The organism is Calothrix sp. NIES-3974 (genome assembly GCF_002368395.1).
GTDB lineage: Bacteria > Cyanobacteriota > Cyanobacteriia > Cyanobacteriales > Nostocaceae > NIES-3974.
Genome location: NZ_AP018254.1, coordinates 5,017,417 through 5,248,102, shown reverse-complemented (window position 1 = coordinate 5,248,102; position 230,686 = coordinate 5,017,417). Strand labels below are relative to the sequence as shown.

161 protein-coding genes, 1 tRNA gene, 1 other RNA gene, 3 pseudogenes and 1 riboswitch (1 of these 167 cut by a window edge) are annotated in these 230,686 nt (G+C 41.3%); of the genes and pseudogenes, 71 read left to right on the top strand and 95 right to left on the bottom strand.

Annotated features, from left to right (window positions below; all coding sequences use genetic code 11):
• Positions 1-236: the 5' portion of a chromosome segregation ATPase gene (locus tag CDC37_RS20935; protein ID WP_096624789.1), read on the bottom strand. 58 nt of this gene lie to the left of the window's left edge; the window shows 236 of its 294 coding nt (coding positions 1-236); the start codon lies at positions 234-236; its stop codon lies beyond the left edge, outside the window.
• A 151-nt stretch (positions 237-387) separates the two neighbouring features.
• Positions 388-708 (bottom strand): hypothetical protein, encoded by a 321-nt coding sequence (locus tag CDC37_RS20930; protein WP_096626483.1) that lies wholly within the window; start codon positions 706-708, stop codon positions 388-390.
• Positions 709-1,391: 683 nt separating this feature from the next.
• Here CDC37_RS20930 and CDC37_RS20925 point away from each other — a divergent pair.
• The 4 genes from CDC37_RS20925 (at position 1,392) to ssrS (ending at position 4,835) form a co-directional block, all read left to right on the top strand.
• Entirely contained in the window at positions 1,392-2,378 is a 987-nt protein-coding gene (locus CDC37_RS20925) for a hypothetical protein (RefSeq protein ID WP_096624787.1), read from the top strand.
• A gap of 506 nt (positions 2,379-2,884) precedes the next feature.
• Positions 2,885-3,376: a pentapeptide repeat-containing protein gene (locus CDC37_RS20920; protein ID WP_096624785.1), complete on the top strand. Its 492-nt coding sequence runs from the start codon at positions 2,885-2,887 to the stop codon at positions 3,374-3,376.
• On the top strand, positions 3,373-4,596 hold the full coding sequence (locus tag CDC37_RS20915; protein WP_096624783.1) for a 5-(carboxyamino)imidazole ribonucleotide synthase: 1,224 nt from the start codon (positions 3,373-3,375) through the stop codon (positions 4,594-4,596). The genes CDC37_RS20920 and CDC37_RS20915 overlap by 4 nt, the downstream gene beginning before the upstream one ends.
• 55 nt (positions 4,597-4,651) lie before the next feature.
• Positions 4,652-4,835, top strand: a non-coding RNA gene (gene ssrS, locus CDC37_RS20910) — 6S RNA.
• A gap of 57 nt (positions 4,836-4,892) precedes the next feature.
• Here ssrS and CDC37_RS20905 read toward each other — a convergent pair.
• Both CDC37_RS20905 and CDC37_RS20900 read right to left on the bottom strand, forming a co-directional pair.
• A complete protein-coding gene (locus CDC37_RS20905) occupies positions 4,893-5,255 on the bottom strand; it encodes a response regulator (RefSeq protein ID WP_096624781.1) in 363 nt (120 codons plus the stop codon).
• 713 nt (positions 5,256-5,968) lie between these two features.
• On the bottom strand, positions 5,969-7,396 hold the full coding sequence (locus tag CDC37_RS20900) for a response regulator (protein ID WP_096624779.1): 1,428 nt from the start codon (positions 7,394-7,396) through the stop codon (positions 5,969-5,971).
• Between the two features lie 355 nt (positions 7,397-7,751).
• On the opposite strand from CDC37_RS20900, the gene CDC37_RS25600 reads away from it, so the two are divergent.
• The 4 genes from CDC37_RS25600 to CDC37_RS20885 all read left to right on the top strand — a co-directional run bounded on the left by CDC37_RS25600 (position 7,752) and on the right by CDC37_RS20885 (position 11,895).
• A complete protein-coding gene (locus CDC37_RS25600) occupies positions 7,752-7,874 on the top strand; it encodes a hypothetical protein (protein WP_255408858.1) in 123 nt (40 codons plus the stop codon).
• Positions 7,875-8,033: 159 nt separating this feature from the next.
• Positions 8,034-8,708, top strand: a complete 675-nt coding sequence (locus tag CDC37_RS20895) for a vWA domain-containing protein (RefSeq protein WP_096624777.1) — start codon at positions 8,034-8,036, stop codon at positions 8,706-8,708.
• 49 nt (positions 8,709-8,757) lie between these two features.
• Complete coding sequence (locus CDC37_RS20890) at positions 8,758-9,540, top strand: PP2C family serine/threonine-protein phosphatase (protein WP_096624775.1); 783 nt, start codon at positions 8,758-8,760, stop codon at positions 9,538-9,540.
• Between the two features lie 159 nt (positions 9,541-9,699).
• Positions 9,700-11,895: a tetratricopeptide repeat protein gene (locus tag CDC37_RS20885; RefSeq protein WP_096624773.1), complete on the top strand. Its 2,196-nt coding sequence runs from the start codon at positions 9,700-9,702 to the stop codon at positions 11,893-11,895.
• Positions 11,896-12,523: 628 nt separating this feature from the next.
• Here CDC37_RS20885 and CDC37_RS20880 read toward each other — a convergent pair.
• Together CDC37_RS20880 and psb34 are read right to left on the bottom strand one after the other, a co-directional pair.
• Entirely contained in the window at positions 12,524-14,716 is a 2,193-nt protein-coding gene (locus tag CDC37_RS20880) for a tetratricopeptide repeat protein (RefSeq protein ID WP_096624771.1), read from the bottom strand.
• 396 nt (positions 14,717-15,112) lie between these two features.
• On the bottom strand, positions 15,113-15,292 hold the full coding sequence (psb34, locus tag CDC37_RS20875; protein ID WP_096624769.1) for a photosystem II assembly protein Psb34: 180 nt from the start codon (positions 15,290-15,292) through the stop codon (positions 15,113-15,115).
• Between the two features lie 195 nt (positions 15,293-15,487).
• Here psb34 and tadA point away from each other — a divergent pair, with 195 nt between their 5' ends.
• Both tadA and CDC37_RS20865 read left to right on the top strand, forming a co-directional pair.
• Positions 15,488-15,979: a tRNA adenosine(34) deaminase TadA gene (tadA, locus tag CDC37_RS20870; RefSeq protein WP_096624767.1), complete on the top strand. Its 492-nt coding sequence runs from the start codon at positions 15,488-15,490 to the stop codon at positions 15,977-15,979.
• A gap of 117 nt (positions 15,980-16,096) precedes the next feature.
• Positions 16,097-16,864 carry a lysophospholipid acyltransferase family protein gene (locus tag CDC37_RS20865; protein ID WP_096624765.1) on the top strand — a complete coding sequence of 256 codons (768 nt, stop codon included), beginning with the start codon at positions 16,097-16,099 and terminating at the stop codon, positions 16,862-16,864.
• A 57-nt stretch (positions 16,865-16,921) separates the two neighbouring features.
• Here CDC37_RS20865 and CDC37_RS20860 read toward each other — a convergent pair whose 3' ends face one another.
• A complete protein-coding gene (locus CDC37_RS20860; protein ID WP_096624763.1) occupies positions 16,922-18,985 on the bottom strand; it encodes a S8 family serine peptidase in 2,064 nt (687 codons plus the stop codon).
• 238 nt (positions 18,986-19,223) lie between these two features.
• Between CDC37_RS20860 and CDC37_RS20855 the strand changes: the two genes are divergently transcribed.
• The 3 genes from CDC37_RS20855 (at position 19,224) to grxD (ending at position 20,963) form a co-directional block, all read left to right on the top strand.
• The gene (locus CDC37_RS20855) at positions 19,224-19,826 is read left to right on the top strand and encodes a hypothetical protein (protein WP_096624761.1); all 603 of its coding nucleotides are present in this window, start codon (positions 19,224-19,226) and stop codon (positions 19,824-19,826) included.
• A gap of 508 nt (positions 19,827-20,334) precedes the next feature.
• A complete protein-coding gene (locus CDC37_RS20850) occupies positions 20,335-20,586 on the top strand; it encodes a BolA family protein (RefSeq protein ID WP_096624759.1) in 252 nt (83 codons plus the stop codon).
• Positions 20,587-20,639: 53 nt separating this feature from the next.
• A complete protein-coding gene (gene grxD / locus CDC37_RS20845) occupies positions 20,640-20,963 on the top strand; it encodes a Grx4 family monothiol glutaredoxin (RefSeq protein WP_096626481.1) in 324 nt (107 codons plus the stop codon).
• A 240-nt stretch (positions 20,964-21,203) separates the two neighbouring features.
• Here grxD and CDC37_RS20840 read toward each other — a convergent pair whose 3' ends face one another.
• Entirely contained in the window at positions 21,204-21,452 is a 249-nt protein-coding gene (locus tag CDC37_RS20840) for a DUF6761 family protein (RefSeq protein WP_096626479.1), read from the bottom strand.
• A gap of 572 nt (positions 21,453-22,024) precedes the next feature.
• Here CDC37_RS20840 and CDC37_RS20835 point away from each other — a divergent pair.
• The gene (locus tag CDC37_RS20835) at positions 22,025-22,816 is read left to right on the top strand and encodes a response regulator transcription factor (protein ID WP_096624756.1); all 792 of its coding nucleotides are present in this window, start codon (positions 22,025-22,027) and stop codon (positions 22,814-22,816) included.
• A 485-nt stretch (positions 22,817-23,301) separates the two neighbouring features.
• Here CDC37_RS20835 and CDC37_RS20830 read toward each other — a convergent pair whose 3' ends face one another.
• The 3 genes from CDC37_RS20830 to CDC37_RS20820 form a co-directional block, all read right to left on the bottom strand.
• Positions 23,302-24,045, bottom strand: a complete 744-nt coding sequence (locus CDC37_RS20830; RefSeq protein WP_231943135.1) for an ABC transporter ATP-binding protein — start codon at positions 24,043-24,045, stop codon at positions 23,302-23,304.
• Between the two features lie 339 nt (positions 24,046-24,384).
• The gene (locus tag CDC37_RS20825; protein WP_096624752.1) at positions 24,385-24,918 is read right to left on the bottom strand and encodes a hypothetical protein; all 534 of its coding nucleotides are present in this window, start codon (positions 24,916-24,918) and stop codon (positions 24,385-24,387) included.
• A gap of 581 nt (positions 24,919-25,499) precedes the next feature.
• The gene (locus CDC37_RS20820) at positions 25,500-25,874 is read right to left on the bottom strand and encodes a DUF1830 domain-containing protein (RefSeq protein WP_096624750.1); all 375 of its coding nucleotides are present in this window, start codon (positions 25,872-25,874) and stop codon (positions 25,500-25,502) included.
• A gap of 348 nt (positions 25,875-26,222) precedes the next feature.
• Between CDC37_RS20820 and CDC37_RS20815 the strand changes: the two genes are divergently transcribed.
• Positions 26,223-27,101, top strand: a complete 879-nt coding sequence (locus CDC37_RS20815; RefSeq protein WP_096624748.1) for a PD-(D/E)XK nuclease family protein — start codon at positions 26,223-26,225, stop codon at positions 27,099-27,101.
• 337 nt (positions 27,102-27,438) lie between these two features.
• Here the strand turns inward: CDC37_RS20815 and ilvA are convergent, their stop codons facing one another.
• Positions 27,439-28,950 (bottom strand): threonine ammonia-lyase, biosynthetic, encoded by a 1,512-nt coding sequence (gene ilvA, locus CDC37_RS20810; RefSeq protein ID WP_096624746.1) that lies wholly within the window; start codon positions 28,948-28,950, stop codon positions 27,439-27,441.
• 563 nt (positions 28,951-29,513) lie between these two features.
• Between ilvA and CDC37_RS20805 the strand changes: the two genes are divergently transcribed.
• Both CDC37_RS20805 and CDC37_RS20800 read left to right on the top strand, forming a co-directional pair.
• Positions 29,514-29,705, top strand: coding sequence for a hypothetical protein (locus tag CDC37_RS20805; RefSeq protein ID WP_096624744.1), 192 nt, complete (start codon positions 29,514-29,516; stop codon positions 29,703-29,705).
• A gap of 510 nt (positions 29,706-30,215) precedes the next feature.
• On the top strand, positions 30,216-30,803 hold the full coding sequence (locus CDC37_RS20800) for a tetratricopeptide repeat protein (protein ID WP_096624742.1): 588 nt from the start codon (positions 30,216-30,218) through the stop codon (positions 30,801-30,803).
• A 186-nt stretch (positions 30,804-30,989) separates the two neighbouring features.
• Here the strand turns inward: CDC37_RS20800 and CDC37_RS20795 are convergent, their stop codons facing one another.
• Positions 30,990-32,678 (bottom strand): DUF3352 domain-containing protein, encoded by a 1,689-nt coding sequence (locus CDC37_RS20795; RefSeq protein ID WP_096624740.1) that lies wholly within the window; start codon positions 32,676-32,678, stop codon positions 30,990-30,992.
• A gap of 661 nt (positions 32,679-33,339) precedes the next feature.
• Entirely contained in the window at positions 33,340-35,325 is a 1,986-nt protein-coding gene (locus CDC37_RS20790) for an FAD-dependent oxidoreductase (protein ID WP_231943507.1), read from the bottom strand.
• A 746-nt stretch (positions 35,326-36,071) separates the two neighbouring features.
• Here CDC37_RS20790 and CDC37_RS20785 point away from each other — a divergent pair.
• Complete coding sequence (locus CDC37_RS20785; RefSeq protein ID WP_096624736.1) at positions 36,072-36,890, top strand: DUF4114 domain-containing protein; 819 nt, start codon at positions 36,072-36,074, stop codon at positions 36,888-36,890.
• A gap of 342 nt (positions 36,891-37,232) precedes the next feature.
• Here the strand turns inward: CDC37_RS20785 and CDC37_RS20780 are convergent, their stop codons facing one another.
• From CDC37_RS20780 to CDC37_RS20755, 6 genes are all read right to left on the bottom strand, one after another.
• On the bottom strand, positions 37,233-39,239 hold the full coding sequence (locus CDC37_RS20780; protein ID WP_096624734.1) for a S9 family peptidase: 2,007 nt from the start codon (positions 39,237-39,239) through the stop codon (positions 37,233-37,235).
• 52 nt (positions 39,240-39,291) lie between these two features.
• Positions 39,292-39,951, bottom strand: coding sequence for a pentapeptide repeat-containing protein (locus CDC37_RS20775; RefSeq protein ID WP_157780806.1), 660 nt, complete (start codon positions 39,949-39,951; stop codon positions 39,292-39,294).
• 241 nt (positions 39,952-40,192) lie between these two features.
• The gene (locus CDC37_RS20770; protein WP_096624730.1) at positions 40,193-41,494 is read right to left on the bottom strand and encodes a flotillin family protein; all 1,302 of its coding nucleotides are present in this window, start codon (positions 41,492-41,494) and stop codon (positions 40,193-40,195) included.
• A 44-nt stretch (positions 41,495-41,538) separates the two neighbouring features.
• Positions 41,539-42,942, bottom strand: coding sequence for a flotillin family protein (locus CDC37_RS20765; protein WP_096626477.1), 1,404 nt, complete (start codon positions 42,940-42,942; stop codon positions 41,539-41,541).
• Between the two features lie 272 nt (positions 42,943-43,214).
• Complete coding sequence (locus CDC37_RS20760; protein ID WP_096624728.1) at positions 43,215-43,550, bottom strand: NfeD family protein; 336 nt, start codon at positions 43,548-43,550, stop codon at positions 43,215-43,217.
• Positions 43,551-43,737: 187 nt separating this feature from the next.
• Positions 43,738-43,923 carry a hypothetical protein gene (locus CDC37_RS20755; protein WP_096624726.1) on the bottom strand — a complete coding sequence of 62 codons (186 nt, stop codon included), beginning with the start codon at positions 43,921-43,923 and terminating at the stop codon, positions 43,738-43,740.
• Positions 43,924-43,989: 66 nt separating this feature from the next.
• Here CDC37_RS20755 and CDC37_RS20750 point away from each other — a divergent pair, with 66 nt between their 5' ends.
• Complete coding sequence (locus CDC37_RS20750; RefSeq protein ID WP_096624724.1) at positions 43,990-44,766, top strand: SDR family NAD(P)-dependent oxidoreductase; 777 nt, start codon at positions 43,990-43,992, stop codon at positions 44,764-44,766.
• Positions 44,767-44,940: 174 nt separating this feature from the next.
• On the opposite strand, the gene dusB is transcribed toward CDC37_RS20750, so the two are convergent.
• Positions 44,941-45,996, bottom strand: coding sequence for a tRNA dihydrouridine synthase DusB (gene dusB / locus CDC37_RS20745; RefSeq protein ID WP_096624722.1), 1,056 nt, complete (start codon positions 45,994-45,996; stop codon positions 44,941-44,943).
• A gap of 125 nt (positions 45,997-46,121) precedes the next feature.
• Between dusB and CDC37_RS20740 the strand changes: the two genes are divergently transcribed.
• Positions 46,122-46,925, top strand: coding sequence for a carbohydrate ABC transporter permease (locus CDC37_RS20740; protein ID WP_442861101.1), 804 nt, complete (start codon positions 46,122-46,124; stop codon positions 46,923-46,925).
• A gap of 293 nt (positions 46,926-47,218) precedes the next feature.
• Here the strand turns inward: CDC37_RS20740 and CDC37_RS20735 are convergent, their stop codons facing one another.
• Both CDC37_RS20735 and CDC37_RS20730 read right to left on the bottom strand, forming a co-directional pair.
• Positions 47,219-47,851, bottom strand: coding sequence for a sugar transferase (locus CDC37_RS20735; RefSeq protein WP_231943134.1), 633 nt, complete (start codon positions 47,849-47,851; stop codon positions 47,219-47,221).
• A 298-nt stretch (positions 47,852-48,149) separates the two neighbouring features.
• Positions 48,150-48,851 (bottom strand): hypothetical protein, encoded by a 702-nt coding sequence (locus CDC37_RS20730; RefSeq protein ID WP_157780805.1) that lies wholly within the window; start codon positions 48,849-48,851, stop codon positions 48,150-48,152.
• 1,220 nt (positions 48,852-50,071) lie between these two features.
• Between CDC37_RS20730 and CDC37_RS20725 the strand changes: the two genes are divergently transcribed.
• From CDC37_RS20725 to CDC37_RS20715, 3 genes are all read left to right on the top strand, one after another.
• On the top strand, positions 50,072-53,866 hold the full coding sequence (locus tag CDC37_RS20725) for a two-partner secretion domain-containing protein (protein WP_096624714.1): 3,795 nt from the start codon (positions 50,072-50,074) through the stop codon (positions 53,864-53,866).
• A gap of 532 nt (positions 53,867-54,398) precedes the next feature.
• Positions 54,399-54,671 (top strand): hypothetical protein, encoded by a 273-nt coding sequence (locus CDC37_RS20720; RefSeq protein WP_096624712.1) that lies wholly within the window; start codon positions 54,399-54,401, stop codon positions 54,669-54,671.
• The gene (locus CDC37_RS20715; protein ID WP_096624710.1) at positions 54,668-55,039 is read left to right on the top strand and encodes a clan AA aspartic protease; all 372 of its coding nucleotides are present in this window, start codon (positions 54,668-54,670) and stop codon (positions 55,037-55,039) included. The genes CDC37_RS20720 and CDC37_RS20715 overlap by 4 nt, the downstream gene beginning before the upstream one ends.
• 116 nt (positions 55,040-55,155) lie before the next feature.
• On the opposite strand, the gene CDC37_RS24775 is transcribed toward CDC37_RS20715, so the two are convergent.
• From CDC37_RS24775 to CDC37_RS24770, 8 genes are all read right to left on the bottom strand, one after another.
• On the bottom strand, positions 55,156-55,329 hold the full coding sequence (locus tag CDC37_RS24775; RefSeq protein WP_172892808.1) for a hypothetical protein: 174 nt from the start codon (positions 55,327-55,329) through the stop codon (positions 55,156-55,158).
• Between the two features lie 8 nt (positions 55,330-55,337).
• A complete protein-coding gene (locus tag CDC37_RS20710; RefSeq protein ID WP_096624708.1) occupies positions 55,338-56,666 on the bottom strand; it encodes an ATP-binding protein in 1,329 nt (442 codons plus the stop codon).
• Positions 56,667-56,998: 332 nt separating this feature from the next.
• Positions 56,999-58,309, bottom strand: coding sequence for a tellurite resistance TerB C-terminal domain-containing protein (locus CDC37_RS20705; protein ID WP_096626475.1), 1,311 nt, complete (start codon positions 58,307-58,309; stop codon positions 56,999-57,001).
• Positions 58,310-58,545: 236 nt separating this feature from the next.
• Positions 58,546-60,078, bottom strand: a complete 1,533-nt coding sequence (locus CDC37_RS20700; RefSeq protein ID WP_442861050.1) for a TolC family protein — start codon at positions 60,076-60,078, stop codon at positions 58,546-58,548.
• A 137-nt stretch (positions 60,079-60,215) separates the two neighbouring features.
• Positions 60,216-61,781 carry a circadian clock protein KaiC gene (gene kaiC / locus CDC37_RS20695; protein ID WP_096624704.1) on the bottom strand — a complete coding sequence of 522 codons (1,566 nt, stop codon included), beginning with the start codon at positions 61,779-61,781 and terminating at the stop codon, positions 60,216-60,218.
• 322 nt (positions 61,782-62,103) lie between these two features.
• Positions 62,104-62,418 (bottom strand): circadian clock protein KaiB, encoded by a 315-nt coding sequence (gene kaiB, locus CDC37_RS20690; protein WP_096624702.1) that lies wholly within the window; start codon positions 62,416-62,418, stop codon positions 62,104-62,106.
• Positions 62,415-62,765: a circadian clock protein KaiA gene (locus CDC37_RS20685; protein WP_231943133.1), complete on the bottom strand. Its 351-nt coding sequence runs from the start codon at positions 62,763-62,765 to the stop codon at positions 62,415-62,417. Before CDC37_RS20685 ends, kaiB begins: the two co-directional genes overlap by 4 nt.
• A gap of 151 nt (positions 62,766-62,916) precedes the next feature.
• Entirely contained in the window at positions 62,917-63,084 is a 168-nt protein-coding gene (locus tag CDC37_RS24770) for a hypothetical protein (RefSeq protein ID WP_172892807.1), read from the bottom strand.
• An 803-nt stretch (positions 63,085-63,887) separates the two neighbouring features.
• Here CDC37_RS24770 and CDC37_RS20680 point away from each other — a divergent pair.
• Positions 63,888-64,091, top strand: coding sequence for a hypothetical protein (locus CDC37_RS20680; RefSeq protein ID WP_096624698.1), 204 nt, complete (start codon positions 63,888-63,890; stop codon positions 64,089-64,091).
• A complete protein-coding gene (locus CDC37_RS20675; protein ID WP_096624696.1) occupies positions 64,078-67,227 on the top strand; it encodes a hybrid sensor histidine kinase/response regulator in 3,150 nt (1,049 codons plus the stop codon). Before CDC37_RS20680 ends, CDC37_RS20675 begins: the two co-directional genes overlap by 14 nt.
• A gap of 22 nt (positions 67,228-67,249) precedes the next feature.
• Here the strand turns inward: CDC37_RS20675 and CDC37_RS20670 are convergent, their stop codons facing one another.
• The 9 genes from CDC37_RS20670 to CDC37_RS20630 all read right to left on the bottom strand — a co-directional run bounded on the left by CDC37_RS20670 (position 67,250) and on the right by CDC37_RS20630 (position 78,943).
• Positions 67,250-67,513 carry a DUF3146 family protein gene (locus tag CDC37_RS20670; protein WP_096624694.1) on the bottom strand — a complete coding sequence of 88 codons (264 nt, stop codon included), beginning with the start codon at positions 67,511-67,513 and terminating at the stop codon, positions 67,250-67,252.
• A gap of 401 nt (positions 67,514-67,914) precedes the next feature.
• On the bottom strand, positions 67,915-68,766 hold the full coding sequence (locus CDC37_RS20665; protein WP_096624692.1) for a GDSL-type esterase/lipase family protein: 852 nt from the start codon (positions 68,764-68,766) through the stop codon (positions 67,915-67,917).
• A gap of 9 nt (positions 68,767-68,775) precedes the next feature.
• The gene (locus CDC37_RS20660; protein WP_096624690.1) at positions 68,776-70,143 is read right to left on the bottom strand and encodes a pentapeptide repeat-containing protein; all 1,368 of its coding nucleotides are present in this window, start codon (positions 70,141-70,143) and stop codon (positions 68,776-68,778) included.
• 105 nt (positions 70,144-70,248) lie between these two features.
• The gene (bchE, locus tag CDC37_RS20655; protein ID WP_096624688.1) at positions 70,249-71,862 is read right to left on the bottom strand and encodes a magnesium-protoporphyrin IX monomethyl ester anaerobic oxidative cyclase; all 1,614 of its coding nucleotides are present in this window, start codon (positions 71,860-71,862) and stop codon (positions 70,249-70,251) included.
• Between the two features lie 308 nt (positions 71,863-72,170).
• On the bottom strand, positions 72,171-72,440 hold the full coding sequence (locus CDC37_RS20650; protein WP_096624686.1) for a DUF2087 domain-containing protein: 270 nt from the start codon (positions 72,438-72,440) through the stop codon (positions 72,171-72,173).
• A gap of 294 nt (positions 72,441-72,734) precedes the next feature.
• The gene (locus CDC37_RS20645) at positions 72,735-73,646 is read right to left on the bottom strand and encodes an ABC transporter substrate-binding protein (protein ID WP_096624684.1); all 912 of its coding nucleotides are present in this window, start codon (positions 73,644-73,646) and stop codon (positions 72,735-72,737) included.
• A gap of 179 nt (positions 73,647-73,825) precedes the next feature.
• Positions 73,826-76,555 (bottom strand): TonB-dependent hemoglobin/transferrin/lactoferrin family receptor, encoded by a 2,730-nt coding sequence (locus CDC37_RS20640; protein WP_096624682.1) that lies wholly within the window; start codon positions 76,553-76,555, stop codon positions 73,826-73,828.
• Between the two features lie 219 nt (positions 76,556-76,774).
• Complete coding sequence (locus tag CDC37_RS20635; protein ID WP_096624680.1) at positions 76,775-77,551, bottom strand: ABC transporter ATP-binding protein; 777 nt, start codon at positions 77,549-77,551, stop codon at positions 76,775-76,777.
• 363 nt (positions 77,552-77,914) lie between these two features.
• Positions 77,915-78,943, bottom strand: coding sequence for a FecCD family ABC transporter permease (locus CDC37_RS20630; protein ID WP_096624678.1), 1,029 nt, complete (start codon positions 78,941-78,943; stop codon positions 77,915-77,917).
• An 821-nt stretch (positions 78,944-79,764) separates the two neighbouring features.
• Between CDC37_RS20630 and CDC37_RS20625 the strand changes: the two genes are divergently transcribed.
• The 4 genes from CDC37_RS20625 (at position 79,765) to CDC37_RS20610 (ending at position 83,300) form a co-directional block, all read left to right on the top strand.
• Entirely contained in the window at positions 79,765-80,289 is a 525-nt protein-coding gene (locus tag CDC37_RS20625; protein ID WP_096624676.1) for a Fur family transcriptional regulator, read from the top strand.
• 857 nt (positions 80,290-81,146) lie between these two features.
• Positions 81,147-82,076, top strand: coding sequence for a hypothetical protein (locus CDC37_RS20620; protein WP_096626473.1), 930 nt, complete (start codon positions 81,147-81,149; stop codon positions 82,074-82,076).
• Positions 82,077-82,353: 277 nt separating this feature from the next.
• Positions 82,354-82,554, top strand: coding sequence for a hypothetical protein (locus CDC37_RS20615; protein ID WP_096624674.1), 201 nt, complete (start codon positions 82,354-82,356; stop codon positions 82,552-82,554).
• A 203-nt stretch (positions 82,555-82,757) separates the two neighbouring features.
• A complete protein-coding gene (locus CDC37_RS20610) occupies positions 82,758-83,300 on the top strand; it encodes a phycobiliprotein lyase (RefSeq protein WP_096624672.1) in 543 nt (180 codons plus the stop codon).
• A gap of 188 nt (positions 83,301-83,488) precedes the next feature.
• Here CDC37_RS20610 and CDC37_RS20605 read toward each other — a convergent pair whose 3' ends face one another.
• The 4 genes from CDC37_RS20605 to CDC37_RS20590 all read right to left on the bottom strand — a co-directional run bounded on the left by CDC37_RS20605 (position 83,489) and on the right by CDC37_RS20590 (position 89,211).
• Positions 83,489-84,304, bottom strand: coding sequence for a DUF72 domain-containing protein (locus tag CDC37_RS20605; protein WP_096624670.1), 816 nt, complete (start codon positions 84,302-84,304; stop codon positions 83,489-83,491).
• A 340-nt stretch (positions 84,305-84,644) separates the two neighbouring features.
• Entirely contained in the window at positions 84,645-85,097 is a 453-nt protein-coding gene (locus CDC37_RS20600) for a retroviral-like aspartic protease family protein (RefSeq protein ID WP_096624668.1), read from the bottom strand.
• Positions 85,098-85,280: 183 nt separating this feature from the next.
• Positions 85,281-87,635: a S9 family peptidase gene (locus tag CDC37_RS20595; RefSeq protein WP_096624666.1), complete on the bottom strand. Its 2,355-nt coding sequence runs from the start codon at positions 87,633-87,635 to the stop codon at positions 85,281-85,283.
• Between the two features lie 871 nt (positions 87,636-88,506).
• Positions 88,507-89,211, bottom strand: coding sequence for a hypothetical protein (locus tag CDC37_RS20590; protein WP_096624664.1), 705 nt, complete (start codon positions 89,209-89,211; stop codon positions 88,507-88,509).
• A gap of 33 nt (positions 89,212-89,244) precedes the next feature.
• Between CDC37_RS20590 and CDC37_RS20585 the strand changes: the two genes are divergently transcribed.
• Together CDC37_RS20585 and CDC37_RS20580 are read left to right on the top strand one after the other, a co-directional pair.
• On the top strand, positions 89,245-89,508 hold the full coding sequence (locus CDC37_RS20585) for a hypothetical protein (RefSeq protein ID WP_096624662.1): 264 nt from the start codon (positions 89,245-89,247) through the stop codon (positions 89,506-89,508).
• A gap of 1,676 nt (positions 89,509-91,184) precedes the next feature.
• Positions 91,185-92,630, top strand: coding sequence for a glycoside hydrolase 100 family protein (locus CDC37_RS20580; protein WP_096624660.1), 1,446 nt, complete (start codon positions 91,185-91,187; stop codon positions 92,628-92,630).
• Between the two features lie 213 nt (positions 92,631-92,843).
• Here the strand turns inward: CDC37_RS20580 and CDC37_RS20575 are convergent, their stop codons facing one another.
• From CDC37_RS20575 to CDC37_RS20560, 4 genes are all read right to left on the bottom strand, one after another.
• Positions 92,844-94,067 carry an ABC transporter substrate-binding protein gene (locus CDC37_RS20575; protein ID WP_231943506.1) on the bottom strand — a complete coding sequence of 408 codons (1,224 nt, stop codon included), beginning with the start codon at positions 94,065-94,067 and terminating at the stop codon, positions 92,844-92,846.
• Positions 94,068-94,164: 97 nt separating this feature from the next.
• Positions 94,165-95,064: a (2Fe-2S) ferredoxin domain-containing protein gene (locus CDC37_RS20570; protein ID WP_096624656.1), complete on the bottom strand. Its 900-nt coding sequence runs from the start codon at positions 95,062-95,064 to the stop codon at positions 94,165-94,167.
• Positions 95,065-95,311: 247 nt separating this feature from the next.
• On the bottom strand, positions 95,312-97,474 hold the full coding sequence (locus tag CDC37_RS20565; RefSeq protein ID WP_231943132.1) for a TonB-dependent receptor plug domain-containing protein: 2,163 nt from the start codon (positions 97,472-97,474) through the stop codon (positions 95,312-95,314).
• Positions 97,475-97,495: 21 nt separating this feature from the next.
• Positions 97,496-97,645, bottom strand: a riboswitch (cobalamin riboswitch).
• A gap of 678 nt (positions 97,646-98,323) precedes the next feature.
• The gene (locus CDC37_RS20560) at positions 98,324-100,480 is read right to left on the bottom strand and encodes a heavy metal translocating P-type ATPase (RefSeq protein WP_096624654.1); all 2,157 of its coding nucleotides are present in this window, start codon (positions 100,478-100,480) and stop codon (positions 98,324-98,326) included.
• A 128-nt stretch (positions 100,481-100,608) separates the two neighbouring features.
• Here CDC37_RS20560 and CDC37_RS20555 point away from each other — a divergent pair, with 128 nt between their 5' ends.
• A complete protein-coding gene (locus CDC37_RS20555) occupies positions 100,609-101,010 on the top strand; it encodes an ArsR/SmtB family transcription factor (protein WP_096624652.1) in 402 nt (133 codons plus the stop codon).
• A gap of 562 nt (positions 101,011-101,572) precedes the next feature.
• Here the strand turns inward: CDC37_RS20555 and CDC37_RS20550 are convergent.
• The 4 genes from CDC37_RS20550 to hpsE all read right to left on the bottom strand — a co-directional run bounded on the left by CDC37_RS20550 (position 101,573) and on the right by hpsE (position 106,034).
• Entirely contained in the window at positions 101,573-102,721 is a 1,149-nt protein-coding gene (locus CDC37_RS20550) for a glycosyltransferase family 4 protein (protein ID WP_096624650.1), read from the bottom strand.
• Positions 102,675-103,619, bottom strand: coding sequence for a glycosyltransferase (locus tag CDC37_RS20545; protein WP_096624648.1), 945 nt, complete (start codon positions 103,617-103,619; stop codon positions 102,675-102,677). The genes CDC37_RS20550 and CDC37_RS20545 overlap by 47 nt, the downstream gene beginning before the upstream one ends.
• A 213-nt stretch (positions 103,620-103,832) precedes the next feature.
• Complete coding sequence (locus CDC37_RS20540; RefSeq protein ID WP_096624646.1) at positions 103,833-104,828, bottom strand: glycosyltransferase; 996 nt, start codon at positions 104,826-104,828, stop codon at positions 103,833-103,835.
• 228 nt (positions 104,829-105,056) lie between these two features.
• A complete protein-coding gene (gene hpsE / locus CDC37_RS20535; protein WP_096624644.1) occupies positions 105,057-106,034 on the bottom strand; it encodes a hormogonium polysaccharide biosynthesis glycosyltransferase HpsE in 978 nt (325 codons plus the stop codon).
• 186 nt (positions 106,035-106,220) lie between these two features.
• Between hpsE and rpiA the strand changes: the two genes are divergently transcribed.
• Positions 106,221-106,931 (top strand): ribose-5-phosphate isomerase RpiA, encoded by a 711-nt coding sequence (gene rpiA, locus CDC37_RS20530; protein WP_096624642.1) that lies wholly within the window; start codon positions 106,221-106,223, stop codon positions 106,929-106,931.
• 667 nt (positions 106,932-107,598) lie between these two features.
• Here the strand turns inward: rpiA and ruvA are convergent.
• Together ruvA and CDC37_RS20520 are read right to left on the bottom strand one after the other, a co-directional pair.
• On the bottom strand, positions 107,599-108,231 hold the full coding sequence (gene ruvA, locus CDC37_RS20525) for a Holliday junction branch migration protein RuvA (RefSeq protein ID WP_096624640.1): 633 nt from the start codon (positions 108,229-108,231) through the stop codon (positions 107,599-107,601).
• Positions 108,228-108,986, bottom strand: a complete 759-nt coding sequence (locus CDC37_RS20520) for a sucrose-phosphate phosphatase (RefSeq protein ID WP_096624638.1) — start codon at positions 108,984-108,986, stop codon at positions 108,228-108,230. The genes ruvA and CDC37_RS20520 overlap by 4 nt, the downstream gene beginning before the upstream one ends.
• Before the next feature lie 96 nt (positions 108,987-109,082).
• Between CDC37_RS20520 and CDC37_RS20515 the strand changes: the two genes are divergently transcribed.
• From CDC37_RS20515 to CDC37_RS25855, 5 genes and pseudogenes are all read left to right on the top strand, one after another.
• The gene (locus CDC37_RS20515) at positions 109,083-110,348 is read left to right on the top strand and encodes a cytochrome P450 (RefSeq protein ID WP_157780804.1); all 1,266 of its coding nucleotides are present in this window, start codon (positions 109,083-109,085) and stop codon (positions 110,346-110,348) included.
• Between the two features lie 196 nt (positions 110,349-110,544).
• Positions 110,545-112,983, top strand: coding sequence for a phosphoenolpyruvate synthase (gene ppsA, locus CDC37_RS20510; protein WP_096624634.1), 2,439 nt, complete (start codon positions 110,545-110,547; stop codon positions 112,981-112,983).
• Between the two features lie 480 nt (positions 112,984-113,463).
• Positions 113,464-113,907: a hypothetical protein gene (locus CDC37_RS20505; RefSeq protein ID WP_096624632.1), complete on the top strand. Its 444-nt coding sequence runs from the start codon at positions 113,464-113,466 to the stop codon at positions 113,905-113,907.
• A 118-nt stretch (positions 113,908-114,025) separates the two neighbouring features.
• Positions 114,026-115,282: an HlyD family efflux transporter periplasmic adaptor subunit gene (locus CDC37_RS20500; protein WP_096624630.1), complete on the top strand. Its 1,257-nt coding sequence runs from the start codon at positions 114,026-114,028 to the stop codon at positions 115,280-115,282.
• 951 nt (positions 115,283-116,233) lie between these two features.
• Positions 116,234-116,836: pseudogene (locus tag CDC37_RS25855) on the top strand (septal ring lytic transglycosylase RlpA family protein); the annotation flags it as partial.
• Between the two features lie 49 nt (positions 116,837-116,885).
• Here the strand turns inward: CDC37_RS25855 and CDC37_RS20490 are convergent.
• On the bottom strand, positions 116,886-118,064 hold the full coding sequence (locus CDC37_RS20490; protein WP_096624626.1) for an esterase-like activity of phytase family protein: 1,179 nt from the start codon (positions 118,062-118,064) through the stop codon (positions 116,886-116,888).
• A 277-nt stretch (positions 118,065-118,341) separates the two neighbouring features.
• Between CDC37_RS20490 and CDC37_RS20485 the strand changes: the two genes are divergently transcribed.
• From CDC37_RS20485 to CDC37_RS20465, 5 genes are all read left to right on the top strand, one after another.
• Complete coding sequence (locus tag CDC37_RS20485) at positions 118,342-118,602, top strand: Asr1405/Asl0597 family protein (protein ID WP_231943131.1); 261 nt, start codon at positions 118,342-118,344, stop codon at positions 118,600-118,602.
• Between the two features lie 79 nt (positions 118,603-118,681).
• Positions 118,682-119,296 carry a (2Fe-2S) ferredoxin domain-containing protein gene (locus tag CDC37_RS20480; RefSeq protein WP_096624624.1) on the top strand — a complete coding sequence of 205 codons (615 nt, stop codon included), beginning with the start codon at positions 118,682-118,684 and terminating at the stop codon, positions 119,294-119,296.
• Between the two features lie 101 nt (positions 119,297-119,397).
• Entirely contained in the window at positions 119,398-121,152 is a 1,755-nt protein-coding gene (locus CDC37_RS20475) for a glycosyltransferase family 39 protein (RefSeq protein WP_096624622.1), read from the top strand.
• A 347-nt stretch (positions 121,153-121,499) separates the two neighbouring features.
• Positions 121,500-121,874: a transposase gene (locus CDC37_RS20470; RefSeq protein ID WP_096624620.1), complete on the top strand. Its 375-nt coding sequence runs from the start codon at positions 121,500-121,502 to the stop codon at positions 121,872-121,874.
• Positions 121,875-121,885: 11 nt separating this feature from the next.
• Positions 121,886-123,100: a hypothetical protein gene (locus CDC37_RS20465; protein ID WP_096624618.1), complete on the top strand. Its 1,215-nt coding sequence runs from the start codon at positions 121,886-121,888 to the stop codon at positions 123,098-123,100.
• A gap of 76 nt (positions 123,101-123,176) precedes the next feature.
• Here the strand turns inward: CDC37_RS20465 and CDC37_RS20460 are convergent, their stop codons facing one another.
• A complete protein-coding gene (locus tag CDC37_RS20460) occupies positions 123,177-123,656 on the bottom strand; it encodes a hypothetical protein (protein WP_096624616.1) in 480 nt (159 codons plus the stop codon).
• Between the two features lie 251 nt (positions 123,657-123,907).
• Between CDC37_RS20460 and CDC37_RS24550 the strand changes: the two genes are divergently transcribed.
• The gene (locus tag CDC37_RS24550; RefSeq protein ID WP_157780803.1) at positions 123,908-124,096 is read left to right on the top strand and encodes a hypothetical protein; all 189 of its coding nucleotides are present in this window, start codon (positions 123,908-123,910) and stop codon (positions 124,094-124,096) included.
• Positions 124,097-124,114: 18 nt separating this feature from the next.
• Here the strand turns inward: CDC37_RS24550 and CDC37_RS20455 are convergent, their stop codons facing one another.
• The 4 genes from CDC37_RS20455 to CDC37_RS20440 form a co-directional block, all read right to left on the bottom strand.
• Entirely contained in the window at positions 124,115-124,483 is a 369-nt protein-coding gene (locus CDC37_RS20455; RefSeq protein ID WP_096624614.1) for an SH3 domain-containing protein, read from the bottom strand.
• A gap of 44 nt (positions 124,484-124,527) precedes the next feature.
• On the bottom strand, positions 124,528-125,271 hold the full coding sequence (locus tag CDC37_RS20450; protein ID WP_096624612.1) for a L,D-transpeptidase: 744 nt from the start codon (positions 125,269-125,271) through the stop codon (positions 124,528-124,530).
• 489 nt (positions 125,272-125,760) lie between these two features.
• Positions 125,761-126,210, bottom strand: a complete 450-nt coding sequence (locus CDC37_RS20445) for a hypothetical protein (protein ID WP_096624610.1) — start codon at positions 126,208-126,210, stop codon at positions 125,761-125,763.
• Between the two features lie 143 nt (positions 126,211-126,353).
• Positions 126,354-126,881 carry a hypothetical protein gene (locus CDC37_RS20440; protein WP_157780802.1) on the bottom strand — a complete coding sequence of 176 codons (528 nt, stop codon included), beginning with the start codon at positions 126,879-126,881 and terminating at the stop codon, positions 126,354-126,356.
• A gap of 467 nt (positions 126,882-127,348) precedes the next feature.
• Between CDC37_RS20440 and CDC37_RS20435 the strand changes: the two genes are divergently transcribed.
• Positions 127,349-130,471: a calcium-binding protein gene (locus tag CDC37_RS20435; RefSeq protein WP_096624606.1), complete on the top strand. Its 3,123-nt coding sequence runs from the start codon at positions 127,349-127,351 to the stop codon at positions 130,469-130,471.
• A gap of 311 nt (positions 130,472-130,782) precedes the next feature.
• On the opposite strand, the gene CDC37_RS20430 is transcribed toward CDC37_RS20435, so the two are convergent.
• From CDC37_RS20430 to CDC37_RS24545, 5 genes are all read right to left on the bottom strand, one after another.
• Complete coding sequence (locus tag CDC37_RS20430; protein WP_157780801.1) at positions 130,783-131,046, bottom strand: HetP family heterocyst commitment protein; 264 nt, start codon at positions 131,044-131,046, stop codon at positions 130,783-130,785.
• Positions 131,047-131,245: 199 nt separating this feature from the next.
• The gene (locus CDC37_RS20425; protein ID WP_096624604.1) at positions 131,246-132,949 is read right to left on the bottom strand and encodes an HlyD family efflux transporter periplasmic adaptor subunit; all 1,704 of its coding nucleotides are present in this window, start codon (positions 132,947-132,949) and stop codon (positions 131,246-131,248) included.
• 1,024 nt (positions 132,950-133,973) lie between these two features.
• Positions 133,974-137,054, bottom strand: a complete 3,081-nt coding sequence (locus CDC37_RS20420; RefSeq protein ID WP_096624602.1) for an ABC transporter transmembrane domain-containing protein — start codon at positions 137,052-137,054, stop codon at positions 133,974-133,976.
• Positions 137,055-138,170: 1,116 nt separating this feature from the next.
• A complete protein-coding gene (locus tag CDC37_RS20415; protein WP_096624600.1) occupies positions 138,171-138,965 on the bottom strand; it encodes a Tab2/Atab2 family RNA-binding protein in 795 nt (264 codons plus the stop codon).
• The gene (locus tag CDC37_RS24545) at positions 138,896-139,246 is read right to left on the bottom strand and encodes a hypothetical protein (RefSeq protein ID WP_157780800.1); all 351 of its coding nucleotides are present in this window, start codon (positions 139,244-139,246) and stop codon (positions 138,896-138,898) included. The genes CDC37_RS20415 and CDC37_RS24545 overlap by 70 nt, the downstream gene beginning before the upstream one ends.
• Before the next feature lie 288 nt (positions 139,247-139,534).
• Between CDC37_RS24545 and speD the strand changes: the two genes are divergently transcribed.
• Positions 139,535-139,945: an adenosylmethionine decarboxylase gene (speD, locus tag CDC37_RS20410; protein ID WP_231943505.1), complete on the top strand. Its 411-nt coding sequence runs from the start codon at positions 139,535-139,537 to the stop codon at positions 139,943-139,945.
• Positions 139,946-140,087: 142 nt separating this feature from the next.
• Here the strand turns inward: speD and nifJ are convergent, their stop codons facing one another.
• The 3 genes from nifJ to CDC37_RS20395 all read right to left on the bottom strand — a co-directional run bounded on the left by nifJ (position 140,088) and on the right by CDC37_RS20395 (position 146,154).
• On the bottom strand, positions 140,088-143,636 hold the full coding sequence (gene nifJ, locus CDC37_RS20405) for a pyruvate:ferredoxin (flavodoxin) oxidoreductase (protein WP_096626469.1): 3,549 nt from the start codon (positions 143,634-143,636) through the stop codon (positions 140,088-140,090).
• A 754-nt stretch (positions 143,637-144,390) separates the two neighbouring features.
• Positions 144,391-144,732 carry a hypothetical protein gene (locus tag CDC37_RS20400; RefSeq protein WP_096624596.1) on the bottom strand — a complete coding sequence of 114 codons (342 nt, stop codon included), beginning with the start codon at positions 144,730-144,732 and terminating at the stop codon, positions 144,391-144,393.
• A 276-nt stretch (positions 144,733-145,008) separates the two neighbouring features.
• Entirely contained in the window at positions 145,009-146,154 is a 1,146-nt protein-coding gene (locus CDC37_RS20395) for a substrate-binding domain-containing protein (RefSeq protein ID WP_096624594.1), read from the bottom strand.
• Between the two features lie 553 nt (positions 146,155-146,707).
• Here CDC37_RS20395 and CDC37_RS20390 point away from each other — a divergent pair.
• The gene (locus tag CDC37_RS20390; RefSeq protein WP_096624592.1) at positions 146,708-147,667 is read left to right on the top strand and encodes an arsenic resistance protein; all 960 of its coding nucleotides are present in this window, start codon (positions 146,708-146,710) and stop codon (positions 147,665-147,667) included.
• Between the two features lie 285 nt (positions 147,668-147,952).
• Here CDC37_RS20390 and CDC37_RS20385 read toward each other — a convergent pair whose 3' ends face one another.
• Positions 147,953-148,405 carry a peroxiredoxin gene (locus CDC37_RS20385; protein ID WP_096624590.1) on the bottom strand — a complete coding sequence of 151 codons (453 nt, stop codon included), beginning with the start codon at positions 148,403-148,405 and terminating at the stop codon, positions 147,953-147,955.
• 388 nt (positions 148,406-148,793) lie between these two features.
• Here CDC37_RS20385 and CDC37_RS20380 point away from each other — a divergent pair, with 388 nt between their 5' ends.
• Positions 148,794-150,020, top strand: coding sequence for an acyltransferase family protein (locus tag CDC37_RS20380; protein ID WP_096624588.1), 1,227 nt, complete (start codon positions 148,794-148,796; stop codon positions 150,018-150,020).
• Between the two features lie 307 nt (positions 150,021-150,327).
• On the opposite strand, the gene ltrA is transcribed toward CDC37_RS20380, so the two are convergent.
• The 3 genes and pseudogenes from ltrA to CDC37_RS20365 all read right to left on the bottom strand — a co-directional run bounded on the left by ltrA (position 150,328) and on the right by CDC37_RS20365 (position 155,488).
• The gene (ltrA, locus tag CDC37_RS20375; RefSeq protein ID WP_096624586.1) at positions 150,328-152,202 is read right to left on the bottom strand and encodes a group II intron reverse transcriptase/maturase; all 1,875 of its coding nucleotides are present in this window, start codon (positions 152,200-152,202) and stop codon (positions 150,328-150,330) included.
• Between the two features lie 591 nt (positions 152,203-152,793).
• Positions 152,794-153,072: pseudogene (locus tag CDC37_RS20370) on the bottom strand (zinc ribbon domain-containing protein); the annotation flags it as partial.
• An 874-nt stretch (positions 153,073-153,946) separates the two neighbouring features.
• Positions 153,947-155,488, bottom strand: a complete 1,542-nt coding sequence (locus CDC37_RS20365; RefSeq protein WP_096624584.1) for an iron uptake porin — start codon at positions 155,486-155,488, stop codon at positions 153,947-153,949.
• A gap of 1,367 nt (positions 155,489-156,855) precedes the next feature.
• On the opposite strand from CDC37_RS20365, the gene CDC37_RS20360 reads away from it, so the two are divergent.
• The 5 genes from CDC37_RS20360 to CDC37_RS20340 all read left to right on the top strand — a co-directional run bounded on the left by CDC37_RS20360 (position 156,856) and on the right by CDC37_RS20340 (position 161,870).
• Positions 156,856-157,866, top strand: coding sequence for an iron ABC transporter substrate-binding protein (locus tag CDC37_RS20360; RefSeq protein WP_231943130.1), 1,011 nt, complete (start codon positions 156,856-156,858; stop codon positions 157,864-157,866).
• Positions 157,867-157,870: 4 nt separating this feature from the next.
• Positions 157,871-159,490, top strand: a complete 1,620-nt coding sequence (locus tag CDC37_RS20355; RefSeq protein WP_096624582.1) for an ABC transporter permease — start codon at positions 157,871-157,873, stop codon at positions 159,488-159,490.
• Positions 159,491-159,882: 392 nt separating this feature from the next.
• Positions 159,883-160,935 (top strand): ABC transporter ATP-binding protein, encoded by a 1,053-nt coding sequence (locus CDC37_RS20350; RefSeq protein WP_096624580.1) that lies wholly within the window; start codon positions 159,883-159,885, stop codon positions 160,933-160,935.
• A gap of 125 nt (positions 160,936-161,060) precedes the next feature.
• A complete protein-coding gene (locus CDC37_RS20345) occupies positions 161,061-161,324 on the top strand; it encodes an ABC transporter substrate-binding protein (protein WP_231943504.1) in 264 nt (87 codons plus the stop codon).
• 475 nt (positions 161,325-161,799) lie between these two features.
• Positions 161,800-161,870: transfer RNA gene (locus tag CDC37_RS20340), tRNA-Gly, on the top strand.
• A 735-nt stretch (positions 161,871-162,605) separates the two neighbouring features.
• Here CDC37_RS20340 and CDC37_RS20335 read toward each other — a convergent pair.
• Both CDC37_RS20335 and bicA read right to left on the bottom strand, forming a co-directional pair.
• Positions 162,606-163,964 carry an IS4 family transposase gene (locus CDC37_RS20335; protein WP_096620005.1) on the bottom strand — a complete coding sequence of 453 codons (1,359 nt, stop codon included), beginning with the start codon at positions 163,962-163,964 and terminating at the stop codon, positions 162,606-162,608.
• Positions 163,965-164,340: 376 nt separating this feature from the next.
• Positions 164,341-166,077 carry a bicarbonate transporter BicA gene (gene bicA / locus CDC37_RS20330; protein WP_096624576.1) on the bottom strand — a complete coding sequence of 579 codons (1,737 nt, stop codon included), beginning with the start codon at positions 166,075-166,077 and terminating at the stop codon, positions 164,341-164,343.
• Between the two features lie 735 nt (positions 166,078-166,812).
• On the opposite strand from bicA, the gene pdxA reads away from it, so the two are divergent.
• The 3 genes from pdxA to CDC37_RS20315 all read left to right on the top strand — a co-directional run bounded on the left by pdxA (position 166,813) and on the right by CDC37_RS20315 (position 169,728).
• The gene (gene pdxA, locus CDC37_RS20325; protein ID WP_096624574.1) at positions 166,813-167,871 is read left to right on the top strand and encodes a 4-hydroxythreonine-4-phosphate dehydrogenase PdxA; all 1,059 of its coding nucleotides are present in this window, start codon (positions 166,813-166,815) and stop codon (positions 167,869-167,871) included.
• Positions 167,872-167,882: 11 nt separating this feature from the next.
• On the top strand, positions 167,883-168,839 hold the full coding sequence (locus CDC37_RS20320) for a lipase family protein (RefSeq protein ID WP_096624572.1): 957 nt from the start codon (positions 167,883-167,885) through the stop codon (positions 168,837-168,839).
• Positions 168,840-169,089: 250 nt separating this feature from the next.
• A complete protein-coding gene (locus CDC37_RS20315) occupies positions 169,090-169,728 on the top strand; it encodes a tetratricopeptide repeat protein (RefSeq protein ID WP_231943129.1) in 639 nt (212 codons plus the stop codon).
• A 208-nt stretch (positions 169,729-169,936) separates the two neighbouring features.
• On the opposite strand, the gene CDC37_RS20310 is transcribed toward CDC37_RS20315, so the two are convergent.
• Complete coding sequence (locus tag CDC37_RS20310) at positions 169,937-170,338, bottom strand: DUF3291 domain-containing protein (protein ID WP_096624568.1); 402 nt, start codon at positions 170,336-170,338, stop codon at positions 169,937-169,939.
• A gap of 232 nt (positions 170,339-170,570) precedes the next feature.
• Between CDC37_RS20310 and CDC37_RS20305 the strand changes: the two genes are divergently transcribed.
• Positions 170,571-171,182 (top strand): TetR/AcrR family transcriptional regulator, encoded by a 612-nt coding sequence (locus tag CDC37_RS20305; RefSeq protein WP_096624566.1) that lies wholly within the window; start codon positions 170,571-170,573, stop codon positions 171,180-171,182.
• A gap of 390 nt (positions 171,183-171,572) precedes the next feature.
• Here the strand turns inward: CDC37_RS20305 and CDC37_RS20295 are convergent, their stop codons facing one another.
• The 7 genes from CDC37_RS20295 to CDC37_RS20265 all read right to left on the bottom strand — a co-directional run bounded on the left by CDC37_RS20295 (position 171,573) and on the right by CDC37_RS20265 (position 182,620).
• Positions 171,573-171,887 carry a hypothetical protein gene (locus CDC37_RS20295; protein ID WP_096624562.1) on the bottom strand — a complete coding sequence of 105 codons (315 nt, stop codon included), beginning with the start codon at positions 171,885-171,887 and terminating at the stop codon, positions 171,573-171,575.
• Positions 171,888-172,042: 155 nt separating this feature from the next.
• On the bottom strand, positions 172,043-175,582 hold the full coding sequence (gene metH / locus CDC37_RS20290; protein WP_096624560.1) for a methionine synthase: 3,540 nt from the start codon (positions 175,580-175,582) through the stop codon (positions 172,043-172,045).
• 276 nt (positions 175,583-175,858) lie between these two features.
• Positions 175,859-176,113 carry a type II toxin-antitoxin system RelE family toxin gene (locus CDC37_RS20285; RefSeq protein WP_231943128.1) on the bottom strand — a complete coding sequence of 85 codons (255 nt, stop codon included), beginning with the start codon at positions 176,111-176,113 and terminating at the stop codon, positions 175,859-175,861.
• A gap of 16 nt (positions 176,114-176,129) precedes the next feature.
• Entirely contained in the window at positions 176,130-176,423 is a 294-nt protein-coding gene (locus CDC37_RS20280; protein WP_231943127.1) for a type II toxin-antitoxin system prevent-host-death family antitoxin, read from the bottom strand.
• Between the two features lie 214 nt (positions 176,424-176,637).
• On the bottom strand, positions 176,638-178,215 hold the full coding sequence (locus tag CDC37_RS20275) for an HlyD family efflux transporter periplasmic adaptor subunit (RefSeq protein ID WP_096624554.1): 1,578 nt from the start codon (positions 178,213-178,215) through the stop codon (positions 176,638-176,640).
• Between the two features lie 257 nt (positions 178,216-178,472).
• A complete protein-coding gene (locus tag CDC37_RS20270) occupies positions 178,473-181,499 on the bottom strand; it encodes a peptidase domain-containing ABC transporter (protein ID WP_096624553.1) in 3,027 nt (1,008 codons plus the stop codon).
• Between the two features lie 329 nt (positions 181,500-181,828).
• Positions 181,829-182,620, bottom strand: coding sequence for a peptidylprolyl isomerase (locus tag CDC37_RS20265; protein ID WP_096624551.1), 792 nt, complete (start codon positions 182,618-182,620; stop codon positions 181,829-181,831).
• 976 nt (positions 182,621-183,596) lie between these two features.
• On the opposite strand from CDC37_RS20265, the gene CDC37_RS20260 reads away from it, so the two are divergent.
• Both CDC37_RS20260 and CDC37_RS25330 read left to right on the top strand, forming a co-directional pair.
• The gene (locus CDC37_RS20260; protein WP_096624549.1) at positions 183,597-188,114 is read left to right on the top strand and encodes a choice-of-anchor I family protein; all 4,518 of its coding nucleotides are present in this window, start codon (positions 183,597-183,599) and stop codon (positions 188,112-188,114) included.
• Positions 188,115-188,576: 462 nt separating this feature from the next.
• Positions 188,577-195,149 carry an esterase-like activity of phytase family protein gene (locus CDC37_RS25330; RefSeq protein ID WP_231943126.1) on the top strand — a complete coding sequence of 2,191 codons (6,573 nt, stop codon included), beginning with the start codon at positions 188,577-188,579 and terminating at the stop codon, positions 195,147-195,149.
• Positions 195,150-195,931: 782 nt separating this feature from the next.
• Here CDC37_RS25330 and CDC37_RS20245 read toward each other — a convergent pair.
• From CDC37_RS20245 to prfC, 3 genes are all read right to left on the bottom strand, one after another.
• The gene (locus CDC37_RS20245; protein WP_096624547.1) at positions 195,932-196,420 is read right to left on the bottom strand and encodes an RNA recognition motif domain-containing protein; all 489 of its coding nucleotides are present in this window, start codon (positions 196,418-196,420) and stop codon (positions 195,932-195,934) included.
• A 409-nt stretch (positions 196,421-196,829) separates the two neighbouring features.
• Positions 196,830-199,013 (bottom strand): M48 family metalloprotease, encoded by a 2,184-nt coding sequence (locus CDC37_RS20240; RefSeq protein ID WP_096624545.1) that lies wholly within the window; start codon positions 199,011-199,013, stop codon positions 196,830-196,832.
• A gap of 93 nt (positions 199,014-199,106) precedes the next feature.
• A complete protein-coding gene (gene prfC, locus CDC37_RS20235) occupies positions 199,107-200,738 on the bottom strand; it encodes a peptide chain release factor 3 (protein WP_096624543.1) in 1,632 nt (543 codons plus the stop codon).
• A 136-nt stretch (positions 200,739-200,874) separates the two neighbouring features.
• Here prfC and CDC37_RS20230 point away from each other — a divergent pair, with 136 nt between their 5' ends.
• Positions 200,875-201,216 (top strand): DUF4870 domain-containing protein, encoded by a 342-nt coding sequence (locus tag CDC37_RS20230; protein WP_096624541.1) that lies wholly within the window; start codon positions 200,875-200,877, stop codon positions 201,214-201,216.
• 301 nt (positions 201,217-201,517) lie between these two features.
• Here the strand turns inward: CDC37_RS20230 and CDC37_RS20225 are convergent, their stop codons facing one another.
• The 5 genes from CDC37_RS20225 to CDC37_RS20205 all read right to left on the bottom strand — a co-directional run bounded on the left by CDC37_RS20225 (position 201,518) and on the right by CDC37_RS20205 (position 206,394).
• Complete coding sequence (locus CDC37_RS20225; protein WP_330220820.1) at positions 201,518-202,186, bottom strand: GNAT family N-acetyltransferase; 669 nt, start codon at positions 202,184-202,186, stop codon at positions 201,518-201,520.
• Between the two features lie 74 nt (positions 202,187-202,260).
• The gene (gene hpsU / locus CDC37_RS20220) at positions 202,261-202,869 is read right to left on the bottom strand and encodes a hormogonium polysaccharide biosynthesis acetyltransferase HpsU (protein WP_096624539.1); all 609 of its coding nucleotides are present in this window, start codon (positions 202,867-202,869) and stop codon (positions 202,261-202,263) included.
• A gap of 158 nt (positions 202,870-203,027) precedes the next feature.
• Entirely contained in the window at positions 203,028-203,969 is a 942-nt protein-coding gene (locus tag CDC37_RS20215; RefSeq protein ID WP_096624537.1) for a glycosyltransferase family 2 protein, read from the bottom strand.
• Between the two features lie 319 nt (positions 203,970-204,288).
• Entirely contained in the window at positions 204,289-205,239 is a 951-nt protein-coding gene (locus CDC37_RS20210) for a glycosyltransferase family 2 protein (protein ID WP_096624535.1), read from the bottom strand.
• Between the two features lie 321 nt (positions 205,240-205,560).
• Complete coding sequence (locus tag CDC37_RS20205) at positions 205,561-206,394, bottom strand: hypothetical protein (protein ID WP_096624533.1); 834 nt, start codon at positions 206,392-206,394, stop codon at positions 205,561-205,563.
• A 591-nt stretch (positions 206,395-206,985) separates the two neighbouring features.
• On the opposite strand from CDC37_RS20205, the gene cobU reads away from it, so the two are divergent.
• The 7 genes from cobU (at position 206,986) to CDC37_RS20165 (ending at position 219,645) form a co-directional block, all read left to right on the top strand.
• Entirely contained in the window at positions 206,986-207,549 is a 564-nt protein-coding gene (gene cobU / locus CDC37_RS20200) for a bifunctional adenosylcobinamide kinase/adenosylcobinamide-phosphate guanylyltransferase (protein WP_096624531.1), read from the top strand.
• A 261-nt stretch (positions 207,550-207,810) separates the two neighbouring features.
• Positions 207,811-208,245, top strand: a complete 435-nt coding sequence (locus CDC37_RS20195; RefSeq protein WP_096624529.1) for a hypothetical protein — start codon at positions 207,811-207,813, stop codon at positions 208,243-208,245.
• A 671-nt stretch (positions 208,246-208,916) separates the two neighbouring features.
• The gene (locus tag CDC37_RS20190) at positions 208,917-209,684 is read left to right on the top strand and encodes a hypothetical protein (protein WP_096624527.1); all 768 of its coding nucleotides are present in this window, start codon (positions 208,917-208,919) and stop codon (positions 209,682-209,684) included.
• 969 nt (positions 209,685-210,653) lie between these two features.
• The gene (locus tag CDC37_RS20185; protein ID WP_096624525.1) at positions 210,654-214,499 is read left to right on the top strand and encodes a PAS domain S-box protein; all 3,846 of its coding nucleotides are present in this window, start codon (positions 210,654-210,656) and stop codon (positions 214,497-214,499) included.
• A 34-nt stretch (positions 214,500-214,533) separates the two neighbouring features.
• A complete protein-coding gene (locus CDC37_RS20180; RefSeq protein WP_096624523.1) occupies positions 214,534-215,385 on the top strand; it encodes a bifunctional class I SAM-dependent methyltransferase/HIT family protein in 852 nt (283 codons plus the stop codon).
• Between the two features lie 630 nt (positions 215,386-216,015).
• On the top strand, positions 216,016-217,188 hold the full coding sequence (locus CDC37_RS20170; RefSeq protein WP_231943125.1) for a mechanosensitive ion channel family protein: 1,173 nt from the start codon (positions 216,016-216,018) through the stop codon (positions 217,186-217,188).
• Between the two features lie 438 nt (positions 217,189-217,626).
• Positions 217,627-219,645: a DICT sensory domain-containing protein gene (locus CDC37_RS20165; RefSeq protein ID WP_096624517.1), complete on the top strand. Its 2,019-nt coding sequence runs from the start codon at positions 217,627-217,629 to the stop codon at positions 219,643-219,645.
• Between the two features lie 193 nt (positions 219,646-219,838).
• Here the strand turns inward: CDC37_RS20165 and CDC37_RS20160 are convergent, their stop codons facing one another.
• Positions 219,839-220,540 carry an MgtC/SapB family protein gene (locus CDC37_RS20160; protein ID WP_096624515.1) on the bottom strand — a complete coding sequence of 234 codons (702 nt, stop codon included), beginning with the start codon at positions 220,538-220,540 and terminating at the stop codon, positions 219,839-219,841.
• A gap of 357 nt (positions 220,541-220,897) precedes the next feature.
• A complete protein-coding gene (locus tag CDC37_RS24540; RefSeq protein ID WP_157780799.1) occupies positions 220,898-221,065 on the bottom strand; it encodes a hypothetical protein in 168 nt (55 codons plus the stop codon).
• A 43-nt stretch (positions 221,066-221,108) separates the two neighbouring features.
• Here CDC37_RS24540 and CDC37_RS20155 point away from each other — a divergent pair, with 43 nt between their 5' ends.
• Positions 221,109-221,975 carry an Rpn family recombination-promoting nuclease/putative transposase gene (locus CDC37_RS20155; protein ID WP_096624513.1) on the top strand — a complete coding sequence of 289 codons (867 nt, stop codon included), beginning with the start codon at positions 221,109-221,111 and terminating at the stop codon, positions 221,973-221,975.
• 8 nt (positions 221,976-221,983) lie between these two features.
• Positions 221,984-222,295 (top strand): annotated as a pseudogene (locus CDC37_RS20150) (DUF4351 domain-containing protein); the annotation flags it as partial.
• 2 nt (positions 222,296-222,297) lie between these two features.
• On the opposite strand, the gene argZ reads toward CDC37_RS20150, so the two are convergent.
• Complete coding sequence (argZ, locus tag CDC37_RS20145; RefSeq protein ID WP_096626461.1) at positions 222,298-224,409, bottom strand: bifunctional arginine dihydrolase/ornithine cyclodeaminase; 2,112 nt, start codon at positions 224,407-224,409, stop codon at positions 222,298-222,300.
• Positions 224,410-224,811: 402 nt separating this feature from the next.
• On the bottom strand, positions 224,812-227,211 hold the full coding sequence (gene purL, locus CDC37_RS20140) for a phosphoribosylformylglycinamidine synthase subunit PurL (RefSeq protein ID WP_096626459.1): 2,400 nt from the start codon (positions 227,209-227,211) through the stop codon (positions 224,812-224,814).
• Between the two features lie 361 nt (positions 227,212-227,572).
• Between purL and CDC37_RS20135 the strand changes: the two genes are divergently transcribed.
• Together CDC37_RS20135 and CDC37_RS20130 are read left to right on the top strand one after the other, a co-directional pair.
• Positions 227,573-228,496 carry a nucleoside hydrolase gene (locus tag CDC37_RS20135; protein ID WP_096624511.1) on the top strand — a complete coding sequence of 308 codons (924 nt, stop codon included), beginning with the start codon at positions 227,573-227,575 and terminating at the stop codon, positions 228,494-228,496.
• Between the two features lie 702 nt (positions 228,497-229,198).
• Positions 229,199-229,393 carry a hypothetical protein gene (locus CDC37_RS20130; protein WP_096624509.1) on the top strand — a complete coding sequence of 65 codons (195 nt, stop codon included), beginning with the start codon at positions 229,199-229,201 and terminating at the stop codon, positions 229,391-229,393.
• Positions 229,394-229,916: 523 nt separating this feature from the next.
• Here CDC37_RS20130 and CDC37_RS20125 read toward each other — a convergent pair.
• Positions 229,917-230,222 carry a hypothetical protein gene (locus CDC37_RS20125; protein WP_096624507.1) on the bottom strand — a complete coding sequence of 102 codons (306 nt, stop codon included), beginning with the start codon at positions 230,220-230,222 and terminating at the stop codon, positions 229,917-229,919.
• Between the last annotated feature and the right edge of the window lie 464 nt (positions 230,223-230,686).

Here is a 230,686-nt window from a genome sequence, read left to right as displayed (position 1 = left end):
GTATCGATATTTTTGAGATGACTAACAGCTTCGTGGTAATTACTCAAATTGACTAAAACATTATCTTCATACATTGAATCGACTGGCTTTTCAACGCCAAGAATCAATTCTTCGAGATGATTTTTTGCTATCATCAAATCCAAGTATTTGAGGAAAATATCCCGTTTTTTCATCTTCACACTGACTAGATACCATGTTCCAGATGTAATTTTTTCCATATTCAGCCATTTAGTCATCACTGCAATACTTTGCTATTATAGTTTGCTTTTCCTTGACAGATGAATTTTCAGCCGCAGAAAACGGAATTAAAATCAAAAATGCTGCCCTTTTCGAGCAGCATTTTTCAGATATGGAAACATGATGGCTATCAATCGTACAATCGCAACTTTAAATATCTTCCAATTCCAACTGTGCAGCTGTCACCGCATCAAATGCAAAGGCTATAATCATCGGCATCGGACATTTAAATATGTAGGTGGAAATTATCGCCACCAATGTCCCGATGACTGCTGATATCGACCAAAACTTTTCTTCAAACGTCATTCCTCGCTCTGCTTTAATTATATGTAATACTTGAGCCGGAATCGGTTCTGGCATGACTGCACCTGGAGGAAATGCCCAGTAATTGTTGCTGCGCTCAATAAACAGGTCTGTCCAACCATTATCTAGACACCATTCTTCAATCCAGCGATCGCAATAATGCTTCATAGGAGTCTGGAAAATAGGAATTTGCATCGAGTTTAGATCCAAAAAAAAAAAACTTATTGCACTTACCAAGAATTTGCCTAATTTCTGTCTACTCAAACCAGTCATGATTCCTGTATATATTTAATTCACAATGTAAACAAATATTAAGACAATTTCTTTAGCTGGTTGTGCGATTGATTGATAGATACAGTAATCATTCAAGTATACATATCCACATTATCAGTAAAACTCGATGGATGACAGCAAATGAAAATAAACTTTACTTAAGACTGGGGTTAGATTACAAATAATTAATACCCATTCGTGGTGATTCAACGTACAGACGCGATATATCGCGTCTCTCCCTACTCCCCATTCACCTATTTTCCAGGGAGAAAGAAAATCAAGTATTGACCCTAAAACAGATAAATTTCTCATGATAAATCCGTAAATAGAATTGTCAAGCTGAAATTTGATATTTTTGGTTAAATATTGATTGGATTTACTTAATTTTGAGCTTGATTAAACATTACCAAAACATAATTTAACAGGTATACAATGCAAGCCAGTTAAGCCATTCGGTATCGCTTAACTGGGAAAAATGCTTATATCGGCAAATTTTCAATTTGCCCACAATCATATTTTCTCTTCATAGTTACCTAGGGAAAATCTTCCCCGCAATCAAATTATCAACATTAATTATTATGGCTGACAAAAAAAAGCTTGTATCTACCGCTTCTAATCCAGCTTTAGCCAATCCGGTTTTGATTCAAAGTCGATTTGGCAACCAAGGTAATTTTGAACTGGTTGTACCCGCTACCAATGGCGGATTTGCATTTTATTGGCGGGACAACGACAACGAAAACCTTCCTTGGCAGGGACCGATTTTAGTGGCACAAGAAGTTGGTAAAATTGATGCCATGACCATGATTCAAAGTAACTTTGGTCATGTGGGTAATTTAGAAGTAATCGCGCGAATTGGAGAGAAATTAGCCTTTTTCTGGCGTGATTGCGAAGTTGAACCCCAATGGCATGGTCCTTTCTTTTTTGATGCTATGCCTGCCTGTGGTAATCCGGTCTTGATTCAAAGTCGATTTGGCAACCAGGGTAATTTTGAATTGGTTGTACCCGTTGTGGATGGCGGCTTTGCATTTTATTGGCGGGACAACGACGACGAAAACCTCCCTTGGCAAGGACCTGTATTAGTAGCAAAAGAAGTTGGTCAAATTGATGCCATGACCATGATTCAAAGTAACTTTGGTCATGTGGGTAATTTAGAAGTAATCGCGCGAATTGGAGAGAAATTAGCCTTTTTCTGGCGTGATTGCGAAGTTGAACCCCAATGGCATGGTCCTTTCTTTTTTGATGCTATGCCTGCCTGTGGTAATCCGGTCTTGATTCAAAGTCGATTTGGCAACCAGGGTAATTTTGAATTGGTTGTACCCGTTGTGGATGGCGGCTTTGCATTTTATTGGCGGGACAACGACGACGAAAACCTCCCTTGGCAAGGACCTGTATTAGTAGCAAAAGAAGTTGGTCAAATTGATGCCATGACCATGATTCAAAGTAACTTTGGTCATGTGGGTAATTTAGAAGTAATCGCGCGAATTGGAGAGAAATTAGCCTTTTTCTGGCGTGATTGCGAAGTTGAACCCCAATGGCATGGTCCTTTCTGGATTGATGCAGTATAGATAGGGATAGTGCCAATACGGTTGTTAAAGATAACTGTAGGTTGGGTTGAGGCTTTACGTAGACTGTTGATTTTGTGGAAATTTACCCATAAGTTCCCACAGTTTTTGTGATGATCTCGTCCCGATGCTCCGCGTAGGGATGCATTCCACGAGGGCTACTGCCTCAAATTAGGAAGCAGAGCTTCCCTATATGTATCAACAGCCGGAGTATTAGAACAAGTTTTTTGTCACGGTTTGTACATAAATTTGCGACCCCAAAAAAGGCGGTACACAGCCTAGGCTCTGCCTCTACATTCTTTAACCCAACCTACCCAATAATCAGGCTTTTAAGTCTAACTGAACTGTATTGGGGATAGTGCTGAACTGACCTAAGTTTAACCACTCAAAATTTTTGAACCATTGACTCAACCATTCTCTATCCAAAGGATGGTTTTTTTTGTGACGACCCATAATGGTATAAGCTGTAATAGTTAGGTAAAAACACAGAGTTCTTTTTGATTCCTCATATGCATTGGCGGCAATTGACAGTATTGCTAGTAATATTATTCATGGTGGTATGTTGGCCATTAGCAGCTTTAGCCGATTGGACCCATCCGCTATCCTTTAGTAATGCCGAATTGAGTCGTAGAGATTTTTCGGGGCAAGAACTACAAGCGGCAGAATTTTCCAATGCAAATTTAGAATTTGTGAACTTCCGAAACGCCGATTTAAGGGGAGCGATTTTAAGTGCTTCGGTAATGACAAATGCAACGCTACAGTCGGTCGATTTGACGAATGCGATGGTCGATCAAGTAAACTTAACAGGGGCGGATTTGCGCGATGCCATTTTTCGGGAAGCTTTGCTATTGCGAGCAATTTTTACTAATACAGTCATAGAAGGCGCTGACTTTACCGATGCAATTTTAGATGGAGCGCAAATTCGAGAACTTTGCCAAATAGCTAGTGGCATAAATTCTCAAACAGGTGTTCAAACTCGTGATTCTCTTGGGTGCAAATGAAGCGCGTAGGTGTAATAGGTGGCGGACAACTCGCCTGGATGATGGGTGGTGCAGCACAGAAATTGGGTCTGCAACTGGTGGTGCAAACGCCGAATGTGGAAGACCCAGCGGTGGCGATCGCAGCATCGCAGCAATGTTCCCATGTCCCTGTTTCCGTTGGTGGAAATGGTAATGGGAATGGTAATGGTCGTATCGCTAAGGATTTTCTGGTGCAAGCGCGAGTTGATGACGCGATGGGGACGGTGGAATTGGCAAAAAAAAGCGATGTGATTACCTTTGAAAATGAGTTTGTTGACCTGGAAGCCTTGACTAGTTTAGCCGAGCGAGGTGTGTGTTTTCGTCCCCGTTTGGAAGCTTTGGCTCCTCTTTTAGATAAATTCCATCAACGTCAGTATCTCCATGATTTAGGTATTCCCGTCCCCCAATTTATCGCCCTAGATCCTGATGATGTGGACAATGATGCCGTTCTCGGACAGTTTGGTTTTCCAGTTGTCCTCAAAGCCCGTCGGCATGGGTATGATGGTCAGGGAACCCATATCGCTCAAAGTTTAGAAGAACTGCGAGAAATTCTCCACCGCTACCCCTTTGGAGCAACGACCTATCTCTTGGAAAGCTTTGTCCCCTTTGAACGGGAATTGGCAGTGATTGCGGCTCGTTCTGTTAATGGCGAAGTTGTCATCTATCCAGTGGTAGAAACTAAGCAAATTAAACAGGTTTGTCGCTGGGTAATTGTTCCTGCTGACATTGAAGCACAAATGACGGCAGAAATTAACCACATCGCGACTCAGATACTAGAAAGTCTAGATGTGGTGGGTGTGTTTGGAATTGAATTATTCTTGACCCAGGAGCATCTGGTTTTAGTGAACGAAATAGCTCCTCGAACCCATAATTCGGGGCATTTTTCCCTCGATGCCTGTGAAACCTCCCAATTTGAACAGCATTTACGGGCTGTGTGCGGTTTACCCCTGGGAAATTGTACCTTACTTTCTCCTGGCGCAGTCATGGTTAATTTGCTAGGATATGAAAATTCCCACAGCGACTATCAAGAAAAACGCAACCAAATTGCTCAGATTGCCAATGCCCATATCCATTGGTATTCTAAGAGTGTATCCCGTCCCGGTCGCAAGTTAGGACATGTAACAGTTCTATTGCCACAAGCAGATAGAGATAATGCGATCGCGGTTGCTCAAGAAATTGAAGCTATTTGGTATCCAAAGTAAAAAAATGTTGGTCAACCACATACCCAACATAATTTTTGCAGGCTATAATGGGGATGTTCGGCTGCGACGTTGGTGACTGCCATCAAGTTTTTTGATCTATGCTTGAAAAATAAGGGAACCAATCGTCCTCGTGGCAGTAGACCGAGCTTAGTACTCGGAAACTTTAAACGAGTTGACATCAATTCCCACCTGGTTTAACCAGGTCATAAACTTAGGTAAAACGGCGTTGCGGTGAACAAAATAATTTGCTCCCAGTTCATTTTCTGACTAGGGAGCTTTTAATTTTTGGGAGTTTACTAAAACCCTAATAACCTGAGCGTCCGCAACAAATCCTGTTTGGTAAAGGGTTTAGTGAGGTATGCGGATGCACCTTGACGCATTCCCCAGATGCGGTCAATTTCACCATTTTTAGAGCTACAAATAATAATATGGGATTTTTGGGTTTTTGGCTCACGCTTGAGTTTACGACATAATTCAAACCCACTCATTCCTGGCATGACCACATCGGTAATAATTACATCAGGTTGGTAGATCATCGCTTTGGCAAATCCGTCTTTGGGGTCAACGGCTTTGATTGCCATATACCCACTTTCCTGTAAATAACAATTAATTAATTCCAACTGGGAAATCGTATCATCGATAATTAATACTGTTGGCATCAATGTATTCTCCTCACCATCCACACTAGTAAATATTTTCAGGACATAGCTTTTTCAAGACATATTCACAACGAAACCAGCAAAATTTTGACACGCAAAATAGAGCTAATTGCTCGCTGCTATCAGCCCAGAAATAATATCAAATCTGACTACTTTGATATTTAATTTGTGTTTTTTCTCGGCTAGAAATCGCTCAATGCTTTTTCTAGATCAAACAAGACCATAGGGAACAATTTGGGAGCATCCCCAATATGTAAAAAAATATGTTTTTACATATTTTTTCATTGCGTAGACGCGTAGCGGCTTCTTGCAAAGTAGCGATCGCAAAATCCATCACTCAGAATGAGTCCATCGATTGCTGAAGGCCATACTTCCTAATAGAAGGCCATCTAATACAATAATCAGATTATTCTGTTACTGAGTAATAAAACCTAGAACGCACCAACAGTTTTACCGGAAATATAAGCCTGAAAAGCTTATAAAATAATACTTTTCATGTAATTTAGCGGACTCTAAGTTGGTCAGAGTTGATACTCCTAGCACAGTGTCTCTTGGAGATGGGAAGGAACTACACTTCTGCATTCTAGATGTATTAGATGTAGCCTCGCAGTCACGATGTAATCTGTATTTTCCTTCTGGTGTACGCAGTACATGACCACTACTCCCTATTCCCTTTACAGACGACCCGTCGGGTTTTCTCTACTCCCTACTCCCTAAGCAAGATGCATAAATACTATTTTCAATAACTCTGCCCTAGTAAATGGTTTAGTTAAATATCCAGATGCACCAACTAATCTAGCTTTAACTTTGTCGATTAAGCCCTTATTTCCCGTCACCATAATAATAGGTATTTTCTTGAACATAGAGTTATTCCGAATAATTCGACATAACTCATACCCATCTATACCATCCATGTTTAAGTCCAATAAAATCAAGTCTGGCTTGTTACGAATAATTGACATGACGGCTTTTACTGGGTCGTTAATTGCTACCACTGCAAAATTCTCTTGTTCTAAGAAACGACTGATTTCTCGCAAGACTGTGGGACTGTCATCGACGGAGACGATTTTATAGATTTTTTTGCTCGGTGGGTTAGTTGGTAGTGCTGAGTTGGACTTGACGGGTGGAGATGGTGGTTGGGAAATATGGCTAGATGTCACCGGGGGAAGGGGATGGGTCGCAGTTTCGTTCAGGAGTGGTAAACCGGAGGTTTTGCGCTCTGGATATCGCACTGCTGGGGAAATTAAACTGGGACTAGTGCTGTTTTCGCTGATGCTTGCTTTTGCGGTTGGGGTTGGTACTGTTTCCCCTGGGGTAGATCGGGTTTGTGGTTGGGGTATTTTTGGCAGTAAATCAAAGGGAGGATCTGGTTCGTGTAAGATAATTTCACCATTGAGGATATAGGGGATTAGATTACGCACCATTTGCATTTCTTCCTGGTTCATAATTACTGCCAGGTGACGCAAACTAAAGCCTTTCATCCAGACTGCTAAATTTTGTTGAATTTGCGGCGAATTAGTTTGATTGGTTAACTCTGGAACCCGTAAATAGGGACGCTGATAAGGTGAATTAATGTAGGGTGCAAAGCTTTGCCAAGCAAGATTTTTTTTCTGACAAATATCAATGATTTTTTCTGTGTCAATGCGACAAATAATTGGTAATTTCTCCGATGGGGAAATGAGTCTATATTTGCCTTCTGTAATTAATAATAAAGATTCTAAAACTTCTTTGACTAATTCTTGAATCAAAATCGCTGCTTGGGTCGGATTTAGATGTCTTTCACTCACCAACCAACAAATGGCTTGATATTCTGGGGGGTGTTGACTTAGGGGAGGGAACTCTGCTACCAATAAAGGCGTAGTCGGTATGGGTTCGGCTTCCGTTTCAAACATCATTCGCATTTGGGTGCGAATCTGGTTGTCCAGGTGGGGGATTTGGGAACTCAAACGACGCAGGTGGCGTTCTAGGCGATCAAAGGGTTCTACTGAATGGGTGAGGTAGGTGATTTTGCCATTTTCCAGGAAAATTAACCAGACAATAGAATTACTTAACACCTGTACGCAGGTGCTGTCGTGACTACGTGCCAGGTGTTGTAGAAAACTAAGGGGTCTAAGCTTTGTAAAAGTGCCAAAAATATGCATATTACTGGGTAATTTCCGGGAATTTTAGCCAAAAAATTGTCGGATGAGCCTATCTGTAACCACTTTTCAGTCAGATATTCCTTTTTTCCGTATGTTTTGAAACACGAATATTAATCATGTTAATGCACCTATGTTACAGCGAGGTGTTAATTGTCCGTAGGTTTGATTGTTACATTTTGCAAAAAAGTATATATTTTGATGCATGAATAATTATGTATTTCCGAGTTAGAATTTATTCTGATTACAGCTATAGATTAGAAACCAACTATGTTGATTTTACTGAATATATATAGCTTCTACATGAAAATTTTAAAAAGTAATGTCTGCAAGAGGCACAATATATTGTATTCTATATATGCTGTGTATCAGAAAATATTGGGCGATCGCCATGTCAAATTTTCATCGGCGAACAATTAAAATTGTGACTCCAATGAAAGCAATTGAAAATTTAATTAAAAATCGGCAAGTTTCCGTTTAAATAAATTCTTGAATGAAGAGTATAAAGGCAACCACATTGTTTGCAACAGTGTAGTTAGAGCCAAGAACGAAAACCAATCACTCTGGATTTGCATTTGTTTTTCGTGATGGCAAGAATGACCCTGAGCATAGCTTCGACACAAATATAACACAAAAAGTTATGACCGATACATTAAAGCTAGATGAAGTTGTTGAGTTCGCCGAGAACCCGGAACCACGGTGTCCGTGTGTGTTGTTGCTGGACACATCAGGTTCCATGCAGGGAGATGCGATCGCGGCTTTAAATCAAGGCTTGGAAACCTTTAAAGAGGAGTTGACAAAAAATACCCTAGCATCACGAAGGGTAGAAGTGGCAATAGTCACCTTTGACAGTCAGGTACAGGTGGTGCAGGATTTTGTCACCGCAGACCAGTTCCAGCCGCCAGTATTAACAGCCCAAGGCTTAACAACAATGGGTGCAGGAATTCATAAAGCCCTAGATTTATTACAGGAGCGCAAAGCCCAATACCGCAGTCATGGGATTGCCTATTATCGACCGTGGGTATTCATGATTACCGATGGGGAACCCCAAGGGGAATTTGAAGACGTAATCGAGCAAGCAGCCCAGCGTTTGCACATGGATGAGACCAATAAACGAGTTGCATTTTTTAGCGTTGGTGTGGAAAATGCTAACATGGCTCGTTTAGGTCAGATCGGAGTGCGTACACCGTTAAAATTGAAAGGGTTAAATTTTGTGGAGATGTTTGTGTGGTTATCAGCCAGCATGTCGGCGGTTTCCCACTCCAAAGTAGATGATCAAGTAGCACTACCACCAATTGGCTGGGGTTCTGTCTAAACAGAAGTTTCGCAGGGAGGGTTCATTCTGGCGATGGGTAGTATATTTCATGAATACTTTTAAATCAATGCTTCATTGGCAAGTAGTTTCAGCCTCTGTCTGCGGTACAAGCCACGTGAAAAATCAGCAGTTGTGTCAAGACGCACACCACTGGCAAATTTTGGCTGATAATATTTTAGTCTGCGCTGTTGCCGATGGTGCAGGAAGTGCTACCTTTGGTAAAGTCGGAGCGATGGTCGCGGTGCAAACTGCGGTAGAAACAGTTGCAAATGCCGAAGAGGTCAATCGGCGCACCTTGGCAGAGGATAGGGTGGTGCGATCGCTATTAATGGATGCGGTGATAGCTGCCAAAGAATCGGTAGGACAGGAAGCGACAGCATGTCAGAGGTTGATGACAGATTACGCCTCAACATTGATCTTGGTAATTGCCACACCAGAGATGGTGGCGGTTGCCCAGATAGGTGATGGTGTAGCAGTTGTCAAGGACTATCAGGGAGATTTACTAGCGCTCACCCTACCCGATCATGGTGAGTACATCAATGAAACAGTATTTTTGACATCACCTCAAGCCTTCGATTCCTTACAATTACAGATATTACGCCAACCAATAGAAAATGTGGGTGTACTTACAGATGGGCTGCAAATGCTGGCGATAAATATGTCAATCCGCGCTCCCCACAAACCGTTCTTTTTTCCCCTATTCGATTTTATTGCCAATACGGAAGATCAGGTGGCAGCCAAAGAACAGTTAGCAAAATTTCTCAGTTCTGAGCGAATTAGCCAACGAACTGACGATGATTTGACCTTAGTGTTAGCGGCTTTAAAGGACTAAATTAATTGCCTTGTGTGCCGACATTACCCCAGTACTCGGCCAACCCGAAAATAGCGGGAATCGGAGAGTAGGTAGTGAGTGGGAAACATACTTACCCGGCTGACATTTCCTGGCTGCACTACCAAATTATTGTTCGCAAAATAGAAAATAAATCTTGCCATGCAGGTACTACGTAGTCTTCCCAATCAACAAAGCGTCCATCTCAACCTTTCCGTCAGCTTAGGACGAGGTGGAGAAGCCTGTGTATATACAGTACCGACTGATAGCAATCTCGTTGCTAAAATATATCACCATCCCACCGATTCCCACGCACGCAAACTCAAGGCCATGTTGGCCCATCCACCGGAAAATCCCACAGCCAGTTTAGGACACGTTTCCATTGCTTGGCCGGATGAATTATTAAAAGCCAGTGACGGTAGCGATCGCATAGTTGGTTTTTTAATGCCACGTATCCGGGGAATGCGACCAATTATCGATTTTTACAATCCCCGTACTCGTCGTCAACATTGTCCTTTATTTAACTACCAGTACTTATTGCGGACAGCAAGAAATTTAGCTGCCGCTTTTGCCGCTTTACACGCACGGGGTTATTGTGTTGGCGATGTCAACGAATCCAATATTTTAGTCAGTGATACGGCACTAGTAACATTAGTTGATACCGATTCCTTCCAAGTACCTGACCCCGAAGGGGATTTTGTTTATCGGTGTCCCGTAGGTAAACCCGAATTTACCCCACCAGAACTACAAAATAAAGTATTTGCCGACTGCGATCGCGCCATCACCCACGATTTATTTGGTTTAGGTGTACTGATTTTCCAATTATTAATGGAAGGAACCCATCCCTTTTCCGGGATATACCAAGGAATCGGTGAACCACCCCCCTACGAAGCACGGATTGCAGCTGGTCATTTTACCTATTCCCAAAAGCACCGCGTTCCCTACAAACCAACACCCGTCGCTCCCAGCTGGTCGGTGTTACACCCAGCCTTACAGGAACTATTCATTCGTTGCTTTGAAGTGGGACATGGCGACCCCTTGCAACGTCCAAGTGCAGCCACTTGGTTATTAACCCTGGGGGAAGTGGAAGAGCAACTTACCACCTGTGAGAAAAACCCCCAACACCGTTACAGTCGCCATTTAGACAAATGTCCCTGGTGTGAGCGGACAGTTCAATTAGGTGGACGAGACCCTTTCCCTTCCCCCCAAGCGATCGCAGCCAAGGAACACCTTAAGCCGCAAAAGAAAAGCCGCTCTCCTCGTCGGCGAACAGTCCCCCATCTTCCCGCTCCCCATCCCACCCCTTCCCCCTTACCCCTACGACGGTTGATTTATCCCCAAAACTTTGCCCCCCAAGCGATTCCCTACTATCAGCCAAAAAAACGACGCATCTATCCGTTTGTGTTTGCTTTGATTGTTTTTGGTTTGCTGGGTTATTTGGACTTATTAATTAAACTGACAAATCAACCATTTAATCCCATTAGTACCTATGCTCGGCAAATGATTCAGGTGGAGGAAGAGGATAAGCTCAGTTTTGATGAATATTATAAACAGGGCCATGCAGCCTATAAAATTCGTGATTACACCCAAGCGGTAGAAAAATTTACCAAAGCGATTCGTAAACGACCAGATTATGCCCGTGCTTACGTGAATCGTGCCAATGCCTACTACAACCTGAAGGAATACGAAGCATCCCTAGCCGATTACAATCAAGCCATCGTATTGAATCCCAACGAAGTCAAAGCCTATGTGAATCGTGGCAATGTGAGGATTATTTTAGCCGAATTGCGCAGCGACCCGGATAAATTATATAAGTTAGCAATTCAAGACTTTAACCATGCAATTAAACTAGACGATCGAGAAATTGAAGCCTATATTCGTCGCGGAATTGTCCGGATGCAAATAGCTCGCTATAGCGGGGAATCCCAAGTCGATTATCAAAAAGCGATCGCCGACTTTAACGAAGCCCTCAAGCGTGGACCATCAAGGGCTGAAGCCTATTTTCAAAGAGGTATGGTACGCTACCATATTGCCCAGTATAGCAGTGAATTTGAAGCCGAATATCGTCGTGCCCTTCAGGATTTTGACAGAGCGGTGAAAATTAATTCTCAGTTTGCCAGAGCTTATTTAAAACGGGGAATTGTGCGTTACGAATTATCTCAATACGGTGGGGAAGAATCGCGTAAACATAGCCTCAAAGCCATCGATGATCTACAACGAGCGGCAAAAATATCCCTAGAGCAAAAGGATATGGATAATTATCAACAAGCAATTAATAGCATTTGTGTCGTGATTGAAAATAAGTGTGATGCCGTAATTAATTTAATTAACGCCGTTGACAAAAAAATCTCAAATTAAGAGAATGTTGGTTAATTTGTAATTTGTAATAGCCTACGGCAACGCTTCGCGTACGTAATACCCGCTACGCGGGAAGCAAGCTACGTAATTCGTAATTTGTAATTATTACCCTATACTGGAAAGCAGGGGCTTGGAACCAGGGTGCTGCGATGGGTGTGTTTTCTATTGATAAATCAAGTTGCAATAGGGTTCAATTAAAGATAACTGTAGGTTGGGTTGAGGCTTTGCGTAGACTGTTAATTTTGTGGAAATTTACCCATAAGCTCACACAGTTTTTGTGATGATCTCGTCCCTATGCTCCGCGTGGGGACGCATTCTACGAGGGCTACAGCCTCAAATCAGGAAGCAGAGCTTCCCTATATGTATCAACAGCCGCAGTATTGGAACAAGTTTGTTGTCACGGTTTGTGCATGAATTTGCCACCCCAAAAAAGGCGGTACACAGCCCGAGCTCTGCCTCTACATTCTTCAACCTACCCAATAATCAGGCTTTTAAGTCTAACTGAACTGTATTGAATCAAGTTGCTCTAGACCTGAGTGAATTAATTTTTAATGTCGTCCGTATAAACTATTTCCGATTCCCTTACAGACGCGACATGTCGCGTCTCTCCCTACTTGTATTTCACGTACTAAATTTTCGGTAAAATCTCCGGTAGTAATTGTCCTGGAACTTTGGAAAGGGCCAAATTTTGTCCTTGAATCCCTAACTCGCTGTGGAAAGCTCGGACTGTTTTGACGATGTAGGTTATTGTGGCTTGGTAGGCATCCGGTTGTTTGCTTAAGCCGTTGAGAGCTTGCAGATGATTATCTAGGGACGATTCTAAATGCTGAGTGCGATCGCTTTTATCTCCCTGGTAGTAGGTATCTGTCACCAGTTGATAATGGGCTAATCCCAGATTATTATGGGTGGCAAAGACATCGAAACTTAAGGTCATTCCTTGGAGGGAATGGGCTAATCCTAACGCTTCTTGATAAGCGCTGATACATTTTTCCAGTAATTTATGTCGTTCTTCCTTACTGGTTTGGATTTGATTGGCTAAATGCCAAAATGCTGTTCCCAAATTATTTTGGGTTGCGGCACAGGCTGCTGGTAAAGTGGCTGGTGTACGGTATTTTAATGCTTCCCGATAGGCATCAATCGCCTTTTGCAGATTTTCCGGTGGTTGCTCATACTGGGCTAAGTTCCAATAGGCAGTACCAATGTTATTTTGAATCATCCCGTATTTGAGCGGTTCCTGAATTGGCGTATAGTACACCAGTGCCAAATTGTAGGCAGCGATCGCTTTTTTCAAATGTTCTACTGGTTGGTTATACTGGGCTAGATGCCAGTAGGCTGTACCTAAATTGTTTTGGCAAGCTGCGTACTTTAGCGGCTCCATTTCTGCCGTTCGGTAATGGAGTGCCTCCGTATAAGCAGACACAGCATTTTGCCAATTTTCCGCCGGATTATTAAACCTCGCTAAATCGCCAAAAGCCGTTCCTAAGTTATTATGGACTCTTGCGTAGGTTTCCGGATGGCTTTGTGGCGAAATTAACCGTAGCGCCAACTGATAAAATTCAATTCCCTGTTCAATATAGGATTGTCCCTCCTCCGAATTTGGGGGTGTACGGTACAACATCCAATATAAGGTTCCCAAATCGTTTAAAATATCAGGAATCTGGGGTGAAACTTCATCGAGGGTAATTGCCTCTTGATAGGCTATAATTGCCACCATCAAATGTTCCAGGGTTGCATGTCCTTGCTCAATTTGGTGACGGTAGAAATTACCTAAGTTTTGATAGGCTTGGGCTAAATCCACAGCCGAAGCATTATTGGCATGTAAAGCCTCAATTTCTGCCAATAACTGTTGCGGTGACTCATCCGTGATCTGTGATTCGGCGATCGCGGTGTCAATGGTGGCTAAAACCAGTTCCGTTAATTCTTTGGTAATCGGTGAACTATAGCTAGATTTCACCGGAGCAGGTGTGTTCTCTCTCTCCTGGGGGAAACCCTCCTCCTGGACCAATCCCACCGCTAAAATATCCCCATCTTCCCTTTTCCCAGGTGGTTCTGATGGGTGTCCCCGATTGACCAAACTCTCCTTGGGAAAATCAAAATCCTCCGTCGGAATCTGCTCCTCTAAAATATCCTGATCTAAGGTTTGTTCAAAATCCCCTAGATCAATACCCCTTGTCCCCGAAAAACGTTCCGGTGTTCCCCGACCCTGTACCATTGGTGTCGGTTCTCCCGCAAACACAAATACCCCCGTTCGACAGCGCCAAAATTGGGGAGCGGACTGCTGTATCGCGTGTAACCAAGGACGGGGAACCCACAGCAAGATACTTGATTCCAATACCCGCGCAGTTTCTGGACTTGCTAAACTCTGCTCACTCGACCGTAAATATTGCAAAAATAGACGCTGAATTGCCACTGGTTGGCGAGTTAACTGCTCCACCCCAACAATCTGAAACGCCGGAATTGGTAAGGCTTTTCCCGGTGTGTCCGCAGTTTTTCCCACCACCGGAGGTGGATAACTAATCAACCACTGATTAATTTGCCCAATCGGATGGGGATCACTCATATTCAGACGCAAAGTCACCAAGCGCGGGTAAGCTGGTGTACTTGCTTCATAGGCATTTGCCGGCTGATTTAAAACCTGACTCACTGGGTAGGCTAGTGTCGAATGTAACTTCGCAGCCACCTGATTACGGAGATTCAAATCATCACATACCGCTATAAAAATTTGTCGCCGTAACCCTAAACTCAGGGACAACTTTAAGCGGTGATATACCTGCTTATTCCAAGCAGAATTTTCTGGGTGTGCAGTATCATTTACGCTCATGGTGGCATCACCGCCAATACACTGTTTATCTGTATTTTGAACAAAGATTGGTGAACATTTCTACCTATCACATCGGTTTTCAAGCCTAAATTTATCTAGTCAGGACATTTTTTTATATCTGGCTAGATAATAAAGTGTATTATTATACTTGTATGGTATGTGATTTTAACAAAAATCAGGTTCCAACTTGATATCGGAACCTGATTGATGATAGCAATATCTGCAAGTATTTCCAGCTACATTTTATGCAAAAGAGTCAAGAAGGTGGGAATTGGCGATCGTGTAGCGGCTCCTTTGGAGCATCGCAGCCATAGAAAGAAGAGTAAACAGGAGCAAAAATTTAGATTTATCCCATCCCTATTTCACAAGCTTTCGCAGTTGAACACCTGTATTAATTTAGCCACCACTAGACACTAAAAATGCAACCCCTACCAAGCCACCGACAAGCACCGCAGTCCCAATACCCAAGATGAGAGTATTCCGTTTTTGACTCGCAGTCATTGCCTCCGCTTGATAAACCTTGGGTTCGCGAGCAAAGTTATTTAAACGTCCGCCTTCCTCTGTAGTGTATGGCATGATATTAAATCCCTTATTTGGTGACTTTGATCTCAATTATTTGCCTAATGTTACATGATTGCTTGCAGTACTCATAACTTTGTAGATGAATCGTTACATAAATAATGAACGGAAGATGGATATCTGACTGTGATACCAGACAACTGCAATCAACACCCAACTTCACCATCTCCCTACTCCCGAAAAAATAAAAAAATGTTAACTCAGTATTCAGAATATCTTATACATAGACAATGGATGAAACACGCTTTAGAATTAGCTAAATTTGCTGGCGATGCAGGTGATGTTCCCGTTGGTGCGGTTGTGATTGATGCAAACGGTAATTTGATTGCCGAAGGAGCAAATCGCAAAGAACGCGATCGCGATCCCACTGCTCACGCGGAAATTATCGCCCTCCGTACAGCAGCGCAAAGGTTAAAAACTTGGCGTTTACAACCGTGTACCCTCTATGTCACCCTGGAACCCTGTCCGATGTGTACAGGAGCAATCATCCAAGCTCGACTAGGACTTCTAGTTTATGGAGTCGATGACGCGAAAACTGGTGCGGTGAGGACTGTGGAGAATATTCCCGATAGTCTATTATCAAATCATAAGCTACGTGTCATCGGTGGCATCTTGGAAGATGAATGTCGGCAACAATTAAAAAATTGGTTTGCAAATCGGCGACATAGGGTAAATTACGAGTAAATTCAAGGACAGCATCCAAACTGTCCAGTTGCGGTTACAAAAATCAGGGAAGAAAATCTACGGTGTATCTAATCAAAGTTTTGATCACATATTATCCACCAGTCAGCACCTGCCGTTATGATGCGAGTTAATTCTTCCTCGGAACGGAGTCATCCGCAATCTTTCGCTGGGAAAACCAATATTGAGGTAATATCTACAACCTCCTATATCTCGCCTTGGTTAAGTTCCCTTGCCTATTTTCTGGGGCATAATTTTTTGATGCCATTATTCTTTGGGCAGATTCAAGTGACTGGCCAAGAAAATATTCCTAGAAGTGGTCCAGTTTTACTTGCACCGACCCACCGTTCCCGTTGGGATGCCTTACTTGTACCCTATGCGACAGGAAGGATGGTGAGTGGACGTGATTTACGTTTTATGGTGACTAGCACCGAGTGTACCGGAATCCAGGGATGGTTTATTCGTCGTTTAGGTGGTTTTGCGGTAAATGCGAAACATCCCTCTGTTTCCACCTTGCGACACGCGATGGATATATTACGTCAGGGAGAAATTTTAGTAATTTTTCCGGAAGGAGGAATCCGTAAAGGTAAACTTCACCCCCTCAAACCAGGTATTTCCCGTTTGGCTTTAAGTGCAGAAGCAACCACACCGGGTTTAGGGGTAAAAATTCTCCCCATTGGTATTACCTACAGTCAAGAAAATCCTTCCTGGGGGACTGATATCCATATCCAAATCGGTAAACCCATTCAGGTCAGGGATTATATGCAGGGTGATAGCAAAGATAATGCGAAACGATTGATGAGTGATTTAACCCAAGCTTTGCAAAAATTGAGTTGTCATGGATCGGACCTTGCTGATCACCATTTTGTGAAAATAGCCAATTCTTAACCAGGTTTTGAGCAAACAGGAAATTTTTCTTCCCTAACTCCTAACTCCTATCCCCTGTCACACGGATACGGTTAATTCCCACCAATTAAGTGTTCCCACATCGTTGACAGCATGGTCAACAATCCAAAGTTGCCAACGACCTGCGGCTGATTGGTTCAACAGCTGGGTTAGAGATGGTTGTTGATGGGTTGTGTATATTCTTTTGAGTTTGGTTTGTCGTCCTAAAGTCCGTGGTTGGATCAATACCCTTTGCTGATTTGGTGCGATGAGGTAGATTTCTAAATCACCCAAAAAATTGTGATTAATATCAACCCGCACTTGAATATCCCCAACTGCACCAGTATCGGTCATCAAAATCGGACTTTTGACCCCATTGGGATCGGCATCTGGAATCACTACTGTATTTAAATTTTCAGCTTTAATGGGACGTAAACTCCGATGGGGAAAACTCAAGCGGGTATTACGTGCAACTTCCACAGCTGCAAAAGCGTTAACCTTGCCATAGCCAAACCAAAGGGAATGACCATTGACATTGTAACTACCACCCTTTATCCCTAACTGGGGATCAACTTGTGTATCCACGATTTTATCTGCCGTCGCTTGTAATATACTCTTCACCTGTTGAGCCGTTAAATCCGGATTAACGGATAAAATTAGAGCTGCAACTCCAGCGACAACAGGTGTAGCGGCAGAAGTCCCACCAAAATTGCGGGTAAAATTTCCTGTGTCATAGCCAGCAGCACCAATTTGGTCAGTGGTAAACATACCTAATCCGGGTAAGGAGGCGGAAATGGCTGGTTGGGTATAAATAAAACCTGTTTGTTGAAACCAAATTCCTGGGGGAGCATTGTTACTAGGGGCACACACAGATATTTCTTCACCCCAATTACTGTAGGCGGCTTTTTGATTCAAACTTGTGGATGCAGAGACAGCAATTACATCCGGGTGAATCGCAAATCCACTGAGCCACTTAGTATTTCCCGATAGCACATTTTTCGGCCAGTTGCGTTCATTCACCGAGCCATTCACAGGGCGATTGGAATTACCTGCCGCAAACAAAATGACACAGCCTTTACCATTGCGACCTTTAGTAGCGGCTCTAGTAATTGCTGCCCTTTGACGCAAAGACAGGGGAAAATACACCGCCGATGCACCCCAACTACAGGAAATCACACTTGCTCCCTGTTCCACAGCCCAATCAAAAATAGCCTCAACGGAAGCATCATCCAGATAACCCGTGGTGCGAATCGGCATCAAAGCACATCCCGGAGCGACACCAATAATTCCTTCCCCATTTTCTTCCGCGATCGCAATTCCAGCACAGGCTGTACCGTGACTAGTTTCCCGTTCCCCGGGTAATGGTAAAAAATCATTATCTTTCAAATCGCGGGGAGCAACTATTTTCCCTTTCCCCTGTAAATCGGGGTGGTTGAGGTCAAAGGAATCATCCACCACTGCCACCACCACCGAACGCACTCCCCGCGTCACATCCCAAGCCTTTTCCGCCTGAATATGGGAGGTAACTGCCAGTTGGGAACCACCTTGGTGATGGAGATACCATTGCTCTCGATACAGGGGTTCACGGGGCGTATAATGGCTTTCCTGCTGAATAATAATATTTGGTTCCGCCAACAACACCACAGGTTCCTGTTGGAGACGATTGGCAATTTTCACCGGATTTTCCGTCGCCGACTCTCCCACCCGAAAGACAAACGTATTATCTAATTCGGGAATTGCCCGTTCCAGAATCAAACCATAGCGACTAGTAAGGCTATTGATTTGAGCCGCATCCACCCCACTGGCAAACTCAATGGTAATTTCATCACCGAGATAAACAAAGGTACCCGGATTATTGGGAATTTGGTAAACATGGCTGGCAAATACCACCAGAGGAGAACTACGCGCAGTCGTCATTGCCTGCTCCAACTGCTCCGGATCAATGGCAAATAGCTGTAAATCTCCATTCGGAATACTCCTGCGCCAATTACCCCAATTCGCCGCCGATAACTCATAGGCAGAAAGGGGTTTTGCGGGACGAATTGTAAAGCGATCGCTGACCTTTTCCAACAGCAATTCTTCGCCACCGCGCTGTAAAATCGTACCGAGGGAATTTGTTGACATAGTGACACAGGAGTAGAAAAGTTGTAATTAGCGGCGATTTGCTCAACAATAACCATTGCTAGCACACCTATGTTACCGCGATCGCTAAATTTGTGGGAACCTGAGTTGAACCCAATACGGTCTAAATCCGTAAAACTTTCGTATTTAGGTTTGCTTGGTGAAACAACCAAACAAGGCTAAGATACCCAAAGTCTAATTTTTTCACTTTATTTATTGAGTTGTTGCGCGCTGTTACTTTATGAAATTTGCTACAACCGTTCCCTGGCTACGCCTCTGTTGCGTATCACTGCTAGCAACAGCTAGTTTTCTGATTCCGGTACGTGGATTCGCGCAGGCATTACCAAACAACCCCAATCAAGCCATCGACCCCAACGACCCGAATATCCTTCGTCCCACAGCCCAAAGCAGTAGTATTCTCAGTTTCGATGGTGGGAAACGGTTGATGAGCGAAGCCGAAAGCGCTGTTTCTTCCCAAAACTACGACTCGGCTGTCAAAAAGCTCCAAGAAGCCCGACTAGTTTTTAACCAACTTTCCAACTTCTACCAAGATTTAACCTCTAGCTTTTCTGGTATCGACAACCGCGTCGCCGACTCCCACCGCAGAAAAGCCCTAGAAAGTGCCCAAATGCGTGACGAATCCACCTACCGCCTCGCCCTTGTCTATCGCGCCCAAAATAAGCCCGAACTTGCTGTTCCCCTCCTCGTCCAAGTCATTAAAAGCCAAAATCCCTCCCGCGAACTCGGCAGCAAAGCCTATCAACAATTACTCGAACTCGGTTTTGCCGACGTACCCTTTGAAAGAGGCAATTTTAAACCAATCACCCCCGCACCGAAAAAGTAAGTTAAGGTGAATTCGACGGATTCAAATAACCCCTCTCCAATCCTCTCTCCGAAATGGATACAGACTTTGGAAACATTGATTTTTGGCTAAAACCACAGATTTTTCTGCCCCTCTCCGCAGAACGGAGAGGGGTTGGGGTGAGGTTCATCGAACTCACGTTAAGTTAGGCAGCAGAGGAGGCAAGAGACAGAATACAGGATGATTTTTAGATACACTCCCCTGCACCCCCTTACCGGAGCAAACCATTTAAATTTCCCACTACCACCATAAAATTTGTTTGCTAAATTCAAATTTTCCCGAATTTTTACAAACTCACTTTTTTCACCTATTTTCTGCCGCAAGTTAAGACAACATGCGGCTTTTGTTTTGACTCTATTACCGTTTCAGCACCAATAGAATTCCCTAACTCCGACTTCAAGGCTATCCTTGAGCAATTAACGCACCTCTCTAGACCACGGCAGATACCTTATACTTTGTTAGTAGTAGATCGATACCTCTAGAGATTGCGATGATTACCCCAGATCAAGTTGAAGCCATGATTAAGGCGGAACTGCCCGATGCCCAAATAAAGGTTCAAGACCTGACAGGGGGCGGCGACCATTACCAAGTTACGGTGGTTTCATCGCAGTTTGCAGGCAAAGGACTAGTCCAACAACATCAGCTAGTCTACCGGGCATTACAACAAGCGATGTCTAGCGAAGCTATTCATGCTCTGGCTTTAAAAACCTACACCCCAGAGACATTTCCTGGAGTCAGCTAATTTGACCCTACTTCCAATTACCGTTTTTGAACACTTGCACCATAGGAATGAATATGACCCCAGAATTACAAGCACGGATTGATGGTTTAATCAAAAATAACAAAATTTTGGTTTTTATGAAGGGAAGCAAGTTAATGCCGATGTGCGGCTTCTCTAATAATGTTGTCCAGATTCTCAACTCCTTGGGTGTACCATTTGAAACTGTGGATGTACTGGATGACTATGAAATCCGCCAAGGAATTAAGGAGTACTCTAACTGGCCAACTATTCCCCAAGTTTATATTAATGGTGAATTTATCGGCGGTTCCGATATCATGATTGAACTCTATCAAAAGGGTGAATTACAACAGATGGTGGAAGTAGCTCTTGCTTCCTAAATAACCTAAGTTTACAAAAAATTACAATCCCCTCAATCTGCTGCCGATTCCCAGTCAGAGAGAGGGGGGGAATAATACTCAACTAACTCCAAAATTGCACATTCAAAACCCGCTTGCATGTCCATACTATTGCCATAGCAAAATAACATGCTATGATAAACAGCGTTGTCATGCGAGTCGTTAGTTCGATGGCAAGATAAAGATTACAAAGCTACTTGAGTCTGGTCTAAAAACTCTAGCTTAAAAGTAATCCGGTTCCGGTTCCGGCTGTGCCATCGCGAAATTCGATACGTCGTACAGATAACGAGTTGCCTCCTCCTCTAAACGGTGGATTAAAAATGGCTCTATCGCGTTTCCATGTCTAAGTGCCGCGAGATACCCATCCAAATACATTCGCATATCATCCGTGCGATAACCGCGATTCCATAACTCGACGAAGGCATCGGTCAATTTTTGGTAATAGCGGATTGTTTGTGTGTCTTGGAGCATAATAGCTGTGGAAATTTGTTTGGAATGTGAATTGTAAATTATTTCAATCAAAAAGTGAAGTATCTGCTTGAGTGTGCGAACGTAAGTACTTAATTTAACCCAAGCTGTAAATTTATCCCCTCAAGAACACTCTTAATCAGTTACACCCTACCTCCATCGTATTCCAGAAAATCCAAAAATGTCCGGTGGTAAGTAATTGTTATATTATGCCCCCAAACCAATACAGATTCGCTAGGGATTACAGAAAAATTTAATTACTTACCCCTTCCTCAGTATTAACAGGAGATACAAAGGTTTTTGCTCTCTGCCGAATCAGTTGGGATTTAGGCGTGTTGTTGTCATGGAAACACTAGCTGGCCGGAGTTGCACCTTGTTAGACTTGTTTGATAAGTCTAACAAAAATTTAAGAATGTGATGCATTGAATCTCAAATTCAATCTTGGTGAGAGAAAAATAAGTAATTATGCACAAGTATTTCTGACAATCAGTTGAAATGAAGTAACAAGGGCTACAAAACGAATGATATAGGCTTTGATACCTTGAAATGCATGGACGCTAAGGGGTCTTACCACCGTGGGTTCGGTTTGTATTGAAATTGTCGAGGGGAATCCCCATCTCAGGTCTTTATTAGGTTGGCACTTGCAGCAACTCGATTATCGAGTACAGCAAGCTGCGAGTATCTATCAAGCCAGAGAAGTGTTTTTGAGCCATCAGCCAACACTGATTGTTCTAGATGCGGATCTTGCTGATGGAGATGGCATTGAGTTTTGTCGCTGGTTGCATCGCCAACAACAACCTTTGGTTTTGATGCTATCAGCTCGCGGTAGTGAAGCTGATGTGGTGGCTGGTTTGAAAGCTGGAGCTGATGATTACCTAAGCAAACCTTTTGGAATGCAGGAATTTTTGGCTCGGGTTGAAGCTTTAATTCGCCGTCACCGCACACCACCTGTTGCACCCGCGTATTTAGATTATGGCGAGTTGCAAATTGATTTAGTACAACGTCGAGTTCGGTTTAAGGGCGAATTTATCGACTTGACTCCCCAGGAATTCAGTTTGTTGTACGTCTTGGCACAAGCTGGAGGGGTGGCTTTGTCACGCTCAGAATTATTGCGTCGAGCTTGGCCTGATGCCATTGATAATCCGCGCACAATCGATACGCATGTATTATCTCTGCGAAAAAAGGTGGAGTTAGATCCGCGCCAACCTAGTTTGATTCAAACAATTCGTAATGTGGGATACAGATTTAATATGGAAATTTTAAATGTGAATAATTTGCCACAAATGCAGCCAAAGGTGACGAAGGAAATAGGGAAGGAAAAGTTTACAAACCAAAGGGCGACTTTGAGTTTGAATAAGTCAGTTTAGTATGATTTTGGATTTTGGATTAGAGGATGTTTGGAAAATGTCAATAAATACTTTATTAACCACTTGTTTGAGACAAAAACAGTCTCAAAAAGTATATAGGACTTATATTTGATTTCTGAAAGCCCCAATTAGCCTGAAGCTTGTCGAACAAAGCTCTATTTCCAATACTGCGGCTGTTGATACATATAGGGAAGCTCTGCTTCCTGATTTGAGGCAGTAGCCCTCGTGGAATGCGTCCCCACGCGGAGCATCGGGACGAGATCATTACAAAAACTGTGTGAACTTAATGGGTAAATTTCCACAAAATTAACAGTCTACGCAAAGCCTCAACCCAACCTACAGTTGTCTTTAGCCTACAGTTATCTTTAACTGAACCGTATTGCATTATATTCAATATCGACTACTCCCGATTCCCTATTCCCCACTCCCAAAAAACTAGCTGATTAAGAATTAAAGGCAACTTTTCCAACAACCTTTAAGGGAGATTAGAAATCGAATTCTTCGTCGGTTTTGGATTCGGTGATGTTTGCTTTGAGTTCTTTCCAATCGATGGTTGTTGCAGGTTGGTGGTTGATGATTCGACCATGACTGAGGTGGATAATGGAATCATGATTACTGCGGCAAAATTCTTGGATGAGGTCAAGCTGGTGATTGACCATGATGATGGTTGTGTTTTCGGTTTGGGTGAGGTGATTTAGGGTTTGGATGAGGTGATGGGCAGTGTTAGGGGAAAGATGGGCTGTGGGTTCGTCGAGGAGGATGACGGGTGGTTGGGTAATTAGGGTGCGAGCGATCGCAATTTGTTGGATTTGTCCGGTGGATAATTGCTGTTCGTTTTTGGGTCGCAAATCATCGGGTATTTGTAGGGTTTTGAGCCAATATTCTATCCGGGTTTGAATTGTGTTTTGGTCAAGTTTGCGCAATTTTAGGGGGTATTGGAGGGATTCTTCGACTGTCATTCCCAGCAATTTGGGGGTTTGGGGTGCTAATACTACCCGTTGGCGCAAATCTAGGGGAGGAATAGCGTTGTAGGGTGTATCTTGCCAAAATATTTTGCCGCTACTTGGTTCAGTTAATCGGTTCAACAGACGCAGTAAAAAGCTTTTACCGCTTCCGGATGCTCCGAGAATTACCAGATGGGAAGCTTCGGGAATGCTTAAGGTAATGTCTTGCAAAATTGCTTGTCCTTGTAGGCTTAGTCGTTGACGACTGGTCAATTTTGCATACAAGTTGACGTTTTCTAGTCGCAGAAGTGGTTTTGTGGTGGGATTCAAGAGAGAACACAGGAGACAGAATACAGAAGGCAGAATACAAGAGATCGGAGACAAAATAAAGTTAGCTAAAACTCACATAAATCACATAACTCTTTGATCTGCTGTTGACGGCTAACGGTTGACAGTTGACAGTTATACAGTCATCCATCACATCAAAAGTAGTGAGTATACGACTTCAATGCGCAACAGCTTATTGCTTACAGAACCTAGGTAAAGTGGTTTTTCCTACTCACTACTCACTATTCCCCACACCCTTCAGTAAGACGCTACGCGTCTACACTTTCAAATTAGGAGTTAAGAGAGCGACATGGCTGTGGTGATTGTCCATGCGTCTACTAGTAATAGTATGATTGTAAATATTAACAAAATTCCGTACATCCACGGTTGGGATAGGGGGTAAACAGAAGTTGTATCAATACCTGTTTTTTCTTCCACAAGCTTGACCATGCGAGCGAATCCAGCAACTCGCATCGGTAGTAAATATGCTTGTTGATCAATGGTTAAAAAATAATAAACTAACCCACCTTGTCCGGTGGTACGGGCTTTTAATTCTTTGATTTGAGACCAGTTGAGTGTCCAACCCCGACGGAAGAAGGGGGGAATCCATTGGGGATAGTTGACTTGAATAGTCTGTTCGTCAAGGACTACACGTTCGCATAGGGTTGCGTATAAGGCAATGAAACCGATACCGATACCGATCCAGAGGAAAATTGGGGGTACGGGAGCTTGGGTTGACTTGGCCAAAAATGGTAGGGGGATAGTCAAGGCTATATACAAACTCAGCAATGTGATCCGTATTAGGGGGGAAAGACGAAAAACTGAAGGCATATTTTGATGGAGAAGAAGGGTAAGGTAGGCAAAAAGGTTTTCTATAGTTAACGGTTGACAGTTAAGGGTTAACCGTTAGCAAAAATTTCCCATAAAATAAAACGGGATATTTATTTTTTGGTTTTCCCAATATCACAATTCCCGAAGAATTCGCGACAGGTTAATATTGGTTGTCCTGTGTTTTCGGAAAGTTGATGTCACACCTATTTGACAAAGAATATGACAGATGGAACCCCTGAATAAAAAAGGTTTTTCCATCTCAAATCCATATTCCGCAAGGCTTCTCGTTAGAGTAACCAAAATTCCTGCATTTCTCACAAGGGAGTGATAAGCCTTGAGTAGTGGATTTATTTTCCTGCTACTCCCTACTCCCTGTACAGACGACCCGTCGGGTCATCTGTACTCCCTACTCACTGAAAGTTTGAGGAGTTTTTGAGAAATCCGGGAATTGGGATATCACCTTTGCCTATTTTAACCCTTCTTCCATTTTCTATTGCCTTGGGAGGGGCAAATAGGGGCTACTACAAAGATAGTAGCCCCTTTTTAAAATCCCGCATAGTTAGTTTTTCAATCAATCGATATTAAACGAGCGATTTTATTGGTTTGGTTTCTCCATATCTAATTGAGGTCTGTGACGTGATTGATTTTTTTTTAGGGTCATCCTCCAGTTCATGACTAGATTCAAATTCGTCACTAAGTGTTTCTTGGATAGCTAGGCGATCGCACGGGATGGTATCCGATAAAATTGCACTAGCCATCATTCCTGTATGGATTTCTAATTGCGATTCTAATGGAGCTTCAAATACCAGTCGTTGTCCGGGGAAAACGACTCGTTCAAAGTACCAATTAGAGATATTAGAGATGCGAGCCACCTGGATTTTGCTAGTGGCATTAACGTAGCAGCAGAGAATCTTTCCAGATTGCTCAGGTGGTAAAGGGTCTAATATTTGAGCCATAACTGCTGAGGAGCTTTACGCCACAATTTTAGCTTACAAAAGTCAAGCTAGCACTGCCTGATCCCCACTCGCTGTAACTGTGAATACCAACTAGGATATTGTGACAAATTTCTATCTTTGGGTTAGGTAGGAGTTATAAAATTTTTCTAAAAAATCACCCATTTTTCCGATTTATATACTATGAGTACTGGATTTGATTTTTTGTACTGTTTTTCTAGGGGTCGGGGTAGGTAGTGACAAAAGGTACAGTTACAGTTGATTAGCTGTTAATGATATTTAAATTAAAATTAACAATCAAAGGTATTGATTATCTCATGGTGTTGCGGATTTTAGGGGAATATTTGGATTATGCTAGTTTCCAAGTCAGAAAAAAATTTATTAAGGCTTGCTCAAGGACAGTTAAATTCGCTGTCCCTGTGTCCACGACTGTTCCAGTATCGACATCTGGAACAACTTTACTCATTTACGAATCCAGAACAGGAAGCAAAACAAGCATTAGGTAGCAAGTTTCACTTGCTGATGCAACAGAGGGAAATGGGATTACCTATAGATGAAATTTTGGTGGATGATCCTCAGTTGCGAAGTTGGATTGAGGATTTGAGTGAAGTTGCACCGTTGATTTTTATTTCCAATCCCCAAGTTTTTCGGGAAAGTGAGCATTATCGAACTTGGCAAATAGATGAATATTTATTAAGTGTGATTTATGATTTATTAATTTTGACAACCGATCAAGCTCAAATTATTGACTGGAAAACCTATCCCGAACCACTGAGTAAAAAACGCTTAGAAGATAGTTGGCAAACTAGATTATATTTGTACGTTTTAGCGGAGACGACTACCTATCCACCGGAAGCGATTTCTATGACCTATTGGTTTTTCCAAACTGGTGGAAAACCGACTTGTGCGACTATTAGGTATAGTCATACCCTCCATGAACAGATTAAACGTGAGTTAAGTCGATTATTAACGAAATTATCCGGATATTTGGCTGAATTTAATCAACAAAAGCAATTTCCCCAGCTACCGGAAGGAAGTAAATTGTGTCAAAGTTGTGCTTTTGCTTCCAGATGCGATCGCGTAGCTACTTCTGCTGATTATGTCACTGTAGATCGTTCCCCAACTAATTCTAGTCAGGAGCAGCAATATACAACTTCCTTGGACCCTGGAATCAACGCAGTTGATAGTAATTTGCTTGATTTCGATGCGGTGGAGGAAATCGCACTATAAATTTGCATTTGCCGAAAATCTCTAAAATTAACAGGGAGTAGGGAATAGGGAACAGTAATCGAAAATCGGATGTTGCTGTATACAAATTATGAATCGAAAATTTTATGTCATGTAGAGACGTAGCATTGCTACGTCTCTACGAAAATTGTGGTTTTAATGCCAAATGCCAACAATTATAATTCATGGCATTGCTACGTCTCTACGAAAATTGTGGTTTGAATACAAAATACCAACAACTATAATTCATACCCCAATCCACCAACGTCCCAAATCCATAGATACAGGTAGTGCGGATCAACCGTAGAGTAATCCAAAATCCAAAATCCAAAATCTACAATTACCCCAAAAATAATTTATAGGCTAGGTTATCATTCTCATCCCAGTATCGATAACCCAAGGTATCTAAAAATGCTTGCCATTCCGTCATTTCTTCGGGGGGAACCTGAACACCAACAGCGATTCTGCCGTAATCTGCTCCGTTATTGCGGTAATGGAAAACACTGATATTCCAATTCGGACTCATGGAGGAGACAAATTTCATTAAAGCTCCGGGACGTTCGGGAAATTCAAAGCGATAAAATAATTCATGGTTGGCTAGGGGAGAACGTCCACCCACCATGTGTCTTAGATGTAACTTAGCCAGTTCATCATCGGTTAAATCCAGGGTTTGAAAGCCGCAATTTTCAAAGGTGGTTTGAATTTTTCCTCGATCTGCGCGATTTTGAATTTGTACTCCCACAAAAATATGGGCGATTTTTTCGTCCGCGATACGATAACTAAACTCCGTCAAATTACGCTTTCCTAAACATTCACAAAACTGACGCAAACTACCGGGTCGCTCTGGAATTGTCACGGCAAAAATTGCTTCCCGTCGTTCCCCATATTCAGCACGTTCAGCCACGAACCGTAACCGGTCAAAGTTCATGTTAGCACCACAGGCGATCGCAATTAGGGTTTTGCCACTGATTTGTTCCCTTTCTACATAGGCTTTAGCTCCGGCGATCGCTAAGGCTCCGGCTGGTTCGACAATGGAACGGGTATCTTCAAATACATCTTTGATGGCGGCACAGGTGGCATCGGTATCAACTAAAATAATATCATCTACGTATTTTTGACAGAGGCGAAAGGTTTCCACTCCCACTTCCCGCACCGCTACACCATCGGCAAATAAACCGACCTGGGATAGACGCACTCTTTGACCGGCTTGTAAAGATTGGGACATGGCATCCGCGTCAACGGGTTCAACACCAATTATTTTGATTTCTGGACGGAGACGTTTGATGTAAGCGGCAATACCCGCAATTAAACCACCTCCACCAATGGCTACAAAAATTGCGTGAATTGGTTTTTGATATTGGCGTAAAATTTCCATGCCAATTGTCCCCTGACCAGCAATCACATCCGGGTCGTCGAAGGGGTGAATGAAGGTTAAACCCTTTTCTTCTTCCAGTTGACGCGCATAGCTATAGGCATCATCATAGGTATCCCCATGCAAAATTACCTCTCCTCCCCGTGCTTTCACCGCATCTATTTTCACCTGGGGAGTTGTTACAGGCATCACAATAATTGCCTTTGTCCCCAATTGTCGCGCACCTAAAGCCACTCCTTGAGCATGGTTTCCAGCCGATGCGGCAATTACTCCTTGAGCAAGTAAATCCGGTGGCAGATTAGCCATTTTATTATAGGCACCACGCAACTTAAAGGAAAATACTGACTGCATATCCTCCCGTTTCAGTAGTAAGAGGTTATTGAGGCGTTTACTCAGTAAGTCGGCTGGTTCAAGGGGTGTTTCTTGGGCTACATCATAGACACGGGCGGTAAGTATTCTTTCCAAGTAATCGAGATGCATTGTGTGTGAGGTATGATTTTAATCCTGATGGTGTTTTATTCTACGGCCTTTGTGTGCCAGATTGTAAAAAAATAACAGAGAACAGGGAAATCTCTCGCTTAAAAATAGGGAGTGGGGAGTGGGGAATAGGGAGTGGGATCAACTACTTTCGCCGGTTCTGGTGTAATACGGATTCACAAATTAAAATTGACTTTGAAAATACCCTCCTACTTTGGTCGAGTACTTGAGTACCGTTTTTGATGAAGTTTTCCTAAAATTAGTAGTTGTTGACGGTAATACTGGCTGTTTAGGTTGTAGTTAATTTAGACTATTACTCAGCAAGTTTCCTGTCATACTGGCTTTTTCTGGATGTTGAGGGAGTGATTGGTAAGCGTTGAGTAACGGATTGATTTCCCCCTAATCCCGACTCATGACTCCCTCCTCCCTCTCAGTCCGGTGGAGTTTGTAAGCTGATGATGACAGTGTTGGTAATGGTTACAACAACGACATCATCCACGATGGATATATAGATTTATTGATTTTGCTAATTGGTATTTTACAGACAAGGAAGGGAGTAAGGAAAAATGCCGAAGTTAATTTTGATTGTGTTGTTGGTTGTTTATGGGATTGGTATATATCGATTTTGGGTGGGATTTGAACGCACTAATTTCCAGCGTAATTTACCCTATCGGATTGGTTTATCTTTGCTGTGGCCAGCTTTATTTGCGATTAATAAGTCATTTCGTCGCAACTTTAGAAAAGCCTTAAAAGGCTAAATTGATTAGCGTCGGAAAGCTGACAGAATCAACTTGAAAAATAGTATTTATTCAGGCTTTCTCATTCTGATAATTTCTCTTCTTCGTATCACCAAATACTGTAAATATTTTTCCATTATTCCCCATTGTTTTGACAATGGGGATACGTGTTTACACTGAGAAAATAATGATTTTTGAATTTATGATAAAAGTGTTTTTGATGTATTTTGAATCACACTGATTATCAATTTTGGTGTCTAAAATTAGGATAGGTAAGTTGAGAATGAGTGCAATTTGGGATTAATTTTATAGAAGCTCTGCGGGCTATATATTCTGGGTTGTGAAGTATTTATTTTTTAGCTGTTGCAATCATTTTTTCAACTGGTACAACCAACCAAAATGCTTAAAATGCTTGAGTTAGCTGTGTTTTGCATTTCGATTAATTTCCCCAAGAATTGACTGATTTCTATCTGTAATAGCTTCGGGTGAATCTGAAATTTGTCGTCCGTAGTTAATTGATGATGAGGTTCTATGAAACACACTTGCTTAAGCAACGATAACATTCATTTGCACTCAGGTATTACCTACTACCAAAAGCAGGATTTTCGCCAAGCGATCGCCTGTTTTAATCAAGCGCTGGAATTAGATCCCCAGCTAGCAGCTGCCTATTATAACCGTGGTTTAGCTTGGTACGAATTGGGTAAATATCCAGAAGCGATCGCGGATTTTAATATAGCACTAGAGATTGATGCCGAACTAGCTTGTGTCTATAATGGTTTGGGCATCACCTATCGGCAGTTATTAGATTACGACAAAGCTTTAGAAAATTTTAATATTGCCATCAAACTCGATCCTGATTTTGCCAGTGCCTATTATAATCGAGCGATCGCCTTTCACAACCAGAGGAAATTCGACGCAGCCATTGCCGATTATACTCAGGTTTTACGGATTGCTCCCAATGATGCCTATACCTATTTTAAACGGGGAATAGCCCATCGGCACACAGATACACAAGCTGCGATCGCGGATTTTCAAAAAGCTGCGGAGTTATTTTCCATCCAAGGGAATAAAACTTGGCAAGAAAGTGCTTTGTTACAAGTTCAAGAACTGAAAAAATAGTTCGATTTTAGTTTTTAGATTTTGGATTAATCTCTACTATCGAATATAGGGAGTGGGGAGTAGAGACGACCCACCGGGTCGTCTCCAGGGGATTGGTGGGTCGTCTCCAGGGGATTATAGAGACGCGATATATCGGGTCTTTACTATTTTTAGCCCTATATTAGACTACTCCCTATTACCAACTCCCTACTGACTTTGTTTGAGAGCAAGTAAAAACTCTACCTGACTGGTAGATTTATCGGGACTGCTAGCGGTGACTCCTAGACCACGAATTGAGTCAAATATGGCTTTTGCTTGGGGGTCAATTCCGGTGACAGCACCAAAGCGATTGAGAATCGTCATGGTTTTATCCATGTCCAGGTAGAAATAACCACCATTCGGTTGTTGCAGAGAACTGGTAACGGATTTAAAAGTTTCGCTGTTGGTAAGGTTATCATTATTGTTGGCGATCGCGTTGGCAAGTGGTCCACCAAGGGTGAGGAAAACCGTATCCTGATCCAGCCAACCGTGGGAGACAAAAGCTCCTTGACCGGGGATTTCCCACTCAGTTACGTCCTTACCACTGATATTTCGTTTTGTAATATTAATCGCTGGATTTTGGGTTTTGACGAGCTGATCCAATTTACCAAGGGTGGATTCCGCAGTTTTACGGTCTTGAGTGTCAAAAACAAATGCACCTCCGAAACCTGTTTGTGCTAGCACTCCTTGATTAGAAGGTATCAACGCTAATCCAAATTCCCCATCCATCCATGCAAATACTTCCTTATCTAGGTCAAGATTGGCGTATTTACCGTAGGTTCGCGCTCCATCCACAACTGCTTGCATTTCCGGAAGATTTTGGGATTGTTCGACAACCGCATTCCACCAGCGATTTATCCCTTTTCCTGCAACCATTGCAATGGTATCCCGGGGAAATCGAGCAACAATCTGACCTGGGGAATTTTCGTATTGATAGGGATTTAATTTCGGGTCAAGATTGACGGTAGCTTTCATCCGTATCCCCACGTTATCAATACCGACACCTGCAACCATTGATTTAATTTGTTTGATTTGCTCTAGGTTTTGGGGAGGGATAGGAGTTGCTGCGGGGTTAGTTTTGATTAGGGTTTCCACCATCCCTGCATAATCAGGAATATATACCTGGGCGATCGCATTTTCAACTGCGGGTTTTTTACTTAAAATTTCGTTTGCACCAGGTTTAGTAGCAAAGGATGCTCCCCCTTTGAGGGTATCAATCGATTTTTCCACTAATCGTTGATTGTCTGCCACCACAATGTAGGAATTATTATCCAGAATTGCGCTATACTGACTTGAACCAGCCCCTTGGGAAATAATAATTTTTTCCCCTTTATAATCAGTTTCTGTAACTTTAACGTTATCTTGCTGCTTGATTTTATTGGCAAAGTTTAATGCTGCAACTTTATCCTTGATTCCCACCACCATTAATGTATTCGGTGTATTCGGTGAGGATGAATTTGTATTTGTGAGTGTATCTGTAGAGGAACTCTGAGCTGGTTTTACCCCATTTGGTGGTAAAACCGCCACCATTAACCCTCCTAACCAGGGTTTTATATCTTGCTCATAGGAGATATTATTACCTTCCAGATTTTTCTGGTGAAACTCCTTTAACCCCTCCGTCACAATTTTTCTTGCTTCCGGTGTCCCAAATTTTTCCAACTGACTCCAAGCTTGGGAATCGGTGGTAATATAGGTAGCCATCAATGCCTCATTGGGAATTATTTTCGCACTTGCCAATGCACCCTCCGCATCACCCGTAGGTCCCTTGAAGAAATACATGTATGCAGCGATACCACCAACCACCACTACTGTTGCACCAATTGCTGGTACTAAAAATTTTGATTTGTTTTCTGGCATTGTCATTAATTCCTGTTTTGCAAATTGTCATCGACTCCGGGAGTAAGCGTCAAGGCAATTTATCATCATATTTCCCCATTGATGGGAATCTGATGGGATTTTGGATTGGGAACTCCTTGTTGTATAAGGGTTTCCTATTTCTATCTCCCCTTTTCTGTTTTCAGATTGATCTGACCACAAATAGGGGTTTGAGTATCAGCAAGGGTAAATAGGGATTTTCCTGTTTCCGCATTGATTGATATTGATTACAGTTCTGGAAACCAGACCTCAATGTTGTCAGTGTACAAATCAGATTTTTTTCGTATTTTTTTAAGTATTTATACGCATTTAAAACCAGATTTAATTGTTTGATTTATGGAAATACATAAAACACAATATCTGGTACTGATACCATTTCACTCGAATTTTGATACATTTTCATCCCCTGCTCCCCCTGCATCCCCTTCAGGTATCAACTCCAAAGTAAAACGGTATAACACCAAATAAATACTTCAACAGGAACTGTGGCGAATCCGCAAAGCGTCAGAAGGTTGCATACTTATTTATATGGCTAATTATATGGCTAACAATTCTCGAAGAATCCTTCAACATGCGATCGCACTCATTCTCCATGTACCCATAGCTAAAGAACAGGAGAACTGTCTCCTGTATCTCCTTCCCTCTACCGCCAATCTTCCCACTTCTGATTAAAAATGGAAGTATCGGGGAAAGCGGTGGGATTACCATTTTGTTCCAGCAATCGTTGGAATTGAATTAACTTCAAATCAATACGAGGTAATCTTTCCACCAATTGATAGGGAGCAATATCATTTTTTAAGGCAAAGGCGGTGAGGGTTCCAGCTGCTGCACCTGCTGACCACTCAAAGGAATGTACGCGATAGGCTGCTGCTGCAATGTGACTGGTGGCGATACTTTTACCCCCGATGACTAAATTATCAATTTTTTGGGGAATCATGGCTCTGAGGGCAACCTGGAAGGGGTAGGCTTGTCCTGCACCTCTGCGTTCCCCTGGTCGTTCCCGGTTCCCCGGTGCTTCCGGTGGACTTTTTTCCATACAGGGGTGGAAATCGATGGCGTAGTGTCCGATACCAACAGCATCAGGAAAAATCGTGGAACGGGTGCGACGGGAGGCATTTTCTACTGGCTTTTGACCGGAAATCACCGATATAGCTTCTAAGCCTGCTAAGGCTCCCCGTAATCTGCGATACATAGCCGTGGGTAGGTTTTGCCGGTAATATTCGTCGTTATAGTCGCGACGAGAAATGTCTATTTCCCAAATGGTAAAACCTTCGGGTTGTCCCCAACTGGGTCTACCGATAATCCTCCGTCCTTCCCGCATGTAGGGGTATTTGGATAATCCGTGAGCTGTTCCCATTGGTGAATCGAAACCTTTGAGAAAGCGGTTGTTGGGTTGGGGTTTTTTGACTCCATTACCAAGTTGGGAGTCGGTTGTCCCCATAACTAACCAGTAGAAGTAAGCAAGGGCTTTTTCTTCAGCTTTGGCTAAACTTTCGGTACGTAATCCCCCCTTCCAACCACCTGGTTTTAGCTGTCCTGTGGCTTGTAATTGTTGACGGGTATAGATCAGGTTATCCTTGGAGGTTCCGGGACGGTAATCGTTACCCCAAGTCCAGTTTTGCATGGAAATGTCTCCGGGGGTGGGGACGGTAAAATTGATTCCACCAAAGTTTTTCCATGCACCTTGACGGGGACTCCAAATCCGTCGGTAGGTAAAGACTAAATCAAAATCCGCTAACCGTTTTAATTCATAGCTAAAATAGGGTGAATATTGCATGTAAAATGGAGGCATTTCGTGTTTTTGGGGTTCTGCGGTTGCCTCCATTGCAAAGGTGTAGGTAAAACCTTGGGTACAGTAGGGGTCATTGGTCTTACTGGATGATGATGGTTCTAAGTAAGAAAGGGGATCAATACCTAAACGATAGGGAACATCGGCTAAACCAACAATTTCCCCCGTTTCGCTTGCGTCAACAACATACCATTGGGGAGATTTTGATTGTTTGGTGCGCTGGGGTGCAAATTCAATAATTGTTTTGGTGAAGTTAGCAGAATCATTGTAGTTGTACGCGTCTTCAATGACCTGGGAGAGGGTAAAAGTATTTAAAGGTGGTCTACCTGCTGCGGGACGATGTTGAATTGCGATCGCGCGATTAATTATCTTCCCATCACTGCTGATTTGTAAATCCTTGATCACGGTATTGGGAAACCATTCTAATTTTCCCCGACCCCGTTTTGCTGCATCTTTGAGCATGTCCTGGAGAATTTCATGACCGTCTTTGGGTAAAAAACAGGAGTCACTCACCCAACAGTCACCGGGATTAATATTCCCCCCATAGCGTTTTTGAATCCGTTGACGTAAATCTAAATATCCACGGGAGTAAAACAGTTTAACCCGTTGAGTGGGACGCTCATCTAATGCAGATGTACCTTGGGAAGAAATTTGTCCACCCAACCAATCGGTAATTTCCGTAATACATACCGTTTGACCACCTAATAAGGCTTCGTAGGCTGTTGCGACCCCCGATAAACCACCCCCAGCAATCAACACATCACATTTAACGTTTTTGTCTGGACGACGGGTTGATTGGGCTATACCTGCAACCGGTGTCACCAATGTGGCTAAATACATTACACCAAAGGATATAACCCGATATCGCCATTTTGTCGAAGCGACAAAGGGAATAAAATGCCGAATTTTCATTTAATTGATTGTTTACAACTTTTTTCAACGTTTATATTCAATGGGAGAGTGGGGAATTAGTCAAGCCTTTACTAGGGATTGACGTAGTAGTTTTACTGATGTTTCACTTTCCAGCTTGGTTATTATCAGTAAGGTTTGGTAATCTCCGTCAAAATACTTAAAAATCAGGATTTAACTGAGACCGGTTGCGGGCAGTTTTGTTCCATCTGTGCTGATACATTTACAGAAAAAACCCTAACTTCATCTTTGTTTTTCAAAATTTTATGAGTGCGACTGCTGGTCAAAGAAGTATTTCTGCGAATATCTTTTATTCGGAGATAAATAGTATATTTCGCTACAAATACTGATGGAAGCACATTTATAAAGGCAGAATTGAATCTTGGATAAACCGATGAAAAAACAATTGTCTGTGTTCCAATGTCTTGTTATCAATGAAGAATCAAAGCCAAAATAGGCAATGATTAAGTAATTCGTAATTAATAATTCGTAATTCGTAATTAATTATGTTTTTGGTGGGGATTTTAATTCCAACTGAAATAGAATTGCTTATAGAGTAGAGGAATCCAACCCTCTCTAATTACATGGGTGGAGGTCATCTGCTATAAGCGATTACGAATTAATAATTATGGATGAGTTTGTTTAAATTAGCAATTTTGAGAAGAGATTAATTGGACATGAAGACTGCTTTTATCTCAGGTTTGTTTGCAACTGCAACTATCACCACCGGATTATTTGCTGAAATCAAGACTGCTTCTGCAACCAATTTTGTTTGGGATAGTTCTTGGACACAACCAACTATCCTCAGTAAACAAAAAACTGGATTTGATGATACTCCATTTCAAAAATTTGTGCAAAAGGAAGGTTTAGAAATTGCAAATAGCGGACAATTTTTGCTTGACCCTAGCAAATTGTTCATGAAATATGCCCATGATGTCAATGTTTTCTTTATCAATGAAGGTGCTGGTTTCCGCAACCAATTAGCTTTTACTGCTAATGGTGGTACAAAGAAAACTGGTTTAGTATTTAATGATATTGCTTGCGCTGGAGCTGGTTGTGTTGGTGCTTGGGGTGGAGATACCCTCAAATTAGGTGATGGTGTCAATTTGGGTAAAATGAATGCCAAGACCCAATTAGACTTTAAGTTGAGAGCAAATGGTTTTAATGGGGGTAAAAATATTTTTGGCACTCAAACCAAATACAACGAAGATGGTTTACAGCACGTGGTTGCCTATGCCTATAATAATTTTATTGTCCTAGGGTTTGAAGATTTATTTGGAGCAAAAGGTGCAACGGGTGGTCGCAACCAAAACTCTGACCGTGACTTCAATGATGTGGTAGTAGTTCTGGATATCGGTAAGAAAAACGTACAGGCATTAACTAAAACGACTCCAGAACCTTCCGTTACTATGTCTTTAGGTGCAGTTGCAGCAATTGGCATGTATGGTTTACGTCGTCGTCGCAAGGTTGAAGCGGTTAACGTATCCGAATCATAATTGATTTTGGATTTTGGATTTTAGATTACTCTTTAAGAAGCTGTGCTACGTGCATCTATAGATTGAAAAACACTTACCTTGGATTTCTCGCAAACCTCTAAAAATTGCAGGGAGTGAGAAGTATTAGGAAAATCAACTCGTTACTCAAGTTACGGCAGAATAAATTTCGGTTGATATGAAATTTAATCAGCATAAGACTCTTCAAAATCTGCTTTGGTTCCCTCAATTAATAAATTGCAAAAATGACAATGAGTAAATAGATAGCACAAACATAACTGGGATGGTTTGATAACTCCATCCCTTTTCCGTTTTTCTTTCCTATCTTCCCCAATTCAATCCCCACTATTGCAGCAAATATTTTTTGACAAACATCACTGTTGCATAAAATTGAAAATCGATATTTTTTTTCTTACTAAAACCATGTCCTTCATCCTTAGCCATTAAATACCAAACCGGGGTGTTATTTTTCCTCACCGTTCTCACTATTTGTTCGGCTTCACTTACTGGAACCCGTGGGTCATTTTGACCATGAATGACAAATAATGGTTTTGTAATTTTCTCCGCATTATTCAGGGGAGAAATTTTTTCCAGGAATGCACGCATTTTTGGGTCGCGTTCATCACCATATTCGACTCGACGTAAATCTCGACGGTATCCTTCAGTGTTTTCCAAGAAGGTTACAAAGTTGGAAATCCCCACTATATTGATACTGGCACGAATGCGATCGCTATATTTAATTGCCACTGCAAGGGACATATATCCCCCATAACTTCCTCCCGTAACTAATACCCGATCTGGATCTAAATCTGGTTGGGTTTTAATCCAATCTAACAATGCACCAATGTCTTTAACGGAATCTTCCCGTTTATAGCCATTATCCAATTGCAAAAAGGTCTTTCCGTAACCAGATGAACCCCTTACATTGGGATAAATTAGGGCAATACCCAATTCATTCAAGTAATAATTATTACGTCCTAAAAAGCCTGGTCGAGATTGAGCTTCTGGTCCACCGTGAATATCAATAATTACGGGACGTTTACCAGTGAATTTAGCTGGAGGACGATACAAAAAGCCGGAAATTATCCGTTTGTCAAAACTTGGCCAACGAATTAATTCAGCTTCGGCAAAATTGCTGGTATTTATACCCCCGGTTTCGCTTTCTGTCCACCGTTCCACCTGGTTTGTGTTAATATTTAGGGAGTATACATCAGCCGTTGCTTGACTAGAAATCAGGGTAAATCCCAAATCCTGATTATTACGATGCCATCTGATTCCAAATACTTGACCAAGGGGTAATTTCGGTAGAGGCTTTTCTTTGCGGGTTGCCGTATCTAACAGATGTAAAATACTTGCACCATCTTCATTGGTCACAAAAGCTAAATATTTACCATCCTCACTCAAATCAAAATCTTCCACATTCCAATTAATGTGACTAGTTAAAAAGGTATATTCCATTGTGGCCAAATTAATATAAGCCAGTCGAGAAAATTCTGCATCCTTGTCAGTAATTACATATAAACCCTGACCATCTCGACTAAATACCGCTCCTCCATAAAAAATCTTTTGATTGGGAACTTTAGGTGTAATCAGTTTTTTTTCACCCGTTTGGGTATCAATCATCCACAAATAGCTTTCATTCACGGAAATATATTCCAAAGCCAAAAATTTCCGGTTATCGGGAGACCAAGCTAAACCACCCCAACCCCCTCCTTGATTTTCTGTTAATAAACGATTAGTTGGGGGATTTCGGGGGTCAATCACATAAAAATCCGTGTCCTGACCTGTGCGTCGGGTGGAAGTGTAAATTACATGTTCCGGTAAAACCAAATTTTTAGGCTGATTGATTGGTGGATGGGAATTTGACCAAACACCACCACTATTGCGGGACTTTCCATCAGTTAAAAGGGTGACATCTCCGGTTTCTAAATCATAGCGATAAAGCTGATTAAACTCATTACCACCAGTATCTTTAGTAAACAAAAAATAATTACCTTGAGTTGGCTGAAAACTTGCTCCCCCTACCCGTTCCCGAAAAAAAGTTAATTGCCGACGCATACCCAAGGGAAACCGCACCAAATGGGTTTGATTTGTATCTCCAAACCGGGTCGAAATCAAGATTTCCCGACGTTGGGGATGCCAACTATTTAATCCCGCAGAGCGAAAATTTGTGTAACGTTCAACGGTAGTAGCGATGGATGCAGGGATGGGGGGAATACCTTCTACCACCAGATTATCACCCGGTGTGATTATATCCTCCCCACCCACTTGACTAGATTGTGCGATCGCCATTAGTCCTGGTAGTAAAATTACTGCAAGTACAGTAACAAAAATTCTTGTAATAAATTGCATCCCCCAATTATACAGATTTGGGTGCAAATGAGATAATCAATCTCAGATTTGTTTATATTTTCGATTCCAGATTTTGAATTTTCGCGAGACTCAAATCCACCCCATGCAAATTAGCTTGTGTCAAATTTGCGCCAGAAAAATCAGTATCTAATAACTTCACTAAATATAAATTAGCGGCGGTTAAATCTGCATATCGACAATTAGTCTGAGTTAAATTAGCAGCTCCCAAATTTGCTCCCATCAAGTTTGCATACTCCAGATTGGCATTGCTGAAATTAGCAGCACTCAGAATCGCCCCTTGAAGATTAGTATGGCGCAAACAAGCCCCGGAAAAATCTGCTTGATAAAAATTAACACCAGCAAAATTACAATATTCGAGATTGACACCCCGAAAATACCCATAACTTAAATCAATCAATTCCGACTGATGAGCAGACCGAACTTGATTATGTCCGATCACCCCTAAAGCAGCTTGTACATCCTCACATACCACTCCCTGGGATTTGCTCATCGGTGTGCGATCGCCAATAAACTGAGCCAAAATTTTCATGATTTCCCCATAGTACTGAGGATAATCCCTCAATATGGCCTCCAAACAGGCGATCGCCATGACTCGCACTGCGATCGCATCATCTTGCAAATGAGAAACCGCATTCGATAAACGAGATTTGACTCGCGAGTGCGGGAAAAAACCTTGCCAATTCCCCAACATATCTCTCAGCACCTTCCCCATCCATAATTAATATTTTTATATTTGGGAGAAGCACCTCAAATAAAATTCTATTATCACACCTGTTCGGATCAATTTCCCATATAATGCGAAGTTGCGTTCAGAGTACTAGTTCTGAACGCAATTTGGTATGGGCAAAAACTATACCTGGACAACAATTAACTTTTTTTACCTAGGGGAAGTTTAGCTTAAATCAAGACTAGAGCTACTAAAAACTTTAAAATTAATGGGATGAACCACTGGCAATTATATTTAAATCATGGCTTGGTTTTGTACTATGGGTGGTAGGAGCTTGACCTTCTCCGATACGTTTGAGGATTTCTGTCACATCTAAGCCTGTAGTTTGCCTTAATTGCTCAATAAAAGCTGCCATCCGGGTCGCGGGACTACCACTGCTGGCATCAACGAGGGTAATATTTTTGACATTAACTTCGGGAATACTGGCGGCCATTGCCTTGAGGAGAAAGTCGAGTTTTTGGAGGAGGAAAATCTCTTTGGCGCTGTCTCCAGCACTTTTCCAGGATTCGGCGAGTTTGCGGATACCTTCAGCTTGGGCTTTACCGTCTTCGATAATTTGAGCAGCATTGGCTTTGGCTTGAGCGATCGCGCGTTTGCTTTCTGCTTCTGCGGGAGCGATGGTATCGGCTTGGAGTTGTTGTTCGATTTGTTTGATGCGTTCAGTTTGTACGGCTACTTCAGCTTGGGTTTTGGCGATTTCGGCTCCCACTAGGGATTCTGCTTCGGCGATGAGTGCGACTCTTTTGGTTAAAGCATCACGGACGCGTCTTTCTGCATCGGCTTTGGCGATTTCTAAGTCTCTTTCAATGCGACGTAGGGCGGTAATTCGTTCGTTTTCGGAGGAGCGAATGATGGATTCGGCTTTGGCTTTGGCTTCGGCAATGCGTGCATCTCGCAATAATTCGGCTTGTTGTTTGCGACCGATGGAATCTAAATAACGAACGTCGTCGGAAATATTTTGTATTTGTAAACTATCTAGAACTAAACCCAGTTTTTCCAGGTCATCTTCGGCTTCGTCTAGTAATGTTTTGGCAAAGGCGATTTTATCAGCGTTGACCTGTTCTGGTGTTAAACTGGCGAGAACTCCGCGTAAATTTCCTTCTAATGTTTCCTGGGCTAATTTTTCAATATCCTTACGACTTTTACCGAGTAAACGTTCAATGGCGTTGTGAATTGTGGGTTCTTCTCCGGCAATTTTAATGTTTGCTACTCCCTCAACTGTAAGGGGAATACCGCCTTTAGAATAGGCATTGACTACTTTTAAATCAATAATCATGTTGCTCAGATTCATGCGGTAGGTCTGTTCCAAAAAAGGGGTTTGGATACCACTACCACCTTTTACCAGACGATAACCAACTTCCCGACCATCGGCAAGGCGACGTTTTCCGCCAGCAAAAATTAATACCTCACTCGGTGGACAAATGTGATACAAATTTTTAATGACGAGAAAACTGGCACCAGCCCCAGCCCCAAAAATTCCTAACAATAACCCAATGATTTCAAACATTACTAATTATCTCCGTTTAGACGAGTGTTTTTTCAAGCAAATATCTACTGGATTTTGTGTTCCTTATTTTCTGCTGCTGTAGTTGCTAATAATTGTTTTTCTTGACTATGATTCAAGGTGCCAACTACATCGATTCCTAAAGTTTGATTCATCATTTCTAGGAACTGGGTGAGAATTTCCGGATAAACTTTCATTAAGCTTGCTAGGGATTTACCATCACCGTTATCCACTACATTAATATGCTCTAATTGCAATCTTCCGGGAATTTGGGTCGCTTGATTCAAAATAGTTTCTAACTTTTGAATTAAAAATAATTCACCTGCGTCAACACCAGTCTGATTCCAAACTTCGGCAAAAATTTCATTCACCTTAGCTGCTGCTAAAGCGTTTTCTGCTAAACCTGCGGCTTGTCCTCGTGCTAGTAATTCTTGAGCTTGACGTTTGGCTTCTGCTGGTAATACGGTGTCCGCTTGTAAACGCAATCTTTCCAATTCAGCACGGATTTTTTGTAAAGTTTGTTCAAATTTAGCTCGTTTTTCCTTCGCAGCAGCAATGGTAATTTCCTCTTCCGATTTTGCTTGCTGTTCCAGTTTTGCTTTCACTTGCCGTAATTCATTTTCCTTTTCCACCACCATGATGCGGTTTTGGGTTTTAGCAACTTCGGCTTGTTGTTGACATTCGGCTTCGATGCGTTCCGCTTCTCCGATGGCATCCGATTCCGCAATTTCCGCATCCCTAATGACTTGGGCAATACACTTACGACCGATAGACCGTAAGTAATCCATGTCATCGGAAACACTTTGGATTTTCAGGGTATCGATTTGTAAACCCAATTTCATCAAATCACGGCTGACATCGGAGGCAATACGTTCTGCAAATTGCAACCGGTCTTCATTCACCTGCTCTGGTGTTAAAGTTGCTACTACACCCCGAAGATTACCCTCCAAAGTTTCCTGAGCCACCCGCGCAATCGTCGAGCGATCGCAATCTAAAAATCGTTCGATGGCGTTACCCACAATATTCGGGTCACTGGAAATTTTCACATTGGCGATCGCTTGAATATTTAAGGGTGTACCACCTTTAGAATAGGCGTTTGTCACTTCTACCCGTACCGGCATTGTGGTAATATCCATGCGTTTAATGGTTTCCAGGATGGGAATTCTAATTGCCCTTCCTCCGGCTAAAACGCGATAACCAATCTCATGGCCGTCTTTCGCTTTATATTTGCGTCCCGATATAATTACCACCTCGTTTGGTTTGCAAATACACAGAAAGGACTTCAAAAACCAAACTGCGGTGATACCACCAAAAATCGCTAAAGCAATGGGAATACTAGCTGTTAAAAGTCCGTTCGGGTTAGATGTTTGTAGCCGAATCGGGGTGGTACTAGCTGGAACTTGGGCTATCTGTACGACAGCGACGTTGTTATTTTCAAAATAGGAATTCATGGGTATTTTGGATTTTGGATTTTGGATTTTTGAGATTTTTAGAAAGTTGGGAGTGGGGAAAATATTTGCACCATGCATTTTTCGGCGTTGCTGAATACAAATATGAATTTTCAATTTTAGGTTGTGTTGGGTAGAGACCTAGCATTGCTACGTCTACGATAATTTGTCAGATAAAAATGTAAACAAATATAATTCATGTCCAAATTCAGCAACAGCTATTTTTCCCTTCACAATCTAGTCAGAATCAGAACCAAACAGTCAACGGTCAACAATCACCTTTGCAGTGAATCCTCCGAGACGACTAGTACCTGATTTTTTCGAGCTTCGACAATCAAAACGCGATCGCCTTTATGAAAAAATCCGGATTCTTCGGTGATGGCTGGGAAATCGATGGTGGAGCCATAGATTTCTAGGCGTACTTTTCCTTTCTCCTCCCGACTAAAGGGAACTTCGACAATGGCAGTGCGTCCAACTAGAGTATCAGTTGACACCATACTATCGACTGACTGCCGTTGTCGCCTCAGAGCAATTAGGGAAACAATCAAGAATCCCACAGCCACCCCAATTGCGATCGCAATTAGGGTAATCATAATCAGTTGGAAATTCATAGGAACTAACTCGATTGATTAAATAACAGAGAGTATAGTCCTGCATAATTGAGAACATAGCACTCAGATTTGAACTAGGTGAATGATTTTTATTTATGCATCAGGTTTTCTAAATATTCAGCCGGTAGTTTCTATACAGACAAACAAACTATCTTACTTGGCACTATTACACTCGAACATCAATGAATTATGCAAGATTTTCCATCACTATTTTGGGGATTTTCTCCATAATTATTGAGATTTTCGCAACTACGAGCATTGGAATCAAACCTGGAATATCTTTACCCTCCAAAATATTCACATCACCACCAGTATGATGATTTCGGACATGCTGATGGTGAACCACATTCACAATGGCATCAATTCCGGACAAGTTGATGATTTTTAATATTTTTTTGATTAAATTAGATGGGTAAGTTAGTTAAAATACATCTAAATAATGCCAACAGCTTTGATTACAGGTGCTTCTGTGGGAATTGGCAAAGCCTATGCCAACGGCTTTGCGAGTCGAAAATACGACTTGGTGATAGTAGCGCGATCGCAAGATAAACTAGAAGCACTAGCGACCCAGTTACGCCGACAATATCAAGTTCAGGTGGAGGTAATTGTCCAGGATTTGAGTCAACCTGGTGTCGCTCAAGTTATCTATGATTTACTACAAACCAAAAATATTCAAGTTGATACTTTAGTTAATAATGCTGGCTTTGGTGACTATGGTCAATTTGCTACCCGCGATGGTCAACGTCAGCAGGAGATGATTCAACTCAATGTCTCGACCCTAGTGGATCTAACCCATAAATTTTTACCACCGATGCAGCAGCGTCGTTCGGGGACAATTATTAATATTGCCTCCATTGCAGCTTTCCAACCAATGCCCTATTTATCTGTTTATGCTGCTACCAAAGCCTTTGTTTTAAGCTTTAGTCAAGCATTATGGGCGGAAAATCGTGATTTTGGGGTCAAAGTATTGTGCGTCTGTCCTGGTCCAACTGAAACCAACTTTTTTTCCGAAGCCAAATTTCCCGATGCGATCGCGGCTAAAAATAACCAAATTGACACCGTTGAAAATGTCGTCAAAGATACTTTCACTGCTCTAGAAAAAGATGAATCGGTGGTTGTTTGTGGAGGACTGAGTAACCAATTAATCAGTACCCTATCCCGAATTATGCCGAGGAAAACCCTGGTGAATTTGCTTGAAAAGCAATTTCGCAATTAGGTTTTGAAACGAAGGGAATATTAATACATTTCCAAAACTCGAATCATACCGATGCGAACAACGGTTCGATAATTAGAGACGCGATATATCGCGTCTCTACCAACAAAATTCATGTGTCGCATTCTTTTTGCAAATTCCCCGCACCTGCGTACAGACGACCCGTCGGGTCGTCTACTACTGCACCATTGCGATTTGCTTTTCTTCAATGGCTTGATAACCGTGATCAGCGAGATAATCAATGGCTCGATTCAGTAAATCTACTCCCTCCTGGACCGTTTCGATGACACTCAACTTACCGCGTAAATCGGCAGCACCAGCAAATCCTTTGGCATACCAAGTCATGTGTTTACGGGCTTGACGCACACCGCGATCGCCTTTATAAGTATGTAGGGCAAGTAAATGTTCCCGCGCACATTCTAGGCGTTGAATCGGGGTCGGAGGGGGCAAAACTTCGCCGGTTTTGAGAAAGTGATCCACTTCCCCGACTAAAAACGGATAACCTAACGTCCCCCGCGAACACATTACCCCATCTGCACCAGTTTCTTCTAAACAGCGTACAGCTGCTTCCACGGAAAAAATATCCCCATTGCCAATCACGGGTATTTCCAATATTTCTTTGACCTTGGCAATCCATTCCCAGCGTGCGGGACCATTGTATCCCTGGGCACGTGTACGTCCGTGTACCGTAATCATTTTTGCCCCCGCATCCTGCATCCGTTTGGCAAAATCGAGAATAATAATTTCCCGATCATTCCAACCAATCCGGGTTTTGACGGTGACGGGTACATCCACCGCTTTCACCACCTCCCGAACTATTGCTTCTGCAACTTCTGGTTGACGCAAGAGGGAAGAACCACCGCCATTTTTCGTAATTTTATTCACGGGACAACCCATATTAATATCCACCGTATCCGCTCCCTCTTGAACTGCTTTGACCGCAGCTTCGGCTAAGAAATCTGGACGACAGTCGAATAATTGGATACTAATTGGTCGCTCGTTCGGGTCAACTTCCATGATTTTTGGTAATTCTTTGACGTAATGCAATCCCGTCGCGTTCACCATTTCCGTATACATCATGGATTCGGGTGCATATTTACGTACTAAACGCCGAAATACCAAATCTGTCACCCCCGATAGTGGTGATTGCAGAACTCGACTTTTAATTTCTACATTACCTATTTTCAAGGGTGTAGCTAGTTTGGCTTGGAGTTGGGGGGATAGGGTAATCATGGATTAAGCTTGCAATTTTTGCTGATTGCTTTATGGTGAAATAGGTTTATTATTAGATCCCTATTTTATCTAGTTTAGTAATGAGTAGTTTACTCTCACCCCATAGCCGTGTCAAAACCATTGCCATGTACGCATTATTAACTGCGATCGCATTTTTAATGTTGTTTCCTTTGTTCTGGCTAATCGGTACAGCTTTTAAATCCCCGACGGAAGATATTTTTCAAACTCCTCCCCAGTTATTACCTGCTCAACCTACTTTTGCTAATTTTGTCACGGTTTGGCAAGCTAATCCTTTTGCCCAGTATATGTTCAATAGCGTTATCGTGGCAATTTTAACGGTTAGCATTAATTTAATTTTCTGCGCTCTAGCTGCTTACCCCCTAGCACGACTTTCTTTCCCCGGACGGGATGGGATTTTTACCGCGATCGTCTCGACGATTATGATTCCGTTTCAAATCGTCATGATTCCCCTGTATATTTTCACTGTCCAAGTGGGTTTACGAAATACCTATTTGGGGATTATTTTCCCTAGTTTAGCTTCTGCTTTTGGCATTTTTTTGTTGCGACAAGCCTTTTTAGGTGTTCCCAAGGAAATGGAGGAAGCTGCAAGGATGGATGGTTGTTCGGAATTAGGAATATGGTGGCACATCATGTTACCTGCAATTCGTCCAGCTTTGGTGACACTGGCCATTTTCGTGTTTATCGGTGCTTGGAGCGATTTTTTATGGCCCCTCATTGTCACTCAAGATGAAAGTTTATACACCCTTCCCCTCGGTGTGGCTAAACTTGCAGGTGCAGGTAGTTTTTCCCTCGATTGGCGGTTAATTGCGGCTGGTTCTGTAATTTCTATTGCTCCTATTTTAGCTGTATTTATCGTCCTCCAGCGCTATATTGTACCCACGGACACAGGAAGCGGTGTCAAAGGGTAGTTTTCCAGAAACAGGAGGTTTTGTTGGTTTCCCATTATGGTATAAATTACAAATGTAGAGACGTGACATGTCACGTCTTTTTCAGGATTTGCATATTGTTTTCATACATCAAATTCCCAACGCCATTTGATTTATATTTTTCTACCAAATTCTATTGTTACAGGGTTGCTGAGATATTTAAATTTTTACATTTTTAGTCTTTCTCAATACAGTCCGTAAATCGGCAAAAATAAACCTAATTATGTCACAAAATTACATGGATTTATTTCTACCCACTAATCACTAATCCCTCTCTAATAAGCACCTTTTTTGCTAAAAACTACACCAATGGTTTTCAGTATCAATACCAAATCATACAGAATTGACCACTTGCGCTGATAATCCAAATCCATCTGCACAATTTTTTCAAAATCAGTAATTTGAGAACGACCGTTAACTTGCCATTCCCCTGTTATTCCCGGTTTCACTCGTAGTCTTTCCCAATGATGGGGTTGATAATTGGCTACTTCATCAACCGTCGGTGGACGAGTACCTACTAAACTCATCTCACCCTTGAGAACATTCCAAAATTGCGGTAGTTCATCTAAACTAGTGTGTCTTAAAAACCTACCTAATGGAGTAATCCGGGGGTCATTCACTGCTTTAAAAATATGACCTTTAGCTTCGTTTTTAACTAAATGCTTCAGTTTATCTGCACCAACTATCATTGAGCGGAATTTCCAAATCCGGAAGGTTTTTCCATATAAACCACAACGGGTTTGGCTGTAAAATAAGGGACCGCGATCGCATATTGACATGGCAATGGCAATGGGAATTGCGACTAGGAAAGTAATCACTAATCCAATCAAAGCTCCGACAATATCCACACATCGCTTACTCCAGCTGTTGACAGCAGGATGGGAATACTCCTGTAACTGTTCAACCATGATCGAATAGTTCATCTTTAAGGTCGAGGGTGAGACTGTCAAACTCGGCTGCGAAAGAATTTCAGACACTTTAGTCCTCGGTTTTTACTTAATTACAATAGGCTTCAACTCCAAATATAAGCTCACCCCAAAAGATGAAAACTTTCTCAGCGCAAAATTTACATAATCTTAGAAATTAATCCAGCCAATTTAAATTTACAATGTTATATACCAAGCATAGGTGCTTAAATACACTTAACACCAGTATATTTGCTAGATCGATTCTCCACAAAAGCCGAAAACTGGAAATACATAGGTTCTATTTTTCCAAAATCCCTCTCATTTTTTGCTCCAGTTCCCGGTTGAACATGTCTTGACCAAGTTCTGGTTTTTCGAGGTTGACCCGAATATAAGCAGTGCGATCGCTGCTATTAAATTGTTTATCGCTGTTGGAGTCGTAGGTGACGAATATTAACACCGCATTCATGTCGGGAATGAGTTTCCATGATTTCATTTGCGTATTGTCTGGTGTCACCTGTACCAAATTTTTACCGTCACCAGTCGATATGTAACCGATTACCGCATCTTCTGGGGTTAGTTTTCCATCATTGTTAGTATCTTTGTCAATAATTCGATAAAGCCAATATTTTTTTGTTGGGGAAGGTTGCTCTTGGTTGCTGGTTTTGATTTCTATCAGTTCAAATGAATTTATAATTGCCTTTTTATTTAAAAGTAAATGGGATTTATCTGTTGTTTTATGATAAAAAATTAAATTGTAAATATTATTATTTTTTTCCGTCTGTCTTGATGATAGTAATGGAATACTGTTTTGAGAGTTAATATCTGGAGAAATACCCACTGGAAATATTAATACTTCTAATTGAGGTTTTTCGATAATATCTTGATACACTAAATTGCTCACCGACTGATTTGCTTCAAGGTTATTATCTTCTGGTTTTTGATTTTGATTTGATTTGGTGGGATTCGGATAGCAAGAAGCGATTAAGGTTGTTATTAACAAGTAATATAAGATTTTTCCAGTCCACTTCACAGAATTAATCAACCGCATTGAAACTAAAATCCTATAAATTTATAGTACTCGACAAGCCCCAAATTTGCCGACAAGGGGTCAGGGAGTAGTGAATAGTAAATTAAATTTACCCGTTCTATTTTCCTCTCTGGACTACTAGGTAGCCTAACAGATGAATTTTGTTGGTAGAGACGTAATATATTACGTCTCTACCAACTACATATATCGCGTCTCATATTGAGTATGTGTTACAAATATTTTTTTAGGTGTTGCTAAATATAAATCTGAATTTCAAATTTTACATTTTTTACATTGTGTAGAGACGTAGCAATACTACGTCTCTACACAAATTAGCTCCTATAATTTTAATTTAAAAAAATAAAAAAATCTATTAAATTTGGAAAATTGGAAAAAAGGATATATACCTAAACGCGACAAAGCCTGGTTACTTGGGAACCAGGCTCTCGAAACTTAATAACAATCAATCAGTTTTATCTCTTAAAAAATACAGACAGAACACTTACTAAGATGGACAATCTTACAAAACGCACACTCCTTTGTTTTTCCGCTTTGGGATTTGGTTGCTTTTCAACAAAACTTACAATTACAAAGTCTTGGAATGCTAACCACTCTATAAATTTGGCAAGTTGCGTTTTGGTTGGCTATGACGGGGGACACTCTTGTCATTTGCCATTGGGTTTTGGTTTCTTCTCTTTTTTGTGTCCTAATTATTAATTTATCACCTTGTCTTCAAAAGACAATCCCCTTTTACGGAAATTCACTATCCTTAAAATTTCGCAATATACAGAGAAATATTTTTATTAGCTTTTTCGGGATTTTGAGGATGCTTATACTTGTATCCACCTGTCTCACGATGGATAACGGGATGGACAACCTTACCCCCTAATACCGCTTTACTTTACCTACATTTGTCACAAGGGAGTAATAAGCCTTGAGTAATCGGTTAATTTTCCTACTACTCCCATCACGGACTACTCCCTACTCACTGCTGAAAGTTTTAGGAGTTTGTGAGAAATCAGGGTTTAAAACTGATACCCGTCGGGAAGCAGGATGGAAAGAGTGCATCGTATCGCGATTTTTGTGAAATGGGATAAAAATTGAAGACTTTGTTTAATTTGGAAGTCCCTCACCCAGAAATAGTGATATACATAATCTAATTACGTATTATCACTATCATCTACCCTCATAAAATGAGTAATAAATTACATATTTTCTGTCGCCAATGTATTCTATTTGGCTTGTTTTTTTGGTCAGGAACAACAACAAATGCCAATACCCAAATTGTTCCAGATAATACCTTGGGTGTGGAAGCTTCACGGGTGACACCAAGTGTGCTTATTAATGGTGGAAGTGCGGATCGAATTGAGGGTGGTGCAATTCGGGATGTGAATTTATTTCACAGTTTCCGCGAGTTTAATGTTGGTGACGGTCAACGGGTTTATTTTGCGAATCCATCGGGAATCCAAAATATCCTTACCAGGGTGACGGGAACAAATTCCTCCAATATTTTCGGAACCTTGGGGGTGGATGGTGGTGCAAATTTATTTTTAATTAACCCTAATGGGATTTTATTTGGACAAAATTCCAGTTTAGATGTACGGGGTTCCTTTGTGGGGACAACTGGAAATGCAGTGGAATTTGCCGATGGGAATTTATTTAGTGCAAATCCCAGTTCAAGTAATAACTTATTGACGATTAGTGTTCCGGTGGGTTTACAGATGGGTTTGCAACCGGGAAAAATCGAGAACTTATCGGTGAATGGGTTATTTGCTGGTAGTGGTTTAAGTTTAGTTGCTGGAGAAATCAGTTTTGATGGAGGTTATTTGATTGCAGTTGCAAGTCCTTTGGAATTAGCTGCGGTGGGTGTCAATCCCACAAATCTTAAAGTGGGAATCAACCCTGCAAATCCCGCTTTGTTGACTCTTCCAGAAGGGATTAGCGGGGATATAAATCTGGTGAATAGTGCGAGAATTTTCGGGATTGGTGATAGCAATATCAAGTTAGTGACTGGAAATATCAATTTGGATAATAGAGCGGTAATTTACGGTACTGATGACAGTAATATCAATTTGTTTGCTGGAAATATCAATTTGGATAATAGGTCGGTGATTTCGGGGATAGATAGTGCTGGGATAAATGTGAATGGAACGGATGTAAATTTGAATAACTCCACTATTTTGGGAGCAGGTAGTGTTGGGATAAGTGTGAATGGAACGAGGGTAAATTTGAATAATTCTAGTATTTTGGGAGCGGATAGCGTTGGGATAAATGTGAATGGAACGAATTTCAACTTGAATAATTCCACTATTTCAGGGATAAACGGTGCTGAAGTTAATATCAATGGAGCAAATTTTAACTTGAATAATTCCCGATTGTTTAGCAATAATCAAGGGACTGGTAAAGGGGGAGATATAAATATCCAAGTTAGTGAAAATGTGAATATTCGTGATAGCCAAATTCTTTCTAGTACTTTTACAGATGGAAGCAATGGAGATATTAATATTCAAGCTGGTGGAAATGTGAATATTCGTAACAGTCGAATTCTTGCCAATACTTTCGCAAGTGGAACTGGTGGAGATATTAATATTACTGGTGCAAATATTGATATTGCTGGTGATGGTGTCAATTACGCTAGTACCGCGATCGCCAACAGTGCGAATGATCAAGGTAAGGCTGGTAATTTAACTTTAACAGCTAGGGATACAATCAATATCACTGATGATGCAGCCGTATATATCACTACTTCTGGGAGTGGGGATAGCGGTGACTTGACTTTACAAGCCAACAATCGTATTAACTTAACTAATAATGCAGCCATAGCCAGTAATACCACGGGTAGCGGGAAGGGTGGAGACTTGAAAATTACCACTGGTTCCCTCCGACTGGAGAATACACCAACAAGGGGAATTTTCGTTTATTCCAGCAATACAGGTGCTTCTGGTGGGATTACCATTAAAGTGGATGATACAACAGAGGTCATAGACTCCCCCATTTTAACAGTAGCCTTAAGTGTTAATATTAGCGATCGCGCGGGGAATATTTCCATCGAAACAGGCAAACTCAAACTAGAAAACGGAGGACGGATTGATGGGAGTACCTTTGGTTCTGCTGATGGTGGGGATATTACCATTACAGCCAAAGAATCAATCCAAATTAGCGGTAAATCACCAACTGTATCGTCATTAAGTTCTATATTCAGTCGCACTGGTTTAGATGGGACGGGTAATGCTGGTTCCATCACTGTAAATACACCCCGTCTGAGTTTAAGTCAAGGAGGAACAATCGGTACTTTTAGTCTCAGAAGTAGTGGTAATTCTGGAAATATTACTATTCGCTCTCAAGATGTGGAGGTGGATGGTTTTGTTGTATTTGACCCCAATAATTTAGCTTCCTCACCCGATGGTTCCTATGCAACTACCAGCATCTCAACGGAGATTTTTGTCGGTCAAAGCGACAATGTGACCGGGGGAAATATTAACATTGAAACGGAGCGTCTACGTTTAAGTAATGGTGGTACATTAGAATCATCAATTATTGCAGGTAGGGGAAAGGCTGGAAATATATTTGTGAAGGCTACGGACTCCATTGATATTTCCGGTGTTGGTCTGAGAAATCGTGACGGGATACCACTTTCTTCTGGTTTATTTGCCGAAGTGCAAACGAATGGGATTGGGGTGGGAGGTAATATTGAAGTTGTGACTAATCGCTTGGGGATGAGTGACAATGGTCAGATTTCTGCTGCTAGTTTTGCCCAAGGAAATACGGGAAATATTTTGATCAGTGCAAACCAAATTAATATGCAGGGGGAATATACCCTAATTTCCAATCAGATTTCTTCCAATGCAGTGGGTAATTCCGGTGTGATTCGCATCGATACACAAAGTTTAAACCTGCAAGCTGGTGGGTTCATTACCTCAGCAACCTTGGGTCAGGGAAATGCAGGTAATTTAATCATTAATGCAGATATCATTTCCATGCAGGGGGAATTAACTTTTATCACTTCCTCTGTGGGAACGACTGGAAAAGGTAACGGTGGTGATCTGCAAATTACAGCGAATCAGCTAAACCTCCTCAATGGAGCATATATAACCAGTTCTAGCCTTGGTAACGGTCAAGCTGGTAGTATTTTGCTCAAAGGCAAAAATCAAGTTCGGTTAGAAGGAGAACGCTCCCGAATTACCGTGGAAAGTCGTAGCCAAAGTCCTGCTGGTAATATTCAAATTAGCACCCCCTCACTACAGCTATTCGACAATTCCCTCATCTCTGCTGAAAGCCTTTCCCAAGATGGTGGGAATATCACTATCGATAATGCTAATTTCGTTTTACTACGACAGGGTAGTCAAATTTCCGCCACTGCTGGGGAAGGGGGAAACGGTGGTAATATCAATATCCAAGCCAAAGCGATCGCGGCTATTCCCAGAGAAAATAGCGATATCCGCGCGAATGCAGTGCGTGGTCGCGGAGGTAATGTTAATATCACCACTAAAGCCCTATTCGGAATTGTTCCAGCAACCCAACCCACTAATAGAAGCGATATTACCGCAAGTTCAGAATTAGGGATTGGTGGGGAAGTAACTGTCACCAAACCCGATTTAGACCCCACCCAGGGATTGGTGGAATTAGCTGAAGGATTAGCAGACCAAAGTCACAAAATTGGTGGATTTTGTCCACGCAATGCACAGGAAGCAGAAAAAATAGGTGAGTTTACGGTGACTGGACGGGGAGGTATCGCACAAGGTGTTTTCGACCCTCTGATTGGAAGTCACCAACCGGATTTAGCAACTTATATTGGTGATGTAGGGGAAGAGGGAATGGGTGAAAATTTGAGTAATAAACCGGAAGATTTGGCAATTCCCCAGCCAATTGTGGAAGCCCAAGGTTGGGTAAAAACACCAGATGGAAAAGTAATATTGGTTGCCAAGTTACCGCAAACAGACCCAACCAATAATTCGGGAATTTCTGGGTGTGTGATGAGTAAAGAGTAATTATTAATTCGTAATTTGTAATAGCCTGTGGCAAGCCGCTACGCGTATATGTAATTTGTAATACCCTTTATGCGGGAAGAAAGCTACGTAATTTGAAATTTTTGGGTTTAATTTCCCTTCGTCTATACGTAGGGTCTGCTGTTCACGAAGCGTTAGCTGTAAAAGTCTTTTTGCAAGGGTAGGGACTACTCCCTATTCCCTACTCCCTGTAAGTTTTAGGAATTTGTGAGAAGTGCAGTAACGCTTATATAATTATCGATATGGTAAGTAAGTCGGCGTAAAACAATCAGGACAGGCTTAACCAACCCAAGGCTTTGAATGTTTTTTACAATCCCTATATTAAGTGAGGTCTATTCCTGAATTTCTCACGAGTAAGTTGTAAGCCTTGAGTAACGGATTGATTTTCCTTCTACTCCCATCACGGACTACTCCCTATTCCCTGGGAGTTTTAGGGTTTCGTGAGAAATGCGGGTATCTGTGACTGCTTACTTAAACCTGGAAAAATACTAGTTTAAAAACAGGTCTAAAAATTATGGAAGCTTTGTTTTGGACTGTGGAAGAAGTTGCTCAAAGAGCCAGACATTTTTATGAAAATGGGATTCGCCAACAGGTGGAAAATGGCGATAATATTGGCAAAATGATTGTAATTGATGCCGAAACTGGTGAATACGGAATTGATAAAAACGGTGTCGAATCAGGATTAATGTTAAAGCAAAAAAATCCCCATGCCAGATTATTTACCATGCGCATTGGTTACGATGTTGCATTTAGTTTTGGCGCTTCGATGGAGCGAATCGCTGAATGATTCACGGAAGAATAATCAATACTAGGGCCACAGTTCCAGTGATTTTCCGTTTACCGGGACAACCAGATTTCTCATTGAGTTTCGTTGTAGATACCGCATTCAACGGCTACCTTACTTTACCAGTTCAAGCGGTCAGTGCAATGAATCTCCCTTTGCATTCCAGCACACCTATAAAATTAGCTGATGGTAGAGAATCTCTGACAGCCATACATCTAGCAACTGTTGTTTGGGATGGTATCGAAAAAGCAGTTCTCGTTTTAGCTTCCGGTTATAAGCCTTTGCTGGGAGTTGCGATGATGGAAGGTTATCATCTGGAGATAGATTTTGTCGATAATGGCTTGCTTTCTCTAGAAAAAATAACAGATTAGACAGCAACATCCCACTCCTTTGCGAGGCAATTTTGTGCGATCGCTCTTGTATTTCTGTATAGAAAAATCGGGAACAGGGTGTAGGTGAAGACATGCTTTCAAGTGCGGGGAGGATGTCATTTTTTGGCTTTCCAGGTTCCACCGTAGACGTAATCAGGATTATTTTGACTTAGGGGTTGCCAACATTGACGACAGACAAAAACCCAATCTCCCTCTTTTTCGTGTTTAATCCGAAACAGAACTGGGAAAGGTTGTTGACAAATAGCACATTTTTTGCTGCGCAGACGCATGATGGAAATTACAAACTAAATTCGGCAACATCATCTAGGGGATGATGGGAATTATTACCGGGGGTAGTCGGACGAAATTCCTCACTTTTAATTAAACTAGTTAACTGTAGATTGGGATTTTGGTGGAGAATATTTAAAATACTAATAAAATCTCGCACAACTTCGCTAGGTGTTAATAGGGAATCTGCACCTAAACGATTGACGATTTCGTGAATAAAAGCTTGGAAATCCTGCTGATTTAACTTTTGATTGTAGTTAAAATTTGTCGCGTGAATTTCTGCTAACCTTTGTAATAAAGTTAAAATTTCCCCTTCACTTAAAGGGTTCAAGCGAATCACTGGACCAATAAATTCCTGGACACCAGCTTGATTAACATATTTACTTTCCTTTGTGCGTCTGCGCCAAGCTTGGTCAGCAAATAAACCGCGATGGGGGTCTTCTAAAAATTTAGTGGTTCCACCGACAAATACACCTAAATATTCCGCTTTACATTGCATCGTATCATTAAATATACCCAGCAAACGGTTGTAATTTTTTTCGCGGCTCACAGTCGTAGAAATTTGATAAAGATGAACAGCTTCGTCCAGAAAAATCAATAAACCTTTATAATCGATTTCCGCCACAAACCTCGCTAATAACTTAGTATAATCATACCAACTATCATCATCAATAATTACCCGCACACCCAAGGCTTGTTTCGCTTCGATTTTGGTCGTAAACTCACCCCTTAACCAACGTAAAGCCGCTTGTTTCAAGTTATCATCGTCTTGACGATATCCACGCCAATAGGCAATAATCACATTACTAAAATCAAATCCGTGGACTAAATCTTCAATATACTGAACCACCTCACGAATCTTCTGCTCAACATTGTCATCAAACCCCTCATCATTCGGTCGCATTCCCGTTTCTTGAGCAACCTGTTGTTGAATTTTATTAATCCAACCTTCCAAAATAGACAGTAATGCACCCCCATCGGGACGGGTTTTAGTGGCTAAATTACTCATTAATTCCCGATAGGTAGCCAACCCTTCATTATTACTCCCAGCAAGACGGCGATCGCTAGATAAATCCGCATCTGCGACTACAAATCCCATTTCCATTGCGCGGTTGCGTAGTAGTTGCAAGAGGAAGCTTTTACCGGAACCATAATTACCGATAATAAATCTAAACGCGGACACACCCTCTGCAATGTCATCAAGGTTTTGGATCAGGCTTTTAAGTTCCTGTTCCCGTCCAACGGCAATATACTCTACCCCGGTACGGGGGACAACCCCTGCTCCCAAGGAATTAATTAACGCAGTCGATACTTTTTTCGAGAGTTTAATTTTTGCCATTGAATCTACCTCTACTGGTTTGCAACCCAAAATTAGACCTATGGGAACAATAAATGGGACAGATAGATATTGGAAGATGTTACGGTGAAAGGTCTTTCAAATCCATAGTCCTGCGGGATAATCCGAAATGATATTAGACCTATTTCAGGATACAGGAGAAATTTCCCAATTGTTTAGGACTGACGCAAGTGTCACAAAAATTCTGATTTTTGGTTTATGGGGGAATAGTCCGTGAGAAAACAACCACTTTTACTGGTTTTTAGTTTAACCATTAATTATATGTAGGCTACTTTCTGGAAGATTTACGGATTTTGTGAGAAATCGGGGGATTGCTAAGTGGATGAAGTTCTCCCTAATAGTATCTCTTCGTAATTGTGAATTATTTGGCGAGCGTTTTCCAGATGTTCGGGGATAATTACTGGTAAATCCGCAGTTGTTTCCAGGATGAGTTCTCCTAAAATTTGATCCGCATGTTCATTTATCGAATCTATTAACAAACTTGGCATGGTAATATTGGCTTCGGCAATTTTTTTGATCGCTGGATTAGGGTTTTCCTGTTCAATAATAGCTTTTAATACCTGTAATTCTGGTGTCGGTAGACTGCGTAAAAATTCATACCATTCTGATGGTAAATTTACTGATGTAATGTCCTGATTTGGTTGGGTGGATGAATCGATCGTATCAACGAAATCAGAAAAAGGAAATACGTCTATATCATCCTCTCTGCTGTCCGATGGTGGGTATTCGCGATTTTCTGTTTCTGGTGATTGCTCCGGATGTTGATTCAACAATTCCCATACCTGGGTTTGCAGGAGATTCCGCTCATCTTGCAGTAGGGATATCTGTTCTACTAGGTGTTGTAATTGGGTTTGTTTATCCCGCAGTTGCTGATCCAGATTTTTTAACTGGGTTTGTTGTTTTTGGCGATCGCGTTTTTGGTTTTCGATTTCTGTGGTCAGGGAAGCCGTATCCGCTTCCAGGGTTTGAATATTTACCCGTAGTTCATGCAGTTTTTCTTCTAATTGCGGTTTTAGACGCTCTAACAGGGTTAAATGACTTTCAATTTCCTCTTTTTGCTGAGTTAATTCCTCCAATTGGGTTTGTACCTGAATAATTTCAGCCCGTGATACATTTAAATTTAACTCCTGACGACGCTTTTCAGCTGCGATCGCACTACAAGCATGTGTCAATTCCGCATGATTTTTTTCAACGGTGGCTAGTTCTGTTTGTAACTGCTGGAGGGAAGTTTCTAGTTGTTTTCTCTGAAGAGCATAACCATTTAGTTCCCGATTCAAACTGTCACGTTGACTCAAACGGTCAGTAATTTGCAACTGTAACTTATTCACCTCATTGTGCAAGGAACTACGATGGATCTCAAACTGGTTAATTTCCCCAAACAGCGATGATTTCAAGCCTTCCAGTTCCCGAATCCGGCGATATAAGGAATCTAATATCAATAACTCATAATCTCGATGGCGTTTATCCACCACAAAAGCCGCAACATAGGTCGCCATCAAACTAATAATCCCAATCGCAAAAGCACTGGCAAAATTTCCTCCCTGGAAAATTAAACCCAGAATCAAACTGACAACAAAGGTGACGACTCCAAGTATAAATCGGTTGCTAAACGGTGCTGATTGCATATGCTTGGCGCTGTGCTGTGGGTTGTGTGCAAATCCTAATTTAGTGCTTTCCACGATATCACTCATTCACAAAAGCGAAACGTTAATTTTTGCACCTGATCGGAATTGGATTGAGTGTATAACACTTTACCGGATGTTGCCAAAAATTTGAATAGGGAGGGGGAGAAGACTCATACCCATTCTAACCAGACACTTTCTGATTTAAGATTTCAATCTGTAAATCAACTCCCCCATTGCTACCTTGAAGAACGGCCCCGCAACGTCACAGCCCGCTCCAAATTAGCCAGGGCGCGGTTATAATCGAGGATGGCATTAATCCGATTACCTTCAGCCCTAGTTAAATCATTTTCGGAATTAATCACATCAGTTTGAGTCCCGACCCCCGCTTGAAAGCGTAACCGAGCTAATCGTAACGCTTCCCTTGCTTGTTCCAAAGCCGTAGTCGCAGTGTTGACATTTTTGAGGTTAGACTGCAACTCCGCATAAAACTGTTCCACCTCAAAGCGGATGCGATCGCGTTGTGTGGAAAAACTCTTTTCTGCGATCGCCATATTTACTTTCGATTGTTCCGTTTGAGCGCGGGTAGCACCCCCATCAAATAAATTCAAGGTGGCTCTCACCCCAATAGAGTAACCATCGGCCACCGGAACTCCATCATTAAATACATCCAACAGGTTATAATTAGCCAATAAGCTAATTTGTGGTCCCTTTTGTGACGCAGCTAAACGCCGACGCTGCTCATTAATCTCCCGTTGAATTAACTGCTGTTGCAACTCCGGACGATTCTGAAAAGCCAAAATAATCGTCTCCTCCAAGCTAAGTTCCCACAACCCAGCAATCTTCACATCATCCGTCGCACGCAATGTCACCGTTTGCGGCAAATTCAACAAAGTGGCAAACCGACGCTGCTCCACCTGCTGACTGGAAATCGCATTTGTCAACTGCTGCTGGGCATTGGCTAAATTCACCTGCGATCGCAACACATCAAACTTTGTCCCTACCCCAGCCCTTTCCAATGCTTGAGCATCCTCCAAACTCCTCTGGGCATTCGTCACCGCCGAAGTTGCAATCCTTACCGCCTGGTCAGTCTGTTGTAAGTTATAATACTGAGTCGTCACATTCAAACGAATTTCTTCCGAACGCTGCTCCACCGTCAACTCCCCGGAGCGCACCTGCTCCTCAGCTTCCCGGATTCTCGCCCGACGCGCACCAGAAGAATAAAGAGAATAATTCAGCTGCAAATCCGAATTAAAAGCCGTTGACGGACTATCACCACTTGGTCGTCCGGGAAAATCCGGAGTTAATTGATCCTGTATCTGCCCAGAAGCACTTTGCTGTCGGGTAACACTTGTACTCAAATTCACAGTCGGCCATAAACCCGCTTGAGCTTCCCGTAATGCTGCCTTTGCCCCCTCTAACTGCAACAAAGCCACCTGCAAATCATTATTATTCCGGCGGGCAATTTCCAAAGCCTCCGCCAAACTAATTACCCGACTCTCCCTCACCCTCACCTCCTCCGGCTTAGTGGGAAACAACAAGGGATTCGGATTTGGCGTATATCTACCTGTAGCAGGATTGACATTCCCCCCACTACCCTGCCCTCTATTTTGAGCCAACAACCCCTGACCACCTTCCCCCAACAGTTTCACCTTCAATTCATCTTGTCCCCCATTATCCAGAGATAACGGTGCAGCTAAACTTGCTTGAGTCGTTAAAACTGCGGCCGCTACTCCAGGTAAAAAACCGCTAACAAATAATTGTGTTTTCACCACATCCCCTCACACAAACACACACGGAAAATTATTTCTTCATCTCTGGGCAACTGGCATGTTGACGACAATAACCAGTGACTTACCCATCAAGCGCACCTACAAAGTCTACAAAGCAATATATCACGATGCAGGAATTACGAATCCGACTCTGGATTTTCCTGGAATCCCCTGACTATTCTCGAAAGCTCATTTTTCTCATCCACACTTACCCGTGTTGGAGAACCACTAACAATCCGCTCATAATGACGGAATGAATCCTTAATTTCTGGTCCATCAGCAGTAATATTATACTCTCGAATCCCTTTATCGTGCCAGGAACCCCGCATCTTAAAGACGTTGATTGCTCGTGACATTTCCCCACGAATTTCTACATATTGCAACATCAAAATTGTGTCGGTAATAGTGGAAATGTGGGAATCGGTAATCGAGTGGGAACCCATAAATTGATCGGTGGTATTCGTAAAAAACCCGGTGATTTCTTCCTGCTTTGCGTATCCAGTCACACCAATCACAAACTGACGAAAGGCGTTATTACTCACACCCCGTGCTAAAGCCGATAGGGAGTCAATGGCAATCCGTGCTGGTTTAAATTCGGCTATTTCCGATTTAATAATTTGCAGGTGGTCTTCTAATCCCGTTGACTCTGGATAGGTACAAATAATTTTTAATAATCCCTGTTGTTCTAATTCCTCAAAATTTATCCCCCAAGAGAAGGCATTCCGGGATAATTGAGCTCGTGATTCCTCATAGGCAAACAAAATCGCTTTTTCCCCGTTAGCACAACCATTCTGGATAAACTTACTAACCAACAGGGTTTTCCCTGTCCCAGTTGCACCTGTGGCCAAAATAATCGAGTCTTTGAAAAAGCCACCTCCACACATCTGGTCTAGGGTTTTTACCCCGGAAGAAACCCGTACATTCGATGAACGCTGGGTTAAGCGCATTGCCCCCAAGGGGAAAATATTTATACCATTGTTGGTAATCGTAAATGGGTACTCCCCTTTCATATGGGTTGTACCCCGCAGTTTCAAGATTTCGATGGTGCGTCGTCTCCGTTCCCCTTCTAAAACATTGCGGACGATGACGACGTTATCGGAAACAAATTCCTCCACACCAAAGGATGCTACAGGACCATATTCTTCGCTTCTTTCTGTGGTAATAATTGTCGTCACATTCAGTTGCTTGAGTCGCGCAACTAAACGAAAAATTTCCCGACGTACCACTCCCACTGCTTCATATTGCTGGAACACCGCAGTGACTGAATCGATGGAGACACGTTTAGCTTTGTACTTACGGATAGCATACTGTAATCTTTCAATCAAACCGGATAAATCAAAATTACCGATAATGTCTTGTCCTTCCGGGTCGGGAGACGCATCCAGGATAAATAATTTCCCTTCTGTGATTAAACGCTGTAGATCCCAACCAAAAATATAGGCATTTTTGATGATATCGCTGGGGGATTCCTCAAAGGTGACAAATACCCCCGGTTCATTAAAATAAGTTATACCATTGTACAGAAATTGTAATGAAAATAAAGTTTTGCCAGTACCGGAAGTTCCACTAACTAGGGTTGTACGTCCACTTGGTAATCCACCGTGACTAATGTCGTCAAACCCCTCGATTGTGGTGCGAATTTTCTCAACACCTCCCATTAATACTGGTTCACTGTTTTGGTTTGGTCGGTTGTTTTCATTCATCGCGGTTGATTTTTTGATTAAATCTGGGGATTCAACTCCATTAAATATATATCAAAGATTTGTCCGTCGGAATTAATGGTTTTGCCAGTTAGTCAAAAATTCTTCCCGACGGGAAAATCCCGATAACCGGATATTGACAAAGTGAGTGGTGAGTCTTGAGTAACGGATTGATTGTCCTTCTCGGTTGTAAATAGGGAGTAGGGAGTAGGGAATAGTGAGTAATTGGAAAAAACCACTTTCATGGGTTATGGTGTCAGTTGTACATGTAGACTCCTCGGATGAAAATTTTCGGTATTGGCTCTAAATGGCGGTATCCAGTGGGCTATTCTTGAAAATCTTCATCTGTCAATTCTTCATATAGCAAATCCAACCCGATTAAAACTCGCTCCCGGTCAGATAAATCACCGATTATTTTCCGCACTGGAGGAGGCAAAATTTTGGACAGGGTTGGTGTTGCCAAGATTTTATCTTCTTCTGCTAGTTGGGGATTTTTGACTACATCTATGACTTTTAAAGAATAAACGCCCTTGAATTCTTGATCTAAAATGTTCTTGAGGGTGTTTAAAGCACGAACGGAGTTGGGCGTATTCCCCGTCACGTAAAGCTTAAGAACGTATGTTTTTCTGATTTGACTCATTTTCGCATCGCACGACGGTAAACTTCACATAAATGGGCGAGAATATCAATTAGGGTTAATCGATAATCAAGTAATGTCTCATCACTACGTCCTTCTAATTTTAACTGTTTGGAAAATTCATCAATCAATTCCATGTGCATTTCGATAATTTTTGGCACAGGAATATCTGCGACAAATAGTTCATGGGTGAATTGCTCAAGTTTGGTTTGTAGTTCCTTTTCTTTGACGAAATAATCAATCATTATTTGACGATATTCGGCTCGAAGTTTTTGGATTATGACCTCTCGTTCGGTGGTTGTCATTGGCAGCAATTTACATCGGTATTCAAGTTCATTGCGTGTCGGCATATTGAATTGATTAATTTATATTTTTTTATATTTCTAGGGGATTAATAAAGTAATTTGGTATTATTGCCTGATTGATAACATTGCAATGGCAGCTTATTTATCTCTAGCGAAACCAATTTATCACTTTTAACAAGGTGTATTTAGGTTTTTATTAACCTTTTTTGATTTGAATTTCACCGATGTTTTTGATTTTAGATACATGTATCTGGAGCATTCCTGATAAATCTTCGCGGGTTAGAGGAAATGGTAGACTGGAGATTTCCGTTTGCTTGTATTTGCCGATGGAGAGGTTCACATTGCAGTTATTTCCTTTTTTCACTGATGTTTTTTGATTTTACTTTTCTGTCACTGAGCAATAGTTTTTCCGTTCCCAATAATTCTTGACGTAAACATTTGTAAATGTTTGTTAAAATAAGTTCATTTATCAATATAATCCTTAATTGCCAAACAATTTCGCAAAATGTTATAAACTAAGGTTAGACTTCTCAATTTGTCGCAACTAATTTTGGCTTTAGCAAAACCCAGATGGATGAGTAGGAATGATTGAACGGGTATGCAAAATCTATTTTCAGTATTGCTAGCTGTTGATAGGGATAAAACCAATCATAGAGGCTCCTATTTGGTTAATTTTAATGATTATGGAAATATCTTAATGGGCTAAAAGCTGAATTACTTGGTGATGTTTGGATCACAGCACTGAGTTGAGCAAAGGGTGTACTAGTCAAAACCCCTATGGAAATTGGGAGTTAGAGTTGGGCTGGGACAGAAATTGAACTTAATTGTCTTGGTTGTGAAGGCTGGATAGAAAATGGTGATTTGATCACTCCTGGATTTAGTAGATACTTAAATAAAAGTAAAGCATTATTTGATTCTAAATCATTATAATTCCTAAAGGTTCGATATTGGTCTGGTCGAGTCATAATTGTTATATCTGTTGTGAGGGAAATCGGACTCAAGTGGAGTGGGGAAACTGGGCGGTAAGGAACTGGGTGCGTCCGCACAGGGTAAAGTTAGCTTTTAACTGTTTCGACGAGGAAATAAGGAATGATTGAACAAGGAACCAGGGGGTAGCTCAATTGTTGAGATTTTAGACGTACAACCCGTGTTGATGGGTGGGGTTGAATGAATTGGGAAACTGGTGGAGTGGGTGAGCAACTGGGGGTGTGGTTGTTCCAGCGAAAATTATCCCTCGATCTCGCATCGACGGCAGTTGATTTGTTTTGTTTGCGATCGCCGGGGTATCAAGCTGGTTTCGGAAGGAATGTGTATTACTTGCAGATTTGGGATATGGACAAAGCCGCAGTGGAAAATTATGTCAATACTTAATATCCGACTTGCTCAATTTTGTTTAACGGTGCCGACTTTTGTCGAGACAACAAAGCTAACAACGGTTGTTGATTTTTTTGTTCGAGGAAAAACTGCAACGCGTCAGGGTGTGGTTGTGGTGGATGAATTGGGTCATTTAGTTGGGTTGTTACGTCCGCAAGCTCTCCTACCTAATTTGCTGGCAAAGAATTCTGGGGGTTTAAATCCAGATGGGGAAGATTCGCTAGATCATCTGGGTGAGGAAGGTCTAGAATCCTTGATGATGTTACCTGCTGAAATGAAACTGGGTGACTTAGGAAATTGGCTGCAAACCAACGGATTAACTGAGCGATCGCACCATGAATTTGCCTTAATCGATGGGGAGGGGGCATTCCTGGGATTATTGGATTGGTCGGAATTGATTGCGACCCTAGCTAATCCCCAACCGATCCATCTTGACTCCCATCCTAGTGTATACACAAAGTCGAGGAATTGGGAAGAGGAAGAAGGTCAACCCTTGGTCAAGTTGTTGGAAAGTTTACCCTGGCCATTGAGTCTGGAAACAGCCAATGGGGAAATTATTGCTCAAAACCCAGCTTGGTGGCAACAATTAGGGATGTTAAAAGACCCGAATGGGATTTACGAAAATGTGGAAGAAATTTTTCGCCGTATGGGTGTTGATGGCTCCCTAAAAATCAATCAACGAACTAAATCTGTTCCCCAGCGTCAAGTTAATGGTGGAATTGCCTTGGAAACCGTCACCACAGATGCAGCAAATCTGAGTCGGAGATTGGACTGGGAACTGGAGCTAGAAAACCGTTTATTTCCGGAAGATAAATCATCTAGCCGTTGTATTTTTGACCCTAAAGTCGGCACTTGTACCTGTTTAGTGAATACGGAAACCGGACAGGAACGGGTGTGGGAGTTTGCGAAAATTCCTTTAGGTAGTGGGGGTTTGGAGGGTAATAGTACAAATTTATGGTTGACCTTAGCTACGGATGTGACGGAACAGCAGCAACTGTGTCAGGAATTAGCAGCTAAGAATGCGGATTTAATTCAACTCAACCGTTTAAAGGATGAATTTTTAGCATGTATTAGCCACGAATTGAAAACACCCCTAACAGCAGTTTTAGGATTATCTCGCTTGCTGGTCGATCAAAATTTAGGCAAATTAAACGAGCGTCAAGCTCGCTATGCAGGTTTAATCCATCAAAGCGGTCGCCATTTAATGAGCGTCGTCAATGATATTTTGGATTTGACCCGAATGGAAACCGGACAAATGGAATTAACCCTAGGTTCGGTGGATATCCAACAAACTTGCGATCGTGCTATTGCCGAAGCTCAAAAAAATTACTTGCAAACCCGTAAAAACCAGGATGCAGCAACGGAACATCAATTTGCCCTCAGTATTGAACCGGGTTTGGTATCAATGGTTGCTGACGAGTTACGTCTGCGGCAAATGTTAGTACACCTCCTTTCCAACGCCTTTAAATTTACCGAACCAGGGGGAAAGCTGGGTCTCCGGGTGATGCGATGGGAGGGATGGGTTGCTTTTACTGTTTGGGATACGGGAATTGGTATTCCAGAACACCAACAACATTTAATTTTTCAGAAATTTCAACAACTAGAAAATCCCCTGACTCGACAGTTTGAAGGTACAGGATTAGGTTTAGTATTAACCCGCGCTCTTGCCCGTTTACATGGTGGAGATGTGAGTTTTATTTCCAATGAAGGTAAGGGGAGTCAATTTACCCTCCTATTACCACCTTGTCCTCCCCATGCGGGAGTTTGCGAGCAATTAGCTAATTCATCATTACGTAATGGTGGACGTGATAGTCTTAACCATGCGGGTTACGGTTCCTACTCCCATCACCCTTTAAATGTAGGTAATTTCCCCACCTCCTCCCAAAGATTAGTATTAATAGTGGAGGGTGTTGGTAGATACATTGAAGACCTCAGTGAGCAACTTACAGGTTTAGGATATCGGGTAGCGATCGCCCGTTCCGGGTGTGAAGCTTTGGAAAAAGCCCGACGTTTACAACCGGGAATTATTTTTCTCAATCCCCTGTTACCCTTACTATCGGGATGGGATGTCCTCACCCTCATGAAAGCGGATGCGACTACTCGCCACATACCGATAATTATCACAGCCACCAGCATTGATAAAGACCAAGCTTTTGCCAACCGTGCTGATGGATTTTTAAATTTGCCAGTTAGTTATTCCCAACTTCAACCTTTACTGGGGAAACTTTCCCAACCGCTTACCCCCCAACAGTCACCATCAAAACCACCAGAAACCCCAACCAAAAATCAACCCTTGAAAATTTTGCGTCTTGTCCCCCCCCAAACCATCGAAACTACCATTCAACCATGTTTACCGGATTACCGGGTAATTGAAGTTGACAACTTGGAACAGGCAGAAATTTTGGCCCGGATTTGGCAGTTTCATGTTATTCTGCTAGATGCACCGACACCTACGGCATTAAAATTTTTACAGGGTTTAGTGGACCATCCCCGATTACTCAAATTACCCCTTGTCACCTGTACAGTAGAAACAACCCAAGCCGCATCTAAAATTTCTGGTTTATCTGTTTTTCCCTGCCATGCATTATCCAATCCTAGCAATTGTGATATTCATGTAGCCAGCAACACACTGGCTTCGGTCTTACAAATTGCAGCTGGAAATTGCTGTCCTCCCAGCATTTTCGTCGTAGATTTGGTGAGATTACCGGACTTACCGACAAAATCACGTACAGGTAGCCGCAGTGATAAATTATCCAAGCGTCAAGAAACAGGTAATGAGTGGTTACAGGCACTGATCCAATATTTGCAAACTGCCGGGTTAAGGGCTGTCAACGGTCGCAGTTGGAGCGAATTGCTACAACAACTACGGCATCACAGTGTGGATTTAGTGCTAATTTATGTCGGTGAATCAGCGACCCAAACGGAACTAAAAGCTGCATTTCGAGCCTTAAATAAATTATCCTTTGACCTACCCATAATTATTATTTGGGATCAACGCCATCCCCGCATCGACGCAGACAGTTTAGGTCAAATTACCCAGGCGATCGCGGCTCAAGTTTTACCTCGTTCTGTCTCAATGGCTGAATTACTCAACCAAATCCATTTAGTTATTGCCAATAAAACCAATCAGTAGGTGGATGGGGAAATTCCTGGATTCAAATCTCAGCGCGAATCGTAAAAGCATAATCACCACCAGGTTCCAGCTGATAGTCCTTTTGCTCTAAAAAGCGACTCAGTGGTTCTTTAATTAAGGAACGACCCTGTGATGGCTTGACTGCTAATTTCCCCTGACGAAAATGCCATTGAAAATTCCACTCAAAGCTTCCAGCGCTAACTTCACCTTCTAGCAAGCCATTTTGCCAAGATTGACGAGTAATGCGCACGTAGGCGGTAGTTTCCGGTAAGCGTTTTCTACTCACTTTGCGTTCATTCTCAAATTTAAACGTCACTGTGGGGTTATTATAACTGGGTTATCCCCAAAATCACAGTCAGTGATGCATTTTTCCATCTAGAAAATGACTCAAATTGGCATTTAGTCAGAAATTCAATGATTTACTGTATCTGGAAACCATCACATTCAACTGCCCAGATTTGAGTGGAAAATAACGTTAACTTCCTCTGTTGTCGTCATATTCCGTAGATTTTCTCAAGCCAACCTTGATATTTTTTTCTTAAAATTCTGCTTAATCTCACGAATTACACACATCTATTGTTTGAGCTATCAACGGGACGATAACCACCTAATTTTAGTTAAATTATTTATAATTTTCATCAACATTAAAAATAATTTTTGTTATCGTCTTCGTTGGGCTTTTTTTAATTAGGGTCTGCGGAAAAGCATCGCAGAACGCCAAACCAAATAGCCTTGACGATTCAGGTGTAGTCCATCAGTACTAAGTTCGGGGAGGAGATTACCTTGGGAATCGCTAAAGAGAGGATAAAGATTGAGGAAGATAGCGTTATTTTTGGTTGCGAAGGCTTGGATTTGGGTATTTAATTGCTGGATACGGGTATTAGGGATTTTCAGGAGTTTGTCTCGTCCTTCCCAGGTTGCAGCTTTACCTGCGTGGGGGAGGATGGATTGAACGATGATTTCGGTTTGGGGGTGGGTACGACGGAGATTGGTGATAATTTTTTGGTAATTTTGGATAATTTCGCGATCGCTTTTTCCGCGAATGAGGTCGTTGATACCGATCATCACCCAAATGGTTTGGGGTTGGGTTTTGGCAAAAAAATGTAAGCGTTTGAATAAACCTGCGCTAGTTTCTCCGGAAATACCTTGATTTAACCAGGTGTTAGTGTGGGGAAGTAAATCATTGGGAAACCAGAGGGAGAGGGAATCCCCAGCTATGATTGCGAGGTTGGGGGGATTTTTGGCTGCGATCACATCAGCTTCTTGTTGGAGAATTTCCAGCCATTTTTGGTAACTGAGTTGGTGACGTTTTCCGAGGTTGGAGGAGTTGGGTGTCGGATTTAATTGGGTTTCTGGTTGGGAATAGGTTTGAATGGATTCGGGATTAGAATTAGCCTGTCGCCAAAATAAAGTCACAATGATAGCTAGAAGTAATATATTGGTGAACAGTAAAATCAATGTCCACACAGATATACCCGTATTACTGGTTTTTGCTTCTGGTTGGTGAGCAGTTGGCTTGGACTTGACTGGAGTCGGCATTTTTCCTGATTACTTTCCTAATTTATTGATAATTCCCTCACATCCCCCTGGTATGGTTTGACGACTTTTTTCTCCACACCAAGCACAGCAGTAGCGTCTGGTTGCATCCGACATCCGTTTGGCATTGGTAAAATCCGCACCTTCGACTACCGCACCGGTATTTTCCCCTGTTTGATAATTGGGTGGTTCAGTGCGACTACGGGGGGTTGCGGTTTCTGCGGAGCCATAATAGAAACGAGTGCCATGTAAATCCGCATTACGCAGATTCGCGTGGTAAAGGATACAACGAGACAGATTCGCTTTCACCAAGTCGGTATCCGACAGGTTAGCATGAACTAGGTTGGCTTCCGATAAATCTGTCCACCGCAGGTCGGTTTTTGACAGGTCTGCTCCTGCTAACATTACCCCTAAATCGATGACACGTACACCGTGAATACGGTCTTCTGCGTAACCACCGCTACCATCAAAAATTGCCCTTCCCAGATGTCCATCCCGTTTCAGGGGAGTTAGCAGTTTAGAACGGGAAAGGAAGCGGAGAATTTTTGCCCTACCACTAGCATCGACACTACTAAGAATTGCTGCGGTGCGTCCTTCCGCTAATAACCTTTCCTGTGGCCAATCTTCTAGTAAACCCTCCTCATCTAGGACTAAATCGGAAATCCCTTGAAAGTAGGAATCAATGGTTTGTTGTTGGGTAATAATATTTTGCTGGACGGTGAGCAGATTTTGCTGGATGGTTAAGTCTTTAGAAATGACATATTGTCGCCAAGCAATCACAACCGCCACAATTGCAATCAGAATTTGTCCTAACGCACCAAACCATTCCGCCAAAGTCCCGGAGGCATCCCAGTTAATTTTTTTACCTATCGCTAAAATATTATCGGCAATACCAGCAAATTTAATTACTCCCACCACGGAAGTTATTGCCCCGATAGTGCCTAAAAATAGAGCGATATCCGAGAGGGTAAACCGGTCTTTTTTGATTTCTTGCAACCAGGGAAACAGAATAATTACAGATAAACTTAAAGTGATAAATGTGGCAATAATCCCCAGAAAGACATTACTAGTCGCCACACTGATCAAAGTGAGAGCGATCGCAATTAATAGTATCAGCAAAGCACGGGGTTGAACATTAGCTGTAGGATAATTCCGGAAGCGGGATAAATTGCGCACTTGTTGGAGAGCATCGATTTTTAGCGAACTAGCAAGAGCCATATTGGCCTCTTGCGCAGCACCCTTGAGCAACATTTGGGCCAACTCCTGCTGGCGAAAAATATCCGTTGAGGAGCCATTTTCACCCGCACCATCAAAATCATCTGGTTGCAAATTATCTGTTGCGATCGCGTCTTGATTGGAATTGTTTGATTCTGTCTGCATACTTCCTGATTTTTACCCCAACCTATACTACACGGTATTTCGGTGGGTGGGCAAAATTATCGTCATCTAGGGACGACCCGACGGGTCATCCCTACTCAAAACACCCTAAATTTTCATACTCGGTACATTCTCTCCACCTTCGTTGTATTCAGGTAAATCATGGGAACCACCACAAGCAGAAATATTACCGGCAAAGTCCACATCAGCCTTTAATTCAGGGTGTTCTTGTTTTAGTTTAGCGATTTGTTCGCGGGTGAGGATTTTCGATTCATCAAATCCTAATTCCACCTTGGTTTGTAAACCGTTATACTTCACCCGTTTGAGGTTATAGAAGCGTTTATTAATTGTGGTTTGGGCAAAAGCCTTCAAACAACCTAACAGATATCGCCGTTTGAAGGGGTCTTTCTCAAACCAGTATTCAAAGGCTTTACGGAAGTAAAAACGAGCATAATTGCGTAATACACCCTTGAGGACATCCTCCCGTTCCATTGCCTCCGGTTTCATAATGGGGGTGACAAAATTGTACTGGGAATAATCTCGCACCTCCACGCGATCGCCTAAGTCCTGGAATAATTCGGAAAACGGCCAAGGTGTAAACATATTCCAGTTGACCATATCCGGTTTCCAATCTAGGGCCATTTGGTAGGTTTGTTCAATGGTTTCTGGTGTTTCGTTTTCTAACCCCATAATAAATTGAGCTTCGGCTACCATCCCATTTTGTTTTAAAAGTTGAATTGCTCGTTTATTTTGTTCAATTGTGGTTTCTTTGCGGAATAAATTTAACTTTAATTGGGCTGCGGCTTCGGTTCCTAATGATACATGCACTAACCCTGCTTGACGGTACAGTGGCAATTCCTTTTCATCCCGTAAAATATCCGTCACCCTCGTATTAATACCCCAGTATACCCCTAAATTGCGCTCAATTAATTCATGGCACAAATCGAGAAATTTTGGCTTATTAATAGTTGGTTCTTCGTCAGCCAAAATAAAGAAACCAACTTGATGTTCTTTGACCAAAATTTCCAATTGATCGACAAATTTCTTCGGTGTTCCCGAACGATATTTACGCCAAAATTTCCACTGAGAACAAAAACGACAGGTAAACGGACATCCCCTAGCATAATTGGGTACAGCCACCCGCACATTCAAAGGGGTATAAATATATTTACTCCAGTCCAAAAGACTCCAATCTGGTGTCAGGGTATCTAAATCCGCAATGGGGGGATGAGCTGGTGTGGCAATAACTTGACCCTCTTCGAGAAAGGCAATACCCAGGATTTGCCTGCGCTCTTCGACATCAGTACCATTTGCGATCGCTCTCAGCAGATTTACCGTAATTTCCTCCCCCTCACCCCGAATAATATAATCAACCCACGGAGCTTCATTTAGTACTTCATTATACATATAGGTGGGATGTACCCCACCCATAATGGTTTTCGCTTGGGGACAAACTTCCTTCACAATTCGCAAAGTTGTTTGGGATTGGTAAATCATCGGTGTAATTGCGGTTGCTAATACCACATCCGGCTGATGTTGGGCGATAATTTGAGCCAGAGCATCATCGGGAATATAGTCAGTCATCGCATCCACAAACCGGATATCATTAAAACCCGCCGTTTTTAGTGCTCCACCAACGTAGGGAACCCAACTAGGAGGCCAATTTCCGGCAATTTCTGCACCACCGGAGTGATAATTAGGCTGAATCATCAGAATCCGCATGATTTAACTCCTGATTTTGACTACTGAATACTGGGAAATAGCGCAGATATCCACTTATTTGATGGATGAAAACTTCATCAAAATATCGGTTATTGAATTAGGTGATGGAATCAGGAATTACGCCAAAAACGTATCTTCGTTTTGAGTGGGTAAATCCTGTTAATTTAAAGAAATAATCGACCATTTTTCCGTCGATCAAATCATTTTCTCCTAATTTCCCCGATAAATCCGTATCTGAAGTGAATAGTCTGCGTTATTCATGAGTCTTCAGCAACTCAAAACAAGTTCATGCTTAACCGTTAATAAACCTATAAATTAAGCCAATAAGCAGAACAATCACGGGTTCTACTCAAAAACCCCATTCCCACCATTTCCCTGCGCAGTAACGCTGGATCTGCAAAAGTATGATATTCATTCAATCGCTCATTCACCTCTTTCTCCGTATAGATTTGATTCACAGCAAATTTAGTCGCTAAATACTCCAGTACTACAATACCATTGCGATCGCGTTTAGATGGCCATACTGTTACTCGTCCCTCAGCATCTAAATAAGTGCTAATTTCTGTAAAACTTCTCATGGGATTACTTACAAATTTTTATTTTCGATCTTCGATCAAGGATACAACCCCACAACACCAAATTCCGTTGTGTTGTAGAATTTAGGTATGAATTATAGTTATTTACATTTTGTATTCAAACCAAAATCATCGTGTAGAGATGTAGCAATACTACGTCTCTCTACTACGGGTAATTTATCAATCCTCATAATTCCGCATTTCTCATCAGCATTTATAAGTGTTGAGTAACGGTTTGATTTTCCACTACTCCCTACCTTCTGAAAGTTTTAGATGTTTGTGAGAAATCTCGGCTAACTACTTTGAAGATTTAAGCGCAACTTCCCGTAATTTTTGAGTGACTTCTTCCACTGTACTAATACTAGTAGGGCTAATTAAACCGTCATGATGAAAAATATAAACTTGGTTATTTTGAACTGCTTTTAATTGCTTCCAGTAGGGAAGTTTTTTAAAATCTTTTGGATTGAGACTCGCTGACTCAATTAAAAATATTTTATCAGGATTTGCTGCCAAAATTTTTTCTTGAGAAAGGGTTAAATAACCAGGAAAACGTCCACTTCCTGGCAAATCTGCTGCCATATTTTTAAAATTAAACTTAGTCAATAAATCACCAGCCCAACTATTTTTATTCGGTGAAGATGTGGGCTGAGTCCGAAGTAATACTAAAACCCTTTGGCCGTTTTCAGGTATATTGTTTAAATTTGCCCTTAACTGATTGAGAATTGGATTAGGGTCTGAACTAATTAATGTTGCTAACTCTTTTGTTTGCGTTTCCAAATCTTGCCAACTGCGAATACTTCTTTGCAGAGTTGGTATCCCTAATTCTGTTAATCTTGATAAAATTTTATCATGAAATCCCTCTGCACCAATCACTAAATCCGGCTTTAAAGCGACTATTTTTTCCAAATTAATAGCTGTATTTCTCCCCACACGCGGAAAATCAGCAAACTTGGTTTTAGCAACTTCATCCGTATATCTACCATTTGGTATACCCACCAGTTTTGTTTTATCCAAATGATAAATTACATCTGCTGCAAAAGGTGTAAGAGCTACTACTCTCGTTGCTTTAGTAATAGGTGCTTTCTGGGTAATAGTATTTTCGGTTTTATTTATATTTTCTTGACTAACAGAACTATTCTTCGGTGAACAAGCCAAAAGATTAGAGGTGAGTAACGCTGTACAAATGAAATAGATAATTTTATAATTCATACTTTGCAGATGAAAAAAATTTATTGATTAATCAATGCAAAAAAGTAAAACCTAAATTCTGCATGAGGTCAGAAGTCGGATTTTTCTCAATATTTTCTGAGATGACAGATATTGATTTTCAAAACCCGACCCTGAAGAAGATAGTCTATATTTAAGTCATCTATCCCCATTCCTCATACCTAAAATCTCCAACTTAAACCGACAGCAAAATTAGCTCCCGGTTGAGCGTAACGTCCTCTTTGAGCTTCAAAAGCAGGTGATTTAGTATTAATACTCCTCACATCTGCATATTGATAATATTCTGTATTGAAAATGTTATAAATCCCCGCAGTCAGACTGAGATTTTGACTGATATTGTAGTACCCAATCAAGTCAAATAAAGCATAACTATCCGGTTCATAAAAATCAATCTTTCGAGTTGGTTGTCCACCATTGACTACACTTTGTTGGTCATCCACTAAAGCTAATTCTCTCGCTTTAGCAACAAATGTACCAATTAATTCTGCACCCCATTTATCATTAGGAGATTGATAACCTAAACCCACTACAGCTTGTAAGGGACCGATTGTTGCAAGGGGTCTATTTCTGGTTAAATCGTTACCAACTTGCCATCCTAATGCACTTTTAATACTGAATCCTCCCGGATTTTGACTGAATCGATATGCAGCTTTTAATTCCAATCCCAAAATCTCTGCATCGGGAATATTTTGAGCTTGGAAAACTTGGAAAGGAATCCTTCTTCCTCCACTAGGAATACTCCCAAAGTCATTTTGATCGAAAAATACAAATGCAGAACGCTCAATAAAGTTTTTGTAACGATTGTAGAATCCTGTTACACCAAAATCAAATTGTTGAGAACGACTACGTAAACCTAATTCAAAATTATTACTCGTTTCTGTTTTCAAATCAGGGTTGGGAATTCCTTTGTGGGGACGAAGAGGAATATCAGCACGGAAAGCAAAGTTCAATTCGTCATACAGGGGAGGACGAAAACCACGGGAATAACGTGCAAATGTGGTGGTTCCGGGACTAATTTCGTAGGTTAAACCTAAGCTGGGATTAATTGCAGATGCAGCATAATCTACTGCTGGATTTCCTTGATTTTTTTGAATAAATTCGAGATTATCTTCTGCTTGTAAATTATATACATCAAATCGCAAACCAGGGATGATTTTCAATTTGTCATTACCCATTGTAATTTCATTTTGTAAAAATATTCCTAAGCGAAAAGTTCGACTATCGGGAAAATCTTTTTGGGGAAATGTTGGTAATGCAACTCGTGTCCCAGAAGTAGTATTAAAGTTAAAGTAATTACGCTCATTATAGGTGTTGGATATATCAAAACCATAGGTGAAACGATTCTTGATATTGCCTACTTGAAAATCACTACGTAGCTGTAGATTAGCTCCGATGACTCTATCAATAAATTCCTTGTCTGCTTCTTGATTTTGAATTGCACCACGACTTAAAATACTCCGTCTACTGTCTTCTTGGATATTTGCATCTTGATAGTAAATACTTGCTCTAGCAAACTGCAACCAAGATTGGTTATCTAAATTATCAAATTGATAACCTAAACTCAATCTAGTTCTCTTGGTGGTGACTTCTTCCCGTAATGCTTGGGTACTACCTTCAAAGGTCATTCCCGGTAAGTTATCGGGAGAAAATCGACTATCGGCAATATTATGAAAATATTCTCCGGTAAATTCCAAAAAGTTATTTTTAGCAAAATTATACGTCACCTTACCGAGGAAATTATTCCGAGTGATATCCTGTTCATCCTGATATTTGTTATTTCCCCCTGCAACTTGAATTGCATTTCTATCCCGACGAGTGTAAATAAACAAAGTGTCTAAATTATCAAATCGATTTGCTTGGGTAATTGTCCCTACAAATCCTGTATCTTTACTGGTGTATTGTAAGCGGGAATTTGTCAAGGAATTTTTGCCTAAAATGTCTAGTAAATTACTTGCATTTGCAGTGTTAAAGCTAACAGTTCCCCCCAATGCATCACTACCCAAAATAGCTGAATTATTTCCCCTGAAAATTTCTAAAGAATTCAAGGTTTCAATATCTACATAATCCCGTCCAATTCTAGTTGTTCCGTAGCTGTATTCCGCAGGAAGACGAATTCCGTCAACTTGCATATTCACTCTATTTCCATCTAATCCCCGGATATTCACACCCTGAAGACCACCACGAGTGTCGTAGGGTACGGAAACTCCTGGTTCATAACGGATTAAATCTCGGATATCTCGTGCTTGTTGTCTTTGAATTTGTTCTCTGTCAATGACTGTAATGTTTCCTGGTGCTGTTTCTGCTAGATTTGCTGCTCCGACTACACTTAATTCAATTGTGTCGTTTGTTTCTGGTGTTTTTTTAGAGGTATTTTCAGGTTTTACTTGGGGAGGTTGGTTGGTTACTTCAGGGGTAGGAGGTTTTGCAGCAGTTGTTTCTGGGATAATCTCAAATAGTAATCCTGTCTTGCTCTCAAGTTCCTCTACTCTTGGTAATTTCCCCTCTCCAACAACTTTGATTTCGACTTCTCGTTCACTAGTTTGGGTGACACTAACTAGACTTACTCCGGATATGGGATTTGCTTGGGAGAAGCTATCACGACCAGAAAGCTGAAGTTGGGTATTAACAAGTTTAATAACTGTGTAGGTGTCGTAATCAAGGATTTCTCCATCGGGATTTGTTCCCTGTAAAGTTTCAATATTTAACTTTAATCCTGTTTCAGTTTTGGTCAGACTGACTCCAGTAATTTTTACTAACTGATTATTTTGAGTAACTTGGATGGGGTTATTTGTAATTTTTGTTTTGCTTGCATTCCCTGTCAGAGGAATTAAAAATACCAGAGATAAACCTATGAGACCAGATGTGAAAAATTGGGGTGTTTTTTTGTGCATAATTTTGGATTGATGTTGTGTATTGGTGTGATTACATCTGCATTGATAATCATTATCATATTTGATTTATCCATGTTAAAGTATATTTTTAACATTTTATTAATTCGTAGTTTGTAATTACCTACCTCAAATCTGGGTTTAATTAATGATGGAAGCTAGATGTAGTATTGATTTAGTAGATTCTATCTGCTACCTAATTTTCAAAAAATGGCATGAGAATTATAAAGAAGAAACAGCACAAACCTGTAATCCGACAGGTGTATTAATGATGACAGCGTTGACATTAAAAACCTGTGCGATCGCCTGTTGATTTAAGACGTTTTCTGGTATTCCCACATCCCAGAGATGACCTTGTTTGAACAGAGCGATTCGATTACTATATCTAGCAGCTAAATTCAATTCATGTAATACCGTCACAATCGTTAATTGTTGTTGGATATTTAATTCTTTGAGCAATTCTAGTAACTGTAATTGATAGTTAATATCCAAATAGGTAGTTGGTTCATCTAGTAATAAAACCTTGGGTTCCTGAGCCAATGCTAAAGCCAGAAAAGCACGTTGTCTTTCCCCTCCAGAAAGATTTTCCACTGGACGTTCACTTAGGTTTTCTAGCTTTGTTTTTTGGATAGCAATTTCCACTTTTTCCCTATCATCTGGATTTAATTCCCATTGCCACCAGGGTTGGTGAGGTGTACGTCCTAAACTAACTAATTGGCGTACCGTTAAACCACTGGGAATAGTTTGTTGTTGGGGTAATAGTGCTAGCTTTTGAGCAACAATATTAGCAGGCTGGGTATGAATCATTTTCCCATCTAATAATACTGCTCCCTGTAAAGGTGAAAGAATTCGACTCAGCAGTTTTAAAAACGTCGATTTTCCCGAACCATTTGCACCAACTAAACTCAACCATTCGCCAGTTTGTAACTCTAAATTGACATTATTGACGATGGGAACCGTGGTGTAACCACCTGTTAAATTTTGAACTTCTAAAGGCATTTTGGATTTGAGATTTTGGATTTGAGATTTTGGTGTGAGGAGACGGGAGTATTCATCTAATTCGTAATTTGTAGTCCGTCATTAGCCTACATGTAGTCTACTCACTTTCAAGTCAGTCCCCAATGTAGTTTGGACACAATCAAACAAGAAAATAGCTCATTCCTACTCCCCACTCCCTATTTTCCAGCGAGGTAGACGTAATTAAATATAAAATCCCCAGTAACAACCATTATCCTACAACCCCTTGTTTTACCGCTACCTATCTAAACCACTAACTTAATTAAACTAGTTGAAATTTTTAACGCCTACCTATTTAATTAGGAATTACGAATTATAAATTATTACTACTCCCCATTCCCCAATTCAAGAATTAGCCTGACGCTGATATAATAACCAAATAAACAAAGGAGAACCCAGAAGCGCTGTCACCGAACCAACGGGTAACTCAATTGCACCGAGTCGGGAGAGTAAATCGGCAAACATTAATAACCAGGCTCCACCTAAAGCTGATAATGGTAGGAGAATCCGGTGGTCATTACCAACTAGTAAGCGAATACCGTGGGGAACAACTAAGCCGATAAAACCGATTAACCCGCTGACACTGACCGCTCCAGCTGCAAGAAGAGTCGCAACTGCGGCAATTAAAAATCGCGATCGCACTAAGTTTACACCCAAGCTCACGGCTAAATCATCCCCCAGTGCAAGTAAATTCAAGGAACGGGCTAACAAACATCCAGCGATGAGGGCGATAATTACATAGGGTGCTGCGGTACTAACTTCCCTCCAACCTCTTCCGTTTAAACTCCCGATTAACCAGTTTAAGGCTTGCTGTATTTGTCCATCTTCTGCTAACAACAACAAGGTACTCTGAACTGCACCAAATAAAGAACTGACCGCAACTCCACCTAAGATCAACCTTTCTACAGATAGTTTGTTACCTGAACGTCCTAAAAAAATCACAATCGCTGTAGTCAGAATTGCACCGACCCAAGCTGCAAGGGGTATCCAAGCTTGGAAAACCTGCAATACCACCATCACAATCACCACTAACCCCGCACCCGCCGAAATCCCTAAAATAAAAGGGTCTGCTAAACTATTTCGTAACATCCCCTGTAATAATGCACCGGACATCCCCAAAGCTGAACCCACTACTATTGCTGCAAGAATCCGGGGAATACGTAAATCCCAAAGTATGGTTTGTTTGAGTTCGTCACCACGGCGAAGTAGTGCTTGTAACATTTCCTCAAAACTTAGAGGAACTGCTCCTAAAGAAAGGGACATTAACAGGGTTAAGGAAATCGCCAACGTGAGAAGAATCACAGCAAATAATAATCTATTTTTGCTCCAAATCCCCTGAACTTGTTTAGCGAGAAGGGAGGGTAATATATTCATCAATAGAATACTGTTGGTAGGGATGGAAGTTTACTTATCGCCATATAGTATTATTAATATCATATTTTTTTAAGTGTCTTTGAGTACATTTATGATATTTGTCAGCAGGGAATGATATGACGCTATGTCATATTTTGAAGCTATTTGAGGTTTCAGGATGATTGTTCAAATATTGATAATAAAACTCAATTACTTTTTGGTGCTGGATGAGAAGCTATGGCATGGAAATTTGCATTGAAACTTGGTGGGTGAAAACCATAGATGCACAGCATCTTCTCAAAGAGTACTATGTAACGAGAAGTAAAATCCCTATATTTAGCTCCTAGTTGCGCGACTCTGTATAGCTTGCTTCCCGTGAAAGCGGGTGAATGCTCTTGCGATCGCGCTCTTTACGCAACTACAAACAGGTAAAAAATAGGCGGTATTACCAAAAGCTCACACCTGATTGTTTGGTTTTTGTTGGTGGAGTTTTCAGTTACACCGCTCATCCACATTACTTTCTAAATCTTAAGTATAGCAGCGATAATGATTATCGGCGATTCCTCGGCAAAAAACATAGATATGATTTAATATCGCAATCCGATTTGAATAGTGAAAAATAACGTGCCATTAACTGATGACTGTCAACTGTTAACTGTCAACAACCCTACATGTAAGATTTCACAAATAATTTCGGACTGCGGGAAATCCCAATACCTCTACCATCGAAAAAACTAAAGTCTACCTTTGATTTTTTTCAATAATCTCTGACTTATTGCAAATAGGTACATTCCTGATTATCATGAGTTTAGAAGAAATCCCAGCAACAAAGGAACAATTCTATGTATACATCAAGCTCACTCAAGGCAGAACTGAATGCTAAGGGATGGCGATTAACTCCCCAGCGTGAGGTAATTTTACAGGTATTCCAGAATTTACCACGGGGAAAACACTTGAGTGCGGAAGAATTATTTGAGTTACTGGAGAAGCAGGAACAGGGGATTAGCTTATCGACAATTTATCGTACTTTAAAGTTAATGACCCGCATGGGAATTTTGCGGGAGTTGGAGCTAGCAGAGGTTCATAAGCATTATGAACTAAATACCACTTCTCCGAACCATCACCATCACATTGTTTGTACCCAGTGCAATATGACCATTGAGTTTGAGAATAGCACAATTCTCAAGCAAGCGATGAAGCAGGTGGAAAAATCTGGTTTGGAGTTAATTGATTGTCAGTTGACGATTTATGCGATTTGTCCGGAAGCAATACGCAAAGGTTTCCCCGCAGTTGTTTCCCCTGATTGGGTTTGTTCACGAGCTATTAGTGCTGCAAATCGGTTAAAAGAGGAAGAGGAAGATTGTTAGTGGTAGTTTTGATGGATTGGGAAGGGTTGGATATTGTCGATTTGTTGAAGTCGGGTATCCAACCTTTCTATTTGGTGTGTTTTTCGAGCAGATACTATACCCGGATTTCTCACAAACACCTAAAACTTTCAGTGAGTAGTCCGTGATGAGAGTAGGGAGTAGTAGGAAAATGAACCGATTTCTTAAGGCTTATCGCTCCCTTGTGAGAAATGTAGGTATACTCAATTTGCGATCGCACTCCTAATTAGGGTCTGCGGAAAAGGTCTGAAGCGTGAGGGTAGGGAGAGACGCGACATGTCGTACAGGGAATAGTTTTAAACCCAAAATTCAACTTTTTATTGGCTCCTAAAAATTACAGATGCAAGGTTTTTTGAGCTTCTATATGACTATTTGGAAAGCACCTTTTACGACTAAATACCCTTCAAAGCTTACATGATAAGAGTTTTACTATTTTTCAGCAAATTCTAATTACCGTTTTACTTTGGAGTTGATACCTGACGGAGAGCTTTCGGAAGCAGGGAAAAAGTGTGTCAAAATTATTAGTGGAATGGTATAAGTAGCATTTCGGCAAGGGAACAGGTGACAGGTAAGGATAATCCAAAATTCCAAGACGAGTAGCGGATCGACCGTAGGGGTAATCCAAAATCTATAGACGCACGTAGTGCGGATCAACCCAATAGTAATCCCAAATCCAAAATCCGATTAGTTTGTCAACTAAATGTATTTGCCCATACAATCGAGAAACAGGTTGCAGGTTGTTGCAATCAAAGTCTATAAATGTATTCGATTTTCTGTGGGCTGTTCGTAATTTTTCTTTACAAACTAGGTTAAATGGGCTTGGTGAATCAAAAGCAATGATGGTAGATAGAATTAATGATATAAATTGGCAGGCTCGTCAAGGTAGCGTTGCTGCAATTATTCAAGTTTTGAACGATCAACTTGCGGACGTGGGGGTGCGGACTAGAGCTGTGTTTGCCGATGGTGTTCTCCAGTTACTGTGTGAAGCACGAACCCATGAAAGTTTAGAAAAATCAACCCTCGTTCCCACAATCCAGAAAATTCTCCAATCCCTTTCACCCCGTCATATTTATCGTGTCAACATTAATAGTCGAATTGTCCGGGAACAGCAATTGCTTTGGTTAGAAGAAATTAGTCGTGATCCGGAAAATCAATTACTCTGGTCAGAGGAAATTCTGTTAGAAAAACCAAATCCCATTCAAGTCTTTTTACAAGATTTTCAGCAGTTGAGAACCGAGCTAAATCAACAAGTTAAAAAGTCAAATAGCTTACCTGTTGCGAGTTCTTCACGTCCAATTGTCACGGTCAAAAAGAATCACAATAATATTTCTCAGCTATTGGGATGGTCAATCATAGTTTTGAGTGTTTGTGGTGTTTTCGGAATGATTGGTTGGTTTGGGTATTTATTATGGGCTGATAAACTCAAGATAGCTATTCAAACTCAAGATACAATTGCACCCACCACTTCCGTTGACAGCACAAACCAATTTCTGTATCGAGGAAATTCTCCTACTTCTCCTATCCAAAAAAGTACGGATGATGATTATTTTGCAGATGCTGTCCGCATTGCTAATCAGTTATCTCAACAGGGGAAAAAGGCGACCAATAAAACCCAATGGTTAGAAATTGCTGCTAATTGGCAACGTGCATCCGATTTAATGGCTCAGGTTCATCCCAGTCATCACCGCTACCAAGAAGCCAAAATCAGAACCCAACTCTATCGGGAGTATAGCTTGGAAGCACGTAAAAAGGCTGATTCGTTTAAATGATTAAATGATGGGAAGTAGGTAGTAGGCAATTGGAAACACTGTACTATGGTTGTGTGTGTTGCTCTTATCGACCTTCCCTGGGGATTGATTCTAGTCTCAATGGTTGAACGTAGAATGGATTGAACTTACATCCCTCCGGAAATCATGACAAACTACAAATCACACCCCCATTAGTATCACCATTGACAGAAAAAATCTGTAATTCTGTCACAATCCGTGAAAACTATCACACCTGTTGTAGATAGTAATTAACGTTTATCTTAAATAGGAGCTACCAATGGCTGATTTTCCCGTTGGTCAAATGACTTGGAAGGTTCCCGGTGCTACGGAATGCTCTTTGCATTTACGCCACCACGAGGATGAACCTTGGCAACACTATAAGAACTTTCCCGAATATTTCCTTCCTGACCCCCCCGGTTTTTCGGAAGGTTATGCAACTTTTTTGGCTTTGTTAAAGAAAAACTGGCAGTCCATGTAAGCCGACCATTAGAACAGTCGAACAGGCACACTTTGATTTAAGACTCACACAGACTGCAAGCTCTAACTCTATAGCCTATAGCTCCCGTCGCAAAAATTAAAGGGATTTACACATTTTTTAATGTTACAATCTATTAACAAGTCGGCGAGGAGCTTGACCCATGTAATCTTATATGCAATCCATCCCCAAGAGGTTAAAATTCAATGATATCTCCCGCAGAAATTGCCCAGCAGACCCTCGAATCGCTAGCGGAACAGTTTTTTTATCTATCGACAGGAGATTGGCGTTCTGAACGGCGTTATTACACCCTCAAGAGCGGTGAAATCGAAGAAATAGTCAGTATGTTGACGGTGCGATATTTACCAGCAGGAAGTGAGGAGTTAATCCAATTAGAGCGATCGCATGGATTAGAGCAGGGAAATATACTCGTGTGCGGTGCAAAAATGACTTGGGAGAGTAGCTACAATCATCAACCAGGACGCAAACCAACCAGTGGTGCAACAGTACTCGGGGTGAAAGGAAATTTGTTGTATCGCGATCGCGGTTTTGCGACTACTAAACCAGTAACTGCGGAGTATACCTTACGGGATTCCCAAACACTGCAATTGCGGACTGAATATGGTGGTTCAGTGTTTGAGGAAGAAATTAAATTAATCGGTTCAGATTATCGGACTCGACAAACAATAATTTCCCGTGCTGGTGAGGAAATTATGATTGGACAGTACTTAGAGCGTCGTATTGGTTAATTTCGGCGATTTAGTTTCACCAAAATTTTTGATACATTTTCTTCTCCTGCTTCCTAAATGTGTCAACTTCAAAGTGAAACGGTATTACGCATTTAATTTACGGGTTCACGGTTAACTGCTGACCGAAAACATAGTCAACAGTTAACTGTCAACATGACAATCCGAGTTAATTTTTCCAGATGAAGAATCTAAAATCCAAAATCCGATTCAATTTCCAGCAAACTTTGTAAATATTTAGCGTTACGGGGAGAAAAATCTTCCTGGGGACAGTGAACAAAAAAATATATCTGCGTAGCATCCTGTAACCAAGCTTGAATTTGGATTACCCACTCTTGCATAAATGGCAAATTCACCTCTAGAATTGGGTGGGAAATGAAGCGAACAAAGGTGAATGGAGCTGTGAGGGAAAAATCTATGGGTAACTGCGGTTTTTTTCGTTCCAGTTGCATTTCCTCCCAAAATTCCCCATCGGTAGCTTCCGTATAAATGGGTCGGGTATCTAAAATCACTCTACCAACTTGATAAGCTTCCAAGCATAGATTTAAATTCAGTGAATTAATCGGTTGAAACCAGTCTCGGTGACGTACTTCCACAGCTAAAGGAAGTTGAGTTTGCTTCCAAGCTGCGAGAAATACCGTTAAATCCTCTAGGTAATGGGGGTGGTAACTTGGTGGAAGTTGGGCGAAAATAGGTCCTAAACGGGAACCTAAAGGACGCATAATTTCCGCAAATTCTAAGGCTTGGGAAATAAGGGGTTGAAGTTTACCATTGTGGGTAATATGACGAGGTAATTTGGGACAAAATTTGAATTTTGGGGAAGTTTGTTCAATCCAACGGTTAATGGTTTGAGAATTAGGTGTAGCATAGAATGTGGTATTACCCTCAACCGTATCAAAGTGCTGACTATAAAGTTGCAAAAACTGACTTTGACGGGTTTTTGGAGGAAATAATTCACCAACCCATCCTTTATGAGACCAAACTGCACAACCAATTAAAAAATCCATTGGCTTTGAAGATTATTTCTAGTATTCCACCAACTCCAAAATGAGAGGTGGGGGTGAAAAAGTATTGTACATTCACTTATTTTTGACTGTTAACTGTCAATACTTAACAAACCCATCAAATAATTATACAATGAACATGAGAGACGCGATATATCGCTTCTCTACCAAAAAAATTCATCTATCCTATTCTTTGTTCGATGTTGCTGAATTTAGACATGAATTATCATTATTTACATTCTGTATTAAACACAAAATCATCGTAGATGTAGCATTGCTACGTCTCTACACAACGTCAATTATCAATTCATATTTATATTTAGCAACTCCCTATTCTCTATTTCTAGATACGTAATACTGGATAATCTGGATGCTTGGGATTGGGAATTAAACACTGATTTTTACAATCTACTAATAAATCTAAAGTTTCCAAAACAGTTTGACCGATTAATATCTCATCTCCAGTCACCAATGCTGCTTCCGTGGTTTCCCGACCTTCGATTTCAATAATGATTGCTTCCGTCAATCCAACAGTTTCTTCCCTCCCATCAGCGTACTTAGCTATTTGTTGACCGCGAATTCTCAAACCCAATTTTTCCACTACCTCCATTGGTATCACTGTTCTGACTGCACCCGTATCCACTAATGCTTCTGCTTCGTGTGTCCTTAACTGATTTGGGTTTAGTAATCCACGACTAACTAAGGCTTCATCGATGGAATTTGTTAATTTAACTTTGACGCGGACTTCTCCCATTTCCCCACCCTGGTTATGTTCTAATCTATTAAATGCCAGCATTTGCCCACCTTGAAATTAATCATCACTTGGGATTTTGGATTTTACAGCGAAATGAAAGAATAAAAAGGGAATCTTGCAGAAAAACACTTCATACCCTTTATTTAATGATAAAGCCCCTTTCACAATCCAAACACTACTATAAATTAATATTAATCTTCTCCTGTATCCTATATTCTCCCATCTTCATTTTTGCAAATAGCGATCGCACCAATTCACCATTTCCCACAACACGTGACCAATGGCTTCCCGGGAACGATAACCGTGGTCTTCTAGGGGTAATTCCACCCAACGTACTACCCGACCTAATCCCTTTAAGGCTTCGTATAAACGTTCACTTTGGAGGGGATAGGTTCCAGGGTTACTATCATCCGCACCATGAATCAATAATAGGGGGGTTTGAACTCGATCTAGATAACTAAAGGGTGACATTTTGATATAGGTATCAGCCGCTTCCCAATAGTTACGCTGTTCACCTTGGAATCCAAAGGGGGTTAAAGTCCGGTTGTAAGCTCCACTTTTGGCAATCCCCAGTTTAAATAAGTTCGTATGGGCTAGTAAATTTACGGTAGTGAATGCGCCATAGGAGTGTCCACCAATACCAATCCTCTCCCGATCCGCCACACCCCGATTGACGACATAATTCACAGCAGCTTCCGCACCTGCGATTAATTGTTCAATGTAGGTATCATTTGGCTCCTGTTCACCACTACCGACGATGGGTAAGGATGGTCCTGCAAGAACGGCGTATCCTTGAGACAACAAAAATAAAACCGAATCTCGACTGGGACGACTAAAACTATTTACTGGAGTGCTAACTTGTCCAGCGTATTCGGGATTTTTAAATTCTTGGGGATACACCCAAAATAACATGGGTAATGCCCCATCTCGCTGTGGTTCGTAACCACTGGGTAAATATAACTGGGCTGACAGTTGTACCCCGTCTTCCCGTTGGTAACGGACGACTTCTTTGCTAATACCAGCAAATTCTGGAGCCGGGTCTTGATAGTCTGTCAGACGCACCCTGTCCCCTGTATCAGTATACCAGAAAAAATTCGGTGGTTCGGTTTGGGACTGGCGAACGGTGATACGTTGCTGGGCTGTATCATCGAGAATTGCGAAAATCGACTCATAATAGGGGTCTGCACATTGCCAAATTCTTTCAACTGCCAATGTTTCCAAATTTAAACAATCTAAAAATGGATAAACTCCCTGGGGAGATACACCCCGTCCACTCCAGTATATTCCCTGACCGTCACTCGTAAATCTTAATACCCTTTTCCCAAAGGCATTTAATTTTAAGATTGGTGAACCGGGGTCACGGTAACGGTCTTCAAAACTGCGATCGCAAATCAATTGGGGTGGGGTTTGGGGTGCATGGGGATAAATTCGCCAAATCCTTTGCTGACGGGTATCAAACCATCTTTCCCATACCAAAGCAACATCATCCCTTCCCCAGACAACTTGGCGAAATCTGAGTTCACTCTGCCACAGTTGTCGAGGTGTACCGGTAAAGGGTGCATCCAATTCCCATAGGGTATCACGGATCGGTACTTCCTCCCCGGGGTCGCCATTATCTTCCGCTTCCACCCAAGTTAAGGTCGCACCCCGGTCTTTACGCCAACTTACCCCCCTCCGTCCTGTCCTCACCTCATCAAATCGACTGGAACGAGGATTAAATAAGGGTACATCCACAACTTGATAAACTAATTCACCCGTACCATCAATCACTTCAATGGTTTTGGGAAAATAGGAAACAGGTAATTGATAGGAAAAGGGGGGATGGAGGGTGGTGACTAGGATATAATCCCCATTGGGGGAAGGGGAAGCTTCATCAATTAATCTGGTGGAGAGAATCTCGGTTTGGTTTCCCTCTAAATCGATTTTCACCAGAGTAGAACTTAAATAATAATTAAATAGGGCTTCATCATGGGGAGTTTGTAATAAGTTTGTGTAGGTACGTGCAGGTGCTTTTCCCCCCTCATGTAACTGAATCGCTGGTCCAATGGGTACTTTTAGTGGTTCCGGTGGTTCTCCCAGCTTGCTATCCCGAACTTTACATAATAGGGTTTGATTATCCAACCAGCGAAACGGTGTACCATAGGTTGCATTTAATAACAGTGATGTACCTAGGCAACGGGGTGTAGCTGTTTCTACATCAACAACCCATAATTCCAATCCATTTCCCTGGGTGAGAGCAAAGGTAAAATACTTTTCATCCCTAGACCATTTAATCCAACCAATTCGTGCTGATTCTGGTAATTTAATCCGAGTATATTCCCCTCTATCAAGACGACGTAACCGGATTTGCAGATAAAAATTTGCCTTTGACCCCGCATATAATTTGGGATTGATTAATAAACCAGCCAAAGGTAGTTTCGGCTCTGCTAAATCCGCAATTGGTTTCATCTCTTGCTGTTCTAACTCCAACAACCAAGTCCGGTAAGGAGATAGCTGAATTGCTGGTGGTGGAGGGGTATCGAGAATTTTGTTAATTGGTGGCGGTGGAGATTGCCAGGTTGTTTGTGATAAGTTTACCATTATGACGGCAGAGTCTATATTTAAAGAATGGCTAATTAGCTATAGTTCACACGCTGATATATTTCCCTTGTGGTTTGTTGACAGCTAACAGTCGATACCGAAGTTAACTATCTTCAGGAAAAGCCCAGTTGATGAACCTTAAAAGTGAAAGTATATCTTGACGTGGAATAGAAAAGGTAAGAAATAAATTTTGCGTGGTACAGAAGTAAAATTATGTAGATAAAGTTACATACATCTAGGCTATCTGCCGCAGGCTTTACCCATGCTCTGATATATTTCTAAGATTACGGATATTTATGGTTCAAGAATCCGATTTCTGACATCGCCATCCTCAGCAAGAACCCCTACAGGCTATTGACCTTAAGTTTCAAAATAATACCTTCTAGAATAGAATACATGAAAACCCTAGGTTCAGCGCAGTTAAATCCACATTATTTATTGTTTCCTCACCACACTTTACATTTCGAGCAAAATAGTTGTAGGCAAACCCGATACTACTCCTTTTTGATTCCTTACCAACCCCAAAAAATTATTTTTTACCTTGGTAAAGTTTAATTTGCAATTTTTTGATCTAAATTGTTTAAAATTGAATGGCAGGTTTTACCTGCTTGTAATTGTCATCTCAATATTGAACAATGATGTTTAAATTCAAAATCTGACTTCAGTCGATTGACATCTTCTGCGGGTTGTTTTTTTTGTCAAGAAAACTATTCTTAGTGCATCCGCTAAGACTCTTGACAGTTGAAAGGGGAGGATAGCTCCACCCCCATCAACTACTGGACTGACAACGGTCATTAGACCGTCTCCTAATATCGGCAAATATGATCCACCCCTGGTGATCAGCAAACAAATCCAGAGAAAAAATAATCTTTTATCTTTTCTTCAATGGTTTGGTAGTGATACCTTTTTCATAGGTCAATGTGTACACACCTTGGGCGTGTAAAACTCGATACCAAATCCCTTGCTGTAAACCAGTGGAAAGCATTTTGCTCACGGTTGCTTTGACAGCCTTAAACTCATCAGGAGATAATTTATCACCGTAGATATCACGAACTAATGCATCAACGTGAAAATGGGTACGCGGTTTACGACGCAAGACGATTAGGATTGCATTTTGAACCGAGTAATCACGGAATTCTGGAAGGGGTAATATTGCTCCTGGTTTGCGTGGTATCTGAATTTTGGGGATGTCGGATATATCCACAAATGGTTCTTCTTCGTCTGTCTCTGAAGATACAGCATCACTAACTTGTCGAGCAGGATTATTGGTAACGACGGGTTCATGACGGAATTGACTAACTCGGTCTTCCACCTTTATGGTTGGTGAAATCGGTGGGTATTCCTCATTGTGATGACGGGGACTTTCCTGAAGAAAGGCTAAAGTCGAAGATATATTAGACAACCGTCCAGCAGATTGATATACCCGGTCTTCTTGAGCGTAACCGGAAATCAGAGCATCTAAAGTCTCCATCTGGTTACGGATAAAAGATAAGCGACGTTCTATATCGGCTGCTTCCAATATATAGCGATCGCGTTCTGCAATTAATAATCTGAGAATCTCAGATGAATCACTCATTTTTAGTCACCATTTTTTTAGAGGACATCAAACGTGGAAAGCAAAGAAGTTTACGTCAAAGCACATGTACGTATTATTCGTCAGAAAGTTTACCGTTTCGTCTGTAAAGAATGCAATCAAGTGTCAGAACGGATCTGCTTCCCTTCCCAACCACTCTATTGTGAACGCTGTCGTCCACCGAAACTCAAAGCTGAAAAAGTCTCTCCAGTTGTTGCTGCTGCTGCAAAAGTCAGCAAGAAGTCTGCAAGGAAACAAAGTAGTTCCACCAGCAGAAGAAAGCGCACTACTTCAGCTTAGTTTTTCTTTCTCAAGATTGCATTCAGTTCTATCGATGAAATAGCGCTCATCGTTACCGCTTATGCTTAGATCCACAATACAGACCATCCTACTACATCAACATTCGTTGTAAACAGAGTTGATTACTACCTTCATGTTGTCACTGTTTATAAGTCGTGACAACGGAATTTGTTCACCAATTATTTATCAGCAACGGTTGAAAGTTGATGGTCTGGGTGGACGTAAGCTAAAATACCTGGGGTCGGGGGAAAAAGTCTTTTCACGAGGGTAGGGAATAGGGAGTGGGTAGAGACGACCCGTCAGGTCATCTGTACAAGGAGTCGTTTTAACCTCATAATTCCGCTTTTCACAAGACCCAAAAAACTATATATGTCAGGTTTTTAAGCTTCTATACACTTGTTTGGAAAGCACTTTCTGGAACAAAAATCCCCTCTAAGGCTTACAAGATAAGAGTTTTAGTATTTTTCAGCAAGCCCTACTTCCGACCGAAATAAGTATTAATACACACAAAAATTGCCAATTGAGATTGAGCTTAAAATCGTATTGCGCAATATGAAAAAACGTTATAACTTATTTATTATGTCAATGCGATTATTCTCATTGATTTACATGTATGTCATATATGTACCGAAAACGGTTAGAAATTGAACTTTCAATAACTACCAAAATCCCCTTGGGTGAGGTTATATCGCTAACAGCTATAGGCGCAAGTCTTACCGTAGGACATAGCTAGTAGCTAATCGCTTGCGGCATCAATTTCTCACATTTTGACAGCAAAAGTTTATATTTTGTAACTAAACTAACCATTCGCAATCAATCTTCGGAAATAACTTTTCATAAATTGAGGCAAGTAATAATTCATTCATGTTTAATGGTGATGTATACTTAGGGCTGATCTAAGCGCTATATATTATTAACTTTCTAATCAGGGTGAAAATCGATGATGGCCAGCCGAAAATCATGATTATTCGTGTATTTATGAGACTTACTTAACTCCTTAAATATCTAAAACAGACCCCCTTGTTTGGGATAAATCCCCCTTCACTGCATTTCTCTCCCTTGTGGTAGAGGTCAAGTCACGGATTGATTTTCCTCGACTTCCAATATTGAAGTGTAGTCAGGTCAATATGGGGTTTTGAGGTTACTATTGAGCAATCATCCTTTTCGCTAGGGAATTTCTATTTCCTTTTGTTAGCTTCCATGACTTAATTTAAAACCTATTCATTTAAAGAACTCATAAAGTCAAGATATGCAAATTATTTACAGTGTAAATTGATTAGATATGGATTAATTTCAGTATAAATATTTTTGAAGATACTAGCACAAATAGCTGGATCAGTGTTTATACGAGATTAATTAATTATTAACAATTGTTAAAATAAAAAAACCAGCCAATCTCTAAACTTGAAATTAGCTAGTGGTTAGATTTGGTGAGAAGTCTGTTCGATTCTGTGTCAGATTTCCTGAAGGGTTAATTACTAAGGGATGTTTGAATGGAAGGGATAGCTTTCTGACTAAATTTTATGACTATCGGTTGCTAGGACTTTTGAGAAATCAAAGGTAATTTTGGCAGGTTAATAAATAGTTAGCAATTGTTAAGATCAACAACAGATAGTAATATCCCACGGTGCATCTATTAAAAAATCAAATTATCATAGAATGGAGTTATTTTCGCGATGCAGCTACATAAATTAGCCAAAAGTCAGCGTATTGAAGCTGAAGCATGGTCAGCATTAGAAAAATCTATTATTTACTATCAAGGTCGTCCGATTGGTACGGTCGCAGCGTATGATAATTCCACTGAAGCCCTAAATTACGACCAAGTATTTGTGCGGGATTTTGTCTCCTCGGCGTTACTATTTTTGATTAAAGGTCAGACGGAGATAGTCCGTAATTTCCTGGAAGAAACCCTAAAATTGCAGCCCAAAGAATACCAACTTGATGCCTATCAACCCGCACGAGGTTTAATGCCAGCGAGCTTTAAGGTAGTCTCCCATCATGGGGAAGAATACTTGGAAGCTGATTTTGGTGAACATGCGATCGCTCGCGTAACTCCAGTAGATTCCTGTTTATGGTGGTTGATTTTATTACGTGCTTACGTAGTTGCGACTAAGGATTATTGTTTTGCTTACCATCCGGAATTTCAAAATGGTATTCGCCTCATCATGGAATTATGTCTGAGAAACCGGTTTGATATGTATCCGACTCTACTGGTTCCAGACGGTGCTTGTATGATTGACCGACGGATGGGGATTTATGGTCATCCATTGGAAATTCAATCCCTATTTTATGCCGCATTGCGGGCTGCACGGGAACTATTAATCTGTGAAGGCAATCAAAGTATTATCGCGGCTATCGACAACCGTTTACCATTACTATGTGCCCATATTCGCCAACATTACTGGATTGACCTGAATCGTCTAAATGCGATTTATCGCTTCAAAGGTGAAGAATATGGTAAAACCGCCGTGAATTTATTTAATATTTATGCCGATTCCTTACCCTACTACGAACTGGACAAGTGGTTGCCGACCAATGGTGGTTTCTTGGCTGGGAATGTTGGTCCGTCGCAAATGGATACACGTTTCTTTTCCTTGGGTAATCTAATGGCAATTATTTCCGAACTTGCCACCGAAGAGCAATCAACCAGAATTATGAACCTGATTGAAGAGCGATGGGAACATTTAGTTGGAGATATGCCGATGAAGATATGTTTCCCTGCTTTAGAAGGGGAGGAATATCGAATCGTCACCGGTTGTGATCCGAAAAATATTCCCTGGTCTTATCACAATGGTGGTAGTTGGCCTGTATTATTGTGGATGTTGGCGGCAGCAGCATTGAAGACTAAGAAAACTTATTTAGCCCAGAAGGCGATAGAATTGGCTGAGGAGCGCTTGCACGCCGATAGTTGGCCAGAGTATTATGATGGGAAGAAAGGGCGATTAATCGGCAAACAAGCTCGTGCTAATCAAACGTGGACAATTGCTGGATTTTTGCTAGCGAAGGAAATTATTGCTAATCCTGCCTATTTACCGTTGGTCAGCTTTGAGGAGTTACCCCAAGAATTGGTTTCCCGTGCCTGTGAGTTTGAAATTAATAGTTATGATACGACAATGTTTTAGTTAATTTCGATATTTGGTTTTTGTGTTATTTTCCCTATCAGTTATGGTAGGGTTTTTTGTTGGAGAAGTGTATACGGTAGAATTCAAGAATAGAGGATGCAGGAGTAAATTGAACACACGACGATAAGCAAAGAACCATCCCCAATCATCAAACATTAAATATAAATATGCATCGGAATCAAGATGAACATTTTCTAATTACCACCCCTTTACTCACTGTAACTTTTGATAATAAAATAATTGATGTTGTGGTAAAATATCCGGATGCAAAATCCTAATTAAATCAGCCAACACCACATCTGGATTACTAATCCCGCTCTCCCAATAATCATTTCCCCCACCTTCATTTAACCGCAAATTATTATTATAAACATTTCCCAACTTCACTGCCTGAAAATCCCCATAGCGTTTATCCTCCGTCAAAATATCTTTAATGCTCTGCCAATTTTGACTAACATTTAACCAGTAATCTGCATTTGCAGCACGGTCAAACACCTCTTCAAAAGAAAGGGGAACACTACCATCCACATTTTCAATACATAATAAATCCGCACCCGCGTCTGCTAAATATTGTGCCACATAACTTTTACATCCCGGTACATACCAAGTTCCTTTAAAATTAAATCCTGTAAACACCCTGGGACGATTTTTCACTGCTTTCGCTTTTTTTGCTATCTCTTGATATCTTTCACTTATCCTCTTAAAAATTTCCTCTGCTCGTTTTTCTTGATGAAAAAATAAAGCCGTAAACTTCAACCATTCACTTCTCCCCAAGGGAGAGTTTTCCATATATTCAGCATTAATCACCACTTTTAATCCAGCTTCTAATAGTTTAGGATGGCTATCCGTTTGTGCATTTCCAGTTCCATAGGTAGTGACTAAATCGGGATTTAATTCGAGAATTTTCTCAATATTTAAATTACTATTATTCCCCACACTTGCAACTTTACCTGTTTTTATCTTTTCTACCACCTGGGGAGTGTTGACTCGATTTGTATCACTCACACCTACTAACTTATCCACCACATCTAAACTCGCTAAATGGGGTAAATGGGTAGTTGACAGGGTGACAATCGAATTCACGGGAATATTAATTTTTTGTGCTTGTGGAAAACCTTCTGGTGTAGGTGTACCACACTGCACTAGGATATATTGAAAATCTTGATTAGCTTTTTGCCAAGGCTTTTTGACAGTGACTATTTTATAATTATTGCGATACTCCACTGCAAATCCTTGAGCATATTTCACAGAGACTTTATTTGGGAAGTAATCTTGCTCTGGATGATAATTAGTCACACAATTTTTAGCTGCGATATCAGATGTTGGAGAAACCTGTGGTTCTCTGGGTTGAAAATTTTGACAACCAATTACTAAAATAGCAACTAGCAACACCTGATATAAAAATCGCCAGTGAATACTATTAAATAATCTATCAATAATATGAGACGCAATATATCCAATAACATGAGACACAATATATTGCGTCTCTACAGAAAAAATTATCCGTCGCATTTTTTTCAAATTGCTGTGACTACTAATCCTGACTACTAACTGTTTCTAATTCCCCATTCCCAGGTGGATAAACATGGGAAATCACTTTTTTCCCCTCCACCAGATGTTCTTGAACAATTTGTTCAGCTACCTTTGGTTGCACCAAACTGTACCAAGTTTTATCTTCAGAATAAAACACTACTGGACCCAATTTACAAACCTGTAAACAACCAGTTGTTCTCACTTCTACATCCAAGTCTGCTTTTTCCACTGCTGATTTTAAAGCTGCAAAAGTCGGTTGCCATTTACGGGATGGATAGCACCTTCCCGAAGTACACACAGCAATATAAGGACATTTAAAAGGGTTTTTTGTAAATGGAATTGGCTTTTGACCTAATACATAAATTTCCCGCAATTCATTATACAGCTTTAATTTATCCCAATTTGCTTTCCCTTCAGGAAGTAAATTTTCCTCCTCCACATAGGGATTAGGAAAAAATATAGTCATCCCCTTTTCCCCAGCACCATTCCAAAATTGAATTCCCCAACTTCTCGGTTCTCCTTCAGGATTAATACGACGATAAAAAGCAGCTTTACTAATTAATCTGTGTTTTCTTAACTCTGGGGGAGTTTCCCCATTTGGTCCACCGATAGTTTCCTCAATACATAAATGAAAATGCCATTCTTGCGCAATCACTGTTAAATACCCATCGTACAACACACATTTTTTTGGCGCTTCCTGAAACTCCAATTCTAAAACACTGCCCTGTTCAATATGTCCTAAGCCGATGTGTTGCCAATTTTCCTGAAATAAAGTATAAGTTAAACAAGCAAGAATATCACTTTGACAGTCAAAAAATTCATATTCGATTTGCCAACCATTTCCTGTTGTTTCTATGAGCTTCTGGTTTAAGGGTGTCACCCAAGGATTAAAGTTAGTCATGGTAGTTTGAGATTTGATTTTTTGGGTTTTGAGGAATCTTGTATGACTGGACTTGGCTAAATTATATATCTGAATCCGAAGATGTTTGTGTGTATGACGATGGATTCATTATTCATGGACTCTCAGATTGATAAATTTAGATGACAGCACCTCTAAATCGGGAATATGCGAAAATTAACTATTATCATGATAATGATTCGGGAAATTGGAGACGCGGTATATCGCGTCTCTACGGGTTTATGGGTTTTTAAAAACTTGCATTCACACCGATTTGAAATACTCTCCCCGCATCGGGAAAACCAGGGAATAACTGATAACGTTGATTCAAGATGTTATCTAAACTCCCTGTCACTGTGAGTTTATCATTGATAGGTACTCGCATTTTGAAATCAAAGGTAGTATATCCAGCTAAAAATTCTGTGTTGGTGTTGTTAGTTGGATATTTACCTAGGGAATTCATCAACAAGCCAAAATACCATCCATTCGGATTTTCATAGGAAACTCCAAAATTTAATTTATCTGCACCTGCAAATCGTAATTCTTTACCCACCTCTGCGGGATTAGCACTTTTACGAATACGTGGGTCATTAGCAGTATAATTCACAAATGTATAGATGTTTTTGGCAAGTTGTAAATTTAAAGACCCTTCAATTCCTGTTGTCTCTACTAAGCCAATATTTTCCCAGGTTCCTGTATTCCCATTCACCGGGGGTATTAACCGTTTAAAGGCAATTGTGTCCGAAACACTATTATGGAAAAAAGTCAGTCGTAATAAACCAAAATTACCTAACTTCTGGTCAATCCCCATATCAAAACTATTTCCCCGTTCCGGTTTTAAATTCGGATTACCAATATTTGTGGGATTATTATTAAATAGATTAGCAATGGTCGGCACACGAAAGTTACGGATATAGTTTGCCCTGAAAGTTGTAGAATCACTAATATTCCATTTTGTACCAATGGAAGGTGATGTCACTGACCCATTGACTAAACTACTAAAATCCTGTCTCAAACCAAAATTCAGATTCAATTGGGGACTCAGATTAACATCGTATCGAGCAAAAAGTGCGCCTTGACCAATGTTATTGTCATAGTTAATAGTATTCGTATTCGCAGCATAGCGAAAAATACTATTTTTCACATTCACATTTCGGAAATCAAAGCCATAAACTAAAGCTTGATTTTGAGCAAACTTCCAACTATGGGTAGTTTGAATCCCGTAGGATTGTTGTTGGGTGGCAAATCTTTGATGAGTTGTAACTGCTCCGCTACGGTTATCAAAACGGGTATCGAGAAAATCTGCATATACCCTCGCTGTTAACAAAGAATCGTCTCCTCCCCCTAATTTGGAGTTCCATGTCAAGTCTGTGAGAAATTGGTCGGTGTACTTGCGATTATTATCCGTTAAGGAATTAAAAAATCCCTGTCCAAATTGGGGTTGGGGAATGGGTACTCCCCCAGGAACACCTTGGACTTTTCCTAAGTACAAACTTGATAAAGTTAGGGTATTACGTTGATCTAAATCAGCTTCGAGTTTCAGGTTGAGATTGTTGTAAATAAAATCATTATTTTTCCTGACTCCACTAAAATCAGCCTCCGGAATCGAAAAGGGATAATTATATTCCCCTTGACTGCGATTATATCCAACTACCCAACCGATATTGCCACTCTTTCCACTGCTTTGAATAATTTGTTGATTCAACCCATAGGAACCAATATTCACAGTGGTTGTTGTCGTCATCTGCTCCGTCGGACGACGGGTAATAATATTAATCACTCCCCCAATCGCGTCGGAACCAAATAAGGTGGAACCTCCTCCCGGTAATACCTCCACCCGTTCAATATGATTCGTTGTGAATTCCGATAGGTCAAAACCTCCACTCCCAGCATTGTTAATTGGTCTTCCATCCAACAATATCAACACCTGACCAGTATTAGAACCGCGAATAAACTGACCACTGAGTGCATTGGGTTCCGTCCCCACTGTCCCATCCCCCAGAATTCCGGGTAGAAATTTCATTGCTTCCCGAACCGTCCTCACTCCCTGTGCTTCCATCTGTTCACCAGTGATCACGTAGATGGGACGACTGGAATCCTTCACTGTCCCTTCGCGACGAAAGGGGGAATAAACTGGTTCGTTGAGTAGTTTATCGATGACGGTGAGTTCTATGTCTGTGTCTGATTCTGATTGTGCAATCAGATGATGTTCAGTAATTTCGATTCCTGGATGATTTACATGTAAACCTGTTTCAGAAGTGATTTCTAAATCCTTGGCAACTCCTTGATACTGGGGTAAATCGGAAATTTGCTGTAGTTCTGAAGCGGTAACGCTGCAATTCCCCAGGATTACTAGCAAAATTGATGCAGTAAACCCTATCCCCCACGGAGAATTTAAAGAAATATTTCTCATCTGTACCTCGCAGATATTTGTATTTTTTGTCACCATTGGCGGGCATTCTGACTTACTCAATCGTGGTTAATCATGAGTTTACAGCTGCGGGACAGTGCCAGATTTTCACTGAACTTTCCCCCTTACGTCTGATGGCTGCTCCCCATCAGAACCAATTGTCGTCGTAGTATATGATGCATGCCAGGTAAAAGTAAATAGTAATTAGTATCAATTCACAATTTTTGCGATCGCTATGGATTTTCCCTTCTCTTCCAGAAGTTGCATATCTACACACCTCACAATCACAAGTGGAATGATTATCATTATATATTTATCTGCTGTCACAGCGATCGCAGTTAAGGGGATTTTGTTGATAAATATCTTGCAACTTTCCTGGAAGTCATTAATTATACTTTTGGAGATGAAGTAAGTTGATAAAAAGCCGTGTTTTTTGCGCTTTTTACGGAATTGAGAGAAAATAACACCGTAATTTTTACTTAACGTGAGTATTCTTTTTCAGAAAGTGATGCCGAAAAGCCTTATTACTAAGCATAATCTCGTTCCTGTTTATTCCTTAACTAAACGGTATTGCTACATAGGGCTTGCTGAAAAATAGTTAGACTTTAGGTATCGTCAACTGTTGAGGCTACTTTGGCTGAAAAAAAGTGCAAATACACGGGTATATAAAACTTCAAAATCTGGCATTTGTAATTTTTTTGGGTCTTTTGAAAAGTGGAATTATTAGTTTAAAAGTACAGACACGATATATCGCGTCTCTCCCTGTAGAGACGACCCGACGGGTCATCTCTACCCACTCCCCATTCCCTACCCCTACTAAAAGACTTATTCCGCAGACCCTACATAATTCACCTACTTCAAAGCTCGTGTCGCGTTGAAAATAGCCAAAAGTGCGACACCAACATCGGCAAACACTGCTTCCCAAAGGGTTGCGACCCCAAATATACCGAGGATGATAAATAATCCCTTCACCGCCATCGCGAAGACAATATTTTGAATGACGATTTTGCGGGTTTTTCTGGCAACCTCAATAGCTTCCGCAACTTTAGAAGGGGAATCGGTCATAATGACAACATCAGCAGTCTCAATGGCAGCATCGGAACCTAACCCACCCATTGCCATACCAATATCGGCTCTGGCAATCACGGGTGCATCATTAATACCATCGCCGACGAATACAACCTTGCTTTTACCCGAACAACTCAATAACTGCTCAATTATTTCCACTTTACCTTCCGGTAACAATTCCGATCTGTAGCCATCTAAACCCAATTGTTCCGCAACCCTCTGAGCAATAACGTGGTTATCTCCCGTCAGCATGATTGTTTGTTCAACTCCAACCCGCTTGAGTTCACGAATCGCTGAAGCTGCGTCATCTTTAATTACATCAGCAATGAGAATATAGCCTGCATACTCTTGATCAACAGCAAGGTGAACAACGGTTCCTTCCACCTCACAGGTATCGTGGTCAATGTTTTCCCGATGTAAAAGATGATCATTGCCAGCAAGAATGGTTTGACCATCCACTTTCGCTCGAATACCATAACCTGCAATCTCTTCGTAATCCCTCACCTCTGCATCATCGATGGGCTGACCATATGCCTCTCGAATTGACTGGGCAATCGGATGACTAGAGTGAGATTCCGCTTTGGCGGCAAAACTCAGCAGTTGGGATGGGGAAAACCCATTCTTTGTCACAATCTGTCTCACCTGAAAAACACCTTGGGTGAGAGTTCCAGTTTTATCAAACACCACGGTTCTCACATCAGTCAGAGCATCGAGAAAGGTTGCACCTTTAACAAGAATGCCTCGCTTGGCTGCTCCACCCACACCCCCAAAGTAACCGAGGGGAATACTGATGACTAACCCACAAGGACAGGAAATAACAAGCAGGATTAAGGCGCGGTAAACCCATTCTGAGTGTGTTGCAGCGGGAATCAATAAGGGGGGGATGAGAGCAACTGCTAGGGAGATAACAACGACAACTGGTGTGTAGTAGCCAGAAAGACGAGTGATAAACTTCTCTGTTGCAGCCTTTTTGCTGGTTGCATTTTCCACCAAATCCAGAATTTTGGCGATGGACGACTCTGCAAATGGTTTTGTCACTCGTAGGGTAAGTAATCCCGTCCGGTTAATCATACCTGCGAGGACGGTTTCCCCAGTCTTGACGATGCGTGGAACCGATTCCCCCGTTAATGCAGAGGTATCTACTTGGGAATTCCCCTCTAGAACCTCCCCATCAAGGGGAACTTTTTCTCCCGGTTTAACTAGAATAATATCTCCAACATTAACTGCTACTGGAGAAACCAGCTTGACCGAACCATTCACCTGTAAATTGGCAGTGTCAGGACGAACTTCTAACAGTGTCTGAATCGAATGGCGCGATCGCCCCACGGAATAGTCCTGGAATAGCTCCCCTATGCGATAAAACAGCATCACAGCGACTGCTTCCGCCAATTGGTGAATGGCGATCGCTCCCAGGGTTGCTATCGTCATCAAAAAGTTTTCGTCAAAGAATTTTCCTCTGAGGATATTGCGTCCAGCCGTCTTTAATACAGTCCAACCGCTTAACAGATAGGCTGGAATGAAGACGATATATTCCCCTATGTGGTAGGGAGTTTGCTGTAGAGCCTGCTTACATATTATTCCTCCTGCTACAAGAGTAATAACTAACAGCACTAGAAGAATTTCTGCTTTGAGGTTTAATCCCCCTGCACTATGGCTATGCCCATGATGGGGGTCCTGTTCATCCCATGCTTCTTTTCGGCTCGATTCCGGTTCTTCAATGACGACACTATACCCCAAACCCACCACTCGCTTTTTAATCTCTACCTCTGTCACCTGTTGCGGATCATAGGAAACCGTTAACCGTTCAGTTGCAACACTCACTGATACCTCAACTACACCCGATAACCGCTCCAGGGTGGATTCAATCTTGGCTGCACAACTGGCACAATCCATACCACCGATTTGCATCTGCTGAGTTTTGAGTGATGGGGTTTGATTCATAGGGGTTTTGTTTGGTGCTCAAAGGAGAACTCCTCCCAACTATAACACAAACCATAAAATATCTGAACATATATTCAGATATTTTGAATGTTAAAATAATAATCATTGCCCAATAAAAACCAGTCTTTATGAGCAAAACCTCCCCTTCAACATCCCAGTCTCTGCACCACGAAGATACCCCCAGTTGCGACGATTATCTTGTTCATCTGGAGCAGGTGCGTCAGGTGCAACCAGAAATAATATCTGTAAATCAGGCTCAACAGATGGCGGAGTTTTTTAATGCATTGGCTGACCCCAACCGTCTGCGTTTGCTGTCTGCATTGGCCCATCGAGAACTCTGTGTTTGTGACTTGGCTGCAGTAGTGCAAGTCAGTGAGTCTGCGGTTTCCCATCAGCTACGAATTTTGCGATCGCAACGTTTAGTCAAATATCGACGAGAAGGGCGCAATGTATATTACGGTCTAGCTGACGACCACATTATTCACCTTTACAAAGAAGTTTTAGAACACCTACAGGAGCCTAGCTGGTAAATAATAACGAAACTGGGGAATGTTCCTGTTTCAGATTTTGAGAGGTTGACTGATAAGGGGAACTTCTGTTAGGATAAAAATGTGGCTTCAAGGGACTAATATACCCTATTGTATGAGAATGATAATCACGAGAATTTGCAAAGCCGCTTACTGTAAGCTTTTGAGGTAAAGAAACTAAACAATTTACCTATCATTGGGTCATATTTGAGGCAGTAGGGATGAACATTTTTTTGGGTTTAGTTGGGGTAAGGAGAACCTGACAGCATCGAAATCATGTCTGGGTAGGGTTTCTCTGAAACTGCATCGAATTAATGCATATTTAGCAAAGCTTTGAGTCATTTCCCGGATTTCTCACAAACCCCTAAAACTTTCAGGGAATAGGGAGTAGTAGGAAAAACAACCCATAGCTCAACCCTTATCACTCGTGAGAAATACAGGATTTGATCTGTCTCAAGCGATCGCAAGGACTGTGGGATTTTTTTCACTTCCTCAGTAATGACAAGTGTTTAACCGGGCATCGTACAATGTGGATTTAAAACTTCAATATCAACTGATATTACCTTTAGATCAATATTTGTGAGTACAGACAATCTAAACGCTTCCCAGTGGTGACGGCGTTGTGATGATTCACCGCTTGATTTAAAGCACCCGTACTTAATTTCCCATACAACTGCGGATTATCAATTAAAGATTGTAAATATTCCAAAGTTAAATCAGCCAGATATTCATAGGTAGAATCTAGAATTTGCCAATACTCATCTGTAGCGCGTTTAGCATCACTTACCCAATCTCGATAATCATCCCCATAACGGTGTATCCAATTACGATACGCGTTTAACTCCAAATCGAGTACAAACCCATTTTCATGGTGATGGACAAACTCCGGTAAAGCACACACATTCGTTGTAATTGCTGGTGTTGCTGCTGCAAATCCCTCAATCACACTAAAACCAAAGGTATCATCTAGGGAAGCTAAAAGTTGGATGTGACTTTGGGATAATAATTCCAATACTTGTTGATTTTTGATAAATCCATGACAGGTGACGTTTTCTAATTTTAATAATTCCAAATCCGGTTTATATCTATCTGGATTTTTGGCATCCATATACATATCATTTCCACAAACCAATCGGGATGCAATATGAAATTGAATCGGTAAGCCAAATTTTAAAGCTTTTTTTGCTGTCCGTAATGCGACAATACCACCCTTACGAGCAACGTGATTACCAACAAAGATTACCTGAAGTTGTGTACCTGGTTGGTACTGCTTGGGTTGTGTAGCTCGAATAGGCACATTCGGAAAAATTATTTCTGTTTTCTCCAAGATATTTTCGAGAAACCGCCAATCTTCATTTTGTTTTTTGAATTTGATAATTGCATATTCTGACATGGCAATAATTTTGTGGCAATTACTGCGAATTAATCGCTGACGTAGGATGTTTTTAAAAATTTCTCCACCAGTTCCTAGGGTTCGAGGAAGAAAAGATTCGGTGGTGATAATTAGGGGTTGATTGGTGATGGGGATAGCATTAAAAGAATGAATTAAATCGTATTTTTCTGGATTATATTTCCACAGGGCTAATCCTTCTAGGGGTCGCCAGATTTTGGCGAATTTATTAATTGCTGTTGTCTTGATGAGGTAATGTTGGGAATGACGGGGTGAGTTAAACCCCATAATATGGGGATTTCCGGTTAATAAGATGTTTGCCATAGGAGTATATTTGGGGAAATAGGATTTGTAAAAAAGCAATCAGGATGATTCGTATTTGTTGATGTCTATCCACGTCATGTTTGATAAACTGCCAGAGATATTTCCCTGCAAGCTTTCCGTCTCGATGTTTTGGCTCAATTTCTAGACAACGAAATAGTAGGTATTTATATATATTGGCTAGAGACTGTTTTTTTAATGATTGTAGTTGCATAGCAACAGGATGATTAAATGCGCGATTAATCACAGTTACAGAAGCTTGTTCTTGATGGATGAGATTAGTAGACATGGAGTTAGCAGTAACTCGATATAAAACCCCGACTTTTTGCGTACAAACAAATTGATAATTTGCTGCTAATCGGAGGTACATATCCCAATCTTCTGCTGCTGTCAGGGATTCATCAAAACCACCTACTTGCTCAAAAACCCATTTACGAATTAAGGGATTAGAACCATTTTCCAGGATATTTCCCAGGAGTAATTGCTGATAAATGTTTCCGTTAGCATTAATTCGACGACCGGATTTATGAAAGTTACCAGCAGCATCAATATAATCTGTCCAACTATAGGCTATATCCGCATCCGGATGGTTTTCTAAAGCTTGTAATTGACTAGCAAGTTTATCTGGTATCCATAGGTCGTCAGCATCGATAAACGCGACTAAATCACTACTTGCTTGGGTAATTCCTCGATTACGACTTGCAGAAAGTCCAGCATTCTCGTAGTGAAATATTTTAATTCGTTTATCTTGAATTTGGTGAATAATTTCTACAGTTTTATCAGTGGAACCGTCGTTGATAATAATAATTTCAATATCATTAAAGGTTTGTTGTTGGACTGATGCTATGGTTGCTTGAATAGTCTTTTCACCATTGTAGACGGGAATAATAACTGATACCATTTTGGCTTTTGGATTTATTTTCAGAAGTCAGGTTTTTAGCAAGATGATGTTTTATTACTTAGATTTATCAAAAAAAACACTTCTCAACTGTTGATATCATTAACTTATACCCATTTACAAATTGTTTAGTATATCCAGGATATGAGACCTGGAGACGTAATATATTACGTCTCTACCATTACCATAAACACGATTTCTCTTTGGCATTATTTTTTAAATTGGTATTACGGGTAACTTTTCATAACCCAGGAATGTACTAGTATTGGCTACTTTGGGATATTTACCCAAAATATTCTGAGCTAAATTTCCAGGTAAAATTGCCATGATAATTAGCTTGAAAATAGCTTTATAAATAATCGGTTTGATTAACATTGAAACATCATAATAAATAGTGTTAAACAAAAAGCGTATGATGTGCCAATTTTTTTGTTGACCCGGTAATACATCTAAGGATTTATAACTTAAATATTTATAGAGATTACCTAAACTGTCACGTTTGAGATGCTGATATGATTGAGCTTTGCTATGGGAAAACGCCCTTTCTATAACTTTTAAATTCGATTTTTCTAACCCTATAATATTTGATGACATGGAATTACTCCGAATACGATAACGTATTTGAGATTTAGTCACCACTGCAAATTGATATAGTTGAGCAAGACGTATCCACATATCTGTATCTTGCGCATTTGTAAGACTTTCATCAAATCCACCAATACTTATAAATGCTTCCCGACGCATCATCACATTGGAACCGCTACCAATAAAATCATCTAGTAATAATTGGGGATAAACATCACCATTCCATCGGGGATAGGAACAGTGACGAATTATTTTACCTTGTTCATCAATACAATCTGTCCAGCTATAAACAACGGCTGCATCTGGATTTTCAATTAGGGTTTGAACTTGGTCTGCTAGCTTATCTGATGTCCATAAATCATCGGCATCTAAAAAGGTGATATATTTACCTTGAGTGTGGTTAAAACCACGATTGCGATTAACAGCGACATTGGCCGGTTTATAATTAAAAACCTGAATCCGTGTATCTGTAAATTCCCTGATAATTGATAATGTTCTGTCGGTGGAGCCTGCATTAATAATAATGAGTTCAAAGTCTGTAAATGATTGATTTAAAACGCTGTTAATTGTTTCTTGAATGGTTTCCTGGGCATTGTATACAGGAATAATTACGGATACTTCTGGCATTTAATTATTTTTGAATTACTAGTAATACATATATGAATATTAGTAGATGTGATATATCATTATTAGACGCGATATATCATTATTAGACGCGATATATCGCGTCTCTACAAGTAAAATTTATCTGTTGGATTTTGGGAAATTGGTATTTTTTTGATAATTAACTACTAACAGACTATAAATAATAATGTGCTTTTAATTCAATTATCATCAGTGAAATTGCAGAGATTTTTAGTTGACTGTTAATGACTTGTGAAAATAATTATGAAGACGAATTTTCCATGTATAAAAGGGACTAAGGAGGGAACCGAATAGACGTTCAAATTCACAAGCAATAACCAGATTTTCTGAGATTTCCTGACGATTGCGTAACCAGTAGATGAGGAGTTTACGGAAATCATTGACTAAATATATTACCAATCCTAGAGGACGCTTCCATGCAGGAATTAATAACATACGTAAATAGTAACGACTTAAACCAATTCCCCGCATAAGTTTAGTTAAATAATCTCGTTGTAATCGCCATGCTGGAATCACATGCTGAATTTCCATTGCTGGGTTGTACCAAATTTCCCAACCGTGGTTGTGAATATGTAGTAATGCTTCTGCGTCTTCTGCACCAACGAATGATTTTGCAGTTCTACCGATAAATAATAGTTGTTTAGGAACCGATTCCAACCAAGCTTGACGACGGATGACAATTCCTGCTCCCGGTGGAACACCCTTTTGCTTGGGTTCGTATCGCAGAGGTTTTTCACCACGTTCGGTAATTGCTAGATAGAAGAGGATTTGTTTTAACTCTTGATCTGGTTCCGTTGCAAATAAACCGTGGATTTGACTGGCGATCGCACCCGCTTCTGGATGTTCCGTAGCAAAATTATAGGCTGCTGCAACCCAATTACTTGCAGGAAGGTTATCATCATCCAAAAAACCCACCCAAGGACTATCAGCTTCATTGACTGCGCGATCGCGTGCATAGGCTAATCCCTGTTTCCCTTCAAATACATACCGCAATCTAGCGCTTCCTTGCCAACTTTGTTGATATGCTTGGATCACCTCAGCTGTGCGATCGCTGCTATTATTATCAACAACGATTATTTCCCATGATATATTTTCCACTCCGGTTTGATGTTGGAGTAAGTCTAAAACTTGACCTACCCTCTCCGCACCGTTGTAAGTGGTAATGGCAACTGTAATGTCAAAAAGCATGGTTTGGATATTCAGACACATTCAAATTTCTATAGTTAGTGTGCCCAAAGTTACTTAGATATTTCATGGGTTAGGAAGAAAAAACAGAATTGCTTCCTAGTTAAGAGTCCCGAAACTTCCCCTTCTAGGGGTAGGATGGACATGTAATCACTAAATGCCAAGAAATAATAATCAGGAGCTTTGGGAATGACCGCAGGATTAGACCCCACAACCCTCATGAAACAAGAGGTAGGCAAAGCCGCAGCTGCTTTGGTAAAATCAGGGATGATTGTGGGTTTAGGTACAGGTTCAACAACCGCCTATGCAATTCAATATATCGGCGAAAGGCTGAAATCAGGGGAATTGCAGGATATAGTTGGCATTCCGACTTCCTTTCAAGCGGAAGTTCTAGCGAAAAAATATGGTATTCCCCTTGTCACCCTGGATGCAATTGACCACATCGATATTGCCATTGATGGTGCAGATGAGGTTGACCCCCAAAAAAATTTGATTAAGGGTGGTGGTGCTGCTCATACACGGGAAAAGGTGGTTGATTATTTGGCGAATCAGTTTGTGGTGGTCGTTGATAGCGGTAAATTAGTTGCTAAATTAGGGTCAGTATTTGCTGTCCCTGTGGAGGTGATTCCGATGGCGATGACTCCGGTGATGAATACGCTAACCAAATTAGGAGGAAAGCCGGAATTGCGCATGGGTGTGAAAAAGGCTGGACCAGTAATTACTGACCAAGGAAATATGGTAATTGATGTACGTTTTGACGATATCCCTGACCCAGTAAATTTGGAGAAAACAATTAATAATATTCCCGGAGTTCTGGAAAATGGTATTTTTGTCAACTGTGCGGATATTGTTCTCATTGGTGAGGTCAAGGATGGGAAACCTCATGTGAGGCAAATGTAATTGGATTATTCGATTTTAGATTTTGGATTTTGGATTTTGGATTTGAAAGCTCTTACAGTTACCGCAGTCCTCAATAATTTGTGAAATCTTATATGTAGGGTTGCTAACGGTTGACGGTTGACTGTTGACGGTTAATAGTCACCAGTCAACGGCACACAATTTTTCACTACTTAAATCGGATTGCTATAGTTTCATTGATTTCGATTTCGATTTCAAAGTACAAGAGAATCGATATCAAAGCATTTCCTCCAACCCTATTCTCCCTTCCCTACCCCTACAGAGAAGCTCAATTCTTGTCCAGCAATATTCGTGGAAAATAAAAGGTTTTTAAAAACCTCCTCATCTATTGAGAATAGGACTATAGCAGTCCTAAATGATACGTGAGAAGAAATCAAAGCTAGAATGCCTGTAAATTAAGGATTTTTATTTAAGTGTTTTCTCACAAATGGCACCAGATTGCTATAGTAAACTGGGAATAGCCAGTTATTGACTTTGTTCTCAACTAATACTTATACCATTCTACAAAAACTTTGACATATTTTCTTTCCCCGCATCCCCTACTCCCTCTCCAAAGTCAAACGGTACTAGAGGTTAACTGGAACCTGAACATCCAAAATATTGGATTCACAAGGATTATAGAGTTTCAAATCCGTCGAATTCCCATTAACTAAACCTGTTCGCTACTTAAATGGGCGATCGCTTGGCGAATCCATTCCTCCACATAGGCATCTTTCGCCAAACCAATATCCTCACTGACAAAGTGTAAAGCATGGCTCACCTCACTTGCCGTATACCCAAGTGCCAGTAAAGTGCTTTGGACTTCATCTAGGATACCAGAAGCAGGTCCCTCTGTGGCGACAAAGAAGCCTGCTGTTTTGCGCCATTCGATTAATTTACTCTTCAGTTCCAAACAAATACGCTCGGCGGTCTTTTTCCCCACACCTGGAGCTTGTATTAATAATTGCACATTAGCAGTGACAATTGCTTGGACTAACTCAGGTAATTCTAGGGTATCTAAAAGTGCGATCGCTAATGCCGCACCAATCCCACTGACACCAATTAAATACCGAAATAAATCCCGTTCTGCGGGGGAAGCAAACCCATACAAAAATGGTACTTCTTCCCGCACCTGATAATGGGTAAATACCTGTACCATATCACCCGAATTGGGTAACTGCTGGGCCAAACGGGCTGGTACTTGTAAATCATAACCGATTCCATTCACCTCCAAGGTGAGAATGTGACGATTACCATTACCACTTTGAACGCCAGCAACAATTCCTTTAAGATAACTAATCATAAGAACCCAAAATGGTTTAGTCCTTCGAGAATCCCCCCTGCACAAATATTTTGCGCAAGGTAGCGGTTGGGGTTGGGATTTTGATGATGCCACTGAATTAATTCCGGACGAGCATTACCAACGATAATCCCCCTGGACTCACCAGTTGCAAACAATGCAATATCATTGCCAGAATCACCACACGCAACCGTCTGTGCAGCTGCAAATTCCCACCTTTGACGGAGGAAGTGCATTGCTTGACCTTTATCACTGTTCGCCGGAACAATGTCAAGGTCAATTCCGCTACTATAGATTAACTTTATATTTAAAGCATATTTTCGCAACTCTGACTCAATTTCCGGCAAAATTTTTTCTGAATATTCCTCCTCCAGCCAAAAACTCACCTTAAACTGGCGTTGTTCTGAATCTGGTTGCGCTTTTAATTCTGGAAATTTCGCCGCCGTTTTGACAACCGTTTCCCTCTGCCAATTTTGTGCTAATAAATTAACCCACTCCGTATCTGGTGTATCGCTACCTTGCATATATATCTCCGTACCCACGGATAAAACTAATGCATCGGGTGAAATGAGTTGTTTTTCTACAGCTAATTCCTGGTATAGTTGGGGCGATCGCCCAGTAGCATAAACTATCTTGGTACCGTATTTTTGTCGATGAGCATCTAATTTTTCTTGCAGTTCCCAGCGTTGTCTATCTTCCTCTACGTCGTGATTGACAAAAGTGTGGTCTAAATCGCTCACAAATACAAATGGTGTCATTACCCCGTGTCCTAGCTGCGCTACATTAACTATTTTTGTCCACATTTAGTATAGTTAGTAATGCGATCGCCATGGGTCAAAATTATTCAAAAAACAATGCCTACTAATAGCAACAATTTCACACAACCATCATACCTTCCCCTATCACCCGAACACCAAGCCAATCCCTATGGGTTTCTCCGTCAAGCGAGACAAGAATACCCCATATTCTATAGTCCAACCCTCAGACTTTGGATTGTAACCCGTTACGCGGACATAATCCAGGTATTGAAAGATACAAAAAGTTTTTCCTCCGCCAACTCAAACCTTGTGGATTTAGAAGTCAGTCCAGAGGTGGAAGCCGTTTTAAAAGAGGGCTATCCGAATATGCCACGTCCCAGCCTTGTCGATAATGATCCACCTGGACACACACGTATCCGAGCTTTAGTCAATAGTGTACTCACACCAGCAAGCATTGCAGCCTTGGAACCTCGAATTTATGCTACAGCTAATGCACTAGTAGACGAATGGATAGATGCTGGTCGTGTTGATATTGTCTCAAAATTTGCATCTCCCCTCCCCTTGTTAATCATGGGTGATTTTTTAGGAATTCCCCGTGCAGATATTCAAACCGTTAAGAAATGGTGTGATGATTGGCTGGTCATACTTTCTGGGGGAGCACCAGTAGAACAACATGTCGAGTGCGCTCGCAGTTTTGTATCCTTACAACACTACGTCACCGATATATTAGAACAGCGCTCGGTCAATCCCCAACCAGACCTACTGACAGCTTTACTCAACGCGACTGTTGAGGGAGAAGCCAATCTTTCCCCAGCAGAAATTATTAGTTTAGTCATGCAACTAGTATTTGCGGGACATGAAACCACTGCCCATTTGATTGGTAATGCTGTAGCCTTATTAGTACAGCATCCGGAACAATTAGAAGCCTTGCAACAAAACCCTAGCTTGGCTGTAAATGCGGTGGAGGAGGTATTACGTTTTGAGTCCCCAGTACCGGGATTAATTCGTACAACCACCGAAGCTGTAGAATTAGGTGGAGTGCAGATACCAAAGGGAGCACGCTTACAACTGCTGTACGCATCAGGTAATCGTGACGAAATTCAGTTTTCTGAACCAGAAAGTTTTGACATCCAGCGTCCTCCTAACGGTAAGCATTTGGCTTTTGGGGGGGGAATTCATTACTGTGTTGGTGCTGCACTAGCGCGTTTAGAAGGGAGAATCGCGTTAGAAGTCTTGACTCAGCGTTTATCTAATTTACGGATGGTTCCTAATCAAGAAATCCTCTATTATCCGAGTATTATTATTCGGGGGTTATTAAATTTTTGGGTGGAGTGGGATACCCCATCTAGTGTTGGTACTTAGGAATTAGTAATCATTCGATTGAGGGAATCCTGACTGCATCAAACGGATTTTGCAATGACATTTGGATGTTTTTACATATTGGGGATGCTCCCGACTACACTTTCCATATTCTCCCAGGATTGGTATCCTCACAACTTCCTCAAATTATCTGCGTATAAACAAAGGTGTGAGCTTAAATGTACAAGGAAATTTTCCCATGCTGGAAACACGCGTAAATCCTCAAGTTAACCGGGATGCCAAAGAACGAGCATTAGTACTACCATTTACATCCGTTGGGATTGCAGATATTCCTTTGGTAGGTGGAAAAAATGCTTCCTTGGGAGAAATGATTCAGGAGTTAACACCTCAAGGGGTAAGGGTTCCGACAGGTTTTGCAACAACAGCCTATGCTTACCGTTATTTTATTGAGAGTGCGGGTTTGGAGGAAAAATTACGGCAGGTGTTTGCTGATTTGGACGTGACGGACATGGATAATCTGCGTCAACGGGGTAAGCAAGCACGAGCTTTAATGTTGCAAACACCTTTTCCTGCGGATTTAGAGGAAGCGATCGCCCAGAGTTATCATCAGTTATGTTTAGAATATGGTATGAATACAGATGTGGCGGTGCGTTCCAGTGCAACTGCGGAAGATTTACCGGATGCGAGTTTTGCGGGACAGCAGGAAACCTATCTGAATGTGCATGGTTTAGCATCGGTTTTGGAAGCTTGTCATAAGTGTTTTGCTTCCATTTTTACCGATAGAGCGATTTCCTATCGTCAAATTAAGGGTTTTGACCATTTTAATATAGCCCTTTCCGTGGGTGTGCAAAAAATGGTACGCTCGGATTTAGCCACCTCTGGAGTGATGTTTTCCATTGATACGGAGACAGGTTTTAAAGACGCGGCTTTGATTACTGCTGCCTACGGTTTGGGAGAAAACGTGGTTCAGGGTTCAGTAAATCCCGACGAATATTTGGTGTTTAAACCGACTTTAAAAGCGGGGTATCGGCCGATTTTAAGTAAACGTTTGGGAACCAAAGAAATCAAAATGATTTACGATGTCGGTGGTTCCAAACAAACGAAAAATGTACCCGTTTCCGAATGCGATCGCAATTTGTTTGCGTTGAGTGATGAGGAGATTTTAGAATTAGCTCACTGGTGTTGTTTGATTGAACAACATTATTCCCAAGTACGGGGAATAGACACACCAATGGATATTGAATGGGCAAAAGATGGTCTGACAAATCAGTTATTTATTGTTCAAGCACGACCGGAAACTGTCCAATCGCAAAAGAGTAAAAATGTGCTACGTTCCTATCAATTATCCGCAAAAAGTGATGTACTAATTACGGGACGTGCTGTCGGTGAAATGATAGGCAATGGAAAAGCAAGGGTAATTTTAAATGTGAATCAAATTAACCAGTTTCAACCAGGGGAAGTATTAGTGACAAACCGGACTGACCCGGATTGGGAACCGATTATGAAAAAAGCCAGTGCCATTATTACTAATACTGGTGGTCGGGTTTGTCATGCGGCAATTATTGCTAGGGAAATGGGAATTCCCGCAATTGTGGGTTGTGGAAATGCAACTCAAGTAATTCAAACTGGAGATGAAATTACGGTGTCCTGTGCGGAGGGAGAAACCGGTAAGGTTTATCGAGGATTGTTAGACTATCAAATTCAGGAAATACCTTTAGCAGAATTACCCCGCACCCGCACGAAAATTATGATGAATGTGGGTAATCCAGAGGAAGCTTTTGGTTTATCAGGACTACCCAATGATGGTGTCGGTTTAGCAAGGATGGAATTTATTATTGCCAACCAAATTAAAGCCCATCCCTTAGCCTTACTGCATTTTGATGAGTTAGAAGACGAACTAGCCAAATATAAAATTGCCGAGTTGACACTTCAGTATGCGAATAAAGCAGAATTTTTTGTTGATAAACTCGCCCAGGGAATTGGTACAATTGCAGCAGCATTTTATCCGAAACCAGTTATCGTGCGCTTGAGCGATTTCAAGAGTAATGAATACGCGAATCTACTAGGAGGAAAACAATTTGAACCAGCAGAAGAAAACCCGATGATTGGTTGGCGTGGTGCATCCCGTTACTACGACGAAAAATATCGTGAAGGCTTTGCTTTAGAATGTCAAGCCATGAAAAAAGTTCGCGATGAAATGGGTTTAAATAATGTGATTTTAATGGTACCATTCTGTCGTACTCCCCAGGAAGGTCAACGGGTTCTCGCAGAAATGGCTCAACATGGTTTGGTCAGGGGAGAAAATAATTTGCAAGTTTATGTCATGTGTGAATTACCCAGTAATGTCCAACTTGCTGATAAATTTAGCGAAATATTTGACGGCTTTTCCATTGGTTCTAATGACCTCACCCAATTAACCCTTGGATTGGATCGAGATTCGGAATTAGTCGCTCATTTATTTGATGAACGGAATGAAGCTGTTAAACGGATGATTGCCCAGGTAATTCAAACAGCAAAACAGTATAACCGGAAAATAGGTATTTGTGGACAAGCACCCAGTGACTATCCGGAATTTGCTCGGTTTTTGGTAGAATTAGGGATTGATTCAATTAGTCTTAATCCTGATTCTGTGTTGAAAACCATGTTGGAAATTGCTGACGCAGAAGCTGGTTCTTAGAGGTTGTTTAAAAAGTTATTTTTAATACTTGAATTATCGTTTTTGGGAATGGGAAGAGACGCGACATGTCGCGTCTGTACTCTCAAAGGAAAAATCAGTTTTATAACCCCATGTCCAGAGTTAGGACGATAGTCAAATAGTGATACTTGACAAACATCCTCTGAGGTTAAAATCGGGTTTTCAGCGTTACTAAATCCTGATAGAAAAAAAATGTAGAGACGCGTTAGCGAAGCTCCTCTGAAAGAGGCTATATCGCGTCTCTATAGGGGTTTTACACATCCGACAAATGAATTTCATCCATCAAATCAGCAACGCCAGATTTTGATAAAAAACATCTATAACCATCCTATTTCCAGGATGAAAAATATCAGTTTAACTGTTGATGTTTAACTATCAACAGTGAACAGTCAAAAATCCGGAATGTCAGATTTTACACATCTTCCCACCAGACTAATTTATAATTGATGGTAATTTGCAAAAATGCTTAACAAATATCAGCATAAAATCACTGTTTTATGGAATGTTTTTCTATTAGGAACACTATTCCATACCCAATTAGCTTTAATACCATTATTTCATGGTTTAAGTGTTGCCCATCCTAATCTACATGCCCACGATTTACAAGATATATCATTAACATTGTGGCTAATGTTAATTTTCTTTACCTTGCCGATGTTAGCAATTATTGCTACTAGCTATACTCAATCTCCAAAATACCGATTAATTCATTTCTGTTTGACAGTTTTCTACTCAGTGATGAATCTCATCCATCTCATCATGGATTTAGGTGTAAAACCAATTGTCTGGTCACAAATTGCATTAATGATATTTTTATTTTTGATTGGTTTATTATTAAATATCGTTGCCTACCAATGGATGCAAGCAGGTATGCAGCACCCTCAATTACATATTCAGAAGAGTTAGAACCTGTGGGGATGACTTTTGTTGCTTTTTGCTTCACTTCACAACTTCCTCAAATTTTTACGATACAAGGTGAATATGGGATAAATCAATTGGCTCCAATTTATTCCGTTTTTGAACTATGGCTATTACCAAAAATCACCAAACCCAAGCGGAAGATTCTCCCAATTCCACCTTTGTACCACCCACCAATCTTCCCCAACCCCAGACAGGTAAAAAAATTATTCCTTGGCTGACAGGTATATTTTTTCTCACGATAATTGGCACGGGTTCAGTATACCTAATTTCCCAAATTCAAACCCACAAATCCACACCAATTGAAAATATTACTATTGCTCCCATTACAAGAATAACCGCTTCTGGACGACTACAACCGGAAGGGGAAGTGATTAAATTGTCAGTAGCCTATGCTCAAGATAGCCGCGTCAATCAATTGCTAGTGAAGGAAGGAGATCGGGTCAAAGCCGGACAAACCATTGCCATTTTGCAAGGAATCGATAAAAAACAAATGGAATTGGCAGAAGCAGAACAAAATTTGGCTGTGGAAACGGCAAAACTGGCAAAAATTAAATCAGGAGACGCAAAATTAGCAGAAATTGCAGCCCAAGAAGCAAATATTGCCCGAATCAAAGCCCAACTGACAACGGAAACCCTAGAAAAACAAGCAGCAATTAACCGTGCAACCGCCGAACTGGAAAACGCGACTAAGAGTTACAATAGATACCAAACACTACACCTGGAAGGGGCAGTGTCAACGGCGGCACTAGATGATAAACGGGAAGCATGGGTAAGCGCAGCAGCCAATCTAGAAGCCGCTAAAGCCAGACTCGCCACCACCGTATCCACCCTGCAAAAGCAAATTCAAACCGAGACAGCCATGTTGTCAAAATTAAAAGAAGTGCGTCCAGTGGATATACGGATTGCTGAGGAGCAAGTGAAAAAAGCTACCTTGCAAATTAATCGCATCAAAGCCGAATTAGACGACTTTTATGTTCGTTCACCCGTTGCGGGACAAATCTTAAAAATTAATACCCGTGTAGGCGAACAAGTCAACACCAGTCAGGGGATTGTGGAACTAGGACGCACCCAACAAATGTATGCGATCGCAGAAGTTTATGAAACCGATATCGGCAAAATTCAAGTCGGTCAGCGTGCAAGTATTATCAGCGAACATGGCGGGTTTGCAGGTACATTGCACGGAACCGTTGACCATATTGGTCTGCAAATCAAAAAACAAGATATTCTAGATGCAGACCCCGCAGCTGATAGGGATGCGCGGGTTGTAGAAGTGAAAGTCAAATTAGATGCAGAAGATACCCCGAAAGTCGCAGGGTTAACCAATTTGCAAGTACGGATCACTGTGGATATTGATCAGTAATCACAGTGGATGATGAGAAGAGTAAATCGGGAGTAGGGAGTGGGAAAAAACCACTTTCATCTCTTCGTCGCTCGATCAAAGCGTGATCTGTGTAAGCCTTTATGCATTGTGACACTGGGAACAGTCGCGACTACTTATTCTGTATCTTGAGGTAGATGCGTGTAAAATATTTGTGCAAAGATGTAACGTATTTAGCTTGGAAAGACCAATTTGCATCTGATAAATTAACGAAGTCCGATCCAAATCATGTTGATAAATGGCATCGGATTGAGACGAAATTAGTGATTAGCAAATAGTGAAGGTCATGGTTAGTATATTTTGACCATTTACGAATGGTTAAGTTACCTTAATAGAGATTGATCAACGGCATCAACTATTAAAGGTGTAGGGACCATTCTTCACAAAATTTGTCAACATACATACTTTATAGTTAAAAATTTTATTGGGTGATATCAAGTAGATTGTGCAGTGTTTCCGCTATGAAATTGCAGTTCTCCATTGATTCATTCAACAAGCAAATCCATGAACAAAACACAATTATTTTCAGTTGTCGCCCTATCTACAACCGCATTCGCAATTCCCACAGCAGCACAAGCAAATACAGCAGCACAACCGAGTAATCCTACTGCCGATGATATCACAACAGATAAATCCCAACTACCACCAGTTACTAGAGTCAATCTTAATCAAATTACGACAATACATAAACATCAAATAGCTGGACAATCCGCTACAACTTTATATATTAGAAGTATTCCCTTCCTCACATTTATCAGTGATGCCGCAAGTGATAATTCCGAACTTCAAGCAACTCAAATTGCCGAAAAAATTAATCAATTAGCCGCCAACAAAATTGATGCCAACCAAATAACTGTTAGTAGTAAAAAAGCGCATGCATCGGACGACGTGCGTTATTTTATTCGTGTCGATGGTCAAGAATTTATCGAATTAAACGCCAATACCCGTTTACCCGATACAACCGGAAATATCGCTCAAGACACATTACAAGCAGCAAATCGGATGCGTCGTTTACTGGGAAATGCTAAACCCCTCAATTCATTCCCCCATATTGCAGTTACACCATCAAATCCGATCGCATCTGCAAAACCCACACCAACTAAACCCGTAAAAGTCTCACAATCAGAAACCAAAAAAACTCCCGTTAAACCTGTTAAACCTGGTCAACAAGCGATCGCTCCCACCAAAAAAATCCTTACCCAATCACCCAAAACCACCACAATCACTAATTCCCGCGTTCGTGCAACCCATAGAGGTATGGCTTCATACTATAGCTATGAAGGTTCCAGATATCGACGCACAGCTAACGGAGAAAGATTTAACCCCCACCAATTAACAGCAGCACATCGTTCTCTACCCTTTGGAACCAGAGTTCGCGTCACGAATCTTCGCAATGGTCGTTCTGTGATAGTACGTATTAATGACCGGGGTCCTTTCACTGGGGGTCGAATCATTGATATATCTTTAGGTGCTGCCCAACAAATTGGTATGATTAGTAGTGGTGTCGCAATGGTGCAGTTAGAAGTTTTACAGTAGGATTGTGGTAATTCGTAATTCGTAGTTTGTAATATCCGCTATGGGGGTATTACAAATTACTAATTCTACGTAATAGCTCAATTAATGGTTGGGTTTTTATTTTTAATTTAAATGCTAGTACCTGGGTACGCTGTAGATTTTGAAAGTTATTATCGCTCACTAAAATTAAGGTTGGTTGACCGTTAGGAAGACGGGGACCGAGGGTTAAACCCTCAATATTGTCAAGAAATACACCTGTTTGACGTAGGTCCAGTAAAAGTTTTTTTTGTACTGGTTGAATTTGATTGATATCAACACTTTTGATACTATCAATTTTACTGATATCTGTTGCTCCTTCTAGGGAAACCTGAAATAATTGAATTGTAAAGCCAATACCAGTAAATGCACGCTCAATACTGAGAAAATGTCCCTGGTTATCTAAGGCTAACAAGTCAGGAATTCCATTGGCATATTTTCCAGTAACTCGTGCAAATCTAGAATTAACAGGGTCAGTAATATATAAAAATTCTTTGGCTGGTTGTTGGGTTGTTAAATTAAATTCTAAAATCCGACAAGGTGTTGTGGTTCCTGGTTGGACTTCTGCACCATCTTGGAAGAGGGCATTTTCTGTTGCAGTATATAAATATCGTTGGTTCGGTGTAATTGTTAAAGCCTCAAAAGCAAGATTATTTCTCACACCTCTAGTTCCATCTGCTGATGGGAGAAATTTATCTGGTATGGGTAGTGTGGATATTTCCCGTCCAGTCATTAGGGAAAATTCCTTGATAAACGGGTTGATTTTAGCAGCTACATCTCCCTCTGAAGAGATATACACACTATTGCGATCGCTTAAAGCAATTCCTTCCCCATCTATGGTTCCCGGTGCAAAGTTTTTCCCGTTTTTATCTGTAACAAAGGTGACAGCAACAGGTTGAATCCCATTTTGTGCTAACTGACCATCGCGCAAATTCAACTTGAGGGTGTAGAATCTAGCAGGTGCGCGATCGCTGCGGTCATCGGAGATTGCATAGTACTGGTCGTTTTTGTCGTCGTATGTAATCCCCGATAATCCCCCAAAGGGTGTATTCTCAAAGGTTGTACCAATCGGAAGTTCCGCTTCTCCACTAAATTCGATTCCTGTTATTTCCATTCCATAGGACGGTAAGTTGCTAATTACCAAAGCAAAAATGATAACGGGAATACAAATATATATAAATATTTTCCAGGTTAGGATTTTGGGGAAAGTCATGGTTATTAATCGGAGACGGTCGTCAGGAGACAGGATACAGGAGATGACTGATGCTGTAAATGTTACTGGAAACTATTTTTCATGGGTGTAAGTAGGAAAGACTTTGACATCAAGCAAGATTATATTTACTACTCCCTCCCGTTATTTTTGGCTTAGTCTAGTTTTATCTTTTTTTTCAGATTTTAATGAGAAAAGTTAGCGTTTGAGGTATGCTAGATGAAAGATTATTGCAGTTAGTTGGTAAATCTACTTGGTAAAGTTTAGAAGTAAGGGGGAAATGGATTTGGAGGAACAGCAGAATGTAGTAGGGGGAATTAGGGATGCGATCGCACTCCAAGATAGCGATCGCTGGGAGGTATATCGACGGTTACAGGATTTAAATATCAAATGTTGGTGTAGTTCCCATCAACCGTTGAGGGTTGAAGTTGAAAGTATTCGCGAAGTCGTCCAGGTCTGGTGTATGGTGCGTCTGGTGGTTGGTTCCCGAAGTGAATTAATTGCACGGTTAGAGCGCTGTTGGCAAATTCAAGCGGATTAGGGAAGTTAATCCTGGAAGCATCCGCAAAATCGCAAAAATCGAAATTAGAAGTCGTTTACAGGTACAAGCTGAGGGAATTATGGGTAAACATCTGTTTGCAAAAAATTATAAATCAGAATTTTGTTTAGAAGGAAAATTTATTGATTTAGTAATCAAGGATGGTTATAAACTCAAGGGTTTGATGATAGGGACCAGAGAAGGTGAATATTATGTCAAGCTTTCCAAACATTTGCGCGATCGCTTCAATTGGAACTTAGGGAAAGGGACATTATTACAAATAATCGGTACAAAAAAAGTTGACGCAGATACGGGGGTAGTCAAACTGAAAGCGGAATGGGTGATGGCTGCAAGTTCTCAAGCTGTAGAATTGGATGTACCACCAACATCCGAATCCACCCCAGCAAAAACCAAACCAGCAACAATTTTGATGTGTCAGAAATCAGATTGTATGAAACGGGGTGGAAAATCCGTCTGTGCTGCATTACAAGCAGAAATTCAGAAACAAAATTTAGACGGACAAGTACAAATCAAAGCAACAGGCTGTATGAAAAATTGTAAAGGCGGGGTAAATTTAGTAATGCCAGATAAAACCCGTCACAGCCATGTTCGTAGCGAAGACGTACCAGCATTGATCGCCAAACATTGTCTCCAAAATCCAGATAAAATCAAACAAGCGATCGCCCAGGTTGCGTAAATATAGAGACGACCCATCGGGTCGTCTCTACCGTCAGGTGATATAATTCCTACTAAATCCGTTGAATAACGGGTCTAATTGTAAACTCCTGACCACGACGATTGGCTTCCCAGCAAACATCCCCCCTACATCCCTATCATTACTTGGGTTTAACAGGAATTCTCATTCTTGGGCTATTATTACGGCTATGGAATCTAGATTTAAAACCCCTATGGTTAGACGAAGTAATTACAGCCATTTTTAGCCTAGGTAAAAATTACCACTTATTGTCCCTGAACCAAGTTATCAGCATTACCCAGGTACAGGAAATATTTACCTATCAACCGACAAGTTGTAGACAAATCACCCAAAACCTGATAAGTCAATCCACCCATCCACCCCTATTTTTTTGTGCAATGCATAGATGGATGGGATGGTTGCAACTTGCAGGAATTAACTGGGTGATGGGATTACGCTTGCTACCAGCAATATTTGGAGTAAGCGCGATCGCATCAACCTACGTACTTACTCGTCTAGCTTTTTCTCCCACCACCGGATTAATTGCAGCAATGGTAATGGCTGTTTCCCCCTTTGGGGTCTATTTATCCCAGGAAGCACGTCATTACACTTTACCGATTTTGATGATTACCCTAGCTTTAATCGCTCAAATCCGAATTCAACAGGATGCTTTGATTCGGGGTAAACCGAGATGGTGGTTATGGTGTAGTTGGATTTTGGTAAGTAGCTTGGGTTTATATACCCATTACTTTATGATTTTAGTAGTGATTGCCCAAATTGTCACACATTTAGGATTTATTAGCAAACATCGTCAGCAAATATCCCACCTCAAAACAAATCTGATTGGCTTAGGTATATCCATAATTGTTATTACTTGTAGCTATATACCCTGGTTAACCAATCTCCTCACCCACAGTAAAGCCTCAGAAACAGATTGGCTATCTCAACCCCAACATATTGCACCAATTTATCACACTATTCTCAACTGGTTATTAATGATTATTGCCTTACCAGTAGAACATCAACCGTTACTAGTAACAATTCCCAGTGCAATCACAATGTTAGTATTCGGATTGTGGTTTGGTAACTTTTTTCCAACCAGATTAAGACAATTACTCAAATCTCAAAAAACGAATACCATTACTTTCACATTTATTGGGATTACCGGGTGTTTAATTCTAGAAATATTGATAATTAGCTATGTTTTTCAAAAAGATATTACCTCCGTACCTCGCTACAGCTTTATTTGGTATCCTAGTGCAATTATTTTGATTGCAGCAACTTTAGATAAGAAAATTCTCAAACATCAATTAAACCAATCAGAAAATAGTAATCGGGAAAAATATTTACAGAACAGCCCTAAAAAAACCTTCAAAAATCTGCAAAACTATCTGAACCCATCCCCAAACACAACACTATTAATTATCATTACCCTCAGTATAACAAGCAGCATTTTAGTTAACCATAATCTTGTATTTCAAAAACCATTCTTACCAGAAAAAACTGCCACTAACCTATTTTTAGAACAATCCAAACCTACCCTAATCATCATGGGCTATCATAACTATCAAGACATAGCCCTAGGACTCAGCTTTGCATTAGCAACTCCCCCAAAATATCAAAATTATACCAAATTTGCCCTCCTTCAACAATCCACCGACTTTTCCCAATTTTGGCAAAATCTAGCCCAATTAGAAACCATCAAAACCCCCCATATCAACCTTTGGGTCTTTGCTCCTGGACGTAGAAGACGGGACTACCCCACCCAAATTATTACTACTGACACCAAAAACCTGTGTAACATCGATCAAAATCACCATTATCGAATTGGTATCCCCTATCAGTTGTATCGGTGTTAGATCAGGTTTATATCACCATCCCAATAATCACTAGTTTATACAGCAGTCTGAGCGGGATTTGTGAAATCTTACATGTAGGGTTACGGTTGACAGTTGACGCTTAACACTCCTCAGTCAACAGCACGCTATTTTTCACAACTTAAATAGGATTGCTGTAGTTAATTCTATTTATAACTGCGATGCGATCGCCCAATCATCTATTCATTAATCGTAATATATTACACAAGTTTATATTAAGTAATAAAGCTTATAACATTTGTGTGTAATTTGTATGGGTTTTCCAGACTGCTGCTTTTAATGTCTGACTTGGAAGATTTTTCTCGTCACGACTTGAGAGTAAAAGTATAATGTTTAAGACTCATGAAGAGTGTCTCGTGTATCTAGAAAAAATTCGTTGGAACGGGACACCAATCTGTCCATACTGTGGTTCAGATAAAGCCACAATGTATAAAAATGAACACAGATACCGTTGTAATAGTTGCTTTACTTCCTATAGTGTTACGGTTGGGACTATATTTCATCAAACCCATGTGGATTTACGCAAATGGTTTCAAGCAATTTTACTGCTTTGTAAACTAAATCGCGATATTAGTGTTCGCAAACTTGCACAAGAAATTCATGTCAACCGAGCAACTGCGTCTTTAATGGTCAGTCGAATCAGGAATACATCCCCTGAGCAAACGGAGATTTTAATGAAAATAATTGAAATTAGTGAAGAGTAAAGGGTTTAAAAATGGCAGATAATCGAAATGATAAATTAAATTCTAGTGATTCCCAAAATCCGACTTTTAAGCGACCTGTTTGGTTCGTTACTTTGTCCTATCTACCAGCTTTAATAATTGTATTAATCAGTATTTTACCTTCTCTAGTGTTACTGGGAAAGGCTTCAGAAATTACCTCTAGAATTCAGACTCTGGAAACAAAACTTAATCAACAGGGAACAAATCCTTCAGAGCGAAAAAATAATCAGCCATCTACTTCTGGAAATGCGATCGCAATAGAGAATTCGGAATTTGCACAAGCATACATTGAAAAGCAGGTGACAATAGAAGTTAATCGACAACTACAGCAAGCAGCGCAAGATGAAATAAACAAAGCAAAAGGAGATTTATTTGCTCAGATAACATTTCCTGTATTATTTGCGATCGCTTCTATTTTTGCTGCTTTTGCAGTCAAAGATATTCTGACCGAAATACTCAAACAGGAAGAAAAAGAGAAAGTCAAGAATGACATTCAGTCGCAACTTGAGAAACAGATAGGTCTGGAAGTAGAAAAAGATAAATCAACAACCTTGAAAGAAAAATTAGAACAACAAATCAGAAAGTTAATCGGGATAGGTGATGAAATTAGTGTGGGACATCCTGACCTAAAAACTGTGTTACAAGAAAATATCGACCAAAAGACAAGCGGACTTGAGGAACGTACTAAAAACCTAGAAAACTATATCGATTGCTTGGAATATCAGTTATTAACAATAGAAATGAATCAAGTGATAGAATCATCACCAGACTCACGGCAAATAGTTCGGAAAATGTATTCTCTAAAAAATCATCTTCTTGCGGATATGAGTAAGACTGGTGATAGCCTGAAAACAATAGACTTACTACAAAGAGGTGATGCAGAAATTTTACGTTTAAACGCCAATTATGATACTTCAGATAATCAAACTACTCCTGAAAGTACTATTATCACTCATTTTCAAGAATCTCAACAAAAATGGAATATTCTTAAAAGAGAACTTTTCGATATTCAGGTTAACCTATTATTAATAACTCTCAGAAAACTATTACCAAAAGATGATAAAGATGAAAATAATACCATTGTTAAGTTAATCCAAGACATCGAAGATTTTATCAATAGAGATGTTATGCAAGAATATGAATCTGGAATACAAACAGCTAAACGCATTTCTTCAGAAAGCGTTATTTCTCGACCTTCTGATGGATAGCCAATAAAGAAGTTTCTACAAAAGTTAGATATTAACTCTCTCTAGATATTAAAAGATTATAGAGAATTTCAGTCTCTTACCTAGTTAGACTTTCGCTGATTGCTTTACAGATTTGAGAACTAACTTGATAAGAAATATACTCTTTTGGAGTTGGAGAATTTTGGGATTTTTGATTATCTTCTTCACATCTATCTTGATAATACTGCACTAATTGATTTATTAGAGTATTACAATCCTGATAAGATTGGTAGAAACTGTCTTTAATTTCGGGAATATATGTTTTAACTAGCAATAAACCATCTTCCCCTACTTGATGGAGAGCAAAGCTTTGTTCATACATAAACTCTAGTTCATCCAAAAGACACTCAACAGGTTTTCCGGAAATCCAATTAATAGATTTTAATCTTAATTTAATTTCCTGATATATTTGCTGGATAAATTCTTGATTGTGATCCAGTTTATGTTGGATTACCATGACACCCCAGTCAATAATCGGCCAATCTTCCCTGGGAACTTTTTCTTTAAGTTGTTCGAGTTTATCAATAAGCGTAGTCATTTCAATCCTCCCATTTTAGCCTTCAAACGAACTAGCTAACGTCGGATTGTATTGAACAATCTCTACCTTACAAATACAGCTATTTTTTCTCAAAAGCTGTACCGCAAACTATACCAATTTAACTGCGTCCCATGTATTCAGTGTTGAGGATAAAAATAAAAAACTCTGAACTCAGAGATGGGTGTATGATAAAGGCTTGTAAGTAGCAGTGCAAAATTAATTTGACATCCCGAAACGCTGAAATATTTGCGTTGGCGAAGTCTGTCCGAAGGACTTATGCTACTCTTCGAGAAGGCTTTACCAACGTTCCAAGTTCTTCAGACACGCTACGCGTTTACGCAGCTAACGCTGCGGAAAATATATATTTAATTTTGCATCAGCACTCAAAAATACAGGCGATCGCTGAATTGCGATCGCCCGAAGGCAAATATAATTTCTAACGGGAATTTACATAAAAACTAGCAGATAAAATCTCCACGAACCCAACCAACACGGTTGTTGAACGAAATTTTATACCAATAGAAGCCAGCAATCGGAACTTCAGTCACATCCACAATACTAACAACAGCACCGTTAGGAACTTGGGATACCTGACGGAATCTGGTTCCTGGACCACTGCGCATATTCAAGCGACCATCGCGATCCCTGGTACAAGCATAGGTATATCCTCCTCTTTGACTAACCAATACTCCCTCCCGGTTGCGGGGGAAGCTTAAATTGGTAGAATTATCCTGAGTGGATTTGAAAGAAGTAGCACTTGCAGGTAACGCAGAAGTTGCAACTACAGCAGCAACCATCAACGCTTGGACAACTTTAGATTTAGACATGGTAGATAACTCCTAAAATTAGTTGATTAAAAAAGTTCAAATCATCATTGAATTTTGACATCGATGAATTGGGGTCGATGGGTACGCACAAAGCTTAAAAACCGATCCAAATCCTCTTTACTCACTAATCCGATACACCCCGATGTTCCATCCTCACCATTATTTTTGTTAAAAGATGGATCAACATGGAATCCCAAAGCAGTCCGTCTAGTCCTAAATAATGGTTGAATCGGAAGAAAGCGATCGCCTGCTTCTGGAATCGTTCCCGGTACTACTCTTGTTGCAACTCTATATCTTCCATCCGGTAACGGAGCTTCTGTTCCACTCTGATGACGATTTCGACTCTGAGTATATGCTCGTCCCGAAACAGTCATAAAGCTATCAACAAGCTGTCCATTCAGATAAAGACGGAGTTCATATAATGGATTATTTAGAGCATTTGTCTGTCCAGTTGGGGTCAGGGTCATATAACCACCCACAGTAACTGGATTAGTTATTCCAGTAGCAATTTTGCGGTCAAAGTTTTTAACCTGTTTAGCTTCTGGGTTTATTGAATTTCCTGATACCTGGGAGACAGATTTTCCAGATAAAAATGAACTAGTTTCAGCATTTTTGTTCACTAAATCTGGCGTTTCTAAAGAATTGAAATTCCCCGCTTTACTTGTAATATTTGCTGGGATTTTTTCATCTCTACTAGTCAAATTTAGCGGTTGTTCAGTCAGTTCTGATGATAGGGAAACCCTTGCATTCGCTGCACAACTTATAACCGTTAAACAGCTTAGAGACATCAAGATAATTCGGATTAGCATGTAACTTTTTTTCGATGTGTCTCGAATATAATCTTGTGTTCTAATACTTTACCTGCGGAATATTTCGGATTTTTTGACTTCAGATAAATTACTGATTATTGACAAAAAAAATTTGAATATTTTATATAGTATAAGTATTCAATACTAGTAAGTAGCTAGGTGCAATTAAACATAAAACCACAATGTAGCCAACCATTTGGCGTAGAGAGATTTTAACGACAATTTCCACCACCCACCTACTTACTTAAGCACGCTAATTTTGATGGGTGAAAAAAGGCACGTAGTAGCACTAGTCTACGACAACCCTACAAGTATAGCACTTTATCCTGAATTTCTCACAAGTTAAGTTGTCAGCCTTGAGTAACGGATTGATTTTCCTTCTACTCCCGTCACGGACTATTCCCTATGAAGTTTTAGGATTTTTTGAGAAATGTGGGTTTACAGGGGTAGAAAATACAAGTGAAAATACTACTGTGGCATAAAATTCAGCTTAAATGTAAACCGATAACTACCAGCACGTAAGCGTTGTCCCCGATCAATCACCATATTTACCGTCACCCCAGTTGTCCCCACAGGTAATAACAAAGGAGTATCTCCCGTCTTTGTAGTTGCACCAGTAGTAGTGGTGATAATTGTTTCCGATACCACCAGATTCAATTCCGGTCCACTCAATTGAATCGGTGCGGAAACGCTTAACCGTGCAGGTTCCTGACAAGTAATTTCCATTTGCACAGGTGTACCACCAGCATCTGCGAAAGTCACAAATTTAGTCGGTCGTGGTTGACCAGAGCGGACTAAATCACCAGGTTCGGTGGTGGTGAAGGTGCATATTTGGCTACTTTCCGCCTTTGCTGTTGGGATGAGGTAGGGATTAGTTAATATTAAAGTCAAAAATAATAGGAATTTTTGGTAATTCATAGTTTGTAATTCATGTATAGGTATGACAAATTAATTTTGCATGTAGAGACGCAATATATTGCGTCTCATATTGTGATATATCGCGTCTGGTATTTTGGATGTATTGCCAATATTTTTAAATCAGTATAATAATCCCTATCTAATTATTTTGGTACCACAGTTAAAGTAACACTAAAATTATAATTTCCTGGCTGTAACGGCTGATTCCCATTATTAACTGACATATTAATAATAATTGTTCCTTCTACATTCCCTTCACTGTCGGGTAGTACATCTATAGCTGGTTGGGATGGAGTAACTGTTAAATCACGAAATTGAGCAGATGAAGATAAAGTCGCATCTGCTGATAATCCTGGACCACTTTCTTTTGTCGGAGCAGATATTTGAATATCTATTTTTCCATTGCAAGAAACTTCAACACTTGCAGGAGTTCCCCCTAATGATTCATCGCTACTGAGGATTTTTTTATCTAAACTTGCAGCTAAACTTCCATTGATTGGATTGAATAATTCACATTCTGTCTTTACTTCGTTATCCAATATAGGTGTATCATCAGCATAGGTACTAACTGTCAATCCAGCTAAAAAAGAAGTAGTTAATATGGAACCTAGCAGCAAACGATAAATCATGAGGGCTGATAAAATTTTGGGAGAGCCGACAGAAACGGCCACATGATAACTAATAGATGTTAAAAAGGCGTTGAGTATTTACACGTATTTATTGATTTGAGGAGATGAAGATTTGAGTTATTTGTTAGTATTTTTTATTACCTATAGGACTTACGCAAGAGTTACAAAAATTCTAATTTTTTTTATTAAGAACTGATAGCGATTAATTTGAGAACTAAAGTCCTCACTATGAAATTAAAAATTTTTATTTGTATTCAGTACTGATAGTGCTTAATTTTAGGACTAAATTCCTCGCTACGACCTTAAAATAATATAGTCAGTTACCTAAGCTCTGCATCATTAAGATTTGCATTATCTTGAATATGGTCATCGTATAACTACTGATGTTTTTTGCTAAATTTATGAGTCACAATTGAGATATTTTCATGTCTAATTCAAGCATATCCTCAATCAATTAAATTATTTTTATATCGATAAATTCACTTATAATAAATAACCAATATTCAATCATGTCAAACAAAATTACATTAAATATCAACAGCACAGAATACTACGAAAATTTTGATAGTCTTGGCTCCGGTTTACCATTTGGATGGTTAGTCTATACAGGTGCTACTACATCAACTGTAGGTACTTCCGCTAATTTGACGACTACACCTACCGCTTGGGGTGATTCAGGAGGTAATTTCAAAAATTTTGCTGCAAATGATACTGGTCTTCAATCAAATGCAACACCTACGAGTCAAAATTCAGCAACAGATAGAGCATTAGGTATCCGTCAGACAGGTAGTTTTGGAGACCCTGGTGCATCTTTTGTTTTGACGATTGACAATACACTTGGTTTACAAAACTTTGAGTTGTCTTTTAAAGCTCAGATGCTAAGTGTTCAACCTCGGTCTACGATGTGGACAATTGATTATCGAGTTGGTAATTCCGGTAGCTTTAATATTCTTGGTACCTACCCAGATCCGGGTGCATTTGGTTCTTCAACCTTAAATTTTGCCAACTTTGGTACTAATATCAACAACCAATCAGAACAAGTTCAGATCCGCATTTCTGCGCTTTCTTCAAGTACAGTTAGCGGAAATCGGGATAGTTTCGGTATTGATGATTTTAAACTTACCTACACTCTTGTTGATAACAACCCCCCAATAGTGACTTTATTGGGTGATGAGGTACTTTCCTATGCTGAAAAAAGTCAACATATCATTCTCAACAGCGATGCGATTGTCACAGATAGCGATTCACCTAATTTCAATTATGGTCATCTTACAGTACGTTTGATTAGTGGTGGGAGTAATGATGACCGTTTGGGTATTCGGAATCAGGGAGTGGGAGCAAATCTGATTCGTTTGGATGGGAGGGAGGTTTACTATGGTAGTAATCGGATCGGTCACTTTCGCGGTGGTATCGGGACTGAAAGTTTAGTAGTTAGTTTGAATGAAAACGCTACACCGGAAGCAGTACAAGCTTTATTAAGAAATATTACCTATGGAAATGTTTCGGAAAACCCGCAAATAACGGATCGAACAGTTGAGTTTCTTCTCTATGATGGTAGTACGGGAGTAAGTACACCAGTTACAAAAACAATTCAAGTTTCTAGAATTAATGATACTCCTATTCTAGGGGTGACAAAAGTTCTCTACAATGCATCTACGGATACTCTACCAAATGGTATTGTTCCTAACTCTAAAGGTTGGATTTATAATGCTACTCCTGGTGTTGTCAGAAATGATAGTACAGAAGGTGTGACTTTAAATACAACTACTAATCCAGCTCTTCAAGGTGGTTTTGCCAACATTACTCAAACTTTAAATCATGCAGAGGGTTATATTGTCAGCTTCACGGCTAAAGTTTTAGCAGAGTCCCATAATACTCCCACTGCAAACAAAAATAATGACGGGAAAGATGATCGAGCGGGTTTTAGTATTTTAGTTGTAAGTAGTGATAATACAAAAGCAATTGAACTGGGTTTTTGGGAAGATAGAATTTTTGCACAGGAAGATAGTACTAGTCAAAGTAACCCTAGTTTAGAACCAGATGATGCACCTGCTAGTAACTTCCGTACCCTGTTTACTCAAGCAGAGTTTACATCTTTCAACACGAAAAATGAAGTGAATTATGACCTGATGATTAAGGGTGAAACCTATACCCTGTTTGCGGATGGTAATATTATCCTCAGCGGTAAACTTCGCAACTACACTGCTTTTAATAAATTTCCAGAAGCTGAAAATCCCTATCGTCGAGCTAATAATATTTTCTTTGGAGATAATACTCCTTCTGCACAAACTAATTTTCAAATTAAGCAAGTTAATTTCACTGCAAATACTACACTTCCCAGTATTTCGGTTGATGAAGATACATCTGTGGTAATCTCTAATTTGCGGATTGATGATGTAGATGCGGAAAATAGTCAAATTTCGGTGGTATTATCTGTTTTCCAGGGAAGATTAACAGTTAATCAGAGTGTTACTGGTGGTGTTGTTGCAGATAATATTCTGAACAATGGTACAGGTAATGTCACACTTACGGGTACTTTAAGTCAAATCAATAAAACCCTAGCACATATAGCTGGTTTGACTTATTTGGGAAATCCTGATTTTTATGGCAATGACACATTAAATATTAGTGTAAATGATGGTTTTGATCCCATAAATAAAACCTTAGCGATCACCGTTAATCCGGTGAATGATGCACCCACTTTTACTATTGGTGGAAATCAAAGCATTCGGGTGGGTTCGGGAACAAAAACCATTGTTGGTTGGGCTGGTAATTTTAATCCGGGAGTGAATGAATCGGATAATATACAGGAGTATAAAGTTGAATTAATTAATCCTTCAGATAGCAATTTTTTTGCTAAAGATGGAGATTTAAAGCCTTTAATCAGTATTAATAATAATGGTGACTTGAGTTATACTATTGCTAGCAATATCGCTGGAACTGGTAGCAAAACAATTCAACTTCGAGCAACTGTTGAGGAAAGCGGTGAGGGTCTGAATCGAGTTTCAGAACCACAAATATTTACGATTACCATTAATAGTGCTGGGACAAATACTATTTCTACAGTTGCAAATGGTATCCGCATGGGAACTGATGGTCATGACCGTATTAGTGGTTCCGATGGAAATGATATCATCTATGGGGGGTTTGGTGATGACCGACTTTTTGGTGGTAAAGGCAATGACACTATCTATGGTGATTTACCAGTAATACCTGCTTATGCTTTGAATCTAGCCAATAATTTTACCTTTAACGATATTATTTCCGGTGGTGATGGGGATGATATCCTCTATGGCGGTTTGGGTAACGATAAACTCTACGGTGATGGGAATAATGATATTCTCTTCGGTGGTGAGGGTGATGATGAATTGTGGGGTGGTTCGGGTAAGGATACTTTTGTAATTGCTGATAATGGGGGAATAGACACAATTCGAGATTTCAAGATGAGTGAGGGTGATGTGTTAGGTTCTGCAGGGGGTTTAAAGTTGGTTTCCTTGGGATTTAGACAGCAAGGTGCAAATACTGTTATTTTTCATCAAGGTACAAATCAGGATTTAGCAATTGTTAGTAATATGAATTTCAGTAATTTGCAAAGTTACTTGAGTATTAGCGGTAATTTCCAGGAATTTTAGTACTTGAAAAACCGAAAAATGAGTGGTTTGTAGTAGTGGCTTTAGCTCTGCAAAAAGTATAAAGCGGAACTAAATATATCGTCCTCACCCATCAAAATTAATGTGGTGGAGTAATAGTACAGGTTGGCGGAAATATTCAGACCAATTATTTGGTGACTATGCTCTGCGTGGTCACCTATTGAATGAAGGTGGAGCCTCCCACCCTTGGACTCTTACGCGGAGCATGGGAGCAAGGGAAATGGTAGGCGTATTTCCGCCGACTTGTAGTAGTTCATAAATAAAAATAATAAACGGATTTTGCTGCTGGCTAGTTAATTATACTTGGATGCTGTGATTTGTGATACTTCTTGGGATGTTTGATTTGTGGACTCGCTGGCTTGGCGATTTTCACGAATAAGACGGCTGTAGGTGCGGTAGGGGATATAGTGTAGGGGATTATATCCGGCAAACCGTAGTATTAATAAACATGCCCAGGAGTATCTCCCGGCTCCAATTGCTTCGACGACCTGATTGAATTGTTCGGGTTTCATGGTTCTGTCGATGCGTTGTTTGGTTGTGGGAATGTTAGTGTTCATGGTTGAATTTTGGATTTTGGATTTTAGATTGAAAGAAGGAGATGACCCTTTAGGTGTTTACACCAATTCTCGAAAATGAGGCAACAGATAGAATCGAGGAAATCATTGCCACATCTAGCTTGGTGAATTACGTATCTTGCACACCAAGTAGCAGTATTAAAAATTACGTACGCGAAGCGTTGCCGCAGGCTATTACGAATTACAAATTAATACTGCTGTTTTGAATTTGTCGGATGGGGTCAAGGATGACATCGATGATACGGCGATGACGGGTGATGATTTCGGCTGTGGCTGTTTGTCCGGGTTTGAGTTTGATGGGTTTGTTGTTGGTGGAAATGTGGTTTTGGTTTATTTCGATTTCGACGCGGTAGACTGCACCGAGACGTTCGTCGAGTTTAGCGTCGGGGGAGATGGAGATGACTTTGCCAGGAATGATACCGTAGTCTTGGTAGGGGAAAGCGTCAAATTTGAGTTGTGCTGGGTCTCCGGGTTGGACAAATCCGGCTTCCCGGTTGGGTAGAATTGCCTGGAGGATGAGTGGTGCGGTGGGGGGAGCAATTTGGGCGATTGTTTGTCCGGGTTGAACGACTTCTCCGGGGTTGCGGACGTTCAGTGCGAGGATGACTCCATCAACAGGAGCTGTGAGTTTATGGTGTTGAATTTGGGTTTTGAGTTGCTCTTGCTGTTTTTGGTTGTCGCGAATTTTACCCATGATTTGGGTGCGCTGGATTTTGAGTTGTTGAAGTTTTTGTTGGGCTTGAACTTGGATGGTGACGGCTTGAGCTTGTTTTTGGGATAGGGTCGCTTGAAGGCTGTAGATTTCCCGTTCCGTTTGGGCAATTTCACCTTGGTTTTGGGTAATTGTCCGGGTAATTTGGGCGCTGGTTTGCTCGGCTTCAAATAGGCGATCGCGTACCATTGGTGTTTCTTCTAGTTGGGATTTGGCGATCGCCAGTTCCCGGTCTCTGACTGCTTGTTCTACCTGGATAAAGGCTTCTTTGGAGATGGCTCCCTGTTCTAATAGGGGACGTAGGTTTTCAACCCGTTCTTGGTAGATGGCGATTTCTTTTTGTCTTTGTTGCAGGAGTTGTCGGGATTTTTCCAGGAGCGGTTGGAGTTGGGTTTGACGGTGGAGGTTGGCGGTTTGTTGGTTGCGGAGCTGGGTTAAAATTTCCCGACTGGCTTGTAGTCTAGCTTTGGCTGCGTTGATGGTTTGTTGATGGGCTAGTTGTTCGGATCTGGCGATCGCGTTTTGTGTTTGAGCTTCCAGTTGGGTTTTGTCGATTAAGGCGTTGGTTTGGATGAGTTCGGTTTGGAGGGTGTTTTGCTCCTGTTGTAAGCGCTGTATTTCGGTAAAGGTGGCGCGATCGTCTATTTCGGCGATAATTTGACCGGCTTTGACTGTTTGTCCTTCTTGGACATAAATCTGGGTGATTTTGCCGTTGATGACGGGATTAATTTTGTAGGTTTCTCCTTCGGGTATGAGGATACCGGAGGCTTTACCAACTTCATCGAGGGAACCAAGGGTTGCCCAGGTAGCAAATGCGACTACAAAAGTGATGCCACCAATTAGTATTTGTTGGGGTAGGGATGCGGGTGGACGGTCTAATGTAGTTTGTAAGGATGTTGACCAATTCCCTGTTGGTGTAAGGCTTGGCGGTTCTCGCACGGATTCTGTGTGTTGTTTTGCAGGGTTGGGTGGAGCAATGGAGGTGACTGCACCGCCGTATATTTGTGCAAATTTATGGGTGTCTATTTCTGGAGTTGGTTCTAAAGTGGGTTGGCAGGAGGATGTAATAATTGGATGATTCCGGAAAGGAGGGGCTGAATCTAAATGTAAGATGGTTGATTCTTCCGGGGATAATATTTCATCGTCAATTAGGGATTTAATAATAATTGTCATGGCTGTAAATTGGGTTTTTAGTAAGTGGATTTGAAGGAAAAAGAGGGATTAGAATATTGGGAGATTTAATATTTTTCATGTTCACTGGAGTCTAGGTTTCCCTCATATTTTGGCTGTAGTCTCCCATGAAAGGGCGGATATATACAGACTATGAAATATTTGATTTTATGACTCTTGATGAGAGTATATTGTTATCATCAAATCAAAGGTTTATAACCTGATATATTGATGAAAATTGGAGGATTATAGAAGATGAAAATTTGTTATTATCAGTGGATATTGATTGACGGAATAACTTAATTTTCTCCGTAGAAGTAAAGAGTAATATTTCCAGAAAAGTAGAATCTCCTTATTTGACTCCTATTTGCGCTACTCAAGGAAAAGGCTGCACCTGTAGCGCTAAAGCGTAACTATAAGCAAATAATAATTTACACCTACTTACTTAATACCAATTTAATGTAAAGTTGTACATAATTTGAACCCACTCCTTCACCCTACGGAGAGGGAGAAATCTAGTCCCCTCCCCGATTACGGGGAGGGTTAGGGTGGGGTTCTTTCTATGCGTCTTCATATTAAATTTGTATAAGTCAACACTCTGTATTGAAAATCAAAGAGTAACAATGCGCTAATTCATCGTCTATCAAATTCAACTCAGCGACTAAATTTGATAATAATTACTGCCTCATCTTGATGAAAAATCTGCGCTTCTTTCTGCAATTACCATCAAAAGCTATCAAATTTACTTCGGCTTCTACAAAGTCATGATTGAAAATCGGTGTCGGATAAAATTCATCATGACTGTGATTTTAATTTTTTTTGTTTGCTGTATTCACCTATACATAGTATACAATAAACCTAAATTTTATACCATACATCTATGCCAATTTGGCAGATTTTTGTGATTGAATAATACCAATTCACCAAATATAGTCAATGTAGTATTTCTACATCTCTACGCAACAATGTAAATAGTCATAATTCATAAACAAACTCAGATACTTCAAATCTCCTGTCTCCTTCTCAATTACAAATCCAACTGTTGTTGAGCAAGATGATAATAAAGACCACGAAGATTAATTAAATCTTCGTGATTTCCCCGTTCCACAATTAGACCTCGGTCTAACACTAAAATATAATCAGCATTGCGTACAGTTGAAAGACGATGGGCGATAATAAAGGTAGTGCGATCGCGACAAATCATTTGCAGGTTTTCCTGAAATCTGCGTTCTGATTCCGTATCCAGGGAACTGGTTGCTTCATCGAGGATCAGAATCGAGGGATTTGCCAGTAATGCACGGGCGATCGCAATCCGTTGTCGTTGTCCTCCCGATAGGGATGAACCCCGTTCTCCTACTTTGGTGTTGTATCCTAGGGGGAGATTTTGAATGAATGTGTTAGCTTCAGCAAGTTTAGCGGTTTTAATTACCTCTTCCAGGCTATATTCCGGACGATAGATGGTAATATTTTCCAAAATTGTCCCTGAAAACAAAAAACATTCCTGGGGAACTACCCCTAATTGTTGACGCAATGATTGGGGGGAAACATGACGAATATCGTGACCATCAATCAGGATTCTACCGCTACTGGGATGGTATAAACCCTGGAGCAGATTGATCAGGGTACTTTTCCCAGAACCGCTCCGTCCGACAATGGCTATAGTTTGACCGGGATGAGCGCAAAAGGAGATATTTTGTAGGGTATAGCGCTGATCATCGCTACTGTAACGGAAGTTGACGTTTTCAAATTCGACTTCACCGCGTATTGGTGGCAGAATCAGTAGGGGGTTATCTATACCTTCTTCGGCTTTAGCTGAAAATACATCCTCAAGTCTTTCTACGGATACTAATACCTCTTGCAACTCGTCCCATAATCCGACTAGGGCTAAAACGGGATTGATGACGTTACCAATTAACATATTAAAGGCCACAAATTGACCGATACTCAATTGGTCATGGATAACTAAATTGGCTCCATACCACAATAAACCAACGCTCCCTAAAGAGTTAATTAACCCACTGATAATTTGCAGATTATTCGCCATTTTTTGCCCTTTAAATTGGGCATTAAACATACTTGTTAAATGGTCTTCCCAACGCCAACGTAATTCTCGCTCTGCTGCTGCCATTTTGACGGTGGAAATTCCCGTCAACATCTCGACTAAATCGGAGTTTTGCTGGGCTGATTCATGAAAAATCTCTCGCGAAATTTTCCGCAGCACCGGACTAGCAAATACTGTTAAAATAATAATAGGTGGCAAAATTGCCAATACCAACAGGGTTAAAGACCAGTTATAATAAGCCATTAACCCCACATATACTACCGCCATCACTGCATCTAATCCGGTGGTTAAAGCTTGGCGAGTAATAAACATTTGAATCTTGTGATTCTCCTGTACCCTGGTGACAATATCACCAACATGACGCACTGCAAAAAATTGCAAGGGTAGGTTTAAAGCATGGGCAATAAATCCACTGACTAATGTTAAATCAGCCCGATTAGAAAAGTAATCTAGCAGGTATTGTCGCACCCCTTGTAATCCAATTCGCCACACACTAAACAGTAATAAACCAATGGCAAAAACATGCAAGGAAACTAGGGCTTTATGGACAACTACTTGGTCAAGAATTATCTGGGTAAATAGGGGTGTGACTAACCCAAAAATTTGCATCAATACCGATACTAATAAAATTGGTGTCACCAAACCCCGATAGGGTAAGAATGCACTCCAAACCCGATTTAAGGAAGGTTGGGAATTCGGAATTTGTTGCAGTGCTGCTGTGGGATGTAACAGTAATGCATAACCAGTCCATCCCGTTTGAAATTCCGCAACTGTGAGAACACGTCTACCAATGGCTGGGTCGGCAACCGTAATCCGTTGGCCGCGAATTTGATACACTACAATATAGTGGTCGCCTTGCCAATGGGCAATCCAAGGGTTTTCACCGATTAAACGTCCTAAACTTGCTCGTACTGGACGGGTTTGAAAGCCAATTTTTTCACCTGCTGCTGCTAAACTCTTTAAAGATGCACCGGAACGTCCAACTTCGGCAACATTTCGCAACATATTAATACTGAAGCGCTTACCCCAGTATTGACAAATCATGGCTAAACAAGCAGCACCACAGTCGGTGACGCTTTGTTGACGGACAAAGGGTTGATTTGCTTGCAACCAGCGTTGTCTACGTTTTTGGGGACGGGGAAACTGAATGACGTTGGATTCTGGTGTTGCTAGGGTGGGGGTTTGCTTTTGGGGTTGTTGGGAGTCTGTCTGGGAAGTGGTAGGAATTGGTGGTGGTTTGACTAAGGGACGGTGAGGGGAATCATGGTGAAGTAAATCCTGATTTTCCTTTGGCAGGTAATATATGCGTAGGTCTGTTTCTGCTTTCAGGGGGGATGGGGTGGTAGAGGGATAAATCCAACTTTCACCTGGGTGGAGGGATTTAACCTGGTTGGGTTCGGGAGTAGTGATGACTGTCCCTTGACATAACCAGTATTGACCGGGTTGGGAATTTGTCACCGTCTCAAGGGTTTCACCAGCTGGAACCGAGATGACATGGATGTGTTGTGCGACTTGTTTGAGCAGATGACTAGAATAGGTTTTGAGTTCGGTTCGAGTTTTGAGGAAAATCAGCTTTTGTCTTTCCTCTACCGTTGTGGTGAATGAAGTTTGCAGCGAGGGTATTTTTTCCCACCAGTTGGTGAAGGTCGATAGGGGAAGTACCCCGATGATGCTAGCACTAGCTGCAACCCCTCGATAGGCGATCGCATTTTCATTAATCAACCTATCTCCACCAAAGTTGTCTCCTGGTTCTAAAACTGCTGTACACACTTCTTTCTGGGTTTTGGGATCTATTCCCAGTAACCGTACCCGTCCCTGACAAACTAGATACAGATTTTGTTGAGATATATTTCCAGAGGAAGACAAGCTAAAAATTTCATCCCCTAGACGTACCTGTATCATCGTCCAATTTTGACTGAATTGCTGTATCTGATTATCAAGATGGGGAAAACTGGTTGCAAGGGTTTCGATGAGTAGTTTTTGGGTGTTAATACTACTATCTGTTGCAACCTTGGTAGTGTTTTGGGTTGAGGAAATTTCTAGCATCACTACTCCTATACCCTGGATTTGATTTTGGATTTTGGATTTTAGATTTTAGATTTTGGATTTTGGATTACCCTACGGTCGATTTGCTACGCGTTTCCAGATTTTGGGTTTTATACCATTTCACTAAAATTTTGACACATTTTCTTCCTCTGCTCCCTAAAGCTCCCCGTCAGGTATCAACTCCAAAGTAAAACGATATTAGATAATTCTAGATAAGATGGAACGCAGTGGAACCCAACAAATTCTCTGATACGGAAAACAAGTAAAACCTCAACAACAATAAATCGAACAATTAATCAAAATACCCTAATTACTAGTTCTACAAGAAATTTCTTGTTGGGTTACGGTGCAGAAGATGAATCATATCACTGCACATTAATTTATGTACCTCCAACGATACTTCAACGCGCTTAACCCGCGCAACTTAGTGGTTCCCCTACAACCTTTAATCAAAATTGCTACTGTCATCAGTCAACTGTTAACAAACCCAAAGAGAAACACATCAGCGTGGAAAGCATATATAGCCAAACCAAAACCTTGTTGACTGTTAACAGTTAGCAATCAACACCATTAAAAAATATGAAACTTAAATGTACCTCGAACCAGATTTGGTAGATGTATCGCTCACCAAGATAAAATTACTACTAGTGGTCTGTGTCATTAGTTCTGATCCTGCATTTCTCACAAAACCCTAAAAGTCACAGGGAATTAGGGGGTACAGACGACCCGACGGGTCGTCTGTACGGGAGTAGGGAGTAGAAGCAAAATTAATTTTTTACTCAAGGCTTACAACTTACTCGTGAGAAATCCAGGTGATGGGTTCGTAGTTGTGGCTTTAGTCTCGAAAAAGCCTTATCATCAAGGTGCTAAAGTGCTACTACGTGCCTTTTTTAACCCATCAAGCAAAATTAATTAATGTGGTAGACTACTAGCTGCTAAGTGTCTAAGGAATTATGCACCCATGATTAGTGAAGCTTGAAATCGGATTGGACAATCCCTACCTGATGACTCGATAAATCAGTAATTATTCGGTAAATTGTGTTTCCGTAATTTCACTCTCTACTAACTATATTTACATCCTAATTGGAGGAAAACACAGGAAATTTCAAAAAATATTTACAAATCGACTTCTGCTTGCAGTAACCACATTGCCGTATAGGTAATTCCCGAATCGTCGGGTTGAATCAGTAAAAAATGTAAACCTTTAGCTGCGATTTGCCGTTGTTGATAAATACGGGCAGCATTTTTGACTTCTTCATCTTCAAAGGTACTGAAAACCCATCTTTCTGCTAATCCAGCTTCGAGAATCAAACCATCAGGATTGCTAGGGATATAATTTATCCATACTGGATTTTGGGTTTGTATCCAACGTGCTAGGGGCATAGATTGGCGACCACCATAGAGGATAATACCGGGAATAGGTTGATTAGAAGGCAATCCTAGATGGAGAGGGTCAAGATAGTCGGGAAGATGTAAAATTGGAATTGGGCGATCGCAAAATTCTGTAATCACATCCCGTGCTGGTAAAGCTGCAAATCGCCAGGTCTCCCCCAACAAATTATCGGGTAGGGGGACTGGAGGGGCTTTTTCTATGGTGTAATTATAATGCTTCTCATCTAACCAGGCTTTGAGTTGGGGTGCACGTCGTGTCGCTTCTACGGCTATATTGAGGTTATTTGCCGCAGTGCTAATCAGACTTAAAGCCTGGGGACGAAAAACCTGAATTTTTTCCGCAACTAATTGTTGGCAAGCTTGTTGAAATTGGACTGTTAACCAGGTGGAATTGGCTTGGTGAGGTGGACAGGTGGCATTGTAACGGAATTGTCCGGAATCGTCGCAAATCAGTAATTCCCAAAGATTGTCACCATTCCCTTGGGGATAGCGATAAAAATCAACTTGCCAAATAGCCATTTTGTCAGGGTGGAACGGGGTACAGAATACAGGATACAGGATAAAACGTAGAGACGACCCGTTGACAACCCATCGTAGAGACGACCCGTTGACAACCCATCGTAGAGACGACCCGTTGACAACCCATCGTAGAGACGACCCGTCGGGTCGTCTCTACAATATTTTTGGGAAAAAATCCGTAAATTCCCCCAAATTATTTCGCCAAATTTAGCGCAATCTGTTATTATGGTAAATTCGTGTGGATGCGCTTGCGCAGACTGCTCGAAGAATGAGATAAGCATCCTGATCTGGTTCCCGAACCTAGGTGTTTATCTTGTGCTGAAAAGCAAAACAACCTTGTCATGGATTTTTATGTTAGTTGTTGAAGGAACATTAAAATGGAAGATTGGCGTTTTGAAGTCGGTATGGGTTCCGTAGCAGAGCTCAAAGATGATGTGTGTGTTGATGTTCAAGAGTTGAGCGTTAACACAATCACATCAACCAAGTCAACGTATGGATTGCAGGTTGGATCAAAAAACCACCACGACCATACGAGTCAAGAGCAAACTACGGATAATTCCTCTACCGAAATCACGTCTGGAAGTATATACAGTCCCGAAATACCTGTAGGGGTTCATTGCATTTTAGAACTATACGAGTGTCCCCTAGAACTCCTTAATGATTTGGAGTTTATTAAAAAGGCATTACAGGAAGCCGCATTAAAAGCAAAATCCACCTTGCTGAAGCAAATTGAGTTTCAGTTTCAACCCCAAGGTGTAACAGCGCTAGCTCTACTTGCAGAGTCTCACATATCGATTCATACATGGCCAGAAAATGGCTACCTAGCAGCAGATGTGTTTACCTGTGGTGAACACTCAAAGCCAGTAGAAGCATGTAGATATCTCATCGATGCATTTCAATCCGGTAAGCATACATTTATGAAAATGCCACGGGGAGGAGAGTTTTCTCCCAATCCCCAGCCAAAGATTGAGATATTGTAGCGGTTTCCCAGAAATTGAATAGTTTGGTTAAATGCCGTTTTCCCGAATCCTGGTTGTCTGGATTCGGGGATTCTTGCTGTTTATTATAGAGACGTAATACATCAAAATGTAGAGACGTAATATATTACGTCTCTACATGATTCTACATTTGTTTGGCTGCCAGATATTCGTACATTTGCCAACGCTGGTGAATATCGTTTTGGGTTTCCTCTAATAATCGTTTCGCTAGGTCAGGTTTACTCTTGGTAAGCATTTGGAAGCGGGTTTCTTTGTACATTGAATCTTGAGCTAGTTGGTGTGGCGATCGCATATCTAATTGGAGGGGGTTTTTGCCTTGTTTGATCCGGTCGGGATGGTAACGGTATAGCAACCAGCGTCCGGATGCGACTAAATCTTTTTGGTGGCTCATGGCGGTGGTCATGTCGATGCCGTGGGCGATACAATGACTGTAGGCGATAATTAGGGATGGTCCGTCGTAGGCTTCTGCTTCGATAAATGCTTTCAGTGTTTGTTCGTCTTTGGCTCCTAAGGCAACACTGGCTACGTAGATGTTGCCGTAGGTCATGGCTATCAAGCCTAAATCCTTTTTAGCTGCGGGTTTCCCACTGGCTGCAAATTTAGCGATCGCTCCCTTGGGCGTAGCTTTTGAGGATTGACCTCCGGTATTGGAATATACTTCCGTATCCATCACTAGGACGTTGACGTTAGCTCCACTTGCTAGGACGTGATCCAGACCACCAAAGTCTATGTCGTAAGCCCAACCATCACCACCGACTATCCAGACGGATTTTTTGACGAGGTAATTGGCTAGGGATTGGAGATGTTTTACCGTCGTTAGGTCATGTGTTGTGTTTGCTAATAGCTGTTTGAGTTTTTCTACCCGCTCCCTTTGCTCCCAAATATCGGCTTCCGTTTGTTGGGGTGCGTTTAAAATTGCCGTTGCGAGGTCAGTAAATTCTGGGTGTTGAGCAAGTTCTTGGAGTAATTCCCCTGCGTATTCCCGGTGTTTGTCGAGGGATAGGCGTAAACCGTAGCCGAATTCGGCGTTGTCTTCAAATAGGCTATTGGCCCAAGCAGGACCCTGACCTTGGTGATTTTTTGACCAGGGGGTGGTCGGTAGATTACCGCCGTAAATAGAGGAACAGCCGGTGGCGTTGGCAATTAAGGCGCGATCGCCAAATAGTTGACTCAGTAATTTAAGGTAGGGGGTTTCGCCACATCCGGCACAGGCTCCGGAAAATTCAAATAGGGGTTGTTGTTGTTGTTGTTGGCGAATTTGGTTAACTTTCAGGTGACGACGGTCTGGGTTGGGTAAACTGAGGTAAAATTGCCAGTTTTGTTGTTCCTGTTCTCGCAGGGGTCGCTGGGGTTGCATATTAATGGCTTTGCGTTGGGGGTTTTGTTTGTCTTTGGCTGGACAGACATCAACGCAGATACCACAACCGGTGCAGTCTTCAGGAGCAACTTGGATGGTAAATTTTTGACCATGAAAGTCCCTATCTTTGCTGTCGGTGGATTTGAAGGTGGGTGGTGCTTTGGCTAGTTCTACTGCATCGTAGGTTTTACTGCGAATTGCCGCATGGGGACAGACAATTACACATTTGCTACATTGAACGCAGATATCGGTTTCCCAAACGGGTATTTCTTGGGCTATGTTGCGTTTTTCCCATTGGGATGTAGCGGTGGGGAATGTACCATCTGCTGGTAAAGCGGATACGGGTAGGCGATCGCCTTGCCAAATTATCATTTTACCAAGGACATCGCGGACGAATTCGGGTGCGCTGATGGGGACGGGGGGTTGGAGTTTGGTTTTGGCTGGTTGGAGGTGATGGGGGATATTGACTTTTTGTAGATTGGCTAGGGTATTATCAACTGCTTGGAGATTTTTATTAACAATATCTGTGCCTTTTTTACCGTAGGTTTTTTCAATGGCTTGTTTAATTTTTCCGATGGCTTCATCCTGGGGTAAAATGTTAGCTAGGGCAAAAAAGCAAGCTTGCATAATTGTGTTGATCCGTCCCCCCATGCCACTTTCCCGGGCAACTTTGGTGGCATTAATGACATAAAATTTGAGTTTTTTCTCAATAATTTGCTGCTGTACTTCAATAGGTAAATATTCCCACACCTCATCTGCATGGTATGGACTATTTAAGAGAAAAATTGCCCCCTCCATCGCTGTCCCCAGGATATCAATTCGTTCTAAAAATACCCATTGATGACAAGCAATAAAATTAGCTTGATTAATTAAATAGGTCGAACGAATTGGTTCACGACCAAAACGGAGGTGAGAAACCGTCATGGAACCAGATTTTTTCGAGTCATACACAAAATATCCCTGGGCATAATTATCAGTTTCTTCACCAATAATTTTAATTGTATTTTTATTTGCCCCCACCGTTCCATCTGACCCTAAACCGTAAAACATTGCTCGCACAACTTTGTCCGATTCGGTGGAAAAATTCGGGTCATAATTCAAAGATGTATGACTCACATCATCATGAATCCCAATTGTAAAATGATTTTGTGGTTGTGCTTGGGCTAAATTTTGCAAAACAGCCTGCACCATCGCCGGAGTAAATTCCTTCGATGATAAACCGTAACGTCCACCGACAATACGGGGATATGGTGTTGCTAACCAACCCTCATGGATTGCCGTCACCACATCTTGATACAAAGGTTCTCCCGCACTCCCCGGTTCCTTCGTGCGATCCAAAACTGCGATCGCTTTAATTGTACTTGGTAAGGCGGCAATAAATTTCTCTACAGCAAAGGGACGAAATAACCTCACTTTCAGTACCCCAACTTTTTCACCCCTTGCATTCAAATAATCCACCGTTTCATGTACCGTTTCACAACCCGAACCCATCAAAACAATCACCCGTTCCGCATCCGCAGCACCGTGGTATTCATAGATATGATAGTGTCGTCCGGTTTGAGTCGCAAATTTTGCCATCACATCCGCCACAATATCCGCACAAGCACTGTAGTAGGGATTCGCCGCTTCACGAGCTTGAAAAAATACATCGGGATTTTGGGCAGTACCGCGTAAAACCGGATTATCCGGCGTTAAAGCCCGTGACCGATGTGCCAATATCAACTCTTCATCAATTAGAGCTTGCATATCTGCATCACTCAGTAACTGCACCTTCTGCACTTCATGGGATGTGCGAAATCCATCAAAAAAGTGCATAAAAGCCACCCGTGACCTCAAGGTAGCAGCTTGGGCAATTAAAGCAAAATCGTGGGCTTCCTGAACCGAATTAGAACACAACATCGCCAATCCCGCACCCCGTGCAGCCATCACATCACTTTGGTCGCCAAAAATTGACAGGGCATGGGTAGCCAAAGCACGTGCAGCCACATGAATCACAAAACTAGTCAACTCCCCAGCAATCTTGTAGAGGTTAGGAATCATTAACAACAAACCCTGGGAAGAAGTAAAAGTAGTCGTCAGAGAACCCGCTTGTAAAGCACCATGAACAGCAGCAGCAGCCCCCCCTTCACTCTGCATTTCCACCACACGGGGAACCGTTCCCCAGAGATTCCGACGTTGATTTGCCGACCAGGTATCCGTCCATTCACCCATAGGTGAAGAAGGGGTAATGGGATAAATTGCGATCGCTTCACTTAAATGATAGGCAACCCTTGCAACAGCTTCATTCCCGTCAATCGTGGCAAATTTCCGCTCCATCATCTTCTCCTGATGTGATTATTTTGAGATTTTCTGAGGGTTAATGATTTTTGATATTTTATTAATTAGGGTTTTAGTTAGAAATAACTTTTCCATTAGTACAGATTCAATTTGAATAGACACATTGGTTTTTAAAATCTTTGACTTTTAAATAATTTGGGAACTTATAGGACTCCTATTTGATTTTTGAACAATCAAGCTGCCTATAAGCTTGACTTCTCAGTATACTGAGCCAGATTCAAGTAGAATTCTTATATAATTAATATTATGTATAAATAAAACTACATAATTAATTGTCTCTATTCAAAAAGCAAAAAATATCCTAACAAATCCGATTTTTATAAATTATAACTATTATTTTTGGCAAATATTGTTACTAATAAACATACCAAAAGAGGTATATATTACTGGTAATATGTTTTTTAGTGATTAAAAAAAAAAGGAACAGGAAACAGGTAAAAGTTTTCTTTTTTTTGAGAGGATGTCAGTCAAGTATTAATAAATGCTTGAACAACCACCTATGGAAGACAATCAATAGGCTCAGTATATTTATCGTTATAAACTGTACAGACGCGATATGTTGCGTCTCTCCCGATTCCCCACTCCCAAAAAACGATAGTGTTGATATAAAATATAAAGGCGCTATAACCGCAGGGTCGTCGTAGACTAGCGCTATTACGTGCCTTTATTTACCCAATAAAATTAATGTGCCGGACTACGAATATAGCATTCTAACGCGAGTTATTAAGCAGAATTACTCATGTGTTGGGAGTTTGAGTATTTTCTTTAGAAGAAACCATTTTTGTCTGATTTTCCAAAACTTGCTGGTCTCCATTACTTCAATCCGTTGTTGAGCAGATACAAGCGCTTTTTCCAGTTCTTCAATCCGTTCAAGTGCCACAGTTAGAGAATCTTTTTCTGGTGGTGTGTATTGGAGTAGTGCTAAACTTTTTTCTAAACTTTGTCGCTGAATTGCTTGCCTTTCACTTAAGGATAATTCTCGAATATTCAGAGCTTTTAAACTCACATAAAACTCACATCCTTTTGTGGGATAAAATTGCTCAATTTCAAAGTCAAAAAGTCCCAAATTAATCAATGAATTTAAAATTTTTCCAAAAGATTGAGGCGTAAATACCCAGCAGTGAGTATCAATATATTGGTCATTCTCAAATCCACGACGTACAGTTTCCCAAGCATCTATCTCAGAATAGAGAAAATCAAATTTTGCATTTTCGATATCAAGAGTGCTATCCCAGCATATATCCCCATTACAGGCAGTACATAATGTGAGGCAATCAAATATCTGCTTAGGAGAAGGTTTCTTGGATTTGCGTAAAAAAGCATCGATAATTTCCGCTATGGTACTAACTTGTCAACCCTCAACAGTCGCTACTACTTCCCCAGTTAAACTGGTATCATAACCACCGAGGGCTTGGAGTTGGGAAATCACCTGTCGATGTCCTAGGGTGCTGAGTAATTGCTGTACAGGAGCTTCCTCTAAATACTGCTGGAGAATCACCAAATCATAGCGAGATTGATGTAAAGGAATAAAATCCAATCCAAACGCAACGGCTAAAGCAGCCGAACTTACCCCTGCGTCTACAATTCCCTTCGCAACAGCTAAAGCCACATCCTGATGACCACTGACGATGTGGTCAAATCCCTGGATAGCCGTAAAAGGTATCTTTGCTTCCGTCATTTTTCTTTCTAATAACTCCCGACTACCAGAACCGCGATCGCGATTGACGATGGTTACTCCTGGTTGCGCTAGGTCAGCAATGGTACGCAAGTTTTTCGGATTACCTGGTTGTACCAAAAGACCTTCTTCCCAAACACCCAAATTAATCAACACTGCTGTTTGTTTTTTACCCACATTTTTGAGTTCACTACGTACAAACGGTGTATTATGTTCTTGAGCTTGGGAAGAATACAGATGCATCCCGGCAATGTGAACCTCCCCCCGACACAAACGCTGTAAAGCAGCCATACTGTTAGCAAAAGTTAGGTGTACCCTTAGTTCCGGATGCCAACGTTCTGCTGCTTTTGCCCACAAGGATAGGGCTGGAGAACAACCAGCTAACACTACTGTATGTAGTAATTTTTGTGGTTCCTCTAGTAATTTTACCAAAACAGTATCTACACCTAACAGGCGATTTCCCTCCCCGTCAGAAGGAATCATCTCCGTGCGAAAAGCATCTTGACCGATTAGGGGATGGGCTACCCATTCCCCGCCAATACGTGCTAATATCACCCGTAAGCCCTGTCCCACAGGCAAGTTTTGTGCTGGGATGGCAGTAATTTCTGGTAAATCTTCCTCTAACCAAAATAAATCTTCCACCTGACAACCAAGAGCTTTCGCTAAACGTAGGGAAATAGTGGTAGAAGGAGCATACTGTCCCGATTCCACCCCACTAATCGTCTGTCGGGTGACACCAGCTAAGTTGGCTAAATCCTGCTGACTCATACCCAAGCGGGTTCTAATCTGTTTTAAGTTATTGCGCAGAACTTCCTGTTTCACGGTAAGTTATGATTTTTGGGGATTGCTGTAGGCTGTTATGTAGTATAGCGAAGCCAAGGCAATCACAATACATCTTGAATTTAGAGGTTGTGTGAAAAGTTGCTTTTAATATTTACATAGGGTCTGCGGAAAAAGTCTTTGCGTGAGGTTAGGGAACAGGGAGTAGGGAGTAGGGAATAGTTTTAACCTCAAAATTCCACTTTTGTTTAGCTCTCAAAAATTACAAATGCAAGGTTTTTGAACTCCATAGACCTATTTGGAAAGCGCTTTTTGTGACTAAAATCCCCTCTAATTCTTGTGATACATAGAGACGCGATATATCGTGTCTTTACTATTTTTCAGCAAGCCCTAAATAGGTGGGTCGTAAAAATTGTCGTTGAAATCAGGGAGTAGAGACGACCCGTCGGGTCTTCTGTACAGGGAGCAGGGAATCGGGAGTAGTCAACAATGATAAATAGGGCTTGCTGAAAAATTGTGATCGCGGAGGGATGGGTTCTGATGTATCTCATTAGAATAAGAAAGGCTATAAACACGCTCTTTGGAAATTAAATAAATGTCATTTTTCGAGCGGATACAGCCGTTTCTTGTGCTGCTTTCAGTTGTTGCAGGATTACTATTAGCTCAGGTTGAATGGTTTGCTAATCTTGCTTCCCAGATAATTGTTCCCCTATTGGCATTAATGTTATACGCAACTTTTTTACCTATACCCTTAAAGGATTTTAGACGAGGTTTAGGGAATTTGCGGGTGACATTGGTCAGTCTGATAATTAACTTTATCTGGACTCCCATTTTTGCTTGGGTAAATGGAGCTATTTTTTTAGCAAACAACCCCGATTTCCGCGTCGGCTTACTCATGTTAATGGTCACACCTTGTACAGATTGGTACATTGTATTTACGGGTGTGGCTGGAGGGGATGTGGCTTTAGCAACGGCTTTATTACCCTTAAATCTTCTTCTTCAGGTGATTTTATTACCAGTATATCTCTTGATTTTTGCAGGAAGGTTGGTAGAAATAAACCCAATTGAATTATTACAGAGTGTATTTTTGGTATTAGTTGTACCCTTATTAATAGCTGCAATCAGCCGACAGATAATACGGAAGCGCAAAGGTGATATTTATTTCCAGCAAATCCTCGCCAAAATATCTGGACTGCAAATAATTAGTTTGAATTTTGCGATCGCCAGTATTTTTGCTTCCCAAGGACAGGTAATCATACAGCGTCCAGAATTAATCCTAGAACTATTTATCCCTGTTTTCCTCTTTTTCGTGGTTAACTTTATCCTCGCAGAACGAATCAGACATTATCTAGGGTTTTCCTACCCAGAATATGCTTGCTTAAGTTGCACCACCCTAGCTCGCAATTCCCCCCTTTCCCTGGCGATCGCAGCTTCAGCTTTCCCCATGCAACCCTTAATTAGTCTAGCTTTGGTGATTGGTCCATTGATTGAGTTACCAGTGATGGTGCTGGTTTCCCAACTATTGCTACTAATTCGACGCAGGGATGTCAATTAGGGGTTCGTAGTAGCGACTTTAGCCCCGAAAAAGCTTTAATATCAAGGCGCTATACCCGCAGGCTTTTCGTAGACTCGTGCTACTACGCGCTTTTTTTCACCCATCAAAATTAATGCAATAAACCACTACTCTCCACTCCCTACTTCCTGATAAACCCTATCCAGTAGGATAACCGTAGCTCTTTGTCGCAATTATGAGATTGCTACGCGAAGAAGTGCAATGACAAAAACTCCAGTTTTGATGATGGACGAGATTTTAGTTTTAGGAGTTTGCAAGAAATCCAGGTTAAGCTGCTTGCTGGACAATTTTTAAGGTTTCTTGAACATGTCCCTGAAAATTGAACATGGAATCAAAAATATACTGAATCACCCCATTCCCATCAATCACATAGGTGACGCGTCCAGGAAACAACCCCATCATCGTTTTTGCACCATATTGACTGCGAACCTTATCCCCCTTATCACTCAACAAAGTAAAAGGTAAATTATACTTAGCAGCAAATTTGGAATGAGATTCCGGTGAATCCCCACTCACCCCGATTACCTCTGCTCCCGCAGCTTTAAATACTTCATACTGATCACGAAAAGCACAGGACTCCGCCGTACAACCGGGGGTATCATCCTTGGGATAAAAATATAAAATCACCGTTTTACCACGATAATCCTCAAGACTTACAGAAGCACCCGTCTGGGACGGTAAAGTGAAATTTGGAGCCTTATCGCCAACTTTTACCGACATAGTTATACTGATGTGTTCGCTAATTGTTTATGACATAAATATCTTAACAAAAATTCATATATAGTAATCCTTTTTGATTGTAAGGTCGGTTTTTTGGGGTCAGGGAGTAGGGAATAGTGAGTTGTGAGTGGTGTCAATGAGCGCTCTATAACTTGACTGTATCTGGATTTCTCACGAGTAAATTGTAAGAAATTGTAAGCCTTGAGTAACGGATTGATTTTCCTTCTACGGACTATCCCTGTGATTTTTAGGGTTTCGTGAGAAATGCGGGTGTAGACGTAGTAGTGACTAGTTGGCGACATTCTACGAGATAAAAATTGATATTGCACTGGATTCCTAACAGTATCCTGTATCCTGTATTCTATAATCCTGATATTCTTACTAATGTATGCGTCTAACCTCCTTGGATGTATTTCGTGGTTTAACCATTGCTGGGATGATATTAGCAAATATGGCTAGTCCTGCGGGGGAGAAAAATATTTATCCTCCTCTACGTCACGCAGATTGGCATGGTTGCACTTTTACCGATTTAGTATTTCCTTTTTTCCTGTTTATTGTGGGTGTGGCGATGGCATTTTCCTTCGCCAAGTATACGGAAAATAGTCGCGATCGCGAAATTGAAAATCTACGTGCAACGGAACGTGCGTTTGCCGATTATGCGGCGAATAATCATCCTGTGAATGCCTATGTCCCCCCGAAATACGTTCACCCTCCCTACGGTAAAATCTGCCGACGCGCTGCCATTTTATTCGCGTTAGGTTTATTTTTAAATGGCTTTTGGAATCAAGGTATATGGACATTTGATTTCAGTGTCATTCGTTTGATGGGGGTATTACAACGCATTAGTTTATGCTACCTCTTTGCATCATTAATCGTGTTAAAAATCCCCCGACGGGGACAATGGTTGATGGTAGCAATGATGTTAGTAGGGTACTGGTTGGCGATGATGTATATACCTGTACCAGAATACGGAGCCGGAAACCTGACCAGAGTAGGTAACTTCGGTGCATTTATCGATAGGATGATTATACCCGCCGCCCATTTATACAAACATGACGGATTTAATAATATGGGCGACCCGGAAGGATTATTTAGCACGATTCCCGCGATCGCTAGTACATTAATGGGTTATTTCACCGGGGAATGGATACGCCAGCAACCAGTGCAAACACGTACAAGCGTGGGTTTGGTATTAGGGGGTATAGGATGTTTATTTTTAGGGTACATCTGGGGATTTCATTTTCCCTTAAACAAGAAAATTTGGACAAGTTCCTATGTATTATATACAACTGGATGGGCGTTGATTTTCCTGGCAGTTTGTTATTACATGATAGAAGTACGACGCTTAAAAGCCTGGAGTAAACCCTTTGAAATCATGGGTTTAAATGCGATCGCAATTTTCGTGGCATCAGCTTTAGGAATTCGTTTGCTAGTGCGGATTAAAATCGGAGCAGGAGAAAAAGCCCCTAATTTGTATACAATTTTCTATGAAAATGTCCTAGTTCCCTGGGTCGGTCCTTTGAATGGTTCCCTGCTATTTGCAACAATAACTTTATTATTTTGGCTAATCGTTGCTTGGGTGATGTATCGTCAACGTTGGTTTATCAAAATATAGAAATATAGAAATTCCAATGCAGGGATTTTTGTCGTAGCACTAGCCATTAGGACTCAACGTGTTGACACTCCCCTGCCCTTAGCCGAGGGGATTCTGTAATCTACCTCGCCACTTGCTCCAATAGGCTTTCGCCTAAAAGAGTAGCGGTAACAAGTCCTACAGCTTGACTTCGGGGATGCCCTCCCCTAGCTTGTCTTGCAAGATTTAATAATGATTAAAGTCAGTAAAGGAGTCGCCCCCTCTACTGCTCTCCAAAACGGAACGTGACAGTTTCCCGTCATTCCGCTCCTCAGTAATACAGCACTTGTCATGTGTACGTCATTACCAACATATCATTAACCCAAATATAATTATTTAGGTCAATCAGTGGCTTCGGGTTAGCACTGTTACAGCTAGATTTATTCCCAAGACTGCCATCCGTAGCCGTCTTTTTATCGTGACAATGCCGATGGAGTAATTGCCAGTTTTTATATTCATCTTTTCCCCCTAAGGTTTTCGGGGTGATGTGGTCTATTTCCATGACATCTCCATCTTTGAAGGTTAATCCGCACCATGGGCATTTTCCTTTTTGCTTTTTGAGTAGTATTGCTACTCTAGTAGGCATTTCAGGATGAGAACCCATTCTTGTACTCCAATAGACTAAATCGCCATTGTAGGGTGAGACATTGCCTTTTAATTTGATATAGCGTTTTATTTCTGTTTGGCTATATCTGATGAGTTTCATCGGGTTATCCCCTTCTTCTCTGGTGGCAAATGTCCATGAGTTACCATCTATGGTTTTGAAGTATTTATTCTTCAACCACTTTCGGTTTTTATTTCTATGGCGATGTCTTCCCCATTTCAAGAGCTTCCAAACAACTAGATGTTCAAGTTTTTCAAACACCTTTTTACTCACTACGGTAGAGTAGTAATTACACCATCCTCTGATGATTGGATTGAGATGTTTTATAAGTCCTGCTTGGCTTATTCCTCTCGATTTGTCTATTACTTCTGCTACTTTGGCATAGTGTTTCTTTTGGCTGTCCTTACTTGGGGTGATGATGGTCTTAAAACCTAATAGTTTTCCTTTTACCCTACCTGATTGATATTTACCGACTTTGAATTGCCGAACGGTGAATCCAAGGAAGTTAAAACCCGGTTTTTCACCTTCATATTCTTCAAGTGTGTGGGCTATTTTTGTTTTACTTGGTTTTAATTCCAGTCCCATGCCTTTTAACCATTCTGAGACTACTTCTTTACATTTCTGGATTGCTGCTATATCTTCGTGGAGAATTACGAAGTCATCAGCGTATCGTATCACTGATATTGACTTTTCTTTATCCCGACAGCTTAATTGAGTTCCGTCGGGTCTTCTCATATCGAAGGTTTTAGCCATATCCTTAATTAGATTCTCCAAACCATGTAAGGCTATATTAGCTAGTAGTGGTGATATCACACCCCCCTGTGGCGTGCCTTCATTGGTTGGAAACAATTCCTTTCCATCTATTACACCAGCTTTTAGCCAAGCTCGAATTTGTCTTCGTAAGGTGGGAAAGGTATTTACTTTCTTGAGTAGCTCTTCGTGGTTAATTCGATCAAAGCATTTGGCGATGTCAGCATCTAATACATACTTTGCCTTTTGATTAATGGCTGTGTATATTGCTGCTATCGCATCATGGCATGAGCGTCCCGGTCTAAATCCATACGAGTTGGGTTCAAAAATGCCCTCCCATTCTGGTTCTAGAGCCATCTTGACAAGAGCTTGTACTGCTCGGTCGTACATTGTCGGTATTCCTAAAGGTCTTTTCTCCCCGTTGGGTTTGGGTATCCAAACCCTCCGTGTTGGTTTAACCTTTGCCCCAAGTTTGAGATTCTCTACCAAGTCAAGACGTTCTTTAGGAGTTAATGCTTTTATTCCATCCATTCCTGCGGTTTTCTTCCCTTGGTTATCTTGGGTGACACGACGTACTGCGAGTGTTTTTGCACTTCGGGACTTCATCAGTGTTTTTTGGAGCCTGCGAACTTTCTTGACATCTCCACGACTAGACGCTCTGTAAATTTGTTTTTGTAGCTTATAAACCTTCCGTTCTAACTTCTTCCAATCCGTTAGTTCCCAACGAAGGAAAGCATCCGTTTCTTCCGAAGATAGGATATTAGGTTGGTCACATCCTACAGTATTCTTTCTTGAATCTGTTTTAGGCATATCTACTACTACTCTCAACTTTACACTCTGTATTACCGTGAGTCCGTCTGCATATCTCTGCTATTACCACAGAGCGTTCGCTTCTGACTCAATCTCTTCCACCAATAGCCTGCTTTACCAGATGTTTCGTCTTAGCTGACTACTCAGGTTATCGACCAATCCTGAGAGCTATAGGTGGATTACTTCGTTCCACATAATCTTTGGTTTGTCCACTATAGGATGATACTCTCCATCGAGTTTTCGGGTGACGCTGTTAAGTCGATTTAAATCCTCTTAACTCCCTAACTATTGCCCTTTTGGGACTCCCAGTGTGTCAACCTTATTTCACTGGTTTGCAGTAACGATGGTTCAGACGTATCTTTGCTTACGCTATCCGTATGGACTTGCTTACGGGCTTTGGGTTAAGGTTACCCTCTGCTTTCCGCTTTTAACCCCGCTTTACGGATTGATGGCTAGTCTCTACCGTAGGGGTTATGCTTTCACCTAAGCGTCTTAGGGATGAGACTTGAACTTTCTAGGATACTTGTTCTCACTCATAAGATTATGTAGTTGTCATCTCCAAAGGATTTAAGTGCGTACTCAACCTATTGGTTACTTTGGAGAGCCAGTCGTCCCCCGATTTCTCGGTTTAGACTGAACGAATCGCACTAGCATGGCTGCATTTGTATCTCTATCTAACTCGCACCCACAAGCACAAACATGAGTGCGAGTTGAAAGGGATTTTTTCACAATCCGACCGCAATTTGAACATTTTTGCGATGTGTAATGTGGTTGCACGCTGATTGCTAATTGACCAAATTTACCAGCGAAATACTCAATCCACTGCCGAAAAAGATACCAGCTAGCATCAGAAATTGATTTCGCCAAGCATAGTTAAACATTGGGTTTATCATACTATATCGACTGCCGGAAATATTAGTACCGATTATATTGCTCAACAAAGAGAATAGAATATGGACTGTAGCCTCAAGGCTACAGAAGCGCCTAGCCTTCGGCAACGCGAAGCGCGTACATCCTGCCTGAAGTACGAAAAGCGCAACTGCGTTGCTGTTTCTCAAGGGTTTTCGGCGTATTCCTTATAAAGCCTTTGTCCTGCTTCATTGTTAATGCTTTCAACTTTCCCATTGTCCGCGTGCTTCCTAAGTGTATTTGGATGTAGTCCTAACTGCTCTACCGCTAATATATTGGCTGGCGTTAATATTTGTTAATATTTTGATCTTGATTTCTGTTGATTAACTCACATCTTGCACCAAGAAAAGCTGATGAAAATAAAATACTCAGTATAAACCTGGAAATACTATTTTAGCGTTAAAAGCAAACAAAGGTACTGTAGCTATATCGTGTATATCTTAAAGTTCAACGTATGTATACGTAAAGGTGCAAGATATCAATTAACCTTCCCCCAACAATTGTCGAACTTTGGAATCGCTAATTCTCAATGCTAACAATACTTTTGTGCTAGTAACGGTAGTCATCAAAAAAACTCTAACGTTATAGTTTTTCTGAGAGTGTAAGTTATCAGAATTTTTGTACTTGGGCTGAAAAAAGTAATATTTTGCAATCTGAACCAAATCTTTCCCAAGCAATACCGCATTGTTGGCAAAAGAGAAAAAACTTCCTCCACAAATTGGAGGAAGTAAAAAACAAATCTAGGTGTGAGTAGACATAAGCAAGTTGAGATAAACCGTGAAGAAAGGCTTAATAACGAAGTCTCTAGGGCGAAAATCAAGAAACAGGAAATATTTTAAAATCTGAAGGTGGTACGGACTACTCCCGTGTAGATAGTATCGTTGTTGTCATTATGTTCTGGATTCAGAATCATAATTAAACCGGGAGTAATAGCAATCCGGTCATTAACTTGATAACGGTACAAAGCTTCCAAATGCAAAGATGTACCATTGTCTTTACGAGCAGTTATATCATTACTAGTTACTTTAGGTGGCATCCCAATAATAATCCCGCCTAAGTTACCTTTTTTACCCAAGTCAGGGAATGCTAAAGTAGCAGCCCAATTCCACACAGTGGCTTCACTACCAGCATTTGCACCGGCTCTCGCTTCTGCTTGAGTCACTCCAGCCCAACCAGATAAAGTAAATTTAGGACTCACACGCACACTAGCAACTGCACCGTAGGAATTGGTCGCCGTATCTACATTGCCAAAGGGTCTGATAGCATTTGCACTTCCAGTATCGCCAGTGATACCAGTTCCACCTGCGTTGTAGGTATGAACATAAGTTAATCCTAAGCTCGCATTTTTAGTTGGATAGAAAGTCAATTGCGCCAATGCACTGGTGTTTTCACCAAATAACCCCCTATCAGTTGCAGGGTTACTAGCGTTTCTAGCTCGATATGCAGCTGATAACTCAACTGCATTACCGAATTTATGAGATATACCAACACCAGGTCCATCTGCCATCCGATAGAGAGGACTGAAGCGACCAAATCGGGAAATTGCACCTGCTCCATCACTCTGTAACGGATTTAGGGAGGGAGCTATATTCTCTGAACCATAACCTTGAGCAATGAGGGAAACATTGGTGTTTTTGCCCAGTGGAAAGCGATAAAAAAGTTCATCAACAACAACACTATTATTATTCTGACCGTCAAAGGATAAACGAGTCATCTCTGTTCCTGTGACGCTTCCATTAAAGGTGGTCATATTCCCCGCATTCAGACGTACTCTTAACTGGTCTTTACCAGTGAAGCTACTATTGAATGCCAGACGTGTCCGAGTACCCAAAATTGTATTATCTTGTAATGCTTGACCAGTAGCACCTTTTTCACCAGTCACACCTGCAACAGCAAAAATCACTTCACCACTGAGTTTAGTAGTGGTGGAAAACTGCTGTGCTTCTATTTTCTTCGTCTGAGCTTCTAGTCTATCAACCCGATTTCTCAAAACTGCTAACTCTTCGGAAAAGTCCTCTTGCAGTCTTTGTAAGATTTCTAAATCTTCCTGAGTCGTTAAATATGCGGTAGAGGTGGCAATTAGCTCATTCACCCGATCTAAACAAGCATTCAATCCTGCGGCAAACTCATAACGAGTTAAAGCACGATTTCCCCGGTAAGTGCTATCTGGATATCCAGCGATACAACCATAGCGCTCGACTAAGGATTGTACAGCTTGAAATGCCCAGTCTGTAGGTTGAACATCTGCAAGTTGGGATACGGAAGTCACCTGACCAATGGAATCAGTCTTTGCTTCCACAGCTAAAGTGGGATTCATGGTCAAGAAGAACAACAGCATGGGTGCTGCAAACAGACCATCACGAAGCCAGTTTTTCATGATTTAGTTATCCTCACACTACATTACTTGTATGAATTTAATCGAGAAAATCACCCGTAATTCGTAATTTGTAATAGCCTGCGGCAACGCTTCGCGTACGTAATTACAAATTAATACTTTGATTTCAATCTTGGAGAAACCAAACATGCGTAGCTCTTCATTTCAAATCCCTACTAGATTTATCTATGGGGTATTATTTAGGCTATTGCTGCTGCTTGACAACGCAACTCAATTGACATTCCGGAATTGAATTAGAGCTACTACTACAAACCCAGACCACGCAATGGTTAAGCAAATGAGATACCTATGTAATCTCTATGTTAAAAACCTATCACTGTTGATATAGACTATCAATAGTCACAAATACTTTTGATCGACCTTTGATACCAATTGTTTTATTGCTGAACCACATGCTAACAAACCTGCAAAAGCAGGAAGACTAACCAAATAATACAGAAGCGATCGCTGCACTGTTAAATTCTCCTGACACGAAACTCTATTAAAAGTCTTTTCTGATCCAATACCAGAAAATTTGCACCACCTATCCTGGATTTCTCACGAGTAAGTTGTAAGCCTTGAGTAACGGATTGATTTTCCTTCTACTCCCTACTCCCCATGAGTTTTAGGGTTTTGTGACAAATGCGGACTATGACCATCCTGCTGATACAGCAGACGGTTATGTGCATAGCCCTATCACCTGATGACAGAGAAAAAGCCTGTAAGGACTAAATTCTAGGCTATTAATATTGAAAAACCAATACTAATACACGGCTGAGATATGGATCCATGCTTGACCTTGAGCTGGCTCCAAAATTATTGTTAAAGATTCCTAGATGCATGTACAAAAGGGTACGATTTAATTGATACTACAGGTATTGATATTTAAAGTCAAGAGCGATAAAAATAAATATCAATAGATGCTTGAAATTTGGTATAGTAGTTATCTCAAAACTTTCTCAACTGTTTGCAAAGCCCTATTGTAGCGCCGATGGATACCTACTTAGCTTTAATCATGACAAACAATATCAACGGTAAGCTACTGCTAGGAAACAACTGTATCGCCATGCTGATAGGAATAGGATGGTGCGAGCCGATAAATCCCTGTTGGGAGTTGGCTGTTTGCTCATTTATACCTATGGGTCATTGGCGAAATTAGCCAAAACAGTAAGATTTATCCTTGCCTATATTTTCGGGATTTGCTAGCACCTGTGTGTCTTTTTCTAACTAAAATATAATCTCAAAGCCTAAATAATAAACAATTCTTCAATAAAAAAGTTAAGGTTATATTATATACTTGTTTTTGCGATAGATTACTAATAAATTGAGGATATTGCCAGTAATTACTAATAAATCTGGAGGAAAAGAAGTTGAAAAAAGTTTCATTGACGAAATTCTGTGCTGGTGCGTTGGTTGCGGTAATTGTGGGTACAGGGTTAGGAGTCAATGCTCAACAATCAAGAACCCTGACGATTTACTCTGGTAGGAATGAAAAGCTGATTGGACCGTTAATTGAAAGAGCGAGAAGAGACCTGAACTTAAATATTCAAGTTCGTTATGGTGACACAGCTGAGTTAGCGATCGCGCTATTAGAAGAAGGAAGAAGAAGTCGTGCAGACATGTTCTTTGCTCAGGACGCAGGTGCATTGGGTGCTGTACAACAAGCAGGACTAACCCATTCAATTCCCGGTTCCATCCTGAATAAAGTTGATTCTCGCTACCGTTCACGATCGGGAAACTGGATGGGGATTACAGCCAGAGCAAGAGTAATCAACTACAACACCAGATTAGTCAAACCAGCAGAGCTACCCAGAACAGTAGCGGAATTAACTCAACCCAAATGGCGTGGTAAAGTAGGTTGGGCACCTACTAACGGTTCTTTCCAATCCTTTATTACAGCGATGCGTAAACTCGAAGGAGACCAAAAAACCATCGAGTGGCTAAGAGGAATGAAAGCCAATGGGGTAAAAGACTACGGCAGAAATACGGCGATTGTGGAAGCGGTTGGTAAGGGTGAAATTCATTTAGGTTTAGTGAATAACTACTACCTGGGTCAGATAAAAAGAACCAATCCCAATATCCCCGTTGCAGCTCACTACACTCGCAGAGATGCAGGTGCAATAGTTAATATTGCAGGTGTAGCAGTTTTAAGAACCACTGACCAACGTGCAGATGTAGAAAGATTAATTAATTACCTCCTTTCTCCCAGTTCTCAGAACTACTTCGCGGAGGAAACAACTGAGTATCCTTTGATTCGTGGAGCAAAAGCGCCAGCAGGACAAATTCCTTTAGGTAGACTTAATCCTCCGCGTTTGGATTTGAATGAATTATCTGATTTACAAGGTACCTTGAGAGTTTTAAAACAAGCAGGAGTTCTCTAAAAAAATGAAAGCGGGTCGTCCCCCACTTTTTCTAACTATTACAGCAGGAGTGGTGGCAATTGCCATTACTCTGCCTTTCTTGTATCTGGTTATACGGGCTACTGGTGTTGGCGTAGAGGGTTTCTGGGATTTAATTTCTAACCCTCGCAATCTGGAGATTATGTTAAATAGTGCGGGGATGGCGGCGATTGTAACATTATTGTCAGCGTTGATTGCCGTACCCTTAGCTTTTTTAACGGTACGAACCAACCTCCCCGGTAGACGCTTTTGGTTAATTGCTACGACTTTACCCCTTGCGGTTCCTAGCTACGTAGGTAGTTTTGCCCTGATTGCCGCCTTTGCTCCACGGGGCAGTATGTTGCAATTCTTACTCGAACCCCTGGGAGTGGAGAGATTACCTTCCATTTATGGTTGGCCTGGGGTAATCTTGGCCATGACCTTGTTTACCTATCCCTACATGTTATTGAGTGTACGTGCAGGTTTGCAGGGGATAGATCCAGCATTGGAGGAAGCGGGACGTAGTTTAGGCTACACAAGTAGGGAAACATTTTGGCGGGTGACTTTACCCCAATTAAAACCATCTTTGGTCGCTGGTGGTTTGCTAGTTGCATTGTATAGTTTGCGGGACTTTGGTACACCTTCGTTGATGCAATTTGATGCTTTTACCAGGGCGATTTTTATTCAGTATAAAACCAGCTTTGACCGCAGTAGTGCAGCTGCGTTGTCGTTGATGTTAGTTGCGTTGGTGATGATAATTTTGTGGGTGGAATATCGAGTGCGGACTCGCGCTGTTTATTACACTCGTGGTTCTGCATCTCTACGTCCAGCAAAAATTGTGAAATTAGGTGTTTGGAAATGGGTTGGATTTGGTTTTTGTTTGATAATTACTTCGTTAGGAGTTGCTTTACCTGTGGGGGTAAGTATTTTTTGGTTGCTCAGGGGAATTGTGAATATAAATTATAGTTTTCCGAATCTGTTCCCGGCTATTTTGAATTCTATCACTGCGGCTGGATTAGCTGGTTTAGTAACAACAATTTTTGCTTTGCCAATTGCAATTTTATCGGTACGTTTTCCCAGTAAAATTACAGCGATGATTGAGCGTTGTTCCTATATTGCCTTTGGCTTACCGGGAATTGTGGTGGCTTTAGCAGTGGTATCTTTTGGAGCGAATTTACCAATTATATCCTTTGGTAGTTTCTCCATTGATTTAGTAGAGATGCTATATCAAACATTACCAATGTTGGTATTTGCCTATTTGGTATTATTTGTACCCCAATCGGTGGGAACGATTCGCAGTTCTTTATTACAAGTAAGTCCCCGGATTGAGGAATCAGCCCGAAGTTTAGGGAGAACACCTTGGCAAACTCTCCAGGAAGTAACGATACCGTTAGTTAGTCCCGGTTTAATTAGTGGTGCAGTGTTAGTATTTTTAACAGCGATTAAGGAATTACCAGCAACAATCCTGTTAGCTCCTATCGGGTTTAAAACTTTAGCGATCGCAATTTGGGATGCCACAGAAAATGTAGATTTTGATGATGCAGCATCTGCATCTTTAACAATGTTGTTAGTATCAATGATTTCGACATTTTTAGTTTTATCACAGGAGAAGAAAATGCAAAAATAAATTGATTTTGGATTTTGCTATGGTGAATGGGGTATTCTGTCGGGGAATAGAGATTGTAACGCATCCACAATATATGTAGAGACGTAATATATTACGTCTCTAAAAAATTACGTTTGTAAAACAAAATTTTTTATCGCATTATTTGGGAAATCATTATGAATAAATACCACTTACCTACCTAATCAAAACATAGCTGTCTTCGTCTAAAATTTCCGACAATTATACTTATTCAATAATGTTTTTTAAACTTAGTTGATATACAGTAATTTTGAACTTTCAGGAGGTATATTTTATTCTTTTTACTGATTGCAATAAACCATTTTTACTCCCGTATTCTGTATCCTGTATCCTGTATTCTTGCTCAACTCTATTGATGAAACTTCAATTAAAAAATGGAAAAACCAATCATTCTCTGCTTAGATAACGTCACGAAACAATTTACCCAAACTGATAAACCCGCAGTGGATAATGTCTCCTTAAGCTTAAAAAAAGGGGATATATTAGGATTTCTCGGTCCTTCTGGTTGCGGAAAAACCACATTATTACGATTGATTGGTGGTTTAGAACGTCCCCAAAGTGGATGTATTGAAATTGGCGGTAAAATGGTTTGTGGTGGTAGTAATTGGTTGCCACCAGAAAAGAGAGATATTGGCATTGTTTTTCAAGATTATGCTCTATTTCCCCATTTAACAGTTGCAGAAAATATTGCCTTTGGTTTAAAGAATTTAAATAAACAACAAACCCAACAACGTGTCTCGGAAACCCTCGATTTAGTGCAACTGTATGGATTAGAAAAACGCTACCCCTACGAACTTTCTGGGGGACAACAACAACGGGTTGCACTTGCAAGAGCTTTAGCACCCCGACCCAAATTAATGCTACTGGATGAACCCCTATCTAACTTGGATGTGCAAGTTCGGTTGCAGCTGCGGGAAGAAATGCGAGATATTATCAAAGCTGCGGGAATATCAGCTGTATTTGTAACCCATGACCAGGAAGAAGCTTTAGCCATGTGTGATGTTGTCGGGGTGATGCGAGAAGGGAAACTAGAACAAATTGGTACACCTGAAGAAATTTATACCCAACCCGCATCGCGATTTGTGGCAGAATTTGTCACCCAAGCTAATTTTATCCCTGCTCATCGTCAAGGTGATATCTGGTCAACAGAAATTGGTGAATTTGCGATCGCCGCTCCATCTACTCCACCTAATCAAAATAAGGGTGAAATCATGGTTCGTCAAGAAGACTGTACCTTACAACCCTGTGTAGACAGTCCTGTGATAGTCCATAGTCGGCGATTTTTAGGAAGAGAATATCGTTATTGTCTGCATACCCCCTCCGGAAAGGAACTTCATATTCGCACGGGAATTGATACAGCTATCCCCGAAGGTGCAACCGTACAGGTATCTGTACCAGAGAATTTAATCAAAATATTTACCAAGTAGTTATTTTAATCTTTGAGGCTAATCAAGATAATTTTTGATAATTAATCTTTATAATTCAAGCGTCATACCCCAAAAATATGCTATTTTTTATTGATAATTAGTTGTAAAATGATGTTGGTTCTTTGGTGAATATAGCTGGTGTGGCAATCCTCAAAAGTGCAAGAAATCCGAATATTGCCCAAAAATTTGTTGAGTTTATGTTAGGAAAAGAAGCACAGGAATATTTTGCAAGCGAGACCTTTGAATACCCCTTAATATCTGGAGTCGAACCTCAAGGTCAATTAAAATCCCTCAAGGAAGTGAAGCAAAAAACCCAAAATATCGATTTGAGTAATCTGAAAGACTTGGAAGCAACATTAAAGTTAATGCAATCTGCACGGATTCTATAAATTTCTTACCTAATCTTGAAGTAAGTCAGTGTGAATAACTATCACTTAGGAGCTAAATGACGTGAGTTCGATAAGTTATAAAGCCTGAAACTCTTGTCCAGGATTATTCGTGGGAAACAAAAGTTTTTAAAAACCTCCTAGTATATTGAGAAAAAAATCAGTAAATCTGGAATCGGCAAGTTATTGACTTCGTTCTCAACTAATGAATGAGGTTACTTTAAACCTTAACTGACAAAATTATTGATTCACAAGGATTGTGGTGTCGAAAATCCGTCGTAGCGAGCTACGACCTAGGAATATTCACGTTAAATAGGGAAGCTCTACTTTTCTTGACATCAGCTTTGTTTTTTCTTACCGACTTACTTGATTAATCACTACATCCAGATGTGGATCTAAAAGTACTTCTGAGCAAGACGACCATTGCCATACTTAAGGGATTGAAAAACTAACTCCCAAACTGCTATATTTATCTTATGCGGGTATAGTTTAGTGGTAAAATGAGACCTTCCCAAGGTCTAGTTGCGGGTTCGATTCCCGCTACCCGCTTGTCTGGGAAATGCAAAAATACGCAATTTCTAACAAGTTACCCCTTACCTCTAGTTTCCATCGCTCAATATTCCTTCAAAAGTAAAAATAGCACGGGAATCATGAGCAAATAAACAAGTGCGATTGTGCTAATGGAGTAGGCGATCGCATTTTTGGAGATTTTATCACAATACAGTTCAGTTATAATTAAAAGCCTGATTATTGATGAGGTTGGGTTGAAGAATCTAGAGGCAGTAGCCCTCGTGGAATGCGTCCCCACGGGGAGCATCGGGACGAGATCATCATAAAAACTGTGTGAACTTATGGGTAAATTTCCACAAAATCAACAGTCTATGCAAAACCTCAATCCAACCTACAGTTATCTTTAACTTAACCTTATTGGATTTTATCATATACCTCAAAAAAATTTAGGAATTTAGCATTACTAAATCCCTAATAACGTAAGTTGCTAGTTAGTGCCTCTAAATGTATAGATATGATACATAATATCCGCTTTCCTGTATTTTTAGACACGAAAATTTTAGATTTTGTACTTAAAAATCGACATTCTTTTATAACTAGCAACTTGGGTTAATACCAATTTAATGTAAAGTTGCACATAATTTGAACCTACTCCTTCACCTATAGCTATCCATTAGTCACATCTTTCTTAACAAAGTCTGAAAAGCGATTATAGAAATGATTTCAGTAGAGGGATTAAGCATTAAGATTAGACAAAACTCAGAAAGTATGCATTTAGATTTGATGGGCTAGCTTCCAAGTTACGGCGATATCGTGCAATCGTCGTAACCCTCTCCAAATCGTCTTGACTCCAGGTTCCCCATCACCTTTACGACCCAGAAAACCACCTAGTCGAGCAATCATTCGTACAGCTTCTCTTAATGTTGGTGGCTGATCTGGTGGAATTGGGTTTTTGTTCACACTTACACATAAAGATTGCCATTCAACTGTAGTTAAAACCGTTTCACAACTTTGTTCTGGATTATCCCTTGCTTGGTAAGTTAACCATAATAATCGCCATGCCACAATCGAATATGTCGCTAATGCCATTGATAGGCGTTTTCCTGTCTCCAGTTGTAATTCCTCGATTCGACAACCGCTTTTCAATGTATAGTGATAACGCTCGATTAACCAACGATATGTATACCATTCAACACATTTTACCGCATCTTCAAGGCTATTAATTTCCAATGTCGTTAACAATAACCAACTGATTGGTTTTATCTCCGATGGTGGACTCTTTTCTTCTGCTAATATCACCTGTAGTTTTACTGGTTTACAAAGCGAACGCCCGAGCTTATTTTTTGGTACTTCTATTTCAACTGTTTCGTATCTAATTGTTAGTTTTGCTATCCTTTCTGGTCTTTCTGGATTTCTTCTTACCTTGACTTCTACTTCTCCCTGAGTTGGACTTGACCTGATCGCCTCATGTAGATAATTCGCTGTATGGCTAACTTTTCTATTATGAGTTCCTCTGATTAGTAAGTGGCTATTTTCTGGTCTTTCCTGATTAAATAAATCAAATATATCTGCTTCTGAGTCTGCTACTGTTATGATTTTTATCTTTTCTGGTAGTAATTTATTTGTTCTCTCTAGCCCTTCCAACCATCTTTGGCTTTCTTTTTCTTCTGTTTGTCTTTTTCTACGTGTTTTTGCTATTCCTAAATCTTCGATATTTCTTGACCATACTTGTTGGTCTATTACTCCCAGTGGAACTCCTTTTATGCTTGATAATAACGTTGAATGTACTTTTAATCCTAAACTTTTTCTCTGGTCTAGATATCCAATTCCTTCTGTTGCTGGATGACTTGTTACATCCATATTTGTTGTGTCTTGTATTGCTAATACTATCTCGTGTTCTTTTGCCCTTTCGATTGTACTTTTGATATGTCCATTGCTTATATCTGATGGTTTTATATACGGCGAACTCCACAAATCATATGCTGCTGTTGTCGCTGCTACGCTCCCACATGCTTGAGGTACACTCGATGTTGGTTGTGCTGCTAAATCTTCTACCATCTTTATCAAACGCTTGTTTCGCCGTTTATCTCCCAAATCCAAGTGCTTCAATTCCCTTGCTGCCCATTTTTCCATTTTTTACACCCTATCTTTCCTCTCTCAAAACTATACCTATCAAGCCTTTCGTCTTCTTTTAAGTATTTTTACTTTTTGTTAAGAAAGATCCGGGTAATGGATAGGATTACGGGGAGGGTTAGGGTGGGGTTCTTTCTATGGGTCTTCATATTAAATTGGTATAACCAGATTACCTGAGAAAGCTCAATTTTTCATTTAGACTTCCCATGCTGATATATTTCCCTATTGGTTTGTTAACGCTTGACAGTCTACAGTTGACCTCTAACAATTAACCATTGCAACGAGAAGCTCAGTTTATAGACGTTGAAAGTAAATGTGAGAAGTCAGGTTTTAAGGGTAATTAAAACCCAACTTCTGGGATGCTTATATATTCACTTCAACTAGAAGCTTGATAACCTAAATTACCGGGACGGTCGAGTAAATCCACCCCCACGTTATTAGCATCCACCACGGGTGTTTCCACTAAAGCTAAAGCTTGACGAAGTGCATCCACACGTTCTGTAAATAAATGGTGGGGAGGGATTTGCTGGAAGACTCCAAATTTTTCTAAACGACGTTTGACTTTACCCGCAGCACCGACAATCAGAACGTGACGACCTTGGTCACAAGCATCTTTGATGGCATTTTCAATTGCTAAGGATGCGGTTACACCCAACATTGGCACATCGCTTAAATCCAAAATTAATACCTCTGAATCTACCATTGCTGCATGTTCGCGGGAAATGGCTTTGGATACACCAAAAATCATCGGTCCACTGAGGTAAAACAACACCACTTTCCCCTTTGCTCGCTCAAACAGGAGCTTTTCTTCCTGGTTGAGAACAATGGCATCATCTGCATCGGTAATAGTTTTCACCGTTTCCGCGTGCATGTTCGATAAACGTTCGATGGTAAGGATATTAGCAATAAATACACCGACACCAACCGCCACAATTAGATCCACAAATACCGTCAGCAACAATACACCGTACATGATGATTGAGCCTTTGAGGGAAACTTTGTGCGATCGCTTTAAAAAACTCCAGTCTAAAATATCAATACCGACTTTGAGGGCAATCCCTGCAAGTACAGCCATCGGAATTGGTTGGGTCAAACGTGCTGCACCTAATACCACCACTAACAAAATCAATGCCCTAGTTAAACCAGATACTGCGGTTTTGGCTCCCGTTTGAATGTTTACCACCGTACCCATTGTTGCACCTGCACCGGGTAAACCCCCGCAGATACCGGAAACCAAGTTAGCAATCCCTTGACCGATTAACTCTTTATCGGATTTATGCTCTGTTCTAGTCAAACTATCCGCAATCACTGCCGTTAACAGGGTATCAATACACCCCAACATACCCAGCATCACCCCATCTACCAACATGACAGTCATCAGTTCAGGTGTAAATGTGGGTGTACGTAGGGTTGGTAATCCGACGGGAATTTCACCTAGGCTACCAATGGTACGGATATCGGCATTGCTGAACACTGTTAGGGAAACCACTGTACCCACAATCAAAGCGACTAATTGGGGAGGGACAATTTTTTTAATTTTCTTCGGCATGAAGAAAATTATTGCCAGTGTGAGTAAACCTAGGGTTAATTCTGGAAAATCAATGTTAGTTAGAATTTGGGGTAAATTCTGGACAATTCCTAATACCCCCCCCTTGGGACTTGCTTGTCCTAATAATGGAGCAATCTGGAGGATAATCAGAATTACGCCAATTCCTGACATGAATCCAGAAATGACACTGTAGGGCATTAGGGTAATGTATTTACCTAGCTTAAAAATGCCGAATATAATTTGGAATATACCCGCCAGCATGACCACGGTAAAAGCCATTGCTAAACCCTGTTCTGGACTATCTGCTCTAGCAGTTAGGGAAGCAATAATTGTTGTCATTACCACCGTCATGGGTCCGGTTGGTTCAGAAATTAGAGTCGGAGTTCCACCAAATAAAGCAGCAAAAAAACCGACACAAACTGCTCCATAAAGACCTGCAACTGGTCCTGCTCCGGATGCAACCCCGAAGGCTAAAGCTAGGGGTAAGGAAACAATGGCAGCTGTCACTCCGCCAAAAATGTCGCCTTGAAGATTGCGAAAATGGATATGATTTGTAATTGCCATAGGGTAATGGTAAAGAAAGGAATTTAAAGTCAGGGAAACGGGATAGTACAGTAATATTAAAAGCCGAGTTCAAGTCGCAAAAATATTTTTTGTGATTCTGGAACTTTTTCGGAACTAGCCTGTCTTTAGTTCCGGAAGATACTCGTAGTGGTTAAAACGAGAATTATCTAAGTGGAATTAATCCTAAATAGAGACTCAGAATCTATACGTCCCTGTTTACAGGCTACACCTGACAGGCACGTAAGTAAATTGGTTTTTAAAAACTTGATTCAGCTATTATCTTTAGTTTTTGCCCTATCTTTCCCTGGTTTCTGGTAACGCACGAAAGTCTCCTGAATAGGGTTCCCATCTCCTGAAGGATAGGAGTGTCGCTGCGAAAATACATCTTCAGCTAAATTTATCATTTAGCGAAGATATAATCCAATAGCGATGAATACTAAATGGCGGTAATCTTTAAATTTTCCATTGGTTTTCAAAATAACAGACAGATGTTTCAAATTAATCTTTCAGCATAACTTATTTATACCATATGAATTTTCTATATTGACGTAACTCAAATAAGTATTTTTGATGCAAATGATTTTAAAAGTTGTTGTTTACCCAAATCATCGTCAAAAATCTATTGAGATGATAGTAGATAACTGATATGCTGATGGATAAGTAAAACCAAAGGATTTTCTCGATGGTAATAATTAGAAATACTGATTTATTTTTTGGTGTAAAGGTGGACTAAATATGCTGAGTAAGCATCAGCCACAAATAGCCATAACTTTAGGAGACCCGGCTGGAATTGGGGGAGAAGTAATTCTCAAAGCCCTGGCTAAGTTGGAATTAGAAGAATTAGAGAAAATTACCATTATTGGTAGTCAGAAATTGCTGATGCAAACCTACGATACTTTATCCGAAAGTGTGCGTAAAACCGACCTGATCCATCCGGAAAAACTGAAGATATTAGAAGTTGAATCAGTTCAAGTATACGAATCAGCAGTGGAATTAGGACAGGAAAATGCTGCCACCGGAGCAATCAGTTTTGCCTACTTAGAAAATGCGATCGCGCGATCGCTCGCAGGGGAATTTGCGGCGATTGTGACTGCGCCGATTGCCAAATCTGCGTGGCAAGCGGCAGGTTATAATTATCCTGGGCAAACCGAATTACTGGCAGAAAAATCCGGTTGTCAACGGGTGGGAATGTTATTTGTAGCCCGTTCACCCCACACTGGGTGGACATTGCGAGCATTACTAGCAACCACCCACATACCCCTGCAAGCGGTTCCCCAGACCCTAACCAAAGAATTAATGACGCAAAAACTCGACCTACTGGTGGAATGTTTGCAACAGGACTTTGGTATTGAACATCCCCACATTGCGATCGCGGGATTAAATCCCCACAGTGGTGAAAAGGGACATTTGGGAACGGAAGAAATTGAATGGTTAATACCCTGGTTAGAAACCGCTCAACAAAAGTACCCCCAGCTGCGTTTAGATGGTCCGGTTCCCCCAGACACCATGTGGGTAAATCCCGGTTTAGCCTGGTTTGGGACACGGGTGAATCTAGAAAATATCCCCGATGCCTATTTAGCTTTGTACCACGACCAAGGTTTAATACCCGTGAAATTAATGGCCTTTGACCGCGCTGTTAATACTTCCATTGGTCTGCCATTTATCCGCACTTCCCCTGACCACGGTACTGCATTTAACATCGCCGGGAAAGGTGTGGCCGATGCTACTAGTATGGGTGCAGCCATTGAATTAGCGCAAATTCTAGCTAGACAGCGAGCAAATATCCGGAATTAATTCCCATTTCCTTGATATTTAAATTACCAGCCCTAGCAAATATCCAGGAAACAGCCATGACCAGTTATTTCTTCAAAGGACAGCCAAAACCCATCCATTGGCAAACATGGCAGCACTTTTTAGAAACAGACCTACTATCAAGGGGTGAAATAGAAATTGCCAATCCCTTGATGGGTTTTGAACTGAAGACAAATGGTTACAATCCCCACAATGCTTTACTGTTGGTGAAAGCATCCCAGCTTGCTTATTTAGAACCAGAAACAATTAAAACTAGAATTAGCGAATGGAATCTCCCCAATTTCCATTTTTTCAATCGACGCAATACCCAAGCATACATAGCTGGGAACGAAAAAGTCATGGTGATAGCCTTTCGCGGAACCGAACCGGGAAACCTGCGAGACTGGATGAACAACAGTAATATTTTGATGAAACCAGGATACGGAGGTCATGTTCATGCTGGTTTTCATCAAGCACTGGAGGATATTTGGGCTGATATTGCTACCCAAATCGGTTTATTTAACTACAACAACCAAGCAATTTTTCTTACAGGTCACAGCTTAGGTGGTTCCCTAGCCAAAATGACCGCAGTCCGCTTACCAAGTCGTTACCAAGACCTAATTCAAGGTATATACAGCTTTGGTAGTCCCAGGGTTGGCAACCAACAATTTGCCGATAATTATAACCAAAAATTTCGCGATCGCACTTTTCGGATGATTAATCACCGCGATATCGTCACCCGACTTGCACCCCGCAGTTTTGGCTATCGTCACGTCAATAGTAGCTACTTCTTCGATTCCCAAGGTATACTCCACACTGAAATTCGTTATTGGCGACAATTTTTAGAAACCGTGAAAGGAACAAGAGAAGAATTTATCAATGCAGCTAGTTTCGTTAAAGACCATGACCTACGGGAATACGAAAAAAATGTCCTCCTCGACTTGAATGGATATTTGGCGAAAAATGGGTAATATGTTAAATAATGTTTAACTGACTATCCTCAGTTACCCCCGTTACTCGATAAATCGCGTTCCCCAGTTATTCATCAGAATAAGGAAAATATCCTCCTGTGTCCTGTATTCTTGCTCCCCAAGACCTAGTACCCGGACACTATGGAACATTTTCCAAATCTGTCACAAGCAAGTATCCAAGATATCTAGTTTGAGGAAAACTATGGTGTTAACAATGGATTAAACACCAGGTAATATCAGGAGTGTTATTGTGCTGGCAAAACCTTTTTCTCTCATTTTCGCCTCAATGTTTTCTTTTGCCGTTGGAAATGTAATTAGTATCACACTGCCATCACTGTCTGCGGTTGCAAGTATAAATCAAGTGGAAAAAATCGCCAGACTTTCCGAATCACAGCAACAAGAGCGTTTATTTTTGATTCAAACAGTTAACCAGTTACTACGCGATCGCAATTTATCAACAGCAGAAGAACAGTCCCGTCTATTCATCAAGAAGTTTCCCCAGGATGCCTTTGGATACTTTCAATTAGGGAACGTATTATTCCGTCAAGACAAGCCCACGGAAGCAATCGCAGCCTACCAACAAGCAATTAAACTCAATTCCCGCTATGCCCTTGCCTACAATGCTACCGGAGAAGTGTACGCTAGTCAATATCGCTGGCAAGAAGCCACCGATGCCTTTAATCAAGCCTTAAAAATTAACCCCGAATATGCCCAAGCCTTAGCTAACCTTGCTCAAGTTCAATGGGAACAGGGAAAACAACAAGAAGCGATCGCATCTCTAGAAAAGGTAATCAGTATCTATAAATCCCAAAATCAACTTGACAAAGCTCAACGTCTGGAACGTATCCTCCGCGATTTAAAAAGAACCGACGACCCCTCTGTGTCTTAGAGGAAAAAGTCATTTTTCATACTTGAATTATCGTTTTTGGGAGCAGGAAGAGACGCGACATGTCGCGTCTGTACTCTCGAAGGAAAAATCAGCTTTATAACCCCATGTCCAGAGTCAGGACGATAATCAAAATAGTGATAATTAATACTTGACAAACATCCTCCTAGTTAGGGTTCACAAAAAAGTCTTTACATCTATCTCCTGTCTTCTAACTTTTAGGCATGGCAATTTCTCGATTTTGATGAGCTACGGATGGATGATTTAATTTTGACCAACGTCCCTGTTTTTGCATTCGCTGATAGGCTTCTGCCATAGTCGGAAATTCCTCCCTTTCCTGTTCCCAGTGTACCACCGTTGCTTCATCACACCATTCCACTAATTTCGGCATTGCTTGACGGTGGGAACCTGTTGTCATAAATGCACGCATTGCAGCTTCATTTTCCCACATTGTTAATGTCCAAAAGGTGAAATTAGCATCAGCAACTAACTTAGTTTTTATATTTCCTAATGCTTGTTTCGCTTGACGTTCACTGGCAAAGGATAACCATAAAAATGCCGGCAAAAATCGCCACGCACGTAGGCGTAATCTCGTCACAGATATAAATACCATCTTTTTTTCCTATTTATTGTTCTGATATCTCTAGAGAGGTAATATATTACGTCTCTACATATAATAGTTCTGCCTGCTGCAAAATCTGTCGTATATCTTCATTCGTATATCTTCTCGACATCTTTAACCTCCAATATGTTTATGATGTCAACATTATCTTAAACCCAATAGTTAATACTGTCAACATGTAAAATGTAAAGTATTATCAAAAAGGCAAAGATGGGAATTTAATGTGTCAAAATCAAATTATCACCACGGAGATTTGCGTCGTGCTTTAATTGACGCAGCATTAGAGATAATCGCCGCAAAAGACATCGAAAGCCTGTCATTACGGGAGGTAGCGCGACGGGTGGGTGTATCCCATACTGCTCCCTATCGGCATTTTCCCGATAAGGATGCATTGGTTGCAGCTGTAGCCCAAGAAGGATTTGAAGCCTTGAAAGGGGAGTTAGAAGCGGCTTTACAGGCATATCCATCCCAACCAATTACCCAACTCCAGGCAACGGGAATTGCCTATGTGAAGTATGCAATAACACATCGTTCCCACTACCGAATTATGTTTGGAGTTTATATAACTTGTGCGGAGGAGCGGTTTCCCAGTTTATACCAAGTAGCCATGCAGACATTACAAGTACCCTACGATGCGATTGTTGCGGGTCAAGCTGCTGGATTAATCAAGATGACTGACCCGAAAAAACTGACATGGACAGTGTGGTCTATTGTTCATGGTTTAGCGACCCTATTGATGGATCAGCAGATACCGGTGAGTAATGCGATCGCGGTGGATGAATTAGCAACCTTTGTCACCCAATCTTTGATTGAAGGAATCACAATCAAGCAGTAAATCAGGAATTTCCAAATTAAATAATAAAAGTGCAACTACGAACCTTTCCTCACCGAAATTCGAGGAGGGTAGAATTCGTGAGCAGCTTCACAAAGAATAGGTATAAGTATCTATAAAATAATATTTTTGTTAGCAGAAATTGATGATTTACATAATTGTTTATAAATATCCGGTTTTATCTATAGGAAAGGATTCAATGAACAATATAAAAGTGAAAACATCAACATGAAGCTGACAAAAAATATCCAACAAATTTTGCTAGTTACCCTATCCCTTTTTCTCACCTTTAATTTTTCTATCGACCATCTGAATCCTGAAACAGAAGCCCTTTATTTTTACCTATTAACAAAAACCAAAATTGATGAGGTAAATAGTGATGAAAGAATGAGATTATTTATGTGGATACTTATACAAGTATAGCCCTTTATTGGCATCAATATTAAACTTTAAACCGATTTCAACTTCTTCTAAACCAATCTGAATCGAACTAATTGATTTATCATTCTGCATAGGGTTAACATCCATATATTCAGGATTTTTCAGAGCTTGGGCAAAATTAGGTAGCTTTTCGCGATTTATCTCTGTAAGTATTCTTTTCTCTCCACGCTCATACTTGGCATTAATCTCATCATCTGTCATCTGATACTTGTGGTTTTTATTAGGTATCTTTTGCCACATTTTTTCTTCACTAGGGGCTATATTCATAGATTGTATTTCCCTGACAATTATATTTAAATCAAGTAGTTTTTATTGGTTATGTGGTAACACTTTAATTATAGGTAATTTCAAGCTAAGTGTACTAAACTATATAAAAAACCCCCTCTAGAGGATATCGAGAGGGGAGTAGAAGCAACTAAAAATTAAGCGCTGAAATATTTAGCTACCGGGTGATAACAAATAATTGCGGTTGTACTTTGTTCCGGATATAATTGCTCGCTTTCATCCATATACATGTTCATCCGTTCAACTCCTAATAATTCCAGTTGTTTATACTGGTCTTGGATATTCGGACAAGCAGGGTAGCCAAAACTATACCGGGAACCTTGGTAGCGCTGTGCTAGGACATCGCGAATATTGTCGGGTTCCTGGTCGCCAAAGCCCAATTCCCTGCGGATTCTGGCGTGTGTCCACTCGGCTAATGCTTCTGCCATTTGTACTGCCATACCGTGAAAATACAGATAATCAGTGTAAGCATTATCTGCGTATAATTTTTGGGCGAATTCGGTGGCAATTTCGCCGACGGTGACGGCTTGCATGGGGAAGACATCGATGATACCTGTGTCTTTGGGTGCAAAGAAATCAGCAATGCACAGTCTTCTTCCGGAACCTTGACGGGGAAATTCAAAGGTGGCTACCTGTTGTTGATGATTTTCAGGGTGATACACATATAAAGTATTTCCTTCAGCATTACAGGGGAAATAACCGTAAATTACCTGGGGATGGAGTAGGTTTTCTTCAACAATTCTGGTTTTCCAACTATCAAGAATTGGATAAACTTTGGCTTGGAGAAATTCCTGATATTCTTCTTTGGTTTGGTCTTTAGGTTTTCTAAATTGCCATTGTCCAGCAATGAGAGCTTGCAGGTCTAAATGCCAAAATATTTCCGACCAGGGAATGTCATTTGGTTGTAGGAAGGTGGTTCCCCAAAAGGGAGGTTGAGGACGTTCAATGTTGATATCAACGGCTTCGGAACGACGGGTGTCAATTTCTGAGGATGCATCTGACTTTTTCTTAGCTGCTTTAGCGGCAATTTTTTCTGCATCCACATCCCGGAATACCACATCATTTTCGGCAGCGAATTCACCGGAAAAGCCATGAAAATCATCCCAGGCATTATTGGCTTTAGCTAGCATTAATTTATCCATGAAGTGGAGGTCAGAAAAGGCATCTTTGCCATAGATAACTTTACCTTTATAGGTGTTTTGACAATCTTCATAGACAAATTTGGGTGTTAAAGCTGCACCTCCTAAAATCACGGGTACGGTAATACCTTTTTGGTTAAATACCTCTAAGTTTTCCTTCATGAAGGCGGTGGATTTAACCAATAAACCACTCATGGCAATACAATCGGCTTTGTGCTTTTCGTAGGCTTCAATGATGTTTTCTACAGGTTGTTTAATCCCCAAATTTATCACCTGATAGCCGTTATTAGTTAAGATGATATCCACCAGGTTTTTACCAATGTCGTGAACATCTCCCTTGACGGTCGCAATGATAAATTTACCCTTAGCATTGCTTTCACCGGTTGCCGATTTTTCCATATGGGGTTCAAGAAAAGCCACCGCAGCTTTCATGGTTTCGGCTGATTGTAAAACGAAAGGTAATTGCATTTGTCCAGAACCGAACAAATCTCCTACCACCTTCATCCCATCTAGCAAATAGATATTGACGATATCTAAAGCTGGATACTTAGTTAAGGCTTCCCGTAAAGTATCCTCCAAACCAATTCTTTCCCCGTCAATAATATGCTGCTTTAAGCGTTCCTCAATTGGTAAACTATTGTCAACACCCTTATCTTTCTTCGTTGTCACCCCTTCAAACAGGGTTGTTAGCTCACCCAAGGGGTCGTAAACGCAAACATCACCCTCAAATCTGCGTCGATCGTAAATCAAATCTCGACACACCTGCTGATGCTTCTCTTCTATTTTCGCTAGGGGTAAAATCTTGGCAGCGCTGACAATTGCTCCATCCATTCCTGCTTGCATTGCTTCGTGGAGGAACATGGAATTTAACACCTGACGCGCGGCTGGATTCAAACCAAAGGAAATATTTGATACACCCAACATAAAGTGACAGCCGGGCAACTCTTCCTTAATTCGGCGAATTGCTTCAATGGTTGCCTTGCCATTTTCCCGGTCTTCCTCAATCCCCGTAGAAATAGGTAGGGCAAGGGTATCAAAAAAAATCTCATGGGCAGGGATGCCGTATTCCAGAGCATCTCGATAGGCACGTTGGGCGATCGCAAATTTTTTCTCGGCTGTCCGGGCCATTCCGTCTTCGTCGATAGTGCCAATTACTACCCCGGCTCCGTATTTTTTCGCTAGTTCCAAGACTTTGAAAAAGCGTTCTTCTCCATCTTCATAGTTGGTGGAGTTGAGGATACATTTACCACCAGCGACCTTTAACCCAGCCTCCATTTTTTGCCATTCCGTCGAGTCCAGCATTAGGGGTAAGGTGACATTATTCACAATTCGGGAAACCAACTCCCGCATATCCCGTTCCCCATCCCGACCGACGTAATCGACGTTCACATCGAGAATGTGCGCTCCTTCCTTGACCTGCGCTCTTGCGAGGGAGACTAAACCGTCCCAATCCTCAGCGTTGAGCATATCTCGGCATTTTTTAGAACCACTGGCGTTTAATCTCTCACCGACAATCAGGAAGGAATTATCCTGGGTATAATTTTGTGTGCTGTAAATCGATGCTGCTGCTGGTTCTAACCTTGGTTGACGTTGTTTTGGCTTCAGTTCCTTGGCGATTTCAGCCAGTTGAGCAATATGTCCCGGACGTGTCCCACAGCAACCCCCAATCACTTGGACACCTAAGTCTTCGACAAAATGCATCAACGCCATCCGTAATTCCATCGGTGTCAAACGGTAATGGGCTTGTCCACCGACATTTTCCGGTAAACCCGCATTGGGAATACAGGAAACGACGAAGGGAGAATGTTCGGATAGATACTTGATGTGCGGTTTCATCAAGTCTGGACCAGTGGCACAATTCAAACCTAAAATATCGATTTTGTAAGGTTCGAGAATTGTCACCACCGCATTAATTTCCGTCCCCACCAACATGGTTCCCATTGTTTCCATTGTTACTGAAACCATAATGGGTCGTCTTCCACCTTTAGCAGCAAAGGTTTTTTCTACCCCATTGAGTGCGGCTTTAATTTGCAGCACATCCTGACAGGTTTCAATAATGAATAAATCCACACCCCCATCCCAAAGGGCTGCCGATTGGTTGGCAAAGTTCGTTTCTAGGGTATCATAATCAATATGACCGAGGGTGGGTAACTTTGTCCCCGGTCCCATCGAACCAGCCACAAAGCGGGGTTTTTCCGGTGTGGAAAATTCGGCAGCACAGCGTTTTGCTAATTCTGCGGCAGTTTTGTTGAGGTAGTAAGCTTGGTCTTGCAGATTATATTCTGCCAACACAAACTCCGTTCCTCCGAAGGTATCGGTTTCGATGACATCCGCACCCGCAGCCAAAAAATCACGGTGGACTTTCGCAACGGCTTCCGGGTTCGTGTGAACAAGGTACTCATTACAACCTTCGTATTCTGCACCACCAAAGTCCTTTGCAGTCAGGTTTTGCGATTGTAAATTCGTTCCCATCGCTCCATCGAACACAATTACCGGATGTTCCGGACTATGGAGCCGTTCTAGGAATGATTGTGTCATAGGTCTCCAGCAATTTAAGTTAAATAGTGTGGTGTGACACCGGATGGGTGTTCCACACTATGTAATATTTTCGCCAATTTCGGGGAAATGGGGAAGATTGGGAAGTGTACTATTTTTATTTTTCCTTGAGAACGAACCAATCAGGAAGTTAAGATAGGACAACAACAGCAACAACTATTACAAATAATCGAAATGATAAACGCGAACCGACAAGTCAGCGATCGCACACCACCAATACCAAAAAGCGCTCCCAAGGAGCATCACAACAGCAAATCCTTATCCCAGTAAACGTTTGAGTTGTTTGTATACTTCGTCGTCGTTACGCTTACCAACTAAAATCACTTCAACTAAATCTGCATCTGCATCAAAGCGGTAAACAATGCGATATTCTCCCGAATCTACGCGATAGTATCCAGGATAACCAGTTAATTCTTTATAGTCTGGGTGTAGGGGGTCAATATTGAGCGACATGACTTTTTTGGCGATTTGAGCAGCAATTTTCGGCTGTAAACTTTTTCTAAACCGTCTCATTTCGCCATACTGTAAATTAGTCATCAAGTGCTGCTAAACGTTCGAGTTCTGCGGTGAAAATTTCTGAGCCTACCATTTTAGATGTAGCCAAAGCCATTTGTGCTTGTTGTCCTAAAATTAAATCTTCTAATTGGGTAATTCGATTCATTAATTGCTCGTAATTTTCTACTGACATAATTACGTAACTAGATTGTGATTCGCTGGTAATGATGATCGGTTCGGTTGTTGCTTGTTTTAGAGCATCGCTGTGGGGATTTTGGATGTCTCTAAGGGGAAACTGGCGCATTTTCAAGTTCAAGTTTTTCTTCATGCTTTCTATAATTTATATATTTATTGTAATATTACTTCCTTAAACTTTTGATTGCTACTAGGATAGCAAACTTTTACTCACGACAGCACATAGTCGTAAGACTTATCGTCAGATATCGCCCATCCCCAGGTGGGTGTAAATAAATGGCGAGATGATTCAATCTAACAGGATTGACACAACGTAGATTTTTCGGAAAAATCAAAAATAATCACAATTAACGAACTTGCTTGAGGTTTTCTATTTGGTTGGTAAACATTTCCGTAAATAGACTCAAAACTGTGCGTTCTTCCCTAACTTTAATATTTGCACTAATGGACATCCCTGATTGTAGAGATATATCTCTACCTTTGACTGCTAATTTTTGTTGATTGAGGCGAACTTTGGCAGGAAAACGATAAAATTGATGGGTAGGGTCGGGAGGTAAGGCATCGGAACCAATCCATTTAACTTCACCCTTAATATCACCAAACTCACTGAAGGGAAAGGATTCAATTCTCACATCTACTTTCATTCCTTCCTGGACAAATCCAATGTCTCGATTGGTGATAAATATTTCGGCAATCAGGTTATCATTGGGGACAATTTTCAAGATTTTTTCGCTAGGGTTGGCAACAAAACCTGGTGTTTTTGCTTGTAAATCAAAAATTGTCCCTGCGACTGGTGCGCGTAATTCCTGATATTTGACGTTGAGTTTAGTTTGGTCAATTTTACTGTTGATTTCCGCAAGTTTTTTATCATTTTCTAGGAGAATACGGGATAGTTGACTGTCGATTTCGGCAATGCGTTGTTTATTTGCAGCAATTTTTTCCAGGATATTTTTTTGGGAACTTGCAACGGTGTTGGTTAATTCTTCTGTTCCCTGGTCTACATCGTATTTGAGACGTTGTTGTTCCTGTTCTAGTTGGGAAATTTGGGATTTCAGGGTTTGTACTGTTTGCTTTTGTTTGAGATACTGGAGTTGCGCGATCGCGCCTTCTTTGGCTAAGTTTTCTAGTTTGGTGAGAATTTGCTGTTCTAGAATCAAATTTTGGCGTGCATCTTGGATTTTGATTTGGTTTTGATTGGCTTGTTGTTTAATTTGAGCAATTTCTAAGCGTGCTGCATTGGTACGAGATGTCAGTTCTGTTTGTGCTGCTTGTAAACGCTGTTGTTCTTGGTTATTGAGGTTATTATTATCGGTGTTATTATTTAATTCTGTCTGTAGGGTTTCTATTTCTCTTAGGAGAGCAGAGCGGTTTTTAAAAAGGTTGGCGATTTCGGGATTTAGATTATTGCTTAACAGGGATAAACTTGCTGGATTGTCACCGGAGTTAATCAAAGTCCGATAAATTTGATTTTCCTGGATGATGCTATTACGAATTTTTTCTAAAGCTGTTAATTCTGACTTGTTCGCTTCTGTGTCAAAAACTAATAATAAATCTCCTACTTTCACCTGTTGTCCATCTTTTACTAAGACTTGTTTGACAACTCCACCTACGGGTGCTTGAACTTCTTTGACTGCTGCTTCAGGTTTTAGTTGTCCTGTTGCAGGTACTACCTGTTCAATCTTAGCAATACTAGCCCAAATTACACCAAAACTAGCTAATCCCATTAATGTTAACATAATGGCACGTGACCATATGGGGGATTGACGTAGTATGACTGATGAGGATTGTTGTAATTGATAGGATTTTAAGTCTGGTTTTAGTTGTTTGGGTACGGGTTTTTCCGCTAACAGTAATCGCGCATCTTGTAGGTTTGATTGATGATATTTTCCGTTACCGTTATGACCGTTAGTGTGGTTAGTAGACATGGGATTTTCCTTGAGTAGAATACAGCATACAGGAGTAGGATGATTTTTTAGCGCTGCTGAATAAAAATATAAATTGAAAATTTGACCTATTGTAGAGACGTAGCGGTGCTACGTCTCTACGATAATGATTAATGATTTTGGTTTTAATACAAAATTCAAATGTAAATAATTATAATTCATGCCCAAATTCAGTAACACCATTTTTGCAATTACTAATATTTCCGTACAGACGACTCGACGGGTTGTCTCTAGCATATTTACAAATTCACTTCCTGCTGATTATAAAGATAAAAATAATGACCTTTTTTCGCCATTAATTCCTGGTGATTTCCTTGTTCTATTAATCTTCCTCCATCCATGACTAAAATGATGTCTGCATGACTAACTGTATTTAATCTATGGGTAATAAAAAATACTGTATTTCCCCGAAACGCATTGGCTAAATTGATACAAACCTGCCGTTCCGTTGGGTAATCTAAAGCACTGGTAGCTTCATCTAAAACGAGTAATTTCGGTTTTTGCAAGACTGAACGCGCGATCGCAATCCGTTGTCTTTGTCCTCCGGATAGTCCTGCTCCTTTTTCTCCGACGCGGGTATTATAGCCATTAGGTAGGTTCATGATAAAGTCGTGAGCTGCTGCGATTTTAGCTGCTTGGATGATTTCTTCGCTGGTTGCGTCGGGGTTGGTAAGGGCCATATTTTCCTGGACAGTGCCGTCGAATAGTAAACTATCTTGGGGGACTACTCCTAATTGTCGTCGTAGGGAATAAAGTTCGACTTTGGCAATATCATAATCATCGATTAAAATGCGTCCGGATTCGGGTGCGTATAATCTTAATAATAGTTTCATTAAGGTGCTTTTTCCGGAACCACTTTGTCCAACGATTCCCACAAATTTTCCTGGGGGAATTTCAATGTTGACGTTGGCTAATTGTAGAGGACCTGTGCTTGCAAAGCGGAAGGATATATTTTCAAATTTAACTGCTCCTTGAATTGCTGGGAGAGGAATATTTCCTCGGTCTTGCTCTCCTTCTTCTGGGGTATCGACAATATCACTTAATCGTTCTAAAGATAAAGCTGTTTCTTGGAAACTCTGCCACAGTTGAGCTAATCGTAATATAGGACTGGTGACGTAGCTGGAAATAATCCGAAAGGCGATTAATTCTCCTAGGGTTAATTCCCCTTGTAAAACTAAATAAGCTCCCGCCCATAACACTAGCAAACTGCTTAATTTATTCAGAAAATTACTAGTAGCACTAGCCCAAGTGGAAGTAATCACATTATCAAAACCCGCAGCGACATAGCGAGCATATTTTTCTTGCCATGTAAAACGCGATCGCAATTCGATATTTTGGGCTTTGACGGTTTGAATTCCCGACATTACCTCTACTAGATAGGATTGGGTTTCGGCGTTGCGTTCGGCTTTGTGGCGTAGTTGTTTACGAATAATGGGGGATGCAATAAAGGTAATTAATAGGAATACGGGAATTGTCGCTAAACCAACTAAAGTTAATTGCCAGCTATAAAAGAGCATGACAATAATATATACTACGGAAAATACCGCATCTAATCCTACTGTCAAGGCTGTTCCCGTGAGAAATTGACGAATATTTTCTAATTCGTTAATTCTAGTAGCTAATTCTCCTACAGGTCGTCGTTCAAAATAGCGTAGTGGTAAACGTAATAGATGGTCAATAATTTGTGAACCTAACCCCATATCCATGCGGTTAGTTGTATCCACAAATAGATAGGTGCGGAGAGCGCCTAAAATCGCCTCAAAAAAACCAACCACTAATAATAAAGCCCCCAATACATTCAGGGTACTAATACTATTTTGGACAATAACCTTATCAATAATTAACTGAATCACCAACGGATTCACTAAAGCCGCTAATTGCACAAAAAATGAAGCCAAAAAGACTTCAATCAATACCCGACGATAACGGGATATATAGGGTAAAAACCAACTTAAACCAAAACGCTGTTGGGGTGTTTCCTGGGTCGCACTCAACAACAAAACTTGCAACTGGGGACTCGAATTCTCCCTTACCGCTTCTAACTCTGCAATCAACTTACCCGGTGAAAACCGCTTTATTCCCTGGGACGGTACACCTAAAACCATCACGCGATCGCTAGCTTCATAAATAACTGCATATTCCCCTTGGTAACGCATCAATGCGGGTGTGGGGATACGTGTGACATTTTGGGTAAGTAAATCTACTAATTGGGATTTAAACCCGATTAATTCACCTAAATAGGCACAAACTTGAAAAGAAATAGATTCCTGTCGGCGAAACTGCTCTGTTAATACCCGTTTCACCACATCTCGACGGAAGGGAATGTGTAAATACTGACATAACATCTGCCAACAAGCTGCTGTCCCATTCACTTCCCCCCGACCCCGAACAAATGGATACTTAACTCGTTGATTATCTGGTTTGTACTGCTGAGGTGAGGAAGAGAATAGGGGTTCTGTTTCCTCGACGTAGGGGATTTCTAATTCCTCTTCCGGAGATGGGGAACTGGTGAGGATTTCTTGAGAAGGTAGGGGAGATTGGGTATTTGTATCTACGTAACCCTGTAAACAAGATACATCCTCCGGATCTAATCCTAGCAACCGTGCAGAATTCTTCCCCGTCACCTCAATCATCCCCAATTTATTTAAATCTAAACGGGAACCACGGGGATTCTGATTGACAACACCACCACTGACAAACCAAAGTTTTTCCCTTTCTAATTCCTCCACACCCAGTTTACCGGGAGGTAAATTGATAATCGTGGCATTCGTGGCAGCTTTTTCCGTAATTTCCCGTAGATTCGCTCCTCCATTAGCCAAAGCATCCAACTGTAACCCCACAACTTCAAACACTTCCGCCATATGCACTTGACTTTGACGTGCTTGAGCAAAAGCTGGAAAACTCGCCATTAAACTCAAAAAATCCGCCGCAGCAATCGTTAAAATTGTCACTTCCGTAGATGCGATCGCGGTTTCACAGGGTGTTTGACGCAGTAAACTAATTTCCCCTAAAAAATCCCCTGTTTCTAGTAATTTTAAGGTAGTTGGCATTTGGGTACGGGGGTCATAGCCAATTAACCGTACTTTCCCGGTATAAATTATTCCTACTCGGTCGGGAATTGTTTCCTGACCAATAATTTTCTGACCGATTCGGAAGCGTCCTGCTTGAATCGTTGTCAATAATCTCGTCAATACTTCCCCTGGTATTTGCTCAAAACCGGGTAGGGAAGCAATAAATGTTTGCAAGTTATTTTTGAGGTAAGTCATTCGATTTGGGATTTTGGATTAAAGATAAAATGGTTTTTAGATATATCTAAATCCGATTTAAGAATAAATATTGTGGAACAGGTTTTACCCGGTTTTATACGGATAATCATTCTGTATAAATTGAGTTTGTATGGTATTATCTACAAGTGTTCGTGATATATTATTTTTTTGGGAGTAAGAATGTAGATACCGAGAATTATATGTCTGTATTTATTTTGGTTTTTAAAAATTAAATCAACTACGAAATATCAAAATCAAAACACTAAAAATATCGTATTCATCCTGATTATTATCATTTCATAAACCAGCATTTCTTCCAAATAAAAATCCTATTGTAAAACCATTTCTCGACCGCATTCAACTTTTCTTATCCCGTCTGTTATCTCCTCTTCCCCATACCCAATTTGCCATTTCTGAGCTTGAATTTGTGCTTGTAACCACTCATGAAAGCGTTCATTAATTAAACGTTGACGCGTCATCTCATCTAATTTTGCACTAATAATTTTTTCTAATCTCATTAAAACAATCCATTCACCCACCTGAGTTGGTGGTACAAGCTGTTGTGGTTGGACACTCGACAAAATTTTGGCAATTACTGGATGAATTGACTGCAATTCCACAGGACCGATTACACCATCTGTCTCTACTTCCGAACCTTGGGAATATTCCCGAACTAATTCTGCAAAGGACTGCTCCCCCTCACTAATCCGAAAATATAATTCTTGCGCAATCCCAATATCATTTGTACGTAACAAAGAATAGATTACTCTATCCAACTGGGGTTTACGTTGGCGAAAATAGGAATCTAAATCTCCTCCCCAATTGATTTGTTTAAATTTCTCTATTTTACATTGACGAATGGCAATTTCATCCAATTGTTCTGAGGTTAAACCATTCTTTTGTAACCAAAACCGACGCTGTTCTGGTGAAGTTAACTGATATCTTGCTGCTAACTGCTCACAGGCTGATTTTGCTTCCGTGGGAGTTAATTTTATTTCTGCGATCACGTTGTCAATAATCAACTCCCCCAGCAACTGCGGCATCATTTGATATTTTACCAAAGACTGGATCAATTGCTCTGATGTTAGTCGATTATCACCCACTTGCAGCATAGGAAACATACAATTTTTGGGGTTATTTTGTTTGCTTTCGTCTCAGTAAACATACCAATACAAGGTTATGAAAAGGTTATTAATATATAAATTTTATTTTAATTATATGCACACTAAAGATTAAAATAATTTGTTTCACCTTCTTATTCCTATCTCTCCATAATCCCATAATTTTCATAGAAGTGGGGTTTTAAACAAAATTTTTGGGTACAGATTACTATTCTCAAAATAGAAGTTCCCACCTTCAAACAAATGAGGATGTTACAGTTGATTGACTGACTGAAATATCAATTGATAATTTCCGGTTTCCAGAGTAAAAATAACCCTCTACCTACCAAAGTCAATCCTTATCCATCAGATTACAGAAATCTTGTATAATTATCGCTGTTCTTAATCATTTGATAGTCACTCCTTAATTTAGCTACCATAAGGTAATAATGCGGAATTTCTTGGATAATTAAAGCACAATATTTTCCAGGTTAATCCAGCTAAAATCAACAGTTGTATATGTATGATTGATTTCATTCATCCTTGACCGAGAATAGGCTTGTCATCAAATAGAATTAATATTCAATCATTTTCATTGAATATTTTGTCTTTTTCCTGAACCAAAACACACTCTAATTACTTTCTGGATTAATCCTTCCCCAAAGTCAAATATTCTCGATTCTGTGTACAAAATCATTACCATTCAATCATGATTTGAAATCATAGTTGTGAATTCCATCATAAGTATGGAGTCTATGGGGAGTGACAAATCAAGTTATTTTCGACTTCCTGTTCCAAAGCTAATATTTATGGATTTCTCCTTCTCTTGATAAGTGTTGAGTAATGGATTGATTTTCCACTACTCCCTTTAAATTCAGAGAGGTTCCTGAAAAATCGACGGTTGATGGTATTTGATTTTGTTTTCGGTTGCAGCAAGTTTCACCCAACACTCAGAGTAATTAAACCTAACTGTTCCAATTAACAGTAAAAAACAATTATGACCAATCAAACAGAACTACTGAAATTTGCTGGCACAATTAAATTAGATGGTGCGGAAATCTCAGACTTTGACCCCAAAACCAAACGTCTATTTTTAACCGGAGAAGTCGCTGGAAAACCCGTACTGCAAATAGTTGATCTTTCCAACCCCAATAATCCCGTCAAAATTGGTAACGTTGACCTTTCTAGCTTCGGTGGAGGAATCCAAAGTGTTGCAGTTAGAAAAGGTAAAGGAACACAAAACAGTGTTGTCGCTGTCGCAGTTTCAGCCAATAATTTCACAGAACCTGGTAAAGTGGTATTTTTTGATGCCACAGTTGATATTAATAATCCCAGATCCCTTGCTCAGGTGACAGTGGGTGCTTTACCGGATATGCTCACCTTTACCCCCGATGGAACAAAGGTATTGGTGGCTAATGAAGGGGAACCAAGTGAAGATTATACATTTGACCCGGAAGGTTCCATTAGTATTATTGATGTTTCCGGTGATATCACCGCTTTAGACCAAAGCAAGGTAAAAACAGCGGATTTTCGCGCTTTTAATGGACAGGAAGCGCTGTTAAGACAAAAAGGAGTGAAAATCTTTGGTAGATTAGCGAACGGTACTCCTTCCACAGCAGCTCAAGATTTTGAACCGGAATATATAGCTGTATCTCCCGATGGGAAAAAAGCCTTTGTGACTCTGCAAGAAAATAATGCTTTTGCAGTTCTAGATTTAGACAACGGTATCATTACCGATATTTTACCTTTAGGATTCAAAGACCATAGCTTACCAGGAAATGGTCTAGATGCAAGTGACAGGAGTGTTAATGGTACTGGTGGTGGTCGCATCAATATTCAAAACTGGCCGATTTTCGGGATGTACCAACCCGATGCGGTTGCGTCCTTCCGGGTAGGGGGAAAAACCTACTACGTGACAGCAAATGAAGGAGATGCGCGTTTACGTCCTTCTGCTGATAATGTTCTACCTGCTCCCAATAACACTGAAGGTCGAATCTTTAACGAAGAGGTGAGAATTGGGAATAATAGTGTTGTTCTTGACCCGACCGCTTTCCCCAATGCTACACAGTTAAAAAACAATGCCAACCTGGGTCGCTTGCTAATTACCAATACCCTCGGTGATACTGACGGGGATGGGGACTATGATAAATTATACGCCTTTGGCGCTCGTTCCTTTTCCGTTTGGGATGACCAGGGTAAGCTAGTTTTTGACAGTGGTGATCAACTTGAGCAAATCACCGCTCGACTTGTCCCCACCATCTTCAATAGCAATGGTGATCCAGGAACCTTCGATACTCGCTCCGACAACAAAGGTCCGGAACCAGAAGCTGTCACCGTCGGTTATGTTAGTGGTAAACCCTACGCTTTCATTGGTTTAGAAAGAACGGGGGGGGTAATGGTCTACGACCTAAGTAAACCGGAAGCACCCCAATTTGTTCAGTACATTCGCACTGAAGGTGATATTAGTCCAGAAGGGTTAAAATTCATTCCTGCAATTGAAAGTCCTAATGGGAAACCCTTAATAGTGGTTTCTAACGAAGTTAGTAATACTGCGACTATTTACGAAGTTGAAGCACCCAATTTCACCCTACAACTGTTACACGCATCTGACCAGGAAGCTGGTGTTCCTGCATTGGATGACGCACCCCGCTTCAGCGCAGTCTTGAATGCTTTAAAAAACCAGGACGCGGATGGGAATGGTCAGATAGATTTCCCCAATACCTTGATTTTATCCTCCGGTGATGCCTATATTCCCGGATTATTCCTCAATGCAGCAGCAGACCCATCCCTGAGACCTCTACTTGGAAGAGAAGGACAGGGAAGAGCAGACATTATCATTCAAAATGAACTGGGTTTCCAAGCGATCGCCTTTGGTAATCATGAATTTGACCAGGGTACTGGTTTAGTCAGAGACATCCTTGCTCCTAGTGGTGCGTATCCCGGTGCAAAATTCCCCTACCTTAGCGCTAACCTGAATTTTGCTCCCGATGCAAACCTTGCACCCCTGGTGACTGCTGATGGTCAGGAAGCTAGCGATATCCCCGGTAAAATTGCCAAGAGTACCGTAATTACCGTCAACGGCGAGAAAATTGGTGTAGTTGGTGCTACTACCCCTACTCTGCGGAGAATATCTTCCCCGGGCAATGTTGGAGTTCTTCCTCCCGACCCGAACGATATCGATGCTTTAGCGGCAGAAATTCAAAAATCCGTAGATGCCCTGACTGCCACTGGTATCAATAAAGTTATCCTCCTAGCTCACATGCAACAAATCGACATTGAGAAGCAGCTAGCAGGAAAACTTAAGGGTGTAGATATTATCGTCGCCGGTGGTTCCCACTCTCGCTTGGTGGATGAAACAGACCGGTTGCGAGATGGAGATACCCCTCAAGGTGTGTATCCCATCTTACTCAAATCTGCCACCGGGGAAGATGTCGCCGTCGTCAATACGGATGGTAATTATAAATACGTTGGTCGTTTAGTTGTCGATTTTGATAACCAGGGTCGGATTATTCCCGCAAGTATCGATAAAAACATCAGTGGAGCCTATGCCACGGATGCAGCAGGGGTTGCAGCTTTGAATGCGCAAAATTTGGTAGACCCAGAAATCAAAGCCATTACCGATGCTGTGCGGGAAGTAATTAGACGGAAAGATAGTAATGTTTTTGGTATTACCAATGTTTTCCTGAATGGAGACCGTGGTAGTGTCCGGACAGAGGAAACAAATCTGGGTAATTTAACTGCGGATGCGAACCTGGATTATGCACGTCGTTTAGACCCCACCGTAGTTGTGTCCTTGAAAAATGGTGGTGGTATCCGCGATAACATTGGGCGAATTATTGCTCCCCCAGGTGGAACTGAAGCACAAAAACTTCCCCCGGAAGGAAGCGAGTTATCAGGGAAACCGGATGGTGGTATTTCACAACTGGATACGGAAAATGCGCTGCGGTTTAATAACGACCTAACCCTAATTACCCTCACAGCAGCACAGTTAAAACAGGTGCTAGAACACGGTGTTGCAGGAACCAGACCTGGTGCGACTCCTGGTCAATTCCCCCAAATAGGTGGTGTTTCCTTCAGTTTTGATGCAAGTAAACCTGTTGGACAACGGATTCAAAGTGCGGCAATTTTGAATCCGGATGGTAGTGTTAAGGAAGCTTTGGTTGAAAAGGGTCAAGTCCAGGGAGATCCGAATCGGGGAATTCGCATTGTCACCCTCGGTTTCCTTGCTAATGGTGGTGATGGTTATCCCTTTGCAGATTTTGTCACAGCTAATCCTAGCTTTGCCAATCGGGTTGATTTAATTGGGGAAACCGACACAGACCGCAACCGCAATGGTAGGATTGATGGTGCTGTTGACCCCAGTAAGTTTGACCCAGGAAAAGCTAATTTTGCGCGTTCGGGAACGGAACAGGATGCTTTTGCGGAGTATTTGTTAGCGAATTTTAACACTCCGGAAAAAGCCTTTAAGGTTGCAGATGTTCCTGCTGCACAGGATACCAGGATTCAGAATTTAGCTTTCCGTTCCGATAGTGTTTTTGCAGGTTTTGTTGGTAAAGTTCAACCCGGTTCTACTCCCGGTGTGGTCGGAATCACAGGTCGCGCTACCAATTTACAATTTACTGTGAATACGGTAAATCCCAATTCCCGTGTGAGTGAGTTGGTGGTATTTGAGTTTGATGGTAATGGTAATCCTGATTTGAAGCAACTCTTAGAAAGTGGAAAAGCTCGGGTGATTTCTTCCATTATCAGTAATCAACCAAATGGTTTTAGAGCAGGGGATAATCCCAGGATTTTGGAATTTGGTCTGGGTAGTCAAATTGGTTTTGCTGTGATTAAAGACGGTACTGCTGACGATATTAAAGCTGGAAAATCCAAGGAAATTATTTTCTCCACCAGGAATAATTTTATTTCTAATATCACTAATAATGGTTGGGATATCAATGTAGAAGGGTTTAATATCAAGGTGGGGACAACCAATAAAACCCCTGCGTTGGGAACTAGTTTGCAAAATGGAACTCAAGGGGAAGTTATTGATTTACGAGGTATTACTGGTCAAGTAGATGCAACTTTCTCCATGTACAGAGAAGCTGCATTTAACAACCAAGTTTATTTCTACCGGATTGATAATGCGGATGGTTTAGTTGGTGGTGTCAATCCCAATAATAGCCGCTCCTATATCGATGCAGCTTTAAATAATTTGGTGCGCGGTGCAAACAATCAACCCATCAAATTAGAAGTCGCAAACCAAGCAACATCAACTGTCAACGCGAGGGTAAATGCGGGTTCAATTATTGCTCCCTTTATCGTTGTCAACGGTACTTTAGAGCAATTAACAGATAGTAATCCCAATAATGATCCGAAGGTTTATTTCCCATTCCTCGGTGCAAATCCCAACCAAGTAGACCATTTACGTTTGTTGGGTGATAACACCTTTGGTTTTGAAGATTTACCCAATGGTGGAGACAGAGATTACAACGATATTATTATCAAAGTGAATCTGGCTCCGGTTGTGTAGTTGGGTTTGATTTGTATGTGTATGGGGGTTTTTATACCCCTATTTTTGTTGATGTTTGTTGATAATTCATTGGTTGTATTTGTTAATTTGTGTCATTTTATGGACGTTGTTAGATACAAATACTAATTGTATGAATTGTCAATTTTACGTTATGTAGAGACATCGCATTGCCACGTCTCTACAAAATACGATGATTTGATAATTCATGTCCAAATTCAGCAACGCCATTTTCTGTATTCTAGGTTTTTAAAAACCAAAAAAATTCATCAATTAGGAGAATTATTTCTATGCCATTATCAGTAGGAGATATTGCATTTGTTGTACTGTTACTTGACCGCAAATAGCTTTAGCCTTTAGCCTCGAAAAAAACTTTAATATCAAGGCGCTATACCCGCAGGGTTGTCCTAGACTAGCGCAACTACGTACCTTTTTCTCACCAATCAAAATTGACTATTAATTATTATGTCTACCAATATTACACAATGGAATTTTAATTCCCCCACACCAGATAACGCGACCAATACAGGTACTACTAATCCTGCTATTGGTACGGGAACAGCAAATTTACTGGGAACTACTGCAACTTTTGCAGCAGGTTTCCCGACAGGAACGAATGATAACTCCGGTTGGAATACAACTAGTTACCCAAACCTCGGTACGGGAGATAGAACTGAGGGGGTGGAGTTTCGAGTTAGTACAGTTGGATTTGAAAGCATTATTTTTAACTTTGATATTCGTCACAGCAACACTTCTGCAAATACTGTTGTTGTTCAATATTCGACCGATGGGACAAACTTTGTTGATTTCCAGACATTTACGGCAAATCAAGGTGATGCATGGTTTAACCGTAATGTCGATTTTAGTTCCGTAAGGGAATTAAATAATAATCCTAACGCTGCTTTTCGGGTGGTTGCAGCTTTCGATCCGAGTCTTGGTAACTATCGAGCAACAACACCCACTTCTATCTATAGTCCCAATGGTACTCTGAGATTTGATAACGTCACTTTTACCGGTATTACAGCAGCGACAACTAACCCAAGTGTGAATCTATCGGTTGACCCTAATTCCGGAACAGAAGCAGAGCGAACCGTAATTACAATCACCGCGATCGCATCCACTGCTGTCTCTTCTGAGCAAACTGTTGATTTAACGGTGACGGGAGGTGGTATTACTGCTGGTGATTATACCCTCAGCAATACTCGGATTACGATTCCTAGTGGTCAAACTACGGGTACTGCGACTTTGACCATAGTTGATGATTCGGAGGTGGAAGGGACGGAAACTGCTACCATTTCCATTACCAATCCCTCTGCTGGTCTGACCCTGGGAACTACCACTTCCCAAAATATCACCATTATCGATAACGATGATGTAATCACCCCAATTTATCAAATCCAGGGTGCTGGTCATACTTCCCCCTTGGTGAATCAATTGGTGACTACCACCGGGATTGTGACAGCAGTGGATAGTAACGGTTTTTATCTCCAAGACCGGACGGGAGATGGAAATAATGCGACTTCCGATGGAATTTTTGTATTTACCAGTTCTGCTCCCACCGTCAGAGTTGGTGATGATGTCCAAGTTCGTGGTCGGGTGAGTGAATTTTTCCCTGGTGGTGTTGCTACTGGTAATTTATCTACGACCCAAATTGGGGGAAGTCCCACTATTACCGTCAGATCCAGTGGAAATCCCCTTCCTGCTGCGACAATTATTGGTAGTGGTGGAAGAATTCCTCCCACTGCAAATATTGATGATGATGCTTTTACCAGCTTTGACCCCAATACGGATGGGATTGATTTCTTTGAGTCCTTGGAAGGGATGTTGGTGACAGCAAAGGATGCGATCGCAGTTGCTGGGACAAACCGGTTTGGAGAAATCTTTACGGTTGTGGATAATGGTAGGGGTGCGACGGGGATTAGTCAACGGGGGACGTTAAATATCAGTCCGAATGACTTTAATCCAGAAAGGGTACAAATTCAACAGGATACGGGAATTTTACCCGGATTTACCTTTCCCCAAGTCAATGTGGGTGCTAGATTGGGAGATGTCACCGGGGTAGTTGGTTATAGTTTTGGTAACTTTGAGATTTATCCCACCCAAGCTTTTACTGTCACCCCTGCAACGATTCAACCGAAAACCACCACTTTAACCGGAAGTGCTGATAAACTCACCGTTGCTAGCTATAACGTCTTGAATCTTGACCCCAATGATAATGACGCAGATAAAGATATCGCAGACGGAAGATTTGATGCGATCGCGAATCAAATTGTGAATAATTTAAAAGCACCGGATATCATCGGTTTGCAGGAAATTCAGGATAATAGTGGTTCTACAAGCGATGGGGTGATAGCAGCAGACCAAACCCTACAAAGATTAGTAGATGCGATTGCAGCTGCTGGTGGTCCTCGTTATCAATTTATCGACAATCCTTTTATTGGTAATAATACCAATGGTGGTGAACCGGGTGGCAATATCCGTACTGCTTTTCTTTATAATCCAGCACGTGTTAGTTTTGTCTCTGGTTCCCTGACTGCGATTACCAACCCCACTGCTCAACAAACGGATAGTAATCATCCTTTCTTTGCCAGTCGTCTACCTTTGGCTGGTAAATTTATCTTTAATGGGGAAGAAGTCACCATCGTGAATAATCACTTCTCTTCTAAGGGTGGTAGCGCTCCAATTTTAGGTGTACAACAACCCTTTGAAGCACGTCAGGAAGACCCCACCGTTAATGGTAGTGTGGACAAACGTCGAGCGCAAGCACAGGTGATAAAGGACTATGTGGATGGGATTTTAGCGACGGATGTGCGAGCAAAAGTTGTCGTCCTGGGAGATTTGAACGAGTTTGAGTTTGTCTCCCCCATCAAAACCGTTCTCGGTTCTAGTTTGACCAACTTGACGGAAACTCTACCTGAAAACGAACGCTACACCTTCAACTTCCAAGGTAATTCCCAATCCCTCGACCATATCCTCGTCAGTGCAAGTTTAGCGGAAAACGCAAAATTTGATATCGTCCATGTCAACTCGGAATTTGTGGAAACCAATCAAAGAGCAAGTGACCACGACCCCATTATCGCTCAACTGGATTTCTCCCCCCAACCCCAATTAACCAACTACACCTTCACCAACCTCCCCAAACTGGGAACCACCTCCACCGGAGAAGATATTTTCCTCGGTGGTTTCTCCGGTCTATACTTCCGGGGAATTGCTGCAAACGGAAATCTCCAATTTGTCACCCATACCGACCGCGGACCCAACGGAGAACCATCCCAAGGAAGAAGACCATTCCTATTACCCTCCTTCCAACCAGAAGTAATTAGTTTTGAACTCAATCGTTCCACCGGGGAAATCACCATCACCAACCGTACCAAACTCTTCCGTCCCGATGGAACTACCCCCCTAACCGGTTTACCCAACCTGCAAATCGGGAGTCAAAATACCGCTTACACCGATGAAATTGGTGTAGACCCCAACGGTAATGTCCTCAACAACGACCCCCTCGGTGCAGATTTAGAAGGAATTGTGGTTGCAGAAAATGGCGATTTCTGGATGGTGGATGAATACCGTCCAGCGATTTACCATTTCAACAGCGCGGGTAAATTAATTGACCGATTCATCCCCCTCGGTACTCCCACCGATGCCAGCCAAAACGGCGGTACAAACTTCGGCACACCCATCCTCCCAGCAGTTTACGCCCAACGTCGCGCTAATCGCGGTTTTGAAGCCGTCGCCCTAGAAGGTAATAAACTTTACGCCTTCATCCAAAGTGCCATTGATAACCCGGATAACACCGGTGATACCGTCTCCCGCAATTCCCGCAATTTACGCATTCTCGAATTTGATATCACCACAAAACAGGTGACAGGGGAATATTTATACTTGTTGGATGACATTTCTGGTACAGGTAACGCCAAAACTGATAAAATCGGAGATGCGGTATCCCTTGGCAATGGTAAATTTGCCGTCGTTGAACGGGATGACTTATCCACCACCGCCTCCAACAAACTAATTTACCTCATCGACCTGGCACAAGCTACCAATATCAACAACCCAGCCAACTTTACCCTCCCTGCTGGTAAAACCATTGAACAACTCACAGAAGCAGAACTCACCGCAGCCAATATCCGACCCGTTAGCAAAAACCTAATTGCCAACGCAGCCAAATTCGGTTACACCGGTGTGGAAAAACTGGAAGGATTAGCCCTGGTAGCACCCAATACCCTAGCCCTCATCAATGATAACGATTTCAGTACTAATGTACCCAATAAACTAGGACTCCTAGAACTACCCAAAGAGCTACCAGTAACCAAATCTACACCCCCCTTCCCCAATGCGATCGCCAGTGGTGATACCACCCAAACATCCACCGTTCTCTGGACAAGAACCAGTAATCTTGGTAACGTCACCTTTGAATATGCGACCGACCCCAACTTTAGTACCATCGTCGGTCGGGTGACAGCAAATGCCACCAATCCCCTACAACCAGTCAAAGTCAATGTCACCGGCTTAACCCCCAACACCCAGTATTATTACCGAGCCATTGACCCGATGGGGAATACGGCCACGGGACAATTCAAGACATCCGCCCCCCTGGGAACCAAAGCCGGTTTTCGATTCGGTGTATCCGGGGATTGGCGAGGAGAACTAGGACCTTACCCAGCGATCGCCAATGCCGATGAACGTAGTTTAGAATTATTCGTCCTGCATGGTGACACAATTTACAGCGATTATCCCTCACCAGGACTCAGAAATCTCGACGGTAGTGAAAAAGCCCAAGCCACAACCCTAGATGACTTCCGCCTCAAACACGCAGAAGTATATGGCCTCAGATTTGCCCAAAACACCTGGGGGGATTTACGGTCAAAAACCTCCATCCTCGCAACCATCGACGACCACGAAGTCGTGAACGATTTTCAGGGAGGAGAAGATTTAACGAATGCACCAGCAGCCAAACAAAACCTCTTTGGTGCAACTTCCGGATTCGTAAACGATTCTCCCCTCTACGAAAACGGTTTACAAGCCTTCCAGGAATACAACCCCCTGCAAGACCGCTTCTACGGACAAACTGGAGACCCACGCACCGACGGCGAACGGCAACTTTACCGTTATAATACCTTTGGTAGTGATGCCGCCACCTTTATCCTCGATGCACGCTCCTTCCGTGACCCAGGATTAAAGGACGTAGCCAACCCCACCGACCCCAGAGAGGTTGCTAACTTCCTAGCCGCATCCTTCAATCCCAATCGTACCATGTTGGGAAGACCCCAACTAGAAGACCTGAAACGGGATTTACTGCAAGCGGAAAAAAACGGGATTACCTGGAAATTCATCATGGTACCCGAACCCATCCAGAATCTGGGTGTGGTAGCAGCTTCCGACCGCTTTGAAGGGTATGCAGCAGAAAGGACAGAAATCCTGAAATTTATCAACGACAACAAAATCAAGAACGTCGTCTTCGTTGCAGCAGACATTCACGGAACAGTCGTCAACAACCTCACCTACCAAACCGCACCCGGTCAAACCCAAATTGCCACCAACGCCTTTGAGATTACCACAGGTGCGGTGGCCTTTGATGCACCCTTTGGACCAACCGTCGCACAACTAGCACTAGCAGCAGGTTTACTTACCCCCCAACAAAAAGCCTTCTACGACACCCTCCCCGTCGCAAACGATGCAGACGACGACATCAACGACAAAGACGACTTTATCAAGAACCTGGTCAACCAACAACTTGCAGCTTTAGGGTACGACCCCATCGGTTTAAACCGTAATCTAGAACCAGCCAACGGTTTAATTAAGGCTAGACTCCTAGAAGGGGACTACATTGCCACCCACACCTACGGTTGGACAGAGTTCGACATTGACCCCGTTACCCAAAAACTCACCGTCACCACCTACGGTATCGACCCCTACACCCGTCAACAACTGCAAACCAACCCTAGTAGCGTCATTAACCGACAACCCCAAATCGTCAGCAAATTTGAAGTTGATCCAGTTATCCCCGTCATCTCCACCCCACCCAAACTCAACCGTGGTAGTAATGATATCTTTACCATTTCTGGAACCCAACCCCAACTCCAAGTATCCCTCCTGGGACGCAGTAGTAATTTAGTCAACGAACTGAGTGTATTTACGGTCGATGATGCCCAGGGGACAATTAACGGTATCGCTCCTGGTCAAGCGGGATACACCGAAGCCGCACTGCAACGAGCCAGAACCGTATTTTCCATCATCGGTAACAATCCCAACGGATTTAATCCCCAGAACCTCACCCGCTTACTAACATTCAACCCCGGAGACAACCTACGCTTCCTACTGATTAAAGACGGTACACTTGACAGTGCGATCGCCAAGAAAACTCCCCTCTCCAACGTTTTAATTTCCTCCCAAACCACCCAGAGAATTACCGATACAGGGAATGATACCTTTACCCTCTCCTGGGAAGATGGTACTGGTAATTCCACGGACTTCAAAGACTTAGAAGTCAGAATCCAAGCTACCAATCAAACCCCTGCTTTAGGTAGCAATCTCCAAGGAGGAAACCAAGCAGAACTCATGGATTTACGGGGTATTACAGGTAACGTCACCGCCGAATTTACCCTGTATCGAGAAGCTGCTTTTAACAACTTTGTCGGATTCTACCGCATTGCCGACACCAACGGGGGAATTGATACCAACGGAGACGGAATTGCTGATATTCTCCCCGGACAAACCGGATATACCCAAGCAGCAATTAATCAACGCATCCCCATTGATTTAACCGTCAGCAACCAAAGCACAGCTAAATTTACCACCACCCTCACCGGAGGAACTCTCCTAGCACCCTTTATTATCGCCAACGGAAGACCGGAAGCACTACTAGATAATAACCCCAACAACGACCCGAAAGTATACTTCTCCTTCCTCGGTGCAAACCCCAACCAAGTAGACCACATTCGTTTACTTGGGGATAACACCTGGGGATTTGAAGATTTACCCCTAGGTGGAGACCGGGATTACAACGATGTGATTATGAAGGTGAATTTAACCGTGTAATCATCGTTATTAACAACCCGTGATACACGTAGAGACGTAGCGTTGCTACGTCTCTACATTTTTGTTTGATTTTGATATTTGTGGGTAGTATAGATTGATGGTTGTTGGGGGTTTACTTGCTTGTTGGGTTTCACTGGGTTCCACCTAACCTACTTGAGATTGGAAGGGAGATTGCGATCGCTGATTAAACTATCGCAGTCCGAGCGGGATTTGTAAAATCTTACGTGTAGGGTTGTTGACTGTTAATGGTTGACGGGAAACAGCCATAGACGTAGACACGCATAGCACAACTTCTCTACGAGAAGACTTCCCGTAGGGTACAGCTAAAACCAATATTGTTCACTACTTAAATCAGATTGCTATATAGCAGTCCTAAATGATACATGAGAATAGTTCAAGGCTAGAATGCTTGTAAAATGAGGATTTTTATTTAAGTGTTTTCTCACAAATGCTTCTGGATTGCTATATTATTGATATTAATTAATTACTCTCGCTATTTATTATGTTTTACTTATAGTTCACTTTAATGGACTGACACTGTGTTGGTTCATCAGTACAAATGCATTGCATAAAATTAAAACCACAAACTAGTTCGCACGTTGAATAAAAACGGGCGAACTTAGTTCTGGTAATGGTTGCCAAGCCATCACCAACGCTGCACTCACACACATAACTGTAAGTACCCTGGGAGTAAATTACGCAGAAATAGGTTGAAATATTAAACAATTAAAAATTAAAAATCAAATATCTGACTTTTAATTTTTAATTGAAGAAGATGGTGGTTAGTTGCTTGTTTGCGCTGCCAACATTTGTTTAAGTTTTTCCAATTCCGAAGCCCAGCGTGGGTCAGGACGGATGGCATCTGTATCATTATTAGCAGGAGTGGAGGAACTGCTCTCTTTTGCACCACCACGTCGGGATTTTTTCTTACTTTTTTGGCTACCACCTTCTTTTGCTGTTGGAGTTGCTGCTGTGTTTCCGCTTGATTTTGCGGTTTGTTCGTCACCTTCTTCTCCCTTGGTACGGGGGAGGGCTTTTTCGATTTTGATTGGTAATTCTTTAAACATCTGACCATTATATTTTTCAATAATTTGGTCAGCCTGTTCGTCGTTGTTGACGGTGATGAACCCGAAACCACGACATTTACCTGTTTTGCGGTCTTTAATTAGCTTGGTTGTGACGGTATCGCCTTCTTCGGCAAACACCGACTGTAGTTCTTGACGATCAACTTCTTCTTTGGGCAAATTGCCTATGTAAAGGCGGACAGACATCTAGTATACCTCCAGGCTAAAAATCAATGGGATACAAAAGTTTTCCAATCGGATGTAGATGATTTGTCACCGTGATGACAACAAATCACCCTACTTACCAATCGTTTACACTCCAAACGGTCAATTGAAACAATATAGTTTTCCCCAGAATGAAGCTTTGATAATTCAGAAGCGCACCACGCCAATAAATAACATCTTAATTCTATGAACCTTGAATTTTACAGCGAATTAAACGCTTTTTGAAATTAAACTGATGGCCAGCTTCACAAGAATTTAACACCATTTCTTACATTACCACGGTATTTTCTACGTAGCTAGCTCTATTTTCACATTTTTTGCGATCGCACTTTTAGCATAGTACCATGAAATTGGTCATTTTCTAGTCCCATTTGCCTGCGATCGCCAAAAATTAATAACCCCGCAGCAAAATGACCGCCCCCCAAACGGCACTACTAAAGGCAATCATGTATGACCAAATCGGGTGGATATTGGGAATTTGTCGGCTTTGGGTGTGGATGGATTGGATGTCGATCCAGGGGGTAGCACCGCGACGTAACCAGCCAACCACTGTCACCTGACGACCGATAAAGGTTTGGATGGATAGGGGATATCCGGGTCTGGGGATATGGTGCAATTTAATCAGGGTATTTTGGGTGTTGAGTATCAGGTCTTGTCCCAGATTATTGGCGCAACCTGCACGTCCGAGAAGTTTTCCTTGCAACTGAATATGGGTGGGTTGTATAGGTAGGGAGGTGGGATTTGTAAGGATGGTGGCGATATGTTCATGGGTTTGGAGTGAGTTGGGTTTGATATCGGGGAACATTTTTTCAATTCGGATCAGTGTTCCCAGGGAAAAACCGATGAGGATACAGCCGGTGACAAAATTCCAGTTGTCATAGATCCATTTGAGGTTAATAATTTTTAAAGCAAAGGCAATTTGCCAAGCTGCGCCAAATAAACCTGCCATTAATAGTCCAAAGGGAATACCCAGACAGAAGGGGGCTATTTGCAGCAGGAATTGTTGGGTACTGATTTTGGGTAATGGTGGGGATGTAATCTCTAATTCTGGGTCGAGACGAAGATTACGGGCGATTTTGGCGATAGTTTGGATACGACAGCCCAGGAGAGGATGGGTATTATTAATGGTGAACCAGTGTCGGTAGGGGTGGAGATAATCCCACATCAGGATTGATTCCCAGGATATTTGCGGTGCGAGACTGCCAATGGTGATACTTTGTTGAAAGCTGACGGGAGCCGCAATATTTAGGCTTTCCAGTTGTCCTGGGGTACAACCCTGGGTATTGATGTGATGAGCGATACCAATGGCGATTTTGAGTAAGGCACGAATCAGGGCATTCGGATTGCCTGTTGTGTTGATGGCGATCGCGTCCCCATACTCCAGTCTCACCCGGTTTAACCAGATGGTTGTGCCTGTGAATAAGCACCAAATCAAATATACCAGGCTACTGAGGGCAGCGATCGCGGATTTAAATATTGGTTGAATCGTTTTGTCGCTCCAGTTGGCTAAACCTAGATATAGTTGATACATCGGTAGGGTGAGGGTTAAGGTGAATGACACCACCGCCATATCCCAATAACCCTTGGGGAGGAGTTTACTGGCAACGAGTACAGCAATTTCCCCATCAGCTAAGGTATCCAATAAGCCTTGGCTGATGACAATCCGGGTGGTGCGGGGGAGATGGCCATAGGTAAATATTAATGGTGCTGTCGTGGGGATTTTCCACAGTTTGGGTGGGGAGATTTTTTGGGGTTGGATGTAGCGTTGGATGATGCGGACAGATTCGGGACTGGCTGTTTGTAAGGTTTCTAGCTGAAGTGTTTGGGTTCCGTACCACAATGAAAGGAAAATATCCAGTAACCAGGGAGTAGCTATGGTCAAAATCAATACTACTGTCACCACTAACCAACGGGGGTCGGCATAAAATAACTGAATTGGTTCTAGCCAAGGTGAGATGACTAATAGATAATTTATCCCCTTGAGGATGCCATCCACCATTTTCTGCAACAGAAATACTATTGCCACCAGTGTCAACACCTCCAAACCCCACAGATACCAAAGTTGGGACTGTGGGGACTTGGTGGAGGTTTGCCAGGTTTTCGCCCGACCTGCATTTCGCCAGGCAATTCCGGTTTGTTTCGGTATATCTGCTGGATGAGATTCTTTTTCTGAGTTTATATTTTTACTAACTTGATTTGTGCCCGTTGGTTGAGGACTGGGGGGAACTGCTAATTCTGGGACATCAAAGGATTCGGGGGGAGAATCTATGGGGACAAACCCAGTTGGTTGTTGATTTAGGGATTGACGGGTTTGTAAAATTCTACGTACTCCCACAGCCCAAGCTTTCACCTCCGTGCGATTACTAGCAAGCAATAGCTCACAAAGGGCGATCGCATGGTCAATTTCCCCCAACCGCGCACAAGCAACCACCAACCCGATTTGTGCTTGTACAGACATCCAGGGTGAGGGGGAATTTTGGGCGACAAATTCCAGTATTGTTTTCGCAGTTTGATTGTCCCCCCCCTTGAGGGCATTTAATCCGGCTTCTAAAGTATAATCTGACTGCGAAGACATAAAAATTGCACTCCTGATCCGGGGATAGGGCTGATAAATGAAAAATCAGTTATTTCCCTCCACATCCATCAATACTCCCAACTCCCTGCGATTTTAGGAATTATCCCCCACCGGCATACCCGAAACCACAGGAGCGATCGCCGATAATTTAATCTCGGGGTGGTCTGATTGCAGTTGCTGACAATTCCATTCGTTGCGGAACAACAGGACTGGTCTACCCATACTATCCTTGACGGTGGTAGTGTTGAATAAACGCCCCAACTTGGCTAAAGCTTCCCAACCACCTTCCACCCAGCGCGCCACACTGTAGGGTAACATGTCAAGTACGGTTTCCACTCCATACTCATTTTGTAAACGAAATTGGACAACTTCAAACTGTAATTGTCCCACCGCAGCTAAAATCGGTTCTCGTTTCGACTCGTCGGTGGAGTACATAATTTGTACCGCACCTTCTTCCCGCAGTTCGGAAACACCTTTTTGAAACTGCTTGAACTTAGAGGGATTGGAATTGCGTAAAGTTGCAAACAATTCCGGGGAGAAGGAGGGAATACCCTCATATTCTAATTTTTGCCCAGTGTAGATGGTATCGCCAATCGCAAAAACACCAGGATTATTTAAACCAATTACATCACCAGGGTAAGCATAATCAATCGATTCCCGCTCCTGAGCAAATAGCTTTTGCGGTCGGGATAAACGCACAGTTTTTCCGGTACGAGCATGACTAACCGTCATATCCTTTTCAAACCGTCCCGTACACACCCGAATAAACGCCACGCGATCGCGATGTTTCGGATCCATGTTGGCCTGCAATTTAAACACAAAACCGGAAAATTCCGGATAACTTGGAGGCATTTCCCCCATCGTACTCCGATAGGCTACTGGTTTCAGGGCTAAATCCAAAAAATAACGTAAAAACAATTCTACCCCAAAATTAGTCATGGCACTACCAAAAAACACCGGAGTCATTTTTCCTCGATGCACCATATCTAAATCCAGTTCTGATCCCACACCCTCAAGTAGCTCCAAATCATTTTTAAGCTGGTAATACAAATCCTTCTCTAGCAACTCCTCAATCCGTGGGTCTCCTAGATCCACCACCGTATCCACCGCTTCCCGACTTCCGTGCGCACTGCGCTCAAATAGATGGATTTGTTGGGCTTTGCGGTCATACAACCCCTTAAACCGGTCTCCCATCCCAATGGGCCAATTTACCGCATAGGTTTGTAATCCCAATTCCTGTTCAATCTCATCCAGCAATTCCAAGGGTTCCCGTCCGGGACGGTCAAGCTTGTTCACAAAGGTAAAAATAGGCAGACCCCGCAGTTTACAAACCTCAAACAACTTGCGAGTCTGCGGTTCCAAACCCTTCGCTACGTCAATTAACATCACCGCATTATCCGCCGCGGCCAAAGTTCTGTAGGTATCCTCACTGAAATCCTGGTGTCCAGGTGTATCTAACAAATTAATTTGACAATCACGGTAATTGAATTGTAACACCGTTGAGGTGATGGAAATACCCCGTTGCTGCTCCATCTCCATCCAATCCGAAGTCGCCTTACGTTGAGCTCGTCGAGCCTTCACTGCTCCTGCTTCGTGAATCGCCCCTCCATACAATAATAACTTTTCCGTTAGGGTTGTTTTACCTGCGTCCGGGTGAGAAATAATAGCAAAATTGCGCCGTTGCTCAACAGCATCTAAAAGTTCTTTCTCTAGTTCAGTTGACATAAATGTAGTTGCTTGATTTTACCTAAATTAACTTAATTTTGTCCTAAATCGGGGAGATTTTTAATCTTAAGACAACTCAGAATATGATAGTTTCTTTAATGGAATAAAAATCCCTATTTGATTTTAGGAGAAGTAAATGTACGCTAGCGATGAGCGCAAATTGCTATCAGCAATCTGTCATGGAGCAATGTTTGTTAGCTCTCTCATTATCCCTGTATTCATCCCGATTGCAGTGTTATTCATTGCTAAAGACCCGGTTGTGCGAGGAAATGCCAAAGAAGCGATCAATTTCTATTTAAATGTCTGGGTTTGTGGCGCTGTCATTGCTTTCTTGATCTCGATTTCCTGGGGAGCGCTCACTCCATTAATCTTCCCTTGGATTATTTTACAATGGACATTAACGTTTCTTGCTCTATTTAAGGTGCTAACCAATTCTGAAAAACCATTCCGTTACCCATTTATCCTTCGTATTCTATAATACTCCATCTCTTTAATTTAAAATTATCCCCTGGAAATGGAGTCAAAACATGTAATTTTTGCCACTCTGTAATCTCCTGTGATTTTGGCAAAATTTCAGACCGATTTTTTTCCAATTGTAGAATACAAAAGTGCCCTACAACATGTGCAGCAGGGCAGAGGACAGTTAAGCGCTGCTTGTAGTGTCGCGAACTTTCACCCTATTTGACCATACTTGTGTGACGGTTAGTATTTTGTCTATACTGGCTTTCAAGTATAAAGTGTCATGTTTACCCCCCCACACAGATATTTGATTTCCACCTCTAACTACCCTTGATCGCTTTCCACTCATCTCGACGAAGGCGATAAATTAAAGCCTCCTCACCCATTATTTGAGTTTGACCCACAAGTTGCTCACCGATTTTCTCCGCTACTCGACGGGAAGCCATATTTGCAGGATGAATCAAGCTGATAATTTCCTCTACTTGCAATTCCGCAAAAGCATACTCCAAGGAAGCATTAGCAGCCTCAGTTGCGTATCCCCGTCGCCAAAATTCACGATTGATCGTCCAGCCAATTTCCAAACCAATCCAACCATCAGGATACCAGCAACCAACCCGTCCTATCATTCTACCATCTTGCTTCAATTCTACCGCCCACATACCATAACCACGCAGAGACCAGTGTCCTAGCATCATTGCCATATTTCGCCAAGATTCAGAGCGTGATAAAGTATTTCCTGTACCGATGTAACGCATAGTTTCCCTATCAGCAGACATTTGGGCATATGCGTCTAAATCTTCATCCTGAAAACCTCTGAGGATGAGGCGTTTGGTGATAATTTTTGGTATCTGCATGGTTATTGGCGACAGATATAGCAATCCTTTGAAAACCTGTAAAATTTTAACATGGGGGATTATTGTGCGATCGCCAAAACAATTTTCCCCACTCACCTCGCTGGATGCAGAGGGAGTAGGAAAAACCACTTTCATCCCTTTTGGTGTACACAATTCTATACCATAAGACTAGTCTACAAAACGCGACGCTTACACCTAGATGATGGCTACTACTTACTCTTTACGTATGTACGTGCATAACGGGGACGACAAGGTGTTCCCCAACAAACTTGAGCGGGAGGAATGGAACAAAATACACTACTACGCGCACCAATGATTGAATTTGCACCAATTTCCACACCCGGACCAACAAAACAATCTGCTGCAACCCAAACACCAGGATTAATTTTAATTGGTGCAGTGGTTAAACCAAATGCGGGGTCATTAATATCATGGCTACCTGTACATAGATAGCTTTCTTGGGAAATTATACAATTACTGGCAATATCAATTTGGTCAAGGCTATAAAAGGTGACGTTATCACCAATCCAGGAATAATCACCAATGGATATTTTCCAAGGATAGGTAAATCGTGCTGTAGGACGAATTAAAACACCCTTACCAATCTTGGCACCAAATAGGCGTAAAATTGCACAGCGTAAACCACTCATTTGATGCAATGTCAGGGGAAAAGTCACAGCTTGGACAAACCACCACAATAGTACAAACCAGCTAGGACGACCTCTGTTATACCAAGATTGGTCATATTTGCTCAGGTCAAAAAATGATTCCGATTTGGGAATATGATTAATTTCTAAATTGACTGAATTACTAATCATGAAAGCAATGAAGAGGTGGAGGAGAAGAGATAATATTAAACCGGGTTAGCAACACCTAATTAAAATAATCCAAAATCCATAGTAGAGACGACCCGACGGGTCGTCTCTACGGTAATCCAAAACCCAAAATCGAATAATCCAAAATCCAAAATCCAAAATCAAATTGCGCTTTGTCCAGCTTCTGGAAGTAGTGTATCCGTTGGGGATGGATTTGATTTAGCGGTGTTTAATTGACCATTGCAGTTACGCAATTCATAAAGTTTGACACCTATTTGATATTCATATTGACTGAGCAAACGTCCATAGGTATATCCAGCTTTACCATCGAGGAAACCACCTTGGATGATGTAAAACAAAACAAAACGTAAAAAGGGTTTGAAGGGGAGACGGACCCAGATTTTTTTCAGGAAGCGTTTGCGTTGCACTGCATCACCAAATAAACTTGCACCGATAGTACCGTTGTCGTCTTTTCCAGTAAGGATATTATAGTAAACCCGTGCTTCCCAGTTTGAGTAGCGGTTATGACGTTCTAACCAATGGTAAAGGTCACGGAAGTCTTCATGAAGCATATCATTTTGCAGATAACCGATTTTACCTTCAATCACGACATGTTCATGGACTTCGTTATCACCTGTGTTGCGAATGTCTTCGGTATTTAAATTTTCGTAGCGACCGAGTTTATGTTTGAACAAACGTAAATTCCAATCGGGGTATTTACCACCATGACGAATCCATTTACCGAGGAAGAAAACGCGACGGTTGAGGTAGTAACCATTATATTCAGGGTTTTGAATTGCTGCTGCAATTTCGTCCCAAAGTTCCGGTGTAATCCGTTCGTCGCAGTCTACAATCAATACCCATTCATTGCGAAAAGGCAGATTTTCTAAAGACCAATTTTTCTTTTTAGGCCAACGTCCATTAAAATAAAATTGTACAACTTTTGCACCGTATTTTTCCGATATTTCCACACTGCGATCGCTGGATTGGGAATCAACGACAAATATTTCATCTGCGCGCTGAAGACTGGCTAAACAAGCTGGTAAATTTGCTTCTTCGTTGCGAGCGGGAATCAGGACGGAAACAGGTAATTTATTAGACATTTGTGTAATTTTTATGGTAATAAAATTGTGAATTATGTTTAAGCTTTTGAATTACCCTTATTTCTAAATCGGGAGTGGTGAGTAGGAATTCGCTATTATTGAAATCGGGAGTAGGGCATAGGGAGTGGTGAGTAGGAATTCGCTATGATTTATTTCAAAAATACATAGGGACTCGTTGGTAAAATTTCTAGATAGATGTTCTGAAAGGGAAGTTTAGTAACTAGTAGTTTTGAATCAACTTCATTCGTGGCGCATTTTTCTGCCAACAGTAGCCTAAATCTTGCACCTTGGGTAAGCCAAATTATTGACAATTTACTAACTACTGTTGACTGTATTCTGGACTTTGATTTCTCCCCTGCAAAAGTCCTTGAATGGCAGCATTTAAATAGCCAATTTGACCATAGGCATAAACTAATTTATCAAACCGCTCTGCCGGGTCGTAGATATATTGTAAAGCTTTATAAATACCACGCAAAAATCTTTCTGCACCCCGTGATAATTGAATAATACCTGCACGTCCTGCCAACTGTTCACGGTAACATTCACTAATACCTTGCCACCAGCCACGACTGAGGAACCAAGCAGGATGTAAACGTTCTGGAGCCACATTATGGGCAACTAAAGCTGCGGGAATATAAGCAACCTGCCAACCATTTTTAAGTGCCAATTCTGTCATCTGCAATTCTTCATTTGAAAGCAGATTTTTGCCAACTCGACCTAATTTTGGATCAAACCCACCAATTTGTTCTAAAAAACTGCGACGAATTGAATAATTCAATCCCCGTGGTGTTAAACCCGGATTTTGAATATTCACAAATTCATCACCTAAATCGTATGCACCCAAATTTCCAGCTAATCCAGTGGATAACCACCGAGGAGGTTGGACACCTTCAGGATAGATTAAAGTCACCTTTCCACCCGCGATCGCTAATTTGGGATGTTGCTGATAAGCTGTATATAACGCCTGTAACCACCCCACACTTGCGATCGCATCATCGTCTAAGTAGGCGAGAATTTCTCCACTGGCTGTCTTTGCACCCGTGTTTCGAGCTACGGATAGCCCTAAAACAGGTTCAAATATATATTTGAGCCTACTGTCCCCTAACCGACTTTCCACGACTGTACGGGTATTATCAGTGGAACCATTATCAACAATGATAATTTCAAATCCTGGTGCAAATTCCTGTACCAGTAAACTATCTATTGCTGCACCTAAGTACTTATCCCGGTTGTGAGTACAAATAATTGCGGAAATAGGCGTGTTTGACATGGATATTATCTGTGTGGTAAACACTCATTGCTACAGTTAATCAGCAGGAGTAATTTGTAATAGCCTGCGGCGACGCTTCGCGTACGTAATACCCGCTACGCGGGAAGTAAGCTACGTAATTATGAATTAGGTTGGTTTGGAGGGTAATTGTCATCTATTAGGTCGATAAAAACCTCACTTTGTCAGATTTTTATCCCCTCATATTGACAATTTTTCATCCAGAATAGTGTTGCCTGTAGCTAATTTATACCAAGTTTTATCCGCTCACCAACCGAGTTTCTTCGGAAAAAGTAAATGATTGGGAAGTGGGAATATAAAATGTTACTGTTCTTGAATATGTCCATGTAGCATGACTAGGGTTTCTGCTAGCTGATTGAGACGTAATTCTAAATACTGCTTACGTCCTAGAAGTTGACGCAATTTCTGATAACGAGCGATCGCCATACTAATTCCAGCTACTTGTTCCGAGGGACAGGGACGTGTCCACATTTTTCCGGATGCATCTAACCCACATAATTTATACTCTGCGGTTGCGGCAGATTTTGGTTTCTGAACAGGTTGTTTGGGTTTGGCACAGATTTCTTCGACGTAATTCATTAATTCATCGACATCACCGTGACGCAGGGTCGCTGTTCCTGTTGATGGGGTGGGTGGTTTTTCAACATCAGTTGCGGATGGATGGGATTCTAACCAACCGTTGACAATCGGTCCTTCTATGTAAATATCCTGAATTTGGCGAATTACAGTTTTTAATTCTACCTGCCAACTACTAACTATTTGCTGAATTTCTTGCAGCATATTCATGGCTAAAGCTGGGTTGGCTGCATGATGATGACTGCTAAAGCTGGGTGTTTTAAATTTCGGTAGGTTTGGTGATTTAATCGTGCTAGTTTCGACTGAAAACGCTGCAACTCCTGAGTTCTCCTCTTTCACCTCCTGGGTTGGCTGTTGAGAACTGTCATGGTGTTGAATATTACTATTAGCACTGGGGCTTTTTCTCGGATTATCAGTAGTTGCAGGGCTAATCCGAAATGATACTGTTTCCGTTTCGAGACTCGGATTTGTGTTACTAGCCATAGATAATTCCATCCCGGTGTTTTGGCGATTCCCTAAATCGTGCAAAGTTGCTTCAATTCTCTTTAAGCGTGTGTTCATAAGAATATATCTTGACAAATGAAAATAATCATTGTGGCCATGCTGTGTATCTATAATACAAAGCAATACCCGTTTAAAATGGGGATTTTGGCAACAATTAGCTAAGTATCGATTGACAATACTTAAACTATTAAACATTTATCAGCAGAATGCTGTATTTTTTTGGTAGTCAGCCAAGTCAAAATCAAGGAAACAGTATTCAAATTATTTCGATGTGAACTAAGGATACAAGTCCTCAGAAACCATTAGTCACCAGAACCAAGAAAAATGCTGTTTTCCTGCATTTCTCACAAGGGAGTGATAAGCCTTGAGTAGTGGGTTGATTTTCCTGCTACTCCCTACTCCCTGTACAGACGACCCGTCGGGTCGTCTGTACTCCCTACTCACTGAAAGTTTGAGGAATTTGTGAGAAATCCGGGTTTTGAGCGTTTGTACTAAAAACAGAGAGAAATTCTCGATTTCTGCTTCTGATTGACTGATTGAGACTAATTTTATCTATTAAAAGTTATTTAAGTGAAAAATCCTATACCCGCCATCAAAAATCCGTACTATTCAACCATTTTTGTGACTAAACATACGCAGTGATTACCCGTGAATAAAGTCATATTAATTACTGGACCAGCGCGTTCTGGAAAAAGTGAGTGGTCAGAAACCCTGGCTAAATCAAGCAAAAAACCCGTTATTTACATCGCCACATCCAGCCAATCCATCGATGACCAGGAGTGGAATCTCCGGATTCAGCAGCATCAACAGCGTCGTCCTCCTGAATGGGAAACCCGAGAGGAACCGTTTTTCCTTGCAAATGCATTAACCCGAATACCCGCAAATACTTGTGTATTAGTTGATTCCTTGGGAACCTGGGTAGCCAATTTACTAGAAACCGACGAACAAGAGTGGAATTCAACGGTAGCAGAATTAATAAAAACCATTACCGTAGTAGCAGCAGAGATAATTTTTGTCGCCGAAGAGACGGGATGGGGGGTAGTACCAGCTTATGCGAGTGGGAGACTATTTCGCGATCGCCTAGGTAATTTAACCCGAAGAATAGCTGCGATCGCCGATGAAGTTTACTTGGTTACAGCTGGTTATGCGCTCAACTTGAAAAAATTGGGTGAGGGAATAGGGAGTAGGGAGCAGGGAATATCGGGAGATTAAGTTAGGAAGTACGCAAGGACAACGTAAACACCGTCATTTTGCTTGCGTAGCAATTCCAAACATTTGATTTCTCGTCAGGAGTGCGTAAGTCCAATATGTAATCAAAAATAACTTAATTACTTATCTCCTGTCTCCCATATTCTTAACTTTTTATTCAGTATTCGTCGTCGAAAATATTAGTACAAAAATCTACAATTAGATTATGTACATAAAAACAGTGATAGGAATTTCTGTCACTAGTGGAGAGGTTCCTAAAAGATTATGGCATCCCCGAATGAAGTCAAGAAATACCTAGCCCATTGGTTTCAGTTAGGTAAACACGTCCTCATAAATCAGGGTAAAACAAGAATACTCCCTGAACAAATTTTTACCGGAGACCACTACAGTCAAGAATTTGAAGATTGTTGGCAACAGATTATTGCCCATCCCCACAGTGATGCCTATATCGAGGGTACAGATCAAACGATTGCCGATTTATTATCAACGGAATGGGAGATGATTTCCTGCGCTCGTTGTACTATGCCTGTACCGATTCGCTATGTTGGTCTTCCAGCTGCGATTTGTCCCTGTCACGATTTAGAGAATTGGCCTAATGATGAATTACCCTATCCCAATTGTCCGGTAGATAATCAAGTACATTTAGCACGTATCCGTTATCAGTTACTAAACCGTTTTGAAGCAGAGAAGAGTAAATAGCCATCCCGGATTTAGGGAATAGGGAATAGAGACGCGACATGTCGCGTCTTGATGAATATATATATGGAATACTCAAGGCAGATAGCAGTTATTGACCCTGTTTTCTTCACAAAAGTTGACTATTTATCGATTAATTACTATCGTAACTCTATGAAAAAAAATCGAGGTGCAAAGAAGAAATTATTATCCGAAAAGTGATTGCCTGGAAAGGTTTGAGCCAAAATATTTACCTGAATTATCTTCAATTTTGGGTAAAGTTTAATTGCAAAAATAAAATTGTCTCCTGGGGAATGCTAATCTAATAATTGAAGCTACAAGAAAAGCTTCCCTGGCAGATGCCAACAGCACAATTAGTCAAAAAAGAGGTAAAGACGCTGTTTATATTATCATCTGTCTCGCAAAACCGAAAAAACAGCAACACCCAACTCGAAAGCTGACATTTCCCCACCTAGTGAAATCAGGGGGCGCTGTCACTGGTTCACCTCCGCATAGGCGCGAATGATTCCTAGATGACATCCCTGGCTATAATTGATAAGTAAGGGGAAATAACTCGCGAACTAGTAGTGCTTGGGTGTTGCTGTTTTTTTTCAGTAAAGATAACCCCACTCACCCCAATTTGGTATAAGCTGGAACCAAGTTATATCAAAAAATCAGATAGTTGAACGCGCCCTATGTCAATCATTGCGCTGCGTGCGTGGTACATTCAGGATTATGAGCCGATTTCGGAACTAGAGAAACGTCCTCCGGATATGCGGTTGAGTAAAAAAAGTTTACTCCGTTCTGCTTTGCGGGCGGATTTTTTAGAAGATAGTGAGGTGATTAAAAACTCAACTTGGTTTGGACGCTATTTGGAAGGGGAGACGATTGAGTTTTATGTTGAGGGTAGTGGTGGGTACTGTGTTGCCAATATAGACTTGATTAGTCACGAAATCTATTTTACGAAGCAGTCATTGCTGTCCCAGTTAGAACCAACGATTTTTTTGAGTTGGCAAAACGAGTTTCCCGAAGCAACGGAAGCCTTGCGAGAAGCTTTACAAACTAGTTTAGAAAAATTGAATACGCGATCGCGCACTCCTCTGGAATTGCTAGAGTCTTTGCGACCCAAGGAATCTCCACTACGCTTAAATCGCACAATGTTAAGAAAAATTCGCAAAAGTTTATTGTTTATTGCGGATGTGACACCAATCACAAGTGTTGCGGTGGGAGATGGACTAGAGATGATACCCAGTCCCAATGTGTGTGTGGAAATTGGTTATGCCTTGCAAAGTAAGCGCAGTGAACAAGTTTTGATTGCCCAAATGCAGCGTCAGGAAATATCTGGGGGGTTTCCCTTTGATTTACCACCTACCCAAATTTTGCAATATCGAGATGACAAAGAACTCAATAAAATCCTGCTAGCAACCCTACAAAATCAATTGATGCGGTTTAAATTGCTGTAAAATGACCTGTCAGTGACGGGAATAGGGAGTGATAGGAGCATGTATAATCATTTTCTCCTCCTGCATCCCTAAATTGATCAGTTATAAAGTAAAAGGGTATTAGCTGTGTTAGTCCACTACGTGTATTTTGATTAATTACACTTTGCACGGCTAATTAGGTGAGCTTGTTGTTCCAATAGCTAATCCCGGATTTCTCACAAATGTCTCCAACTTCTAGGTAATAGGGAGTAGGGAATAGAAAGAAAATTAATCCATTACTTAACGCTTACCGTTCACTTGTGAAAAATGTAGGTAATGCTTGAAGAGACGTAGCAATGCCACACCTTTAACTGTCACCCGTTAACAGTCAACAGTCAACAAACCAAAAGGGAAATATGTTTGCGTGCCAACTATAGTAATCCTATATTACCACTAATAAAATTTAGTTGCTGATAATTGCTTAATTGCAGCCAGGAATACAAACTTATGTAAATCTATCTTACAGCAGATTTATTTGAGTCAAATCTAGATAAAAGTTAAAGACGAAACGACACAAACCATTACTCAAGCAATTAACTGGAAACTAAATAAAAATTTAATTTGTAATTGGAATCGATAAGTATAAATATATAAAGAGATAGATTTTAATTCAACTATATATTCTATTAAAATTGAACGGTAGAATAAATATCTAAGACTATCTTCGATTTCCACTTTTTTCATGCAGCAGGGTTCATCAGAAGCGAGGGTAATGATTAATCCAATTTAGATTGGAGAAGCCATTACTCAATCTAGCTTTTTGATTGTCGGTAAATTTTGACAATTCCTAGAACTTACACACCCATAGTGAATAAATCTGGTTTTGAGATTACCTATCGAGGTCATGATGGCATCAAAAGATTGTCAGTGGGTAATTCAGAAAGGAGATCAACTCATGAACTGGTGTGGAACTAGTTGTTGCGCTGGTATAAATGCGCTAATCAGGCTGAAATGTTAAATATTAAACGTGTGCGCTTGCACAAATTGCTCTATTTTGGTGATCAATATTCTCCAGAATTGACTTGGCCAAAACACATAGTAACAACAGCAAGTTTATTTGCGATTTTTGTTGGTGGTGTGGTGCTGTTGAGTTGGTGTTTCCAGTTGCAAACTCTCAGTATCGGCTTTTTGAGTGTACAACCAGTCATGAATATAGGTACGGCATTATGCTTGATTATGGCAGGGTTATCCCTGTGCTTACTAAGGCGAGGTAAATTTAGGAATAAGGCCAAACCACCAGATAAACTGCGGCGAAATATAGCCTATGGATTGGCTTTGATGGTGAATGTGTTGGGAATAGTCACCTTAATTGAAGTCTTGTTAGGGGACATTTCTGGAATTCATCACCTATATCCCCCACCTTGGCGAACTTCCCTTCAGTATATGACCAGTTTAGGGTGGAGTGCGTCCCTGGGTTTTACCTTAGTGGGAAGGGCATTAATGTTTTTAAGCTTTCCGAAAACGAAACGTAGTTATTGGTATGCCCAGGTTTTGGCCTTAATAGCTCTAGTAATTGCGCTGCAAGCGGTAGTGGGATATGCCTACGCCGTAGAAATCAGGTTTTTTGCGCAAACAATGTCTGTTTTGACCGCATTTGGATTTGCGGCTTTATGTGCAGGGATATTAGCCAGCAGTTATGAATATGGATTGATGCGGTTAGTTACCAGTAACAGCTATAGTGGCTGGTTAGCGCGACGCTTGCTAGGGATGGCAGTTGTGATTCCCCTGTTATTAGGTTGGGTGATTTTACAGGGACACCGAGCTGGTGTTTATGATCCGGGATATGCTCTAGCTTTATTTGCTATTTTATTAATAGTCACCTTTACAATTTTAATTTGGCAAAGTGCAGCCAGTGTAGAATATTTACGTCGTCAATGCGATCGCGCCTATACCGCTCTGAAAAATAATGAAGCGAAACTACGGGGTTTATTTGAAGCCAATGTCATCGGCATTGTAGTGACAGATTTACAAGGGAATATTCGCAAAGTTAACGATGAATGCTTGAAGGTGTTAGGGTATTCCCGTGGGGATGTGTTTTCGGGGCGCATTTCCTGGCAGCAAATTACACCACCTGAATATGCAGACTTGGATCGGCAAAAGATTCAGGAAGCGACCATGACGGGAGTTTGTAAACCCTATGAAAAAGAGTATTTTCGCCCAGATGGTAGTCGTGTACCCGTTTTAGTCGGGTATACATTTATCGGTGAAAGCCGTGAGGAATTAGTCGCATTTGTTTTAGATTTAAGTCAGCAAAAAGCTGCCCGTCACGAGCGTAAGCAGGTAGAAGCGACCCTACGTCAAGTGGAGCAAAAATTTTGGTTAGCGGTAGAACATATTCCCGATGTATTTGTGATTTATGATGCCCAACGACGTTGGCAATTTGTCAACCAAGAAGGATTGCGGGTGACAGGGAAAAGCCGTAGTGAACTAATTGGTCATACCGATGAGGAGATTTTTAGTTCAGAGGTGACGGATACCTATTTAAATGCTTTAATTCGTGCCCAACAAACTGGCGATTTGCAAACAACAGAAGCAAAAATCATTAATCCCCAGGGAGAGGAATTTACCCATCACATCAAATTTGTGCCCATTCTCAACGAGAATGGGCAACTGGGACAAATACTTGCATTCCACCACGACATTACCGCCAGTAAACAGGTAGAAATGACCCTGCGCAATCAACATCAATGGCAGGAAGAATTATTGAATTTAATGCCCACACCCCTATTGCTAGTGGAACCAGGTACGGCGAAGGTGACTTTTGCCAACCGAGCAGCCGATGGATTAGCTGGAGGTAAATTTCCCCTGGGTAGACCGGCAGCGGAATACCATACCATATTTTACTGTACCGATGGTCAGGGCAACCGGATTCCCGATGAAAAAATGCCAGGGGTACTATTAGCACGGGGACATAAGCTCGATGGCTATCAAATGGACTGGCATACAACGGCGGGTATTCGTTCCCTGTTGATATATGGGGATACCCTACCAGCCATGTATGGTCATCAGGCTACGGGAGTAATGATTTACCAGGATATCAGTCAACTCAAACAGGCGGAAAAAGGTTTATCGTTGGGGTATAAGCGGTTACAGTTACTGTTTTCCACCGCCAGTGATTTGCTCTCGAATCAGCATCCATCGGACTTATTGGACTCGGTATTTGCCAAGTTATCAGAGCAAATAGGGTTAGACATCTACGTCAATTATTTATTTCGGGAAGCAGAGCAACAATTGCAGTTAGCATCCTACACAGGGGTGGAACCGGAACTAATTGCTACGGTGGAGACCTTAAAGGTGGGTGAGGGGATTTGTGGTCTAGTTGCGCAAGAACACAGTCAAATGGCCTTAGAAGATGTACTGCAATCAGAGGAACCACGTACCGCCGGTATTCGTCGGTTGGGAGTGAATGCCTTTGCCAGTTACCCATTGTTAGTTCAGGGACGCTTAATGGGAACCTTGGGATTTGGTAGTCGGCAACGTCATCGCTTTAGCCAAAACGAACTGGGGATGATGCAAGCAGTTTGTGACCAAATTGCGATCGCTTTAGAACGGACCCATTTAGTGGAATCATTGCAAAGCCAGACCGAGCAGTTGCAAGCAGCGAATCGGATGAAAGACGAATTTTTAGCCGTGATTTCCCACGAATTGCGATCGCCATTGAATGCCATATTGGGATGGTCACAGTTACTGCTATCCCGTCCCCAAATTGATCTACAAAAGCAAACCCAGGGATTAGCCATTATTGAACGTAATGCAAGGGTTCAAAAACAACTCATTGAAGACCTGTTGGATATTTCCCGGATTATTCGCGGTAAACTTCGCCTCAAAACCGATATTTGTAACCTGATTCCCATTGTACAAACAGCCGTTGATACGGTGCGTCTAGCAGCAGAGGCCAAAGAAATTGACCTGAAACTGCGAATCGACGACACCAATCCAGCTGCCTTCGTCATTATCGGTGATAGCGATCGCTTGCAACAAGTTACCTGGAACTTACTTACCAATGCAATTAAATTTACCCCAATGGGGGGATGCGTCGAAATTATATTAAGTGCAAAGGAACTAGATACTCCAGAGGGTTCTCCTAGCAGTGTGCAAATACAAGTCCGTGATACAGGAATTGGCATCAGTCCAGAATTTATCCCTTACGTCTTCGACCGATTTCGTCAAGCCGACAGTTCCAGCACCCGTCATCATGGAGGGATGGGTTTAGGATTGGCAATCGTCCGTCACCTGGTGGAACTTCACGGGGGAACGGTGGAAGTAGACAGTGCTGGTGAAGGTGCAGGGGCTTGTTTTACAGTTAGTTTACCCCTTCTCGCCCGTCGTCAGCAAAAACAAGAACAAGCCCACTTACATTTTTGCGAATTACCCCAACCATCAGCCCCATTATCCCTATCCATCCCTAGTTTAGAGGGGATTCATGTTTTGGTGGTTGAGGATGAAGTTGACACCAGAGAATTTGTCGCCGCAATTTTACAAAACTACGACGCGATCGTCACCACAGCCTCATCGGTGGTCGAAGCATTGACATTGGTACAGGAATCACCCCCCGACGTATTAATTAGCGACATTGGGATGCCAGAAGAAGATGGCTACTCGCTCATCCGTAAAATCCGTAATTTATCACCCCAGAATGGTGGACAGGTTCCGGCTGCCGCATTAACCGCCTATAGTCAGTTAGAAGACCGAATGCGTATTTTACAATCGGGTTATCAATTACACATCCCTAAACCAGTAGAAGCCGCCGAACTGGTGACAATTGTCGCCAGTTTAGCAAATCGTAGGTTATCTTGAATCAGCTACCGACAGCAAGTCGATAGATAGATTCATGAAAACACCAAAAAACATTTACAGTCACCTGACAGCCAAGGAAAGGGTATATTTATCATTGCCGGTACAATTTTTGTGGCAACAAAATCTGCTACAGGGGGAGATTTTGGACTTTGGTTGTGGTTTCGGCAATGATGTCAAACTATTACAAAAAAAAGGCTTGAAAATTACAGGCTATGACCGCTATTATTTTCCGGAAAAGCCACAAACTAAATTTGATACGATTATTTGTATATATGTATTAAACGTCTTGTTGCCAGAGGAACAATCCCAAGTTTTAATGGATGTATCCTACTTATTGAAACCTGGTGGGAAGGCATATTTTGTAGTCAGGAGAGATATCAAAAAAGAGGGATTTCGGCAACATTATATTCATCAAAAACCAACCTATCAGTGTATCGTCAAACTACCGTTTAAATCGATTAAATTAGAACCGAATTATTACGAAATTTACGAATACACCCACTATAATTACCAGCGCCATTCTCATAATCAATGTATATTTTGCCGTCCCCATACAAACCTGACTATTGTTACAGAATCAGCAACCGCCTATGCCATCCTCGATGCATATCCAGTTAGTAGGGGACATGTTTTAGTTATACCTAAACGCCATGTGCAAAATTATTTTGAATTACCAACAAAAGAACAAGCGGCTTGTTGGTTAATGGTGAATAAAGTCCAAGAAATACTAACACAGGAATGGCAAGCAGATGGCTTTAACATTGGTATGAATATCAATCGGGTTGCAGGACAACATGTGATGCACGCGAGTATCCACGTCATTCCTCGCTATCGCGGTGATGTCAAGGGTAAAAAAAGTGGAATTCGTTGTGTAATTCCCAAATAATTTATTTAGGTTTATTGAGGTTTTGTGAACAAATTCTTTTAGTTTGGGTTGGAAACAGGAAACATTTTGATTTAACCCTTTCAATTCCAGTTTTTACAGTCAAATTATCTGCAACCCAACTTCTCATCAATAATTTGTTCACTTCATACAGCAGTCCGAGCGAGATTTGTGAAATCTTAGATCCTGGATTTCTCACGAGTAAGTTGTAAGCCTTGAGTAACGGATTGATTTTCTGACTACTCCCTACTCCCTATTCCCTGTGGGTTTTAGGGTTTTGTGATAAATGCGGGAGATGTGGGGTTGTTAACAGTCACCAGTCATCAGCCAACGACATGGGATGTTTCGCGACTTAAATAGTATTGCTGTATCTCTAAAATATTTTGAGGTCAAGCATTTTAGATAACATCAATTTATCCATATAAATGCTACAGTTTCAATATTAAAATATTTCTATTATTCTTTAGACCTATTGATAATCAATTCGTAGTCCACCACACTAACTATGATGGATAAATCATAGGTATATTTGATTAGAATGCATCTCAAAACTATGATTTTAGAGATGACCCGTCGGGTCGTCTCTACTACTCACGATTTACAACTCACTGACCACTTATAATCAGGATAGCTATGATGCAACAATGGTTAGTTCCGATTGCGATTATTTTACTGGGAATAATTACTGGTTTTGTGGTGGAGAAATATATTATCGATAAATATATTGAATCTCTTCCTAACGAATTTATAGACAATCCAGAAAATCAACAGATTAATCAAAGCGATACACCAGATAATACTCAAGCTGAAAATAATGAGCAAGTTAATATTGCTCTGAATGACCAAAAATATCTCACTATCAAGGAAATATTATTACACGCATTTAATAATATTACATTTATTTGGTTTTCCATCGCTGGTTGCTTTATTGCTTCAACCGTTGCAGAAATACCGGATGATATTTATCATAGCCTGCACACAATTTTGGTTGTTGCTTTTCTTTTTTCCCTAACTATTTTTGTGGCGAGACTGACCAGCGACTTTGTGACATTAATTGGTCAAAGGACTCAGATTATTTCCGCTTCCATTATCTCCAATTTGACCCGTGTCACGGTTTTTATTTTTGGTATTCTCATTATCCTGCAAACCGTTGGAGTCAAAATTACACCGATTCTGACGACTTTAGGGGTTGGTGGTTTAGCAATTGCTTTAGCTGTACAAGACACCCTTTCTAATTTATTTGCAGGACTATATTTAATTTTATCCCAACAATTTAAAACTGGAGATTATGTCAAACTAGAAACTGGTCAAGAAGGTTATGTGATTGATATAAATTGGCGTACAACCACCATTAAAGATGTGTCTAATTACATAACTATTATTCCTAATTCTAAATTATCTTCCGTCATCTTTACCAACTGCCATTTACCTGTGAAGGATGTTATTTTACAGGTTGATGTTGGGGTAGGTTATAATAGTAATTTGGAGCATGTCGAGCAAATCACAGTCGAAGTCGCCAAGCAAGTGATGGCGGAAGTCGCTCCGGAAATTACAGAAAAAGAGCCTTTTATGCGCTATCATACATTTGCTGATTCGAGCATCAATTTTACAGTTTTCCTACGGATTAATGAATTCTTAGACCGACGACTGGCTAAACATTTATTTATTAAGAAGTTACATCAACGTTACCAAGAAGAAAATATCGAAATTCCTAATCCCAGCAGAGATATTTATATTAAACCCCACGTGGATGAAAACTCTAAAATTTACCCCACTTTTCCCCAGTCTGACAGGAGTTCACAGTAAATATAAATCCTACATTTTGACCAACTCTCTCGCTGACAAATAGGGAGTGGGGAGTAGAGACGACCCACCGGGTCGTCTCCAGGGGAGTAGGGAGTGGGAATGAGTTATTTTTTGCTTGGTTGTATCCGTGATGATACCATTTCACGAAAATATTGATACATATTTAGGGCTTGCTGAAAAATAGTGAAGACCTGTACAGACGCGACATGTCGCGTCTGTACCGACTCCCTATTCCCTATCCTCACAGAAAAATACTTTTTCCGCAGACCCTGATTACCCAAGGGGATTCAAACACTTCCATTTCCATCCACCGTTACCCGTTAATCATAAAGTAATGTAAACAGATTGCAACTATCTCCCATTCAACGCGAAGTCGTTGTAAGTTGGAAAATGCAACAGTCATATCTTAGTCCGGATTGGGCTTTATCAAGATTATTCATGAGCATTTCGACTTCGGTGCTGAGTGAATTGTTAGCAAAATTACCCTACCTGCGACCCCAGCTTTATTTTAAAGCCTCCTTAACAGCACTTTCCCATGCGATGGAAGACCAGGTTCTTGCGGCAACACTTGACGCACCCCTTGTGATTGCGAGTTTTCAACGGGAAAGGTTTTACCGTCAAGAGGCACATCGGTATGAACGTCTGGCACAGATTAGTAATCAAATATACGTTTTGTCTGCCCCGGAGACAGACTTTGCTAACAGTTCTGATTTCTATGAAAAAGTAGCTTTTGAGGCGGATGATGCCCTATGTCATGAGTGGCATTTGGTTGTAATTGCCCAGAATTACGCTACCTGTTTAGTGTGTATAGAGTATCCAAAGTCACAATCATCTTCCCGAAAAACGGAATTAAATCCGGGGTTGGATATGGATACAGCACGACGTTTTGAGGGTATTTGGACATCGGAGCGGGGTGTGAGCTTAACGGCTGCGGATTTGTTGCTGAAGCGGGTTTTAGTTTATCGTCCAGAGTTAGCTACCAAAGTACAAGAGGTGAGAGACCGGTTAGGGATTGGCATTACCAGGGGAATAGGCGATGTTAACTGGAATGGGGGAGAATACGCTTGTGATATCGATACAGACCCCTTTGTCCAGCGTTTAGTCACCTATTTACAAGCGAGCCAATATAAACTGCACAAAGCTTACCGTTCGATTGCGGGACAAGCAAGGAAAGAGCAATTAATTAATTCCATTAGTAATGCAATTAGGCGATCGCTCAATCCCCAGGATGTATTAAAAATTGCCACACAGCAGTTGGGAGAACACTTAGGGGCTTGTCGTTGTTTAATTTACCGTGCCCAGGGTAATGACAGCGAAATCGTGATTGAGCATGAGTTTTTAGGGAGTGGGGTTCCATCGGTACTGGGAGAGAAATGGCAACTACATAATAATCCTCTGTTTCAAGAAGTAGTTTGTCAAAGTCAGGGAATCTGTATTGCTGACACCATGAACGACAGTCGGGTGACAACTTCACCGACCATCTGGAAAATCATCGAAAAATTAGGGATTCGTTCCTGGTTGATTGAACCATTGTTATTTCAGGGGCGGTTATTGGGGATAATAGAACTACACTATTGTGGAAATTCCCCCCACATTTGGCAAACAGGGGAAATCGATATTGTGAATGCGATCGCAACCCAAGTTGGTGTGGCTTTGATTCAAGCCGAATCCTTTGCTAACCTGGAGGATTTAAACCAGCAATTAGAAGCTCTTGACCGTACCCGTAGCAACCTAATTGCTATCACTGGTCACGAATTGCGCACTCCCCTATCGACTATTCAAGTTTGTCTGGAAAGTTTAGCCAGCGAACCGGATATGCCTTTAGAATTACGCCAAGTCATGTTAAGCACAGCCTTGGAGGACTCGGAACGGATGCGCAAACTCGTTCAGGATTTTCTTACCCTTTCTAACCTGGAAAGCGGTAGAATTGAATGGCATCCGGAAGTGTTGATATTACAGGAATGTGTCGATTTGGCCTTGAGTCGAGTCCGTGCAAGATTTGCTCAGGAAGAACTACCGCAAATCACTAGTCGCATTGATGAAACTTTCCCCCTGGTTCGCGCTGACGGGGATTGGTTAGTGGAAGTTATCGCGAAAATCGTTGATAATGCCTGCAAATTCACACCCAGTAATGGCAAAATTACGATTACAGCCCAAAACCGCGACTCCCAAACCATCGAAGTCATCATTGCCGATACAGGTCGAGGTATTGAACCTAACCGTTTAGAAGTCGTATTTGATCGATTTTACCAAGAAGAAGGGGCGCTTCGGCGGACAGCAGGGGGAACAGGTATTGGTTTGGCAATTTGCCGACAAATTGTCAAAGGTTGGGGTGGAGAAATTTGGGCAGAATCACGGGGTAAAAACAAAGGTAGTAAGTTCCATTTTACAATTCCCGTGGTTGAATCCCCATCTCCATCAATCCCAGCGAAAAAAACTAGGAGCAGAATTGGATAAATTGCTCAAATGGTATATTTGTCGTTTTAAACAGACACGACATTTTGCGTCTCTCCCGATTCCCTACTCCCTTTAGAGACGACCCGACCGGTCGTTTCTACTCCCAAAAAACAAGCTTGTTAAGTATTAAAATCGACTTTTAAAACATACTCTTAATTTTATGCAAACAATATCAACTTCTATGCAAACAATATCAACCGAATTCCTGTTCAATAATCCGCCAACTAACAGCCGTAATTCCCGGTTCTAAACTTAAACGACTTACCATTTGTTCCAAAAACTCATCATTCCGTTCCTGGGTTAATAAATCTGCTTCCACCTCCACATTATCTGAATCTTCCACGTCCTCACTATTGAGAGAACGCAATTTCAGGGTATTTGTGGTGCTGACCGCTTGAAGTAACAAAGCCCGAACTTTAGCTTCTTCTTTACCATGACAAGTGACAGAACAACGATAACATAATTCGATTTCCGTACCTTGCAGAGGTTGCTGATTAATACGATATCCTAAAGGACGTAAAAGAATATTTGCCACTAGCACTGCTGCTGCACCCATGACTGCTTCTGGAAATAACCCAGAACCAGATAAACAACCGACAGCAGCTGCACACCATAAACTTGCAGCTGTATTTAATCCCCGCACTGTTAGACCCTCGCGGAGAATTACACCCCCTCCTAAAAAACCAATCCCAGAAACTACTTGAGCAGCTAAACGGGTGGGACTAGAATCCCCTGGAGTAAGTGCAGACAACATCACGAATAGGGAAGCTCCTATACAGACTAGGGTGTTAGTTCGTAGTCCTGCCATACGTTGTCGCCATTGTCTTTCTAATCCAATGGCTGAACCAAGGGTAAATGCCACAAATAAGCGGATTGCAAAGTCTTGCCAAGTCATGGGGATATTCGTGTGTAGGATTTGCGAGAGATTCCAGATATCAAGATTCGGAGAAAATAATTAAATAATCATTAAATAATCACTGGTGATTTTCACAAATTTTTGATAATTACTAAACCTTATCCCTTTTTGGTTAAGCAAAGGTTATCTCTCAGAAATCTAACTGAATTTTTAAGGTTGTTTAAAAAGTTATTTTTAATACTTGAATTATCGTTTTTGGGAATGGAAAGAGACGCGACATGTCGCGTCTGTACGGCAATAGGGAGAGACGCGACATGTCGCATCCTTACTCTCGAAGGAAAAATCAGCTTTATAACCCCCTGTCCAGAGTCAGGATAATAGTCAAAATAGTGATAATTAATACTTGACGAACATCCTCTGAGATTTATTGGCTACTCCTTTGTCAATAGAGTGAGTAGGGGGTGGGGAAAAACCACTTTCATTGGTTCTGCTGTAATCAGCGATCGCTGTAATTACCGCATCTAACAGCATGGCTGATTTAGACACTTGGTTAGCGACACTCAAAACTTAAAATCAAGAAGGTGCAATCTTCCCATACAATCCTGAAATGCGTCGAGACTCAATCTTTTATCAACTATTCCAGCAATCCCCCAGTTTACTGTTTGAACTACTGACAAATCCCCCAGACAACGCAGACAAATATCGCTTTGATTCCGTAGCAGTTAAAGAACCAAAATTTGAAATTGATGGCGTATTTTTACCTCCGGAAACTGAAAATCCCGGAGTTGTTTATTTCTGTGAGGTACAGTTTCAAAAGGATGAAAGACTCTATGAAAGAGTATTTGCCGAATCCTGGTTATATTTCTACCGCAATCGGGAGAGATTTAGTAATCTGCACATAGTCATCATCTATCCATCCCGCAGTTTGGAGCAAAGTGATATTCTTCCCTACCAAAGTCAACTCAACAGTCCCCAAGTCACTCGCATTTATCTAGACGAGTTAGGTGATATTCGCTCTTTACCTCTATGGGTAGCATTAATGGTGTTAACCACCATCGAAGATGAACAAGCAACAGAAGAAGCAAGGTATTTACTGACCAGGACTCAACAGGAAGCACCAGCACCCGAAAATCGCGCCATAATAGAATTACTGACAACCATCATGGTGTACAAGTTTGAAAATAAAAGTCAACGGGAGGTAGAACAGATGTTGGGAATTACCCTCAAGGAAACACGGGTATATCAGGAGATTAAGGAAGAGGGAAGGGAAGAAGGAAGAGAAGAAGGAAGAGAAGAAGGGGAAAAATCCCTGGTTTTGCGTCAATTAACCAAAAAGCTGGGAGAATTACCCCAAGAAGTGCGATCGCAAGTTGAATCTCTCTCCCTGGAACAATTGGAAAATCTGGGGGAAGCGCTGCTTGATTTTAGCAGCATGGCTGATTTCGATGCTTGGTTAGCTGCACTCAAAGCTTAAAATCAAGACTGACAACCATCATGGTGTACAAGTTTGAAAATAAAAGTCAACGGGAGGTAGAACAGATGTTGGGAATTACCCTCAAGGAAACACGGGTATATCAGGAGATTAAGGAAGAGGGAAGGGAAGAAGGAAGAGAAGAATGAGAAAAATCCCTGGTTTTGCGTCTATTAACCAAAAAGCTGGGAGAATTACCCCAAGAAGTGCGATCGCAAGTGGAATCTCTCTCCCTGGAACAGTTGGAAAATCTGGGGGAAGCGCTGCTTGATTTTAACAGCATGGCTGATTTCGATGCTTGGTTAGCGACACTTAAAGCTTAAAATCAATTAGTTTTTTCCAGGTAAGGACTTGTCAGTTTATCTAACTGTTGAGTCAGTAAACTTAAGAACAATCCTACATCAGTAACAACCCCAACTGATTCGACGGAACCTCTGTCGCTTAATTTGGTGACAACGGCAGGATTGATGTCCACGCAAACCATTTTCACTCCTGCTGGGGTCATATTACCAACACCAATGGAATGCAACATACTGGATAGCATAAGTATCATTTCTGCACCGCGAATATGTTGGGCGTATTCGGTTTGGGCTTTAATTAAATCCATTTGGGTGTCGGGTAAGGGACCATCATCGCGAATTGAACCAGCTAGGACGAAGGGGACATGATTTTTTACACATTCATACATGATCCCACTGGTAATTACCCCTGCTTCCACCGCTTGGGCGATGCTACCATAACGGCGAATGGTGTTAATTACCTTCAGGTGGTGTCGGTGTCCTCCACGAACGGCAACACCCCGCTTCATGTCCACACCCAGGGATGTTCCCATTATTGACTGTTCCATATCGTGAACAGCGATCGCATTTCCACCTAGTAAAGCTTGAACGTATCCTTCTCGAATTAGTCTCGCTAGATGTTCACCCCCACCGGTATGGATAACCACTGGACCAGCCGAGACAATTACTTTACCACCTGCATCCCGAATTTTACGGAGTTCCCAGGCAACCTGTTCCACAATCAATTCGACTCGACGTTCGCTAGAAACACCAGCTGACATAAAGCTAAATTCTTCGGAGTTACGTTTCTCGCGGGATTCGGGTTTCCGGATTGTGCGAATTCCTAACACGTCTACCACTACCTGTTCGCCAATTTCCAAATCCCGTAATAACTTACAACGGGCAGTAATGCCATCAGGGGTTTGTTTAATGGCGATCGCTCCATCCATGCGTTGATTTTCGACTTTGACCCACACACCGTTAATTCTAACTTCGGTAGGATAAATCGTCGTCACGTAGAAATCATCCGGTGCAACCCCATCTTTGGTCACGGGTTCTAATTTGGCATCCCGTTCATCTTCTGGTAAGTCTACCGCACCTAAATCAATCAGATGGGAAATAATTTCCTCCATCACTTGGTGAGATGGTGCAGAAACTCTCACCTCAGCTGTAGAGGTACTCTGACGTTGTTCCCCTAAATTAAAATTCAGGACTTGGAAACTACCACCATTGTCAACAATTAAATCTAAAGCTCGATTAATTATACCTGCGTCTAGTAGGTGTCCTCGCATTTGGATTACCCGACTTTCTACGTAGACACTGGCATGTACCTGTTCATCAATTGGTTCGGTGACACGTAGCGTTAGACACTTAGCCGCACCTCCAGCCTTGAGGAACTCCGTTAGGGGTGTTTCAATCACTTGAAAACCGACGGCATTTAATTTTGCTCGCAAATCGTCTGATGCCTTATTCATCACCACGATTTCTTCAATATTGACCGCATTACAAGCAAAATTGACCGCATCTGCTTCAGCGATCGCAATCCGTTTTTCCGGTGGGACACGCATTTCAATTAAGCGGTTAGAATAGGAGTCAAACGCACCGGGGTAATAAATCAAATAGCCATTTGCTAAGGGACAAAAACAGGTATCGAGATGGTAGAATCGCTCATCAATTAGCCGCAGCGACAAAACTTCAATATCTAACCATTTCGCTAAGTAGGGGTGGGAATCGAGTTCGGAACGAAATCCATATCCAGCCCATAACCAACGTCCAGCCCGATCGAGTAGGGCATCACCCGCACCTTCAAAGGGTAAATCCTTGGGTAAATTGTAGACCGTAAATCCATTTTGTTCAAACCATTCCTGGAAATACGGTTCCTCCCCCTGTCGTTCTTTGTGTAAAAAACGACTTAAAACCACATTTGTCCCCAATACCAATCCCGCATTGGCGGTAAAAACCATATCTGGCCAACCTTTTTGCGGAGGTACTAAATCAACAGTCGCATGGTCTTTCAGCACCTGGTATAACTTTTGCCACTGTTCCACTGCGCGATCACGGGAGGATTTATGAATATTCCCTTCCATCCACGGATTAATCACATAATCCACATCATAGTGGTCAGGGGGACACATTAAAAAACGAATATCAGAAGCCATAAAAAAACTCGCACTCATCGAGATGCCATCAGCCTGGATTTGAAACTGACCCTTGAGTCGCTTCGTTTATCAGCATACCCCATTGATTACTTTGGGTTAGCCGTTAACTGTTAACTGTCAACTAGATTCTTGCTTAGTCAGCAGCACTCAAGGGTTCCAATGCCTATTTTATTACTGCTACACCGGGAATAGTCCAGTATCTTGAAAGGGAGTAGGGAGTAGGGGGTAATTAGGGCTTACGAACAAATCGTAAAGATGCGATATATTGCGTCTCTATATCTTGTAAGCTTTGGAGGGTATTTTAGTTGCCAAAAGCGTAAAAAATAAACCTACATTGAAGCTCAAAAAATCTTAGTTCTGGTGTCAGCCTTACATGACGACTATTCCCTATTTCCTACAGAATCAACATTGAATTTGCAAACGTCGCTCAATGGCATTCAAAAAGCGATCGCTCATTTGCTCTAAACTAACCTCTACCAACACTTGCTCCTCAACGGTAGTTATCCGCAAACCCCTATCCCCAGTCGTTACACGACCTAATTGTTGCCAGAACCCAGCCAAATTGGTACTTAAAAACTCCTCCCACACCCCTTGATATTCCTCCTTCACAGCCACAATAATTCTTGCTCCCCCCTCAGCAAATAATACCTCATCAGTGCGATCGCCTAGTGACTCCGCAGGAGTATTGCCATCTCTACCCAACCCAGGTAAATTAATCTCCGCACCCCAGTTTCCAGTAATACATGACTCTGCCAAGGCCACAGCCAAACCACCCTCAGCACTATCATGGGCTGTAGTAATCCAACCTTGACGAATTCCTGTCCGACAGGCTGACTGTACCCGTCGTTCCAGGTCAAAATCAATGCGGGGAGGTTTTCCGGCAACCGTTTGATGAATCACAGCTAAATACTCAGACCCACCTAAAGTTGGTTGGGCCATGGTCTCCCCATTAAGTTTATTTACTGACACCCCCAGCAAATAAATTACATCCCCCATGTTTTGCCAACCCTGTCCACAGATATATTCTAAATCAGGAATTAACCCCACCATCCCCACTACGGGTGTGGGATAAATCGGTTGGGGATTTCCCTGGGAATCAAGGGTTTCGTTATATAAAGAAACATTTCCACCCGTTACCGGAGTTTCCATCTCTCGACAAGCTTCTGCCAAACCTTCACAAGCTTTAGCTAACTGCCAATATCCAATCGGTTTTTCCGGACTGCCAAAATTTAAATTATCAGTCACAGCAATCGGTTCCGCTCCCACGCAGGATAAATTCCGTGCTGCTTCTACAACCACAGCCTTCGCACCTTCGTAGGGGTCTAAATATACATAACGGGAATTACAATCTACTGTGGCTGCAACCCCCCTTGTATGACTTACTCCTCCTGTGGTTATACCACCTTCCAGAGGACGAACCCGTATAACTGCCGCATCCCCACCCCCCGGTAACATCACCGTGTTATTTTGCACCTGGTGGTCGTATTGACGGTAAACCCAGCGCTTAGAAGCAATGGTGGGGGTGTCCAAAAGAGTTAAAAGTATATCTGACCAGGTATGGAATGTACCGTTAACTTCTATTCCCTGACTAGAACAAGGCGGCAAACACCGAGAATCCCATTGCCAAGCAGTTTGTGCGTACTCAGGCGGTTCTGCCAACACCTCCCGATAGTAGAGAGGTGTATTTTCTGACAAAGCCGTTGCCGGAATCTCGGCGGCAATCTCCCCTTGAAACCAAATCCTCACAATCGGCTCATCAATCACTCTCCCCGCGACAACTGCGTGTAAACCCCAACGCTGGAAAATATCAATTAACTCCTGTTCCCGTCCCTCCTGGGCTACAAACAACATTCTTTCCTGGGATTCCGATAATAAGTACTCGTAGGGAACCATCTCCGTTTCCCGTGCCGGAACTTTGTCTAAGTCAAAATCAATACCAACTCCGCCCTTGGCAGCCATTTCTGCCGTAGAACAAGTAATACCCGCAGCCCCCATATCCTGAGCTGCCACCACTGCTCCGGTTTTAAAAGCCTCCAAACAAGCTTCAATCAGGGATTTTTCCAGAAACGGGTCTCCCACCTGTACTGCGGGACGGTCATCAATGGAAGCATCCGAAAGTTCCGCACTAGCAAAGCTTGCACCCCCCATCCCATCCCGTCCGGTTGTTGAACCCACGTACAGTACCGGATTACCGATTCCCGATGCTCCTGATTTGACGATTTCCGGGGTTTCCATTAATCCCAGTGCCATCACATTTACCAAGGGATTTCCTGAATAAGCTGGGTCAAAATATACCTCTCCTCCCACCGTAGGTACACCAACACAGTTGCCGTAGTGACTAATACCAGCCACCACCCCTTGAAATAATCTTTGGGTTTTCCTATCCTCCAGGGAACCAAACCGCAGGGAATTCAAACAAGCAATGGGACGCGCACCCATTGTAAAAATATCCCGGAGAATACCTCCCACACCCGTTGCAGCACCTTGGAAAGGTTCAACCGCACTGGGGTGATTATGGGATTCAATTTTAAAGGCGAGTTTTTGTCCATTACCGATATCCACCACACCCGCATTTTCCCCCGGTCCAACTAGGATGTATTTTCCAGTGGTAGGGAATTGTTTGAGTAAAGGACGGGAATTTTTATAGCAACAGTGTTCCGACCACATTACCCCAAACATCCCCAATTCCGCTTTGTTGGGGTGTCTTCCCAAGCGGTTGACAATATCTGCATATTCTTCAGGTTTAATCCCCTCCGCAGCGATTTGTTCCGGGGTAAAGGGGGAATTGGATGGGATAGTCATAGCTGTTGTCATGCACCAAGGGGACAGAATCCCATTTTATCGAGTTAGGTGCATTTGTTGTAGGAGATAGGACTCCTAATTTGATTTTTGAAAAAATAATTTTCTTAGAAACCTGTGATGCAAAAGTTTCTTTCTTAGTATACTGAGCAAGGTTCAAGTGGGATTCTTATTCCAGAATCCAGGTGTTGCTGAATTTGGGTATGAATTATGATTATCTACATTTTGTATTGAAACCGCAATCGTCTCTTCGAGAAGCCGCGTTACGCGCGTCTACGTAGAGACTTAGCATCGCTATGTCTCTACACAACGTAAAATTTCCAATTCCTATTTGTATTCAGCAACACCCAAAAATCAAATCGCCATGTCAAAACAACCTGTTCTCCTGGACCATGATGGTGCTGTGGATGATTTTTTAGCAACAATGTTGTTACTAACGATGGAACATGTGGAACCCATCGGTATCATCGTCACACCAGCTGATTGCTATCCCCAACCTGCTGTGAGTGCAACTCGCAAAATCTTGGATTTAATGGGGAAATCCCATATTCCAGTAGCTGAAAGTACAGTACGGGGAATTAACCCTTTTCCCCAACTTTATCGTCGCGATTCCTTTGCTATCGATAATTTTCCCATTCTCAATCAAACCGAAACCTACGGAACTTCCCTATTAACCCAACCTGGTCAAGATTTTTTAATTCAAGCTTTACGTACACACCCTACACCTGTCACTTTACTGATAACTGGTCCTTTAACAAATTTAGCCTATGCCTTAGATACAGCACCGGATATCGAAGCGAAAATTGAGCGTTTGATTTGGATGGGAGGTGCTTTGGATGTACCGGGGAATGTGGAAAAAAATTGGGAACCAGGACAGGATGGAACAGCTGAGTGGAATGCTTATTGGGACCCCCTTGCAGTTGCTAGGGTCTGGTCGAGTGGGTTGAATATTATTATGTGTTCCCTGGATATTACGAATAATGTACCTGTGACATCGGAGTTTGTACAGAAAATCGGTAAACAGCGTCAGTATGATGTTTCTGATTTAGCTGGTCAGTGCTATGCTTTGGTGATTGCTCAAGATTATTATGCCTGGGATGTGTTAGCAACTGCCTATATAGGGAAACCGGAGGCTTTTAAATTACGGGAAGTGGAAACGGAAATTATCACCACGGGAAAAAGCCAAGGACGGACAAAAGTTGTTGCTAATGGACGGAAAATTTGGGCAATGGCGGATGTGGATACCATTTGGTTTTATGAGTATATTTTATCTCAGTGGCGCAGGTAGAACAACCCGTTAGGTAGTCTCTAGTACTTGACCACATAAGTTCTGAGGGATTTGTAGTAGTGGCTCTAGCTCCGAAAAAGCTTTACTAGAAAGGTGGGAGTTACACCCATACCCATACCCGAACTTGCGATCGCTGCTAGTGTTTGAATTCCAGTGCAAACTGTGGGGCAATTTTCATAGAACCGAGTTGTTTGAGTCTTAGTTGGGAAATACCAAATATTATCTAGATAAATTGATTTTTTTACAATCTATCACCTTATATTTACGGAATTTAATTGAAAATTTCCAGATTGAGTAATCAGGCACAATAAACCAAATTTGGTAACAGATTGTAAACAGAGTTCAATGCTTTAGGGAGGCTACTTGTGGTTAACTCTCTTCGGCAAGAAAAATTTATACGACATCCAAAGATTTGAGTGCAACGATTATGGCGATCGCAAACCTCTACTATTACTTTCATATTCGCCACGGGGAGGATACAGAATAATTTGCGATCGCTACCACATAAAAAAGTGAAATAGTAGAAATAGGTTTATCTTTGAGAGAAACAAATTAATATTTAATTCCATCGCCAGTCCGAAAGAAAATATCCAGAGGATAGATAAAATGGGAGCGTTAATATAGATTTGCGATAGATGTATAAACCTCTATCGATTGATTACCATGATGTTGGAATTAATCAAGGTATGAGTGAATAAAAATATGAGCAACGCAAAGGAAAAAAATAATCCAGATATCGATACCCAAGCATCCGGTGGATATCAAACTCCTGTGGAAGAAAGTGTTCGTCAAACAGGTGCAGCAGTCAAAGGTGATGGTAAATCCTCTGCACAACCAGAAGCACCAGAAAATGATTCTGTTCAGGGTAGTCCCAACCAAGGAACTGAATCCCGTTAGGATAGGTTAGGTCTTGCACCTGACTTATCAACGCTTAACTTTAGACTCAATCCCAGTCATCAATAATCCTGCTTTTTCACAATCTGTTTATAGTGTATTGCGATGGATTCATACTAGGTATATGGGAATTTGTTGAGTTATTGAGTTGTAGGGAGTTAAATTTATAAGTTTATTTTTAACTCCTACATGGTGCAGCAGATAAAATAATATAAATTAAATTCAAACAGTCCTCCATCAGAGGACTTTTATTATCTCTATCAAAATCCAAGAAATGTAAATTAATATAAATAATCCCCAGGTCATGGATTCATTCTACACCTAATCCCTACCACCCAACTCCTGTTTCCTATAATTTCTGGGGATTGATAACTTATATTTCTCACGAGTTAAAGGTAAGCGTTGAGTAAAGGCTTAGTTTTTCCTACTCCCCACTTCCGGAAATTTCTAGGGATTTGTGAGAAATCTGGGTATTAGGGTGTGGGTTGAGTAGGACTGGGTGAGTTTAGTTTTAAAAAAATATGAATTATGATTGACTACTCTGAATAGATTTAGCCATATCCAGAAATTCCTGAGAAACAGCTACTGGATTTACATCGAGATTTTCGTCTGTATTGCTAGTAATATTATTTGCTGTTTGAGGATTTTTGGATGGTTCTATATTCTGATTACTGACAGGATTTGTACTATTCTGTTTGGCAAGTTCATACTCGGTATCAAAGTCAGTATTCGGGAATTCACGCTCTTCTTCTTGAATTTCCTCCTTTAACAATTCGGCATCAAAATTTTGCACTTGTTCGGAACTACTTTGTATATTCTGTGTATCCGACATAAAATTCTCCTGTGGTTGTGATCAAAATTCCTGTGATATTTATCCTCACGAAAATTCAAGTATCTTTGACAAATAATCAGTGACTTATAATTCGTGAGGTTCGCGTTTGCTGTATTTCTCCCAAGTGAGCAACAAGGGTTGGGTAGCGGGTTGATTTCCCTACTAATACCTGCCAGTTTTAAAGATTTGTGAGAAATCCGGGTTTCAATATCGCTAAGTATTAGAATAAATAACCATTAACTAATAAACATCTTCCTCCAGCATCACCACGGAAGTAAGTTTAATAGGAATACACAAATACAAATTATTACCAATGGATGATTATCTATCTTTCCCTTGATTTATGCCATATTTGGGACTTTAATGCATCACTAGAGAAAGATAATTAACCAGCAATTTCCTCTGAGTTCGCCTTCCCCAGAATATTCACGTTATTTTTATCTGAAGATAGATTCAAGATGTAT

Coding starts and splice junctions, on each gene's coding strand:
- CDC37_RS20930 (WP_096626483.1), bottom strand. CDS start 708: ATGAAGCATTATTGCGATCGCTGGATTGAAGAATGGTGTCTAGATAAT.
- CDC37_RS20925 (WP_096624787.1), top strand. CDS start 1,392: ATGGCTGACAAAAAAAAGCTTGTATCTACCGCTTCTAATCCAGCTTTA.
- CDC37_RS20920 (WP_096624785.1), top strand. CDS start 2,885: ATGCATTGGCGGCAATTGACAGTATTGCTAGTAATATTATTCATGGTG.
- CDC37_RS20915 (WP_096624783.1), top strand. CDS start 3,373: ATGAAGCGCGTAGGTGTAATAGGTGGCGGACAACTCGCCTGGATGATG.
- CDC37_RS20905 (WP_096624781.1), bottom strand. CDS start 5,255: ATGCCAACAGTATTAATTATCGATGATACGATTTCCCAGTTGGAATTA.
- CDC37_RS20900 (WP_096624779.1), bottom strand. CDS start 7,396: ATGCATATTTTTGGCACTTTTACAAAGCTTAGACCCCTTAGTTTTCTA.
- CDC37_RS25600 (WP_255408858.1), top strand. CDS start 7,752: ATGCTGTGTATCAGAAAATATTGGGCGATCGCCATGTCAAATTTTCAT.
- CDC37_RS20895 (WP_096624777.1), top strand. CDS start 8,034: ATGACCGATACATTAAAGCTAGATGAAGTTGTTGAGTTCGCCGAGAAC.
- CDC37_RS20890 (WP_096624775.1), top strand. CDS start 8,758: ATGAATACTTTTAAATCAATGCTTCATTGGCAAGTAGTTTCAGCCTCT.
- CDC37_RS20885 (WP_096624773.1), top strand. CDS start 9,700: ATGCAGGTACTACGTAGTCTTCCCAATCAACAAAGCGTCCATCTCAAC.
- CDC37_RS20880 (WP_096624771.1), bottom strand. CDS start 14,716: ATGAGCGTAAATGATACTGCACACCCAGAAAATTCTGCTTGGAATAAG.
- psb34 (WP_096624769.1), bottom strand. CDS start 15,292: ATGCCATACACTACAGAGGAAGGCGGACGTTTAAATAACTTTGCTCGC.
- tadA (WP_096624767.1), top strand. CDS start 15,488: ATGTTAACTCAGTATTCAGAATATCTTATACATAGACAATGGATGAAA.
- CDC37_RS20865 (WP_096624765.1), top strand. CDS start 16,097: ATGATGCGAGTTAATTCTTCCTCGGAACGGAGTCATCCGCAATCTTTC.
- CDC37_RS20860 (WP_096624763.1), bottom strand. CDS start 18,985: ATGTCAACAAATTCCCTCGGTACGATTTTACAGCGCGGTGGCGAAGAA.
- CDC37_RS20855 (WP_096624761.1), top strand. CDS start 19,224: ATGAAATTTGCTACAACCGTTCCCTGGCTACGCCTCTGTTGCGTATCA.
- CDC37_RS20850 (WP_096624759.1), top strand. CDS start 20,335: ATGATTACCCCAGATCAAGTTGAAGCCATGATTAAGGCGGAACTGCCC.
- grxD (WP_096626481.1), top strand. CDS start 20,640: ATGACCCCAGAATTACAAGCACGGATTGATGGTTTAATCAAAAATAAC.
- CDC37_RS20840 (WP_096626479.1), bottom strand. CDS start 21,452: ATGCTCCAAGACACACAAACAATCCGCTATTACCAAAAATTGACCGAT.
- CDC37_RS20825 (WP_096624752.1), bottom strand. CDS start 24,918: ATGCCTTCAGTTTTTCGTCTTTCCCCCCTAATACGGATCACATTGCTG.
- CDC37_RS20820 (WP_096624750.1), bottom strand. CDS start 25,874: ATGGCTCAAATATTAGACCCTTTACCACCTGAGCAATCTGGAAAGATT.
- CDC37_RS20815 (WP_096624748.1), top strand. CDS start 26,223: ATGCTAGTTTCCAAGTCAGAAAAAAATTTATTAAGGCTTGCTCAAGGA.
- ilvA (WP_096624746.1), bottom strand. CDS start 28,950: ATGCATCTCGATTACTTGGAAAGAATACTTACCGCCCGTGTCTATGAT.
- CDC37_RS20805 (WP_096624744.1), top strand. CDS start 29,514: ATGCCGAAGTTAATTTTGATTGTGTTGTTGGTTGTTTATGGGATTGGT.
- CDC37_RS20800 (WP_096624742.1), top strand. CDS start 30,216: ATGAAACACACTTGCTTAAGCAACGATAACATTCATTTGCACTCAGGT.
- CDC37_RS20795 (WP_096624740.1), bottom strand. CDS start 32,678: ATGCCAGAAAACAAATCAAAATTTTTAGTACCAGCAATTGGTGCAACA.
- CDC37_RS20790 (WP_231943507.1), bottom strand. CDS start 35,325: ATGTATTTAGCCACATTGGTGACACCGGTTGCAGGTATAGCCCAATCA.
- CDC37_RS20785 (WP_096624736.1), top strand. CDS start 36,072: ATGAAGACTGCTTTTATCTCAGGTTTGTTTGCAACTGCAACTATCACC.
- CDC37_RS20780 (WP_096624734.1), bottom strand. CDS start 39,239: ATGCAATTTATTACAAGAATTTTTGTTACTGTACTTGCAGTAATTTTA.
- CDC37_RS20775 (WP_157780806.1), bottom strand. CDS start 39,951: ATGTTGGGGAATTGGCAAGGTTTTTTCCCGCACTCGCGAGTCAAATCT.
- CDC37_RS20770 (WP_096624730.1), bottom strand. CDS start 41,494: ATGTTTGAAATCATTGGGTTATTGTTAGGAATTTTTGGGGCTGGGGCT.
- CDC37_RS20765 (WP_096626477.1), bottom strand. CDS start 42,942: ATGAATTCCTATTTTGAAAATAACAACGTCGCTGTCGTACAGATAGCC.
- CDC37_RS20760 (WP_096624728.1), bottom strand. CDS start 43,550: ATGAATTTCCAACTGATTATGATTACCCTAATTGCGATCGCAATTGGG.
- CDC37_RS20750 (WP_096624724.1), top strand. CDS start 43,990: ATGCCAACAGCTTTGATTACAGGTGCTTCTGTGGGAATTGGCAAAGCC.
- dusB (WP_096624722.1), bottom strand. CDS start 45,996: ATGATTACCCTATCCCCCCAACTCCAAGCCAAACTAGCTACACCCTTG.
- CDC37_RS20740 (WP_442861101.1), top strand. CDS start 46,122: ATGTACGCATTATTAACTGCGATCGCATTTTTAATGTTGTTTCCTTTG.
- CDC37_RS20735 (WP_231943134.1), bottom strand. CDS start 47,851: ATGGTTGAACAGTTACAGGAGTATTCCCATCCTGCTGTCAACAGCTGG.
- CDC37_RS20725 (WP_096624714.1), top strand. CDS start 50,072: ATGAGTAATAAATTACATATTTTCTGTCGCCAATGTATTCTATTTGGC.
- CDC37_RS20720 (WP_096624712.1), top strand. CDS start 54,399: ATGGAAGCTTTGTTTTGGACTGTGGAAGAAGTTGCTCAAAGAGCCAGA.
- CDC37_RS20715 (WP_096624710.1), top strand. CDS start 54,668: ATGATTCACGGAAGAATAATCAATACTAGGGCCACAGTTCCAGTGATT.
- CDC37_RS24775 (WP_172892808.1), bottom strand. CDS start 55,329: ATGCGTCTGCGCAGCAAAAAATGTGCTATTTGTCAACAACCTTTCCCA.
- CDC37_RS20710 (WP_096624708.1), bottom strand. CDS start 56,666: ATGGCAAAAATTAAACTCTCGAAAAAAGTATCGACTGCGTTAATTAAT.
- CDC37_RS20705 (WP_096626475.1), bottom strand. CDS start 58,309: ATGCAATCAGCACCGTTTAGCAACCGATTTATACTTGGAGTCGTCACC.
- kaiC (WP_096624704.1), bottom strand. CDS start 61,781: ATGAATGAAAACAACCGACCAAACCAAAACAGTGAACCAGTATTAATG.
- kaiB (WP_096624702.1), bottom strand. CDS start 62,418: ATGAGTCAAATCAGAAAAACATACGTTCTTAAGCTTTACGTGACGGGG.
- CDC37_RS20685 (WP_231943133.1), bottom strand. CDS start 62,765: ATGCCGACACGCAATGAACTTGAATACCGATGTAAATTGCTGCCAATG.
- CDC37_RS20680 (WP_096624698.1), top strand. CDS start 63,888: ATGAATTGGGAAACTGGTGGAGTGGGTGAGCAACTGGGGGTGTGGTTG.
- CDC37_RS20675 (WP_096624696.1), top strand. CDS start 64,078: ATGTCAATACTTAATATCCGACTTGCTCAATTTTGTTTAACGGTGCCG.
- CDC37_RS20665 (WP_096624692.1), bottom strand. CDS start 68,766: ATGCCGACTCCAGTCAAGTCCAAGCCAACTGCTCACCAACCAGAAGCA.
- CDC37_RS20660 (WP_096624690.1), bottom strand. CDS start 70,143: ATGCAGACAGAATCAAACAATTCCAATCAAGACGCGATCGCAACAGAT.
- bchE (WP_096624688.1), bottom strand. CDS start 71,862: ATGCGGATTCTGATGATTCAGCCTAATTATCACTCCGGTGGTGCAGAA.
- CDC37_RS20650 (WP_096624686.1), bottom strand. CDS start 72,440: ATGAGAAGTTTTACAGAAATTAGCACTTATTTAGATGCTGAGGGACGA.
- CDC37_RS20645 (WP_096624684.1), bottom strand. CDS start 73,646: ATGAATTATAAAATTATCTATTTCATTTGTACAGCGTTACTCACCTCT.
- CDC37_RS20640 (WP_096624682.1), bottom strand. CDS start 76,555: ATGCACAAAAAAACACCCCAATTTTTCACATCTGGTCTCATAGGTTTA.
- CDC37_RS20635 (WP_096624680.1), bottom strand. CDS start 77,551: ATGCCTTTAGAAGTTCAAAATTTAACAGGTGGTTACACCACGGTTCCC.
- CDC37_RS20630 (WP_096624678.1), bottom strand. CDS start 78,943: ATGAATATATTACCCTCCCTTCTCGCTAAACAAGTTCAGGGGATTTGG.
- CDC37_RS20625 (WP_096624676.1), top strand. CDS start 79,765: ATGTATACATCAAGCTCACTCAAGGCAGAACTGAATGCTAAGGGATGG.
- CDC37_RS20620 (WP_096626473.1), top strand. CDS start 81,147: ATGGTAGATAGAATTAATGATATAAATTGGCAGGCTCGTCAAGGTAGC.
- CDC37_RS20615 (WP_096624674.1), top strand. CDS start 82,354: ATGGCTGATTTTCCCGTTGGTCAAATGACTTGGAAGGTTCCCGGTGCT.
- CDC37_RS20610 (WP_096624672.1), top strand. CDS start 82,758: ATGATATCTCCCGCAGAAATTGCCCAGCAGACCCTCGAATCGCTAGCG.
- CDC37_RS20605 (WP_096624670.1), bottom strand. CDS start 84,304: ATGGATTTTTTAATTGGTTGTGCAGTTTGGTCTCATAAAGGATGGGTT.
- CDC37_RS20600 (WP_096624668.1), bottom strand. CDS start 85,097: ATGCTGGCATTTAATAGATTAGAACATAACCAGGGTGGGGAAATGGGA.
- CDC37_RS20595 (WP_096624666.1), bottom strand. CDS start 87,635: ATGGTAAACTTATCACAAACAACCTGGCAATCTCCACCGCCACCAATT.
- CDC37_RS20590 (WP_096624664.1), bottom strand. CDS start 89,211: ATGAGTGATTCATCTGAGATTCTCAGATTATTAATTGCAGAACGCGAT.
- CDC37_RS20580 (WP_096624660.1), top strand. CDS start 91,185: ATGCAGCTACATAAATTAGCCAAAAGTCAGCGTATTGAAGCTGAAGCA.
- CDC37_RS20570 (WP_096624656.1), bottom strand. CDS start 95,064: ATGACTAACTTTAATCCTTGGGTGACACCCTTAAACCAGAAGCTCATA.
- CDC37_RS20565 (WP_231943132.1), bottom strand. CDS start 97,474: ATGAGAAATATTTCTTTAAATTCTCCGTGGGGGATAGGGTTTACTGCA.
- CDC37_RS20560 (WP_096624654.1), bottom strand. CDS start 100,480: ATGAATCAAACCCCATCACTCAAAACTCAGCAGATGCAAATCGGTGGT.
- CDC37_RS20555 (WP_096624652.1), top strand. CDS start 100,609: ATGAGCAAAACCTCCCCTTCAACATCCCAGTCTCTGCACCACGAAGAT.
- CDC37_RS20550 (WP_096624650.1), bottom strand. CDS start 102,721: ATGGCAAACATCTTATTAACCGGAAATCCCCATATTATGGGGTTTAAC.
- CDC37_RS20545 (WP_096624648.1), bottom strand. CDS start 103,619: ATGGTATCAGTTATTATTCCCGTCTACAATGGTGAAAAGACTATTCAA.
- CDC37_RS20540 (WP_096624646.1), bottom strand. CDS start 104,828: ATGCCAGAAGTATCCGTAATTATTCCTGTATACAATGCCCAGGAAACC.
- hpsE (WP_096624644.1), bottom strand. CDS start 106,034: ATGCTTTTTGACATTACAGTTGCCATTACCACTTACAACGGTGCGGAG.
- rpiA (WP_096624642.1), top strand. CDS start 106,221: ATGACCGCAGGATTAGACCCCACAACCCTCATGAAACAAGAGGTAGGC.
- ruvA (WP_096624640.1), bottom strand. CDS start 108,231: ATGATTAGTTATCTTAAAGGAATTGTTGCTGGCGTTCAAAGTGGTAAT.
- CDC37_RS20520 (WP_096624638.1), bottom strand. CDS start 108,986: ATGACACCATTTGTATTTGTGAGCGATTTAGACCACACTTTTGTCAAT.
- CDC37_RS20515 (WP_157780804.1), top strand. CDS start 109,083: ATGCCTACTAATAGCAACAATTTCACACAACCATCATACCTTCCCCTA.
- ppsA (WP_096624634.1), top strand. CDS start 110,545: ATGCTGGAAACACGCGTAAATCCTCAAGTTAACCGGGATGCCAAAGAA.
- CDC37_RS20505 (WP_096624632.1), top strand. CDS start 113,464: ATGCTTAACAAATATCAGCATAAAATCACTGTTTTATGGAATGTTTTT.
- CDC37_RS20500 (WP_096624630.1), top strand. CDS start 114,026: ATGGCTATTACCAAAAATCACCAAACCCAAGCGGAAGATTCTCCCAAT.
- CDC37_RS20490 (WP_096624626.1), bottom strand. CDS start 118,064: ATGACTTTCCCCAAAATCCTAACCTGGAAAATATTTATATATATTTGT.
- CDC37_RS20485 (WP_231943131.1), top strand. CDS start 118,342: ATGGATTTGGAGGAACAGCAGAATGTAGTAGGGGGAATTAGGGATGCG.
- CDC37_RS20480 (WP_096624624.1), top strand. CDS start 118,682: ATGGGTAAACATCTGTTTGCAAAAAATTATAAATCAGAATTTTGTTTA.
- CDC37_RS20470 (WP_096624620.1), top strand. CDS start 121,500: ATGTTTAAGACTCATGAAGAGTGTCTCGTGTATCTAGAAAAAATTCGT.
- CDC37_RS20465 (WP_096624618.1), top strand. CDS start 121,886: ATGGCAGATAATCGAAATGATAAATTAAATTCTAGTGATTCCCAAAAT.
- CDC37_RS20460 (WP_096624616.1), bottom strand. CDS start 123,656: ATGACTACGCTTATTGATAAACTCGAACAACTTAAAGAAAAAGTTCCC.
- CDC37_RS20455 (WP_096624614.1), bottom strand. CDS start 124,483: ATGTCTAAATCTAAAGTTGTCCAAGCGTTGATGGTTGCTGCTGTAGTT.
- CDC37_RS20450 (WP_096624612.1), bottom strand. CDS start 125,271: ATGTCTCTAAGCTGTTTAACGGTTATAAGTTGTGCAGCGAATGCAAGG.
- CDC37_RS20445 (WP_096624610.1), bottom strand. CDS start 126,210: ATGAATTACCAAAAATTCCTATTATTTTTGACTTTAATATTAACTAAT.
- CDC37_RS20435 (WP_096624606.1), top strand. CDS start 127,349: ATGTCAAACAAAATTACATTAAATATCAACAGCACAGAATACTACGAA.
- CDC37_RS20430 (WP_157780801.1), bottom strand. CDS start 131,046: ATGAACACTAACATTCCCACAACCAAACAACGCATCGACAGAACCATG.
- CDC37_RS20425 (WP_096624604.1), bottom strand. CDS start 132,949: ATGACAATTATTATTAAATCCCTAATTGACGATGAAATATTATCCCCG.
- CDC37_RS20420 (WP_096624602.1), bottom strand. CDS start 137,054: ATGCTAGAAATTTCCTCAACCCAAAACACTACCAAGGTTGCAACAGAT.
- CDC37_RS20415 (WP_096624600.1), bottom strand. CDS start 138,965: ATGGCTATTTGGCAAGTTGATTTTTATCGCTATCCCCAAGGGAATGGT.
- CDC37_RS24545 (WP_157780800.1), bottom strand. CDS start 139,246: ATGCTTATCTCATTCTTCGAGCAGTCTGCGCAAGCGCATCCACACGAA.
- nifJ (WP_096626469.1), bottom strand. CDS start 143,636: ATGGAGCGGAAATTTGCCACGATTGACGGGAATGAAGCTGTTGCAAGG.
- CDC37_RS20390 (WP_096624592.1), top strand. CDS start 146,708: ATGTCATTTTTCGAGCGGATACAGCCGTTTCTTGTGCTGCTTTCAGTT.
- CDC37_RS20385 (WP_096624590.1), bottom strand. CDS start 148,405: ATGTCGGTAAAAGTTGGCGATAAGGCTCCAAATTTCACTTTACCGTCC.
- CDC37_RS20380 (WP_096624588.1), top strand. CDS start 148,794: ATGCGTCTAACCTCCTTGGATGTATTTCGTGGTTTAACCATTGCTGGG.
- ltrA (WP_096624586.1), bottom strand. CDS start 152,202: ATGCCTAAAACAGATTCAAGAAAGAATACTGTAGGATGTGACCAACCT.
- CDC37_RS20365 (WP_096624584.1), bottom strand. CDS start 155,488: ATGAAAAACTGGCTTCGTGATGGTCTGTTTGCAGCACCCATGCTGTTG.
- CDC37_RS20355 (WP_096624582.1), top strand. CDS start 157,871: ATGAAAGCGGGTCGTCCCCCACTTTTTCTAACTATTACAGCAGGAGTG.
- CDC37_RS20350 (WP_096624580.1), top strand. CDS start 159,883: ATGGAAAAACCAATCATTCTCTGCTTAGATAACGTCACGAAACAATTT.
- CDC37_RS20335 (WP_096620005.1), bottom strand. CDS start 163,964: ATGGAAAAATGGGCAGCAAGGGAATTGAAGCACTTGGATTTGGGAGAT.
- bicA (WP_096624576.1), bottom strand. CDS start 166,077: ATGGCAATTACAAATCATATCCATTTTCGCAATCTTCAAGGCGACATT.
- pdxA (WP_096624574.1), top strand. CDS start 166,813: ATGCTGAGTAAGCATCAGCCACAAATAGCCATAACTTTAGGAGACCCG.
- CDC37_RS20310 (WP_096624568.1), bottom strand. CDS start 170,338: ATGGTATTTATATCTGTGACGAGATTACGCCTACGTGCGTGGCGATTT.
- CDC37_RS20295 (WP_096624562.1), bottom strand. CDS start 171,887: ATGAATATAGCCCCTAGTGAAGAAAAAATGTGGCAAAAGATACCTAAT.
- metH (WP_096624560.1), bottom strand. CDS start 175,582: ATGACACAATCATTCCTAGAACGGCTCCATAGTCCGGAACATCCGGTA.
- CDC37_RS20285 (WP_231943128.1), bottom strand. CDS start 176,113: ATGAGACGGTTTAGAAAAAGTTTACAGCCGAAAATTGCTGCTCAAATC.
- CDC37_RS20280 (WP_231943127.1), bottom strand. CDS start 176,423: ATGAAGAAAAACTTGAACTTGAAAATGCGCCAGTTTCCCCTTAGAGAC.
- CDC37_RS20275 (WP_096624554.1), bottom strand. CDS start 178,215: ATGTCTACTAACCACACTAACGGTCATAACGGTAACGGAAAATATCAT.
- CDC37_RS20270 (WP_096624553.1), bottom strand. CDS start 181,499: ATGACTTACCTCAAAAATAACTTGCAAACATTTATTGCTTCCCTACCC.
- CDC37_RS20265 (WP_096624551.1), bottom strand. CDS start 182,620: ATGTTTCCTATGCTGCAAGTGGGTGATAATCGACTAACATCAGAGCAA.
- CDC37_RS20260 (WP_096624549.1), top strand. CDS start 183,597: ATGACCAATCAAACAGAACTACTGAAATTTGCTGGCACAATTAAATTA.
- CDC37_RS25330 (WP_231943126.1), top strand. CDS start 188,577: ATGTCTACCAATATTACACAATGGAATTTTAATTCCCCCACACCAGAT.
- CDC37_RS20245 (WP_096624547.1), bottom strand. CDS start 196,420: ATGTCTGTCCGCCTTTACATAGGCAATTTGCCCAAAGAAGAAGTTGAT.
- CDC37_RS20240 (WP_096624545.1), bottom strand. CDS start 199,013: ATGTCTTCGCAGTCAGATTATACTTTAGAAGCCGGATTAAATGCCCTC.
- prfC (WP_096624543.1), bottom strand. CDS start 200,738: ATGTCAACTGAACTAGAGAAAGAACTTTTAGATGCTGTTGAGCAACGG.
- CDC37_RS20230 (WP_096624541.1), top strand. CDS start 200,875: ATGTACGCTAGCGATGAGCGCAAATTGCTATCAGCAATCTGTCATGGA.
- CDC37_RS20225 (WP_330220820.1), bottom strand. CDS start 202,186: ATGAAAGTGGTTTTTCCTACTCCCTCTGCATCCAGCGAGGTGAGTGGG.
- hpsU (WP_096624539.1), bottom strand. CDS start 202,869: ATGATTAGTAATTCAGTCAATTTAGAAATTAATCATATTCCCAAATCG.
- CDC37_RS20215 (WP_096624537.1), bottom strand. CDS start 203,969: ATGTCTAATAAATTACCTGTTTCCGTCCTGATTCCCGCTCGCAACGAA.
- CDC37_RS20210 (WP_096624535.1), bottom strand. CDS start 205,239: ATGTCAAACACGCCTATTTCCGCAATTATTTGTACTCACAACCGGGAT.
- CDC37_RS20205 (WP_096624533.1), bottom strand. CDS start 206,394: ATGAACACACGCTTAAAGAGAATTGAAGCAACTTTGCACGATTTAGGG.
- CDC37_RS20195 (WP_096624529.1), top strand. CDS start 207,811: ATGGCATCCCCGAATGAAGTCAAGAAATACCTAGCCCATTGGTTTCAG.
- CDC37_RS20190 (WP_096624527.1), top strand. CDS start 208,917: ATGTCAATCATTGCGCTGCGTGCGTGGTACATTCAGGATTATGAGCCG.
- CDC37_RS20185 (WP_096624525.1), top strand. CDS start 210,654: ATGTTAAATATTAAACGTGTGCGCTTGCACAAATTGCTCTATTTTGGT.
- CDC37_RS20180 (WP_096624523.1), top strand. CDS start 214,534: ATGAAAACACCAAAAAACATTTACAGTCACCTGACAGCCAAGGAAAGG.
- CDC37_RS20170 (WP_231943125.1), top strand. CDS start 216,016: ATGATGCAACAATGGTTAGTTCCGATTGCGATTATTTTACTGGGAATA.
- CDC37_RS20165 (WP_096624517.1), top strand. CDS start 217,627: ATGAGCATTTCGACTTCGGTGCTGAGTGAATTGTTAGCAAAATTACCC.
- CDC37_RS20160 (WP_096624515.1), bottom strand. CDS start 220,540: ATGACTTGGCAAGACTTTGCAATCCGCTTATTTGTGGCATTTACCCTT.
- CDC37_RS20155 (WP_096624513.1), top strand. CDS start 221,109: ATGCGTCGAGACTCAATCTTTTATCAACTATTCCAGCAATCCCCCAGT.
- argZ (WP_096626461.1), bottom strand. CDS start 224,409: ATGGCTTCTGATATTCGTTTTTTAATGTGTCCCCCTGACCACTATGAT.
- purL (WP_096626459.1), bottom strand. CDS start 227,211: ATGACTATCCCATCCAATTCCCCCTTTACCCCGGAACAAATCGCTGCG.
- CDC37_RS20135 (WP_096624511.1), top strand. CDS start 227,573: ATGTCAAAACAACCTGTTCTCCTGGACCATGATGGTGCTGTGGATGAT.
- CDC37_RS20130 (WP_096624509.1), top strand. CDS start 229,199: ATGAGCAACGCAAAGGAAAAAAATAATCCAGATATCGATACCCAAGCA.
- CDC37_RS20125 (WP_096624507.1), bottom strand. CDS start 230,222: ATGTCGGATACACAGAATATACAAAGTAGTTCCGAACAAGTGCAAAAT.